Origin of the sequence: Tenacibaculum sp. MAR_2009_124 (genome assembly GCF_900105455.1) — a bacterium.
In the GTDB taxonomy this organism is placed as follows: domain Bacteria; phylum Bacteroidota; class Bacteroidia; order Flavobacteriales; family Flavobacteriaceae; genus Polaribacter.
Window position 1 is genome coordinate 749,727 of record NZ_FNSF01000005.1, and the last position, 230,686, is coordinate 980,412.

Consider the following 230,686-nt stretch of genomic DNA (forward strand, 5'->3'; position numbering starts at 1 on the left):
CTGCGGTACTTTGAATATCCATACCGAAAAATGTATTGCATCCTTTTAAACTAATTTTTCCATCGGTCTGAATAGTTAACGTTAATTGAGAATTAAGATCATAATCAGTTACACTGGAATTGTATATTTTCCATGTCCCTACTAATTTAGAATTTACAATTGCATTTGCCGCTCCACATTCTCCCGCTATTCTGAAGTCATAGTAAAAGTCACCAGTATTGTAATACTTTTGAACTACATAAGTTGTTTCTGCATTATAGTAGTATTGGTATTGCGATCCCATTGGCACATACATATAATAGTTTGTGTAACTATAATACACTTGATTCGTAAATTGACGGATATTGCTGCAATCGAATGTTGTATTAGTACTTCTTCCTACCTCAGTAGATGAAACACTTTCAAGTTTTTGGATATTGAATTCGCCCTTTTCTAAAACTTCTTCAGTTTCTGCAGAAGGGTTGTCTAACATCATACCGTCATTAGAAGAACAAGAGTAAAATAAAACACTACTTAACCCGATAGCTAATAAGAACGTTTTTACTGTTTTCAATTTAATTTTCATTTTTGTTTAAAATTTTTAAAGTTTTTGATTTTTAAATTTTAGTTAAGCAAAAATGATTAATGGTTTTGGTAATTTTCGAAGGCAAATCTAGCACAAAGTTTAGTAGTAATTTCACCTTCAATTTTAGGTTGTTTTAAAGTTTTTGTAAAAAATGAGGGCTTTTTTTGTAAAAACAACAGTTAAACTACAATTAAGAGCCTTTTCAAAAACGAATTTTTGAGCACCCTACTTTTAAATTGTATAAAAAAAAGTATTTATTACAAAAAGTAGTAACATTTATTTTTAATTAAACAGTCTTAACCCCTTATAATTACTATGCTTGCATAGGTTATTTAGCTATAAAAATGCTTAAACAACCCCGTAATATTTTTTTTTAAAACTCTTCTTTAAATAATTTATCTTTTCACTCTATAAAATCAATGTCAAAACTTACTCAATGAAATATCTAACATCACTATTATTAACGGTAGTTTTTCTAAGTTGTAAAAACACTACTCCAAATGAGAAAAGAAAAGAAGTTATTCAGCAAAATGAGTTTGCTATAGTAATTCATGGTGGAGCCGGAACTATTTTAAAAAAGAATATGACTCCAGAACTAGAAAAAGCGTATCAAGAAAAACTTGAAGAGGCCATCAGAAAGGGCTATGATATTTTAAAAAATAATGGTTCTAGCACAAAGGCTGTAGAAGCTTCAATTCAAGTTATGGAAAACTCACCATTGTTTAATGCTGGAAAAGGAGCCGTTTTTACCAATGCTGAGACTAATGAAATGGACGCATCAATAATGGAAGGTGCCACTCTCAATGCTGGAGCCATTGCTGGTGTAAAAGCAGTTAAAAACCCAATTTCCGCAGCAATCGAAGTCATGAATAACTCTAAGCATGTATTACTATCTGGAAATGGAGCAGATCAATTTGCGAAAGAAAAAGGGCTTGAAATTATGGATGCAAGCTATTTTCATACTGAAAGACGATTCAAATCACTTCAACGCATTAAACATAAAGAAAAAACAGAATTAGACCATGACCAAAAAACAGCTTTTTACGATAGCGATATCAAAAACAGTAAATTTGGTACAGTAGGATGTGTTGCTCTTGATAAAAAAGGTAATATTACAGCTGGAACTTCTACTGGAGGAATGACAAACAAAAGATGGAATAGAATTGGAGATTCTCCAATAATAGGAGCTGGAACGTATGCTAATAATAAAACCTGTGGTGTTTCTTCTACTGGATGGGGTGAGTATTTTATTAGAGGTGTTGTAGCTTATGACATTGCCGCTCAAATGGAATACAAAAATGTTTCGCTAAAAGAAGCTACTCACGATGTAATTCAAAATAAACTGACGAAACTTGGTGGAACTGGAGGCATCATTGCTCTTGATAAATATGGTAATGTATCTTTTGAATTCAATACTGCTGGAATGTATCGGGCCTCAATGAATGATAAAGGTGAATTGACCGTAAAAATTTATAATAACTAGGCATTAGCTATCTACTAGAATAATTATATTTTGCTCTTAAGGATTTAATTCTTTTAATTGTACCAAAAAAGAAAACCTATATGTTGCACAACATATAGGTTTTTAAAATACAAATAAAATTATTTATGTAGTTTCTATTTCTTTATAAACTTTTTCTCAAAGACTTCATTATTAACATACAATTTGAAATAATAAGTTGTTCCTGAAATTAAGTTTAATTTACTTATACTAACGTTATCAGTATATGCACCTCTTTTCAATATTCTACCATTTGAATCAAAAATGGCATAAGAGGCACCTTTAAGATTTTTATCAGTAGCTATTGAAAAAGTTGTAGTAACTGGGTTAGGATATATCTTAATATCAGAATTAGATACAGCATTAACAACCTTAGCTCCTCTTGTAGACACTGTACAGTCAAATTGATAAGCAAATCGACCATTAACAACCTCATATACTTTATTGTTATGAACAACCTGATCGCCTTCAGAATATACTTTACCTCCCTGATAGGCAGGTATATTAGCACAATTATTAGAATTAGTTAAGGTTTTTACAATAACAACATTACTTGATGCTGAAGTATTACCAGCTTCATCTTTAGCCTTAACTGAAAAATTATACGAGGTATTTTCCGTCAAGCTAGGAACTGTGAAAAGATTATTTGTTTGTGGTCCTACACTTCCTATTTTATTAGTTCCTTGATAAATTTCATATTGAGTTACTGCGATATTATCAGTAGAAGCTTTCCAGAATAATTGAATACTTGTTTGTTTAACATCAAAAGCACTTAAATCAGTAGGAGCAGTTGGAGCTTCTGTATCTGATGGCTCAACACCACAATCAAATTGATAAATCCATTGATTATTAACACGTTTATATACCTTGTTTTGGTAAACTATTTGATCCCCTTCGGTATATATTTTACCTCCTTGATAAGCAGCTATATTACTACAGTCATTAGAATTTGCAACAGGCAATGTTTTTACCGTGATACTATTACTCGCATTTGAAGTATTCCCGACTTCATCTTTAGCTTTAACAGTGAAACTATACGAAGTGTTTTCAGTTAAATTCATTACTTTATAAGTAGTTGCTGATGCAGTACTAGCGATTAATGTACTTCCTTTATAAACATCATATCCAGTGACTGTAGTGTTATCCGTAGAAGCACTCCAAGATAAATCAACAGTTGTTTGCTTTATGTTCGATGATACCAGGTTTCTTGGCGCTGTTGGCGCTTCAGTATCAGAAGGCCCTGTACTACAATCAAATTGAAAAGACCAATTATCATTAATTCTTTTGTAAACTTTTCCATTTCCTCCCTGAACAAGATCACCATTTTGATAGGTCTGTGTATTATTAAACATAGGAATATCTTTACAATAATCAGGTTCAGAAGTGTTGTTAGAACCAGTTGATATTACCAAATCATCAATCCTAGCGCCAGAAGATCTTGTACTTCCCATAATACGTGTAATACGTAGTTGCACTGTTTCACCAACATAAGCGTTTAGGCTAACATCGGTATCAACCCATTTAAATCGATTATTACCTGAGTTTTTCCATAGTCTTTTCCATGTAAAACCGTTATCATCACTAGCTTCTATCAGAATGTTTCCATTATCATTACTACCATATAGAAAATACTTAAAATTAAAAGTTGCTGAACTAGTGCCAGATAAATCGAAGCAAGGGGATTTAAGTATTGCTTTATGATTATTTCCAGAAGCAGAGTTATCAATATACAAATATTTATTCCCTCTTGAATTTAACTGCCAATCGGCATTGTCATTAGCATCTTGTACCCAATCATTTGATCTTGTTTCGAAGTTTTCTAAATATGAATCATTTACAACAACTTCTTTTGAACAGCTCGAAGTACACCAAAAAGTATAGGCACCACCTTCGGCACCAGTCATTGGATGCGTCATGGTTTTTCCATTATTTGAAGTAGCTGAAATATAATACTCTATAATTTTCCCATTAGGATTTGAAGATAACGATATATTCGATGACCAATGGTCATTACTACCTTTGGTCATTCTTGTTTGTTTCCAGTTAGAACTTCCTTTAATTCTAGAGAACAAGGTAGCGCGATTAATACCACTTTTGTTCGTAATAACCACATCTACAGGATAGTTAGATTGACAGTTATCAACTTTGCCATAATATGGGTAATGCTTAAATCTTACTGGGTTTTCAGCAATAAATTCTTTTGTAAGACAATGTACAGATCCACCAGTACCTTTTAAAATGCGTCCATCTATTGGAATAATACGATATCCTGGATATTGTTTACGAATTATATCTAAAGCCTTTTCATCATTGGTTATATTACCCGTTTGACCATTGTTAAATACAGGTTGAATAATAGATTTATTAACGATTAAATGATTACTATATGTTCTACTATTTTTTCCTATCTCATAACGATCGTCATAAACAGTACCATCATCTCTTGTTGGGTAAGGCACAGTACCAAATGAATAAGGTTTATTACTCCCTCCAGGACTTATTTGCGTTGATAGATAATCAACATTATCTAAAACAATCTGATAATCTGTGTACTTCGGGATGTTTGCCATCTCCGTAGGCTGCTTTGTATATACAAAATGGTTTTCATTTAGCATGTCTATATACAAGTCAACATGCCCAGTTCCTCCATCGTAAGTAAGTTCTTTTAAAACATGTAAATAGTCAAGATTAAACGACTCTTTTAAAATTTGATCTATTTCAGCCTTTGAATGAGTCGAATTAACTTTATAAATCCTGTCACTTGTTGTTAAACTTTGTTGACCATTCATTATCATATTTCCTCCTTCAAACTCAAGAGGCATATAGCTATATTGAAAATTAAACCTTTGAGCCCAAAGCGGAGTTAAAGCGTCATCTTTACCTCTATATGAACCATAATTTAAATCTACCCAGCCTATTTTGTCATCAGTACCATAATAGAAATTTATTGGGCCAGAATCTCTAACCCAGTAAGAATCTGTTGGATTGATTAAGAATTCATAATTACTTAATGGAGTACCTTTTTCCTGAAAATGTCTGGTTAATAATATTGAATCTGCTTGAGTACGAAGGCTAATATAAACTTTGACTCCAGCTTGTTGTATGGCCGAAATAAGGTCCCTATAGAACTTTGGAAATGAAGGAGAACCGTCAGCATTTTCTGACAATCTTAATTCTCCACCACTTCGTTTATATGGATAACAAACAAATACACCTTGAATTTCCTCAAATTCACCAGGAAACCTCGCATCCGTAGGTAAAGTTATCGGAGTACTTCTAACTGCAGTATTTTGACGTGTTAGACTTTTTTCTTTCCTCTCCTGTTTCTTTAATTTTATCTCTTCTTTACTAGGAACACGTTTGTTATACTGCAAACATTCTGCATCGGCTTTTTTCGCGTCCTGACTTTTAAGATAATCATAAATTATATCAAGTTCTCTCGATGAGAATTGATGTTTTGCACTAGCTTTTTTGTATTTTTCAATAATAAGATTCTTCTCTTTTGGAATAACCCCTTGTTGAGCATACAACAAATTAGTAAAGATAATGGTCAATAGAACCAAACTTAATTTAACTTTTCGCATGTTATTTTTTAAAATGTTTAAATTGATTTTTAGTATTAAGTTTTATTTTCGAATTGAAATTCGAACACTAGCAGAACGATCGTTTTTTAATTTGCTGGAGCAAAACTATTACAAACTTTTAGTTTTATTTTTATGAATATCAGGTAGGGTTTTTTGTTTTTGTGAAAAACACAAAAAAGGAAAAGAAATCAATTTTTAAAAATCTAAAAAAGAAACACTTAACCTACTACACTTTAATTAAAGAATTGAATAGACATATATTAGAGATAAAGTTGTGTGTATTTCACAAAAAAAACTGTTTTTATGATAATGCCATCAAAAACAGTAATTTGGTAAAATAGGTGAGTTCTCTTATTTTTAATAAGTACGGGAATGTATCTTTTGAATTTAATACTGCGAGAACATCTCGAGTCTTAATGAATGATAAAGATGAATTGACCGTGAAAATTTATAATAACTAGGAATGCTGACACTAATTTAAAGGAAGGTAATTTCATTTTATCGATCTGCTGCTACCATTCAACGATAATTAATTATACATCTTAAAACAGTTGTTACTTTTAAATAGGCACTGTCATAAAATAGCTAAACCCTTGTTTTTACGAGGGTTTTGTTGTATCTTATATTCATAATAAACCCCGAAAATCACCAAAAAAGGTAAAAAACGGGGTTTCCATTTGTGTAATTATGAAAATACGAAGAATTTCTGAAATGCAACACCGCATTTCAATTTTTTCCCCTCAGTGAGAATTATGATGCTCATTACACACGTTTTTTAGAGGGAGATTTGGGCAAAATCTATTCTGCTATTGATTGGGATGACTTGGTTACTACTTTAAATATTACTGAACAAAAAAAAGGGCGTAACTATCTTTTTAGCCCTAAAGGAAGACTTGGCTTGATGTTTTTAAAGCATTATGCCAATTGTTCGGATAGGAAAATGATTGAACAACTCAACTCAAATTTAGACTATCAATTTTTCTGCGATATAGAATTAGGTTTTGAACGTTTAACAAACTATAAAATAATAAGTCAAATACGTTGTGAATTAGCAGAGAAACTAGATATTAATTTAGTAGAAAAAGTTCTTTTTAATTCTTGGAAAAATCATATTGATAGTACCGACCAAATCGTAATGGATGCTACTTGTTACGAAAGTGAAGTTCGTTATCCTACCATCCAGAAATTACTTTGGGAATCTGTTCACTGGTTGTACAATCAATTACGTAAAACTTGCTCCATCTTAGGAACTAAGATGATCAGAAGTAGATATAACAAGTGGAAAAAACGTTACCAAGGATTTAGTAAAATGCGAAGAAAAACCAAGTCTAAACGTACTTCATTAACCCGAGCTTTACTGAAGCTATTAAGTAAGTTTATCGATTTTGAAAAGGAATTATCCAAGGCCTACAATATCGAGTTTAAGCCCTTGTATTATAAGCGAATCGACACAATCCAAAGAATTTACAAACAACAAAAAGATCATTTTGATACAGGAGAAAAAATCAAAGATAGAATTGTAAGTATTCATAAGGATTATATCCGTCCTATTGTTCGCGGAAAAGAAGTAAAGCCTGTTGAGTTTGGAGCAAAAGTTAACAAAGTTCAAATTGATGGAATTAGCTTTATAGAACATATTAATTTTAATGCGTTTCACGAAGGAAACCGTTTTATACAAACAGTTCAAAAAGCGCAAGGGTTAACTCGAAAAAAGGTAAAAGTAGCCGGTGGAGATAAAATTTATGCTACCAATAAAAACAGAACATATAGTAGCTCAAAAACCATACAGACAGACTTTATCCCCAAGGGTAGAAAACCTAAAAATCATAAAGAGAAAAAGCAACTTAGGGCTATCATTGCTAAAGAAAGAGCAACAAGATTAGAAGGCTCTTTTGGTAAGGATAAAGAACATTATCACCTACGGAAAATAAAAGCCAAAACAAAAAAGAATGAAATTCTATGGATATTCTTTGGTATACACACAGGAAATGCATTAGAAATTGGTCGAAGAAAAATAGCTCAAACAGACCAACAAATAGCCTAAAATAAAATCTTAGTATTTTTTTCATGGGAGAGCTACGTCTTGTAGGTACGTTTTTAGGAGATTCAATCAATAAAACCTCTTTTAAACAGAAATAGAGGATAGAATTTATATAATTTTATCCTCTATTTTCAATGTATTTTAAAAAATAGACTGTTTTCTGAAAGTGCCTAAATATATTTTTCCCAAAATATGTTAGTTTTCCCAACTAAATAACATCTCAGCATTGCTTATATTTTTCCCAAAGCACAGTTGAGGTGTTTTTTTATGCATAATATTTATAGCAACCTTGATTTGAAACTACTTCAAAAGAAGAAGAAGAAGGGAAAAAATGTGTTTATTACGGTAACCTCACTTAGTAAATGGTATTATTTTATCTATAAACAATCTTCAAACGGAATTAAATGGCATTTCACCGACTTATTGAAACCATTAAACGAATACTTAAATTAAATCCCCTAATTCAATATAAATTCGTACTATAATTATTCCCCAATAGTTAGTTTTTTTTCCCCAATTAAAAACATCTTAATTGTTGCTTTTTTCCCCTAGCACAATCAGGTGTTTTTTAATTTTTAAAAGAATTATTCTTCAAGTTTCATTGAAAGTTCAAACCAGCGTTCTTCTTTCTCCTCAATATTTTCTATAATTTCCTGAAGTTCTAATGATTTTTCATTAATTTCTTCTGGAGCGATCGTTCCAGCGCTAAACATCTCTTCAATGATCTTACGCTTTTTTTGTAATCTTTCTATATCTTTTTCTAACGCCCCATACTCTCTTTTCTCATTGTAGTTGAGCTTTCCTTTTTTCGGTGCATTAACCACCGCTTCGGCAACCTTTTTCTCTTCTTTCACCTGAGGTTGATGAGAATTTTCATAGGCTCTGAAATCCGAGTAATTTCCAGGGAAGTTCTCCACTACTCCTTCTCCTCTAAAGACAAAAAGAGAATCAACTATTTTATCCATAAAATAACGATCATGCGAAACTACCATTAAATTCCCAGGATAATCTAGTAAGAAACTTTCCAAAACGTTTAACGTAACTACATCCAAATCGTTTGTAGGCTCATCGAGTATCAAAAAGTTAGGGTTTTGAATTAACACAGCACATAAGTACAATCGTTTTTGTTCTCCTCCTGATAATTTTTCTACAAAATCATACTGCTTTTTTCTATCAAATAAAAAACGTTCAAGGAGTTGTCCCGCCGAAATTTTTCGTCCTTTTGTTAATGGAATATACTCACCAAACTCTTTAATAACTTCAATAACTTTTTGACCTTCTTTTATTTGTATACCGTTTTGAGTATAATACCCGAATTTCACAGTTTCTCCGGTAACTACCTTCCCTCCATCAACACCTTCTCGCTGAGTTAAAATATTAAGGAAAGATGATTTCCCAGTTCCATTTTTCCCAATAACTCCAATACGCTCTCCTTTTTTAAAAACATATTCGAAACCATCAAGAATTAAAGTGTCGCCAAACGACTTTTTTAGGTTATGAAGCTCAACGATTTTACTTCCTAAGCGCTCCATATTTATTTCGAGTTGAACCTGATGATCTTGTCTTCTCTGATGTGCTTTATTTTTGATCTCAAAAAAGTCATCAATTCTCGATTTTGATTTCGTAGTTCTGGCTTTTGGTTGACGACGCATCCAATCGAGCTCTTTTTTAAATAAACTTTTGGCTTTGCTTAAATTTGTGGCTTCTAAAGCTAAGCGTTCTTCTTTATTTTGCAAGTAGTACGAATAGTTCCCTTTGTACTTGTATAATTTTCCGTTGTCAAGCTCTAAAATTTCATTACAAACACGTTCTAAAAAATAACGGTCGTGCGTTACCATAAACAAGGTAATTTTCTCCTTAGCAAAAAACGCCTCTAACCATTCAATCATTTCTAAATCTAAATGGTTGGTTGGCTCATCTAAAATTAAAAGATCCGGCTTATTAATTAAAATTATAGCTAAACCTAAACGTTTTTTTTGACCTCCTGAAAGTGTTTTTACCTTCTGTGTTAAGTTATCAAGTTTAAGCCTAGAAAGTATTTGTTTATATTGGGTTTCGAAATCCCAAGCATTATGCTGCTCCATGAGTTCAAATGCTTTTTGATAAGCCTCTTGGTTATCAGGGTTTTCTAATGCTTCTTCATACTGTTGAATTATTGGTAAAATTTTATTTTCTGTTGAAAAAATGGTTTCTTCAATAGTTAAATCTTCATCAAAACTTGAATCTTGAGCTAAATAGGCAATGTGAATTCCTTTTCTATTAATTACCTGACCCGTATCAGGAGTATCTTTCCCAGCTATAATATTTAAAATAGAAGTCTTTCCACTTCCATTTTTTGCAACAAATGCGATTTTCTGGTCTTTATTGATTCCAAAAGAAATATCTTGAAATAATACTTTTTCTCCGTAAGATTTAGAGATGTTTTCTACCGTTAAATAATTCATTTGACAAAAGTAAATAAAAACAATACCAAACTATTCTCAAAGCAACACAAAAATGACTTATAAAAAAAGAGGTTGCTTTTAACAACCTCTTATTCATCATCGAGTATTCGTTTCTTAAAAAGAAACGTTTATCATAAAATTCTAATCAAATTACTTTTTAACAATTTTCGATGTTAATAGTTTTTGACCATCATTAACCTCTAATATATAAACACCAGACTCCAAGTTCGATACATCTAAATAAGATTTTAACTTACCTTTTTCTATTACGCTCCCTAGAGTATTAACTATTGCATAAGGCGCTCCTTTTAAAGAAGAAAGTCCTTTTATTTCAACTATTGACTCCGCAGGGTTAGGATATACCATTATATCTGAAAGCACCTTGTTTTTAAGTGTTTCTGCATTGATATTACCAAACACTCCATTTGAACTCCCTCCGTTCGAGACAATGTTTACGGTATAATCTTCAACTTCTCCATAACCAAATATTTCACATGCCGTTTGACTTCCATCCCACTTCATTGAAACTCTCATTCTTGTTTGTCCCAACGTTGCTGAATAAGGAATATTTACTTCTGTTGTTAATAGATCATAACTTGATGAGCTTCCCTCCGAAACCCTTTCCGAAGCAGAAAAAACTCCATCCTGATTATAATCAATCCAAGCCGCCCAATACTCTACATATGGAGTAGCTGAAAAACCAGCACTAAATAATAAGTGATATGTACCTCCCTTTCCGACAGTAGCTACTTTATTTGTATAGTCTCCATATCCATAATCACTTCCTGTGCTATTTGTCATTCCTCCAAAAGCTACATAATCTATCCATTCATAATTAGCATTATTTCCACCAGAAGAACAGTAACTAACCGCATTACTAAGCGTGGTTGCCGTTGTAGTAGCCGGTGCAGATTCATTCCCTGCTGCATCAAACGCCACAACAGTAAATGTGTATGTTGTATTTGGGTTCAATCCAGTAACATTCATAAAAGTATCCGTTACAGTCCCTACAAGGTTTCCATTAGCATAAACGTAATATCCTTCTACACCAATATTATCAGTTGAGGCGGTCCAAGTTAAACGCACTTGAGTTTGTGTTATATTTGAAGCAGTTAAATTACCTGGTACCGAAGGAGCAATATTATCTACTTCACTCAATGTAGTTGCTGTAACAGTAGCTGGTGCAGACTCATTATTAGCCGCATCAAACGCTACAACTGTAAAAGTATATGTTGTATTCGGATTCAATCCGGTAACATTCATAAATGTATCTGTCGTAGTACCAACAAGGTTTCCGTCAACATATACATAATACCCCTCTACTCCTATATTATCCGTTGAAGCCGCCCAACTTAAACGTACTTCAGTCTGGGTAATATTTGAAGTTGTTAAATTACTTGGTACCGAAGGAGCTTGTGTATCGCTCTGAGAACCACCAATAACAACTGTATAATCTTCTGTTTCACCATAATCATAAACTCCACAAGCGCTAGGAACTGCATTATATCTTAAGATAACACGCATTCTTGTTGCTCCTTCTTTTGCACTAGCAGGAACGGTAAACGTACCAGAAACGGCTGTGTTGGTTGATGGAGATTTTGTCCATACTGTTTCATCTGGGTCAGAAAAATCACCATCCTGATTATAATCGATAAACACAGCATAACCTTCGCTGTAAACTGAGCCTGTCCATCTTGGTGTAATAACAATAGTATATTCTGTTGATTTTTCAAGGTCAGTTGAGACACTCGTGAAATCTGAATATCCACTTGTTCCTCCTGACGTTTTGTTTATCGTTCCGAGTTGTACTCTTTGAATATGTTCTTCGCTTGAATTATTTCCCCTTGATTCGCAATATTGAACAGACGGAGGCCCTGTCGATTGCGTTGTAAAATTCACAGAGCTACTGTAATTCGAATTTCCTGTAGGACATACACTACGAACTTGAACCTCATACTGAGTACCCTCAGATAACCCACTTAATGTTGTTGAAGTTGACAGAACAGGTACAGTTGTCCAGGTAGTTGTACCCACTTGGCGATATCTAACCTGATAGGTAGCTTGCGGAACAGTATCCCAAGAAACTGTAACCCCAGAAGCGGTAACATTAGAAGTAGATACACCAGTAGGAACCGTAGCATTACAAGCAGTTGTATTTCCTGAAATACCCGTTACTATTAATGAATAATCTTGCTTTCCACCAACTAATGATCCCTTATGAGTAACAGTAATTGTATAGGTTCCTGAAGCATTTTCCACATCAACTCTTTCAAAAGGGTCAACATTATTATCTTGTTTAGCGCTTGTTGTCGCTCCTGTTAATTTATACGGAAAATAAGTAGTTCCGTTTTTAGACACTCTAATATCCAAATCGTTTACTAAAACAGGCGTAGTTGAGTTTACAGATGTTGTAGCCGTTCCGGGTCTGTCCGTCCATGATATCGAAGCTAACAATGGACTTGTTCCATCTGACTGAACAGTAATTGTATATGTTTGTCCTGAGCTTAACGTTAACTCTTCAATTTTAGATTGATTTCCTTTATTAGTAACTGTTTCTGCGGCTCTTTTTGTATTTAACAATCCCCAACCAAAAACAGCGTCGGGTCCTGAAGCTCCAGCATCATCAGCTGTATGCAAAGCCAACCCTTTTAAAGTAGCTGCTTTCATAAAATCTCCATTGTTTAAGTTTTTATGATGCTGTTGAAGTAATAATAATGAACCAGCTACATTTGGCCCTGACATTGATGTTCCGCTAATAGAGTAATAATCATTGTTTGGATTTCCATCACTCATATTAGGAGCACCAGGATTCATGGCTAAACTTTGAAAATCAAACGAAGAGTATACATCAGTACCATTTCCTGTAATGTCCGGTTTAATTCTAAAATCATCCGTAGGTCCTTCACTACTTCCAGAGTTAATAACTACTGAAATTAAGTTACCACTTGCATCAACACTTGCGTCTTGTGCATTCGCTACCACTAAATTGTTTTTAGCTGTTGATGCCGCAGTTAATTTATCGAATCCATAACCTCCAGAAGGATTGTTATTAGCCGTATTATCATCACCATCATTTCCTGCTGATCTAACCATTAAATAATAGGGCGCATTGAACATAAGTTGATCCCATTGACGAGATTCGGTAACATAGGCACCAAAGTAATATTGAGGCAATACTACCTGTCCTGTTTCAGGATCTCGAAAATATAAACCATAGGAATGGTTAGAAATAAGCATACCACTTGAAGCCTCTGATGTTGCTTCCGAAATATCATTATTCCAGTCAGCTGTTTCGGCTCTTGCATGAGGAGCCATCCCTTTCGCATTTGATTGATAAACACCTGATCCTATCAACGTTCCTGTAACATGCATCGCATGGAATGTATTGGCATTTCTATTCGTTACTCCATCAATAACTGAGGCGCGATTGTTTCCACCTGGACCATCGTAATCTTCATGGGTTAACTGAACAGCACCTCCATCCCAAACATTAATAGTCATTCCTTGGCCTAAAAGGTTTAACCCCAAAGATCCTCCTGTATGCAAGTGGTCTGTTCTCGTTGATTTTGCCGCATCAACATTATGTGTAGTATAATAAATTGGTACTCCATTTTCTACTCTTTGAATCTCCATAAAACCACCGTCCTTCTTGAAGATTTCTGTTTGCCAACCCTTTTGCTTAGCTAATCGCAATGCTTCTTGTTTTTGTTTCGTTTGTTCGGTTCGTAGTTTTTTTCTGAGAATTTCGAGTTTTGTTAAATTATAACTACTACGAATTTTTTGAGTTTCTTGTTTGTTTTGTGCCTGCAATTTTGTGTAAAGACTAGCGCCCAAACACATACCAGCAAACACAAGCATTTTTAAATACTTGTGATTCATTTTTGAAAGGTTTTTTTTTATTAAATTTAGTTGTTTGCCCCCCGATGTTAAGAATTAAGATTTCCTAACATTTTATTGCAAAGTGGAGCGCAATGTACTTGATATTGAGGTAAAAACTCCTTAAAAAAACAAAATGCAACAAAGAATGTCGTTTTTCTGTTAATAGTCAACCTTTCAAACAGATTTAACATTCTATTTCATAGACATCTAACTAAAATTCGATGGCTTTTACGAGCAAAAATTATTGGTAAAGTGCTATTTTTCAATAGAAATTTCCCAAAAAGCGTTAGTCAAGATACTCAGATAAATTGCATGCATTTTTAACAAAAAAAGCCTGAGAAAATCTCAGGCCTTCAAAACAAAAAATGTCCACTCTATTTTTTAATCAATTTTGAAATCATTCGCTTATTTCCACACGAAACCTCCAATATATATATTCCAGAACTTAAAGAAGATACATCTACCTTCGATTCAATCTTACCAAATTGAATGGCATTTCCTGATTTATTCAAAATTTTATATGTCGCATTCTGTAGTTTTAAATCTGTATTAATATTAACAAAATCTATCACGGGGTTGGGGTATACAATAAAATAAGGGTCTTGATAAACTGCGCTATCCATATTAATTTGGTTAGAAGTAACAATATTTACATTATAATCTTCAACTTCACCATGTGAAAAGGTTTCACAAGCTCCTTGTTGTTTATCCCATTTCATTGACACTCGCATTCTAGTAGTTCCTAAAATAGCATTCGAAGGGATCCTTACATTATTACCTAAATGATTTGCACTTGATGAAGCTTCGCTAATTACTTTTTCATCATCATCAAAGTTTCCATCTTTGTTAAAATCAATCCAAACTGCCCAATATTCTTTATAAGCTTTGCCTCCAAATCCTGCGCTAATTTTCAAGTTATTATTTTCGCTTCCTCGTTGTACTTCTGCTATTTTATTTTCATAATACTTATACCCATTATCATTTCCACTTTCATTAAACATTCCTCCAAACGACACATAATCAATCCATTCATAAGAAGAATTCTTTCCTTTCGATTCGCAATAAACCGCTTCAGAATTATCTGCGGTTTTTACATTTACAACATCACTTGAAGTTGAAAAATTTCCTTCAGCATCTTTTGCTTTTACAGAAAAAGAATATGAAGTATTCGGCATCAAGCCAGTTATATTAGCAGTAGTGTTTACAACTGATTTAACTTTTGTTGTTCCTTGATAGACATCATATCCAATTACTCTAATATTATCTGTTGACTCTTTCCAGTTTAACTCCAAACTTGTTTGAGTCACGTTGGACACTACTAAACCTTGAGGAATAGTTGGAGCTTCTGTATCTATCTGCGAATTTTTTATCCGTACGGTATAATCTTCGGTCTCTCCATACTTATAAACACCACAGGGTTTTGTTGACTCATTATACTGCATAACAATCCTCATTCTAGTTTCTCCTTCAATTACATGATTAGGGATCTTAAATGAGCCCATAACTGGTGCCGTTTTCGTGGGTTCTTTTGTCCAAACAATTTCATTCTCATCCTCAAAATCTCCATCTTTATTATAATCAATATAAACACCATAACCTTCTGCATATGTATTTCCAGTCCATTTTGGTGTAATAGCAATTGAATAAGTTTTACCTTTATTTAAATTGGTTGATTTTGATGTAAAATCAGTATATCCAGTTCCTCCTTCTGAAGAATTATCGATACTTCCAAGTTTAACTCTTTGTATATATTCATCTTTGACACTATTACCTTTTGAATTACAATATGAAATGGTAATATCGGAAGTTGTAAAATTAACAGGAGAGCTATATTCAGAGTTTTCAGAAAAACATTTACTACGTACTTGGACTTCATATTTTGTTGAAGAGGATAAGTCTGTTAAAGAAACAGATATGCCAGATACGGCTTTCGCAATCCAATCATTTGATCCAACTTTACGGAATCTTACATCATACGTTGCTCCTTGCACTAGGTTCCAATTTATAACGGCACCTGAAGATGTAACATTTGAAGAGTTCAGCTCCGATGGTATAGAAGCACTACAAGCTATTGGTTCATCTGAAATACCTGTTACAATAAGCGTAAAATTTTGACTAGCCCCCGTTAAATTACCTTTATGCGTAACCTTAATCGTATATGTTCCTGATGCCGCATTAACATCAACTCTTTCAAAAGGGTCAACATTATTATCTTTCTTTGCATTCGTTTTAGGTCCAGTTAATTTATACGGCAAATATTGAATTTCACCTTTAGTAACTCTCAAATCTAAATCATTAACCAATACTGGTGTTGTAGAGTTTACCTCTTCATTTTCTTCTCCAGGTCTATCCGTCCAAGAAACAGAAGCAAACAAAGGATTTACCCCGTCAGAATTCACCGTAATGGTATATGATTCACCAGACTGCAGGGTTAATTCTTTTATTTGTGATTGACTACCTCTTTCTGTAATGGTTTCGGCTGCTTTTTTTGTGTTTAATAACCCCCAACCAAAAACAGCATCAGGTCCTGAAACCCCTGCATCATCTGCAGTATGTAAGACCAATCCTTTTAACGTTGCAGCTTTCATATAACTACCATTGTTTAAGTTTTTATAATGCTGTTGCAAAAGAACCAATGATCCAGTAACATTTGGTGAAGCCATCGATGTTCCCGAAATAGCTTTATAAGACGTATCGCTATTATCATAAGTAGAATAAACCTTAGTTCCATTTCCTGCAATATCTGGATTTATTCTAAAATCATCTGTTGGTCCTTCACTACTGGAACTATTTATCAAAACTGATACTAAATTTCCATTAGCATCAATATTTGCATCTTGAGCATTAGCAACCACTAAGTTATTCTTCGATGTTGCCGCTCCCGTCAATTTGTCCCAAGCAAAACCACCGTTAGGGTTATCATTAGCTGTATTATCATCGCCATCATTTCCAGCCGCGACAACCATCAAATAATTGGGGGCCGTGAACAGAATTTCATCCCAAGCACGAGACTCATCAATATATCCGCCAAAAAAATGTTGAGGAAGTTGAACCTGACCAAAGTCATTTCTTGCTGCATACCCATACGAATGATTTGAAATTAACATTCCATTTGAAGCCGCATTCGTTACTTCCTCCTTATCATCTTCCCAATCATAACCTATGGCTTTTGCATAAGGAGCCATTCCCTTAGCGTTGGCTTTAACCCCCGATGCGATAATAGTTCCTGTAACATGAGCCGCATGATAATGCTTTTTCTTTGAAGAATCTCCAATAGAAAAACGATCATTCCCTCCTGCCCCATCATATTCTTGATGAGTCATTCTTGCCAAACCACCATCCCAAACATGAGCTGTCATCCCTTGTCCTAGAAGATTAAGTCCTAAAGACCCTTCTGAATGTAAATGATTTGTTCTCGTTGATTTCGCAGCATCTACATTAAAGGTTGTGTAATAAATAGGCTTTCCATTTACTACCCTTTGTAACTCCATAAAGCTACCATCTTTTTTTTCGATTTGAGTTTTCCATCCGTTTCGTTTCGCTTCTTCAAAAACTTCCTTCTTAACCTTTGATGACTCTTTTTTGAATTTATTTATTAATGATTTTAATTTCGATAAATCATAACCTCTTCGAATGTTTTTAATTTCCTGCTTATTCTGTGATTGCATTTGCGTTTGGAAACCGAACCCTAAGATTCCTCCAATAAATATTAGATTTTTTAAATAGTTGTATCTCATTTTGAATGAGTTTTTAAAATTATAGTTATTTTAATTTAACATTGATTTTTAATAACAAAAATCACAAATCTGTATTTTTTTTGTTAAAATGATGCCAAATATATAATTAATTTCTTTTCAGGAAATTTGAAATTTAAAAAGTAGAGGTGAAAATTATCTAAATTATACATGAATCCCTTAGTTCATATAGTCTTTTAAAAGAATAAAATATTTATTTGACTTTTCGCAAAAAAAAATCGGTATCTGTTACATAATAAAGAAAAAACTAATTTTAAAAAAGAAGGAGTAGAAACGATATAGCTAAAGTCAATAGCAAACTAAAAATAGTTCAATGTTTTTCACAAAAACGCCATTTCATTCACTTAAAAAAGTGAGTAAAAAACTAAAAGACAATAAATTAAAAATCAAAATCGATTAACTAAGTTTCATTAACTTTCCACTATCATACTCTCTTTTCAAAGTTCTTATGGAACTTTACCAAGTAGTTAAGTGTAATTTCTGCGCATTTTTAGGTTATTTTATCTTATCATTTTTTGCAATTAGTCCTATTTCTTTGAGTTGATTAGATTCTTACTAAAACCTTTTATTTAAGCTTCTCTCAAGCAAAAGCTTAAGCTGACACTCTAAATTTTCTGTTTTACATAAAAAAAACCCTGAGCTAAAAAGCTCAGGGCGTCCATTAGTTAAAAGAAGAAGGGTTTTTAAAATTATCTCTTAACTAACTTAGTAGTTATTGATTTTTGTCCATCGTTTGCCTCCAATACATAAACTCCATGTTGTAATTCAGTAATGTTTATGGCATTATTTATTGTATTTCCTTGCTGAACTATTTGTCCAATAGTATTTGTAATTCTGTAGTTAACATTTTCATTACTTCCAAACCTAACAATAACATGATTAATTGCTGGATTCGGGTAAACCGTTAAACTAGTTAAACCATCTTTATCTAAAGACTCAGCATATTCATCACTCGAAATAGTAGCAACCGCTGTAGCAGAATTCGTAATATTTACTGTATAATCTTCCACTTCTCCATCAGGAAAAGCTTCACAAGCTGTTGAAGCCGCGTTATATTTCATCGAAACTCTCATTCTAGTTTGACCAAGGTTTGCTGAAGCTGGAATTGAGATATTTGCAGATCTATTGGTTGCCGTATTGGAAGAACCTAAAGATGTTTGCTCATTGCTTTCAAAAGTTCCATTTTGGTTATAATCAATCCAAACCGTAAAATATTCGGTATATGCTGAGTTTCTAAACCCTGCGCTTACCAAAATTTGATTAGTGGTTCCTCTTGTAACTGTAGCCACCTTATTTGTAAAGTCACCATAGCCCCCATTCGCCGCAGATGTATTTGTCATTCCTCCAAAAGAAACATAATCAATCCACTCATAACTTACTCTATTCCCTTTTGAAGCACAGTATGAAACCACATTTCCTAAAGTAGTTGCATTTACTACATTACTCGAATTAGATTCGTTTCCAGCCGCATCGGTTGCTTTAACAGAAAAAGTATAAGCAGTATTTGCTGTTAATCCAGTTACATTGTATGAAGCTGTAGCTGTCGAAGCAATTTTAGTTGTTCCTTGGTATACATCATATCCAGTTACTCCTACATTATCTGTTGAGGCTGTCCATGTTAAACTCAGTGTAGTTTGAGCAATATTAGAAGAAGTTAAGTTACCAGGAGCCGTTGGAGCTTGTGTATCTGAACCTCCTGAAGCTGTTACTGATAAGTCGTCAATAGCAATATCACTTGACCAACCATTACCTGTTTTACCAACAATTCTCAGCTTAATAGTACTGCCTGCATAAGAAGCTAAATCCACTGATTCAGAATTCCATTGATTTCCTTTACTACCAGAAGCGGTCCATAAATTTGTCCAAGTAGTACCATCTGAAGATCCCTGTACGGTTAACACTCCTATGTTATTCCCAAACATATGATTCTTAAAACTAAATGTTGCAGATGTTACTGATGTTAAATCGATACATGGGCTCTCCAAAATTGCAGTAGCGTTGGCTCCAATTTGCCCAGCACTGTTATTTGTTGAAGCTTCTAAGAACATATAATATGTTCCTTCATTAGCAGAAGTTGGTCCTGTTCCCGATGAAGGAGTACTTCCACTTTTTCTAACCCAATTTCCATCATCACCAGTTGCTTGCGTCCATCCATTTCCTGATTCAAAACCTTGACCGTATGGAAAATTACTTATTGTTGAAGTACAACTAATTGATGGCGCACTTGAAGTCGTAACGCTAACATTATTACTCGCTGTAGATTCATTCCCTGCGGCATCTTTCGCTTTTATAGAAAATGTATAATTCGTGCTCGCAGTTAATCCCGTTACATTGTATGAAGGACTTGTAGAAGTTCCTATTTTAGTAGCGTCTTGATAAATATCATATTCAGTTACGGCAATATTATCTGTTGAAGCTGTCCAAGTTAATGCTAATCCAGTAGCCGTTACAGAACTTGCAGTAACGTTTGTTGGTACCGTTGGCGCTTGAGTGTCTGGTGTAGAATTAGATGAAGTAAACTCTCCTGTAAACACACCTCTACCATAAGTTGAAGCTATGATTTTATTGTTTGTATGATCTCCACTCACATTCCAGTAGTCAAATGATGTTACGCTAACATCACTCATTCCATTATATGCTTGATCCCAAGTAGGGTTTACATCATTGAAGTTTGACGTAGACCAAACACCAAGTTGTGTAGCAATAATTGCTTCATTTCTTGATAATGGGTTTTGTAAGAAGTCTCTAACAGGAATATTAGGTAAATTTCCTTCCTTACTTACCCAATTGGCACCACCATCGGCAGTTGCCCAAATACTCGTAACACCGTAATTATGAATTGTTACAAAAATATCATTAGCCGTTGCTCCGAATCTTACGGAAGACACCGATCCAATAAATGGTGCACTAATACTAGCCCATGTAGCATTTGAATTGGTTACATTCGTTAACATTAATAGTTTTCCATTTGATAGACCAACATACCAAGTATTGTTAGCAAAAGGAGACGCTATAAACGCCGTTGGACTCGCATCTAATAATGTATTTGTTATATTTCCTTTAGAGTTCGCTGCAACATTAATACTCTTGATAGACTTTGCTGTATCAGTAGAAGCATTTGTTAATAAACGATTTGCCGAATCATCGTAACCCATTGGGTTTACGAAGTCTCCAGTACCTTGCTCGTTCAATAAAGTTGTAGCTCCTCCTTGTTGTCTTCCCAAACCATTCCATGGTAAATTAAAACGGTAAATTACATTTCTTACATAGGTAGCAATCATGTAATCACCATCTTTATCAACGAACGTATAAAACCCATCTCCATCACTTAAAAATGTCGAACTGTTTATCCCTGCTGTAGGGTTTCTAAACGCCTGTGTACCGTTATCTTGCGCTCCAGCAGTAAATATTCCACCAGTATCACCAGCACCATCAGGTCCTATACCAGCTTTTACAAACTGTGTTACGTTATATCCTCTATTTCTTACGCTAATTGTTCCTCCTGCATTTCCAGTGTAATAAACTCCTCCATCATTTCCAAATAACATTCTTGATGAATTATTGTTTCCAAACGCAATAGAATGTTGATCAGCATGCACATTTTGATGACCAAAACCTCCGTACCAGTGCGATAACTGAGACCATGAAGTTCCCCCATTCGTAGTTTTAAACAAATCAATACCACCAACATAAACTACATTGTCATTTGTTGGATCGGCCTCGATTACTAAATCATAAAATGCTTGACCTCTACAAAAGTCATTTGCAGGAATCCCACTATCTGCATCATTCGGTAACGATGTTGACGTTACACTCGCAAATCCGTTTGTCGTTTTATAAATATGCACAGGAGCCGTATTCACTGTTCCTTGTGTTAAAGCGTAAATTTTGTTTCCATTTGTTGCAGAAGGCTCCAATTCCACTCTATTAGAATCTGATAAAGGTGATGCTGCTGCTTCTGTCCAAGTACCACCATTTGTTGAGCTAAATACTCTACCTCCACTGTTTGCATCTAAAGCCGATTGGATAGTTCCCATCCACAACTTATTATCCGCACCAACTTCTAAATCGTTTGGAATATAGTAATAGTCATTTGTTCCAAAAGTATACTTCATATTGGCCGATTCTAATCTTCCCCAAGTAGTTCCTCCATCAGTTGATCGATATAAACCTGCGGATTGTAAACCTAACCAGTTTCTAGGGCTTGATGAATCTCCATAAACATGTGCTCCAACAGCTACAAATAACTCCGTTCCTGTTCCATTATCCCAAGCTAATACATCATTTACATAATGAATACCAGATAAAAAAACATTGCTCGCATTGTGGTTAATATCTGCTCCACCTGCTGCTGGTATATTTACAGCATTCCATGTAGTACCACCATCATTGGTCACATACACTCCATTTCCTACAACATCTCCAGCAGTATACTGCTCACCCGTTCCAACATACCATCTATTTGAATTTCTCGGATCAATAGTAATTGATGTTACTGATAAATTCCCTGGGACATTCTGTACTCTAGACCATTGAGAGTTAGAACTTGTTATATTTGTATTCTTCCATAAACCACCACTTACACCTCCAGCGTAAACAGTATTATTAGAAGCATCATTTGGGTCAAATAATATAACTCTCGTTCTTCCTCCTACATTATTCGGACCTCTTTCTACCCAAGAGTTCCCTGTTTCTCCTGGAGTACTTCTTTGGTTGTTTTGTCTTAAAATTCTTTCTTGTAGTAATTGTTCTCTTAATCCTGTTAAACTACCATCTTCCATTTTTCCAGTGGCTGGATTCATGGTTAATAGCTCCATTTGATCAAAATACCTATTAGGTGGTAAACCTTTTAATTTTCTCTCTTTCTTTCCCCATTTTAACGTTTCATTCAATGGACTCTTATTCATAAAAGAGCTATGCATTTCACGCTTTTCTGTTATTTCATTTCTAGCATTTTGTTCTTTTAAATACTTAGAACCAGTAATTGAAATAGCCGCCAATGACAGCCCTCCAATTAATACTCTAAACTTAATATTCATATTAATAAGGGTGTTTGGGTAAAAACAGCAAGAGACAAAAAGTCTCTTACTGCTTTTGTGTTAATAATAAATGAGTTTTTCTATTTCTTTACTAGCTTAGTAGTTATTTGCTTTTGACCATCATTAACCTCAAATAAGTAGATTCCTGAGTTTAATTGTGATACATCAATATTAGGTGTAAACACACCAGATTTAACTGTTGCACCGATAGTGTTTACAATTCTATATGTTGCCTTATCAGTTCTGAATCTGGCCTTAACATTTACGTAATTAGTAGCTGGATTTGGATACGTAATTAAATCCGAAATCACGTTGTTTTCTAATCTTTCAGTATTTGTTTCTGAAAATGCTACGTAGTTTGCAGCGTTCGCAGTGATATTTACCGTGTAATCTTCAACTTCACCATAAGAGAATGTTTCACAAGCTGTTTGAGAAGCATTCCACTTCATTGAAACACGCATTCTAGTTTGTCCTAAAACTGCCGAAGAAGGTATTATTACATTCTCACTTAAATTTCCTGAACTTGCTGAAACTCCTGTTGCTACTTTTTCGCTACTAGAGAACGTACCATCACGATTATAATCGATCCAAACCGCCCAGTGCTCTGTATACGAAGTACTTCTAAATCCAACGCTAAATACTAATGGATATGTACCTCCTCTACCAACAGTAGCAATCTTATCAGTATAATCTCTATACCCACTATCGTTTCCTGATGTATTTGTCATTCCTCCAAAAGCCACATAATCGATCCACTCATAACTTGAGTTGTTTCCTTTTGAAGCACAATAGTTAACCGGTATTGCCTGAGTTGTAACACTTACAATATTACTTGAAGCTGATTCGTTTCCAGCTGCATCTTTCGCTTTTACAGAAAATGAATATGTGCTGTTGGCTGTTAAACCAGTAACATTATATGTAGTTCCCGTAACTGTGACTATTTTTGTCGTTCCTTGGTAAACATCATATCCGGTTACTCCAACATTATCTGTGGAAGCTGTCCAGCTTAATGAGGTTGTAGTTTGAGTTGTATTTGAAGCCGTTAAACTTGCTGGTGCAGTAGGTGCCTGAGTATCTGAACCTCCAGAAGTTGCTACAGATAAGTCATCAACCGCAATATCACTTGACCAACCATTACCTGTTTTACCTACGATTCTTAATTTTACTGTACCTCCTGCATAAGATGCAAGATCTACAGAATCAGAATTCCATTGATTTCCTTTACTACCAGAAGCAGTCCAAAGATCTGCCCAAGTAGTTCCATCCGAAGAGCCTTGAACGGTTAAAGTTCCTATATTATTACCGAACAGATGGTTTTTAAAGCTAAATGATGCTGAAGTAGCCGATGATAAATCAAAACAAGGACTCTCTAAAATTGCCGTGGCATTATGTCCTATTTGACCTGCACTATTATTCGTTGAGGCTTCTAAGAACAAATAAAAAGATCCTTCACTTGCTGAACTTGGTCCAGTACCTGAAGAAGGAGTACTTCCACTTTTTCTTACCCAGTTCCCATCATCACCAGTTATCTGGATCCAACCATCACCAGACTCAAACCCTTGACCATATGGAAATGTACTTACGGTTGAAGAACAGCTAATTGGTGGCACATCAGGAGTTGTAAAATTAACAGACGCACTATATGCTGAGCTCCCTGAAGAACACTTACTACGAACTTGAGCTTCATAAGAAGTTAAAGGAGATAATGCCGTTAACGATGTTGATGTTCCTGAAACAGCATTAGTTGTCCAAGTACTTGTCCCTACCTGACGATATCTTACATCGTAAGATGCACCTGTAACCACAGACCAAGAAACCGTTGCGCTTGACGACGCTACATCTGATGCATTTACTCCTGTTGGAACCGTTGCATCACAAACAGAGGTTCCTGTAGTTCCTGTTACGATTAACGTAAAGTTTTGACTTCCTCCTGTTAAATTTCCTTTATGTGTAACTGTAATTGTATAAGTTCCTGAAGCATTCGCTACATCAACTCTTTCAAATGGATCGACATTGTTGTCTTGCTTCGCACTTGTTGTTGGTCCTGTCAACTTATATGGTAAATAGCTAGTACCTGATTTAGCAACTCTAATATCTAAATCGTTTACTAAAACTGGTGTAGTTACATTCACAGTTCCTGTATTTGCAGTACCTGGTCTATCTGTCCAAGAAATTGAAGCTAATAATGGGCTTGTTCCATCAGAATCAACCGTAATAGTATATGTTTGACCAGAACTTAAACTAAGTTCTTCAACTCTTGATTGATTTCCTTTTTGCGTAATTGCTTCCGCTGCTTTTTTCACATTCAGTAACCCCCATCCGTAAACTGCATCAGGTCCTGAAGCTCCAGCATCATCTGCTGTATGTAGCGCCAATCCTTTTAATGTCGCAGCTCTCATAAAAGAACCCTGTGTATTATTGTAGTGCTCTTGTAATAACAATAAAGAACCCGTAACGTTCGGAGAGGCCATAGACGTTCCAGTTAAGTTTCCATATGCACTATCGCTACTCTCCAATGAAGAGTATAAGCTAGTTCCATTTCCAGTAATATCTGGTTTTATACGAAAATCATCAGTTGGACCTTCACTACTTGAGCTGTTTATTGTAACCGAAATTAGGTTACCATTAGCATCAACATTAGCATCGTTTGCATTTGCTACAACTAAATTATTTTTAGTGGTAGAATGCCCTGATAACTTATCATAAGAAGAGTTTCCATTTAAAGGGCTCCCATTAGAAGTATTATCATTTCCATCATTACCCGCAGCAACAACCATAAGGTATTGCGGAGCATTAAACATGATTTCATCCCAATCACGTGATACTCCAATATACGCTCCAAAATAATAGTCAGGAATTTGACTAGCCCTGTAACCATATGAATGGTTTGAAACCAACATTCCATTCGCTGCAGCTGTTGTAGCTTCGGATGTATCACTGTTCCAGTCATAACCAACTGCTTTAGCATGTGGTGCCATTCCTTTAGCCGATGCTGTCACACCCGATGCCATAATAGTACCAGTAACATGAGCCGCATGAAAGTTTACAGAAGCACTACCGTCACCCACAGTAAAACGATTTGTTCCACCAGCACCATCATATTCTCTATGTGTTGCTCGAGCAATTCCTCCGTCCCAAACGTGAGCCGATAAATTTTGCCCCATTAAGTTAAGACCAAGAGAACCTCCAGTGTTTAAGTGATTTGCTCTTGTAGATTTGGCCGCTGCCGCATTAAAAGTTGTGTAATAAATGGGTTTACCATCAACAACCTTTTGCAGTTCAACCAAACTACCATCTTTTGTTGTGAACTTTGTTTGCCATCCCTTTTGTTTGGCTAATAATAAAGCTTTTTGTTTTTCTTCCGAAGCCTTTCTTTGAAGATTTTGCTTCAGGTTTTCGAGTTTTGTTAAGTTGTATCCTTTACGGATTTGTTCAACTTCACTTTTGTTTTGCGCTTGCATTTGTGAATTAAGGCCTAGCCCGATAAACACACCAGCAACCACAAGACTTTTAAAGTACTTGTGTTTCATTGTAAGAAGGGTTTTAATTTAGTTTTGTTCGATTATTATTACTTATCTGTTAATAAAACTCAATAATTCATAATATTTTCGCCAAAACAATGCCAAATATATATATTTTTTTTAACAAAAAAATAACTATTTACGAAAACACGATAACGATTTCGAACTCAAAACACCTTAACCCTAGTGATTATGTAGATTTTACAACTACTTACACACCTTTTTAATAAGTTCATAACACAGCATAATTTGCGTTTTTTGCAAAAATTAAACGTTTTTTATAGTAAAATCGTTCCTTATTCGGGAACTATTTGCCCCAATTCGTTTGCATAAAATGAAAAAAGCTCGAGAAAACCCCGAGCTTTTTAGCATATATGTTGTCTGTTAAAACCTATTTCTTAACTAATTTCGTCGTCATCGGTTTTTGACCATCATTAACCTCTAAAATATAAACTCCAGAGTTGAGTGATGATATATCAATGTTAGATTTTAATTTCCCTGATTTCACAACACTTCCTATTGTATTTGTAATTCTATAGGTTACATTTTCTAATCTAAATCCAACCTTTACATTGATGAAGTTTGTTGCAGGATTTGGGTATGTCATTAAATCTACATTATTTTCGAATCTTAACTGCTCAGCATCAACTACCTCTCCTATTTTTGCCGAACTTGAAGTAATATTAACTGTGTAATCTTCAACTTCTCCATAAGAAAAACTTTCACAAGCAGATTGAGAAGCATTCCATTTCATAGAAACCCTCATTCTAGTTTGACCCAAAGAAGCACTTGAAGGAATAGAAACGTTATAACTTAAATTGCCTGAACTTGTTGAAGATCCTGAAGCTACCTTTTCGCTGCTAGAAAAAGTTCCATCTTTATTATAGTCAATCCAAATTGCCCAATACTCGTTATATGAAGTACTTCTAAAACCTGCACTTACCAATAATTGATTCGTTGTTCCTCTTCCAACGGTAGCTACTTTACTCGTATTATCTTTATAACCTCCGTCATTTCCAGAACTATTTGTCATTCCCCCAAAAGAAACATAATCAATCCATTCATAACTCGAATTATTTCCTTTTGAAGTACAATAAGAAACTGTATTACCCAATGTTGTTGCAGTAACACTCCCTGCTCCAGATTCATTTCCAGCAGCATCCAATGCTCTCACTGAAAACGTATATGCTGTATTCGCCGCTAGCCCTGTTGCATTGTATGAAGTTCCAGTTACAGAATTAATTTTTGTAGATCCATTATAAACATCATATTTCGTTACTCCAACATTATCAGTTGAGGCTGTCCAACTTAAACTTATACTCGTTTGTGCTATGTTAGAAGCCGTTACATTTCCTGGTGTTGTTGGAGCTTGAGTATCTGCTTGAGCAGCACCAATTACTACAGTATAATCTTCAGTTTCTCCGTAATTATAAGTACCACAAGAACTTGGTATTGCATTGTATCTTAAAATAACACGCATTCGTGTAGCTCCTTCCGAAGCGCCTGCTGGTACTGTAAAAGTTCCGCTTACCGATGTGTCTTTCGAAGCGGCCTTTGTCCATACAGTTTCACCTGTATCGGCAAAATCACCATCTTTATTATAATCAATGAACACGCCATACCCTTCACTATAAATAGTTCCTGTCCACTTTGGAGTAATAGATATTGTATGAGAAGTAGACTTTGCTAAGTTTGTTGATATTGATGTGTGATCAGTATAGCCATTCCCCGCTCCAGAAGCATTGTTAATTGAGCCTAACTGAACTCTTTGAATATACTCATCAGCAACACTATTTCCTTTTGAAGCGCAATATGAAATTGTAACTGCTGTTGTTGTAAAACTGTTAGAATTAGAGTACGATGAATTTGCCCCATCAGAACATTTACTACGAACTTGAACTTGATATTGAGTTGAAGCTGACAATCCGCTTAAAGACGTTGATGTTCCCGATACTCCGTTTGTAGTCCACGTGCTAGTTCCAGATTGACGATATCTTACATCATACGTTGCTCCTGAAACAGCTGACCAAGAAACTGTAGCTCCTGAAGAAGTAATTGACGATACAGTTATACCAGTCGGAACTGTTGCTGTACAGTTACTTCCTCCTCCTGTTTTATCAGATAAGGCTAAACTTCTTCTCACTCCTCCTGATTCTAAAACTGTACGCATTCTGTTCTTTTGTCCAGAAGTAAATAAGTTCATACAAGTATCATCAGAATAATCCATATAATTTTCAACCATATCGGCTGAACCACAAGATGAATGATTTGATGAACATCCGTAGTTAGCAGCATCAGATTCTGGAGTATCCGATACGAAGTCATCAACTCCACATCCTCCATCACCCCAAATATGACGTAAGTTTAAATAGTGCCCTATTTCATGAGTTGTAGTTCTACCTTTATCGAAAGGAGCTGATAAATAGAATCCAGATCCTTTATCAGAACTACCAAAATATTGAGGACTCATAACAACTCCATCGGTAGCAGCTGCGCCTCCTGGGAACTGTGCATATCCTAAAATTCCACCCCCAATATTACAAACCCACATATTTAAATATTCAGCAGGGTTCCATGGATTAACTCCACCTTGAGAAGATTTTTTCATTGCATCATTCGTACCCCAAGATGTTTTTGAAGAAGATTTTCTTGTAACACCATTGGTAGCGTTTCCGCTAGGATCAACTTGGGCCAAATAAAATTCAATTTGAGTATCACTCGCTTGTGACCATTTGTTTGTTTGATCTGAGTTCGTTCTTCTGTAATCTTCATTAATCACATCAATCTGCGATTGAATTTGGGCTTGACTTATGTTTTCTTGAGAATTACTATAAATAACATGAACAACAACAGGTATTTTAATAATGTTTCCTACAACTTCTCTACCTGGATGCCCCATCATTCTCACCTTTTCTTGAGTGAAAGTTTCAATTTGAAGCATTCTTTGTTTTAATTGAGGATCTTTTGATTGTCTATACTCTAAGTTATGCATAGTATGACAATTTCGTTTGTCTTGGGCAAGCAAAGCACCCACAAAAAACCAGCACAAAAGTGCCAAAGTAATTTTTGGTTTCATTTTAGAAGGGTTTTAATTTAATGTTTTTAGTTTTCAAAATAAATCACAAAAAAATCATGATTTACATATCAAAGATATGTTTTTTTATTAAAAACACAACAAAAACAATATTAACCTACCAATAAAACAAAAAAAGCCCAGATAAAATCTGAGCTTCCTATACATCAATCCAATTATTCACTAGGAGAAATTAATTCTTAATAAATTTAGTTTTGAATATTTTTTGAGTATCGTTAACTTCTAAAACATAAATTCCAGCATTTAGTTTCGAAACATCAATATTTTTATTTAACACGTTAGAATCTAAAACAACCGTTCCCAAAGTATTTATTATTCTATATGTCGCTCCTTTAACTATTGATCTCATCTTTACTCCTAAATAGTTGTCTACTGGGTTAGGATACGTAACTACAGAAACTCCCTCTTCATAGCCTAATGTTTCAGCGTTGTCAATACTTGCCGATACATCGGTTGTATTAATACCTCTTCCAGAAAATTCTGATATATTTACCGTATAATCTTCAACTTCTCCAAAGCCAAACTTTTCGCAAGCCTTTTGAGGTGAATCGGACTTCATAGAAACTCTCATTCTAGTTCTTCCCAATTTTGCATCAGCAGGAATTATTACGTTTCTCTTTAAGTTTTTATCTTTTGACGATGAACCAGTAACCACTTTTTCTTCGTCACTAAATGTACCGTCTTGGTTAAAATCAATCCAAATGGCCCAATGTTCTAGGTATGAAAGTGTTCTAAACGCAGCACTAAAAATTATTTTACTTGTAGTTCCACGTTCTACATTGGCCACTTTACTTGTGAAATCGCCATACCCAGCATCACTCTTCGTTTTATTTTTCATTCCACCAAACTTCACGAAATCAATCCATTCATAAGAAGCATTCTTTCCTTTGGATTTACAATACCTCAACTTTTTTGTTCTAACATTTAAAACATTACTAGATTCCGATTCATTTCCAGCGGCATCCTTCGCTACTACATAAAAAGAATATCTAGTTCTAGGTGATAAATCACTTACATCTACCGAGGTTTCAGTTACCGTAGTTAGTAATTCGGAATCTTGATATACATCGTACTCCGTTACACCAACATTATCTGTTGAAGCATTCCAGTTTAATCTTAACGATATTGCCTTTACATTAGAAGCAGTTAGTTCGGTTGGCGCCGTCGGTGCTTCAGTATCACCTCCTCCAATTACAACAGTATAGTCTTCAGCTTCTCCATATGTAAAAGTACCACAAGCTTCAGGAGTTGAATTAAACCTTAAAACAACACGCATCCTTGTTGGTCCTGTTAGCGCACCTTCTGGAACTGTAAAAGTTCCTACTATTGGCGTAGTTGAAGATGGTGTTGCCGTAAACACTGTTTCTCCTTCGTCATCAAAGTCAAAATCTTGATTATAATCAATAAAAACTCCATATCCTTCGCTGAAAACAGTTCCTGGCCATTCGGGAGTAATGGTAATGGTGTGCTCGATTTCAGTTGCTAAATCAGTTGAAATTTCAGTGTAATCTGAGTATCCTGTATTGGTTTCAGATACATTATTAATGTCTCCTAACTGAACCGTTTGAATATATTCGTCACTTACATTCGTTCCGCCCGATTCACAATACATAGGAGGTGTTTCCAATGTAGTAAATGTTGCTGAAGCACTAAACTCAGAACTTTCAGATGGACAAATACTTCTCACTTGCACTTCATACTCTGTTGTTCCAGTTAAATCATTAATGATGCTTGGAATTTCTGAAGCTGTATTTACGAGCCAATTGGTAGTTCCTGTTGGACGATATCTTATTTCATAACTTGCATTCATTACTTCACTCCAACTAATGGTTGCCTGCTCAAAAGTGACATCAGTAATTGAAACCCCTGTTGGAGTTGATGCACTACAAGTTAAATCAGTTGTTTTATCGGATAAAGCGAGTTCATGTCGGATTCCCCCTTCTTCCAAAACAGCTCTCATTCTGTTTTTTTGTCCTAAAGTGTATAAATTCATACAAGCGTCGTCAGAATAATCCATATAATTTTGAACCATATCTAGCGATCCACAAGACTCATGAGTAGAAGCACACCCGAAATTAGATGCATCAGATTCTGGAGTATCTTCAACAAAGTCGTCTACTCCACATCCTCCATCACCCCAAATGTGGCGAAGATTAAAAAAATGCCCCACCTCATGGGTTGTTGTTCTTCCTTTATCGAAAGGAGTTTCTAAGTAAAACCCGGTTCCTTTATCGGAACTTCCAAAGTATTGTGGCCCCATAACTACACCATCTGTAGAAGCATCACCTCCAGGAAATTGGGCATAGCCTAAGATTCCTCCTCCAATATTACACACCCACATATTTAAATATTCAGCTGTGTTCCATGGGTCAACCCCACCTTGTGAAGACATTTTCATCGCGTCAGCGGTTCCCCAAGATGTTCTCGTTGAAAATTTTCTAGTAACTCCATTAGTTAAATTACCATTAGGGTCTACTTGCGCAAGATAAAATTCAACTTCAGTATCTGCGGCTTGCAACCATTCTTCAGTTTGATCGGAATTTGTTCTTCTAAAGTCTTCATTAAGAACATCAATTTGAGATTGAACTTGTTCCATACTAATATTCTGTTGATCGCTACTATAAATAATATGTACAACCACAGGTATTTGAATTACATCTCCCACAATTTTCTGAGAATTTCCATTAATTCCCTTTATTTTGCGTTGAGTAAACTTTTCGATTTCCTCCATTTTGTCTTTAATTGAAGGGTTTTTTAACTGTCTGTAGTCAAGATTATTCATCGTATGACAGTTTCTTTTTTTCTGAGCAGATACAATACCTGCTAGAAGCAAACACAAAAGTGTTGCTAGTAATCTCTGTTTCGTTTTCATTAATGTTTAAGTTAATTTTATAGCAAAATTATAAAAAAAACGTTAAAATTATTTTTTATTATTTGCGTTTTACACTAAAATGTTTCAGATTTTGCGAAATACGCAAAACACTGATTTTGAGTATTAAGCTTATATTTGTTCAAAAAGACATATAGATGTTGCAGATTAAAAACCTACGTATTCACTTTCCAGAAACCGACTTCCTTCTCGATAATATCTCATTTACATTGGAAAAAAATGAAACCTTAGGAATTGTAGGAGAAAGCGGTAGTGGAAAATCTATTAGTTCATTAGCTATTATGGGGCTTTTAAATACTAATGTCGATATTCAAGGAGACGTTATTTTTAATGGTCTGAATTTATTGGATTTAAATGAAAGTCAATTTCAAAAAATACGAGGAAAAGAAATTGCAATGATATTTCAAGAACCTATGAGTTCTTTAAACCCCACTTTGACTTGTGGTTATCAAGTAGCAGAAATTCTTCAACAACATACCAACTTAAACAAAAAGGAAATTTACACTGAAGTTGTTTCTCTTTTCAATAAAGTTAAACTACCAAGACCTGAGCAAATTTACGGAGCGTATCCTCACGAAATTAGCGGTGGTCAAAAGCAGCGTGTTATGATTGCCATGGCCATTGCATGCAAACCCAAAGTTTTAATTGCTGATGAACCAACTACTGCCCTGGATGTAACTGTTCAAAAAGAAATTATTTATTTGCTAAAAGAACTTCAAACATCGGAGGAAATGAGCGTTATTTTTATTTCTCACGACCTCTCACTAGTGTCTGAAATAACCGATTCTTTGCTTGTTATGTACAAGGGAAAAATTGTTGAGAAAGGTAGTTCAAAAGATGTTTTCCTCCATCCGAAAGAAAACTATACGAAAGCTCTCATTAAATCGAAACCCGATTTATCTGTTAGACTCAAAAACCTCCATACGGTTTCCGATTTTATCAATAACACCTTAGATAATAGTATTCTTTCAAAGGAAGAACGATCGGCTTTCCATAAAAACATCTATGAAAAACCACCTTTACTGGAAGTAAATAACTTAAAAAAAGAATTTATAAGTAGTTCTTCATGGTTTTCGAAACCTTCAAAAATTAAAGCAGTTAATGATATCTCTTTTAAAATTTATGAGGGAGAAACCTTAGGTTTAGTTGGAGAAAGCGGTTGTGGAAAAACAACATTAGGAAGGACTATTTTACAACTTGAAAAAGCTACTTCTGGGCAAATTATTTACAAAGGTCAAGACATAACTAAAATTTCAACATCTGAATTTAAAAAACTCAGAAAAGACATTCAAATTATTTTTCAAGACCCCTTTTCATCATTAAATCCAAGAATTCCCGTAGGAAAAGCGATTATTGAACCAATGGCTGTTCACAATATTTTGTCATCCAATAAAGAACGAAAAGAATATGTACTTAACTTATTACAAAAAGTAGGTTTAGAGAAAGAACATTTTAACAGGTATCCTCATGAGTTTTCGGGAGGTCAGCGACAACGTATTGGTATCGCTCGAACTATAGCACTGCAACCAAAGTTAATTATTTGTGATGAATCTGTATCCGCATTAGATGTATCTGTACAAGCACAAGTTTTAAACCTTTTAAACCAACTAAAATCCGAATTTAACTTTACCTATATTTTTATTTCACATGACCTATCTGTAGTAAAATACATGTCGGATCAACTCATCGTAATGAATCAAGGTAAAATAGAAGAAATAGGTGAAGCGGATAGTATTTACGACAATCCCAAAACCACCTATACTAAAACATTGATAAATGCCATTCCTAAAGGATTATAACTTTTTCTAAACATAATTTAATAGTATATTGCACTGTTAAAATTTTTTTTAAAAAGTCTTACAAAATGCATGGAAAATATTCAAGGTTGTTCTTTTTCCACAGTAAGTAAGACTGTTGTTTTTAAATAATTTAGAATAAAAGAAATGAGAATTATTGTCCCCATGGCAGGAATTGGATCGAGATTACGACCACATACCCTGACCATACCTAAACCATTAACAATTATTGCAGGCAAGTCAATTGTTCAGCGTTTGGTTGAAAACATAGCTTCGGTTGTTGATGAGCCTATAGAAGAAATAGCTTTTGTTATCGGTCCTGTTGCTAAAGGTTTTCCTCTGAATACAAAAAGTGAACTTTTAAAAATAGCCGAAAGTTTGGGTGCAAAAGGAAGTGTATATACCCAAGAAGAAGCCATGGGTACAGCCCATGCTATTTATTGTGCTAAGGACTCTTTAAATGGTCCTTGTATCGTTGCCTATGCAGACACCCTTTTTAAAGCGGATTTCACATTGGATGTAAATGCTGATGGTGCTATTTGGGTAAAACAAGTTGAAGACCCGAGTGCTTTCGGTGTTGTTAAAGTAGAAGATGGTATAATTACAGACTTCATTGAAAAGCCGAAAGAGTTTGTTTCAGATTTAGCTATTATCGGAATTTACTATTTTAAAGACGGGAACAAGTTATCCCAAGAAATTGCATATTTAATTGATAACGACCTCCGTGAAAATGGAGAATATCAAATTACCAATGTACTAGAATCATTAAAACAACAAGGAGCTAAATTTATTCCAGGAAAAGTTGATGCTTGGATGGATTGTGGTAAAAAAAATCCAACAGTTGATACCAACAAACAAATTCTTTCTTTCGAACAAGAAGACGGAAATAACCTAGTTGCCTCTGATGTTGTTTTGGAAAATGCTAATATTATTGAACCTTGCTATATTGGTAAGAACGTTGTTATAAAAAATGCGACAGTTGGTCCTTATGTTTCATTGGGCGAAAATAGTATTATTGAAAACTCAACTATTGTAAATTCATTGATTCAAACAAACGTTCGGATTTTTAATGCCGAATTAGACAATTCAATGATTGGAAATCATGCAAAGTATAACGGTAAATTTACATCAATCAGCATCGGTGATTATACAGAAATTACATAAAGTTCAAACATATCTTTCAATTAAGATCAAAACAAGACTTATCCTAAAGTCTTGTTTTGTCTTGTTTTTATTTCTCTCCCAAACAGTAGTTTTTGCTCAAGATAGTATTCCTGTATCACAGGATATTGCTGACAAACATCTTCTCGACTTTCAAGAAAACTTCTTTCAAGCGATTACGCAGAAAGCCATTAACAATTTTCAAAAGGCAATTGATAATTTAGAAACTTGTAATGAGTTAAAACCAAAAAATATCGCTGTACTTTTCGAACTTTCAAAAAATTACTACAAACTTCAACGATTTGTTGAAGCGATTGCCTACGCTGAACAAGCTCTTGAAATTGAGCCAGAAAATATTTGGCTGCTCGAACATTTAGTAAAAGTTCATAAAAGGAATAACGACTTTAGAAATGCGATTGCTATTCAGAAAAAATTAATACAAAAGCTACCTAAGAAAAAACAAGATCTTGTTTTTTTATATATTCAATGTAGCCAAATTGACTCTGCCAAAATTGTACTAAACGAGTTAAAATCAGCGAAAATGTTAAATGCTCGCCTACGATATATACAGAAAAATCTAAATCGATATTCAAAACGGAAACCAAAGAGTACGAAACCAATTGTTAAAAACACTTCATTGAACAATGAAAATCTTGAATTGCAGTTTAAAGATAACAAGTCGTTTGTTAATTTAAAACAACTACTTGAGCAATTAGATTCAAACAATGATTCAAAATTGCTATCGTACAGTAACGAAGGATTGGTTCTTTTTCCTGCTCAACCGTTTGTATATTTAATGAATGCGAAAGCTTTTAATAAATCAAAAAAACACAAAAAAGCACTCCTTAGTTTACAAAATGGTATTGATTTTGTTATAGATAATCCTACAATGGAAAGTCGTTTTTATAATGAGTTTGTTATTAGCTACCAAGGATTAGGTGATCGTAAAAACGAAAGCAAGTACAGAAAAAAATTAAACAAGTAAAAATTTGCTATACGCAAGGTTTTAAGGAATGAAATTATTAAAATACATAGTACCCATTATTATCCTATTCGCTTCATGTAAATCAAACAAAGAAGCGGCTACTTCTTCAGCAATAAAGAACATTTCTGCTAGAAAAGTAGCTAAAAAACATGTTGCCGAAAATTTTCATGAAAAGACAGTTGATGCCAAACTAAAAGTGAACTATAAAGACAATAAAAATGGGCTCAGTTTCTCAGTACGCATGAAAATTAAAAAAGATGAGGTTATTTGGTTAAAAGGCTCAAAAATTATCACCATTTTCAAGGCTAAAATTACTCCTGAAAAAGTAAGTTTTTATTCGCCTTACAAAAAGAATTATTTTGAAGGAGATTTCAGCATGCTAAGAAAAATTATGGGAACTGATATTAACTTCAAGCAACTACAAAACCTTCTTTTAGGGCAAGCTATTATGGATGTAAAATCTCAGCGTCAGAGTGTTGAAATAACAAATAACTCTTACCAGCTATCTCCTAAAAAGCAAGCAAATTTGTTCGATTTGTTCTTTTTTATCAACCCAAATCATTATAAATTAGATAGGCAATCGCTAGTCAATGCGAATAAAAATCAACGTTTAGATATTTCATACCCAAATTACATTCGAAAGAAGAATACTATTTTCCCAAACAAAATAAACATTTTTGCTAAAGAAAACACTAAATTTACTAATATTGACATGACGGTTCGCTCTGTTGATTTTAACACAAATTTGAACTTAAATTTTTCAATCCCAAAAGGCTATAAAGAAATTCAATTATAACACATGAAGAAGTTTCGTTTCGCTTTAGCAATTTTAAGTATTTTCTTAGTATGCTTGTCTTCATTTTCTCAATCTAGAAAACAGCTTGAGAAAAAACGCTCGAACCTTAAAAAAGAGATAAAAAAGGTTAATAGTTTATTGATTAAAACGAAAAAAAGAAAAACTAATGCTTTGGATGATCTTAAAGACTTATCTCAAAAAATAAGTATTCGAGAGCGCCTTATTGAGACCATTACTCTGGAAAACGACCTACTAAACAGAGAAATTCTAAAAAATCAAACACAAATTGACAAAAATGATGGTGAGCTAGCGAAACTTAAGTTAGATTATCAAAAAATGGTTGTAAAAACCTACAAGAGTAAATCACTTCAAAGTAAAACAATGTTTTTGCTTTCTTCAGAAAGCTTTTATCAAGCCTATAAGCGTGTAAAATACATGCAACAATACAATGACTTTAGAAAAAAACAAGGAGAAGAGATTTTAGTTAAAACAAAGGAGATTAAAAAATTAAACGACTCTCTCTTACAAAGAAAAAAAGTAAAAGAACGCTTAATTACTGAAGAAAAAGATCAAAATGAAGCCGTTGAAAAAGACAAAAAGAATCAAGAGAAATTAATTTCTTCTATAAAGAAACAGGAAAATCGTTACAAAAAACAACTCCTTAAGAAGCAAAAAGAAGAAAAGAGAATTGCAGCTAGAATTGACCGTTTAATTAGAAACGCCATTGCAAAGGCCAACAAAGCAAAAGGTGCAAAAAAATCAGCAAAATTCGCACTTAACTCAGCTGAAAAAGCGCTTCGCGCCAACTTTGAACAAAACAAAGGAAGTTTACCATGGCCAGTTTCTGGAATTATTACCAGAAAATACGGTGTTCAGCCTCATCCAACTTTTCCGGGTATTAGTATTAACAGTACTGGTTTACACATTGCCGCAGAAGGAAATGCAGATGCCAAAAGTATTTTTAATGGTGAAGTTATGAGTATCCAAAGTCATCCTGATGGGAAGAGATCGGTTTATGTTAGGCATGGTAACTATATTTCGGTATACAATAGTCTCGAAACAATTTATGTTAAAAAAGGTGATCCGATAAAAACTGGAAGTAAATTAGGGAAAATTTTTACCGATAAGATAACGGGAAAAACGAAACTAAGTTTTGTTTTATACAAGAACACAACGCGTTTGAATCCTCAAGAATGGATTCAGTAAAAAAATGATTCATTCATATTGTATCGAAAAACTAATTTTTAGCTATCGACTTGTCATTAAAATTTGACATTCTCAATTAATTAACTAAATTTATCTACGTGAAGAACTCTGCTAACGTTGTTATAGTTATTACGGCTATTATTGCCATTTTAGTAATTGGAAAAGGTATTTTAATTCCTTTTATTTTTGCGTTAATCTTTTGGTTTCTAACGAGAGAAATACGAAAATCTATATACAAAATTCCTTTTGCCGAAAAGTTTATTCCGAAATGGTTAAGCAATATCATTGTTTTCAGCATCATCATTTTAAGTTTTAGCTTCGTTTCAGAAATTATTACCAATAGTATTTCTGATTTAACTTCGTCTTATTCAAACTACGAATCGAATATTGATAGCATTATAAAAAAAATCGACAGTTATTTTCATGTTGACGTAGTTGGATCCATTAAAACCCTTGTTGGTAAATTTGATTATGGATCGTTTTTAGGTGATATAGCGAACGGAATTAGTGGTTTGCTTGGTGATACCTTTATGATTGTGATTTATGCCTTATTTCTCTTCTTAGAGGAATCTAGCCTTAAAAAGAAACTACATAAAATGTTTGTTAATAAAGAACACAGTTATAATAGCATGCAACAAATGTTGAGTAAAATTGAAAACTCTATTTCAAATTACTTGCGTTTAAAAACCTATGTGAGCTTACTTACCGGTATTTTAAGTTATTTTGTTCTTTTATTTGTTGGTGTAGATAGTGCTCCTTTTTGGGCTTTTTTAATTTTCTTATTGAACTACATTCCGACTATCGGTTCATTAATTGCTACGGTTTTTCCATCCATCTTTTGTTTGCTACAATTCGGTGAGATTACACCGTTTGCAATTGTTTTATTAGCCGTAGGAGGCATTCAAGTAATTGTTGGAAATGTTATTGAGCCTAGACTGTTTGGTAAATCGCTAAACCTGAGCCCACTTGTTACTATTCTATCGCTCGCCATTTGGGGTAAAATTTGGGGTGTTACGGGAATGGTTTTAAGTGTACCGATTACGGTAATTATGATTATTATTTTCTCTCAGTTTGAAAAAACAAAATCTGTTGCCATTCTACTTTCTGAAAATGGTGATCTTGAAGAAGTGTAGTTTATAGCATATATAAATTGAAGTTACTTTTAATCCCAACAAGAACTTCAGTTAAATTATTGCGTTTTATTAACATCAAAAGAACACATTGTGTTATCTTAATACGTTTTCTTTTCATTTGAACCAGAAAAATCACTCGACATTATATTTCAAATCAAAAAACCTCACATTTTTAACATGTGAGGCTCTTCAATATTCTTCTGGCATTCGAAACACCAATTTTTATTTCATTTACAAATTGAAATCTTGTTCTTAAGACAAAAATATAGCTTTTAATTCCTTCGCGTCCTTCGGCTCCATTTTACCAGCTAAAACCAAGCTTAATTGCTTTCTTCTTAACGCTCCATCAAATCTTTGCTGTTCTAGTTCTGTTTCAGCTTTAATAGCTGGCACAGGCACAGGCTTGCCTGTTTCATCAACTGCAACGAATGTATAAATTCCTTCGTTTACTTTTGTTTTTTCTCCTGATTGACGATCTTCAATCCAAACATCCACATACACCTCCATTGAAGATTTAAAAGCTCTTGAGACCTTTGCTTCAATAGTAACAACACTACCAACAGGTGTTGACTTTGTAAATGCAACATGATTTACAGAAGCTGTTACTACAATTCTTCTCGAGTGTCTACGCGCTGCAATACTACAAGCTCTATCCATACGAGCCAATAGTTCACCTCCAAAAAGATTGTCTAAATAATTGGTTTCTCCTGGTAATACTAAATCTGTAAGTGTGGTTAGTGATTCACTTGGAGTTTTTGCTCTCATCCTAAAAAATTTACTGCAAAGATATGCAATGAAACGAAATATTTCGTAGAGTTGTAAAGAAGATTATTTTTCCAATAACCATGCGTCTTCAGAAACATCTTCCTTAATTTTTATTAAGGCTGTGCGAGCTGATTCTTTGGTATGATAACTTCCGAAAACTACCTGTGTTAATCCAAATGAATTTTCTCCAATGATTTTAGATTCAAAGCCCTTCTCTACCAATTCGTTTACTTTGTTATACGCATTTTCAACCTCTTGAAAAGCTCCTGCAACAATGTGGAAGTTTTTAGGTTCTTCTTTCGAAACTTTTAAATCTATTGTCGGTAACGGACTATCAATAACAAACGTAGCCGATTGAATTTCTTTTTGCTGATTCGCTAAAAATTCTTGCTGCTCATTATGATTTTGAACACCATTCCATCCAGCATAAATAATTCCTACAACAACCGCGGCTGCGGCGGCTCTTTTTAACACTAAAGGAATTACTTTACCTTCTTTCTTTTCATCAAGCACAACCACCTCAGCAACTTGTGCTTCTTCTCTTTCTACAGAAGTCGCTCCAGCTTGAGCTAGCCCAAATGAATCAATTAAGAAATTGGTTGAAGTATTTGGTTCAAACACTAATTTTCTTTCTTCATTGCGAGTTAATGTACCCACTTTCGCTACAGTAATAGTTCCTGTTTCCAATTGGTTTTTCCAAGTGTCAACTTCTTGAGCTATCTTTTCTGTTGCTTTTTCAAAAGAAACCTTTTCTGTTGAAGCAATATAATTAGCCAACAAACCGTCGTTATGTTGTAAATAAGCATTAAACGTTACCTGTTTCTTAGGTGGATAAATAGCATTTGCACTTTCATCAACCTTTGCTCCAATTTTATTAGTTACAAAACCTCCAAAGTTCGGAACAATCACGCAGTCGTATCTATATAATAAATCGTTAATGTAGTCGGCTAATCTCATATGAACAAAACTAGCAAATTTCAAGTGTCGTTTTTGATATTGTATACAATACTTATTAACACTTTTTTTGTATATTGATACTCAATTTTTTGCGCTATGAAAAAAGAAAAATTACTGGCCATTTTAAGGCTTCAAGCTACCAGAAACATTGGTGATGTTATGGCAAAAAAACTCATTTCTGCCTGTGGAAGTCCTGAACAAGTATTCAACGAATCATTTTCTACATTGTTAAAAATTCCTGGAATTGGATCTTATGCTTTGCAACATATTTTTGATGAAAAAACTGCTAAAAGAGCAGAGGAGGAGCTCCTGTTTTTAGAGCAATCAAAATATACGTATCATTACTTTTTAGATGATGATTATCCATACTATTTAAAACAATGTATTGACGCTCCGATACTTCTTTTTAAAGATGGAAATATTAAACTAACTACAAATCGAATTATTTCCATAGTGGGAACTCGATCTATTACCAATTATGGACGCGGTTTCTGCAACCAACTGATCAAAGATCTTGCAACTTACCAACCGATTATTATTAGTGGATTCGCATATGGTGTAGATATTTGTGCTCACAAAGCAGCAATTGACAACAATTTACAAAACATTGCCGTTTTAGCACATGGTTTGGATGAAGTTTATCCGAAGGTTCATAAACGTTATATAAAAGACATCAATACCAATGGTGGATTTATAACTGACTTTTGGCATAAGGAACGTCCTATTCGTGAAAATTTTTTAAAACGAAACAGAATTATAGCCGGTATTTCTAAGGCAACAATTGTTATTGAATCTGCAGCAAAAGGAGGTTCATTAGTAACTACAGATATTGCCAATTCTTACCATCGAGATGTATTTGCTTTACCTGGAAGAGCTACTGATGAATATAGCAAAGGGTGTAACCATTTAATTAAAAATAATGCCGCGCATATACTCACTTCAGCCGAAGATATTGTTACAATGTTAAATTGGGATATTTCAGAAAAAAAAGTACAACAAACCTCACTTTTTATAAACCTCAATGAACAAGAACAAAAAATTTTCGACTACTTATCTGACCGAGGTAAACAACTACTGGATGTTATTGCCAGAGATTGTGACATCCCTGTGTATCAATTATCGTCAATTTTATTGGAAATGGAATTGAACGGAATTATAAAACCTTTGCCAGGAAAGTTATTTGAAGTGTAGTTACAGAAAACAACCATGTTTTATTAGGTTCCGCTATTCATCAACAAAAAAAGTTATTGGTAGTACATAAGAAACGTTTACTATTTTTCCTTCTCTTTTTGCAGGAAGAAATTGGGGTAGTTTTTCTATAATCTCTTTTGTATGTTTTTTTAAAACTTCATGAGGTGCTCGTACTTGTATGTCTGAAACCTTTCCTAGATCATTAATAATAAATCGAGCATATATTCTGAATTTCCCTTTTCTCAACCCCAAGCTTTGTGAGAGTTTATTATCGAAATTAATTTTGATAAAGTCAGTCATTCGTTTTTGAAAGTTTGTTTTTGCCTTTTCTTCCGACAAACGCTTGTCTTCCTTAAAACGAGGTGTTTCATTAACAAGATGAATGGGGTGTGGTTCATTTTCTTCAAATTCTATTTCTCCTTCAAATGCTAGATCTCCCATTATTTCATTATGTACACTATCAATAGATGTTTCTTCTTGCAAAATGGGTAACCCTATAGTAGGTAACTCTTGTTTAGTTACAGTCTTTTTATTACAATTTCTTTCATAAGAGGATTTTGTTTTTCAACAACCGAATCAACAATCTGGACATTCTCTATTTTTTGAACTTTTCCTCCTTCTGTTTTACAACTGAATAATATTGTTCCCATAGAAAGAACCATTGCTAACACAAATAAATTTCTAAAACTATGTTTATGAGATAAACTACTCTCAGGAATTTGAATAACAACACTATGCAACTGCTTTTTATAAAAATGACCACAAACTTTTTGTGTACTATTCTCGATTAAATATTCTTTAACTTCAGCTTCGGAGAATTGCGTAAAATCCACAACGGTTTTTGCACAGGAACTGCAAAATCTTCCTTTTTCATTAGGTGTCATTTTATGCCAGTTTTCATGACATGGTTTTGGAATGGTAAATTTAAATTGCTTTTTCATAGTTTAATATTTTCCAAAAAACTAACAAATACCATTCCTTTCTATCTTTTTATGTTAGAAAAAGTTATTTTTGAGAAAACCCTAATGTTGTATGGCTTCAGAGGAGAAATTAATGTCGCAGAAAAAACCTGCATTTCCAGTTACCGATGAATTGAATAGTTATCTTATTGAAAATAGCAGAAACATAAAAATTCCTATTTTTTATGATGATTTGCTTCGTTTTCAGGGATCGATTGTGGTGTATGATAAAAATGACGAAGACACTTTATGGGTTAGAACTTATTATTCGGAATTCGAACGATTAGAAATTGATTTAAGTTTAAAGAAGGTATATACCATTTTACATTCAAACGGAAATGAAGACACTATTCCTTTTTTAAATATAGACGCTATTGATTATTGTACTTTTGGAAATTCTAAACCTTTTCGAATAAAAGTTCGAAACGTTCTCAATGACAACTACACTTATTTCTATATAAAGAAAACGGATGCTTCCAGAATTTACGGACTAGAACTAGAACATATTTTATCACCTTACAACCTCAACTTTTTAGTGTATAAAGACACACTGATAGAAGAACATATAGCAGGAATTCCTGGTGACGATTTTATCAAAGACTTTTTGCCTAAATGCACGGAGTCCGAAAAAACACAAATAGCCAAAGAATTTGTTAAGTTTAACGAACGATGTATGATTCGTCTTTTAGGTGATATGCGTTCTTATAACTATGTTATTGTTCCAACACATGACTTTGATCATGTGGTATATAAAATTAGAGCTATTGATTTTGATCAGCAATGTTTTGAAGGAAAATTCAAAGTATACAACCCTCAGTTTTTTAAAGAAAACCTTCCTATGGTTTCATTAGTGGGTCAAAAACTACAAGAGGCTTCGATTAGTCAATATAAAGTTGAAGAACGTTCCATTGTAGCAAAACGTATATTAAGTTCGGCAAACAGAATCGGTCAACTTGTTACTTGTATGAGAAACGATTCAATTTCCACCGCCAAAAATATTGATTTATTAAAACATCAAGTATTCGATTTCACCAAGGATATTGCTTTTAAAAAAAGTAAAAACATGGGCGAAATATTAGCCGCTGCACTTGGTTTTGTAAAGAGGAATTATGAAAATATGAGAGTTCGATAATTTGGACTCAAATTCAAGTTCACTCATATATCAATACAATATATAAGTAAGCTTTGCTTTTGTTATATCGAGCGCAATCGATACTGTACCTTCTAATTAGTATATCTCAATTGCGCTCGGTATAGCATTGTTTAATTCTTGTAAACAAGTCCTACTGAAAAACCTCTTTCATTTCCGAAGTTTCTTCCGTCAAGATTCAAGCCATAACCAGCCGAAACACCAAAAGTTTGTTTGTAAACAGGTACATAAACGTCAAAAGATAAATTGGTATAATCTACCTCAGTTTGCGATAAAGCAACTGGACCTCCATTTGCTCCGAACTCGGCAGAACCGATATCATATCCTGATGTAGAATCTTGAATTCCTAATTTCGCATGTACATAAAACTGATTGGTAAAATACCCTAGTTTAAAGCTATACAATAAAGCGTCTGGGACATCAAAATCGGAATTACTTCGAATACTATACCCCGTTTGAGCTTCTGCAAACAAGTTAAAATTGGTGGTGTACTGCAAAACGACCAATCCATCAACGGTAGTTGCTTTATTACCAATAGATAAAATACCGTTGCCTTCATAGTCTCCTAAAGGAAATGCAAGACCCGCTGACCCACCTAGTGTAAACTTAGAGCCATCTTTAAAATTTTCTTCAAACATTCTTGCTTTCAGAAAAAGAGAGAGATCTTGAATTCCACTTTGTTCACTTTCTCCATGAACAGGATCTGGGTTTCCGTCTTTACTTTCAATTGATATGTAAGGAAAAGAAACAATAGCAGATAACCAATTGTTTATTCCGTAGTCAGCATAAACACCAACAATTGAAGAAGAAATATCTCCTAAGTTTGCAGGATTTCCCTCTGATAGTTCTTCTCCTAAATAAAACTTATCGTAACTTTTAGAAAAGTAACTTACAGCAACTGTTAGTTGATTTTTTTCTGGATAAAAGCCTGTGACTGGTGATTGCGCATGTAAGAACACTGGGAACAACAAGGCTATTGTAATCCCAATACATGCTTTTTTCATTGTAAGCATAATTTGAACGGTTTTAGTTTATTTCAAACCTTAGACGAATGCATAATTCATCTCTTACATCGAAAATTAGATTTATTTTTTACTTCGAACACTCTCAATTACTACTGTTGCTAAAATTAACGCTCCACCAATAAATGTATTTAACGTTGGTATTTCCCTTAAAAAGAAAAACGCCAAAATAATTCCAAATATTGGTTGAACACTACTAATAATGCTTGCCGTTGATGCCGTAAAAAACTGAAGTGAATGCACCATTAAACTATGCCCAATCGCTGTTGTTAATAATGCTAATAATAGCAAATACGGTAATTGACTTTGAAAACCAGAAATATCCATAAAAAATAGAGTAGGGAGTAGGCATGCTGAAATAATTATTGTTTGGTAAAACATCAACATTACACCATTGTATTGAAGCACATATTGCTTCATAATTAAAATTCGAACAGAATAGCACAGCGCTGATAACACTCCAAATAATATGCCTTGAAGATTTGTGCTTTCAAGATTAAATTCTGGAGACAAAATATACAGCCCTGTTAAAACTAATAACCCTAAAACTATATAGACTGGACTGAACTTCGTCTTTAAAAAAACGGGTTCTAAAAAAGCAATGATTACAGGAAAAGTATAAAGCGAAAGCATTCCCATAGCAACATTTGAAAGTTTCAAGGCATAAAAATAAGTAACCCAATGCGCTGCCATAAACACTCCTGCTATAAAAAATGGTTTGTAGTGTTTTGGCGACTTCAGTTTAAAGTCCATTTTTCTGTATTTACAAAAAATGAACATAAATATTGCCGCAAAAGTTGAGCGAAACCAAATAATTACTTCCGTTGGCATTGCTATATATCTTCCAAGAGCTCCCGAAGTACTTATAAAGAAAGTTGCTAATAATAAACCGATTACATTTTTTAAATGATTGCCCTCCATAATTCCTAATAAAAACTCAAATGTAATAAAGTTTGGACCCAACAAAATATGGATCGCGATTTAACTTTCGAATTCTAGCATTTTTAAACAGATACATCCTATTATGTTACTAATAAACAAAAGTTAAAAATTGATAGTATTTTCTATATTCAGCATTAAGAAAATTTTATGTAAGTTCGCTTTATTGATAAATTACTATGATTGCTGATTATATTTCGTACTTCTACAAATGCTATCAAGCCGATAATAAAGAGTCTGGAGTTCTTAATTTCTTCTCTTCAAAATATGAAAATCAGTTTATTATAAAACCTGAAGAAGAATTAATAAACAATAGATATCCGCTACAGTTTATTTCTGAAAAACAAGCCATTCCAATTTTACAAACTTTAGCACTATACAACAATGATAAAGAGCTTTGGTATGGGAGTTTATTTTGCCTTGGAAAAAGAAATGATTTCCGCAAGCGCATCACTTCAATTACAGCACCTTTATTTCTTTACAAAGCTGCTATTGAAAAGAAAGAAGATGTTTATTTCTTAAAAATTGATCATGAATCTAGACAGTTAAACATTGCCTTTTTAAAAGGCCTTTTGTTTAAAACATCTTTCGATGATTTTCTTTTTGAAGTTGAACGGCTTTTTGACGCTAATACTCACGTTAATTTTTTTGTAATTAATCAGCTAAAACGAATTTTTGAAGAGCATGTTTCAAACATTCATTTTAACTCTGATTTTTTATTGTATCCAAAATTAAAAAATCAAACCTATTTAAAAACGTTAGTACAACAAGAAAAAGAATTAGAAAAGTTTACCATGGTATCAAGTTCTGGAATCTTTATATCTAGTCGTGCTAACAACATAAACGCAGTAGTAAATGAATTAGAAACCTTAAAAAACCAAACTAATTACTCACAGGGTTTACAAGCTTTCTTTTCATCAGAAATTGAAAAAAATGCTCGTTATAATAACACTATAAAAATTCCTCAATTACTCAATACTGCGCAAGAACGCATTGTTCAGAATGCATCTACCTATGGAAAATCCGTAATATTTGGTCCTCCAGGAACTGGAAAAACCTATACCATAAGCGCCATAGCACAAGATTATGTTAGTAAAGGGAAAAGTGTTTTAATTGTTACAAAAACAGCTCAAGCATTAGATGTTATTGCCGATAAATTAATGAATTCTAAAATAGGTGATTTTGCTATTAAAGTAGGAGGGAACTACTACAAAAGAACCTTGTTAGCTAAACTAAACAGAATTATTAATGGCCGCTATTACCGCCATAAACACAAGGAAGAAGCTTATCAAGCAGATATAAAAAGAGAAGTTCAGTTCAATAAACTTAAAAGTTTAGAGGCTGATTTTACCGAAAAAGTTACCAAGGAAATTGAACGTGTTGAAAAACTATTCTCTGAAAGTTTCTATCAAAAAACGCTTTCTAAACTCGATATTAACTTTATTCGTGTTTTTGAAAAAATAGAGTGGGAGATTATTGAAGAGTACTTTTCCACATTAACCTTATTTGAAAAAAGAGCAGAGGAGGCCTTATTAAAACAGTTAATTAGTACCATTATTGTTTACTCAAATAAAGAACTTCAAAAACTTATTGCACTAAAAAATGTATTTCAAACAGCAGAGAAATCACTCATCAATAAACAACTTCAACAATTAGATGCAGCCCCATTAACTCATTTTTTACCAATTTGGCTGGTTAAAATTGACGAGATAGCCATGAGTTTGCCTATGCAAAAGGATTTATTTGATATTGCCATTGTTGATGAAGCTACACAATGTGATATTGCTTCTTGTTTACCGATATTTCAAAGAGCTAAAAAAGTTGTTGTTGCAGGTGATACCAATCAACTTCGTCATATAAGTTTTTTATCGAAAACTCAAATGGATCGTTTTCAAAAGCAACATGATATTACTGATTCTATTCGTTTTAATTTTAGAAAAAAGAGTTTGCTTGACTTCACATTGGAACACACAGCAAAAGGTGATCAAATTGTGTTGTTAGATGAGCATTACAGATCCTTACCTGAGATTATCAGATTTAGCAATGAATCTTTTTATGGGCAAGCGTTAAGAATAATGACGCAAACTCCATTAAACCATAATAAACAAGCCGTTTTTTTACATAAAACAAATGGTTTACAAGATGAAAAAGGAATTAATTTAGAAGAGGTAAATCAGGTAATAAAACATATTGAAATTGTTGTGGAAAATGAGCGATTACTTCATAAAAGTTTAGCGACAAGCATTGGTGTATTGTCTCCGTTTAGACAACAAACCAATCAACTTACAAAAAGCATTAAACAAAAATTTGATTTAACAACAATCAAAAAACACAAAATAAAACTAGGAACTCCGTATCATTTTCAAGGAGAAGAACGTGATGTCATGTTACTTTCAATGGTTGCTAATGGTAATTCTCATTTTGCAAGCCTAAATTATCTAAATAAAGAAGATGTTTTCAATGTAGCTATTACACGAGCTAGAAATGAACAGCATATATTTTACTCGATCAACTCGGAATCACTTCCAGAAAGATCATTATTACGACAGTATTTAAGCTCATTTGAACAGAAAAACATATTCACACACCAGAATGAACTTACTGAAGACTCCTTTAGCCAAGAGGTAAAAGCATTCTTAAAGCAATTTAAAGCAACAACTCATGTTGGATATACTATTGCAGGTTTAAGTATAGATATGTTGTTAGAAAACAACAATAACTACCTTGGAATAGATTTAATTGGTTATCCTGGAAGTTTTACCGCGGCCTTTGATATTGAACGTTATCGCATTTTACATCGTGTTGGAATACAAATCATACCCATTTCTTACTTATCATGGACGTATCATCAAGAAGAAACAATGAAGTTTTTGAAGAAAATGATGCAGCCTTTGATAGCGTAATAAAACCTAAAATCGAAGATTTTTATAGCATATATTTTGACGCTTCTTTAGAGATGATTGTTTCTATTATCTCGATTTCATTTTTTGCTTTTTGCTTGTTCATTTTTGCGAAATAAACAATATCTCTCAGTTCTTTATTGGATTTCCAAATAAGCTTAAGGTTCTTATTATTTATTTCTTGTTCACATAAAAAACTAGGAATTAATGCAACGCCGTTACTAGTTTGCAAGCATCGAATGATAGAATTCATATTCGGAACAATATAATTTGGTTTGTTGTATTGTTTTCTGTTAAAATTTAAAAGCCAAAATTGTTTTATAAATCCAGTAACATTTGAGGAGCTGTACCAAATTTGATTCTTAAGTTCGTTTTCTAATACATTCCAATTTTTATTTAAAATTGCTTTTTCTATTTCATCTGTGTCTACACTGTTACTAGAAACTAACCATACTTCCTGATTGAAAAAACGGGTATAATTAATATTTTGATTCTTATTTTTTTTGGGTGTAATAACTAAATCTAAAATTCCTTCTTCTAATTCCTTAAGCATTTGAGGATATTCTCCAAAATGAGCTATAATGTCAAAATCAAAACTTTTTATATTGGGTTCAAATAAAGTCTGAAAAATCTCTGAACACATTCCAATGCTTAATGTTTTCCTATTTCCCTTTCCCGTTTTTCTAAAATGTTTCTCCGATTTCTCTAATTTTTGTAGTGCATCTAAGATATAATCATATAGAATTATCGCTCGCTCTGTTGGTACCATAATCCGTGGCTTTCTTTCAAAAAGTTTATATCCAACATACGATTCTAAAGAACTGATATGTAAGCTAACTCCAGGTTGCGATGAAAACAATCTTTCAGATGCTCTTGTTAAATTTCCTTCTTCATACACTGCTTTAAACGTTCTATACCATTCTAAATTTATCATTGCCATTATTTTTGTGATACAAATGTATTATTTCTATTATTTCAATAATACTTCAACTCAATATATATTTGCAGAAAACAAATACAATACAAATGAAAAATGTTTTAATAATAAATGGTTGGCACTCTTTTTCGGAAGCAAAAGGTCAGTTTAATAAATCGTTAAGTACCTTAAGTACTTCTTTTTTTTATGCCATAGAAAATTACACAGTTAAAACAACTCAAATAAATGACGGCTACGATATAGAAAAAGAAGTTTTAAAGTTTACTTGGGCAGATGTTATTATATACCATACTCCCGTTTGGTGGTTTTCTATACCTTTCAAATTTAAAAAATATTTTGATGAAGTATTAACGGCAGGCTATAACAACGGCTTATGGATTAGTGACGGTAGGAGTTCGAAAAATCCAAAAATTAACTACGGGACCGGTGGTCTCTTAAGTGGAAAACAATACATTTTAACTTCAAGCTGGAATGCTCCTGAGGAAGCATTTACCATGACCGACGAATTCTTTGATCAAACAAGTGTTGATAAAGGTGTTTTATCTGGGTTCCATGCCATGAACAAATACTTAGGTATGAATTTAATAGATTCATTGCACTTTCATGATGTTGAAAAAAATGCAGATGTTCATGAAGAATTAAAAAAGTACAACCTCTTTCTTGAGAAAAACTTTATGGCTCAGGTATAATTTTAAGACATATCAAAACTATACCTAAATATAGTTTTGATATGTTTTCTTAAAAAACAGCAATACTTTTTTACAAATAATATAGCATAGTTACCTGCACTTGATTATCAATATGCCTAAAAAATTAATAGTTCTCATAATATAAAATGAGTTATTTATTCTTTATAAGCTTTATAGAATTAGTTTTACCACCTTCAATGAGCTTCATAAAATAAATTCCTGGTTCATATTTGTCTAGGTTTATCTTAGTAGACTGACTTCTAATAGAGATCTGATTCAGTTTATTACTGTTCATATCATGGATTGAAACTTTGTATTCTCTATTTCTGTCGAACTCTTTTATAAAAAGGATTGTTGAATCGGATGTAGGATTCGGGTATATTTGAAATGATAAATCCTCACTATTACTATTAATATATTCGTTTATATTTCCAGACTCATTCGTGGAAGTAATTTTAGTTTTATAGAGATCTGCATTGTAAGTAGCATCTTGATTGGTTTTATTACAAAAACTAGTGACATAATTAACAGAAACTGGAGGTTGTGGTTCAAGTTGTTGAAATGGCCCTGTTTTGATAAAAACCTTATCGTCAATTGTCGCTCCCGGAAGAACATCTATCAATGTATTTGAAAAAAAGCCTTTTATAACATCAGGTTCCGTCTCAACTGGTGCCTTAATTTTTATGGGGCCATCAACATAAGTAACCTTAGTTGCGGCATAGTTTTGGGGTGTATTTATTATTAAACTTTTTAAGTGCGTATTGGTATTAATAGCTTCATACGGAAATGCCGTATAATCGTTATCAATATTTACAGGTACTGTAAATATCTGAACATTCCGAATGGGGTCTCCATCATAACCGTTTTCATTAGATTCATATTCAATATAGAACTGAAGTTCAGCTTTCTTCACACCATAAAAAAATATATCATCGCCTTCGTATGGAAACCCCTCAAGGCTTTCTAATTTTAACTCCATCAGTAGCTCCTTGACATCATTAATATCAACATAACTTGAATACATTTTTTCCTCATTAAAACCATCTATATTTTTAGTTTGAAAATTCTCATTCAAAAACGTTGCACTAGAAAACTGATGATATAAAATTATTCTTGTTTGTATTCTTGTATTATCTAAATTAATATTGGTATTTGGATTAAAATAATACTTCAGGTTATCTCTAAGATAAGATTTAACTTTGAGTTTATGCTCAGTAGTATTTTGACTTATAGACAACTCAATAGTTGGAGTTTTTAAAACAGCGAAAGTCCCAATAGGTTTATTATAAATAGGTCCTTCAGGAGATAGATAATTATCACTTCCGAAGGTGTAAATTCCAGATTCTTCTTGTAGAAATGAAGTGTCGTATCCTGGTAAACCGTCCCATCTAGTGCCAGGTAAAGCTATATCAATTATTCTATTTAAATTATCCTCTCCTTCAATTTCTCCTTCAATAATCATTTCTCCCATAACAGTGGTTGCCCCAGATTTGGATGATCCATAGTTTAAATCTTTCGAAAGACTGCTCATATATTTCGATACCCCACTTATATAAGCTTTGACTTTACTCTTGTCAATAGACTCTGGACCAATATTCCATTTATTACTTTTTTTATCAAAAGACACATTCCCTACCGCACCTGCAAGATTCATGATGTTTTTTATTAGTTTCCAATTTTTCTTGTCATTCGAATGTGTATTCGGATTGTTTGTAATTATATCAATTAAATCTGCAAACTTTGAAGTTTGAATTATAGCGCCTTTCGTTGCTATAGCCGTTGCCAATGCACCAACCCCTCCAATTACTCTATTTACAACCAATTTATCATAATTTACACCAGGTGAGGTCTCTTGAATTATACCTGTTAAAGCCCCTTTAGCTACAAGTCCCAATTTATCCACTACAGTTCCAGATATTCTAAACATAACTGGTTTTCTACAAATACAAGGATCATAAGCAACTGGAAGATCGAAATAAGTCCAATAAGTGGAATGTTCAGTAGCAGGAAAATCGGTAATCATTTGTACAGATAATTCCGTTGTTTTCTGATCAAGTGGTTGCATCGTTTCACCTTGAATGCTCAGGGTATTTGAAACGGACAAAGAACTTGAAGGTAAATCTAAAGGTAAACCATCAACCGTGTTTTGAGGAGCATCTTTTGTTGGAATAGTTATTCTATATTTGATAATATTAGGTCCCCAAGCTATATCACGATGCATCATAAAAAACCTCATCAGCCCTCTATGCCTATTATAAAAAATCATATATGGCGAATTATGAGCATTGGCATCATTTCTCGGAGTTATGTTATCGGAAAGCCTACCTAAATCAATTTTTACAACCTCCCAACCATCTTCTGGTCTAAAATCCGATAAATGTTGTTCAGCAATAATTGATGTTAATGCTCCTGGATTCGTTAACCAATAAGGACTTGTTAACCATTCCGTTCCTGATGGAAATTTATCTAAAAGCAAGTCATCACTTGAAAACCAATCTACATTATTTAAATGGTTTGTCAAGGAATTTATAGGTGCCTCTGGATTCGTAATTGACTCCTGCTGTTCACAATCTTGTCCCGTCATAGTCCAAACAAAGCAACAATTTAGAAGAAGTATAAGTTTTAACAAAAATATTTTTTTCATAATTCTTACTTTTTCTTAAGTGTATCAATTTCCTTCTTTAAATCAATAATGTACAAGGTTAGTTCTTCTATTTTCTCCAATAACTTAGCATCCATCTTCCCTAAATTAAGCCCTTCCTTTTCAATTATTGACGCCTTCGGAATATTTGGTAAATGACCATTAAGTTTTATAAATTGCTCTACCTCTTTTAATGGTTTTAGCTTATAATCTTTTTTAAACACATAATCGGCCCAAACCCCTGAGGAAATATCAACTCTAACCTTTTCGGTTCTAATTCCTTTTTTTACAAAAAGTTTATAATCATTACAATCGGTACAAGAATCAAAATTGAAAGATCCGCCAATTAGAGTTTTACCTGCCGATATCCAAAAATTATCGTTGTTTGTACTTACAATACTTAAGGTATTTCCATAACCTCCTGTATAATTACTAAAAGCCCTAATTCTCCAATTTTCAGTTCCATTATAATGTCTGAAAGAAATACCTCCATAACTATTTGTAGTTTTAGATTGTATTCTCACTTCCTGCTCATTATCCAATCGTATGTCTAATTTCGATTGTGGGTTACTAGTACCTATTCCAACCTCTCCATCTCGATTCAATGTCATAATAGTTAGGTTTGTGCTTGGATAACGAAAATGTAACCTACTATTCGCTGCAATGTCCCAATCCCAATTAGTACTGACTCCTGACCCTAAAGAAGGACTACTGTAGGATAAACGCAACCCCGAACTGACGCTCTCAAAAGGAGTTCCCATACTTATCCCACCTGATGTGTATGTTTTTTTGAGAGTTAACAATCTTGGTGCTAAACTAATACCTCCAGTTACCCCTCCACTTGTAGTAGCACTAATTTTGGCACGACCAACTAAATTTTCTGGATTGCTTCCTGACCATTGACCAATGGCTAATTGACTAGTTAAAAGTAAAATAATAACGAATTTAAAATTCATAATAATAAATAGTTTATTTTGCTCCTACTCTATTTAAAGTTTTTCGGATTCCACTTTGTAGTCAGTTTATTACAAGTGAAAAAAAATTAATTTCATTACCCAAACAATAAATCCTATCAAGGTTAACATAAACTGATTTAGGTTGAAGTTGTAATGATAAATTGAAGCATTATTAATCAATAATGATATGACTATTAGTGAAAAGCATAATACCATTACAGAATTTAACGTATTTTTAAAAAATTAGAATTTTTCTAAAAAGCTATTATGGTACTTAAAGCATTAAGCATACAACAAATGAACCACGAAATCATATATTTTTATGGTTGGTGGCAACTTTCTGTCTGTTTATTTGCCTTTATTGCTTTACTTGCTATCTGGTGGCATATAGGTAAAAAACAAAACGATTTTGGTCAAGTGTGGTTAGCGCTTTCTGTTTTATGCTGGAGTATTTCTGGAGCCTTTGAGATATATTTTATTGAAAGTAATGCAACTTCAGCGTTTATTATTAACGGATGGCGTAGCATATGGTCTTTACTGAATAGTTTGTTTATCTTATTATCACTGCCTTGGTTTCGTTATTTACCCACTCCAATCGGGCATATTATAAAATCGAAGTACTGGATTTATATTGTTGGTATTCCTTTTCTATTTTCATTATTACCCACCTTAAGCCGCATGATATCCGGTACCGTTATTTCAGTAATTAATGAACTTGATGTATACTACGCCTTTTTCACACTAATATTTTTAGGTTTTGTTTTATGGGAATCATTTTTAAAACGACGCTTAAAGGCCTTAGCCTTTTTGTCATTTGTTTGTATACTTGTTGTTTTAGTAGCTCAAATCTACAAGCTCTCTGGAAACAATATTAACTTAACCTTGTTCTCAGCAATTTTCAAAACATCATTAATCATGATTTTCTTTGCTTTGGCTCTGAGTTGGGTAAAAGAATTGGCTGAAAACGTAATTCCTAATTCAAGTGATTTATATCTTAGTTTTCAAAAAAATAAACTTTCTTCAGGAAAAACAGAAAACCTTATACTCTTAAAAGGCTTTCCAGGCTCTGAAAAACGAAAAGTAAAATTATCTCCTGTTTTGTTCGATTTATTTACAAAATTTGCTGAACGCAGACTATCAAATGAGGATTGGTTAGAAATTAAACCTAAGAATTTTTCCATGCCAAGTAAAACCTTTGATATTAAGGATTACAACGAAGTAAAAAGATTGCTAATATCATTACTAGATGGTGTGTTTGGTAAAGACAATTGGACCACAGAGCATCACTTAAATCCGTTAAAAACAACACTTTTCGAAATGTCGGAAAAGCGAGACAGAAAAATTCGTTTAAAAATCCCTAAAGAAAACATTTCTTTATAAACCAACACTTTAACACTAATTTGTCAGTAGTTTTTTTACTGACAAATTCATATTCTTTCTGATAAAGTCTTCTCTAAAAAATTCAATTTTAAACATTGCGTTGAAAATCATAAAACTATTCTCATGACCTCAAAACAACGCATAACTACCATTATTTTTCTTTTATTGCCATTTATACATCAAGCCCAAAACAAAGGATTAGACGAGCAAATTAACGATGCTTTTATGCCTTTTGCTTCTTGGTGGGAAGGGTTTATCCTTTCAACGATCAACATTTTTGGATATGGAATTCCAATTGTCCTCATCATCTTAGTTCTTGGAGCACTATTCTTCACGATTTACTTTGGCTTTATTAACATTAAGCACTTTCCAACAGCTATTCAAGTAGTGAGAGGTAAATATGACGATTTAGAGTTTCTGAACGTCGAAACAACTTCACATGTTCACGAAATTGATGGTGATATTATCGATACAATCAAAAATGAAAGTAGTCATGGAGAAGTGAATCACTTTCAAGCCTTAGCAACTGCTGTTTCTGGAACCGTTGGTTTAGGAAATATTGCTATGGTTGCGGTTGCCATTTCTATTGGTGGTCCGGGTGCTACCTTTTGGATGGTCATCGCTGGTTTACTTGGAATGTCTTCAAAATTTGTAGAATGTACACTTGGTGTAAAATATAGAGATATTGATAGTGAGGGTAACGTATATGGTGGTCCGATGTATTATTTATCAAGAGGCCTTAAAGAAACAGGTTTAGAAAAATTGGGTAAATTCTTGGCTGTTGTATTTGCTATTTTATGTGTTGGAGCCTCATTTGGAGGTGGAAATGCTTTTCAAACGAATCAAGCCGCTGCTCAAATTATTTCAAGGTTTGGTATTGATGGCGTTGCTTCAGGAAGCCTTATAGGGTTGATCTTCGCTATTTTCGTTGGAATTGTGATTATTGGTGGAATTAAAAGAATTGCCAAGGTCACTGAAAAGGTCGTTCCACTAATGGCTATACTTTATGTTGTATCAGCATTATTCATTATTTTTTCAAACGTTAGCTTTGTTGATGATGCTATTGCATTAATTATAAATGAAGCATTTACCCCCAAAGCTACCATTACTGGAGGTTTTATTGGGGTAATGATACAAGGCTTTCGTCGTGCGGCATTTTCAAACGAAGCAGGAGCAGGTTCAGCAGCAATCGCACATTCTGCTGTCAACACCAAATATCCCGCTTCCGAAGGCCTTGTAGGATTGTTAGAACCATTTATTGACACGGTAGTCGTTTGTTCTATGACAGCAATTATCATCGTTATGTTTAATATGGATGGTGCTTTTGTTTATGGAGATGTAATTAATGGACAGGCGTTAATGGCCGATGGATCTAGACTAGGTGGTGTTAACTTAACATCATTAGCCTTTGACAATGCCATTCCAGGAGCTTCGTATGTTTTAGTAATTGCAGTCACCTTATTTGCCTTTTCTACCATATTATCATGGTCATACTATGGTTTACAGTCGTGGAAGTATTTGTTTGGTAGAGGAAAATGGACTGATTTAACCTATAAAATTATTTTTTTAATGTTTACTGTTTTGGGAGCCGCTGTAACACTAGATGCCGTTATTAAATTTTCAGATGCTATGATTCTCGCTCTTGTTTTTCCAAATATGATAGGGCTATTACTTCTATTTCCAAAGGTTCGAAGTGAAATTAAACGCTATCTAAAGGATATTAAATTATTGAAAATGAAAAATGAATAGCGATGTTTATGAATGGACATAATCATGCATATATTCTTTGTTATATCTCTAAGTAATTTTTCTTTTTCCATTGATGAAAAAGAAACAAAAAATCTAGTCTTAACCGCACTGCTCGCAGAAATAATCATCCTCGAACCTAAAAAAATAACTCGCTATTGCTCAAACAGATTTTAATCTCGTCGGTTCTTGCGGTGTTATTTTTGGTTTGTTCGCTTATGACAAGAGTAATTAAGATCCTATTATTAGTAATAACAACTCTAAATGTTATTGCAAACAGTTAACAAAGTTTCTATATGAAATATCGAAATAAGCTGTGCATAAACATATTCAAAACTATCTAAAGAGTTTTCTCCTTTCACTTCCATCGACATATTTTACTATTAAACACCTTTTAATCAAAACTATTTTTCTTTTTCCTTTGATGAAAAAAAACAAAAATCTAGTCTTAACCGCACTGCTCGCAGAAATAATCATCCTCGAACCTAAATTAAAATAACTCGCTGTTGCTCAAACAGATTTTAATTTCATCGGTTCTTGTGGTGTTATTTTTGGTTTGTTCACTTATGACAGGGGTAATTAAGATCCTATTATTAGTAATAACAACTCTAAATGTTATTGCAAACAGTTAACAAAGTTTCTATATGAAATATCGAAATGAGCTGTGCATAAACATATTCAAAACTATCTAAAGAGGTTTCTCCTTTCACTTCCATAGACATATTTTACTATTAAACATCTTTTAATCAAAACTATTTTTCTTTTGCCTTTGATGAAAAAGAAACAAAAAATCTAGTCTTAACCGCACTGCTCGCAGAAATAATCATCCTCGAACCTAAATTAAAATAACTCGCTATTGCTCAAACAGATTTTAATTTCGTCGGTTCTTGCGGTGTTATTTTTGGTTTGTTCGCTTATGACAGGAGTAATTAAGATCCTATTATTAGTAATACCAACATTAATAATAACCCTAAATGTCGTTGCAAACAGTAGGGAAAATTCTTGCTCATACCATAAAAATCGAAGAGATACATTACTTAATATTTTTTTAACGCTATGATTTCCAAGGTTATTCTATGCTTTTCATTTATGACAAACCTACTACATAGATAGGATTTCCATTCATATTGGCTGCAAACGTATAAAAACAGGTACTCAGATATACTACACGTCATTTGAAGCCAAAATACCACTGTACATTTGTACCGAGTTTGAATCCCCTTTGAATAGTTAATTATGGAGGTTGTCAAGGTAAATGAAAAAGAAAATCATCCCTAAACAAGCTTAGTTCCCCCCAAATAGAAATTTTGACAACCTCTTTTCATTCCCCTATCGGGGATGATTGGCTCCTTCGGGAGCTTTCTTTTTTGCGGTAAATCTACTTTCTTTCTGCTTTATGCTTATGTTTAGTAAACCTCTTTACAAAAAAAACAAAGACTATATAAAGTAAAGCAGGAATTCCGATATAATATAGTTCGCTATAAATAACTTTGAGACCCCAATGGCTAAAAAAGCGACTTGCTCCAATTGGTGATACTTGAATCGGTCTCCAAGGAAGAAAATATCGCGTGTTATCGAATGGTGAGAAAAGAGCTACTCCTAAACCGCCATTAGTCAATCCATCTAAAAGGGCATGAGATACGGTACATAAAGTAAAAAAAGCCATGAATAGGAGACCTTTTTTACTGAAGAAGCTTTTGCTGTAGAACAAAGCCGTAACGAGTATACCTAAAAAAACTGCAAACAAAATTGAATGAGAAAAACCTCGATGTCCCCAAAAGCTTTCATATGGAATATGAAATTGAAATCCTATGACATCCGCATCTGGAATTATTGCACATAGAATGCCTAAAAACCAAAACTTTTTATCTTTGATTTTCTTTGAAAAACCACTACCAATAGTTACTGCTGTTAATGCATGTCCGAAAATTGAAGCCATGTTATTTTTTTATTAAAACCGCAATAAATATACTTCTAAAGTTTGGTACAAAACAGTAGGGATAATAGAGCAATTCCAATGTAGATTCCTCCTACAATGTAATCTTGGTTAAAAGGGATTAAAAATATCTTTTTCATGTGCTTTTTCAATTTATTATAAGTTAAGACAACAAACATGCCCCAAACTATAGCTATCAAAATAAACACTACTCCAAGAAACATCATTTGAGAGGCCTCTTCTTTTTTAGAAATACTGACAAATTGCGGCAAAAAAACAACAAAAAATAAAATTGATTTAGGATTAAAAAGACTTATTATCAAACCTCCTGAAAACGCTTCCTTTTCCATTCTTTTCGTCAATATATTCTGATCAAATTTATTTTTAGGATGATAAATTCTCTTAAACCCTAGTAATGTTAAATAAAAAATCCCACCAAATTTAATTATTGAAAACCCAACGTTAGATTTTATTAAAACCGATGAAAATCCAAAAGCTACCAAAATTACATGAACCAATGTACCTAACTCAACCCCCAATACAGAGAGAACCCCTGCTTTATATCCTTTTTCAACTGTTCTTGTTAAAATATAAACGATAGCAGGACCTGGTGAAATTATTAAAAAGGTTGAGGCTAGAATAAAAGCAACAATATTTGCTAGTTCTGGTATAATCATTTTCTACTTTTTTGTCATTATCATTTCCAAAAGTAGTTTACAATAAACAACAAAGCCTTAATGTACATTAAGGCTTTGTTGTTTATTTTTTGTTACGGAGAGAACTTAAAAACTCGGGGCTAACCCCAAGATAGGAAGCTATTTGTCTTTGTGGTAAACGAAGTTCAATTTTAGGATAATCCATTAGAAAATCATCATATCTTTCTTTAGCTGAGCAGGAAAGAGCCTGTTTTATCCTTCGTTCTTGCTTAAATATTTGCTCGTTTGATAAAATCCTAAAATATTTCTCAAACTTCGGAATATTGGATAGTAAAGTTTCTATACTAGCTCTTTTCAATTCAATAACCTCAGTATCTTCAATAGCTTCAATATTAAATATAGATGGTGAACCTTTCCAAAAACTTTGAATATCTGAGATCCATTGGTTTTCAAAACAAAACTCAAAAACTCTTTCCTTTCCTTCAGTATTGGTATAGCTCCTTTTAAGACACCCTTTTAACACAAAATATTTAGAAGAGCACACCATTCCTGTTGTCAAAAGTTGCTGTTTCTTTCTAAGTTTTTTTTGGCTCAATAACGATAGCAAAAATTCTTTTTCTTCCTTATCAAGCTTAATATATTTCTCAATATTTTCTAATAGAATATTAAAAGTCATCTAATACATTTATTTTTAATCAAAAACCATAACACTTACCCAAACTAATACCTTGAAAACAAAAAAATAATCTATACCAAGATTCTAATAATTGCTAAATCATCTGTAGGGATATAACCGTCTTTTTCAAGAGATAGTACTTTTCTATCTAAAAAATTATCTGGGAATTCACCCGTTTTATCGACCATAAAAAATTTAGCGATCTCGCTTTCACTCTTTTGCTTTTCTTTAGTTTTTAAATTTTTAAAAGAATAGATTCCATCCGTACAGATTGATAAATCTTTAAATTCTTGTATTGAAATAAATTGATTATGGTTTTCAAACCAAGTATTGAAGTCTTTAGTCAAATGATATCCTAAATAGTCTGGTTTATCGTTTTGTTCAAAATCTTTGAAATTACTATCGATACAAACCAAACCATCACCAACAACAATTATTTCGGCCTTATTTTCATTAGTTTTTACAATACCTAGAATCAAAGTAGAAAGCATTTCATGATATTCAAGATAAAGGGAACGTTTTATGGTGTTTAATATGTGAAACATCTCTTCCAATACCTCTTTCAATCTGGTTTTTAAGGAACGTTCTTCTGTTTTCTTAACAAAATCTTTATAATAATTTTGTTTGGCTATACCTCTTAAAACTTTTCCGAACAAATGACTAGCAAAAACAGATTCTTTACCCATAGAACACCCATCCATTACGGCAATTAATTTTTCAGTATCAGATAAGTTTTCAATGACAAAAAAATCTTCACAGTGATGTGTATGGAACTCTCCTTTTTTTAGAGTTTTATATATTTTCATAGAAAGTCAAAAGTAGAAAATAACTTTTAAAAACCTGAATGAATTATTAATGTTCATTCAAAAACGTATTATAATGATAATTTCAAATCATAAATAATATTAGCTATTAAACTTAGGTGTGCTTAAATGTATACGAAAAGTTAAAAACCCTTGACTTCTAATGTCTTTGTGTATTTCTTCAATATTTTCAGGAATATCATTATTTAATAGCCAGTTTACATCAAAACCATTTTGTATAGCTATTTTCATTAGGCTAGGGTTTTCAGTTATTAATTCTCCTAATTGCTCCAAATCATAATCAAATTCCAACCATAAATCTTCATGTAATTTTTGTCTCAACACTAATATTTTAAAAGCTCTTCCAATTATATATATACATAGTTTTCTTGCTTTCGCTAAGGTATGTTGGGTTATTTGACTATTGTTCTTTTGGAGTGTTTCCAATAAAAGCAATAAATTAAGACTTACTTCTCCGTGCTTGTCTTTGGTTATTTTAACATGTTCAGTTATTTCGCCACTGATTTCACGCATGTACATCATTAGGTCGCCTGGAGATAAACGATATTCAGAAAAAAATGCAATTCGTTCCTTAATATGCTTTTGTTTATCAAACCTTCTTTCATCGACTGTTTTATGGTCTACAAGTTCAAAATATAATCTTTCGGCAAGGATTCTATCTTTTTTTAACAAACGAAGGATAAGCTTATCCTTTTCTTTAGAAGGTAAGTGGCTAATTGCTTCTTTAAATTCTTTTTCGAAAGTCATGATTTCTTGTTTTCGTACTGAACTCAAAGATAGTGCAATAATTGCTTTATTGAATATTGAATTCATAGTTAGCAATCCATAGATTAGTTTCTTTCTACAAAATAAAATTCTTTTTTGTTTCAATGATTAACTTAAAGTAATGAGGTTTATTAGCTGCACTCTCTTCTTTTGGCTTGATACAAAATGAAGCAAAAAATCAAGTCCGACCTAGGAAATTACTTCGTATCGTTCACTTTCGAAATTTCATGCGTTATGCTGCGCATCGCAATTCCTTTTCTTCATTCTCTATTTCTTGGTTTAGACGGGTTTTTAAAAAGATTATAACGTTTCAATGATTAGTTCTTAATGTTGAGGCTTAAGTCTTAAATTAATACTTGTTCCTTAGCGAAGAACTAGAAATACGAAATTATTTTCTTTCCATTTCAACTCATTTAACTTAAAGTAATAAGGTTTATTAGCTACACTCCCTTCTTTTGTCTTGATACAAAATGAAGCAAAAAATCAAGTCCGACCTAGGAAATTACTTCGTATCGTTCACTTTCGAAATTTCATGCGTTATGCTGCACATCGCAATTCCTTTTCTTCATTCTCTATTTCTTGGTTTAGACGGGTTTTTAAAAAAATTATAACGTTTCAATGATTAGTTCTTAATGTTGAGTTTTAAGTATTAAATTAATACTTGTTCCTTAGCGAAGAATTAGAAACACAAATTACTTTCATTCCATTTCAACTCATATAACTCAAAGTAATAAGGTTTATTAGCTACACTCTCTTCTTTTGTCTTGATACAAAATGAAGCAAAAAATCAAGTAGTATTTAACAAATGCAACTATCGAGTTTTACTTTTAATTTGCGAGAGGTTACCCTCTTTTTACAATCATTTCAAAGGAGTTCTGACCATTTAATTATCCCCTTTATATAAGCTTCTGCTTATACATAATTAAAACTTCATTATCAAAATGCCATTCATAACCATTATTTTTTATTGTTTTCTATAAGTATTTTTTAATTTTCATTTCAAATGTAATACGATAGGTTTCCTCTGGTTTAAAAAACTTAAACAAGGCAATACTGGCAGGAATAGTTAAAAAAACAAAACAGATAACAAAAGTGAGTATCGCTGCCAAAACGGCTAAGACTTCTATCCCAAAAGCTCCAAAATAGTTTTCATAGGTACGCACAAAAGAATAAGAAGATAGCGCATAATCATAAAAACGTATGCTTGTTTCATACCCTAACCATGCTGGATAAAACCATTTTCTTATAGGTTCCCACCACGTTCCCCAAATTGATTTTAATTGTATTTTATTAGCTTCCATTTAAATTGTTTTTGCAAAGGTTGTTTTAATGGAAGGTTTATCATTTGATCTATATCAAATTCGTTTTTTAATATTTCTTATTCTACTTAACGTTTCGAGAGTAATTCCTAAATAAGAAGCAATATGTGTTAGAGGAATTCTTTGTGTTATTTTAGGATAAATATTAAGTAATTGGTTATATCTATCCTCTGCTTTAACAAATTGAATCGTATGTAATCTTTCGCAAAGCCCTAACATCGTTTCTGTTACTATTTTATGAATAAAGCGTTCAAATTCATGGTAATTGTCAGATAACTTTTTCACTGTATCTTTAGAAAACTCCAAAACAGTTGCATCTTCCATAAATTCAATATAGTGTGGACTTGGATCATCGCTAAAAAAGCTACTTATAGAAGCCATAAACTGATGTTCAAAAGTAAACCAGTCAGAAATATCTTTACCGTCCTTTAAATAGTAAGCTCTCGCACAACCTTTGATCAACAAATACGCTTTTTGAGAGTATTGCCCTTCTCGAACAACAACGTCTCCTTTTTTAAACATTTTAACTTCTGAATGTTTAATAAACTCTTGCTGACATTCAAATGTCAACGGCGCATAGGCATGACCTACCTCAGTAAGTATTTTTTCAAGATTCATTCTTTTAAACTTGGAAACTTATACGTTTGTGTTTTCATTAGCTATTACACACTTTTCAACGTATTAAAAGCCTTATTTACCGTATCAATTTTTATGAAAGTAATAAGCAAGCGTAATCCGCTTTTCGTTTCCTTTTCTTTCATAACACAACTTTTTGAGTTCTTTTGAACATATTGCAACATTCTAGTAAAGGCTTCCGTTTGATAAAAATCACTTTGTTGATTTGACACAAAATATCCAATCATTCTCTTTTGCTTGAGGATCAGTTTTTCAAGTCCAAGTGATTTTGCCAACCATTTCATACGAACACTATCTAATAAATCGGCCACCTGCGTTGGATATTCTCCAAAACGATCAATAATTTCACTTTCAAAAACCTGTAATTCTTCCTCGTTATTGACTTCTGAAAGCTTGTTGTACAACACCAAGCGTTCACTTACTGAGTTCACATAATCATCAGGAAATAAGATTTCAAAATCAGTATCAATTTGAACCTCTTTTACAAATTCTTTTTTACCAGTTTGATTCGTAGGATATAAATCTTTAAACTCATTTTCTTTCAATTCTTCAATTGCCTCATGTAGGATTTTCTGATAGGCATCAAAACCAATATCGTTAATAAACCCGCTTTGCTCTCCACCTAGTAAATCTCCTGCACCACGAATTTCCAAATCTTTCATGGCAATATTAAGTCCGCTTCCTAAATCAGAAAACAACTCTAATGCCTGAATTCTCTTACGTGCATCATCGGTCATGTGATGATGTGGTGGTGTAATGAAATAACAAAATGCTTTCTTATTTGAACGTCCAACACGTCCGCGCATTTGGTGTAAGTCCGATAATCCGAAATTGTTAGCATTGTTAATGAAAATTGTATTCGCATTTGGCACATCCAATCCACTTTCAACAATTGTAGTTGATACCAAAACATCAAATTCATTGTTCATAAATGCCAGCATTAGCTCTTCTAGCTTTTTTCCTTCCATTTGGCCATGACCAATTCCAATTTTAGCATCAGGAACCAAGCGTTGTAACAATCCAGCCACTTCTTTAATATTTTCAATTCGATTATGAATAAAGAATACCTGACCTCCTCTTGAAATTTCATAAGAAACAGCATCTCTAATGGTTTCTTCACTAAAACGAATTACATTAGTTTCTATCGGGTGACGGTTAGGAGGCGGCGTTTTAATTACCGACAAATCACGCGCTGCCATTAAACTAAACTGCAAAGTTCTAGGAATAGGGGTTGCTGTTAAGGTTAAAGTATCTACATTTTCTTTAATGGTTTTCAATTTATCTTTAACCGAAACTCCAAATTTTTGCTCCTCATCAATAATTAATAACCCTAAATCTTTAAAGCTTATGTTTTTATTTGTTAGCTGATGAGTACCGATAACAATATCAACATGTCCGTTCGAAACTCCCTCTAACACCCCTTTTCGTTGTTTTGTGGATCTAAAACGGTTTAAATAATCTATGACTACTGGAAAATCTTTTAATCGCTTAGAAAAGGTTTTAAAGTGCTGAAACGCTAAAACTGTAGTTGGCACTAAAATAGCTACTTGTTTTCCATTATCTACTGCTTTAAAGGCAGCACGTACTGCTATCTCTGTTTTCCCAAAACCAACATCACCACAAACCAATCGGTCCATGGGTTGTTCTTTTTCCATATCAATTTTTACATCTTTGGTTGCTGTAAATTGATCCGGAGTATCTTCAAAAAGGAAACTTGCTTCTAATTCGTGTTGCATGTGGGTATCGGGACCAAAGGCATGTCCTTTTTGCAGTTTTCTTTTTGCATAAAGTTGAATCAGGTTAAACGCAATTTCCTTAACACGTGTTTTCGTTTTTTGTTTTACCTTTTTCCAAGCATTGGAACCTAATTTATATATTTTCGGGGCTTTTCCATCTCTTCCATTAAACTTTGATATTTTGTGCAATGAGTGAATGCTTACATACAAAATATCGCGATCGCCATAGATTAACTTAATGGCTTCTTGTTTTTTTCCTTCAACATCAATTTTTTGCAGTCCTCCAAACTTTCCAACACCATGATCAATATGAGTTACATAATCACCCACTTCAAGTTTTGTTAATTCTTGTAAGGTTATTGATTGTTTTTTAGCATATCCATTTTTCAAACGGAACTTATGATAACGTTCAAAAATTTGATGATCGGTATAACAAACTATTTTCTCAGCTTCATCAATAAAACCTTGGTATAGCGGAAAAACTAAAGTTTCATAATGTACTTCTTGATCGGCATCGTCAAAAATATCTTTAAAACGTTGGGCTTGTTTATCATTTGCACAAAAAATATAGTTAGTAAACCCTTTAGCATGATTCTCGTTTAAATCTTCAATTAGTAAATTAAATTGTTTATTAAACGATGGTTGTGGTTTTATGTGAAACAATACATCCGTATCAGGGTTTTCTGCTTTTAACTCTGAACGAAAACTAACATGAGCCACCGTAAAATCCTGTAATTGTTTGATAATTTCAGTTCCGTTACAAAATAGAGTAGCAGGCTCAGCATGTTTCACCTCTTTTGACAACTCACTAAATGCAGTTTCTGCTTTTGTGTAAAACTTATCGAGATTCCCGGATAATAAGTCAGTATTTCTAGCAAATACCGCTGTTTTTGAAGAAATGTATTTTAAAAAGCTTTCTCTAGTTTCTTGTAATGCCTTATTTTCAACATTAGGCATAATACTTGCTTTTTTGAGCTTATCCTTAGAAAGTTGCGTTTCTACATCAAAACTACGAATACTATCAATTTCTTCACCAAAAAACTCGATTCGATAAGGCTCATCATTTGAAAAAGAAAATACATCGATAATTCCTCCACGAACAGAAAATTCACCCGGTTCAGTTACGAAATCTACTCGATTGAAATTATATTCAAACAGTACCTCATTCACAAAATCAAGTGATACCTGTTCACCAACACCTAATTTTAAGGTATTTTTCTCTAATTCCTTTTTGGTGACCACCTTTTCAAATAGGGCAGTAGGGTAGGTAACAATAATGGCAGGTTTTTTACGAGAGTTGATTCTATTCAACACTTCAGAACGCAATAACACATTGGCGTTGTCGGTTTCTTCTATCTGATACGGCCTGCGATATGACCCTGGATAAAACAAGACATTTTTTTCACCCAACAATTGTTCTAAATCGTTTAGATAATACGCTGCCTCTTCCTTATCATTCAAGATTAAAAGGTAGGGTTTATCGGCTTGTTTAAAAGTTTCAGAAATAACAAAAGACAACGAAGAGCCGACCAAATTCGTTATTTGAAAATGGTGAGGATCTTGTTGAAGCTGACCAACAATCTGTGTTACTTTACCCGATTGCTGGTAATGATTTACAATGGTTTGCTTGCTCAACGTAAAAAAATTTTGGCAAATATAAGGTTTATTACTTTTGAGTGGTTATTTGTAAATGTTAAGTGTTACATGTTGAATATTGAATTATTGCGTTATGTTTTTATTTCATGCTTTTATAGTTAGGTTATTTCCCTAAGGCTAGAAATAACAAATAATCTTGTAACATCATTTTCGAAAGATTGATGACGAATGAGAAATCTGAATAGAGTAATAAAACATAATCACTAACCCAGTAACAGATTTCTCCCTAGCGCTCGAAATGACAAATTAACGAAAACAAAACAACGTCATTTCGAAGAAGTGATAACAACTGAGAAATCTAAATATACGAATAACAATCAGAAAACATCTTTATTCAAAAACAACCATTCAGGATTAAAGCTACTAATAAGACTTTCTTTCTTTGTTCTATTCCATTTTTTTATTTCTTTTTCTCTCATTATAGCTTCCTTTACTGTCCTGAAAATTTCGTAATAAATCAAATTAAAACAATTATACTTTCCCGCAAATGTTTTTTTTGAATTCTGACTATCAAAATAATGTTCTGATAATCTTCGTTGAAGATTATTCGTAACACCAATGTAAAGTGTAGTTTTATTTCTATTTGTTAAAATATAAATGAAGTATTTCGTTAGCATTTTTACTTTAAAACTAAGAATTATTTTCTAAATGTGATATTTTTCAAAAAACAAATAAAAGTTGTGAAAGATTTCTCCTTTCAGTCGAAATGACAAATAACCACGGAGGGTCATTTCGAAAGAATGATAATGACTGAGAAACCTAAAAGTTGTTCAAACTAATATCAGTAACTTAATAATAGCGTTCTCCATAAGGCTAGAAATAACAAATAATTGTGTAACATCATTTTCGAAAAAGTGATGACGAATGAGAAATCTGAATACAACAGAAAACTATCATTCTACTAATAAAAAAAGCATCCAAACACAAAGTTTAGATGCTTCACAATTAAATACTTTTCTTTTTCAGAAAGTAAATTACTAATTAGTAGTAGTTACTTTTGAATTGTTATAATCCACATGGATTTTCTCCAAAAATCCCTGGAACACAGCTTCCTGACCATGAGTCACAAACATATCCATACGACGAGTTATGTTGGAAATTACAGCAGTCGCTATCTGTACGACATCTTTGCGACTTGAATCCTCCATAAATATCTTTCTGTTTTGATTTATCTAAAACGGTTCCTAGATTTAAAATTGTTTTTTTCATTACACGTAAATTTAAATTAAACATTCAGTTTTTAATTGTAGGGCAAAAAACCAAGGATATAATCCCTAACACATTGCCTTAATTCATAATCTATAAGGAATTATCTATTTATCATTTCAACTATTTACTAGTATTAGTATCTTCTAATTCAAATGAAATGCCACTCCCTCATAAACATAACCATGCGCACCGCTACCTAGTTCATTGAAATCGTTGGTATATACATGATCTTTTAAATCAATATTATAATATCCATAAATGGGCCTACTATATCCAGTACCTCCCATAATTCCTTCGTATTGCCAATTATTTCTAATACTAGTTGTATATAAATTTTCTAGTATTTGTGCGCCCTGAGTTAAATCAAGTCCGAAAAAATATGAACCATTAAGGTTTTGACTATAACAATCATTGGCAATAACATAATGATTACTACTAGATATTCTTCCTCTTGCTAATACTCTATCCTGATTGCGGTTGTCTATATTATGCCATCTACTAATGAAATTAGAATTACTAAAATTTCTACTTGCAAAACCTAACATTCCTTCATAAGCATAACCAGCATTTTGGCCTTCAGCAATAGAGGTGGTATAAAAATGATCTCCGTTTCTATAGAACCTATGGATAGCAACTAAACTATTTGGATCTAAACCAAAATCTGATCTTGCTCTTTCCAAACTTTCTGATTCCAACAATTCTTGTAATTCTCTTTTAACAATTTCGTGAATTTCTGTTTCCGTTTCTTTATTGAACTTTTTTGATGAGTTTTCAGATAAAAACACTTCAATTTTAGCTTCGATTTGCTTGAGGTCAATTTTTTCTAATTCTGCTCTATTCTCTGTTTGAATTTCATTTGCTTCTTCGTTTGAACACGAAAGATGTAGCATTACCATCATTAAAACGATAATTTTCAATATGTTTTTTACTTTCAACATTATTAAATTTTAGATTTTTATTCAACTGTTATTTCAAAGTTCATTAGTTTTTACTTTTTTGGAGGCTCCTCTTCTCCACATGGAACGCAAATAGGAAGTCCGTTTGCAACACCTGACCAGCAATAATCGCCATTACAAGATCGAGCGCTTCCGTTAATTGATTTCATTTGGGCTTTGTTCAAAGCATTCCCTAAGTTGTAGATTGATTTCAGCATAATTTTAAGGTTTTAAATTTCTATTATTTCGTTAACCTTTTTAGTCAACTTTCAACCAAATTACTAGAAACTACAGTCTAATTTTTAACCAATTCAAATTTGTAAGTGATCACTTCAAAAACGGTCAAATTTTAAAGTAATATGAAAATGGAGAATTACTAATACCAATTAAATCTAATTTTATAATGCATATAACTTGTTTGTTTTTAGTTTGATTGATTCAATAATTTAAAACTCAATTAGTATGATATTCTTTTAACAAGGTGTTTCTGTAATGAACTTCCCTAAATTTTGTTACTTTTAGCTAATGTTATTTTATGGGGATGAATAAGACATTTTGCTTACTACTATTTTGTATAGCTATTGCTTGTAAAGAAAAAGTGAATAAAACTCAAGGGAAGCCTCCAAGTTTTTATTTTCTCAAATCAAAAGACGGTTTATCAAAAGATTCATTGCAGTTTTATGCAAATAAAATTCAAGCAATTGATACTTCGGAAATATCTGATTCTTTAAAAGCAGAATATGCTTTTATGACGGGTAGGTTTTATTATAAGTTGAAAGATTATGATGGTGCTATTCTCCATTTTGATAAAGCCACTTCATTCACTAAAAAAATAACCAATAATAGACAGGTATTACATTTCAGAGCTTTAATTGCCGTTTATCGTAGAAAAAAACAAGATTACTTAAATGCTTCAGGTGTTAACGAAAAACTCCTTCATTTAATTGATAGTACCGATTATAAGAATTTGGCTTTTGTTTATACGAATAAATATCAAATCAATAGAACTTTAGCAAAATACAATGAAGCCTCAGAAAACAACCTAATTGCCGCCAAACTTTATTTAAAAGCGAACGACACCATAAACTACTTGATTGCCACTTTAGATAATGCAGTAACATACAGCAGGCTTGAAAAAGCAAATAAGGCACACAAAGAATTGATGAAAGTGATTCCTTATCAGCATTTGATGAATAAGTCAATGAAATATCAATTTCATGCTACGGAAGGGTATGTTTATAATCAAAAAAACAAGTACAAAGAAGCAATCAATTCTTATAAAAAATCGCTATCATATTCTAAAACATCAAGTAAATCGGAAGTAGTAAATGCTTACCTCAACTTATCAACAACCTATTTAAAACTCAACTCTCTTAGATTCGCTGAAAAATATGTAGATTCTATTTTTAATTTAGGCCTAGAAGGTATTGATTTTACGGATAAAAAAGAAGCCCTAAAAAATGCTTTAGAAGTTGACTATCTCCAGCAAAAAGGAATTGAAAACCTAATGCCAAAGTTAGATTCATTACTTTCCTATCTTGAGAAAAGTTACGATCAGCGAATAAATAATGAGTTGCATGTTTTAAATGAGTCTTTTGAAAACGAAAGAAAACTACAAAAAGAGAAAAATGAAGCTCAAATCGAAAGTCTCACCTTTGAAAGGAATCAGTACATTTTACTTGTTTTATTATTAGTATTAATCGTTGCGGGTACTTTTATTTTGAATTTTTACAGACAACGAAAATTCAAAATTGAAAAGCAAAACTTTCTGCTTCAACAACGTTTACTTCGATCGCAAATGAACCCTCATTTTATTTTTAACAGCTTGAGTTTAATTAAACAGAGTGTTACTACGAATACAGAACAATACTCAAAATATATTGTAAAACTTTCTAGGTTACTTCGTACTGTTTTTGACAATTCTACTCAAGATTTTGTTGCTCTTGAGGATGAATTGACTTCATTACAAGACTATATTGAGCTACAACAATTTAGGTTTCCTGATAGATTTTCTTATAAGATAAACAATCAAATTAATACCAATACCGAATTATTTGTTCCTCCAATGTTATTACAGCCTTTTGCTGAAAACGCAATTATTCATGCGTTCGGTGGATTAGAAAGTAAAGGACATTTAGAGATATCCTTGAAAAAAGAAAAAAATTATTTAGTATGTATTATAGACGATAATGGAAAAGGGTTTGAAAAACAGACTAAAAAGAAGCAGTCTTCCGTTTATTTAATTGATCAGTTCCTTTTAAAAATGACAGGGGAAAAGATTAAAATGACAAATAAATCTGATCATTTGGCCTCAACTGGAACAATTATTGAGCTAAAAATTCCATACACAGAATTATAACTATGTTGAAAACACTAATCATTGAAGATGAGAAACATGTAAGGGATGAAATAAAAACACTTTTATCAAATTTTTTCGAATCCTCACTTACTGTTTTGGCAGAAGCTACTTCTGTGAAAGAAGGAATAAAAGCAATTCTTGAACACAAACCCGACTTAGTATTTTTAGATATTGATTTGGGTGATGGGTCTAGTTTTGACATTTTAGCTGTTCTTCCAGAAATATCTTTTGATATTATTTTTGTTACAGGTTATGATTCCCATGCAATCAAAGCAATTAGGCTTGGAGCCCTTGATTATTTATTAAAACCTATTGATAACTATGAGTTTAAGAATTCTGTAAAAAAAGCTATTGATAGTTATCAAAAATCAAAAAACAAAGAAAACTTAGTGAATGTTGCAGGAAATTATTACACTCATAATGTTCATGATAAAATTGTTTTAAAAACACTAGATGCGCAGCATTTAGTTAATTTTAATGATATTGTTTACTGCAAATCAGACGGCAATTATACCACATTTCATCTTTTAAAAGAGCAAATTGTAGTTTCAAAACCTATGAAAAAAATACAGCCTTTATTGAATGGGGAACAATTTATTAAATGTCATCAATCTTATATTGTAAATGCTAGCTATGTTACAAAATATAGAAACGATGGTTTTCTTATAACCAAAACAAAAGCTACAATTCCCGTGGCTACTAGAAGAAAAGACGAAGTATTACAAATACTATTTAAATAATAGTCAAATACGAATTAACTTCTTGCATATTTGAAATTCAATCAAAAAAAAGAAAAACTATGGCTATTTTTAGTCTTAGAAGACTAACATCATTTACACGTTGAATTTACTGGAATAAAATGCCCCTCTTTTCCTTTACAGTAAATTCAAATCATAAATGGTATAAAATAAATCGAATATGAAGTATTTACCTATTACATTTTTAAACCTGTTTTTAATTTTTGCTTCTTGCGATAATACCAATGATAATCTCAATACCTCATCGGTTGATCAAAAAGAAGGGAAGATTTTGGAAAGAACTCTTTTTGGAGAAACAAAAAATGAAGAAGTGAAAGATATCATGTACATGACATCGTACTTAATTGCTAGAACTTTACTTGAAGACGAGGACGCTCAACAACAATTTTATCAGCTTGGCTCTGGAAAGTCTTTAAAAATAGATTTAAAAACATTACTAACTTCCAAATCAACCTTTGAACAAGCATTTAAGCTACGTTATAAAAGATATAATTGGTCTACTCCTCCAAAAGGAGAACCAACACCACCCATATCTCAAGCCGTTCCGGATCCTTTGGAAAAAGATTATGATGTTTTAACGATCCCATATATCGGTTATATCGACCTTATTCAAAACACATTCGATTGGATCGTTTCTTTACCAAATAAAGAAAAGCTATATCAATATGATAGTTTTAAGGATTATATACACGATAACGACACTATTTTAAATTTATGGAGTTTTGATACCTCAAACTATTCTGATGGTCTTAAAACACATTATAATGGCGGAAGTTTTATTCCCACTCCTTTCGACTATAACTCAGCCTTAGAAACAACCTTTATGATGACTCTAAAGAATAAATAGAATCAGCATTTATAAATTAAAAAAGTGAGTCACGTCGTGCTCACTTTTTTAATTTATAATTTCATTAGAGTTCTATTTGTAATAAAACAGGAATTAAACGATTAGAATATTTATAACTATTCCTGAAATACTGTTCCTCCTAGATTCTTGCAGTGATCTAATTTTATAGTGATATTCCTTTCAAGATTATTTTTCATCCCTTTTCTTCTTACTTGCCAATAATCTCCATACACCGATTTACAACAAATAATTATTTCAAAGGCATCAGCTTTTTCAAAAATAAAATTCATCAGAGGTATGTTCTTAGACCAATCTATTAAAATAAAATCCTCACCAGGTTTAATTACTCTATTTAAAAGAATATCGTTCCTATGACTTATAACCATTGAGTCTGGCACTTCGAGAATCTCATAAAACTCAGACCAATTCGAAAAATAATTTCCATTATATGAAATATAAGTTTGTTCTACAATTGCTGGTCCAGTTCCTCTATTAGATATTGAAAATAAAAATTCAGACACCCTATCTTTATCAACTCTTCTACTCATACCAATACTTAAACTTGGCCAAGCGCTCGATTTAGATTGTTCTAAAATAATTTTAGTTTGTTCATTCATAATAGAAGCCTGTCTAGTTGATACTATTAATGCTCCAACACTAGCTAACAAAACACCAAAAGCAATTATTAAATTAGCATCAATTTTTATCTTTTTCTTCCCCACATTCTAGTTATTAAAATTCATTTATTATCAGTAAAAATAATGAAAACGTATATGTTTGAATACCTCCTACAAGTTGATTCCAAATAATAAATAAGCAAGTAATTAATTATGAACCTACTACAAACAACAAGTTTACCTTAGAATTAATTGAGATATCAAATATTTAACATTATTCATTAACTAGTTTACTTTAATGTATTTCAATATTGCTTTTTTTTAGTTTATTAAGTTCGAAATAGTAATCAGTTTCACAAACAAAAAAAGTACTTAAGAATATAAGACACTTTTCTTCCTCAAGTAGGAATTGACTTATACTAAAATAGAATAGCTCTATTTATCCAACCACCACTTTTCTCTTTCTTTTTTCCTCGCTCTTTCCTCACTTGCTTTATCTGAACTAAAAAACCACGCTAATTGATGGTTCTTCCAACCATTAGCAGTATACTTTGGATTCGGTGAGAACTCACCAGCTCCTAAATCTAAATCTCCGCTATTGGGAATTCTATAACATGTTTATAATGGTTAAGATAGGTTACTATTAATAACTTCAATCCTTATAAGGCTCCATGAGATTATCATTAAAATATCCCTGTTTTCGTTTATCATCAAACTGATCTTTATTTAAATGACAAGAAATTTCATTCGATACTACTCTTCCCCAACCATTAACATCTAACACATATCTTAGTTTTGTTTTAAACGTTCCTTTGAAAACAGGAACATCAAAACACCAGAACTCCTCTCTATCCAAGTTCACGACATGATAACTATTACCACAACTGCTATTTGGAAGATAAGAAATTGCCTTCCATTTTTTATCAAGATCTATAGCCTCTATAAAAACATCAAGCCTAGAATCCGTTGCCTCGAGATTTAATATTGAGTCAGTTGTATTAACTAAATATAACTTATGACCTAAAGTGCTATCCGTATATTTTACAAGTTCTCTTTCATTAATCGTTAGATAAAGTCCATTCCTAGGAAACTCAGAAGTAACAATTTTTGGTAAATTATCCGACCGCCCTTCTCCATTTGGCATATCAGAATTCTTCGGACTACTATATGCATAACAATCACCTCTTAGTTGAAACTTTACATTTAAACTATCTAATTCTAATAAAGATCCTTGTTTTGATGCATTTTCAGTAAATGGAATATTTTTTACTAAAGAATTACCAAACACATTGCTTTTGGACTTCAGGTTACAACTATAAAAAACAATTATTAATAACATCCAGATTATAAGTTTATTCATACTTCGTCGCTATATTATATTTAAGTTATTCCATTTTTTAAGCCATTTTTTCTTTTCAATTCTCGCATTGTAAATAGCTATATTGAATTTTGGCGTTGGTTTTACAATAAGGCCAAATAAGTCATCTAATCCATAAGGAGCCATGAATTCTAGTTCGTTGTCGGTTGTTAATCTGACAGCTATAGAAGTTGCAGTTTCTGGCCAAAAGGAAATTGCTTCATAACAATTGACATATTTATTATGTCCGTTTTTCACATGCATTCTAGCTTGGTTTTTTACAGACCATTTTATATTTGGAGTAACTTTTTTGAGTTTATTTTCTAATTGTAAATCATCCTCTCGAGAAGATTTTACCTCATCGAAATATATGACATCAATATCGTTCAATTCTGTTCTGAGTTTTTCATGTTTTACATCCCAGATTTTATTTCTTACAAAACCGGCGCCAATCCAACAATCATTCAGGTGTAAGGCTCTTACGGTCCTTAACACCTCAATCATTCATTGATCTGTCGTAATTATTTCTCTTAAGTCATTTTCTAATGTCTTATTCATGTCTGAAAGGTTATACTAGCAAATGTAATTCAGATTTACTAATGTTAATACTAAAAACGTGCTTTAAATACCACCTTACCAAACGAAAATTTTCTATCTAACGGTCGAAATGAATTGTTCTTAAAAACGAATATTCAATGCATATAATTACACAATTAAATCAAATTGTTTTTTCATTTCTTCAAAAACTTCGTTCCTAGATTGATGTAAATAATAACTTCAAAAACGTTTATTTACCCTTCGTTTCTTCATGTATTTATCTACATTTTGTACATCAATAAATATCAAATTATCAAAATCATCATCAATTCTTATATTCATAATGTCACTCTACTCAATCAATCCAAAACAAACATCTTCAATATTATCTTCAACACCTTTGCCTGTATTGCTATTGCTGCTAATTTCTTTCTTCTATACTCTATAAAAAAAGTGAGTAATCCGCATAAAACAAGTAATAAACCCAAGGCTATCAATACCATTACATTTGTATTATTCCAAAACAAAGTAATATACCTCCACCAAAAAACATGATTAATGGCATCCACTTTTTAGATTCCCTAATTTCCATTTTGTGCCAAAATTCGATACGCATTGTGTATAACTATTTATTGTTTAATGTGAGTTTGATATAATAAAATCAATGTCAATTTGAGTCTTTTTCAAAAAAATGTATCGAAAAAAATACTTTTAGTTATTAAGAAGTTATTCTTGTACAAAAACCCTATGATTTTCAATAGCATTGGCCTCTTTTCTTAACAACTTAAATTGTAAATAGAATTATCATTTTTCTGAGCTATTTTTCTTTTCCCATTGATGAAAAAAGAATCAAAAAAATCTAGTTTTTGGCTGTTTGTTAATCAACAATTTATTCTCAAAAATATTTCTTGTTGCTATCATTATTACCACTTGATTTAATTACTTGTGTCATGCCTCAAATTGACACTTTTTTTAGTTTAATAAAAACTTATATCATTTGATCTATCTCAGATAAAACTATACTTACTTTTTCCTTCAATTCTAAAGCACCATCTATTCTCAATACTTTGCAATCAAATTTTTCAATCCAATCGTTATGCACTTTCAAGGATCTACCATTAAAATCGGGATCTTCATATTGATTCGCCCAGTTTATAAAAGCTTCATAGTTTTGTTTTCTTTCTTTATTCGTTATCAACTCGTCACCATACCTTTCAAACTCCCTTTTCTTAAGTCTATCCATTCTAATATCATTATCCAAACGAATGAAAACTACCAAGTCGAACAAAGATTCCCATTCCTTTCCCCAACTCACCATAGAACCACTAATAACAACATTATCATGCTTAAAAAAATCCTTTTTAATATTCTCGTTACGTTCATCCAAAGGGATTTTCTCTGTGTAAGGATTTATGGTTTGCCTCCAATAATAATCATCGGCATCTAAATGAACAAAATTTACTTGATTTCCAAGCTCTTTAGCCAATGTTGTTGTTCCTGAACCTGAGGCTCCAAATATTAGTATTTTCATATTAAATCTTATTGCAATTTACCTTTGTAACTATTCATTTTTTCTCTTAAATAATGAAAGAAACAAAAAACATGAAGAAGAAATTAAAAAAGGTATGCTGGTATAAAATATAATTTTACTTCGAGATTCATACTCTGTACTATCATATACAAGCAAATAAATCACGGTATAAAAAACTATAATTCCAAGCATTTCCAACATACTTTTAAAAGCCCTGTTATTAATATAAAAACTCGTAATATAAATTAACTTCCCTATTAAAGAAATCATTCCTATTGACATTATTCTGATTCCAAAATTTCCTTCTAAGGTAAACTCATATCCACTTAATAGGCTTGGAACACTTACAATCTCAACTAACCCGATAAACCCTATTCCATGACCTGCCCCAATCACAATTAAAGCATGAAAGACTATTGTTGCTATTTTTATTTTTTTCCTAATACTCTTTCCCATTTGTTTAACAACATTAGCAATTTTACATTCGGTAAATATACTTCAATCTTAGAAAACTGATAATGAACATTATATCTGATTAAGAATAATATCTGTATTTAGTTTGAGGTTTCTCCTAAATCGTCAAAATAACAAGTCACGAAAATATACTAGATAGTGAGTTTGACATATAGTAACAGAAAAACCTAAGCACATTTCTATACTTAGGTTTTCTTCTATTTTTTTAAATAATGAAGCTTAATTCTGTAGAATTTATAGCTCTCGACTTTGTAGTTCTTCATTTCTTGAAATACGAAGGTTTTTATAAGGAGCTGTTTCACGCAAAGCAACTGTATTAGCCTCGGTGTTTGCAATGAATACTACTTCCTTACCATTACAAAAACTATCGTTATGTATACAGCATTCGTCAACTGCTAGGGCATGACTATCCGTAGGGATTCTAAATACGGTAAAATGATATTTAGGTAGCTTAGGATCTCCCTTTCTATCTGGACATTCATTCTGTTTTCTACTCTGTTCATTATCCTTTTTTTGCTCTTCTGGAGATTCTATTAAACGTCCTAAAAGAACTCGACAAATATTAGTATCTCTTTCATCTTCGGAAGGGTTCGGAAACCAAATATGAGGAAATGGATGATGTTCAACAAAAAGACCGCCGCCTCCATAAGGCTGTAACGCATAATCTTGAATATATCCTGGTAATCGGGTATCATACTCCATCCCAAACAATAATTTATCAAACCCCATATGAAAAGACTCATTTGGCTTTAATAACTTGGCTCCATAATAAGCTAGTGTCTCATGAAAACCTTCATCGTAGGCTTCTAATACGGGAAAATCAACCTCAGATTCATTTATCAATAACGAGCCTGTTTCTCCAAAAACATTAGCACCACCTCCAACAGAAGGTAATCCACCTCCCTCTTTTGCACTTATCCATTTTGCTTGAACAACCAAAGAATATCCTTTTTCAGGCACCTGAGCTTCTTCTCTTAACTTTTTTAATTCGTCTAATAACGATTCTTTTTTCTTTGATTTTTCTGCTACCTCAACAACTACATTTTTGGCTCCTTGAACCAATTTTATTGTTTGATTTTGGCGTATAGGTCCATAAATCCCTGTTGTTGTCATTAATGGTATTCCTTCAGCTCCAGAGCGTGTTACTACGCCATCATTCAAAAAATTGAAATTTTCTTTCAAAACTTCTTTTGTCACGCCTATTTTAACAGATTTCCATCTGCGTTCTTGCATGGTTTCTTTCATTTTTTTCTCTGAAATAGCTTCCTTTTTATCAGCATCTCTATTTGTGCTATAAATGTGACTCATAGTTATTTTATTTAGTTAGACTTATCCGATTTGTAATTTGAAATTACTCGTATTAATTTTTTAACTTCTTTATGGAACCATAAATACTTCACTTGAAGCATATTTTTCGTTTCTGTGTTTCCAAAAAGAACTTTGCGACCATCGTTGTTCCATGGCATAAGCAAATGCTCTGTTTTTTTGATAGTTCGCATATCGTATTTTTACATGAGCTGAAAAGAAATCTTCTTTTGGTTCTTGATTAAAAAAACCAAGAATTTTAGCACTTGCTTCAATACCATCATTCATTCCTTTGTATATTCCATGCGCAGCTACCGGATCATAACTCGATGCAGCATCGCCAATGGCTACCCAGTTTTTCCCTTCTATTTCCGGCAAAATTCCTGAATATATTGGCCATGTATAAAACTCATGATCGGTTGTAGTTAATTTCTTCAATCTTTGAGAAATAAACTTGGTATCCTGTAGTGCTTTTTCAAAACCTGAATAGTTTTCATTTTGAAGATACATGAGCTGTTTTTTTTCAACCACCATCATAGTAACCAGTCTATTCTCAGGTAAAATAGAACTGTACCACCAACCTTCTGAAACTGCTTCAATTTGAACTTGTTTTGAGGCTGTACCTTCTAAAATTTTAGAAAACCTTACCGAAGCAAATAAACGATCTTCTACCTTTTTTTGAATACCTATTGACTTGGCAAAACGCGCGGTGGCTCCTGAGGCGTCTACAACAAAATGGGTAGCGATTATTTGTTCTTTATTTAATTTTCTGTTTCTTAACCGCAATTCATATCCATCTAATGTTTTCTCTGTATTTAAAAAGTGAGTTCCCCAGAGAATATTGGCGCCTAAATCAACTGCTCTTTCAACCAACATACTATCAAACTTTTTTCTATTTAATCGCCATGATGGTCCCATAGGGTTTACAATAAAGTCGTTATATCCAACATCATTCTTTCCCCATACCGAAGCATATCCTGGGCACGTTTTATGATTAGCTCTATAAAACTCTCGTGCAACGCCTAATTGTTTTAAAAGAACAATTGTATCGGGAGGACAACTTTCACCAATCCGTTCCTCTCCTTCAAATTGTCCTTCAACAATTAATACCGAAAGTTGTTGTTTTTGTAATAAGGAAATGGCCAAGCTTAATCCAGCTGGACCACCTCCTATGATAACAACATCATAAATATCCTTAATCAAACGGACATTTTTTTTCCGATTTCTTCGGAGGGTTTGCATTAAAAGGCCATTTTGCAACTGGATCTGTTGCGTCTCCTGGATTGGTTAATTGCCCTTGAACTTCTAAATACAACTCTGGTGAAAATTCTTTTTTATTCTCTGTTTCAATATTCGTTCCTTGCACGATTATTCCGATTTTATGCCATTCTTTTACAGCATCTAAAGGATCTTGAAAAGTAGCCGCTTGCGCTGGATTTATCGCATACGTTCCTGGTCCTCGAATAGACCATTTTTGTTTTGGAAGTACGTTGTTTACCACCTCTTCAGCTACATATACAGCATCAGGTCGTTGTGATGGCCAAGACCAATATAAAGTAGAGTCAGCTCCATTACTTTCATTTACACCATCGGTATTTATTGCGGTTTGATGAATAGAACAAGAGTTATAATCCGTTTGCCAAGGAGTAGCCATAAACTTAGAAATATCTCCTGGTTCAATTCCATCTGTCATATCATGTCTCGGAATCCAACCACTTGAAAGAAAAGGTTTCTTATACTCTGCCTTGTTATAATCGAGTTTATAATGTTTTATACGGAAAGGACCAGCTCCTGTTTTCTTCCAGTCTTGAATATACATGTCTTTACAACGTACTGTATAACTCACCTCTATACCAGGAACATAACGACCTCCTAAACAATTGGATAAAGAAGCCATATCTAAAATTTCACCAGGACCTAGTTTATTGTCTTTTCCCTTATTAAATTTCTTTTTACTCCACTGTTCCAACAAGAAATACTGCGTTTTGGTAACGGTCATAAATGACGTCCCGGCGGCTCCCAAAGAAAGTGGCATTAATGGAGCTCCAATATTGGTTTCGTCTTTATTAGGGTCTCTTAAAAAATTCAAAGCAGCCATAATGGTTCTATTCGGATCGTCGTTTTCACTAATGGCATCAACTGCATGATGAGCTCTTAAAGCCATTTCAGGCAAGTTTGCCGTCCATCTCTGTAAGGTACATGCTATAAATGTTGGCTTAATATCATTCATGAAATTTGGCAAATAGTCTGGATTGTATTCATCAATCTGTTTCTTTTTACCTTCTTTTGAAGTAATTGTAGCCGTAAATAATTCAGGCTGCAAATTTAAGTCTCGAACAAACATGTCATAAACATCGTCCCAAACGGAAACTACATTACGAATTTGAGGAGCATACGCGGGATCACCACACACCACCCAAGCACCAAAAGCTTCTTCTTTAGTTCCGTCTTCAAAAACAATTGTAAGTGAAACAGGACCATCAGAAGCGGAATCAAACCAACCAACATTGTTAAGGTCACCAGTCATTTGAATAGGAACTCCATACTCATCGTATTGCCCAACCGCATTTCCAGGACTTGAAAGGACTAATAAACGACCTTTTTCATCGGTTAGCATTCCTCCTAAAGTATCTAAGGAACCATTTGGTTCAAAAAGCTCATCATTCGTATCCGCTGGAAAACGAACAGGATATTCTGGTAATTCCTCAATATGTCCTCTTTCATTTAAAATTGTTGGTACTGTACAATCATTAAATTCTGTACTTTGTTTTTCTAAAGCACTAATTGTTCTAGGTCCAGCATCAATCATTAATCTGTTTAATCGATAATCAGAATCAATGTCACCATGAACCTCTGGATTTCGCATTTGAGGTACTTTAGGTTCTCCTCCTTCGACACCATAAGCATCAATTCCTTTATTATTTACAACATTATAAGCCGCCGCTTTTTTATTAGCCAAATGACTCGTCCAAATTAAATCTTTTACAATTCTACCATCAGGTAGTTTGGTGCCTAAAGTAACTTCAATTCCTTTACCTTCGGGGTAACTTGATTCTCCATTATGATCGTAAGCATAAATTCGAAAACGAGCTGCTTGTTTTTTCAAGTTCCCATCTTCATCGCGAAGATCTTTACTACTTACTGTAGTGTTTTCTGTTCCTTTTTTAATAGGTAATCCTCCAGTAATATCTGTTCCCTCTTGGGGTAAACCTGCACTGGTTTCAGGTGATAATATATAATCGTCAGAAGTTCCAAAACGAGCAAAATTTATGGTCGGATGCACCCTGAATACGGTTTTATTTTCCATGATTTGATATTTTTATGAAACAATTAATTTGCACTCACTATGTGAGATTTAAAATGATTATACCATTTTACAAGTTGAATTTACTGGAGTAAAACGCCTTTTTTCTTTTACAGTAAATTCAAATCATAAACGGCATTAGCTAAACTTTGGAGTGACTCCATTTTCCCAACAATTGCGAATAGAAGCTCCTACGCTCGACATTATCACAAAAAAGTCTTGTGGGTTCTCTCCGTCAAAAAGTTGCCTTAAAGCTTCTCTTAATGCCGTAAATTGTTCAATTAATATCTTTTCTAGTTCCTTATCATGATTAGTATATTCTGAAACAGGTTTTCCTATAAAGGTTTCTGGTAATGTACCTTTTTTGATTTCGTTGAACTTTTCAAAATGATCATCTTCAGGTTGTACATCATCTGCTGTATTTTGAAAAGTTTCAGGAATAGTTGGATCTTTCTTTGAAGGACCTTCTCCTTGATCTGTTATTAAATCGATTAACAAATCGACCTGATTAAATCCTGTTTCGCTCGATTCCGTAATTTTCATATCGGGCATATTTCGATAAAAAGCTGAAAAAAAATCGACCTGTTTAACTCCTCCTTTAATTTCATTTTTTAACAGTTCTGCCCCGTAGCGCAGAGCTTGGTACAGCTCACCAATGCTTCCATAAGATTTTACATCATCGTATAAAACGGCTTCTTTCTTCTCATCCCACTCAGGTATTTCAATTAAGCACATAGCATTAATACGTTCTTTATCTAAAGGCCCTATTTCAGCACTGTAGGGTAAATAGTTGTTTACTACTTCTGGTTTATCTTTAGAAAAATCTAAATACGGTACGGTGGTTCCTTCGTATTTCGGAGCGTCGAATGTTGGTGATAATCCAAAGGCATTGGCAATATTTGAAGCACATTGTAAGTGCAACATTTCTTGATTTACCACTGTACGAATTAGTTGATAAGGATCAGCTGACATACTTTCTGGAGTATGCTCTTTGGGAGCTCTATTTTTAACAGAGTACATGGCAGACATGTAAAACGGAATTGTCCAAAACTCAAGATTAACGGCTTCTTGTAAAAGCTCTTTCAAGTGAGACATAGTCCATTCTTCCTTAGATAATTTCTTCGGTTCTTCTTTTGTTAATATCATAATTGTTAGTTTTTGTTTGGTGAAAATTGAAGCTTATACCAGTTATCATTAAAACACATAAATGGTTTTTAAACAATAAATTACCTCAAAATTTCACCTACCTAACTTAACAAGTAAAACTGATATTTTCTTACGACTTCCCGTAAATGAGCTAATTTCGATTATCAGCGTCTGATTTTCGATCACTAGTGAAGTTTAAAAAAGGCTAGGGGAGTGCAATCCTTAATACCAATACCATTTACAAATTGAAATTATTGGACTAGCATAAATACCTATTTAGTTTTCTCAAAAAACATATTACATTAATTTTAAGTGATGCTTTTCTCCAAAACAACCATATGCTTGCATTGAATTCCATTTTCAAATATGAGCTCGCTATAATTTTTTAGAAAGAAATCCTTTTTAATGCTTTGCATTTCAAAACCTGCTTTTTGGTACAATGCTAATTGCCCAACGCTAGAATTTCCCGTACCGATAATCAATTTTTGATATCCTTTCTCTTTAGCAATCATTTCGGCTACTTGCAATATCTTTTTTCCAAATCCTTTTCCTTGCTCAGACTCTTTTATCGCAATGTTTTTAATTTCAGCAGTTTCAGAGTCAATCGCGTTTAAGACCAATACTCCGATCAACTTTTTTTGATTTTTTGCTATGTAACAACTACCTGTTTTTAAATACGATTGAATATGTTCCGTGGAAGGATCTGCCACTTCAAGTAATTCAAAAGGAATGTCTTTTTTTTCTTTTACTAACTCTATTTCAAGCTCTTTACTTCTCATTGCGTTCTTTTAATTCAATTTTTCTTCCATCCAAATCTTTGATAACTGCAAAATAACCAAATTCAGACATCACAGGTTGTTGTAAAATAAGAACATTATTAGTTCTTAATTCTTCAATCATTCTCTCCAAATTATCCACAGTAAACCCTAATCGTAAAGAAGCATCAGGTATTTCTTCTTTTTTTGGCAAAGGATAAATTTCGAAAACTATGTTCCCAATTTCAACAGCATAGTGCCAAGGACCGTTTCCATGCCGATGATAAGTAAAGCTTACTCCAAGCATTTCATAAAAAGCCGAAAGTTCCTTTGGTTTATCGGATCGAATAACAATTAAGTTTATTTCCATATCCTTAATTCAAAGAAATTCTAAATACTTTTTCCAAGAGAAGTAAGTCATTGGAATTAGTAATTGAATAAAAATAATCCTGTTGCCATTTTTGAGTTCTTTCTGCTTGTTTGCTTTTTACTTCATCCCAAGGTGGATATACTCGAAACCCTCTTTTCCCATCTTTGTTTTTCGTTGATAGTATTCCTTTTTTTATCAAAATTTGTTTCGGAAAAAGAAACAACCCCAAACCTTCATCTACTTTTGTGGTAATCATAAAATAATCAATGGTATCCAACTCTGAAAAAGGTTCTATTGGCCCTTGTGATGATCTTTTCCAAAACGTTACAAACTGACCTATTTTTTTAGGAGTGACTTTTGAAGATCTACTGATTATATTTCTTTTATTTAACTGGAACTGACAAGCGTCGTATTCTTGACTTTCCGTTTCTTCTTTATAGCCTGCATACTCCAGGTTTAATTTATCAAAAATTTCTTTATTTAGGTAAGTAAAGTTCTTATTCATAGTTTTTTTTAAATCTTTCCATCATCAACGTTATATTTAATATATCATAGAGTTTCCATCCTCGCGGACCATAAAATATTACTCTTCTCCCTCCTTTTTCTTCCATTAATATTTTATACTGTAACCTTTTTATATATCCAAAATATCTTGCTTTTAAATATTCAATTGTTGTTTTAGGTTCATCCAGAGGGTAATCATATGGAGTCCATTGATTAATATTTTCATAAGCAATACTATCAGCAAAGGTGTCATTCCCACAAGCAATTTTCTGAGTACCAATAATTGTCCAATTCCTTTTTCTACCTTTAAAATAAACCACCGGATTTCCAATGTTTTGAGGTGTTAACAAAGCAATTAACTTTTGCTGTTTTAACTTGTCTAGATCTTCAAAAAATGAAACTTTTGAACAAAGAACATTATTTTTCCGTACTCTCCATCTTATTCTATTTTCAAGATATTCATCGCTGCGTTTCATAGCTTCTATTTAGAATATGTTTGTCAAAATCAATTCAAAAAAATCAAAAATAACATGTAATAATTTTCTAAACTATTGTTTCGTTTTATTTCTATAAATAGCTCTTGGGTAATCAGACATTCGTTTCGTTTTCTTTTGCAATTCAGTCAGAGCATTCTTCGCAATCCATTTAGCAGAAGAGCTTTCAAATTCAAGTATATCTTCAGCTACTTCAATTGCTCTTTTATTAAGATCGACGTTTCTCTTGCCTATATTTCTTAAAGCCCAATTCACTGCTTTCTTCACATACAATCGTTCATCATTTGCTTCTCTTTTGAGAATTGGAAAAAACTGTTCGAACAATTCATTATCTGATTTTTTATCAGCCATACAATAAGCGGCCATAATAGTGAAACCCGCTCTCTTTTCAAATTCAGGTTTTCGTTGAGTCCATTCTAATATTTTAGCTAACGCTAATTCACTTTTGGCAAAAACTCCCATACAAAAACTATCACAAATCTCCCAGTTCTCAAAGGTTTTTACCCATTTTTCCATTAAATCTTCGGTAAGGTTCTTAGGTCTAAATATTTTACTGCATAAAAGGCGAGCTTCATAAATTCCGCTATCAAAAAGTTTAATAGCCAACATATTGTTTTGACCAATTTCTTTTGCCAATTCTTTTAAATCTTTATGGTAAATTCCTAAAGAGTTATTCGCTATTACGCCAAACTTTTGTTTTTTAAACGCTACTTTATCTTCATCTTGAAGCTCATACAAACGTTCAATTATTTCTTCGTAAGTCATTAAGCTTTATTCACTTTTACCAACAATGAAAAGGTAATCTCCCAGTTGATTTTCATACGATTTCATAATGTTATTTATGTGTCCAGTTTCAACGTCTTTTTTCAGTTTTAACAAGCCCTCATCAACCTCCTTTTGATTTGCCAAAGAAGAAAATGAAGAAATACCTTCTCGAATTTGATCATTAAAATACAGATCCGGAAACTCTTTTCCACAATACAAAAATTGATCTTGTAAATCCTGTCTGATGGCATATTTCTCCGTTTTTTCAATACTAATATTATTTTTTTCCATAGCATCTTTCACCTTTTCAAAAGAAGGCATTTGATCAATAGAATCAGATAACATTTTCGGAAAATAATGATTTAACCAATACCCTCGCATTTGTTCCGGAGTAGAAGTGAAAATTACAATACGCCCTTGTGATTTTAACACTCGGTTTAGTTCCTTAAATCCATTTATTAAATTAGACCAATGATGAATTGTTAACGTTGCAACAATACCGTCTATTGAGTTTTCAGAAAGTCTAGTTTTCTCTACAGAACCTATTCGCCAATCAACATTACTATTTTGATTTTTTGCCTTCGTTAGCATTTCTTCTGAAGGATCAATTCCAATTAGGTTCATTCCTTTTATTTCCATTTCGCTTGTATAGTTTCCTGTTCCACAACCAATATCTAAATACAATTCATAGTTTACGGGTTTTAAATGATGAATCAATCGCTCAGTAAGGTATTTATCTGCCTTTCGCGTTTCGTTGTAATTGATTCCTATTTTGTCATATTTTACTTGCATATTTCTTTATTGAATTTAAGTAACATTCCATTTTCTAACCAAACGATAATACAAAGTGGGTAAGTATCTTCTTGCATATACTCCTACTTTTTCCTTGGCTCCACCAATATAAACCTCGGCTTTTTTATTTTTTATTGCTTTTATCATAAGTTTTGCAAATCGATCTGGATGCATTCCCTTCTCAGTAGCTGTATCCCGAGCTCCTTGCTTAGATCCATCACCGACCAATGCATTTTTAGAAACCTCTGTAGCTACAAAACCAGGACAAACTAAAGAAACAGTAATCTTATCTTTAAAGTGTTCAGCTCTAAGCGCGTCATAAAATCCATGTAAAGCATGTTTACTAGCAGAATAACTTGATCGTAGGGGAGTACCAAATTTTCCAACCACACTTGAAGTAACTACAAAATGTCCTTTTTGGTTTTTTATAAAATGAGGTAATAGTGCCTTCGTTAGCGCTATATTTCCTAAATAATTAATCGCCATAATTCTTTGATCTACCTCCAAAGATGTTTCACGGATCAAAGAACGTTGACTGATACCTCCATTGTTAATGAGAAGATCAATTTTACTAAACAATTTAATTGCTTCAGTCGTTTTTGTTGTCAAGGTTTCATATTGTTCCAAATCAAGAGGTAATACCTTTACATTATCAGGATTTTTACAAAGAGAACGCACTTCATTAAGCGCCTCTTCATTTCGAGAAGAGAGTATCAACTTAACATCACCTTTTGAGTAAGCGATGGCTAATGATTTCCCTATTCCAGATGAAGCACCTGTGATCCAAATAACTTGATTATTCATCGTTTCTTTGTTTTAATATCAATCTCTACTAAGAATACCTAGTGAGTTTGAATAATAAATATTTCATCTAATGTATTGAAAACAAAACAATTTATTGTTACAAACGATAACAATACATGCTTTAAAGGTATTTGTTGGAGACATAATTCTAATTTTCTAGACAGGTTTTTGGAACCAAGAATGAATTTTTTAAGCCATTTTAATCAAATCCAAACTTTCTAAACGTAAGGTTAATTCTTGGTTGCTTATAATTTAAATCCAAAGGAAGCGCGTGTTCATATCGTTCCTGACAATGTTCACCCATGAGCAATAGACTTCCCTTTTTCAACACAACTTCATGTACTTTTTGGGTCAGTTTTTCTCTCAGGTGAAAAACTCTCTCTTCTCCTAAACTAATAGAAACGATATGAGAGGTATCTCCAAAAGCAACTTGATCAGAATGGTAATCGACACCTGAATTTCCATCAGGATAATAAATGCATACACATACTTGGAACTGATGACCTGTTTCTTCTTCTATTCTATCTTTGATAACGAGTAATCTTTCGGTCCAAGGTTTTGAAGGACCCCAAATTTCTGAAGGCAGTTTGTTTTCTTTGAACAATTCAATGTCCATAAACATGTGTTTTCCGTAATTTTCCTGATATCTTTCACCATTGAATAGTATCATAGAAAAAGGCTTTGTAAACTCTTTTATTTCAGAAAGTTCCTTATAGATTGTATCACTTTCTTCTTCGGATAAGAAAACTTCCTTGTATTTGATCTCACAGTTCAGATCTAATATCATGTTTTGGTTGTTTTATAGCTATTTATAGAGGTTTTTAAAGTTTTTACGCAGATACTATTGGTTTTGGCTTTAAATCGTCTTAGAATTGTTATTTAGTCAGATACTCCCCTCTATCAAAATCTTGTTGAGTAATTGGTTTTCCGTTTACAGAATCTCCATCCCAATCTTGGGCAATCCGCCAAACTCCATCTTCTTTTTTTAGTACCACGTGAAACATTCCAAAATGTGTTTTAAATTTTGGGTTTTTCTTTTTGTAGGTAACTTTATAATAACCGATTTCATAAGCTGTATTTTTTTTATGTATTCTCTGGGCAAAGCTAAATTCAATTTGCTCTACATTTGAAACCGGTTTTTGAAAGTTTTTCTTTATTTTTTCTTTGTATTCACTACCCATTCTCATTCCATAGGTGTTCACTCTTAAAACATCGTCTGTTTGTAAGTCATTAAACGCCTTCCAATCTCTAGAGTTATAGGCTTTGATAAAAGGAAACCACACTTGCTGGTCAATTTCCTTAGTAATTTCAGTGCTCTCGATCTTTGCTTGTGAGAAAATAGAAGTAATCGAAATAAAAAAAATCAGTAACGAGTAAGCTCTTTTCATAAGTAAGGTTTAGTTGCTTACAAGTTACTGATTATTTAATTATTCAATAGTCAATATTTTAAATTATAAAACAGTTTCAAAATACCTTTTAGGGTTTCTTCTTACTTAAACTTTACTATTGAAATACTGGAAGCTACCTATATATTTTCCAGAAGTGAATGGCTAAAATGTTCTGCTGCCTGAACATAAGCATAAACCTCGATAGGGTGTGCGCCTAATTTCTTTTTCTCAAGGTCAGCCGTAAAGCCAAAATCAAGCTTTGAACACCCAATTTCCTTAGCACGTTGAAGCGTCTTATATAAAATTTGCTTGTATACATTCACCTCATAAACATGTTTATAATCTAAACCTACAATCATTGCATTGTAAATGTTCTTATTTATTATACTAAACATTACTCCAACTAGTTTTGGCATTTCATTTTCATCATTTGGCTTAAGATATAGTTGAATGAAATCGTAACTAGCACTTGTTGCCATTTCTTCGAAAAAACTAAACGGAAGTTTAAAAACATTTAAGGTATATGATTTTTCAAAAACTTGCTCATACAGTCTATACATTTCCAATAATTCATTTGTAGAGCTTGGTTTACGATAACTAACAATAAATTTATCCTCAAACTTTAACACCTCTTTTCGAACATTATAACGGTATTTTTGAGGTAATTTTTTTAAATATTCCTCTTGATTACTCCAAGGAAATTCATTTACTAACAAGTTATTTGGTAACTGAAATTTGGTAAAACCTAATTCTAACATTTTCGTTTCGAATTCAGAATCTTGTTGACCATAAAAATCACGTATCATTAGTTTGCTTGCTTGATATTCAATAGTAGCCGAATTTAAAATATTTATTAATTTTTCTAAAGCCGCTAGCCATAAAGCATCGCTCTTATCCAAAAATAGGTGATTCCCTTTAGTTATTAAAGAACCTGCAACTACCGTTTTTGAAGTTAAAAAATAAGGTGAATTCTCTCCTCGTTCATTTTCTACTTTTTCAGATATATATGCAGGAGAAAACATATCATCTTTTGTTAAAGCCACTGTAAAAAAGGTTTTTAAAATAGTTTTTCCTGAAGCGTTTTTAATATCGACATATTTAAAATTCCAATTATCTTCTTTCTTTTCGTTATTGGTGAATGTCTTCTCTACAAGAACAATGTTATTATAACTAAGCGTAGCATTTTCTTTAAATATAGTATTCCATTCCTCTTCCGACTCACTCAATATTGTAGAGTTTAAAGTTACTTGAAGTTCATCTCTTTTTTCAATAATGTTTTCAGATATAGCCGCCTTTAGTTTAAATTTTGGAAGCTTAAATGTTTTAGCTACTTCCTCACAATTACTATTATTTTCCTTTAATGCTTCAAGATATTTATATTGAAGTAATTCAAGCATATCATCAATATTTTCCTTATTTAGTGAACTATTGATCATAAAACGGAGTCCGCTTTTTTTCATTGGAACTGCAGGAAATGAAGCTACATTAAAAAAGAATCCTTCTTCCTTCATTTTATTCACTGTATCATAGGCTATTTTAGGCAGTCCAGCAGGGATAAAAAATAACGGGCTTTCGGTTTTTTTATATTGCGGAAAATTAAATTCATCTAATTTCTTATTAGTATAATTAATAAGTTCTTTTAAATGTTTTTGTTTTTTATTTAATTTTTCAGATAAATGAAGTTTTGCAGAAGCTATGGCAGCTCCTAACATCGGTGGTTGTATTGGGCCAGAAAAAATGTACGTTGATCCACAATTTCGGACCTTTCTTGCAACTTCTTCATTCGGAAACACCATACATCCTCCGGCTGAAGCAAATGATTTATTCAAGGAAACAGATAAATACATTTTTTCATGATATCCCATATTACTTTTCGCAACTCCACATCCATTTTCTCCATACCAGCTTACCCCATGGGCATCGTCGATATACACGTGGAACTTGTCATAAGAATTTAACAAGCTTTTAAGTTCATTAAACGGAGCCAAATCACCATACATTGAATAAACACCATCAGCGAAATACCATACTTTATCGAACTTATTATTCAACGATTTAATCTTAATTTCCAAAGATTCCATGCAATTATGTTTTACGATGTAAACAGGAATTCTTCTTTCTTTTAGCAGTTTAACTGCCATTTGAACACTTGAATGAACTTGTAAATCTAATATTACGGCATCCTTGTTTCCTACAATTACTGGAATCGTAGCTAAATGTCCTAACGTGGTGCTGGCTGTAACAATGCATGGGCTTTTGTATATCTGCCTCATTAATCCCTCTAATTCCCGATACAAACCTATTGACAAATAGGTTCGAGAAGATGAAAACTGCGTTCCATGTTCTAATACCGAGTTAACAACTCCTTGTTTAAGTGTCTGTTCGTTTTCTAATGACAAATAACTGCAGGATCCAAAATTAATAAGTTTCTTATTGTCAATTACTACAGCATTATCATCTGTCTTTTCTTGGTTTGAGGTGTAATTATGCACCAATTTTCTTTTAAAACCATCTTCAATAATTTGATCTAGGGTTTCAATCATAATAAATTTTAATATTAAGTTTAGGTTACGTGATGCCTAGTTGGGACATCATAAATTCCTTATTGGATATTTAAAATTTATTATATAAGTATCCAATAAGTCATTCGTTATTTAGACCCTTAAACAATTGAAAAGTTTATTCAAAAAGTAAAAAAATTATGCTGTATAAATAGTATTATTGAAAACACCTGATAATGAAACTATTCTAACCACAGAACTCTTTTTTTATTTTTACAAGTTTCATTTTTTCCCAAATAGAATGCTGAAAAGGTTGGTGTGAGAACCTAAACAAAAGAAGATAATTATTTGTTTTTTTACAAAGTTTACTCTCAATATTAACATAGAGTACTATTAGATTTTTGGTTTTAAAAGAGTCATGCAACACCAAGGTTCCTTGATAGAAGTTAGTTTTTTCAGTTTTACTACTTAGATAAAGTTTTGTCTGTGTTTTCGGGATTACTTTATCTTTTTCTTTATTCACTAAATTCATTAAACCATCAAAGTGAAACTTTAAGTTCTCTTCAAAAAAAGATGTTTTTGGTTCATCTTTTAAATTAATATTCCAAACAAAACTATAAGTCCAAAACTCAGAACTTTCAATATTTCCCCAACCTTTTGCAAAACGAATGTCTTCATAACCTTCATACTTAATTTCGGGCGCAAAATGAAAAGGTATTTTTATCTTTTCCTTGGTCCAAGTTGAATCGGCTTGTAAAATGTCAACTACTCCAGTTTGTGCAAATGCACTTGCAGAAATAAACAATATTATTACTAGTTTTTTTAAGGCCATCTTATTAATTTCTATCAATATATTTATAATCCTATTTCAACAATAAACCCAATAGCATCAGAGATCGCTCCATCTTTCATTTTGCTAGTGTAATTCACATTCCAACGCCTACGGTCAATTTTAAATTTCGTTTTCAACGTTTGTTTTTCATAATTTAAATCAGCATTGAACTTAACTGGTTTTGTAATTCCTTTAATTGTAAAACTAGCTTCTACTCTCGCTGTATTATTTTCAAAATATTCAATTTTATCAATACTTAAATAAGCTTTGGGGTACTTCTTTACATCAAAAAAATCGGAATCTTTTAAGTGTTCGTCTAAATTATTTCTTGCTTTTTTATTTTCAATGTCGGTACTTTTAATGGTATTCATATCTATGGTGAATTTACCTCCAGTAATTTTTTTATTGTTTTTTATAAAATACCCCTCTATTAAATTGATCGTTCCTTCGTGACCACCAAAATAAAAGGTGTATTCACCTATCCATTGAATCTTGCTTTTTTTTAAATTAACAGGTAGTTTTTCTTGCGCTCTTAAACCATAAATGACGCTTAAAAAACAAATTAATGTTACGCTTATTTTTCTCATAATTAATGTATTTTGAAGCGAATCTAAACGAGGGAGTTCTAAAAAGTGTCAAAAAAGTGTCAAAGAAGTGTAAGCCGTTGTAAAATCTGAGAAAAATATTAGAACTTTACTTCCCAGAAACAATATAGATATTCCATTTTATATTCTTTTTTAGCAATTTCCCAGTACAAATTATGAGTAGTAAACGATTTTATATATACGGTAGTTTAGGAATCCTTCTTTTTTTAGGAGGTGTTTTTTCTAGTTTTAATCAAGATAACTCTGACTTTATTGAACGTGTAAAAATTGGTCTTCGTGAAGTTGGAAACAACTTATTACTTTCAAATAAAGACAGTACGTCATTAGTATTACCAGTAAAAGAAATTAAACCTAATATTTATGAAGTATCGTTTGAAAAAGGTCTTGAAATTGAGCCAGGTTTTCTGGTTAGTGAAATAAAAAAAAGCTTCAAAAAATCTGACCTTTCCAAGTTTTATAGAGTCGCCGTTTTAGAGTGCTTGATTAATGATGTTGTTTACAGTTATGAAATGAAGGAAACCAGTAAAAAAAGTATTGTTCCTTGTTCGGGAAGAGTTTTACCGGTTAACTGTTATAAAATTCAAGTTAAATTTATTGCTTCCTCACCGAAACTATTGAGAAGCTCCTTTTATTGGTTTGGTTTTTTAGTTGTGCTCCTGCTTATACTTTCAGAAATGTATTTTGGGAAGAGAAAGAATTCAAATGAGCAACAAGAAAATCCTTCGAAAATTCAAATAGGAAATTATTGGTTGTATCCGAATCAAAGTAAATTAGTTTTCAACTCTGATGAAATTATGCTTTCAAATAAAGAACGTGAAATATTAACCGTTTTTGCCTCTGCACAAAACGAAATTATAAAAAGAGAAGAACTTTCAAAAAAAGTATGGGAAGATAATGGCGTCTTTGTTGGAAGAAGTTTAGATACCTATATTTCAAAATTAAGAAAAAAACTAAAAGAAGATCCTGCGTTAAAAATTATCAATGTTCATGGGGTAGGTTATAAGTTAGAAGTTAGCAAAAGCTAAAAAAATGCCCGATTTTTAAATTTTATGCTATCAAACACTAAATATTAATTCTCATATTGTTTTTAAATAGTTTTTTTATTTCTATATCGAATTACTCTAACTTTTTTCAAAACCTCTTAAAAACACCATTAAAAACGCTTGTAAAAATCGATATTTATTATTCAAAACAGTATTTATCATAAGAAAATAAAATATTGAATTTTACCAAAAAAAGTTGTTCGATACTATAGAAAAACAGGTGTTTCTAGCTCAAAAGATAACTCTAGCTTTTTCTATAGGAGCGTAGCTCAGTGACTTTTTTCATTAAATTTGTATCTAAAATTGAAAATAACTATTTAACAACATAAATTTATGTCAATATCAGATTTATATTCAAGCGGGAAACACTTACAAGAAATCGGTCATTTTGCGAGCATCGTAAAAATTGCGAAAGTAGATAATGTTATCACTGAAGGAGAACAAAAACTACTCGATAGAGCTGCAAAAAAATTAAACATTAGCAAAGATGAATATGAAAAAATATTAAAGACTCCTGAGAAGTATCCTGTAAATCCACCTGCGAACTATGATGATAGAATTGAGCGTTTGTATAGATTAACAAAAATGATTTTTGCTGACGAAGAGGTTGATAAAGAAGAAGTAGGTATTCTAAACAAAATTGCTGTAGCATTACAATTTCCATTAGACAATGTTGAAAAAGTATGTGATGAAGCTATTCATTTAATTTTAAACAACAACGATTTAGACGATTTTACCGCAGCTATTAAACGAGTGAATTTGGACTAGTTATACTAATTACCTATTTTATTAGTTATACTATAAACAAACCGTGGATTTATGAGAAAAAGTCTTTTTGTCGTTCTTTTTTTATTAATCACTAATTCTATATTAAGTCAAAATTTAAATGACTCTTGGCAAATAGGTTTTGGTGCTGGAATAACTAGGTTTGCTGCCGACGACGCAGCTTTTATTGGAGACGCTACCATCTTTCAAGTTCCGCGTTTTAACCTAACCATGCCAATTAGTGATCGCGTTTCTGTGGACGGGGCTGTTTCATTTAATACACTTGAAGATGCTGGATTTATTAAAAACTCGGCTTCATATTTTTCAATTGACGGATCCATTCGTTATAATTTGGATGCTGTATTAGAAAAATTTGCTCCGTATGTATTTGTTGGAGGAAGTGTGGTAGACTCAGAAAGAAAAATGACTCCTACCATTAATATTGGTGCCGGGGGCATTTATTGGATATCAAACAGAATTGGAATCAATCCCCAAATTTATTACAAACACTCTTTTGAAGGGTATGAAAGCATGCGTTCACATATTCAAGGAACTTTGAGTATTATTTTTAAACTGGATTGGTTCAATGCATTTAAAAACGGAAATCATGCAACCACTTCAGGTGGATTGTGTTATTAAATACAAATGACTTTAAACGTATATACAACAAAAGCGGCTTTCGAGCCGCTTTTGTTGTTTTCATAATACTTAAAAATGTTTTTATGGTCTTTGCTCTTTTACATAATAATTTTCTTCACCAGTATTATAACCCAATTTAATATATCCATTCTTGTATGAAATACTAGTAGCAATTCCATCATCATCAAAAATGGTTACATGTATAGTTGCTCTACTTCTATCATTAATATCTGTCCCGTAATCTTCTTTTCCATATGGAAAACTTACTAACCATGCATTTTCAGGAAAAACTAAAGTCAGTCCTTTCTTAATATATTTTGCTGTAGGAGTTTCTATGTCATCATCCCAAAATTTTATATCTCTCAATACCTTTTCTCCAATTTTTAACGCGTATTTTTCTGTGTAATTCATTTTATTAATTTTTTAATCTTTCAGGAAATAATTTTAGTAACTCTTCCATTTCCCCAATTATATTAGGTTGTCCCCCTTGAGTTAATGATTCTTTTACGTAATACCAATAGGAATCAACTAACTCCTCATTTGTCCATCTATGTTTGGTTTCCCAAATATTGTTCCAAACGCTTTCTTCATGTTTCCAGTTAGGTTTTTTTCTATATTCTAGATTACCGAATCTTTTCAAATCTTCCATATGCCAAACCTCATGTTGTAAAGTAAGTTGTGTACAATTTTGCCTTACATATATTGTTGGAGGTGGACCAGGATTAAAAGAACCTTGTGTATTCCTTAAGCCATTCCATTTTTTTAATCTCGCTTTAAATTTAGGCGTTTTAGTTACAATTTCAACTTTTAGATTTAGTTCTTTGAATTTTAATTCTAAATCATTCTTTAATTTTAATAATTGATTTCTTGTTAATTTAACACCTCCATCTGCTTTATTAACTCCTTTATTTCTATATAATTCGTCGACTTCCTTTGAAAGATGTTCTAGATCCTCAAAAATATCTTCAAGCTGTTTTTTCGGTAAATCCTTTAGATCATCAATTCCTTTTCTGCCATATCTTTTGATATACTTTAATCCTTTTTTAGAAAAATTAATAAAGCTAGAAACTCCCTTTGCTAATTGAAAAACACCTATTAACAAAGATACAATTTGTATCACATCATGTGCTAGGTTGTAATATAAACGTTCGACATTACCTTCTTGTACGGCTTTTACATATTCTTTAGTAGCTCCTTCAATAATTGCTTGAAAAATTCCTTCTTCAAATAGCTTTTTTAAACCATCAACAAAAGCATTCATTTCCTTTTCACTTCCCATTATTTTAGAGAAAAAAGCCAGCATTTCAGGTATCGCTCTCACTTCGTCGATAATACCATTTACAAAACCACAAACCTGTGCATTAAACAAGGTGTCACCCTCAATAAGAGGTAAGTAGTTTTTTAACTTTGGATTCCAATGATGTTCTTTGAATTTATAATTTTCAATTTTTTCTATAGCAAAGTTAGCTGCCTCCAAAGCAAGGAATAACGAAGGGTTTGTATTAAATATTTCTGAATTTAACCCGCTGCTTTCCTTTCTTTCTAAAATCCATAACTGTATTAATGCCTCTCCAAGACCTTTGTGTGTCGCTCTATCAATAGTCTTTTTACTGTAAATATTTGTGTCTAATTCAGCTTTAATTTCTTTAATAATTAGTTGCTCAATAACATCTTGAGTTATTTCTCTTTCTTTTAAACCCTTAGCAACATTGGTTCCTAGTTGAACTTTTATAAACGAACTACTCTTATATACTAACCAAATATAAATTTCATTAGATTTAGGAGTTACTTTAACTCCCTCATTAATTGTACTGTCTGTTTTTAACTGTACAGCTCTTTGTGACTTTTCAATAAATACATAAGGTTTGTATTTACCTGCAACCGTAAAGTCCTCCATAAAAGAAATTACTTTCTTAGAAAAAAGTGCATTAAATTTAGCCAATTCAGTTGCTTCTTTTTCAACTCCCAAAGTGCTCAGAACATAGCGAATCATGTTTTCATGAACCAGTTCTTGTTTAAAAAAACTTTGAAATGTTGTTTTGTCGGTTTGGTAAATTTTGTTTTCTAACGAGACTGTTGATAGCTTCGTTTCACTATTTTCAAAAGATTTTTTCAAATAGTTTTTGAATCGTTTTCCAAATTTAAACTGAATATCAATATTTTCACTTTCATCTACTTCAATAAAAGTTAGTAATTCATTGTCAGAAATCTTTATTCGATCCTTTCTTTCTTGCGCTAATACACCTTTGGGGTATGTGTAATTAATAAGGCTGATTAAATATTTATGTTCATCAAAAGTAAATAACTTTCTTTCTGTCTTTTTTAAACCATTAAATAATTCAGCCCCATCGTACATCCACATTCCCTTTCCTTTGTAATACTTTTTAATATAGGGTAAAAATTTATCCGCAAAATCAATACTACCGTATGTTTTCCAATCGAGATTAAAAACTTCATGTGGTCGTGCATTGAATTTGAGATCATCAAAAGAGCCTTCTTTGAATGGACTTTCGGGACGTTCTATCTTTTTCAATCCGAAAATCTGTTCAAAACCCTTTTTATTGAACTCATTGAGTTCATCAAGTGTTTTAAATACTGCCATAACTTGTTTTTTGTATAATGTGATACAAACATATAACAAAATACATAAAAACTCAATAAAATATTGTAAAATGTTTAAAAACCAATAAATAAAACTGTAAAATGTTAGAATTATAAGACTATAACAGACAGTAGCCAGCAATTTTAAATTATTGAAGCAAAAAAAAACTGGAAGCGATATACTCTTCCAGTTTTTATATTATTCAAACAAGCTTATGAAAATTCCTTTACAAATTACTTATTGCATTGTTAAGTCGTTCAATGGTAGCTTGTTTACCAATCATTTCTATAATATCGAATAAATGAGGCCCTTTTAAAGCGCCCACTAAACTTAAACGCAAAGGTTGCATTACTTTTCCAAAACCTACTTCCTTTTCAGTAATCCAAGTTTTTACTATGGTTTCAATATTTTCGGACTCAAAATTTTCAATACCCTCTACAACTGAAATAAGTTCTTTCATTAAGTCGGGGGTTGATTCTTTCCATTGCTTTTTTGCTGCTTTTGCATCGTACTCAGACGGGTTTTCAAAGAAAAAATTAGACAAATCCCAAAAATCTGCCACAAACACAGCTCTTTCTTTCACTAACGAAACAACCTTTTCTATATAGTTTTTTTCGCTTTTAACACCTTTTTCAGCTAATATTAATGCAAATGCACCAGATAATTCATTATCTGACTTTGATTGCATGTATTGCTGGTTAAACCAATTCGTTTTTTCAGGACTGAATTTAGCTCCTGATTTGCTTACTCGTTTCAAATCAAAAACTTCCGTTAACTCTTTCAAAGAAAAGAGCTCTCTTTCTGTACCTGGATTCCAGCCTAAAAATGCCAACATGTTTATAAAAGCATCAGAAAAATATCCATCTTCTTTATAACCTCTTGAAACATCACCTGTTTCTTCATTCACATATTCTAATGGGAATACTGGAAAACCTAATTTATCACCATCTCTTTTGCTTAATTTTCCTTTACCAACTGGTTTTAAAATTAACGGTAAATGCGCGAATTTTGGAGCATCCCAACCAAAAGCTCTATAAAGCAACACATGGAGTGGGAGAGAAGGCAACCACTCTTCACCACGAATCACATGAGAGATTTGCATTAAATGATCGTCAACAATATTTGCTAAATGATACGTAGGCATTCCATCAGATTTAAACAATACTTTATCATCTAAAGTACTTGTATTCACTGAAATTTTTCCACGTATTTCGTCTTCCATTACCAATATTTCATCATGTGGAGTTTTAAAACGAATCACAAATTTTTCACCTGCATTAATTTTCGTTTCAACTTCTTCTGAAGATAATGCTAACGAATTTTGAAGTTTTTCACGGTTGTGCCAATTGTAAATAAACGTTTTCCCTTTTTCTTCGTGATTTTTTCTGTGAGCATCTAACTCTTCAGCGGTATCAAAGGCATAATATGCCCAACCACTTGCTAAAAGCTCATCGGCATATTGCTTATATAAATCTTTACGTTCAGACTGACGATAAGGTCCGAATTTTTCATTTTTACCAGGGCCTTCATCAAATGGAATATTACACCATTCTAACGAATCGATAATATATTTTTCAGCGTTCGCTACATAACGTGTTTGATCAGTATCTTCTATTCTTAAGACAAAAGTTCCATTGTGTTTTTTGGCAAATAAATAGTTGAATAAAGCGGTTCTTACTCCTCCCATGTGCAACGGCCCTGTTGGACTCGGAGCAAATCGTACTCTTACGTTGTCAGTCATTTTAATTAAATTCTTTTAAAATCTCTATTACTCAAAAGAAGCCCATATTAGGTAGCTTTTGAAAGCGCAAAGATAGTTTTATCTAATGAACTCATCGCAAGTTTTTAAGCACTAAGTAAGATTTAACTCGCTTTATACATTCGAAAATGTATTCCATATTGAAACTACTTTAAAACATGATCAAACAAGTGTTTTACGCTTCAATCATAAAGTGCTATGCAGAAAGTAAGAAAATGTCAATTTTCTTGTGTTTTCAATGCTATTCATGAAGTTATAATAAAAAAACCGGAGATACATACCATGGTGTTTAGCTCTATGCACGATTAATAAACCCTAAATTTTATTTGGTTCAACTATTATTTCAAAAAAAAAAGACCATCAAAATTGACAGTCTCTATATCATAAAGTGCATTTTATGCTATTTACAACTTATAATTTATAATAGAACCCAACACTAAAAGCAGGTTTTTTAGCAACATTTCTTCCACCAAGAGCTCCACCAATTCCAACGTTCGTTCCAAATTTATCATTAATTTCTCCTATTAATTTCAAACCGAAGGCGGCATAACTCTGGTTATTTACGTACAATCCAGTTAAACCATTATTCGTTGGAATTACAACTTCTCCGTTTTGAAAAGAAGCAACACCATCTAAAAATCCAGCAACCCATAACCAATCAATTGCTTTGTAACCAACTTCTCCTCCAAGTTTATAAGCACTACTGTAATTATTTGTTCGAATATCAACCCCAGTAAAAGCTTGTATATACCAATTGTTAAAACCACGTCCAACCAGAATTAAAGGTGTAACGGTCCAAGCATCATATCCAGTGCGAAGTCCTGAAGTGGCGGTATATGTACTAGTGTTTGCTTCAACTCCTATTTGTCCTGAAATTAACCATTTTTTATTGTAAAAATTGTGTTTTACACCTAGTTGAATATTACCTAAACTCGTTTCTGATCCTTCTGGAGTTATGGCAATATTTAAAGTCGGATTTCCCGATTGAACCATTTTCAAAGGTACACTTCCAAATAATGTGGTTTTATCAGATAAACCATACTCCGTGTAAAGTTGTAAAGTGTTATCCGTAATCTCTCTGTCGGTAGCATAATCAGGATTTCCAAATAACTCTGAGTAGTTCGAAATACTTGAAAAAGACAATTGAAGATATGCTTCGTTTTTCTTTTTTGTCCAAGGACTTTGAGCAAACAATGTTCCAGTAAACAGAATTGCTGCAATGATTTTTAGGTCTTTCATCGATTTGATTTTATTGTTTTACTATTGAACTCGTTTAAACGAGTTCATTGATATGGAGATCCTAATTCTTGTTTCAAACAAAATACTATAGATCCACTATTAACATTTTTTGGTTTTGTTAATAACACCATTATGTTCTATTTCTTGTAGTAGTAGAAGCAAAGATATACTTACAAAAAATTGTTTGTAATCTTTAATTGTAAATGTAGTATTTTTATAAGTTATATGGTAGTCAATTATTCATCATATAATAAAAACAGAAAATTCTAAGAATTTGAATAAAAGAGAGCGTTTTAGAATTAAAATTCTTAAGTATAAAAAAAGGCTAAAGCTGCACAGATTAACTGAAAAAGATGGCAATGTACATAGCTTTAGGTCTCATGGAACTCCTTGTAGTTGTTGGCTATGTAAAGGCGAAAGATTTAGTAGAAAAATCAAACATAAGAAAGGTAATAACTCATTAAAATTTCAAGATTAACTCGATGGAAGTATTTGAAAAAATAGAACAAAAATTACAACAGTTTAGTAAGAAATACTACACAAACGAACTTATTAAAGGCGCATTGTTATTTACATCATTAGGTTTAATCTATTTGTTTATAACCCTATTCATTGAGCATTTTTTGTGGTTAAACACAAGTGCTAGAACCTTGCTTTTTTGGGTTTTTATAACTGTGGAAACCTTGTTATTAATAAGATTTATACTTTTTCCCATTTTTAAATTAATTGGATTAAAAAAAGGAATTTCTTCTGAAGAAGCATCTAAAATAATTGGCGCTCATTTTCCGGAAGTAAGTGATAAACTCATTAATATTTTACAATTAAAGAATCATTCTGAGCAATCGGATTTATTGTTAGCAAGTATTTCTCAAAAATCAGAAGAATTACAACCTATTCCTTTTTCAAAAGCTATTAATTTTAAATCAAATATTAGGTATGCAAAATATGCACTAATACCTCTTTTTATATGGGGATTAAGCTTACTGACGGGTATAAATTCAAAACTTAATCAAAGTTTTGAACGTGTAATGAACCCGAGTAAAGCATATACACCACCAGCTCCTTTCTATTTTATTCCTACAGACTCGGATTTCACTGTTATTAAAGGAAAATCCATCACAATTTATTTTGAAACAAAAGGTGAAAGTACCCCACAAGAAACAAAAATTCATTTCAACGATCAACAATATTACATGCAGAATAATGGAAATGGATTGTTTTCATATACTTTTAATGATGTTCAAAATTCAATTTCCTTTTTCTTAAAGGCTAATAAAGTTACGTCGAAATCGTACTCAATACAACTTATAAACACACCTTCAATTCAAAATATTGCCTTAGAATTAAACTATCCTGGCTACTTAAAAAAACGAAATGAAATCATAAAAAACCTAGGAAATATCAATGTTCCACAAGGAACATTCATCACTTGGAAGATAAAAACATCTGAAACTGATAGTGTTGCGTTTACTAGTAATAATAAACGAACAAGTTTCAAAAAAGACACTAAAAATGAATTTTCATTAAAACGAAGGATTCTCAATTCAATGAATTATCAATTATCAACTTCAAATGAAAACTTAAAAGACTACGAACAATTACAATTTTCAATTCAAGTTATCAAAGATGAAGTTCCGAATATTAATGTTCAATCAAATATTGACAGCATAACAAGAGGTAATGCGCAGTTTTACGGACAAGTTTCTGACGATCATGGAATATCAAAATTAGAACTGGTATACAGTAAAGAAAATAATAATCAAACAACTGATTATCAAGTGATTAATATAAATAAAGAGGCTATTCAAACCTTCTTTCATGAGTTTCCTAATAACCTAAAATTACAAGAAAAAACAAATTACGAATTGTATTTTCAAGTTTTTGACAACGACAGAGTAAATGGCGCAAAAAAAGCCGTAAGTCAAAAATTTTACTACCGCCAAAAGTCTGCAGCAGAATTAAAAGAAGAGTTACTACAAGAACAAAAAGACCATATAAACAAGCTTGAAAACTCTCTAGAGAAACAGCAAAACAGTAAAAAAGATCTTGAAAAAATTCAATTGGAGCTACAAAACAAAAAGAATATTAGCTGGAGTGATCAGAAAAATATTAAAGATTTGATAAAACGTCAGGAGCAATACAAGCAAATGATGGAACGTCAAACAGACAAAATACAAGAAAATTTTGAAGAAAAAGAAGAAAACACCCCAACGCTAAACGATAAAAAAGAAAATTTAAAGAAAAGGATTGAAGAATTAAAGAAAATTGACAAGCAACAAAAACTTCTTGACGAACTAAAAGAGTTAGCAGATAAATTAAAAAAAGAAGACTTAATTAAGAAAACCAAAGAGCTTGCTGAACAAAACAAACAAAAAGAACGCAGTTTAGAACGTATTCTTGAAATGACAAAGCGATATTATGTAGAGCAAAAAATGAATCAAATCACTGAAAAGCTCAATGAACTATCAAAAAAACAGGAAGAGTTATCTAAAAAAGAAGACACTTCTGAAGAGCAAAAAGAGGCAAATAAAGAGTTTGATGATTTAAAGAAAGACATTGATGAGCTTGAAAAAGATAATGAGAAATTAAAAGAACCTATGGATATTCCTTCTATGGAAGAAATGGAAAAGCAGGCTGAACAAGAAATGAAGAAATCGCTAGAGAATATGGAGCAAAAAAAGAGTTCCCAAGCGAAAAAGAATCAGAAAAAAGCAGCAAAAAAGATGAAGGAAATGAGTAAAAGTATGCAAAATTCAATGCAATCTATGAGTGCAGAAATGGAGGAAGAAAACATGGAAAGTTTGCGTCAGGTACTTAAAAACTTAGTTACTTTTTCATTCAATCAAGAAGATTTAATGAATGATTTTTCAAACACCAATGCTGCTCACCCAAACTTTGGAACCAATATTAAAAAGCAATATCAATTAAAAACATATTTTGAGCATATTGATGATAGTTTATTCGCTTTATCAATGAGAGTACCGAGTATTAGCACAAAAATTCAGGAAGAATTAGCCAACGCTCACTATAATATTGATGAATCTTTAGACAATTTAGCAGATAATAAAATCACTATTGGTGTATCAAATCAGCAATACGTAATGACTTCTGCAAACACATTAGCCGACATGTTAAGTAATACACTTGATGCCATGCAAAACCCTCAACAAGGTATGGGGCAAGGAAAGGGTAAAGGAGGAAAAGGAGATTCTTTCAGTTTACCTGATATTATACAAAAGCAAAACGATATCATGCAAAAAATGAAAGACGGCATGAAGCAAGGTGAAGACGGTAAACCTAAAGAAGGCGAAGGTAAAAAAGGACAAAAAGGACAAAAAGGACAAAAAGAAGGTAAACAAGGAGAAGGACAGCAAGGTGAAAATGGTGAACAAATGGATGGAGAATTATATAAAATTTTCAAGGAACAATCACAATTACGTCAACAACTTCAGGATGCCATTAAAAATGGTAAGGACGGAAATGGTGCTGCAAAAAAAGCATTACAACAAATGGAAGAGTTAGAAAATAAAATTTTAGAAAACGGATTTAATCAGGAGAATTTAAAAAGAATGCAAGCTTTGAAGTATGAATTGTTAAAGCTAGAAAAAGCTTCTTTCGAACAAGGTAAGAAACAAGAACGTAAATCAAACACCAATCTTAAAGAGTTTAAAAACACGAATAAGAAAGAACTAAAGTTTAAAGAGTTGTTTTATAACCAAACAGAGATATTAAATAGACAATCATTACCTTTGCAGCAGAATTACAAACAAAAGGTTAAACAATACTTTACAACTACAAAAAAGGAGGGGACAACCAAAAATTAACCTTATTAACAACTACAAGTTAAAACACAACATTGTTACCACTATATATTTAAATGATACAATTTAACTACGAAACAGATTTTAAATTAAACGAAGAAGAAAACACTAGTGCTTGGATACAACAGTGTATTACAAAAGAAGAAGGTTCATTAGGTGAAATCAATTATATTTTCTGTGATGACGCTTATTTACACAAAATAAACATTGAATTTCTTCAACACGACACCCTTACCGATATTATTAGTTTTGACTACTCTTTAGGTAAGGAGGTAAGTGGAGATATATTTGTTTCAATTGAGCGTGTAAAAGAGAATGCTTCTCTTTTTAATGTAGCATTTGAAAATGAACTTCACCGAGTAATCATTCATGGTATTCTTCATTATTTAGGATATAAAGATAAAACTGATAATGAAAAAGAAATCATGCGTAGGAAAGAAAATGAATGTTTAGAAATTTTAAGAAAAGTATAACCGAGTTCCACGTGGAACTGAATATTATCACATGAGTTTATATAATACCATATACGACGTTATTGTAGTAGGAGGAGGGCATGCAGGAAGCGAAGCTGCTGCCGCCAGTGCTAATATGGGAGCAAAAACATTGCTGATTACAATGAATTTGCAAAACATTGCCCAAATGAGTTGTAATCCTGCTATGGGAGGCATTGCTAAAGGACAAATTGTTCGTGAAATTGATGCTTTAGGAGGATACAGCGGAATTGTAACCGATAAAACGGCCATACAATTTAAGATGCTCAATAAATCAAAAGGACCAGCAATGTGGAGTCCAAGAGCTCAATCTGACAGGATGCAGTTTGCTGAATGCTGGAGAACCATGCTAGAGCAAACTAAAAATTTAGACTTTTATCAGGATTCCGTTAATGGATTGCTATTTGAAGGAAACAAGATTAAAGGCGTAAAAACCGCTTTAGGGTTACATATAAAAGCACAAACTGTAATTGTTACCGCAGGGACTTTTCTAAATGGTTTAATACATATTGGAGAAAAAACATTTGGTGGTGGTAGAGCAGGAGAAGGAGCATCTACAGGAATTACTGAAGATTTAATTGAAAAAGGTTTCGAAGCGGGTCGAATGAAAACAGGAACACCTCCACGCGTAGATGGAAGATCTCTCGATTATTCAAAAATGACTGAGCAACCAGGAGATGAAAATCCTGAAAAGTTTTCATACTTACCAACAACAACTCCGTTACCAAAACAACGTTCGTGTTATTTAACTTATACGAATCCAGAAGTACATAATTTACTGAAGGAAGGCTTCGATCGATCACCAATGTTTAACGGTAGAATTAAATCAACAGGACCTCGTTATTGCCCGTCAGTAGAAGATAAAATAAATCGTTTTGCAGAAAAAGAAAGACACCAAATTTTTGTAGAACCAGAAGGATGGAATACTGTAGAAATATATGTAAATGGTTTTTCTACTTCACTTCCTGAAGACATACAAGACAAAGCTATTAGAGCAATATCAGGATTTGAAAATGTAAAATTCTTTAGATATGGTTACGCAATTGAATACGATTATTTCCCACCTACCCAATTAAGACATAATCTTGAAACCAAGTTAATAGAGAATCTGTTCTTTGCAGGTCAAATAAACGGAACTACTGGATATGAAGAAGCCGCCGCCCAAGGATTAATGGCGGGAGTAAATGCCGCATTAAAAACACAAAACAAAGAGCCTTTTATCTTAAAAAGAAGTGAAGCTTATATTGGCGTGCTCATAGACGATTTAATCACTAAAGGTACAGAAGAACCTTATCGAATGTTTACTTCAAGAGCAGAATATCGTACCTTACTAAGACAGGATAACGCCGATTTAAGACTTACTAAAAGATCATATGAACTTGGTTTAGCTTCTAAAGAAAGACTCGATAGAGTAACAGATAAAGAAGAAAAAACAGAAAAGCTAATCGCTTTTCTAACCAATTTAAGTGTTTCAAAAGAAGAAATAAATCCTATTTTAGAAAAGAAAAACTTAGCCGCGATAAACCAATCTATGAAGCTATACAAAATAGCTGCTAGACCTCAATTGGAATTCAATGATTACCGTAACCTAGATAAATTAAAATCGTTTATCGAAGAAAACAACATCGATAAAGAAATTATAGAACAAGTAGAAATTCATTTAAAGTATTCAGGATACATCGCAAAAGAAAAGAACAATGCTGATAAATTAAATAGATTAGAAAACGTTCCTATACCTTCTTTATTCGATTATAGTAAAGTAAAATCTCTTTCTTATGAAGCAAGAGAAAAGCTTAGTAAAATTCAACCAACATCTATTTCGCAAGCCAGTAGGATAAGCGGTGTTTCTCCAAGTGATATTTCTGTACTACTCGTTTACATGGGTAGATAGCAATAACAAATTAAAGAAAAACTAAAAACGTTCCATGTGGAACGTTTTTTTTATACACACTATTTACTCTATCAATTTTATATATATAACCTTAATCAAAGAAAACAACTAATTTGATATACAAGTATCTTTCTACTTGTTCTTAAAATAATCTAATCATCACATTTACACACTATACTCGTAATATCAACAATAGCTATTTAAGACAACATATACATTTAAAGCCATTCTTACATATCTTACTACAACAAACATAGACGGATTAATAGTATTTAAGTAAAAATTAAATTTTCAAGATCTCTCCATTATACATTGATACAAGATAAGACCAAGCACAATCCAAAGTAAGAACATCAAACATCCATAGAACCAGAAAAACCAACTTCATATATAAACACACCATCTACTTCTATACGTAAGGCCATACGAAACTATACCAGAATTTAAAAACTTATAACTATTTACACATTCGTATATCCTTCTATACAATTATCCATCGTCTATAAGTTAAGCGCAAGCTACTCCAGAATAGATTATACACAGTTTAAACAAATAAAACTAAGGATTAATAAAAAGAAAAGCCGTTGGTAATATCTAGAATAAATAGCATTCATTAAACAATAGAAAAAAATCACACCTAATAGAATATATATATTAAGCCATAATAAAGGAGTTAAGATAGAAGAAATTAAAGCGATATCAAAAAATTCACTTCTTGATAGAAACCCATAAGTTAACATCACAAACCAACACCACTTATAGATCAACCAAAATCGCATGATCTAAGTTCAAAATCTAAAAAACACATATTAGAATAGCGAAAAAACTAAAACAACACAATTTATGAAGCTATACATAACCACGGCCTATTTATATATGGAATTATATATTTAACGTAACACAAATAATTCAAAATATATGTAACGAGAAACAACTTCAAAAACAAACATAGAATAAACTCAGATTGGTTTAAATAATTCAGAATATAGAAAAAAATAAAAGTATCACCATAATAAGATCAACATTATATAAAAAATTCTTCTAATTCCTTTCCAATTATAATAAAGATAACCCCATTTAAACTCAGGTAATTTTTATTTAATAAAGCAAAAGAATTACTACTAATTATTTTAAGAGATATTTATGCAATACGTATTCACACATAAAAATAACGACAAAAACTAAAACGTTCCATGTGGAACAACTTTGTTTTTTCGTGCCATTCTTTGATTGCATTAGTATAAAAGTACAATTAAAAGATTTGAAGAAAGAAAACCACTAGTAAATAAACTTACAAAAAAAAACATCTACCTAAATCATCTAATTAAATACTAACACATTCTTTTTCAACTTACCTTTCCAAAAATTATCTTCCTATCCGAATACTTATAAAACCATACAACGAATGTATCTGTATAATCAGGATACTATACCAATTTTAAAATAGAACAAACATTCAGAACATAAATATCCTATCAACAAGAATTGTTCATAATAAACATAAAATAAATACAACACATTAATAATTCAATTCCTGCGTAAACAAATATTCATATAGAACAAAACTTCGAACGACTTAATACATTATGAGATAAGTGAAGTAAATAAAATAGAAGTACATCTAAACGCAAACTGTTCCACATGGAACACAAGCAATAATAAGCTAGCATTGAAAATAAAACCCAAACATTCTAGTAATTATTAACTAAAACAAAAAACGGTAGGAGTAGAGTTATAATGATTATTAACCAAAGGTTACTATAACCATAAAGTAAATTCAAATAAACTGATTATTCAAGTCTATTGATTTACATTTACAAGTATTCGATAAAGAACAAAAACACACACATCGAGACAAGAAAATTTACAACATGCTATTACAAATAGTTGAAAAAAATATATAAACCAATAGCCCAATCAACTTTTACAAAACTTATAATAATGTTCCATGTGGAACATATAACATTTTTACGTAATATTGTAATGTATTACAAGTAAGACTAACAACACAATTTAAGTACATTGAACGAGGAAAAAGATCTTTACAAAAATCTAACACCTTATCTCAATTGCATTGATTATACCGTTTCAAATGAAAGTTATGAAGTGATGTACAATGAGCAATTAGATATGTTAGTAACATCACCGCTACCAAAGGATTTACATAACTATTACAAAAGTGATAATTACATTTCACATACAGATAGCAAGAAATCTCTAATTGACAAAATATACCAAATCGTTAAGAAGTATTCTTTAAACAAGAAACTAAAACTTATTAATAGCTTTAACTCCAAAAACAAAACATTATTAGACATAGGTGCTGGTACAGGACATTTTATAAATGTTTGTCATCAAAATGGATGGACCGTTAACGGAGTCGAACCTTCCGAGGACGCTAGAGCCATTGCAAAAAAAAATGGTACACATTTAAACGAATCCATAGAACAACTTTCTGGTAAAAAATATGATGTTATATCTCTATGGCATGTATTAGAACATGTAACAAATATTCATGAATACATAAAGGATATTAAAAAACTACTAACAGAAAATGGTACTCTAATTATTGCTGTTCCAAATTACAAAAGCTACGACGCAAATTATTATAAGCAATATTGGGCGGCCTATGACGTTCCGAGACATGTATGGCACTTTTCTAAAAAATCCATTCATAAAATATTCAACTTTCATCATATGAAAGTTTCTAAAATACTACCAATGAAATTTGATTCATTTTATGTTTCACTCTTAAGTGAAAAGTATAAGACTGGTAAAATGAATCCGTTTAAAGCTTTCTACATAGGTTTAAAGTCGAATCTTAAAGCTAAAACGGAAAACAACTATTCATCACTTATTTTTCTAATAAAAAAACAATAAAACTAATTTTAATATATTTTTAAAGTATTTAAAATATAAAAACATACAAACACCTTAGTAAAAAAATAAAACCTCTTAAAACGTATATTTTAAGAGGTTTTACAATAAGAATAATTGATACCTTATTAATTAAAAATAAATAAAATTTATTTTAATAAAAACATACCAAAAACAGCAATTACAAAATAAACTGCTAAGGTCATCGCACCGGCATAGTCTTTTGCCAACCGTTGGCCTATTAATAAAAATATTAAAGTTAACGCCGATAATTGAACTCCTAATAAAGCTAATTCTTTTGCACCTGTAGTTGCTAAATTAAATATTCCAATAAACATAAATGCGCCCGCCAATAATTCAACAACAAGAATTATAGCTAACAATAATGGTACAACATTTTTTAAAGGAGAGTTTTTAAAATGATCTTTGATAAAAGAAAGGTTACCATTCCAATCCGTTACTTTATCAACACCCGATTGTAAAAAAGTTACTACTAAGAATAATAAAACTAAGATTTCTGTAGCATTTGATTTTATAAGTTCCATATTAGTGATTTTTAGCAAATATAACTTTTATGAAAAAGAACTGTAACATTTTATAAAAAATACGTCCTATAGTAAAGAAAACGTATCTTTAAAAAAATTCAATCAACTTAAAATCTTTTTATTATGCCAGTATATCTATATCCAGTATTATTCCTTGGAATAATTGTTCTTCTTTCATCTTTCTTCGTTGTAAAACAACAAACCGCAGCTATTATTGAAAGATTTGGAAAATTTCAAAGTATCAGACAATCGGGACTTCAGTTTAAAATTCCATTGGTTGATAAAATTGCCGGAAAACTAAGTTTAAAAATTCAACAATTAGATGTTATTGTTGAAACTAAGACTTTAGATGATGTTTTTGTGAAACTAAAAGTGTCAGTACAATACAAAGTTATTAGAGAAAAGGTATATGACGCCTTTTACAAGCTAGATTATCCTCATGATCAAATTACTTCATACGTATTTGATGTTGTACGTGCAGAGGTACCTAAAATGCGTTTAGATGACGTTTTTGTTAACAAAGATGATATTGCTATTGCTGTAAAATCAGAATTAAACAATGCAATGATAGAATACGGATACGATATTATTAAAACTCTAGTTACAGATATTGATCCAGATGCCCAGGTAAAAGAAGCAATGAACAGAATTAATGCCTCGGAACGTGAAAAAGTTGCAGCGCAATATGAAGGTGATGCTCAACGTATATTAATCGTTGAAAAAGCCAAAGCTGAAGCAGAAAGTAAGAGATTACAAGGGCAGGGGATTGCTGATCAAAGAAGAGAGATTGCTAGAGGTTTAGAAGAATCTGTTGAAGTTCTAAATAAAGTTGGTATCAACAGCCAGGAAGCTTCCGCTTTGATAGTTGTTACACAACATTATGATACTTTACAAGCAATTGGTGCAGATAATAACAGTAATCTTATTTTATTACCTAATTCTCCACAAGCAGGTAGCGATATGTTAAACAATATGGTTGCAAGTTTCTCAGCAAGTAATCAAATAGGAGAAGCTATGAAGGAAGCCAAAAAGAGGAAAGACAAAGAAGAATAATATTTTATAAAGCGCTGTTGAAACAGCGCTTTTTTTATAATTTAAATACTATTTAATATATGTTAATTACTACAACAAATACTATAGAAGGAAAACCAGTGCAAGAATATTTAGGAATTGTAACAGGTGAAACCATCATCGGAGCCAATTTTATAAAGGATTTTTTTGCCGGTATTAGAGATATCGTAGGAGGAAGGTCAGGCTCTTATGAAAAAGTCCTTAGAGAAGCTAAGGATATTGCTATGAGTGAAATGCAACAACGTGCTGAACATACTGGTGCAAATGCAATTATAGGAATTGATTTAGACTACGAAACTGTAGGTCCTAATGGCGGAATGCTAATGGTTACCGCCTCAGGTACTGCTGTGAGAATATAAAAAGGCACTGTCATAAAATAGCTAAACCCTTGTTTTTACGAGGGTTTTGTTGTATCTTATATTCATAATAAACCCCGAAAATCACCAAAAAAGGTAAAAAACGGGGTTTCCATTTGTGTAATTATGAAAATACGAAGAATTTCTGAAATGCAACACCGCATTTCAATTTTTTCCCCTCAGTGAGAATTATGATGCTCATTACACACGTTTTTTAGAGGGAGATTTGGGCAAAATCTATTCTGCTATTGATTGGGATGACTTGGTTACTACTTTAAATATTACTGAACAAAAAAAAGGGCGTAACTATCTTTTTAGCCCTAAAGGAAGACTTGGCTTGATGTTTTTAAAGCATTATGCCAATTGTTCGGATAGGAAAATGATTGAACAACTCAACTCAAATTTAGACTATCAATTTTTCTGCGATATAGAATTAGGTTTTGAACGTTTAACAAACTATAAAATAATAAGTCAAATACGTTGTGAATTAGCAGAGAAACTAGATATTAATTTAGTAGAAAAAGTTCTTTTTAATTCTTGGAAAAATCATATTGATAGTACCGACCAAATCGTAATGGATGCTACTTGTTACGAAAGTGAAGTTCGTTATCCTACCATCCAGAAATTACTTTGGGAATCTGTTCACTGGTTGTACAATCAATTACGTAAAACTTGCTCCATCTTAGGAACTAAGATGATCAGAAGTAGATATAACAAGTGGAAAAAACGTTACCAAGGATTTAGTAAAATGCGAAGAAAAACCAAGTCTAAACGTACTTCATTAACCCGAGCTTTACTGAAGCTATTAAGTAAGTTTATCGATTTTGAAAAGGAATTATCCAAGGCCTACAATATCGAGTTTAAGCCCTTGTATTATAAGCGAATCGACACAATCCAAAGAATTTACAAACAACAAAAAGATCATTTTGATACAGGAGAAAAAATCAAAGATAGAATTGTAAGTATTCATAAGGATTATATCCGTCCTATTGTTCGCGGAAAAGAAGTAAAGCCTGTTGAGTTTGGAGCAAAAGTTAACAAAGTTCAAATTGATGGAATTAGCTTTATAGAACATATTAATTTTAATGCGTTTCACGAAGGAAACCGTTTTATACAAACAGTTCAAAAAGCGCAAGGGTTAACTCGAAAAAAGGTAAAAGTAGCCGGTGGAGATAAAATTTATGCTACCAATAAAAACAGAACATATAGTAGCTCAAAAACCATACAGACAGACTTTATCCCCAAGGGTAGAAAACCTAAAAATCATAAAGAGAAAAAGCAACTTAGGGCTATCATTGCTAAAGAAAGAGCAACAAGATTAGAAGGCTCTTTTGGTAAGGATAAAGAACATTATCACCTACGGAAAATAAAAGCCAAAACAAAAAAGAATGAAATTCTATGGATATTCTTTGGTATACACACAGGAAATGCATTAGAAATTGGTCGAAGAAAAATAGCTCAAACAGACCAACAAATAGCCTAAAATAAAATCTTAGTATTTTTTTCATGGGAGAGCTACGTCTTGTAGGTACGTTTTTAGGAGATTCAATCAATAAAACCTCTTTTAAACAGAAATAGAGGATAGAATTTATATAATTTTATCCTCTATTTTCAATGTATTTTAAAAAATAGACTGTTTTCTGAAAGTGCCTAAAAAAAGCCGAATCAAATGATTCGGCTTTCTATTTATATCTGTTGTAACAACTTATGATTCTTTATCTTTCAATTGCTCTTCTCCGTCAGTTTCAGTTTTCGTAGCATCTTTGAACTCTTTTATACCAGTTCCTAATCCTCTCATTAACTCAGGTATCTTTCTACCTCCGAACATTAATAAAACTAAGGCAACAACAATAGCAATCTGCCAAGGTCCTACAAATCCTAAAAATATAGTAAGTGAATTCATTTTAAACTAAATTTATTGACAAAGATACAAAATTAAGTTCTTGGTTCAATTACTCCACCAATTACTTTTTTATCTTTTAACACCTCTGGTTTCCCTTTGTAAAAAATTGATCCTCCAAATGATACTTTTGCATCCAGCGTTTCACCTGATTGAACTTCTGCTTTTGCTCCCGATCCAGCTCTAACAATGTTCATTGCTGCTACTTGAAGTTTATAACCATGATAGTTAGCACCCAAATCAACATTCACTGTTTGATTTTTAGCATTACCTGATAACTTAATTACAGAACCAGAAGTACTCTTAACCTTTAAATGCTTTACATCAACAACCATATTGATAAAAGCTCCTTCTTGAGCTTTTATTTCAACAGATTGTTGTTTTAAGCTCTTAGAAGTAACAACAGCTCCCTCGTTTGCATCCACAATATGTATATCATTTACATAGTACAAAGATACCTTAGCTTTCCCCTCAGCAGTTGTTTCTGGAAAGGACAATACGATCTTTAATTTATCATTCTCTGATTTGAACTTTACTTTGTTAGATTTAGCTCCAGTTACAACAGCTCTATTTTTATCGGATTTAATTAATTCTATATCAATTCCGTTATAAACCTTCAGCACTTTAAAGCTACCTAAATCTTTTGTTATTTTGTTTTGAGCAGAAACTAGCGCCACCGCTAAAAACATACTTAAAAAAATAAATCTTTTCATTTTAATTATATTTCAACAATTATATAACTATATATAAATGCTTGTACATTACAATAACAGTCAATAATCATACCATTACTATAAAGACAATAATCACATTTTATTGTTACAGTTATTAAGTTTAACGCGTAATTAACTCGAAATCGAGGTGTTTTCGTTCTAAATCAGTGTGTTTTACTTTAACTACAACTTCATCTCCCAATTGAATCATATTCTTGGTAGCCTGTCCAACAACAGCATATTGTTTCTCATCAAAAATATAATAATCATCTTTTATATCTTTAATTCTCACCATACCTTCACATTTATTAGAGACAATCTCAACGTATATTCCCCATTCTGTTACTCCAGAAACAACACCATCAAATTCTTCATTTTGATGATCTTGCATATATTTAACTTGCATATATTTAATAGAATCACGCTCAGCTTTTGACGCTAATTCCTCCATTTTTGAAGAGTGTTTACAACGTTCTTCATAAATTTCAGCCTTTGGCGTACTTCCAGCATCTAAATAATGTTGGAGAAGTCGATGTGTCATGACATCAGGATATCTACGTATTGGAGAAGTAAAATGAGAATAATAATCGAATGCTAATCCATAATGACCAATATTTTGCGTTGTATATTCAGCTTTACTCATTGATCTTATTGCTAACGTTTCTACCATATTAGCTTCACCTTTTCCATGCACATCACTCAATAATTTATTCAAACTTTGAGATGTTTTTTCTCTGGATTCGGTGTTAATCTTATACCCGAATTTACTAATAATATTCTGCAATGATGCCAATTTTTCAGTGTCCGGCTCGTCATGAACACGGTAGATAAATGTTTTGTTAGTCGCTTTTCCTTTCGTAAATCCAATGAATTCTGCTACCTTCCTATTGGCCAATAACATAAACTCTTCAATTAACTTATTAGCATCCTTCGCTTCTTTAAAGAACACACCTATTGGATTCGCTTTTTCATCAAGATGAAACTTAACTTCTACTTTATCAAATGAAATAGCACCTTCCTTCATTCTCTTTTTTCGAAGAATTTTAGCTAATTCATCCAGTTTTAATGTAGCGTCAACAATAGCATCATCAACCACATATGATTCTCCTGTTAAAGAAATTTCTTTTGGTATAACATTTCCTTTTGTTTCGATAATTACTTGAGCTTCTTCATAAGCAAAACGCTTATCAGAATACGTTACGGTACGACCAAACCATGTATTCACTATTTCGGCTTTTTGATTTATCTCAAATACAGCTGAAAAGGTTAGTTTCTCTTCGTTAGGTCTTAATGAACAAACACCATTAGATAGCATTTCCGGTAGCATAGGAACCACGCGATCCACCAAATAAACAGAAGTTGCTCTATCATAAGCTTCATCATCTAGTTTTGTTTTTGGTTGAACATAATGTGAAACATCCGCAATATGAATTCCTATTTCGTAATTACCATTATCTAACTTAGTAAAGGATAAAGCATCATCAAAATCTTTTGCATCTTTAGGATCAATAGTAAAGGTTAAATCCCCTCTCATATCTCTCCTTTTCAAAATTTCTTCTTTAGTTATTTCAATTGGAATTTCTTTAGCTTCCTCTTCAATTTCACTCGGAAAATCATGTGGTAAACCATATTCCAACAAAATAGAATGTATTTCTGTATCATGCTCACCAGGTTTTCCTAAAACTTGTGTTATTTTACCAAAAGGGTTTTTAGAATTCTCTGGCCAATCGGTAAGTTTTGCTAACACCTTATCTCCATGACTTGCGCCATTAATTTTACTTTTCGGAATAAAAATATCGGCATACATTTTATTGTTATCTGGTAATACAAAACCAAAGTTTTTACTCATTTGTAAAACTCCTACAAACTCCTGTTTTGCACGTTCAATAACTTCAACAACATCAGCCTCTATTTTATTACTTCTTCGTTTTTTATAAACATAAGCTCTAACAAGATCGTCATGTAAAGCATGTCCTAGATTTACTGATGGTACAAATATATCTTCTTCAAAATCATCACACATAAAATAAGCATTACCATTTGAAGTTGCATCTAACTTACCTATATGATATTTTCTATCTTCATTTATTTGATACTTTCCACGTTCAATTTCAATAATCTTCTGGGTAGTAGCTAACTCAGTAAGTTTTTTAATAATTATATTTTTTCCTTCTGAATCGTTTATTTCTAATTGTGAAGCAATTTGTTTATAGTTGTAGTGCTTGTTGCTATCTTTATTAAGAATCTTTAATATTCTGCGTCCAAGATCTTTAATTACTCTTCCTTTTTTCTTTGGTATTTTTTTCTTTCTAGTCATTAATCTAACTTCTTATAATTTTTAGCAAAATACAAATAAATTTATTGTATAAACTATTAAAAATTCGTTATGAAATGTTTTTCGTACTTTACTATTTCAACTTGAAATATACAACATGGCAAACAAATGGTATGTTATAGCAAACCCTAATGCTGGCAACAAAAAATTAAAGTCATTAAAAACCAAAATTAAGTACCAATTTGAACATTATAATATTAAATATACTTTTAAAATAACCACCCATCATAAACATGAAATTGAATTAGTACATATAGCTGTAAAACAAGGGTACACACATTTTGTTTCGGTTGGAGGTGACGGTACACTTCATTATATTGTTAATGGAATTATGACGCAAAACATCATTTCTTCCCATAAAATTGTAGTAGGTGTCATTCCTTTAGGTACTGGAAACGACTGGGTTAAAACTTATAATATTAGTAAAAATATACAAAAAGCAGTAGAACTCCTAAAAAAATTGAATACTACCCACCAGGATATAGGATATCTAGAACTAAAAAACACGTCACGTTATTTTAATAACGTTGCTGGAATTGGTTACGACGGTTATGTTGTTAATAAACTTAACAGATTAAAACTTTTAGGATCTATAGCATATTTACTTAGTGGTATATCGGGCATGTTGTGTTATAAGAAAAACAATTATGACATCGTCATTAACAATGAAACCCTAAAAGAAAAGTGTTTAATGGTTTTATTTGGTATTTGTCAATATTCTGGTGGTGGAATGAAATTAACGAATTACACGGCTACATCAAAAGGATTATTGGATATTACCATTGCTAAGAACCTGAATTTATACGACTTAATTAAAAATATAAAAAAACTATACAACGGCTCTATAATACATCATGTAAAGGTAAAAACCTATAAAACTACTGCATTGTTAATAACTCCGAAATCTACTGAAATAAATAGCTATATAGAAGCCGATGGTGAAATTGTTGGTACAGGAGAAGTTAAAGTTTCAATTCACAAAAACGCTATTCAATTTGTAATTAACGAATCTTCTTAAAAATCAATACGTTAAAAAAATCTTAATAAAAATGTAACGTTTCTTAAAATATATCGTCTTTATTATATAACCCACTACAATGAAAAACTTACGAAAAATAATAGCATTATTCCTACTTATCTTTATAACAGGTATTGTTGTGACTATCGTTAGTATCAATGTTACACTAAAAAAAACGGTTACACAGAAACATATACAGCATAAAGACAGCGTTCACCTAACAAAGAAAAGTTTCTAGTACTTTATTTAATTTAACTAATCAATAGAACCGATACTTACTCGTTTGAAATAATATCAATCTCAAACATCAAGAGCTATGAAGTAAATCGGTTCTTTTCACGCTTACAACAGATTTCAACACACACTTTATAAATATTAATACTTTGTAAAAGGTATTTTACTTGTTTAACAAATAAGCAGCGTAAATTTACAATGAAGACATTAGTATTCCAAAATTCAATGTTATTAACACTTAATATTATTATACTAAAGAATTTTTAAAATTTAAAAAAAGAAATAATGGTTATAATAGTATGTGAATATGTAGAGTAAAAAAGTGAATGTATAATTGTTTTTCTCATTTATTAAAAACGATTAACAAGTTGTTAGTTATTAAATGGTTTAAAATTAAGAGTATATTAGAGTTATTAACAATACTTATAAACAGAAGTTCACTCTGTTTTATGGAATAAAAATTGAAAATACGTTGTAAATAAATTGTAAATTATTTGTTGATAAATGTTCATTAAAAACTTAAAAAAAAAGTTGCTCAATTCAATATAGATCTTGTATTGTAAAAAAAAAGGAGAATAACAAAATTACTTTTTAAATTATACTACTAGTTCTTAACATTTACGTAATATAGGATAAACACTTTAAAACAAGAGGATTATTAAGAGTTGAAAAAAAAGCATTGTTAATTACTGTTGATAACCGTTAATAACCCTATTTTTGTACCTCACAACTGAATTAAAATCAATAAATTATGACAATAGCAATTGGTAATGACCATGCAGGTACCGATTATAAGTTTGAAATCGTAAAATATTTGGAAGAGCAAGGCCATAAAGTTATCAATTTTGGTACCAATGATAGCAATAGTATGGATTATCCTGATGCTATTCATCCAACTGCAGAAGCTGTTGAAACTGGACAAGCAGAAATGGGAATAATATTATGTGGAAGTGGAAATGGAGCTCAAATGACTGCGAATAAGCATCAAGGAGTTAGAGCTGCTTTATGTTGGAATAATGAATTGGTTGAATTAACCCGTCAACATAATAATGCGAACATTTTAACGATTCCAGCACGTTTTGTATCATTACAGCAAGCACTAGGCTTTGTAAAGGTATTTTTGACAACTGAATTTGAAGGTGGTCGTCATGAAAATAGAGTAAATAAAATAGCTTGTAGTCTTTAATGAATTTTGTAGTCAAAACATTTTCTCAATTAACAACATCTGAATTATACGGAATACTACAACTTCGTTCAGAGGTTTTTGTAGTAGAGCAAGATTGTGTATATCAGGATATTGATGGGAAAGATCAAAAAGCGTTGCATGTAATTGGAACTAAAGAAGGTAAAATTCTTGCTTATACACGCTTATTTGATAGTAAACAGTATTTTGATACACCAAGTATAGGTAGAGTTGTTGTTTCTGAATCACAGAGAAAATATGGATATGGACATGATTTAATTAAAGCTTCTATTGAAGCTGTTCATAACTATTATAAAACTAAAGAAATTACAATATCAGCACAAACTTATTTGTTGAAATTTTATACTTCTCATGGTTTTGTTGCTTTTGGTGAAGAATACTTAGAGGATGGTATACCGCATGTTCGAATGCAAAAAAAATAAAAAAAGCTTCCTAATTTTAGGAAGCTTTTTTCGTTTAAGAAACTAGTATTTCTTTATGATATTCTATTAAATTGTCAATTGGTTTTGCTATAATTCCGGTAATTTGAACGTCATTTTTTTCTGCTTCTTCTCTCAATAAATCACCAAAATAATAAGCTATAGACCCTATAAAATATATAGGAGTGTCTTTACTTTTGTTATAGTTTAATACATGAAATAGGAAAAACTTTTTAAAACCATTCATCACTAACTTTCTGATATATGCATTTTCCTGGTGATTAAACATGAATTTAGCAAAGGAAGCTAAATACTTATTTGGATTATCTACTTTATATAAATTAAATTTAATAACATCAGGAGTTAAATCAAACTCATCATTAAAAACAGTAGCGATATCGTCTGGCATTTTTTTGTAAAAATAATCTCTTACCAAACGTTTACCAAAGTAATTACCACTAGCTTCATCCATAATAATATATCCTAGTGAAGGCGCTATACATTCAACAGTTTCACCATCATAATAGCAACTGTTGGCACCTGTTCCCAAAATACAAACAATAGCTTTTTCATTTTTTGCAGAGGCATATACAGCTCCTAAAATATCTTCTTCAACAGTAATTTTTTTCGTGTTTTTAAAAAAACTCTCGAAAATTTCCGTTAAAATTTTTATTGGAGAAGAGGTTCCAAGTCCAGCACCATAAAAGTAAATTTCTGAAATTGAATCTTTATATTGTTTTAATTCAGAAGAGCTTTCTAATCGAGATTGTAATTCTAAAGAAGAAACAACATTAGGATTTAGTCCTAAAGTACTCGTTCTGAATATTTCATTTTTATCGTTATCTATGGCTACCCAATCAACTTTAGTTGAGCCTCCATCTGCTACTAAAATCATTATTTACAGTTTAATAGGTTTTAAATAATTGAAATTAATTTCTAATAATTTGTTAATTATTTTGAAATCTCTTTATATGATTTACATAAAAAGCATACAAAGATTTCAAATATAAAAATATGTTTACAAATAACTTAGTTTTTAGTAAGTATAACCGATAATCAACTTACGAAAACGTTTTTTATTTCATTTTTTATTGAAATGGAGGGGGAGTTTTAGTTAGGAAACCGAATTTATTCGTGTGAATAGTATCAATAATGTTAATTTTAGAAAATAAATGAGGTGATTTTTTACCAAGTAGACTTCTGGTAACTTTTAAAATTAATATATTTTAAGAAGTGTATTTGTATTTTTTTTAAAAGTGAAAAACTACCAAAATATTTTGAACAAATAATAGTAAGTTTTTTATAACTTAGCATCTCTTATTTTTATTTAAAAGTTTTTAGCAGATTTTATGGCAGCAGATAAAGAAAAAGAAGCGAAATTAAAAGCGCTTCAACTTACCCTAGATAAGTTAGATAAAACCTATGGGAAAGGTACAGTAATGAAATTAGGTGATAGTCAAATTGAAGATATAGATGCAATTTCATCAGGATCATTAGGATTAGATTTGGCTTTAGGTGTTGGTGGATATCCAAGAGGAAGGATTATTGAAATTTACGGTCCAGAATCTTCGGGTAAAACTACCTTAACAATACATGCAATTGCTGAGGCTCAAAAGAGTGGAGGTATTGCTGCTTTTATTGATGCTGAACATGCTTTTGATCGTTTTTATGCGGAGAATTTAGGTGTTGATGTTGATAATTTGATTATTTCACAACCAGATCATGGAGAGCAAGCTCTTGAAATTGCAGATAACTTAATTCGTTCTGGGGCTATTGATATTGTTGTTATTGATTCAGTAGCGGCATTAACTCCAAAATCGGAGATTGAAGGTGAAATGGGAGATTCTAAAATGGGTCTTCATGCACGTTTAATGTCTCAAGCATTACGTAAATTAACAGCAACAATTAGTAAAACAAATTGTACTGTTATGTTTATTAATCAGTTACGTGAAAAAATTGGAGTAATGTTTGGGAATCCAGAAACAACCACTGGAGGTAACGCTTTAAAATTTTACGCATCTGTTCGTTTAGATATTAGAAGACGTACACAAATTAAAGATGGTGATAGAGTAGTTGGTAACAGTACCAAAGTTAAAGTTGTGAAAAATAAAGTAGCACCACCGTTCCAACAAGCAGAATTTGACATTATGTATGGTGTAGGAATTTCGAAAGTCGGTGAAGTATTAGACATTGGTGTAGACTACGGAATTATTAAGAAAAGCGGTTCTTGGTTTAGTTATGGTGATACTAAATTAGGTCAGGGTAGAGATGCTGTAAAGGGTATTATTAAAGATAATCCTGAATTAATGGAGGAACTTGAGAATAAAATTATAGAAGCAATTGAAAATCAGGAATAACAACTTATATCAATCGAATTTTTGAAATAATGTATTACTTAATATTAATTCATATATATTATTTTAATGTTTAATTGGTATTATATTTAAATTAAAAGTTTCAACTATTACTACAAAAAGCAGCTTATAAACATAAGCTGCTTTTTTCGTATTTTAAATTGTCAATTTATGACAAAAACCTAAATAATAAGTCGAATTACATTTGTATCATGGAAACAAAAGAGTTTTATAAATACCGGTTGCAACAAGTAGTTTCCTATTTAAGAACCAGCTACAATTTAAAAATTTCAATACAAGAGTTGGAAAATTTGTCGAACTTTTCATATAGAAATTTACAGAGAGTATTTAAGGGATATTATGGTGAAACCATAGGTGCTTATGTAACACGAATTAAATTGGAAAATGGAGCAAAAAAATTACTGTTTACTTCGGAAGAAATTAAAATTATAGCTGAAGAAATTGGTTATGCCGATGTTCAAACCTTCAGTAAATCGTTTAAAAAGCATTTTGGTATTTCACCTGCTGTTTATCGAAGTAAAAAAGAAAATTTATTTCGAAATAATAAGATAATTGAAAAACAAACAATGCCTTTTTTTGAGGAAAAAATTACTGTTTTACCTAAAATGGAATTAGTGTACACCACCTTTAAAGGTGATTATTACAGCATAAAAATTGATACTCTTTGGAACGATTTTTTAAACGAAGTTGAAGCTTTAGCAATTGATACAAACAACGTTGAATATTTTGGAATAATTTGGGATGAACCTATAATTTCAGAAGCAATTCATTATAACTATGATGCATGTATTCGGTTTCATTCTATAAATATTTCAAATCAAAAGTTTAGAGTAAAAACACTTAAAGAGCAAAAGTATGCTGTTTTTACCCATGTTGGTCCTTACCAAAGAATTGATAAAACCTATGATAAAATATTTAGTCGATGGTTATTCACAACAGATAAAGAAGTATCCGAGGCTCCTTTTATTGAAAAGTACATTAAGCATGAAGGAAACACAGATGATGTCAGTTTATATGAAACAGAAATTTATATACCTTTAAAAGGCTGATTAACAATCAGTATAAAATGAAAAAAATGAAGTTTATTATTATCATATTAAGTATTGTACTAACCTCTAAATCTTGTGATAAAAAGGAAGATGAATTATTGAGTGAATCGATTAAGGAAAAGGAAATACTTTATTTTAATGGTAAAATATATACAGTAAATTCTCAAATGCCTTGGGCAGAAGCTATAATTGTAAAAGGAAACGAAATTGCATTTGTAGGTTCTTCTCAAGAAGCAGAAGGTAAAATTGGTAAAAGTGTAGAAAGGGTTGATTTGAAAGGAAAACTGGTTTTACCTGGATTTCATGATGTTCATATGCATCCGATGGAAGTAGGTTCGAATACAACAGTTTTTACTTTAAATGAAGATGAAGCTAATGCTGAGAATTACATTTCTGAAATAAAAAAAGCAAGCCGAAGAAATCCCGATATAGATTGGTTGATAGGTTTTGGTCATTCTATCAATACATTGTTAGAATCGGAAAGAAATCCATTACAGATTATAGACGATGCTGTTTCCGATAGACCAGTAATTATTATGGAGCAAACATCACATTCAATGTGGGTAAACTCAAAGGCTTTGGAATTGGCAGGAATTACAAATACTACTGCAAACCCACAAGGAGGAATTATTATGAAAGATGATGGTGATTTGAATGGGATATTGATAGACAATGCTGGAGATATCGTATTTCAACAAGCTTTAAGTGAACTAAATGATACTTATGGAGAATATGATGGAATGGTATCGTATGTATTGCCAGAATTGGCAAAAAATGGAATTACCTCAGTATGTGATGCGAGAACTTATTGGAAAAGAAATCAACATAAAACATGGATTAATTTAGCAAACGATAAAAAGTTAACAGCCCGCTTTAATTTGGGATTGTGGGCATATCCCGATGAAAATGATGAGAATCAATTACGAAGATTAAAGGAGCTTTATAATGTTAATAATGATTTATTAAAAATTAATCAAATAAAACTATATGCTGATGGTATTACACATAATACTACGGCTGCTTTACATAGCGATTATAAAGTGAACTTTTTTGGATTAAACTCAAACAATGGTATTAATTATTTTACCTCAAATAGAATTAAAAAATACATAAAAGAATTAGAAAATATAGGATTTGATTTTCATATACATGCCATTGGAAATAGAGGAATTACCGAAGCTTTGAATGCTATTGAACAAGGAGGAACGAGTAATGGTAGGCATCGATTGACACATGTTGAAATGATTGATGAAAGCGATATTAACAGATTTAAAAGCTTAAATGTTACCGCTGATGCCCAAGTAGCAGGTGATTTTACAAAACCAAATTATTGGCATGAAAATGAGCATTTGGTAGGAAGTACTTTAGCAAATGATTTAATTCCTATTAAAGCATTAAAAGAAGCAGGAGCAAGAATAACATTGAGTAGCGATTGGAATGTTAGTAGTCTAAATCCTTTTATAGGCATTCAAAATGCTGTGATGAGAAGCTTTCAAGATATATCCTTAGAAGAAGCTATTAAGGCTTATACAATTAATGGAGCTTATACCATGCGGCAAGAGGAAAAAGTTGGATCTATTGAAAAAGGAAAATTGGCTGATTTTATCGTATTGGATAAAGATATTTTTTCGATTCCTGTCAATAAAATAAGTACCACAAAAGTTTTAATCACTATTTTTAACGGAAAATTGATTTACAAGAAATAATCGATGATCCAAATATCAGATACTATTCAATTAGAAGAAATTTCTAATGATAATTTCAATGCGCTTTATTCTTTAATGAAAGAAGTTTATCCAGCTGCTTATAGTCATTTTTGGAAAGACGGAGGTAATTGGTATGTTAATAGTCAATATTCGAAAGAGAACATTTTAAAGGAACTCTCCGAGAAGAATGCAGACTATTATTATGTACTTTTCAATGGTGAAAAAGTGGGAAATTTTCGTATTCTTTGGAATAAAGAATTAGAAGGTTTTAGTGAAAAGAGAATAGTTAAGCTTCATAGAATATACTTACATAAAAATGTACAAGGAAAAGGTGTTGGAAAATTAGTGTTGAACTGGTTAGAAGAACAAGCCATGAAAAAGCAATATGAATATATATGGTTAGATGCTATGGATGAACAATCTCAGGCATTCAATTTTTATAAAAGAATGGGGTATCAATACCATTCACATTGCTTTTTAGACTTTGAATTGTTATATGATGAAGTTCGAAAAATGAGTCAAGTTTATAAAAAACTATAAGTTTGGTTTCGTTTTTTACTCCATTATTTGTTTTAGGTGATGTTCTAAATGATCCACATAATCGTTCATTAAAAATCGCAAATCAGAAATTTTTCCTTGATCCAATTCAATCTCGAAGTTTAAATTAGTTTCCGATTGTTGTATCATTAGAGTTTTAATACGATTATTTAAAGAAACCCATAACTGAACAAATTCGTTATGATCAGAGTTTTGATAATCATTAGCTTTAACCAGTGCATCTTGATTGTATTTTCTGATCTTATATGGCTTATCTTCGAATTGAATTTCTGTAAACCGTTGAAGATTATTAATTCCAGAGTCAATTAAATGACCGATATTCTCCTTTTTCGACCAAGTTTTATCATTTAATTTCTTAGACAATTCCTGTTCAGAAGATTTCGAAATATAATCGAATCCTACTTTTATTAAGTTCTCTAATTTAGCAACCGTTTCTTTCAAAAGTATTTCTTTTTAATAGATTTTAAATATGATTTACTAGTACATATTTAAACACCTGTACTCCCAAATCCACCAGCGCCACGCTCAGTTTCATCTAAAGTAGTTACTTGTTCCCATGTAACACGTTCATGTTTAGCAATCACTAATTGTGCTATACGCTCACCGTCATTAATAGTAAAGTTTTCATTTGATAAGTTCACTAAAATCACACCAATCTCTCCGCGATAATCGGCATCTACTGTTCCTGGAGCATTTAATACAGTAATTCCCTTTTTTGCGGCTAAACCACTTCTTGGACGTACTTGAGCTTCAAAACCAATAGGAAGTGCAATAAATAACCCTGTTTTTACTATAGTACGTTCCAGAGGTTTTAAGGTTATAGCTTCCTCAATATTTGCACGTAAATCCATTCCAGCAGATCCTTCAGTTTCATAAGTTGGAATTTCATGTTTAGATTTGTTTATAATTTGTACGTTCATTGCTAAAAATTAAATTATCGATGTCAAAAATACAGGATTTTTTTCATTTGAAATTAGCCTTAGCTTTTCTTAATACCTACCAAGATAATTGTTAGCAAATGAGATATTACCTATTAAAAATTATAAAAATACAGAGATAAATTAATAATGAATTCGAGTAGTAGACCTATTGTAAACAACACGTTTATGTCTGTTGAACGAATTCAATATTTAAGATTTGTTGCAATTGGAATTTTATTTATCAGTATTGTTTCTAATGCAGCTTGTTTAAACGAGTTCATTGTATAAGGTTGATAAACATGCAATTATTACAATTGGGTAGGGAAAAATTACATTTCAGTATATTGAATGATTTTTTTTGAGTGTCGTATGTTAATTTAGTAACATAACTATTAACTTAAAAAAAACATCATGAGAAAAATACTTTTTATACTCTGTATATTCTTTTTTTTTAATGTTTCAGCACAGGAACAAAAAAGGATTAGTGCGTTACAATGGCGGGAAGATTTAAGGTTTTTACAGAAAACGGTTAATAACGATTTTTCTTTTTTATTCAAAAAAACAACAGCCAAGGAGTTTAATACTGCGGTTGAAAAATTACACAATGAAATTCCTGATTTACAAGAGCATGAGATTATTGTAGGGTTTTCTCGAATAGTTTCTCTATTTAAATATGGACACACTTATGTTTCCTACAATCAAAAGTCTTTTAAGTTTTCTCAATTTCCATTCAACTTATATGAATTTAATGACGGGATTTATATTCAAGGAACTCATAAAAATTATTCAAAAGCAGTTGGAGCAAAAGTTATTGAAGTAGAGGGAATGCCTATTTCAGAAGTTCTAGATATAATTGAACCTACTGTTGCAGTAGAGAACTCTCAATTTTTTAAGGCTTATGGAATAAATGATATGCGTTATCCTGAAGTATTGCATGCACAAAAAATTACAAAAAAGCTTCAAAACTCAATAACACTTACTTTAGAAAAGAACGGAGATACTTTTCAACAAAAGTTTACAGTATTATCTAATAAAAAACGTGTACCTACAACCTATGGATATGTGCAGCATAAAAATGATTGGTTAAGTGCTAGAAATCAAGATAGAACGCCATTGTATCTTAAGGATTTAGATAAAATGTATTTTTACGAATACCTATCAAAACAAAAAACAGTTTATGTTAGGCATAGTAGAGTTAGAAATGATGAATCGGAATCGATTGAAGCATTTTACAAACGAGTTTTTGACTTTATAGAAGAGAATGATGTTGAAAAATTAATACTTGATGTTCGTTTAAATGGCGGAGGAAATAATTACTTGGTAAAACCAATTATCACTGGTATTATTGAGAATAAAAAAATCAACCAAAAAGAAAAACTATTCATCATAATTGGTAGAGATACATTTTCAGCTTGTCAAAACCTAGTGAATCGATTAGATACCTATACCAATGCAATATTTGTTGGAGAGGCTACGAGTGAAAACGTTAATTTTTACGGAGATGCAAGCCCTGTTTATTTACCAAACAGTAAAATGAAAGTATTGTTATCATTTGCTTGGTGGCAAGATAAAGCTCCTTGGTCAAATGACGCTTGGTTAACACCTCAATTATCAGTAGACATGAGTTTTGATGAATATAAAAACAACGAAGACCCAGTTTTGAGAGCGGTTCATACATTTAACTCAGAAGGTTTTATATTAAGACCTATGGAGCATATAAGAACATTGTTTAGTAAAGGTGATATGGAAACCTTACAAAAAGACATTGCCAAGATGATGCAAGATTCTAGATATAAATATTTCGATTTTGAAAGAAAATTTATTGATGCTGGAAAACTATTATTAAACCAAGGTCAATATCAACAGGCAATCGGAGTTCTTTATTCAGTAACACAAATGTTTCCAAATTCAGCGAAGGCATGGAAATATTTAGGAGATTGTTATTCTAGAATAGGTAAAATAACTGAAGCTCAAGAATTTTATAAGAAAGCTGAGTCCATAAAATAAAGAAAAACGTATAGTTAATATAAATTTCGATAGAGGATAAACATAAATAAGGCAATAGATTTTCTATTGCCTAGTTTGTGTTTAAAGTTTTAATGGATAAAATATAATAACCTTAAGTTTTAGATTGTAGTTGTCAGATTTATTAATTTCGCATAACAAAACAAACGACTGAATGAAAGACAATAAAAAAATAGCCGTACTCGGAGGCGGAAGCTGGGCAACAGCTATTGTTAAAATGCTTTCTGAAAATCTTGATACCATTGGATGGTATATGAGAAGCGCATATGCTATTGAGCATATAAAAAGAAATAAGCATAACCCAAGTTACCTAAGTTCTGCAGAGTTACACCCCGAACAATTAGATCTATCAGATGATATTGATTCAATAGTTCAAAATTATGATGTACTTATCTTTGCTATTCCTTCGGCCTTTTTAAAATCAGAGTTAGATAAACTTACAGTTTCACTACAAAACAAAATAATTTTTTCAGCAATCAAAGGAATTATTCCAGAAACGGGATTAATTGTTGGAGAGCATTTTCATGATATTCATCAAATACCTTACGAAAATATTGGAGTAATTACAGGACCGTGTCATGCTGAAGAAGTAGCTATGGAACGATTATCTTATTTAACACTTGCTTGTCAAGATGAACAAAAAGCAAAAGATTTAAGCAAGTTTATTGCTGGACGTTATATAAAAACAAAAATTTCAGATGATATTATCGGAACTGAATATGCTGCAATGCTTAAGAATATTTATGCGATAGCAGCTGGTATTGCTCATGGTTTAGGCTATGGTGATAATTTCCAATCGGTTTTAATGAGTAATGCCATTAGAGAAATGAAACGTTTTATTAAGAAAGTTCATAAAATGAAGCGTAATATTAATAATTCGGCATACTTAGGAGATTTGTTAGTAACAGGGTATTCTGTGTTTAGTAGAAACAGAATGTTTGGAAATATGATTGGTAAAGGATATACAGTTAAATCGGCAATGTTCGAAATGAGTATGGTAGCAGAAGGATATTATGCTGCAAATAGTGCCTATAAAATTAAAAAAGAAAACGAAGCCAAAACTCCAATTATTGACGCCGTTTATAATATTTTATATGATAAAAAAGAAGCGAAAGATGAGTTTAAAAAGTTAACAAATAGATTAGATTAAGTTGTTTGCATTTGTACAAAAAACTCTCCTTATGAAATAAGAAGTCCTCATCAATCGCTTCAATATATTATATGTTTTTTAGTATCGTATTGTGAAAATTTCGACAAAATTAGCCTAAAAATCTAAAATACAAATTTTTTTATAAAATATCTTGATTTAAAAATAAAAGTATATTTTTACATTAATGTAATTATTTATTACTTTTAGTTTAAAATTTAACAAATAAAACAAATGTATAATAATGACCTTTTATAGGTATAGCTTGATTTTTAAGCAGTTATGTTTTAATTGTTAAAACTCAATTTAAAGAACCCATGAAAACAATTCAAGAAGCTGTCGAAATAACTATTCGAAAAACACCTTTTATTGAAGAAGCACTCAATGAAAAACTGATTAATGTATCATCACTAGCTCGAGAAATTTTACCTGAAGTTTCAAAACTTTTAAAGAAAGATGTAAAAGTAGGAGCTGTAATGATGGCAATTAACAGGTTATCACCGGTCAATGAATTGCGAATAAGAAAAAATATAAAAAAGTTAGCACTTGATTTAGGAGATGTTATTGTACGATCTGATTTGTGTGACTTTACTTTTAAAAACACACCATCTTTACTTAAAGAAATAGCAAAAATTTTAAGCAAGTCTGCAGATAGTAATGATTACTTTTTAACCGTTTCTCAAGGAATTTTTGAAACGAATATTGTAACAAGTAAAAACTTACAGCCTTATGTAGAAGACATTTTTAAGAGTGAGATATTAATTAATAGTGTAAACGATCTTGCTTCTATTACAATAAAGCTGCCAAAAGAAAACTTAGAACAATCAGGAGTTTATTATTTTATATTAAAACAATTTGCTTGGGCAAATATTGCTGTTCAAGAAGTTATATCTACTACCCATGAAATGACCATTGTTGTTAAGGAACAAGATGTGAATGAAACTTTTGCCATTTTAATGGACTTAAAATTAAACTAATACATGGAAAAAAAAGACCCCATTGCCTCTCTTAGAATAAAAGAGTTTAATATATTTTTATTGGTAAGATTTGCATTGGTGTTCGCTTGGTCCATGCAATTTATACTTGTTGAGTGGCAGGTGTATTCTTTAACAAAAGATCCATGGAGTTTAGGATTAATTGGTGCGTTTGAATTTGTACCAGCGTTTTCAATGGCGCTCTTTGCAGGTCATATTGTAGATCAAAAAGAAAAACGAAATTTATTGGCATGGTGTATTGCTTTTTTTTCATTAATCAGTTTTGGACTTTTCTTTTTAACAAACTCTGATTATGTAGAAGGTTGGAATTCAAAAAATGTGTTATATTCGATTTATGCACTTGTTTTTTTTGGTGGATTTTTGCGTTCGTTTTTCGGACCTACCATTTTCTCTTTAGTGGCATTAATAGTTCCAAAACGCTTGTATCCAAATGCAGCTACTTGGAGTAGTACTACATGGCAAGTTGCAGGAGTATTAGGTCCTGCTTTTGCAGGATATTCTATTTCTTTAATTGGGGTAAGTAAATCGCTAAGTATTGTTTTCGGATTGGTTTTATTTTCACTTTTTATGGTGTTTTTCATTAAGAAAAAACCAATTTTAAATCATAAAAAAGGAGAATCTATAAAAAAGAGTCTTAAAGAAGGTGTTTCCTTTGTTTTTAAAACAAAAGCCATTCTTGGAGCTATTACTTTAGACATGATTTCTGTGCTTTTTGGTGGCGCTGTTGCTTTATTACCAATCTTTGCTCAAGATATATTGGAAGTAGGAGCCACAGGGTTTGGTGCACTTAGAGCGGCACCTGCTGTTGGAGCTTTTTTAACAATGTTAGTTACAGCATTTATACCTATTAGTAAAAATGCAGGAATGAAACTGTTAACTGCTATTTTCGGCTTTGGAGTTTGCGTGATTATTTTTGGAGCTTCCAAAATATTTTTGGTTTCTTTAATGGCATTATTCTTTTACGGCGTAACCGATGGTGTTTCTATGGTAATCAGACAAACCATTTTACAATTGAAAACACCTGACCATATGCGTGGTAGAGTGGCCTCTGTAAACTCTATGTTTGTTGGATCTTCAAATGAATTAGGAGCTCTTGAAAGTGGCTTAACCGCGAAATTAATGGGAACAGTAACGGCAGTTATTTTCGGTGGAACCATGACCTTAATTACGGTGGTTGCTACAGGGGTATTTAATCCTACACTAAGAAAACTAGATTTATCTAAAGATCTAGAAGAACATGAAAAGTCTGAATAGACAATATTTTTGAAGTTTACTTATTGGCGTTAAACGGATAGTAGCTGTTTTCTAACAAATAATAAATTGATTTTTGTTTTGAATTATTATGATTCATCTTTATGAATGATAATAGTTTCCTAAGTGAGTTTTTCTCATATAGGAATATCATTTGAAAAACTTGAATCATGACAAAAAGCATTTACTTTTTTACCTCATTTACAGAGTCAGAAAAACTATTAGAAACACTTTCTAGTTTTAATCCAACGGTCTTGGAATCTGAAATTAGCATTCCTAATTTAAATGTTAAAATTAGTGATGGCGACGATTACTTTCTTGCACAACGTGAAGGCATGTTAAACTTTTATTCAGGACTTATAAATCCTGATTATATGGAGGTTCATTCCAAGTTTTTAATGCATTTAGCATCTTGTGTAAAAGGGTATAAAGTTGAGTTTAATTCTGAAGAGGAAATTACACCGCTTATTAATGTTTTGGTTGATGAAATGTATGGACTTATTTTTTCTCCATCAATGGCATTTTATACAAAAAATTGGCAATTGATTATCGATGCTAGTGGCGGTTGTGAATTAAGCGAATATGATGTTAAAATGTCTGCTCAAACCTTTGATGCAGGTGTTCAGTCGGATTCTGAAGGTGAAAGAAGGAAAAAAGCTACGATTGAGTTATTACAACAAAGAGGAATTCCTACTTTAGAAAGTCTACCAGTAATACCGTCATCAAGTCAAATCAAATATCGAACGGAAGAAGAAGTTGCTACTCGAATAATTACCTTGGCCGCAATAGCAGCAAAAGGTGAGTTAAAGAAGCCGGATGTATCCTTTCAAGTTTTAGAAAAATATGCCATTCATCCAGATAATGTATCTCCATGGGAGCTTCACTTTTTAAAGAACACTGAGCTAGAGGAACAAGATTATATAAATGCAATTTGGCGATATGAGTCTCTCAATGTTTTAATGTGGGCAGCTGGATATGCCAATGAACTACATTTTCCAACTCAAATGGTAGATGTAGCCTCACTCATTGAGCCAATCAGAGAGTTTCGTGATTTTGAAGAGTTTTTATTGAATTACAATTTAAGAGACATTAATGAAATATTAAATGAATTTGATTTTACCTATCGATTGCACTGGGCTTGTGTGAATGCACGAGTTAAAAACGAACCAGCGCCTTCTCATGTAAATTCGAGTGTGGTGTATGAAAGACATTATGCGTTAAATTGGTTAATTGATCGCTATGGAGAAGATTGGGATAATGTGTCGACAAGCACTTAAAAATTTAAGAACGTATGTTTAAAAAACTTTTTGGAAAGAATAAACCGGAAAAGATAGAGGTGAATCAAGATTGGGCTTCTTTTTTCTGTAGAATTGAAGATAAACCAGCTTCGATACGATTGAATTTAGCACATCATGAAGTAGCTCCCATTAACGGTTATCGTCAACAAATATGGTTTTCAGTGAAACTATTACATCCTGACGAAAATGGTTTTACGACAAGAGAAGAATTCGAAACTATTAATGCTATCGAAGACACTATTTTTGATAATATCAGTACGAAACATGATGCTATTTTAGCTGGCGCCATAAAAACAGATGGTCGTTTAGATTTGTATATGTATGCAACTGCCACTGATGGTATTGAGAAAATTGTTATAGACACAATGCTACAACAATTTAAGGAGTATCGATATGCGGTAGATTTTAAGGAGGATAAGGAATGGAACGATTATTATAATTTCCTATATCCGAATCCATATGAGTTTCAAACGATTCAAAATGGTAAAGTAATCATGCAATTAAGAGAACATGGTGATAACCCTGAAATGAAACGAAAAGTTGATCATTGGATATATTTTAAAAACGATGATGAAGCCAACGTTTTTATTGAAGCTGTGATTGATTTAGGTTATGAAATTCTAAGTAAAGAAAAGAATGAGGAACATGAATTTCAATACAACGTAAATATTGGGAGGGAAGATGTTATAATACCACATGAAGTAAATGATTATGTTTGGGAGTTAATGGAATTGGCGAATAAAAGTAATGGAATGTATGACGGTTGGGGATGCCCAATAGCAAATTAATTATCTATGCTTTATAAAAAGATAGTTTTAGGATTACTCATAACAATTTTTTTTTGGGAATGCACCCAAAAAAAACGAGAAATAAAACCAAATGTTTTTGCAGGGGATTTGGTTATAAAAAATGGTGAAGATTACAAAAAAGCGGTAAAGCAACATTATACGGAAGTAACAGGAAATCTAATCATAGACTCTGTTGATATTATTGACAATTTAAAAGGGTTAGAGACAATAAGAAAAATAGGCAAAACTTTTAAAGTTTCCGAAAATGAAAACCTTACATCTTTTGAAGGAATAAATAACTTGGAAAGTGTTGGTAAAGATGTAATTATTTTTAGTAACCCTAAATTAAAAGACCTTTCAGGTTTAGATGTATTATCAACTATTAATAGGAGTTTATTGGTTTGGCATAATAGTGAGTTAATTGATTTAACTGGACTTAAACAACTATCAACTGTTAATTTTAGAATATTTATAGCCGAAAATTATACTTTAAAAAGTTTAAAAGGACTGGAAAAAATAGAAAATAAAGTCAAGAAAATATCTCTGATAAGCAATGATTCATTAGTAAACTTACAAGGATTAAATGGTTTAATACATTTAGAAGGAAGCATCCTTGAAATAGCTAGTAATAAATCATTGATAAACTTAGAAGGAATAGAAAAATTACAAACTATTGGAAGTCTTGAAATTTCAAGGAATAATGCACTTAAAAACTTAAAAGGCTTGGATAATTTACAGTCCATAAATGGTGATTTAATCCTAAAGGAAAATCAGCGCTTAGAAAATCTAGGCGGACTTAACAGGCTAATGAATGTAAATGGTGAAATTAGTATTAATTATAGTTTATTAAATAGTATTGATAACTTGAATAATTTAGAATATGTTGGTGGTGATATTTATATAGCTAGTACTTACTTAACCAGTTTAAAAGGCTTGGAAAACTTGAGCCTTGTTGGTGGAAACCTATATATTAGATATAATGAATTACTTTCTGATTTTTGTGCGCTAAAAAAGCTATTAACAGATAGAGATATGATTAATGTATTATTCTTTGCGAGTAATGCTAAAGAATTGTCTGTAAAAGAGGTTATAGAAGGAAATTGTAGCCCTAATTAATTATTTCAACTTAGTAAACAAATCCCATAAAACAACACCGCAGCTTACTGATATGTTTAATGAGTGTTTGGTTCCAAGCTGAGGTATTTCAATACAAACATCAGAATTAGAAACAACTTCTTGCTGAACTCCCTTTACCTCATTACCAAAAACAACTGCAATTTTTTTCGAGTTATCAGGAGTAAAAGTATCTAAGATAGTGCTATTCTCGGCTTGTTCAATACTAGCAACCACAACACCATCATTTTTAAGTTGGTTTACTAACTCTACAGAACTTTCAACATATTCCCAAGTAACCGATTCTGTTGCGCCTAAAGCGGTTTTATGAATTTCTTTATTTGGAGGAGTTGCAGTAATACCACACAAATAAATCTTTTCAATTAAAAAAGCATCAGCCGTTCTAAATACAGAACCAATATTGTTTAAGCTTCTAATATTATCTAAAACTACAATTATAGGAGTTTTAGAAGCTTCTTTAAAAGCGGAAACACTAATTCTTCCTAACTCACTGTTTTTTAGTTTTCTCATAAATACTTTGAATTTAAAATAATAGCTATTCGGTTGACTATAAAACTGGCTCTTAAAAACCAACAACTAATCACTTTTTTCTATCTTCGCAAAACTAACAGAAAAAATCCATAAACTTGGCAAAAGCAAAGGCAAAAAAGGTAACCCCACTAATGCAACAATATAACGGGATAAAGGGAAAATATCCAGATGCAATGTTATTATTTAGGGTGGGTGATTTTTATGAAACCTTTGGTGATGATGCTATCAAGGCATCAGAAGTATTAGGTATTATTTTAACCAAAAGAGGAGCGGGAAGTGAAAGTGAAACAGCGCTAGCTGGTTTTCCTCACCATTCCTTAAATACGTATTTGCCAAAGTTAGTAAAGTCCGGACTTCGTGTGGCTATTTGTGATCAGTTGGAAGATCCTAAAATGACCAAGAAAATTGTAAAACGTGGTGTTACTGAGTTAGTGACTCCAGGTGTTGCATTAAACGACGACATTTTACAATCAAAATCAAATAATTTCTTAGCTGCGGTTCATTTTGGAAAGAAACTAATTGGAGTTTCTTTTTTAGACGTTTCTACAGGAGAGTATTTAATTGCTCAAGGAAATGAGGAGTATGTTGATAAACTCTTACAGAATTTTTCACCAAGTGAAGTATTGGTTCAAAAACAATTTAAACAAAAGTTTTTAGAGCTTTTTACGAATCGATTTCATACGTTTTATTTGGAAGATTGGGTGTTTCAAAAAGATTATGGATTTGAAACACTAATTAATCATTTTAAAGTAAAAAACTTAAAAGGATTTGGTGTTGATGAATTAGAACATGGAATTGTAGCGGGTGGCGCAGTGATGTATTATCTTTCTGAAACACAACACAACAAACTAGAGCATATTCAATCTATTGGCAGAATAGCTGAAGATAATTATGTTTGGATGGATCGTTTTACGATTAAAAATTTAGAGCTATACGGAGGTAATTCAGTCAATTCGGTTTCGTTATTAAATATTATTGATAAAACCATTTCTCCAATGGGAGGAAGGTTATTAAAGCGATGGTTGGCACTTCCTTTAAAAGATTTAGATGCTATTAAACAGCGTCATGAATTAGTAAAGTTTTTAATTGATAACGATGCTTTCTTAGAAACAGTAACCTACCAGTTAAAGCAAATTTCAGATATTGAACGTTTGATTTCAAAGGTAGCAACAGGAAAAGTTTCACCAAGAGAAACTGTATTGTTGAAAAACTCGTTAAAAGCAATTATTCCTATAAAAAAAGCAGCTGAAAAAAGTAAAAATGCTTCGGTAAAATTAATAGGTGGTCAATTAGACGATTGTAAAGAGTTAATCGAAAAAATAAGTATAACAGTTTTCGATGATGCTCCTGTAAATATTAATAAAGGAAACGCTATTGCTAATGGAGTTTCGGAGGAATTAGATGAGCTTCGAAGCATTGCGAACTCTGGAAAAGAATATCTCGATGGAATGTTGGCGAGAGAAACAGAAATAACAGGTATTCCTAGTTTAAAAATTGCCTTTAATAATGTTTTCGGATACTATATTGAAGTTAGAAATACACATAGAGATAAGGTTCCTGAAGAATGGATTCGTAAACAAACCTTGGTAAATGCTGAACGCTATATTACTGAGGAATTAAAAGAATACGAAGGAAAAATTTTAGGTGCTGAAGAGAAGATTCAGCAATTAGAAACAGAAATATTTAGTGAATTAATCAAATATATTATTGGATTCGTGCAACCAGTGCAGCACAACGCGCAATTAATAGCTCAAATTGATTGTTTATTGTCCTTCGCTACTTTGGCTGTTGAGAATAATTATGTACGTCCGATCATTGATAAAAGTACGGATATTGAAATAAAAAACGGACGTCATCCTGTTATTGAAAAGCAATTACCTATTAGTGAAGAGTATATTGCTAATGATGTAGTGTTGAATAGAAACCAACAACAGGTTATTATGATTACAGGACCTAACATGTCGGGTAAATCTGCTATTTTACGTCAAACAGCATTAATTGTGTTACTAGCTCAAATGGGAAGTTATGTACCAGCGCAAAACGCACGTATAGGATTAGTAGATAAAATTTTTACAAGAGTAGGTGCCAGCGATAATATTTCGATGGGAGAATCTACGTTTATGGTGGAAATGAATGAGACTGCTTCTATTTTGAACAATATATCGGAAAGAAGTTTGGTGTTACTTGATGAAATTGGAAGAGGAACTTCTACCTATGACGGGATTTCTATTGCTTGGGCTATTGCAGAATATTTACATGAACACCCTACAAAAGCAAAAACATTATTCGCTACGCATTATCATGAGTTAAATGAAATGACCACTACTTTTGAGCGCATTAAAAACTTTAATGTTTCTGTAAAAGAGTTAAAGGATAGTATTATTTTCTTAAGAAAGTTGGTGTCAGGAGGAAGTAATCATAGTTTCGGAATTCATGTAGCTAAACTTGCAGGAATGCCTTCTATGGTGATTCGAAGAGCTAACAAAATACTAAAACAGTTAGAAGAAAACCACGCACATAAAGAGGTAAAAGACACTTTAAAAGATGTGAATAATGAAGAAATGCAATTAAGCTTTTTTCAGTTAGATGATCCATTATTAGAAGATTTAAGAGAAGAAATACTTACTACGAATATTGATACCCTTACGCCAATAGAAGCCTTAATGAAGCTTAATGAAATTAAGCGTATGTTGGTGAAGAAGTAAGCTCTAGTATTTCTTTTACGTCTACAAGCCGTCATCAGAAATCAAATCTAAGATTACACCGCAAGAAACGAAAAATATGAAAAGCTGTTTGAGTGAAACGAGTTCTTTTCATATTAGTTTCGAGGATGATAATTTTAGAGAGAAGATTTATGCAGACTAGATTTTTTTGATTCTTTTTTCACCGCGCTGTCGCACGAATCCTTTCGTGTGATTTAGGTAAGTAAGAATTAAAAATAAAAGAATAAAATGAGTAGAAACTATAAATTTGCTAGTTGAATCTACTTATAACAATTCCTTATACTCAAAAGTATTAAAACAATATTTATTGTCCTATTTTTGATCTCTATTATGACCCACGATATTAGCTTTAAACGAATTAATAAATTGGCCATTCCAGCTTTAATTGCTGGTGTTGCTGAACCCTTATTGTCTACAACTGATTTAGCTATTGTAGGGAACATTCAAAGCAACGCTACTGAGAGTATTGCCGCTATCGGAATTGTAGGGGCTTTTTTATCTATGTTGATATGGGTGTTTGGTCAAACCAGAAGCGCTATTTCTTCCATAGTATCGCAATATTTAGGAGCCAATAAGTTAAATGAAATTAAAGAATTACCTGCGCAAGCGCTAGTTCTTGTGGTTACTACGAGTTTGGTCATTTTAGCACTCAGCTATCCGTTTGCTCAACAAATATTTGAATTTTACAATGCTAAAGGAATCATTTTAGATTTTTCTGTTGAATATTATAAAATACGTGCTTTTGGCTTTCCTTTTACTCTATTTGTGATTGCTGTTTTCGGAATTTTCAGAGGATTACAAAACACCTACTATCCAATGTTAATAGCCATCGTTGGAACCATAATTAATATTATTTTAGATATTCTATTGGTGTATGGGGTTGAAAACTATATACCTGCTATGAATATTCGAGGGGCAGCATATGCAAGTGTTATTGCTCAGTTTATAATGGCCATGTTGTCTATGTACTTATTACTCTCTAAAACATCTATTCGATTACGATTTTCGTTACCTTTTAATAAAGAAATATCGAGGTTTATCAGTATAATTACTAATTTATTTGTGCGTACAATAGCCTTAAACCTGGCGTTGTATTTCGGAACTTCCTACGCAACAGAATATGGAAAAGAATATATTGCAGCTTATACAATTGGATTTAACCTTTGGTTAATGGGTGCCTTTATGATTGATGGATATTCAAGTGCTGGAAATATTCTGTCGGGAAAATTATTAGGAGCAAAGGCATATAAAACCTTACTACAACTAGGAAGGAAACTCATTATTTACGGGTTGTTATTTGGAAGTACTTTGGCACTAATTGGATTTATATTTTATTCTTTTATAGGGAAAACTTTTACTAAGGAAGCCTTAGTTTTAGAGCAGTTCTATAATAGTTTCTGGATTATTTTACTCATGCAACCTATTTGTTCTGTAGCCTTTATTTATGATGGTATGTTTAAAGGTATGGGAGAGGCCAAGTATTTGAGAAACATATTACTTTTAGCAACTACTTTTGTATTTATTCCTGTGTTAATGATTTTTGATCAATTCGATTATAAATTGCATGCCATTTGGATTGCCTTTTATTGTTGGATTATAGCACGTAGCATTCCTTTGATTTTTATTTTTAGAAATAAGTTTTTACCGCTGGCGAAACAAGAAAAAACTGAATAGAAGCCATCATTGAAGTCATTTCGACTGCAAGGAGAAATCTATCACAGTTTTTGAATTTTATTTAAAGTTTTCAGATTTCTCAGTCATTATCATTCCTTCGAAATGACGCATACTATGACTAATATATATACCGGCAAAACCATCATCATGGTCATTTCGACCGTAGGGAGAAATCTATCACAATTTTAGAATATTATTCAATGTTTTCAGATTTTTCATTCATAATCATTCCTTCGAAAGGACGTTATTGTTTATAGAGTTTTTCTACTTTAAAAATTCTTATTTTTGAATAAATCTTACAAAAATGACAACAACTCGACCTAACGGAAGTTTATATACCAAAATAGAAAATAAAATAGCTATTATTGAATTTGGTCATCCAGCCAGTAATTCTTTTCCAAGTGAATTGTTAGAGCGTTTGGCAAATGAATTTGATTCATTGTCTACCAATAAAGAGGTGGCTATTATTGTGTTAAAATCTGAAGGAAATAGAGCGTTTTGTGCTGGAGCTTCATTCGATGAATTGGTTTCAATAACTAATTTAGAAGACGGTAAAAAGTTCTTTTCAGGTTTTGCCAATGTGATCAATGCAATGCGTAAATGTTCGAAGTTAATTATAGGACGAGTACAGGGTAAAACTGTTGGTGGAGGAGTAGGATTAGCTGCTGCTTGTGATTATGTTTTAGCAACAGAGCACGCCTCAATTAAACTTTCTGAATTTACGATAGGAATTGGTCCTTTTGTTATTGCTCCTGCCGTAAAACGTAAGATTGGCGTTAGTGGTTTATCTGAATTAACCTTAGATGCTACTAACTGGAAAAACGCTTATTGGGCAAAGGAAAAAGGACTATATGCAAGAGTGTTTGAAAATATAGGAGAACTAGATAAGGAAGTTGATCTATTTTCTGAAAAGTTAGCGTCTTATAATCCCGAAGCCTTAGATGAAATGAAAAAAGCACTTTGGATAGGTACTGAAAACTGGAATAGCTTATTAATTGATAGAGCCGAAACTTCAGGGAAATTAGTGTTGTCCGATTTTACAAAAAAGGCATTAGAAAAATTTAAGAAATAAAAAATTACTCTTATGGATGTTGAATCCATGAGAGTAATTAACAAAAATAAAGGCGAAACATTTAATTTTTATCGCTAGTGTTAAAATACTTTGGCTTCCAAACAAGGTTTCCAAAAATCATTTTGAGTTTGTGTTTTAAGGTTCTGCACTTTTTTACATCCTTGTAAATATTAGCATATTCAATAAAGTTTATAGTGATCGGATTGTTTGTTTTAATGTTTTTAGTTAACCCGTAAATTACCTTTTCTTCTTCCCTTCGAAAAGTTCCAAATAACTTATCCCAGAGAATCAATATTCCTCCATAGTTTTTATCTAAATATTTGTTATTCGAACCATGATGTACTCTGTGCGTTGAAGGCGTATTAAAAATTTCATCAAGCCATCCTAATTTGCCAATACGCTCTGTATGAATCCAGGTTTGATATTGAGCAACTAATACTAAACCTACAATAGCTTGAAAAGGGCTAAAGCCAATAATAATCATTGGAATTAAGAAAATCCATTCAAACAAACCTTCTACGATACTTAAGCGCATTGCGATAGTTAAGTTATAATCTTCGGAAGAATGATGTACACTATGACTAGCCCACAAAATTCGATGTTCATGTTCAATTCTATGCATCCAATAATAGGTGAAATCCGCAATGAAAATAGCAAGTACCCATGTCCAAAAATTCAATGGAATTTCGAACAGTGAAAAATATTGTAAAGGAACTAGAGCGATGATTCCAATACTTCCAACAATTGTTTTATCTAACAATTGATTCATGAAGAATATGATGATATTCGCTCCGGAATCTTTCCACCTTCTTTTTTTAGTTGAAAAAAAATCTAGTAAAAATTCAATACTAATTAGTAGTAGGTTAAAGATAAAAAAGAAGGCAACATATTTTACGATGGGCGCTTGCTCAAACAAAAAAGTAAGTTGTTTAAAATTCATTGTTTTTTAGTAGGTATAAAGTAAGAAAACCACAAAAACCACAGTAGGTTTAAGAAAACCAAAAAAGAGCCGTTAGCTGTGAAAAAACTGACTATTTCAGTGAGTTTATAAAGACCAACAAAACCTAAAAATCCTGAATACCAGTGTTTATCTAATTTGTAGTTTTTCATCCGTTAATTTCATGTTTAATTAAGATGAGGTAAAAGTAGAACATGTATAAAGCGACGGTTTGTTTATTTAGGACAAAGCGAGAAAAAGAGGTAAAAATTGTTTTTTTTATTCAGAAAATAAGAGTTAAGTAACTAAATTATAAACAAAGAAAGCATATTCAAGTTAAAGTCTTTTTGATTATCTGTGTACCCCCTATAATTACTTACAGTTTGAAAATAAAATGTCCTTACCTTTTCCCAATGCCAATAAAATTTACGATTTTGAGATTCTCCTTCTTGGATACATTATTTGTTGCTCTTTGAACTGACTAATTTCTTCTCTAAGCGCTTGATTAATATTTTGAATCAAATCATTTTGAACTTTCAAAATGATCAATAAATCGTGCATTGTATTTAATTTTTCTAATTGTTTGTAAACAATCTCTTCTAAATCAATTTTGGTATATCTTTTGTTTATATTAATATATTACAATACAAATACATGTTGTTTTATCATATTTTACAAAATATTTTTATATTGTAATTTCGTGTAATAATATAAAGCACTTTAAATACAGTACTAATTTGTATTACCTCACTGTATAAAAAAGCTTTACAATGACTTATAAATGGTCGAAATGAATCGAATAAAGGAAGTATTAAAAGAACAAGGAAGGACTCAAACCTGGCTCTCTGAAAAGGTTGAAAAAAGTTATGTAATAGTAACAAACTATTGCAATAATAATGCACAACCAAGTATTGAAGTTCTCCGAAAGATTGCAAATATATTGGATGTTGATGTTAGAATATTATTGCACTCTACAAAAGATAATTGATAAATATGGAGAACCAAAAGACATACATTGATTTGTTCTCTGGTTGCGGAGGACTTTCACTTGGATTACATAATGCAGGTTGGAAAGGAATTTTTGCTATTGAAAAGAGTGAAGATGCTTTTAAAACATTAGAGCATAATTTAATTAAAAAGAAAAAGCATTTTGAATGGCCTAATTGGTTAGGAAAACCAAAACATCACGATATTAATGAAATAATAGAGCATCATTCTAAAAATTTAAAATCTTTAAGAGGCAAAATTGATTTAGTTGCAGGAGGACCTCCTTGTCAAGGTTTTTCAATGGCAGGCAGAAGGATTGAAAATGATTCAAGAAATGATTTAATCAATTCATACGTGAAATTTATTGACTTAGTAAAACCTAAATTAATTTTTTTTGAAAATGTAAAAGGATTTACTCAAGGTTTTAAAAAAAACAACACAAAAGGTGAAGCCTATTCTATTTATGTCAGAAAAGAACTTGAAAAAGTTGGATACTCTGTAAAAGGTCAATTAATAAACTTTGCAGACTATGGAGTTCCTCAAAAAAGAACAAGATTTATTTTAGTTGGTATTCAAAATAGCTTTGTTGAAAATACTCCAAACCTTAATGAAGAGACTTTTTTTAAAGAAATTAAAAATAACAAAGAAGCTTTTTTAGTAAATAAAAAACTTACAATTAATCCTACCTTAGAAAATGCAATTTCAGATTTACTACAATCTAATGGAGTAATTGAGTCTGAAACTCCAAATTTCAAAGCTGGAATTTATGGAGAAATAAAATCAGATTATCAAAAATATCTTAGGAAATACAAAAGGCAAGAAAGCAAAGTTGATAGCCATAGATTTGCAAAACATACAGATGTTGTAAAAAACAGGTTTCAAATAGCTTTGAATGAAAACTTGACAAGTGCAACATATAAAGAACGATTTAACCTAAAAAAGAGTAGCACAAAAATTCTAGACGCAAATAAGCCTACTCCTACAATAACAACTTTACCTGATGATTATATACATTATTGCGAACCTAGAATTATGACTGTTCGCGAATATGCTCGTATTCAGTCATTTCCAGATACTTACCAATTTAAAGGTAAATATACAACTGGTGGTAAAAGAAGAACACAAGAAGTTCCAAGATATTCACAAATTGGAAATGCTATTCCTCCTCTATTTGGAGAGCAAGCAGGTTTGGTTTTAAAACAACTAATTCAATAATGGGAAATGAATTAGAATTTAAAATAAGTACTGGTTTAAAAGATATCATTGGTAAGGATTTAATTACTGATGAATTTATTGCCGTTTTTGAATTAGTTAAAAATTCTTACGATGCATTTGCTAAAAATGTAATCATTACAATTGAGGATGATAAATTAATTATTTCGGATGATGGAAAAGGAATGTCCTTAGATGATTTAAAAAACAAATGGTTATTTGTCGCTTATTCAGCAAAAAAAGATAATTCTGAAGACAATAATGATTCTGGCAAAAATGAATCGTATCGTGATATAATTCAAGAAAGAAAACATTATGCTGGTGCAAAAGGTATTGGTAGGTTCTCCAGTGATAGATTAGGAAAAGTACTTACCATAAAAACAAAAAAAATTGATTCTTCAAAATTAGAAGAATTAGAAATTGATTGGTCTAAATTTGAAACCAATCAAAAAAATACATTTGAAACTGTAAAAGTTAATCACAATACACTTGATAAAACTGTAAAATTTCCTAAAAATTCTAATTCTGGAACTATCTTAGAAATTTCTAACTTATACAATGTATGGGATAGAACGAGAATATTAGCTTTAAAACACTCTCTTGAAAAACTAATAAACCCTTTTTCTGAAAAAAATGACTTCAATATTGAAATTATTTGTAAAAAGGAATTAAGCGAAGACAAAAATGGGGTTTACACAACTGGGAGTAAAGAAATTAAGGGAAAAAAATACTTCAACAGAGATAAAGTAAATGGTTCTATAAAAAATGCTATCCTTGATATTTTAGAATTAAAGACTTCTCAGATTACATTCAAAATTTCAAAAGGAAAAATAGAAACTAAAATAATCGATAGAGGAGAGTTAATTTATCACACAAAAGAACCTGCAAAAGAGTTTAAAATCATTAAAAACTTACAAATTGATTTATATTTTTTAAATCGTTCTGCTAAACTCAACTTCTCGTTAAAAATGGGAATTCAACCATTACATTTTGGTTCTATATTTCTATTCAAAAATGGTTTTAGAGTACAACCTTTTGGAGAAAAAGGAGACGATAGTTGGGGTATAGATTTTAGAGCTCAACAAGGTTATAATAGATTTTTAGGAACTAGAAACTTATTTGGAAGAGTTTCAATTTCTACAAACGACACAGAACAATTCAAAGAAGTTTCTAGTAGAGATGGAGGTTTAATAGAAACTCCTGGTTATTATGAATTAATGAATGCTTTTAAATTAGCTCACAGAAGACTGGAAAGATATGTTGTTGGAGTACTTTGGGGTGAAGGATTTAAAAGACAAAAATATTTTGGAAACAATACTGATAAAGCAGAACAATATAAGCTACAATTATCAACAGATAAAGACTCTGAAAACATAGATGTTGCAAAATCTAATTTAGGTAGTAAAATAGATTTTATTCAAATCATTAAAAGCTTAAGCAATAATAAAGATGTTGAAATTATTGATTTCAATAAGGACTTTATTGATTTAGTAAATGAAAAAATTGATGAATCCCAAATTAAATTCATTTCTGATTTAAAAGACATTGCTAATAAAACTGATGATTCTAAACTTCAAAATAAAGTTTACGATATTGAGCAAGCTTTCGAAAAGCTAAAACAAGAAAAAGAAAAAGCCGAAAGAAGAGTTACAGAAGAAGAAAAGAGAAGAAAACAAGCTGAAAAAAAAGCTAATGAGCAAGAGAAAGCAAGGAAAGATGCTGAAAGAAAAGCTTTAAAAGAAGAAGAAAAAAGAAGAAAAGCAGAACTTAAAGCAGAAACAAAAGAAAAAGAAAGAGCTCAAGCGGAATTAGCTAAAGTAAAAGCTCAGTTGAAAGCTAAGGAAGAAGAGGAAAAAAGGAAAAAAGAGGAAGTAGCAAGAAAAGAAGCTGAAAAGAGAGAACAAAAAAGGAAGGAACAAATTAGCTTAATAAAATCAGCTGAAACAATAGAATATAAAGATTTACGTGACTCCAATCATATAATCGGTGTATACTCTGAAACTATTTCATCAAAAATTTTAAGTCTTAAAAGAAAGCTTGACAAAAATAAGATCCCAACGAAAACACAGCTAATTGACTTCATAAGTGCAATTAACTTAGCAAATGAAAAAATAGGAACAATTACAAGATTTACTACTAAAGCGAATTATTTAAAAGCTTCATTACAAACAAAGGAAAATATTGTTTCATTTATAAAAAACTATGTAGAGAAAACTTATACAGTCTTACATAAAATTAATGTGGAATTTATTGATTCTGATATTGAATTCATTAAAGAATTTAAACCAATAGAACTAACAGTTGTAATTGATAATATCCTTAATAATTCAAGAAAGAAAAATGCGAAAAAAGCTATTTTCTCTTTTTCAATATCAAATAATAATTTGACTGTTTCTATTAAAGATATTGGAGAGCCTTTAAATAAAGATTTAAATAGCAGTATTATTTTTGAAGAAGGTATAACAACAACAAGAGGTTCTGGTCTTGGCTTAAGTCACGTTAAAAGAATAGTTGAAGAAGAACTAAACGGTAAAATAATTCATAATCCAGAATATACGAATGGATTTGAACTAAAAATCACATTGAATAAATGAGAATAAGTTATAATATATTATGGGTTGAGGATGACAAGCAATATTATGAAGCAAATCTTGAACTAATCGATGATTTTCTAGATGATAATGGTTTTGAAGTAAAATCTAAATTATGTAGAAATTTTGGGGAAGTAGAAGCAGAATATCAGAATAATCATCTAAAAGAATATGATATAATGTTCATTGATTTCAATTTAGATGATAAAGTTTATGGAAGCGAAATTATTGAGTTTATAAGAAGTCAAGACGACAATTCTATATTAACCGATGTAATATTTTATTCTTCAGATATTGAATCTGTTAGAGACAAATTAAAAGAAAATGGGTTTGAAGGAGTATATACAAGTCCAAGAACTGAATTTATTGGAAAAGCTGAAAAAGTTATTTTAAGTACTATAAAAAAGGTACAAGAAGTAAACCCTATAAGAGGTTTAATAATGGCTGAGACAAGTGACTTAGACAATTTAATGCTTGAAATTATAAATAAGATGCTATTAACTGAACATAAAGAAACTTATGAGGATTATATTAAATCGGAAGTTGAAAGCACTATAAAAAAAAACACAAAATTAGCCAATGATGAGAACAATAACATTAATGACAAAATAAGTGATTCTAGAATTTTTACTACTTTTCATAAGGCCAAATGTATTAACAAACTTTACAAACAAACAAAAGCCTCTGAAAACCCGATTGGCAAAGAAAAATTTTTTTCTCGATATGATGAGAGTGTAATTTCTGTTAGAAATAATTTTGCACACGTAAAAGAGGAAATTAGAGATGGAGAAAAAGTTTTGATTAGTTATTCTACTGGTAAAGAAATCGTATTTAACGAATCTGAATGTATAAAAATAAGGAAATCATTAATTGAATTCAGAAAAGAATTAGAAGAAATCAATAGTAAATTATAGCCAACATACAAGTTTAAGCACATTTAAAGTTTCTTCGTGGCTCACAAATTTAAAAGAGTTTTACTCTAAATTTAGCAAGCAGTGTCGTTCGTAGATAACATTGCAAAAACTAATAAATATTGAGTAATAATTTTCAAGTTCATTTAGAACGGTGGTTAGTATCTTTTTTGGAGGTTTTTTTTGATTAACAAGTAATACCGGCTGATATTCGAGATTAGACAAAATAGACTTATCAATATAACCAGTATTAAGGCTCTGCGTAAAATCGTGTATTAGATTATTCATTTGCCACTAATTTATCTACGATAGGAATATCTGCAGCTGCCCAATCAAGTGGACGAAGCTCGTTTATATGTAACCATTTTTGATCAATATGCTCATTAAGTGTTAGTTTTTTTGAGTCGACATGACATAGAAAACTGTGCATTGTTAGTTCGAAATCTGGGTATTTATGCACAACAGTGAGAAAAAAAGATTTTATTTTTACAGAGATACTCAGTTCTTCTTTTAGTTCACGATTTAAAGCTTCTTTTCTGGTTTCACCTTGTTCTATTTTTCCTCCAGGAAATTCAAATTTTTCTGAAATATAAAGGAGTTTATTTTTTGGTCTTTGGACGCATAGAACTTGGTCTTCATAAAAGATAATACCTGCAACTACTTCGACTTTTTTCATTTAATTTAGTTTCTTTTACTTATTTGGGAGATTGTATTAATTGATTGGGTTGTATCCAACGTAAATGCTAAAATATAGAAAGTTTTTTTATTGTAGAGGTAGATTACATACTCAATGAATATGTACTTCAATTAATGGACCCAGTACTATACATTATTTGAATTTAACCGAACTTTAAGATGTTGTTTAAAAGATCTATTTATTCTTAAAATAATCCCAAGCTAGTTTACCTATTTCAGCTATAATTTTCTGATTTGTTGTATCAGGCTCTGTTGAATTACTGACTAAAACACTTAAATAAAAATGAGAACCATTCGGTAAAAACACAATTCCAATATCATTAACCGCGCCTGTTAAACCTTCTTTATTTTTTCCAGAATGTCCCGTTTTATGAGCTACAATTGTGTCTTTTGGTAAAAAACCTCGAATACTTTTTTTACCCGTTTGAGTACCTTTTAAAACATCCAGTAAAAAATTGTAGCTTTTCTTACTTAGAAGATTGTTAGCATTTTTATAGAACAGTTTTAAAGTTTTATTTGCGGCTTTTGCAGTAGTCCAATTTTCAAATTGACGATCCCATTGTGCTTGCATATTAATTTCGTTGTGAACAATAGCAATATCTTTAATGCCTATTTTATGTAAATAGTTTTCTACTGCTTTTAGCCCTCCAACAAGCTCGAAAAGTAAATCACAACCTATATTATCACTCCAGGCAACGGTATATTTAATTATTTCGGCTAGTGTTACTTTGGCACCATTGGGATATTTTTTTCGCAAAGGGCTCCATAAATGATTGTACTTCGCAATAGTTTTTTTGTCAATAGAAATTGATTCGTTTAAATCAAATTTTCCTAAATCAACTTGATGAAGTACTGCTAAAGCTAAATGGTATTTAAAGACACTTTGCATAGGTAAATGATCATCACCATTAATAGAAACAATATCCTTTGGATGTACTCCTTCAATTGCAACTCCAACATGCGCCTTTTTGTTTTTGAGAACTTTATGTATTTGTTGTTTCAAAAGATCAATTGATTGTGCATTGATAGAGTTGAATGTCAATAAGTATAACCATAGAATAAGAGTTGATTTTCTCATTTTAGTAGTGGTAGTATGAATCATACAGTAATTTAGGTGATTATTAATACTGCTAAAATTAAGCAAAAAACGCGAGGTTCAGAGGTTAATGATTTATATGAAATAAAAAAGTAAATCTAAGGTTGTAGTTATTTTAATGGAATAGAAAGGGTTAAACCACAGGAATGTATATTTCAGTTATTAAATCCTTTTCAGGGGTAGTATCATCATCATTGATATAAAACTCTAATATAGGGCTGTCTTCAAATTCTAATTGTACATCAAATATCCAACGTGCATATATTTGATTGTACGATTCAAAACAAGCTTCATGACTTCCTTTGTGAATAAACTTCGCATATTTTTGAGAAGAAATTTCCTTTACCCCAAACAATCCTTTTGGTTTAAAATCACAATTTTCAGGCAAGATAATTCCTGCGTTGTATCTGCAATAAATAGATTCTGTGATCTCATCATCATCTAAAATTTCACCTAAAAAAATGGTGTTTTCATGTAATAATTTGTTGTCATAAGCATACTTTATTAACTGTTTCCAAGTTTTTTTTATGCCTTTAGTATTTTCATAAGACCCTTGATATTGGAGAAATAAGGTTGTAAATGCAGGAAGTGTTTTAATTTCAAAAAGTAATGGATCTATTTCTTTTTGTTCTTTAGCTTTTATAAGATCGTTGGTGATTTTTTGTTGTAGATCAAACGATTTTCTAAATCGTGAAGGTGTGCATCGAAAATGCTTTTTAAAAGCTTTGCTAAAAGCAGCAACATCTCCATAGCCAATATCAAGGGCGATGTCAGAAATTTCGGTATCAGAAAATTTTATGTACTCAGCTGCTTTTTCGAGTTTCCTTCTTTTGATATATTGTCCAATAGTTTCATGTTGCAGTGCTAAAAAAATTCTATTAATGTTTCGATAGGAATAAAAAGAAATGGCTTCAATATCTTCCGATTCAATACTCGATTTAAATTTCTCTTCAAGAAACTTCAGTAACCTTTGATACCTTTCTAATTGAGTTGAGTTTTTCACAATAACAAATTTAACTCACAAAGTGTGATTTCGAAACAAAATTAAGGAGCTTATATATTAAAAGTTTGTTCATTTAAGACAGAAAAAACGAAAAATAAATTGTCCTAAATGAACAAATGCAACGCTTAAAACGATCATAGTTTTGCACTTGAAAAATATATAAACTATAAAATTATGTTTCGAGCTACACTACTAATGTTACTATTAATTACTTGTAGATATGCATATTCACAAGAAAATGCTAAAGACCAGTTGTTTGGAAAATGGGAGCTAAATGAATATGAAGTACAAGGAGAGTTTCATCAACCAACAAGTGAAGACAATGGAGATTATTTACTTCTAGAAAAAAATATGTCATTTGAATCGAAATCTGAAGGAAAGATTGATTTTGGAACATGGAAGTTTTTGAAAAATAAAAATACAATTATACTTACTGATGAAAATAAGGATTCACTCAAAGTAGTCGTTGTTAAAAAGGAAAATAACTCGTTGATACTTTGGTATGATGTAAAAGATTTAAAAGAAATATTATTTCACTACAAAAAATAAAAATGCGCTATTTATTATTAATATTATTGATGGGAGTTCTTCCTTTGAATGCTCAAACAGAGAACATTCCTCCGAAACCGAGTGAAAGAAAAATTCATGTCGTTGCTGTACAAAGGATTTTTAGCAAGAATTACGAAGGTTATAAATTCAAGTACTCCGAATTTGTTGATTCCTCAGATGATTTTATCATCCCAGCAGGATTTTCTTATAGTAACTATAGGCTAAAAGAAGGAACGCTCAAAAAAAGAGGTTTTAAATCGTCAGATAGGTTTGTACTGGGAGCTGGTTTGGATGGATATATAAAAATCCATGAAGGAATATATGCAGGTGTTGGACTTAATATTCCTTTTGGATATGAAAAAACAAGAAATCTTCAAGATAAAACCAGAGGTAAGTTTTTAATTGGTTTTGAGGCTAACCAAGGAGTACGTTTTATACCATGGAAAGAACTTGGATTTGTTTTTGGAATTAACTTTAATCAACATTTTATAAATTCCGATGTTATATCAAAAGAATTTGGATATGAATTAGAACTTGGAATAAACTTTTAAAACATCGAAAAAGCTTTATAAAGCGTTAAAAGCCCAGCAAATTGAAATCAAATTTGTACTTTCGAACCTGAAAATAAAATACTAAAAAATGGATAATTTTTTATTTGCGGGGTTAGCATTTTTAGTTGCTATCGTATATTTTTATAATAAATACAGGAGTAACAAAAAGTTTAGAAGAAAGTGAACAATATTAGAATAACAAAGCAATTTAGCTTTGAAACAGGGCATGCACTTTATGGATATGATGGAAAGTGTAAAAATGTTCATGGACACAGTTACAAATTATCTGTAACGGTTATAGGGAAACCTATTGGTGATTCTACGAATGTGAAGTTTGGAATGGTCATTGACTTTGGCGATCTTAAAAAGATTGTTAAAGAGGAAATAGTTGATGTGTTTGATCATGCTACAGTGTTTAATAAAAACACACCGCATGTTGAATTAGCAAAAGAACTTAGCGATAGAGGGCATCATGTTATTTTAGTTGATTATCAGCCTACAAGTGAAATGATGATTATTGATTTTTCAAAAAAAATTAAAAAACGACTTCCTGATAACATAAAATTACATTCATTAAAGCTACAAGAAACAGAAACTAGTTTTGCTGAATGGTATGAAGAGGACAATTAAAATGATGATTTCGTGTAATACTTTACTGATTTTGGTTACCTATTAAATAAAACCGAGAGTATGTTAGTTAAATTATTATGCCAATTTTATCAATATGAAGTAAGAACCTTCAAAAGAATTTTAGGAATAAAATAAAGAAGAGCGAGAAATTTCTCGCTCTTCTTTATTTATAATATTGACGGAAGTTTACTTACCGTTAAACTCGTTCATTGTATTTGCTAGGCCAGCTGTTATAAATGAAGTTACAGCATTTACACTAAATGGAATACGTTCAATCATAACGCTTTCTTCCTCCTTACTCCATGTACCTAATACAAAGTCAACCTGATTTCCTTTTCTGTATTGCGATCCTACACCAAATCGAAAACGTGGGTAAGCTCCTGTATTAAACTTATCTTGAATGTCTTTTAAGCCATTGTGTCCACCAGAACTTCCTTTTCCTTTAATGCGAATTTTAGCGAAATCGATGTTTAAATCATCCGTGATAACGAGTAAATTTTCTACCTGGATGTTTTCTTTTTTCATCCAATAAACCACTGCCTTACCACTTAAATTCATATAAGTGTTGGGTTTTAAAACAGTAACTGTTTTTCCCTTAACCTTAACGGTAGCTATATCACCTAACTTTTCCGTTTCAAAACTACCACTATGTTCTTTTACAAAGGCATCAACAATTTTAAACCCAATATTATGGCGAGTGTTGTCGTATTTTTCACCAATATTACCAAGACCTACAATTAAAAATTTTTTCATTTGAATTTCTTTATCAAGTGTTTCCGGACGATTAAATAAATTTTTGAAGTATTTGAAAATAGCCATGCGTTAAAATTAAAAAAGCGCTACACAAGTGTAACGCTTTTTTTTCTTACTTATGATAAGATATTTTTTAAGCTTCAGCTTCGTCAGTTGCTTTTGCAGCATTACGAGACATACGTACTTGTGCAACAACAGTATTGTCTGGGTGCAAAATAGTAAATTTGTCGTTTGCTAATTCAGTAACATATAATTTGTTACCAATTTCTAATTCAGTGATATCCGCTTCAATAAAATCAGGCAAATTAGCTGGTAACGCTTTTACTTTTAATTTACGTAAATTATGACGTAAAGCACCACCGATCATAACTCCTTTAGACGTTCCTGTTAAATGAACAGGGATTTCCATAGAAATTGCCTTATCTTCAAATATTTGATAAAAATCAACGTGTAAAATGTTATCAGATACTGGGTGAAACTGAATGTCTTGTAAAACAGCTGTGTATGATTGTCCGTCAAGTTCAATCGTCGCAGTATAAACGTTTGGAGTATAAACTAATGATTTAAATGCTTTTTCTTCAGCTGAAAAATGTACAGGTTTGTCTCCTCCGTATAATACGCAAGGAACCTTTCCAGCATTACGTAGGGCTTTAGTAGCTACTTTACCTACGCTTTCTCTTTGAGATCCTTTGATTGTAATTGATTGCATTACTTTTTTATTTAAATTAAATTACATTAAAAATTCATCGCTAATTGATGTGTTGTCTTGCACTTTGTGCATTACATCTGCGAATAAAGTGGCGCAAGATACTACTTTTATTTTAGATATTTGCTTTTTTAAAGGGATTGTATCTGAAACAATTAGCTCTGTTAGTTTTGATTTTTCAATTTTTTCGTAAGCATCGCCTGAAAGAATTGGGTGCGTTATAATTGCACGTACACTTAAAGCTCCTCTTTCTATCATTAAATCAGCCGCTTTAGTTAATGTACCACCAGTATCAATCATGTCATCGACAAGAATTACATTCTTACCAGTAACATCACCAATAAGTTCCATATGACCAATAACATTTGCTTTTTTACGCTGTTTGTAACAAATTACTACATCGCTTGTTAAAAACTTAGAATAGGCATATGCTCTTTTTGACCCTCCCATGTCTGGAGAAGCTACCGTTAAATTATCTAACTTTAAGCTCTCAACATATGGTAAGAAAATTGAAGAAGCGAATAAATGATCTACTGGTTTTTCAAAGAACCCCTGAATTTGATCAGCATGTAAATCCATGGTCATAATTCGTGTAGCTCCAGCTTCTTCCAAAAGTTTTGCTATTAATTTTGCTCCGATAGCAACTCTCGGTTTGTCTTTTCTATCCTGACGAGCCCAACCAAAATAAGGCATAACAGCTGTTATATGTCTTGCAGATGCACGTTTAGCGGCATCTAACATTAATAACATTTCCATTAAATTGTCGGCATTAGGAAAGGTAGAGCCAATAATAAATATTCTTCGCCCTCTTACCGATTCTTCAAAAGCAGGCTGAAATTCGCCATCACTAAAGCGCAATATGTTAACATTACCTAGTTCAATTCCAAATTTCTTTGCAATTTCTTCTGCTAATTCTGTACTTTGAGAACAAGCAAAAATTTTCGGACTTAATTGATTTGCAAGCATTTACTGAATGTGTTTTTTTGTATGTGTTGTTATATGCTGGCAAAAATAAAACTATTTTAAGAGATTGAAAGTAATTTATTGAATTAACTAAAATATTTTATAGATTTGCAATCTCAATTAAAACGCCAAAGTGGTGGAATTGGTAGACACGTTGGATTCAAAATCCAATGTTCGCAAGGACGTGTGGGTTCGAGTCCCACCTTTGGTACTGAAATTAAAAATCCGAGTTTTTACTCGGATTTTTTCTTTTTTAGAAATAACTTTTAATAAAAGTTCTACTTGCTAATTTAGTTATCTAAAACTATTGTTTTTTAAGTCTATCGTGTAATTGATTGTTTTATAACTTTTTATTGATTTTGTGTATTTTAATATAGTTTATATCTATAGTTTTTAAATAAGTTATAGTTTAATTATATATAGTTTTGGGTAAATCAATTAATAGTTTAAAAATGAAGAAAATAGTATTAAGTGCATTCGTTGCAATTCTATTCTTCTCATGCAATGGTAAACAAAACCAAACTGAGAAAGAAGAAGGAGGTGGATGTCCTTTTGGATTTGACAAAGGACATAAAAAAGAACAAATTTCTGAAAAGAAATTGAATAATGATTGGTGGCCGAATAAACTAAATTTAGATGTTTTGGCTCAAAACTCAGCATTAACTGACCCCATGGGAACTGGTTTTAGTTATGCTGATGAATTTAGTAAGTTAGATTATAAAGCTTTGAAAGCTGATTTAACAAAATTAATGACCGATTCTAAAGATTGGTGGCCAGCAGATTACGGGCATTATGGGCCATTATTTATTAGAATGTCTTGGCATAGTGCTGGTACCTACAGAACAGGTGATGGAAGAGGAGGAACACGAATGGGCTTACAACGTTTTGCACCACAGAATAGTTGGCCGGATAACGGAAACCTTGATAAAGCCAGAAGATTATTGTGGCCAATTAAACAAAAGTATGGAAAGAAAATTTCTTGGGCCGATTTAATGATTTTGGCTGGAAATGTTGCTATTGAATCTATGGGACTAAAAACAATTGGTTTTGCTGGAGGGAGAGAAGATGTTTGGGTTCCACAGGAAGATGTGTATTGGGGATCAGAATCTGGATGGTTAGAAAGTAGAAGGTTGAATGAAAAAGGAGAATTAGATTTAGAAGTTGAAAATCCGTTAGCAGCGGTTCAAATGGGATTGATTTATGTAAATCCTGAAGGACCTAATGGAAACCCAGATCCAGTAGCTTCAGCAAAGAATATTCGAATTTCTTTTGGAAGAATGGGAATGAATGATGAAGAAACTGTAGCGTTAATTGCTGGTGGGCACACATTTGGAAAAACACATGGAGCCGGATCAGCAGATAATGTTGGAGCTTCACCTGAAGGGGCAGGAATTGAAGAACAAGGTTTAGGGTGGAAAAGTACTTATAAATCAGGTAAAGGAAAAGACGCAATTACTTCTGGTTTGGAAGTTATTTGGACACCAACACCAACACGATGGAGTCATGCTTTTTTAAATACTTTATTTGACAATGAATGGGAATTAACTAAAAGTCCGGCAGGAGCGCATCAATGGGCTGCAAAAGATGTAGGTGAGGTTTTTCCGGATGCCTTCGATAAAAATGTAAGACATAGACCAACTATGTTAACTTCTGATTTAGCATTGAAATTTGATCCTGAGTATAAGAAAGTATGTCAAAAGTTTTTAGATGATCCATTATCGTTTGATGCTGCTTTTGCAAAAGCATGGTTTAAATTAACACACAGAGATATGGGGCCTAAAACAACCTATTTAGGACCTGAAATCCCTCAAGAAGATTTTATTTGGCAAGATCCAATACCTGCTGCTGAAAAAGTAATTTCTAAAGGAAATATAACTTCATTAAAAAAGTCAATTTTAAACTCTGGAATTCCAGCAAATCAATTGATAGAAACTGCTTGGGCTTCTGCTTCATCTTATCGCGGATCGGATAGACGAGGAGGTGCTAATGGAGCACGTATTCGTTTAGAACCTCAAGTAAATTGGGAGAGTAATAATCCTGAACAATTGAAGAAAGTATTGGCAGTATATGAGAAAATACAATCAGATTTCAATAACTCAAATGAAACGAAAGTTTCTATTGCAGATTTAATTGTTTTGGGAGGTTCGGCAGCGGTTGAAGTAGCAGCAAAAAAAGCTGGATATGGTGTTGAAGTACCATTTACACCTGGAAGAATGGATGCGTCGCAAGAACAAACAGACACTAGTTCTTTTGAAGTATTAGAGCCTATGGCTGATGGATTTAGAAATTATCAAAAGAAAAAATATACTTTAAAAACTGAAGAATTATTAGTTGACAAAGCGCAATTACTTACGTTAACAGTTCCTGAAATGACAGTTTTAGTAGGAGGAATGAGAGCATTAGATGCGAATTTTAACAACTCGAAAAACGGAGTGCTTACCAATAATCCTGGTGTGTTAACAAATGATTTTTTTGTGAACCTTTTAGATATGGAAACATCTTGGACTCCAGTTTCTGAAGATAAATTTGAATTTGAAGGCAAAGAAAGAGCGACTAAGAACGTAAAATGGAAAGCTACCAGAGCAGATTTAATTTTTGGTTCTAATTCTGAACTTAGAGCAATTGCCGAGGTATATGCTAGTAGTGATGCTAAGGAGAAGTTTGTAAACGATTTTGTGAACGCTTGGGTAAAGGTGATGAACTTAGATCGATTTGATGTAAAATCATAAGTAACACGTAGATCGTTTCTGATATAGGTCAGATTAGAAATGGAATGAAGGGTATGGCTAATAGGAAGCGAGATAAATTTATCTCGCTTCATTTTTTTTATTTGTAAGAAAGAATTGTATTTTTACTCACGTAAGTTAGCTTACAAATATATTGAGAGATAAATTATCTCAATGAAAAATGGGGATGTAGCTCAGTTGGCTAGAGTGTTTGACTGGCAGTCAAAAGGTCGCGGGTTCGAGCCCCGCCTTCTCCACACCTCAAACCCCCAGTAATACTGGGGGTTTTTAGTTTTATAAGTTTTGTTATCTTTGTACAAATAAGGCTGATTTTGGCTATTTTTGACCAAAAAAGGAGAAAAAAAGGAGAAATTTTTATGAAGGGTAGGTTAGTACTTGATACAAAGAAAGGTCAGCTTAGGAAAGACGGATTTCCTGTTGTTGTAAAGTTATCGCATAAAGGTGATAAAAAACCCTTTTCACTTGGAATTAATTTTTTTGAAGATGAATGGGATTTCAAAAAAGAAGAACCCCTAAACAACAAAAGAGATATTCTCTACATAAAAAAGAAAAAATTATTACTTGAAGAGCTGCTTTTTATGGCTCTTGATGATCCAAGTATTAATTTTGAATATATTAAGCTTAAATTAAAAGGAGAAGAAGAAACTGTAACTACGCAGTGTTTTTATGAGTTTTCTGAGTTTTATATTGGTGAATTAAAAAAGAAACTTGATGACAAAGGATTAGAAAAAATTGGAAATGCAAATAGTTATGCTGCAGCTATTGCACAAATGAAGGTTTTTAGAAAAAAGTTGATGTTTAGTGAGATTGATTATACGTTACTTTCTAATTTTAAAAACTGGCAGTTTAGTAAAGGGAATAAAAAAAACACCATTGCTGCTTATATGAAATCGTATCGTGCTTTATATAATGAAGCTGCAAGAAGAGGTTTGATTGAAAATAAAAAGCCTTTTGAAGGTGTTTTTAAGGGAATAACGGTAAAAAGTAACCGAACACAGAAGAAGCATATAAGTAAAGAAACTCTGAAGATTTTAGAGGATATTGAAGGGTTACCTTTTGGTAGACAAAGATGTTTGGATTTATGGTTACTCCAGTTTTATTTGGGTGGTGTAGATTTTAAAGATTTATACTTTTTAGAAAACTTCCAAATAGCAAAAGGAAGAGTGTTTTTTACTCGTGGTAAACTAGACGAAAACGGATACCAGTTTGATTTAAAAATATTCCCAAAAGCAGCAAAGATTATAGATAAGTATAGGATGAAAAACGATCGCTTTGTTTTTCCCTGGAGGAAAGATTATACAGGGTATAAAACTTTCTATTCAAGAGTTCTTACTAATTTATTGAGAATTCAGAAAGATTATGAAATTAACGTTGAACCAATGGGTGCAAATTTCGGAACCAAGGTTTCAAGGCATACGTTTGCGACTATAGGATCAAGGTTGTTTATTGAACCAGATATATTAAGAACCTTAATGGGGCACGAGCGTGATGATATTGATATGGTGTATAAAGATGTGTATCCTCAAAAAGTAAGAGATAAAAACCATTTGAAAATAATATCTACGGAATAATAGAAATTTTTATCTAAATTTCACCCAAGCTAAAAGTCTAAAGACGTTGAATAAAAAAGACACTTGTTTTCAAGTGTCTTTTTCTTTGCAAAAGTTATTAGTTTGGTTAGTCAAAACTTTCGAGCTGATGCAAAACTAAAACTATGTTCGTTTTGTTCAAACACCTAAAAACCTTTATTAACAACTAGTAATAACCCTAGGTGTTAATAAGGGTTTTTACTAGTTTTTATTTAACATTTCAAAACCTAGCTTTGTAACTTAGTTAAAAGGATTTTGCTTTAAAATATTTAGAAATTATTTGCTAGTTTTACGGATGCCCGTAAGGAACTATGAAAAAGATTACTTTACTTAGCGAATCTTTTAAAAGATTAAGAAAAAAAATGTATAAAAACACCCTGCTAATACTACTACTATTTGGGGCTTTTACTGTTTTTGGAGCTACTTCTGTTGTCCGAAAAATTACCCCCAACACTAATATTTCCATTAATTATTTTGAAAATAGTGAAGGAATTCAGCTCAATGAAGTTGAAGGACCCATGGAGCATTATACCAATAGTGAAGAAGGATAATTTACGAAAAACTAACTAACCAAACAGAATATAATAAAATGAAAAAAGTAGTATTGCTCTTTTTGTTAATCACGACTTTAAATGTTAATTCACAAAACTGGAAATATAAATCTGGAAAATCTGAATTTGACGGTAGTTATAAAACTTCTTATATAACAGGAAAAGGTTCAGAATTTCCCTATAATGATCCTCAGTTAGTAATAAATAAATTTGGAGACTCTGAAGATTTTAATTTATATATTTCAGGGGCGGGATATTTTCAGGATAAAAATAAAACAGAAATTAAATTTGTTGTTGATAGCGAGCCAGGTATAATTTATTCTACAGATTCATTTAGTCTATCTTCAGGTGGGAAAAACGTCTTTTTGAATAAATTCACCAAAGCTAATTCTAAGTATAAAATAAGTAAATACGAATTTGTTGAAAAACTCAAGGTTGCTTCAAAAATTTCTATAAGAATTTCGAATAATTATGGAAGTAATGATTTGACTTTTACATTAAGAGGAAGTACAAAGGCTATTAATTTTGTATTGCCCATAAAAGAATTTAATGCTAAGATTGAGGCAATTAAAAAAAATAGAGAAGAAGAGGAAGAACTAGACAATTTAATTGAAGTTAAAGTTTCTGAGATAATTGGACCCGCTCAGAAATATAAGATGAAAGAGTCTAGTCTGTCTAGTTTGAAATCAGAACTCAAAAAAGAAATTATAGAAGGAAATTTTTATAAATCTATTTGTGTTAAGCCTGACAAGGATTTTTTTGAAAAATTAGGCTATGTCGAGGTTTTCGGAATTATTGAAGATGGAAATATGAAAAAGATTTCAGGATCATTTAAAGTAGAAAAAGACTCTCCGTTATTCCAAGAGGTAGAAGAAAAAGAAAAAGAGAAAAAAGAAAGAGAAAAGGAAGAAGCTATAAGAAATAAGGAGAAAAAAGAAAGAGAAAAGCGAAAACTTAAAGGAGAAAAGGACAGAATTTACGCTCTGTTAGAAAAATTTAAAATTAGTGATTTAAAAGACTTTATATATGAGGTCGTAGATGAAGCTGAAAAGTTTAGCTATTCTCCTTCATGGAAACTCAATCAGGTAAAAAAGGTTAGTGCAATTTTTCCTACCTACAAATTGAGAGGTACAAAGAAAGCAAAAGTACTTATTCATTTAGACAGCGGAGAAATTGTAACTAGAGAGAAGTATACTTATGGATTAAAAGTTGGTAAAAAACAATTGAAAACTATTGGAGTTAAACTAAACCAAATATTTTAGTATAATTAAACGAAATACTTAATTAGCTATTACTTTTACTCTTAAATAATTATTAATTTAAAAAGAGTAACAGAATGAAAAAATTAGCATTAGTTTTCGTATTAGTAGCAGGTTTAGTAACATTAAATAGTTGTACAGATAATAGCTTAGAAGAATTAGAAATTAGAAATGAAGAACAAAGCCAATTACAACTTGTCGACCCAACAGAAGACCCAAACGTCGACACAGATCCTGACGACGAAACAGGTAATGAGTAATAAAATAAAAGGAGTAATATTGGGCATTGTATCATTTTTAATTGTTACAATGTCTTTACTTCATATCTTCTTTCCTCCTAAATCCAATGATGCTATTGACCATAAAAAGACATATAAAAAAATAATACAAAAGAGAGACAATGGAAATATAAAACTAATTGAAGGTTTTAATGAAGAAATTAAAACCATTCAGAATAGAGACTCCATTGTTAAGCTAGCGATGAAACTCTCAGTGGATTATAAAAATCATTATGAAAATTCAAGAACTGAATTAAGACAATACACAAAGAAAAAAGCACAAATTAATATAGATCATTCTTTTAGAGGAAGGAGTAGTTTTAGATTATGGGTGTTTATGTTTGGTATTGTAATTTTAGGGTTGTTTTTTGCTTGTAAATCTTTATATCACGACATAACTATTGGTAGTACGTTTAGGATGCATTTTATTTCTTTTTCAGGAATTTTTGTGAGTTTGTTTTGGCTAATTCACTTGATCTTTTTAACACATAAAGACTTTGATAGGAGTAATTATTTCATGTTAATTTTAATCTGTGCTTTGCTATCAGCAATTTTCACTTATTTTTTTGTAAAGTATTATTCATACAAAGATGCAATAATCAAAAACTTACTTAAATTCATTTTGAGAGTAAAAACGATACATGTTCATGAGTTGGGGGTTAAATCATTATTTGCGGAAAGAGTTGGTGTCAAAATCAGCGATGAGGAAAAGAAGGTAGATGATTTATTGGATGAATTCGACTCAGATTTAAAAGAAACTATTAAAGATTTGTAGGTATGGAAAAATTAAGAAAGTTTGTTAAGGAGATTTTTCGTACTAAATTTATAGAAAAAGACAAAAAAGAAGAGTACCAGGAGGAATCGAAGGCAATTATTAAGGAGGATGTAATTAAAAAGCTAGATAACAGGTTGAGTTCAATCAAGGAAAGTAGGAGCAATTATCGCAAATATAGAATAAGATTGGAGGTATTGAACGAAATTCTAGAAGAAGATCCGAGCTATTACAGCGAAGAAGAAATAAAGAGTATTATTAATTAATTTTTATTTTTAAGTTTTTTATAGGTTCTAAGTTTCTCTATGGCTTCTTTTGCTTTTTCTTTTTCTTCGTCAAAAAGAAGTAATTCCATATTCATCTGAAAGTACTTTCTGAAATTAACATCTTGGATAAGCTCTTCATTATTATCTATTAAGAAATTCAGAAGTTCTATTTTATCCATTTCATCAAATAAGCTTGAGGATTTAGATAAAATCATACTGCCTTCTCCAGTTAACAACCATTTTGTGTCAATATTTGGATAAGTTTCACATATTTTTTTTAAAACTTCGTACGAAGGGTTTCTTCCTTCATTGACTATTCTTCCTATTGTCACGTTATTGGTTAAACCAATTTTCTTGCTAAAGGTGCTTTTGTTCTCACCCAAATAATCTATAATAAGTTTTATTCTTTCAGATATAACCATGTGTTGTATTGCAATAGGCAAAACAAAATAAAACTAACTTTAGTTTGTTTTACTAACTTTATGTTGTATATTTGACCTGTACCAAACAAATATAGTTAAAAAACTTAAGTACAGTGTTAAATAAGATCAACATACAAAAATATACAAATCCTTTAAATACGGAGGGTAACAGAAAGCAATTTCACGGCTCACAATTGATCTTTGGCCGTGAGTTGCTTTTTTCTTTATACAAAATAATTTCCCTAAGTAAGTTTTGGTTAAGGTTTAGTTAGAAGGCATCCCTGATATTAAGCGGGGGCTCGTTGAAGGGATTCTTTCTGCTAAATAAATGAAAAATAAAAATGAATCATTCAATATCCATAGAAGAAACACAAAAGTTTGTAAACTACCTTAATGAGGCTGGTTTAATGGTTGTTGAAAAAAAGGCACTAAACGATATGTTTAGAAAAATTAGTCTAGAATCTCAGGTCGATAAAAGGCATAAGTTGCTTACAAGGAAGCAATTGAAGGAGAAACACGGTGTTTCTAGACGTTGGCTCGATAAACAACTTAATGATCCTAATACTTTAATAAAGTATGATCCAGGTACTAGTAGAACAAGTACCCAAAAGTTTAACGAGCAATCAATATTAGATGAACGAGCAAGGTTAATGATTTAACCTTTAAAAATACCAATGGGAAGAATAATTAATTCTTCAAAAAAGCAACTCCGATAGAGGCTTTTATTGCGAGTTGCTTTTAACAACATTTTTGACATAGTTTAGAGTAGTTAGTTTTTACCTTGATTTTTGGTTAGGAGGGGCTACTATTAATGTAGCCTCTTTACTTTAAACTATTTAAAAATGCAATAAGTAATAAAAAAGCAATTATAGTATGAAGTAATACCCTTTTATCATGATAGAAGAACATCCTTATTTTTCGAGATTTCAACTGGTAAAACAAACTAATTTATCAAAACATTTTAAGTTTAAAAATTTGTTGGTTAAACTTTTCGAAGAACCAAAAAAACATGTAAAATCGGTTAGTGTACATCAAGAAAATGGTACCGTTTTAATAAAAGATATGTTTTATTCAAATACGGAGGAATTAATTTTTATTCTGAATCGAGTTCCTGAAGTCCTTTATTCATGCCCGAAAGATATTTCTTCACAATCTATAGTAGCCTTTTTTGGACAGAATTGTAAGCCTAAAAACACATAAATAATATGAAAACAAAAGTATTTTCATTTCCAAAAGAAAAGGATTTTATTATTCCAGGAGAGTTAATAAAAATTGAAGTTTATCATAATTCATTTGGTGTTTTTTATCAATTTGAAGGGACTGAAAAGTTCGAACACCAACTAATTATTCGAACATCAATTTATCCGATAAATACATTAGTTACTTTTTTTCAGGTAAATGGTAAAGCGGATAAAAATTATTTTGTTCAACGCCCCAAGGAGTTGCTAAGTCCTTAGTTTTTATTAGGCCATAGTTTTTGTCGGATTCTCATGTCAAAAGTTGAACAACAAGAATGTATTTCTGCTTTAACATACTTTAAATCAGACTCAACAAATCTAACAATAGTATCAGAAGAACATGAGTTACACCTCATACCTTTTAATTCGGGTTTATAGGCTAAATCTCTCTGGTTTCTGGCTTTTTCATTAAGAAAGGCACTACCAGTTTTAATTTCGTATTTAATCATAAGTACAGTAAAATATAAGTAAACTAAAAATACATAAATAATATGAAAACAAAACCAAAGAATGTCAACGAAATAGAAGTAGTTGATTGTGTAGAAATTACAACAAAAAAAAGTGGCCCGAATTGCAGCTCCGACCACTTTTACGAATCAGATAATTAGATAAATAAATGACCTAAATATCATGACCAAAGCTACTAAAAATACTTCAGAAAACACTACCGTTTTCTCGAAAATTGGCACCTACAATATAAGGGTGCACGAATTTCTCAAACAGACATCCATTTCTCCTGTTGTTCAAGCTGCAATTAAGCATTTTAAAGACAACGCCCAGTTACGAAAACTTACAAACAATCAGTATAATAAAGAGGTTGAGGAATTTAATAATGCTCATGGTTTTTATATTACTAAAAAGGGAACTGAATTTGAAAGCCCCCAGAAGTATTATTCCTACATAAACTATCCGTTTTTAGATAGAGAAGCTCTAAAAACTACCATGGATAACTACCGAAAGTTTGTTTATGAATACAATAAAAAGGCAGAAACTGATAATGTTGATATCAGGGAATACAATAAAAAAACAGTCCTTAAAAACAGCGAGCTTTCCGATATACAAAAGAAGGTTAAAAAGGACTTCTACAAAGAAAATAAGTGTCTCTTTGTGAAGGATTACAATGATCTGGCAGAAAGTGAGAATGAAAGAGAACCTATCATTCCTAAAAGGCTTGTACAAAAAATTAAGTATCAAAGTGAGTTAATATTTCATGTTTTAATAGGTTTTTATGTAGGGCAATTAAAAAGGCGTAATGCGTATTTAATGAACATAAACAAGCCTACAAGTGTATTTAAAAACGATTTACCTAAGTTAGAAATAGATCATAGGAAATTAGCCACTCATAAAATAGCAAGCATACCAAGGCTTGATATTTGTAAAAAAACCGCTCAAAACCATGTTAAAAGACTTCGAGAAGCTGGTGTCTTAATAAACTATATAAAAGTTAACCAAAAGAAACCTATTAAGGTAAATTTTAATTCGAAAATTTTGGTAATTCTGGACGGGAAGTCGCCAAATTCTCAAACGCCTGAAAATAAACAGCTTTTAGGTGGTTTTAAGAAAAACTTACCTGATAATAAAGAGTCTTTTTCTTTTTGTAAAAAAGGAAAAGAAATAAAAGACTATGCAAAGAGCATAGTTGAGAACAAATGCGGTTCGATGCTGGAGGGAAACGTGAGCAGCCCTGTTTTTTACAAGAGCACCAAAGAGAAGAATAATAAAAACACACTTGGCGCGGAAAAAATTAAAAACTTAGTCCCCGATTTTTTGAAAAAAGAGGTTTCGGAAGCCAAGAAATACAGTGAAAAACAAAAAAACCAAGCTCGAAATTTCATTTATAAAATTGAAGACGATCAAATACTTGCTGAAAAACTGTTTGCTGGCCATTACGATGATTACAAGGGTTTAAGATATGAGCAATTAAAAAAAATCGAAAACAACCCGATGGTTGATCGCGAAGAATTTAGAGCAGTATTGCTTCAGGACTTCGTAAAACAATGGGCGAAAATTTGGAAGAATAGAGGTGTGTTTGTTGGTGAATGGAAGAAAACCATTAACAGACTCAACGAAAGCTCTTTATTCGCACAAAAAAGTTCAGAAAATTCTATTGTGGTCCTTCACAAGGCTACTCAAATAGAACATGTAAAGAAGTATAGATGGTTGTTAAAGTGGGCAAATGATTGGTTTAGAAAAAGTGAAGTTTCTCCTTTATTTCCTTACAAGTATTTCGATGCAACTAGAAAAAAATCTAATGAAATTGGGTTTTATGGACTCCATTCTGTTTGGAAATCTCATTTGAAATACCAGGAGAAACGAAAAACCGAAAAGCAAACTCAGGTACTGTCAGCAAATAAGCGAAACAACCGCTTAAATAATCAAAAGAAGTTGGCTAAGGCACTAAAAAAATACGAAATGGGGAGTTATTCGGATATGGAGCTCTATAACTACGTAAAGGATAATTTACCTCATGACTATTTATTGCAGCTATCAAGCCTAATTAATAACAATAACCAAAATTTCGCATAAAATAACTACTAACCTAATTAACCTATGGTCAACAAAAAAACTACCTCTAAAAAATGCAAATGTGGCAAAAGTTCTACATGTAGTAATTGCTCAAAAGTTAAAATGGTAATTCTGCTAAAAACAGGTTACGAGCATTTGAAAAAGGACTACGGAAATGAAAAAAAATACAATCCAGTTTGGTACAACCATTTAAAATATAATAAGAAACCTATAAATGTACTTATTGACGAGATGTTTAGGCGTTTCGAAAAAAAAGGGAAATACTCAGGAGCCGCTAACAAAGTTAATTTTTACGACAATGATACTGGAAAATTAATAGAAAGTAAAACTCCTTAAAAATGAAGGTAAAAATTAAATTTTCAGTTGAGCAGATAGTTGCCATAAACAAACTGCTAAATGAGCTTTATACCTTATCCTTTAATAATTATAACACCATGCAAAAGGTTCAAATTTCAATAGGAGTAAAGCTGTCGGACACTTTTGAAAAGAAGAAAAGAGGCTTGTATAAGAAACTTGACCTTTTAAATGCTAATGAAAAAAAGTCAATGGAGTTTCTGTATCATGAAGCTTGGGCATTAAAGGAACTACTTATTAATGAAATTGGAATTTTAGATAATGCATTCCATAAGATTCAAGCTCAAAATGCTATCGACTTGTTAGACGAAAAAATTCCTAGTTATGAATAGAAAGATTCCATTATATGAGCGTTTAACATCAATGGATTCGCTATCGTATTCAGTAATTAGTTATGGTGTTTTTTACGGTATAAAACACGCCGCCTTTCTATTTGTGTTGTTTACTTTTTTAATAGCCAATGACTATATAAGAATTGTATCCTCATTGTTTTACGGTTATTTCATTGCAAAAGCAATGCTTGATACTTCCGTGAATATATCAGAAAAAAAGGAATGGGTAATCAAATCCATATCCGTATTTGATTTTTTAGTACTCTGTGTAATTACCGATATTTTAAATAGAACTAGCATTGTTGATATTATCAACTTGTTAATATTTAATGCCTTTGTTACCTATTTGGGTTTTTGGTTGAATACTGTTTTTGTTGAAAGAGTAAAGGCAAAGCAGCGAGAAGCACTCGGTAAGCAGGAAAAAGCAGATGTAGAGCAAAATATAGCAGAGTTAAAGAAAGAGTTAGCAGACTACGAGCAACAAAAAGCAGCTACGGAGCATGAGTTAGAAAATATTAAGCAAGAAATAGCTGATTTAACATGTCCGCATTGCCAAAGGAAGCTTGAGAGCAAAAAGGCAAGAGATGCTCACAAAGGAAGATGTAAAGACAATCCAAAAAATCAAGAATAGAAAACAAAATCTAATAAAAAGTATCAAATAACTAAATATGTAAAGTATGTTTTTTTGATACGTATTAACCACTTTAAAACCTTAAGAAAATGATCAAAAGAACAAGAGCAGAATTAAACAAATGTATTGTGCACAAAGTAGCTAATAAGTACAACACAGGTAAGAATTCTTTTTCAGAACATTTAATACGTTTTGATGAAGAAAGTTACGAGCTGTTACTTCCTTTCTTATTAAAACCTTTTAGCTCAGTTACTCAGAGTTATAGATTTTTTCATCACTCTGACCTCCAGTTAAACAAAATGAGTGAGTTTTCTAACATCATTTTTGATGATGAAAACAGTTTCATAGAGCAGTCGAAAAATATTGTAAACCATTTATATGAGCAATCGAACTCAGCTAATATTAAAACGGGAGACGTGCTAGTCACTTATTTCGAAGGTATTGAATATAAGGATGTATTAGTAGAAGCTGTTGGTGTTTTTAAAATTGAAAGTAAAGTAGATTTTTTTCAAACATATAGTGATGAAGAAGGTAGTTATGATGTTGTTGTTCAAAAAGGAATCTCTCCTAGAAAGTTAGATAAAGGATGTTTAATTCTTAATACTACGGACGTTGAAGGAACCGTTGTTCTATCTGTTGATAACAATAACTACGATGCTCAATATTGGATTAATAACTTTTTAAGCATAAAGTATGCCGATGATAGGAATTTGCATACTCAAAATTACTTGGAGTTATGTAAGGAGTTTTCTGAAGAGGTGATTAAATCAGAATTTGGTAAGCAAAAACAGAGTTCTTTTTTAGCGAATACCGTCGATTATTTTAAAGAACATGAAAGTATTGACTACAGTGCTTTTAAAGAAGATGTTTTTGAAGATGATAAGTCCAAAAGCATGTTTGAAGATTATAAAAAGCATTTTGAAAAGCTGAATGATATCGTTATTCGAAACAATTTTGATGTTTCGGATCCAGTATTAAAGAAGGAAAAAAGCAAGTTTAAAACTGAAATAAAGCTCGATACGAATATCCAAATTAAAATAGATGTTGATGCTCCAGATGCACCTTCAGAATATTTGGAACGAGGATATGATGAAGAAAAGAAAATGAAGTTTTATAAAGTGTTTTTTAATTCGGAGAAATAAGAAACTTATTCTTTTCTAATACCCCACCATTCTCCTGTAGAGTTGTAAAAATGTGCAAAATTTGGTGAGGATGGTTCAATAAGTTCTAGAATATCACAATTAAGAAATTCTGCGATTTTTTGAAGTTTATCTAGCGGTATTAGACTGGTCCCTGAATTATAATATGAGACCTGGGTAGGGGTAACTTCTAAGTGATTTGCGATTTCACTCATTGATGCTTTTTTCTTTTTGGCTACCTCTTTAATCCTAAGTTTCATATGGTAAAATTAAAATAAAACTTTAAAAAATGCAATGTTTTTAAAAATAAATTTAAGTTATTTTTTGACAATATTAAAATAAAACTTTAAATTTAAACTCTTAATTAAAATAAAACTTTAAAAAATGAACACAATAAAATTAAATATAAAACAAAGAAGTGTAAATAAATTTTTTCTCGATCATAGTGTTCTTCCGGAGAGACTTCCTAGCGGGAAACACATTGAGGATGTTAGTCCGTATCATCTATTGAGAGATGAGATATATTTTAAGATTGATTGTGACATAAAGGAAGGGGATTCTATTTTAATTGAGCTAAAAGATAAATCAAGAAATAGCGAAAAAGAGTTAGTAAATCTCTATACATATACCGCTGAAAAATATGATGATGTTTCTATTAAAATGGTTTTGGATGATTTCAAAGTTAAGGTCGTAGAGAGTGATGATGAGAATGAAAAATCTAAAGTTCAAGGATAAGTTAGATAAACCTATAAACAAAAAAATAGATAACCATGTTAGAAGCAATAGAAACAATATCAAAAGGGTTAGACCTATACCCTGATACAACTGGTCTTGAAATTACCGATATAAACGCAGTAACACTGCATTTTACAGATCCAGTTAGTGAAAAGCCATGCAGCCAAAGATTTGAAACAAATGAACATGGTGTTCTTGCTGGAGTCCAGTTGATAAATTGGATGGAAGAATCATTACCAATGAAAAAGCTCAATTAATGGAACAAATCGAAACACTTGTATTGAATCAAATTGAGGCTCAAAAACGGATATATAAGGAAGCGAAGGAATTAAACAATAAAGGGCTAAAGCGTCATGTTAGTAAAAAACTAAATAAGCTAGACAAAATATTAAAGATTCTGTAGCATTTCCGCTACGAATAAACATAAAAATTAACGCATAAACTTAAAACATGGATATAGTAAAATTAATTTCAAATAAAGTTAAAGAAATAGCTGACGATGGTAAACTGTCAGAAATAGTAGAAAAACATACAATAGACTGCATAGACAGTATTATAAAAGATGTTTTTAGATGGAATGGAGAAGGGAAAAAAGCAATTGAAGAAGCCGTAAAATCAAAACTAGATTTACCTCTTGAAGAAATAAATGTTTCAAGATACAACAAAGCAATTTCTAACATCATTGAGCACAACCTTAATAATTCCGCTCTAGAAATAGCTAAAAATGATATTAAAGAAGCAATAGATAAAGTTACTGGAGTTCTAGATAAAAAAGAGTTTACTCTTAGTGAAATAATAGAAAAATACATTGATTCTATTGATAAATCTTACGATGGAGATATGGAAGATGAATATGGAGAACTCTCTTTTCATGTTGAATCTAGTGGGAGCTTTACTCGTATTTATTTTGATCAAAAATCAGATAAGAACTTTTGGGAATGTGAAAATTCAATAGGATTACATAATAGTAAAATTTTTACCGCAAAAAGTAATGGAGTTGATTTTTCTCCTTTTACAATTTCACCTTTCAATGGTTTTGAATCTTACTTATTCCAATTATACGCAAATAATGTAACTGTTATAATTGATGAATCGAAAGTTGAAACGGAGTATTACAGAGAAGATTGTAATTAAAACTGTAGTTACCATGAAAACAGAAACTAAATTAAAAAGGTTGTATTGTCGTCTTGAAGTAGTAAAGGATTCTTCTACTAGGGAAAAGATTGAAAGCCAAATAAAGAACATAGAAAGTAGCCAAAAACAGTAATTAAACCGATAATGTGGATTGTACCAAAAAACATAGAAACGAACAAAGAGTATTATCTTTTTGCTACGGATACGGAGGTCTTGAAAGAGGAGTTTCTAGAGTTATCCCAATTAAACCAGTCGCTTATGTGGAGATCGAAGCTTTTCAAAACTTCAACCTGGTGGCAGCGATGGAATCGGGTTTGGTGGATAAAGCACCTATTTGGACGAATCTTAAAACCTTCAAAGGAAAACCTTTTCATAACAAAGTACACGGAATCATTGGAGGTTATCCGTGCCAAGGAGAAAGCCTTGCTGGTAAAAGAAAACTATGGAATGACGAACGATTCCTTTGGCCGTATATTGAAAGGGCAATCCATGACGTTAGACCTCTTTGGTGCTTCTTTGAAAACGTCGCCGGACACCTCACAGGATCTTTCCCCTACATTCTTGAAAGCTTACGAAATATGGGTTACTCAGTTGAGACAGGAATCTACTCAGCGTCAGAAGTTGGCGCGCCACATAAAAGAGAAAGGGTTTTCATTCTCGCGTTGGATTACTCCTACATCCATGAGTTGCAAAAGAAAAGAAAAGCAAGACTGGGAATGGATGGGGACTTATTACAAGACAGCAGAAGGCAAGAAAATTCAATCAGATTTACAGAAGCAAGTACTGAAGTGGTCGACACCAACTACAAGAGACGGAACGGGAACAGATTGTCCAGCAGACAGGAAAAGGAACTCCCCAGGGCTTCCATGTCAAGTGAATTTATATCCAACTCCACAGGCAAGCGAAACAGAAAAAGCAGCAAAGAATACAAAACAGGATTCATTGAGCAAAAGAGCAATCAATGGCCAGCTGGACCAGGAGAAAGGCAATTTGAATGGGAAGAATACAGAACGATTGAACCCGGCATGGGTTGCACAGTTAATGGGTACAACTTTAGGACAGAGCTTCTACGCCAATATGGTAACGGAGTTGTAGCTCAAACAGCAGAAAAGGCATTCTCAATGCTATTAGATAAGCATATTAAAAACATCAAATAAACAGTAGTATGAAAAATATAAAAGATTGTGCTAGTTGTGGAGAGAATAACAATTCTGAGCATTTATGTTCAGAATGTACACAATGGCTTAATAGTGAAATAATTTAACAGCAGAAATTATGACAAAAGAAGAATTAGAAAAAAAGTTAATCGTTGGAGCTAAAATAAAAATCGGCAAAAAGTATAATAATTCAGTCTATGGAAGATTTAAAAAAGATGAAGTAATAACTCTTATGAATGGATATTTCGAATGTGAAAACGGATTGTATAGTACAATAGAAGAAGCGCCTTCTATTCCAGATGTAGATGGAGATGACTTTGATAGTATTTATCATTTGTTTGGTAATGACTTTGAAAACTTTTTGGATAATCAAATATTAAATTAATTGTAGATAAACGATGAGAGTTATAGCAATAGAAAGTTTTAAAAATGGTGTTCTAAGAACATACGGCGAAGGAGAGCTGATAAAAGATCAAGTTCCAGATATGAATCCCTTTAAAGATTTAAACATCACGAATCCATGCATCAAATTAGATTCAGGAAAATATGTATGGGGGTGCGAGTGCTGGTGGGGAGAAACTGAAAAGTTTGAAAAAAAATACGGTTCCGATATAAAAGAGAGAATAATCGTAGAACCGAGCAATGTACAACCATTAAAAAAAGTGTAGGAACAATGATACAAGGAGAAACCATAAACACATTAGAGCAATTTGAATCTTTGAAAGAAGGAGATTTAGTTGTTTGTGAATTTCATAGAGACACTTATAAAGGAAACAATCGTACTCGTTTTGCTGCTTATGAAATACATGAGAATAAGGCGAGTTGTAACGAGATTATTCTTCAGAAAAAGAATAATGTTTACTTCAATTATTTTATGTTTTTAGCCCCAGAAAAACATGGGTCTAGTAACTTAAAATCATTAACCAGAATTACACAAAAAGAGTAGTTATGGCAAGTCGAGAAGAATTAATCGCAAATAACATCATTTTGGAAATGCAAGAGTTTGGATTAACACATGAAGAAATGTTAAACGTCATTCAACTGGCGAAAGAAAAATATAAATCATTAATACAGTAGTTACAATGACTTTAGATCAAGAATTAAAATACTTCATAGAGCATTTAAAAGAAAACAAATTATTAGAAGAGTCTCTAAATCCAAATGATTTGGTAGATGAATACTTTAAAGTAAAAGAGTAATTAAACGAGTACCATGAAAACAAAAGAGATACTTAAGAAAATCGAAGAGATGAAACAAGCTATTAGTATGCAGTCATCCGTAGGAATTATTCCAAGACCAAATGCTAATTCTTTAAAAGGAGCTTTAAATGAAATTGAAGAACTAATTAAACAGTAGTTACTCAACTAACCAAAAACTCAAACAAAATGAAAACACATTCAACAATAGTAATAGGATTCAACAAAGAACAAGAGGTCGCATTTTTTAAAACTTTTGATATTGATTCTCAAAGGGATGAAGCACTCAAAACGTATAACTGGTGTAGAACAGAATTTTCTGGAACGGTAATTACAGAAAAAGAAAATTTACAGAATTTGTTTGAAAACCTGTAGATATGGGATTTTGGAGAGAATATTACATACTGGGTACATTATTTGGATATAGGGTGCAACTGATTAATAATTGGCACGAATTCAAAACGGATGAATGGCATTTTTTATCGGTATTCAGAAGATATTACAATAGAGCTTACTCATACTTCTTTTGTTTTTTGGGTTTTCAAATTAGAATATTTCAGACAAGAGAATTAAGGTATAAACGTTCAAAAAACCAGTAGTTAAAAGCAAAAGCAGTTACCCACCAAAATGCATGAACCTGGCGGTAATGAATAACCTATGCAAAAGCACTGTTTGAGTTCAGGTAAAATTTGTGAAAGTGGAACACTTATAAAAATAAAAATAAGTAGGATCGAAACTAATTTAGTAAAAACAGAAACTTTTCTTGGTTCTACAAATTCGATATTAAGTTGTTCATAGCTGTGTTCCATAAAGTAAAAATAGTAAAAACAAAATAAAGTAAAAGAGTAGAAATTATGAAAACAAGAGAAGAAAGAATTGAGATAGTAAATAAAATTATAAATGCAATTTCCTTGATCGGAAGAAATTTCTTCAGAGGAGAAAGTGGGACTGCTTACATTTTTCAAAAAGGGAATAAGCTGTATATGAAAAATAGTTACACAGGTATTGATATGTGTATCATAACTAAATATGGTTATCCACCTAAAGGCTGGACGAATGGCGGTACACTTTGGGGGCTGGTTAAAGATTTCAAAGAATTTATTCAGAAAGGAGGTGACACCAATCATAATAACGGTTATGGTGGATTGTATTGCACTCATTGGGGGTATTCAGAGGAAGAAATGTATTCTATTCAAAATCTAGCTTTTGAATTAGGTTACTTGAAGCAAGAACCTAAAAAACAGTAGTTAAACTGCGCATTAACACGTTTCACAGGGGGGCGTGATGGTAGTTAGAGAGTTTGGTTAATACGCAGCAAACACTAAAAGCTTTTACTTCTCAACATAGTCTCATATTAGGAAGTTAAATATCAAGTAAATATAAATAGAAAATCACATGAGCTATATAGGTAAATCCCCTAAAAACGAGATCAGTATAAACCATTAAAATAGTAGTTAAGAATGAGTGGCAAAAAGAAACCCACTCAAAGATTGAGTGGGAAAATTGCTATGAAAAAGAACTTAAGACGTCTCTTAAGTGATAACGAAGTTAGCGATAATAAAATTGATTGAATTATAAAATTAGATAAATAAAAAAGTAGCTAACTGCCTTCACTCAGTTAACTACTTTAAACCTCTAAATATCAAATCCGTGATAAATTTAATATTTAAGACAAAGATAATTTAAAAGTGAATAATAATAAAATACTGTAGAATAATGAATATTAATATAAGAAATCAATTATGAAAGGAGCATTAGGATTTTTATGTATAGCAGCAGTTATCTATGTCTTTTGGGTAACACTGGAATATTTTTCTAGAAAAGACAAACAAAATAATATTAACACTAATAATAATAAAGAAAATAATGAAAAACATCAGTAAATTTTTAACAGGAGGAGTTTTAGCAATTCTATTAATCATTGCAAGTTTCAATTCTTGTGAAGGAGTAAAATCTGGGCATAAAGGCGTAGAAGTATCTTTTGGTGGTAAAACCAATATATCAAAGGTTTATGATGAAGGGTTAAATATTGGAGTACATTGGATTTACGATCATATGATTGAATACGATGTAAGAGAAAAAACTATGGTACATGTATTTGAGTTTAATGATAAAAACAATATGCAAACTAGAGTTGAATTATCGTTGGACTATAATTTAAACCCTAGTAAAGTTAATATTCTTCATACCGAAATAACAGATGTCGAAACTAAAATTATCAAAACCTTGAAATCGGCTGGAAAAGAAGTAGTACCACAGTACTCTGCTGTCGAACTTAATATTAATAAAAGAACTGAAGCGGAGCAGAAACTTTCTAAAATAATGCAAACTGAACTTCCTGAGTTCTATGTAGAGTTTGCCCGTGTACAAATGACAGATGTAGATATTCCTTCTCAGGTAGCGAAATTAGCTGAAGAAACCGCTGTTCAATTAGGAAGAAATGAGTTAGCTAAGAAAAAAGAAGCAGAACAGGTAGCATTAGCTAAAGCTAAAGTAGCCACCGCTCAAGGTAATTATGATGCAGGTCTTTTAGATGCTAAAACGAAAAAATTATTATCTCAGCCGGCAATTTTAGAATTAAAGAGGTTAGAAGTTGAAATGGAATGGGCTAAGAAAGGTGTTTCTAAATACGGTAATAATAATGTGTTTGGTTCTGATGTGGGAATATTAAAAGGACTAAAATAATAAGAACTAGAACCGCCTGCTTTGGCAGGTGGTTTTTAAAAAGTAGTAAAAACAAGCACATGAACAAATTAGAATTAAGAATACTAGAGCTCCTTTCTACTGGATTAAAACAAATAGAAATACCCCCTAAACTTAGAAAAGAAGGGTTTGAGATAAATAGTTTAGCTACTGTAGAGAAAACATTAAAAAAGGTTAAATCTGATTATGGGGCGAAGTCTAATTTTCATCTAGCGGTAATACTTACTAAGAAAGGAATAATATAAACAGAATAAAAAAATGAGTAGCAGCATAGAAAAATTTAAAGAAATAGAAGAAAAAAGTAAAATCAAATACAAATCTCAAGGATTTGGAACAAAAAAATGTGGTCAAACGGTTTTGTCCATGATTACTGGGTTCTCTGTTGAAGACATTTGTGAGCGGTTAGGAAAAAGTAAAACTACTTACCTTTTGAGCGATATAAAACCGTTTTTGGAAAAAAATGGTTTTGTTACGGACTATAAAAAAGTAAGGAAATTTGAAGATGTTCCTAATTACTCAATTCTTTTGCTAGAATATCCCGATGAAAGTAATACAGGTCATTTTACATTGAAAATTGACAATGAGTTTTTCGATCCATTGGTAGGAACTGTGAGTCAGTATAATGAGGAAACGCGACTACCTCACTCATACTTGAGTTTCAAACAGAAGGTAAAAGACTAAATTTTGAGTACTGTTTTTTTCGTCCTTTTCATTGAAATATGTTAGCTTCATATTTGATCATAATTCAATTGATTAGAAAAATGATTGTAATAAAAATTAGACAAGCGAAGAAAACAAGTAAAAGATCTCAATTTATTTGGAAAGAAAAAAAACCAGAAAAAGGAAAGTCAACAGAAAGTTTAATACTAGACTTAAAAAAGGAAAAAAAGTGTTTTAAAGTAATTTCAGATAATTATGAAAGGCACTACCAATACAACGGAAACAATTATATAATCTCAGAGTCCCCTAAGAAGTAATATTTTTTAGATGACGAAAGTTCTTATAGACAACAAGCAACCCAACCTTATTAAAATTCCCATGAAATCGTATTTGGTTAAGTACTTGACCAAAAAGTATGGTAAAAAGTATCGTGTTTCTTATTGTGATTGGTTAGGGCTATGTTTCACGAATTATTTAACACCTATTTATCAAAAACCTGCACCTATCTGGAAATCTGCCTATTTTGAAATAGTAGTTCCTGAAAATATTTGTCGCAGGAAAGGTCATTTTGTTGAGAGAAATGATTTAAAAAGGTTAGAAAGTACAATAGATAATTTTTTTAAAAGTTCGATGTATGATTTCGTACGTATTAACTTGAATATTGATAGGAATAGTTCAAAAAAAATAATTAAAAAGACATTAGCTAGTTTTTTGGATTCGTACGGAATTAATGAGGATGATTTTAGTTTAGATACCGCTTGTAGAATTTACCATAGAATGGTCAAAAAAAAGCTTGAGAGTGACAAAAAAAACAAGAGCAAAAAAAAAGGCGCTACAAGCCTTGTAAACATTGATGTTGTTGAGTGACAATTTACGCAAATGTTTTTTTTGTCACTCTTCTAATAATTAAAAAATAAAATTGATGGAACATTTAGGAGGTTTTCACTCTTTTGAAATCATTAAAATTGCTGATATAATTTCAATACCAGAAATTATAACTAATTCAAATATTAATCAGTTTTCCTATTCAATTACAGGTAACAATAATACCATTATTGAACCTGTAGGTGAAACTCTTTTAGTTAGTTCTAAACCGAAAAGAACCACACAAGGCTTACGTTATCATATTAGCGCAAGCCTTGAAATTAAAGCACCCTCAAGCGAAACGGACACTTTATTTGATGATTACAGAAAAGAAGAAATTTTATTAAAAGCCAATTTGTATGATGGCCAATCTATATTATATGGATCTAAAGTTCATCCGTTAGAACTTACTTACCATGATAAACATTCGAAACTTCAGGAAAATCCTTTTAAAACGATCATTTCTATAAAAGGGAAAATACCACAAAAACCAATATACTTTAGAAGTCGTTAGGTAGTGTTTTTTTTGTCCTACTCTATGCTGTAGGGTAAAATTATGTTTGTAATGTGCAAAAAGCATATTACATGGATTCAAAATTACATTCTCTATTTCAAGGTGCATTCTATATTGATTATCAATATGGAATTTCTTGTTTACCGACCATATATCAAGATTTAACAAATAAATCATCAATTCAAGTTACCAAAGAAGAACTAATTGCTGGTGTTCAAAGTAATGTTAAATCAGACTCTTCAAGTTTAGAAGGGGAAGTTTTAGTAATTGATTTCAAACAGCCAGTAGTTAAGTTTGATTACGGAAGTTGGTTGGGGACTCAAACGTATATCAAAATTTTAGAGACTTATAAAAACAATCCTAATATTATAGGTGTTGTTTTCGATATTGATTCTGGAGGAGGTCAGGTCTATGGAACGGGTGAGTTTTATGATTATATCAAATCTTATCCAAAACCTATAGTAACATACACTAATGGTTATATGTGTTCAGGAGCCTATTATTTTGCTGCTGCTACCAAATATATTGTTGCTCATTCCAGAGCAGATGCTATTGGTTCTATTGGGGCATATTCAACTATTATTGATAGCAATGGTATATGGGAACATTTTGGCGGCAAGGTTCATGTGATGTACGCTTCAAAATCAAAAGGGAAAAATTCTAATTACCGAGAGGTCATAGAGAACTCAAATTATGAGCCTTATATCAAAAATGAATTAGATCCTATTGTAGAGGATTTCCATGATGATATGAAAGCTGTAAGGGGTGAGTTAGACGAAGCTGTCTTTGATGGTTCTACCTGGACTGGAAAAAACTCTTTACCTCTTGGTTTAATAGATGAAATAGGTTCTTTGAACACAGCTATTAACAAAGTCTATGAACTAGCCAAAGAAAACACTTCAAGTAGTAATTCCAATACAAATTCAAATATGAGTAAACAACAAATAGAAGTACCTGCAATACAAAAAGTATTGGGGTTCCATGGTCCTATTGGGACAAATGAAAAAGGATCTTATTTACAAGAAGATCAATTGAACACTTTAAATGGTGCCATTGAGCAAAGAGATAGTTCAATTACTTCATTACAAACAACCTTAAATAGAGCTCAAGAAGCAACTAGTAAGGCAGAAACTGCAATTAATGCAGCTTTAGACAATGCGGAAATTGAGTATAATGCAGAGGATACGTTGTCTCAAAAAATCACTATGCTTAACGATCAGCGTAATGAATTCGCGAAGAATCCATCTACAGGAAAAACGCAAACTGGGACAACCGCTGATCCTTCTTTGGATAGTGATGAACCAGTAGTTGAGTATGAGCACAACAAAGTAGCAAACGAAATTTTAAATAGATAAGAAAATGTCAAATACAGTAAATGTACAAGAAATAAAGGCAGAATTAGACGAGCATATCCATAAGAATACTTCAGTAATTGCTACAGGAGTGTATAATAGCAAGGTGCAATTGGATCAGTACTGTAGAACCATTTCTAAGATCAACGGAAAGTATCCGCAGTTTCATAAAATAATGACTCATGTGGTACAGGGTTTTAAAGCAGAATGGCAAGCTATGGGAGCAATGCAGTTCAACGCTAAAATACATCAAGACTTTAGGCAAAAAGTAAACTTACCTATTATTGTAGATAATATTTACAATACCTGGTTAAGCTATTTAGCAGTTGAAGGTAAAAAGCCAGCAGAACAACCTCTTACTAAAATGATCATTAAGGAGCTTTTAGAAAAAGTAATTGATGATTTAAGTGAGCTCTCTGTTACTGGATATTTTGACCCTGCCAAAGCAGCGGGAGAGTTTGGTTATTCATTAGATGGTATTGCTTCAGTTATTACCAAAAATTTAACCAATGAAAAGTATCCGTTTTTTAAAATTCCTATAGATGTTATTACGGATGCTAACATTTTAGACCAGTTTAAAGCCTATGAAAGGTCAATTCCATCCAAGGTAAGAAAGCGTATAGAGTATGTTTTCATGTCGCCAGATATGAAAGTTCGTTATGGTGATGCTTTTGTAGAAAAGTATGGAACGCACACCAATTTTGATGATGCTAGAAAATCAAAAACAGAAACTTTCGGATTTGAAATTGTAGGTTTAGAGGGATTACCTGACGGGATTATTTTTTCTACAGTAAAAGATAACATGTTAAAGCTAGTGGATGTTATTGATGGAAAACCAAAAATTACCGATACACAAATTCAAGATTATGTATTAAAGATTTTCTTAGAGTTTCATTTGGGCTATGATTTCGCGATCAATCAATTAGTATTTGTTGCTGATTTTTCAGGTACAGCCTTTAAAGGGTTAGGAAACGCTAAAATGAACGAGTTGTATTATTCATCAGAAAAATTAAACTAAAATGGCAAAAAAAGAAGAAAATAAAGAGGCAAATAGCGATGTGAGCATAGAAGCTTTACAAGGAAAAATAACTGCATTGGAAAGCACTAATAAGCAGTTGACAAGCGAAAATACAAAGCTAAAAACAGATTCATTAGCAAAGATTAATGAGTTAACTGTTCAAAATGAAGCTTTGGAATTAGAAAAGGAGACGCTAGAGGCTCTCAATTCAGATCTTACTAGTGAAAAATCAAAGTTAAATGAAGAATTAGTAAGTCTTAAAAAACCAGCGAAGCCGGCATTGACTAAAGAGGAGTATTTAAAAACTCGCTCAACCATTATCGTTAACGAACAACGATATGCGTTTAGTTTTGATGCTCCGAAAACATTAAGTATTAAAGGAGTGCCAAAAAAAACCAGCGAGTTAATAAAAGATAAAAAAGCTATGGAAGAGCTAATTGTCGGTAGAGCTCCATTTGTTGAATCAGTAAAATAAATTAGTATGATTAACTTAGAAAACATAGGAGGGACTGACATTGAACCAACAGGAGGATTGGTACATAATGAAATTTATGTAGCAAAAATGGAAGATTTTGAATCTATTGCTGAGACCAAAAAAATGGATGATTCAGATCCGACGAGAGTGGCTGCTACAATTGAAGAGTTAGCAACTATTGAAGGAAATCATGTATTAAAAACTGGCAAGGCGTTTATTAAACTAAATGCCATTCAAGATAAAAACGGTATTGAAAGTTCTCTTATTGGTGATGCCAAACAAGTGTTTGAAAATAAGCTTACTGTAGTTGTTCAAGGAAGTGATCCAAAGCTTTTAGGATCATTAAGACTTTTAAAGGGAATGAAGCCTTTGATAGTTTTAGCAAGAGAATCTGGTTCAGGTCGTTTACGTCAACTGGGCAGTAAAAACTACGGTGCAATACTTTCTGAAGTAACACCTAAAGTAGCTGCGGAAAAAGAAGGAGAAAACAATGTAACATTAGTCTTTTCAGACAAAAGTGTTGTAGCTGGTCCAATTTATAAAGGAGAAGTAACCACAACATTACCATAGACTATCGTTTTTTGATTGTAATTAACGCAATATAGGATTTAGTGAGAGGTTTCAAGCGTTCCCCAAAGTAGAAGCTAAATCTAATTTAAAAAGTAAAGTTATGTCTTAATTTAGGAAGCAGATAAAATAGTTTGAAGCTTGTTCTTCAAAAAAGCATTATAAAAAAAAATTTTATTTATTAAAACCACTCAATTACGAGTGGTTTTTTTGTCCTTTAGACTTCGATTAACAATTGTCATTTTTGATTAAAAATAAACATGACAATTGATGATTGGTTAAGTTCAGAAGAACAAGATTACAAAACCGCCTTAGCCTTATATGAGGCCCTTCCGAATTGCAATAAGTATTTCTTAAAAGCCATGCAAAAGGAATCTCGGCAAAACCTAATGAAACTCAAGTACCAGCTTGAAAAGAATAAACATTTGTGTACAGCTCCTGCTATTCTTGAAAGGAAAAATGTTTCTGAAGAAGAAATACAAATTAAGTCAGAATTTGCAGCAAAACCAAGTTACAAACCGAGCGTGCAAATTAAAGATTTACCATTCGAACTGCATCCAGTTTATACGGAGCAAAAGAATAATTTTGCTTTAGCATGTAGTTTAAAAATGCAATTAAATACTTTGCAAGAGCATGAAATTGAATACAAGGCTTTAGATCTCATAATTAAGATTGACGCACTCTTTAAAACCATAAAAGAAGCTTGGAAAATCATTGATTATTATACGGATCATAAAGAAGTGATTCAAATTCCTGAAAATGATTTAGAGAATTTAAATCTCGCGCAGTTAAGTAATAAAAAGAACTCTTTACGCTCATCAATTACGAGGCAAAAAGCACGAAAGGAGAAACTTCAAATAGAGTTAAAAAATACAGTATTGCGTAATAAAAAATTGAAACTTGAAGCCAATATATTAAAATCTAAAAAGAAGCTCCTGGAACTTGAATCTTCATTAAGTTTTGTTTTAAAGCTGTTAGTTGAAAAGTAGTTAAAACTGCGCATTAATGTAGTTCGACTTGTGGGGGGGCGCTGTAGAGTTAGTCAAGTTTGATTAATACGCAGAAAATTATCACGTCTGCTCAAAGGTGATTAAATAATAGTGAATTCCAAAAGGAAATAGAAAATAGTAGGTTCTCCGATACCTAAAAAAAAAGGAAAAAACGTTCTTTGACATAATTGTGGTAAGAAATACTTAACCCTGATAACAAAACCTAAAAGTTCCAGTTATCAGGGGATATAACCCGAATAAAAATTATATTTGTCGAGATATAACCAGTTGGCAAACATTAAAAACGAAAACCTAAAAAAATAATATTATGAAAAAACTAATTTTACTACTCCTATTTATAACAACCTCAATTTGTTATTCTCAAAAAATTAAAATCAAAAAGAATAAAGTATTAGTTGATAAAAAAGAATATATGCAATGTGAGAAAGAGAATACTTATGAAACATTCGGAATTTATTTATCTGAACTTAATTCAGATGAGCAGAAAATAAAAATCACCATACATTCTAATGAAACTCATATGTACTTAGATGATGATTACGCAAAGATAAGTTTCCTTACAAAAGGAACTCAAGCCGAAATAAAATCAAGGAGTTTAAAAAATATGGTGAAACTTTTAATTAAAAATAAAGTACTGACCTCTGATGGGAAAATTGATGAAGAAAAAATTGAATTATTCATTAAAAACTATGATGAGAACATAACAAATAGAACTATCAGGAATTAACTAAGAATAACGATTTGCCAACTAAGCATATGGCGTGCCGATAGGCTAACACTATATGATTTGTTGTCCACATAAATAACACTTACCACTGAGCACCTTAATTAAGGTGTTTTTTTATGTCCAAGATTTAAGTAAACGAATTATAAATAAAGATTAGTTTAATCATTCTTTACATATTTTGAACCAAAGGAAAGAATGATTATAAAAACGATAAATAGAGATATTGAAGTTAATACAAGTGATAAAGGAAAAGCCCAAGTTAGTTTAATAAACAGAAAATAAACAAAAGGGTGTAATAGCAAAATTCCAAACCAAGTGAAACCTATGAATTGTATTCTTTTCATAAATCAAAATTAGTAAAAACAAAATAAAATGAAATAGTAGTTTTTTCTGTCCTTCTTTACTTCAAGACTATTGGCGAATATTGGAGTCTTAAATGTTAAAAAAATGAATGAAGTTTTGAAATGGGAAACCCAAAAAAGAAAGGTTTCCGAATTAATTCCTTATGAGTACAATCCTCGTAGTTTGAGTAAGGAAAAGGAACAAAAGTTAAATGAAAGCATCGACAAGTTTAACTTGGTGGAGATTCCAGTAATTAACTTAGATAATACCTTAATAGCAGGGCATCAGCGTGTAACAGTTTTACTCTTAAAAGAACGCGGAGAGGAACTAATAGATGTTCGGGTACCAAACCGACAACTAACTGAAGAAGAGTTAAAAGAGTATAATGTACGTTCAAATATTTCCCTGGGTGATTGGGTGGATGATATTTTGAAAGACAATTTTTCTGATTTTGATTTGGCTTCTTTTGGACTAGATATCGATAAGGAACTTGAAGAAATGATAGAAGAAGAACAGGAACAGGCTGTGTTTGAACAAAAGTTTAATGATATTCCCGATAAGCCTAAATATCCAATTGTAGCCAGATACAACGAGAAGTACTCGGCGGTTATTATTGTAGCCAAAAACATCACCGATTTAACCTTTTTACAAACAGCTTTAAATCTGAATAAAGAGGCTTCCTACAAATCAGAAAGAGTCGGTCAAACTCATGTAATTGATACCAAAAAATTTCAGGAGCAATGGGAAAAGAAATAAAAATTGTCATTCCCTCACATTTGAGGTATGACCGAGTAAAAACTACCAAGGCAATTGCTAATTGTATTATCTGTGTTCCAGAGAGTCAAGCTGCCTTATATAAGGAATACAATAAAAACACAGAAGTTGTGGCGCATCCTGATAGTATTATAGGCTTGACTCCAAAAAGGCAATGGATTTATGAGCATTTTGGAAATGTTTTTCAGGTGGATGATGACATGACACAAATGGCAAGGGTTTATACAGGTAAGGGCGAACAAACCAAAGTGCCTAAAAAATTAGCCTATGAATTAATCCAACAAGCTGGAAATATTGCCAATGACATGGGAGTGTATTTATTTGCTTTTTCCAAGTCTCCAATGCCGACAGCTTTCAATCCATTGAAACCATTAAAATTAAGCGGAACCGTAATGGGTGGAGCTTTTGGACTTTTAGAAGGTTCAAAACTTCATTTTAATACCGATTTGATTTTGACGGAAGATTATTGGGTGTCCGGATTAAATGCTCATTATCATAGAATGTGCTACATAGATGAACGGTTTACTTTCAAGTTCTCCAATACTTTTGCAAATAAAGGAGGTTGTGCCAGTTACAGAACACAACAAAAGGAGCTAGAAGATACTTTAAAACTCAAAAAATACTTTGGTGCAGCAGTTGAACTCAAAAAAGATACACATTTAGCCAAAGTGAAAATTGCGGGTTCAAGAACATTGAAAATACCTTTTTAGCGCTTGATAAATAAATGTTATTAGGCTTTGTTAAAATTAAAAATAAGGATACGTTCGTAAGAACAAATTCAATCCCCTATTATCATAAGTTAATAGTAGCCAAAACCTGAGTAGGTTTTTGGTTGCTAGTTGCTTTATGTTATTGATTTAGCCTATAAATTTTAAGAATGAAAACTTAAAGTTTATAGGCTTTTTCTTTCTGTAAAACAAGGGTACGTTCGTACTGTAATAATCAAATAAATATTAATAATTAAAAAACTAGAATTATGTCAAACATGAGCTATTGTAGATTTGAAAATACCTACCATGATTTAATAGATTGCCAAGAAACACTTCAAAATGAAGGTGTTCAAAGTATTGAAGAAGATTCTAATCCTAGGGAAAAACCATATATAAAACACCTCATTCAATTATGCAAAAATATAGCTGAAGAGTTTGGGGACGAATTTTAAGATTAGATTTTAAAATCTTTATTCTACTGATTCAGCCTATAAATTTTAAGAATGAAAACTTAAAGTTTATAGGTTTTTTCTTTCTGTAAAACAAGGGTACGTTCGTACTGTAATAATCAAATAAAACATTTAAAAAAATGGAAACTACACAAGAAAATACCAAAAAGTTAACTAGAGAAGATTTTTATAATACAGTATTCAATGCAGAAGGGAGAGAGGCAAAAAGAGATCTGTTAAAGGATTTTAGTAATACGGCTAAAATGATCATGGAAGATAATCCAGAAGCGGGTGATACTATTAATGAAGTAATTATTAACTGTATGTATAAGAGTTCTATACATCAAGAGTTCAACACTTTTAAAAATTGGAAAGAAAAAGGGTTTAAGGTTAAAAAAGGTTCAAAATCATTCTTTATCTGGTCAAAACCGAGGGATGTAACAAAAAAAGCAAAAAACGAGGGAGAAGATGATAAAGAGTTTAAAATGTTTGGTATAGCCTATTTGTTCTCAAATGGACAAGTAGAGGCCATTGAAGAGTAAACTTATTAACCCCTCCTTTTATGAAGGAGGGAAACCTTAAAAATATTTGAAAATGTTTGATAAAGAATTTTATCCAACGCCAAGACACGTATTAGATTTAATGAACTTGGATTGTAATAATAAAACAATATTAGAACCCAGTGCAGGAAAAGGAGATATTATAGACTATGTGAAAAGTCAGAGAGCTAGTGAAGTGTATGCTTATGAAAAAAATGATGATTTGCGAAAAATCATTTCAGATAAATGTACCGTATTAGGAAGCGACTTTTTTAATTCCTCTGCAGAAGATGTAAGTCATATTGATTTAATAGTTATGAACCCACCATTTAGTAATGCCGATAAGCATATACTACACGCTTTTAAAATTGCTCCAGAGGGTTGTGAGGTTGTGGCTTTGTGCAACTATGAAACTATCAGTAAAGAATATTATTATAGAGAGTTGAGAATGGTAATTAAGGACTACGGAGATTATGAAAATCTAGGCGATTGCTTTAAAAAAGCCGAGCGAAAAACTGGGGTGGAAATAGGGTTAATTAAGTTATTTAAGCCAGTTGTATCTGATACTAATAAATTTGAAGGTTTCTTTATGGACCAAGACGAGGAAGAAGAAACAGGCGAAGGCATAATGCAATACAATGAAATACGGTCAATTGTAAATAGATATGTTGGGGCAGTAAAAGTGTTTGACAAGTTGGATATTTTAAAAGATGAAATTGCTTTGTTAACCAGAGATTTTGGCTTTAGTGATTTTGCTTTAAAAGTAGGGTATAGAGATGAAGTAGCAACTAAAGAGCAATTCGCTAGAAGTTTACAGCGTAAATGTTGGGGGCATGTTTTCAATAAAATGAACTTAAACAAGTTTGTTACAAAAGGAGTTATGCGAGATATTAACGCCTTTATTGAGAAACAAAAAAAATATCCATTCACTATGCGGAATGTTTACCGAATGATCGAAATTATCATAGGTACACGCCAACAGACTTATAATAGGGCATTAGAGGAAGTAGTTGATAACTTCACTAAATACACTCATGAGAATAGGTATGGAATTGAGGGATGGAAAACCAATAGCGGGCATATGCTTAATAAAAAGTTTATTGTTAATCGAATGGTTGGAGAATATCAATATCTTCATGGAAATACTAGCGATATTGATGACCTCACTAAAGTATTATGTTTTATAACAGGTAAAAATTATGATGATATAGGGAGTATTCACACCATATTTAGAAAATATCAGTTTTTCTATGAACGCATTTGGAACTTCAAAATAGAGAATCAAATTAAGATTATAAACTTATTTCAAAATGAAGATGCTACTCAAGAATCTTTGAAAGAGTTGCTAGAGAAAACAGATATTTCTACTTATTATCATTCCGATTTTATAAGTTGTTTTAAGGAGTTCAAAAAACACGGATTTGTGTATTCGGAAACCTTTAAAACCAATACTTGGTATAAATGGGGCTTTTTTGAATTTAAATTTTTCTTAAAAGGGACGATGCACCTTAAATTCAGAAAAGAAAAAGATTGGTATCAACTCAATAAAGCCTATGGCGAATTAAAAGGGTTTACACTTGCGGATAAATACAGTCCAAAAACTAAAAACCCAAAACCAAGAAAAAAAAGCGGTTCATCCACAAAAATAACAAAGGCAAAGTCTGAGCTATCAAATCAGTTATTTGAATTATTTACTTCATCAAATTAAATGATGTTAAGCTATTTAGCCTATAAATTTTAAGAATGATAACTTAAAGTTTATAGGCTTTTTATTTCTGTAAAACAAGGGTACGTTCGTAAGGTAATAATCAAAAAAACAATTTTAAAAATGAATGTAAAAGTTGAGCATTTAGAAAAATTAGTGGAGAACAAAAGAGAGTTCAAAACTAAAGAAATTCATAATTCATTAAGGAAAAAGTCAATGTACCATACTTGGGGAGTTACTAGCTTCTGTTATTACCATAAAAAAGGATTGGCGTTAAAATTCAATATAGATAATTTTAAAGGGGTAGCATTTATAACACTTAGTTCCTTCGAAACTTTTTCTATTTATTTCATTCAACAAATGAGAGTAAAAAAAGAGCTTCATTTAGTCCATAAAGAAGAACTATTAAGAAAAATAGATAAAGAAATCAATTACTTAAAAGAAATAACCAACAACAAATAATGCAAATGAGTATAATACCACCAACTAAAAACGGATATAGCTATTTAGAAGTAGTATCTACTATTCAAAAAGCCATAAGAAGAGGAGACGAGAAAAACGCACTATTTTTTTCGGTAGAAGTAGTAGAAAGCGGAAAGGATGAGGCCCTTTGGCGAAGATTAAAAGTAATTTCAAGTGAAGATGTTGGTTTAGCCACCTTATCTACTCCAGCAATATTAGAGAGTTTACATGTAGCTTATAAAGAGGCAAAAAAGCAAAAGAAACTCAGTAAACCTGAAAGATTAATGATAACACATGCGGTTTTATTGCTTTGCAGGTGCAAAAAATCAAGGCTTGTTGATTGGGTTACCTGTTCCATATTTCCTAATCATGGAGAGGACCTTTTACCTATTCCCGATTATGCTTTTGATATGCACACTTCAAAGGGTAGAAGAATGGGAAGAGATTTAAGGCACTTTGCTGAACATGGGGCTATTCTTAACAATCATAAAAAACAACCCCTAGAAGATCAGTACAAAATGGAAGCGATCGAAGTACTCGAAAAAAAACAAAAAAAATAAGTTTTTAGGCTTTTTCTTTCTGTAAAACAAGGGTACGTTCGTAAGGTAATAATCAAACAAATATTAATAATAATCAAAAAGTTATGAGCAAATTAACACAAATTCAAGAGGTAATAACAAAGCAAGTAGCGGATGAAAATTGCGAGTATGTAATTGTTAGAAATGGAAACTTTATTGTTACCGATAAAAAAATGATGATCATTCAACCTTTAACACTTTTTTCTATTCCGGAAGCACAAATCAAATTAGTGGAAGGCAAAGCCTTTTCTAAAGAATCATTTCGAGAGATTCAAAAATCTGAAGATATTGTTTTTGAAGAAGATGGTGTTTTCTGTACTTCTAAAAACGGACAAGTAAAAAAGAAAGTTTTTTATTCTGAAAACAAAGTAAACTTTGACTGGCAGAAATTAGTGGAGTTATCAAAGAATATTGAAAAAAGTGATGGTAATGGAATCACGCCACTTCAATTTTCTAAACTGTCAAAAGGAATGTTAAAAGTATCAGATAGTTTGTTCGAAATATACAAGGTAGTAAATACAAATCTTAAAGTAATAGTTGATCCAAGCTATAAAGGGCAATTAGCTTTTTTAGCATCATAAAAAAAGAAAAAGGATGCGCAAAAAGTTAATTTAAAAACGCATCCTTTTATGTAATAATCAGTTTCAAAAATATAAAAGTTAAACCAATGCAACAAGTAAAATTATCAATCGGACAAAGTATAGCAAACGTAGGAGAAGTAAAGGGATTACATTTTTCAGATTTGTTCACAATGTCATATAGATTCAATGAAGACGAATATTATGAGCTTGACGAGATTAAAGAAAATATATTGCTAAGTAAAAACACAATTCAACAAAAGTTAGTTGATAAACTAAAGCACAATCCTTCTTTGGTTTTTAAATTTCTCCATAAAAGAATGATGAAAACACAAAATCTTTATTTAATCAATAAATTAAACGAGGAAGTAACAAAACTTAAAACTTTATTAGGCGAAGATTTAATAAATTGGAATTCTTATAGTTATGTTCAAAAAGTTAAAAATACACTAGAGGATTTCTTCTTTATTTATTACCTTAGATAAAAATTAAAGCCTCTTAAAAGGGGCTTTTTTTGTAACTTTGAAATGCGAAACATTTTTTTAACAAGAAGGGAATTAAATAAGAACTATTCCCACGTAAGTACGGGGTATTTTTACCCTGTATTTTACCCTTTTTGTAAAATGTTTCGCAGCCTTACGTGGGTTTTTAATCCTTCTAAAATGCGAAACCATGATTGACACAACAATTCCAATCACCAATTTTATTCGAAAAAACTTTGTTCCAGCAACTATTGAAAACGCTGCATATAAGTGTACTAATGAAGAATTTTTAGAAGTTTTATTCTCAACCTTTCCCAAGGATTCTATAGATACTTATGAGCTTTATAACATTCTAATAAATTTAAATTATACACCTCAAAAAGAAACTACAGCCGACGGTATAAAAACTGTTTGGTGTTTTAATAATATACCGTGTTAAAAGTGTCCTTTTAGGTAAATCTGTTTGATGTCATTTTTGTTATCTAAAACAAGAATAGATGTCAGGTTTACCTAAAATAAACGTGGGTGATACCACTTTCGATAAAGTATGGGCATATTATAAAAGTCCTGGTAAAATTACACTTACCAAAAAGCAAGATGAAAAAAGAGAACGCTGGTTAACGCTGTTTACCCTCCGTTTAAATTTCCATTCCCGACTGCAAGCCATTAACGCTTATAAAGATCAACAAGAAGCGTTAGGCAATTCAATTTCACAATCGCAATTATATAAAGATATGACCAAAGCCGAACAGCTATTCGGGGAGGTTCATAAATCTGAAAGAAAGGCATCACTCGTTGTATTAGCCGAGTATGCCCATAAAGCATTGCTTATGGCTATGAAACAGAAAAACCCTATTGCTGTTACTCAGGCCTTAACCAAGCTGGAGAAGTACTTGGAAATAGACAAAGAAGAAACTACAGAGTTTAATGCGGCTAAGTTGGAGGATAAACCAGATCATTTTACACTTTCGGGTCCAGAGAAAAACCAGCTACTTGAGTTTATGCAATCGGGAGTCGTCGATTTGAATAATTTCGAAGTAGAAGATGTAGAATATGAAGAGGTAAAACAAGGGCTAGATGAAGAAGAGTAGGTTTCGAAAAATAAAATTGAACCCTGCTCAATGGTTAGCTTTTTTAGCGGTAACAATTTTAAAGAAAAGTAAAATATTTCTTGAGTGGGGTCGTGGTACAGGCAAGTCTTTTATTCTTGCTTGGTTTATGAAAAAGATGGTGAAGCAAATGCATGGTGCATCCTTCGCTTTAGTTGGTTCAACCTATCAACAAATACTTTCCAGAACCTTGCCTTCTACAAAAGAAGGGTTGGAGGTTTTGGGGTTATATGAAAATGTAGATTATGTTGTTGGAAAAAATGGTACCACAAGTCATGGCTTCAAAGCACCAATTCAGGCACCTAACTCTTGGAAGAATATTATTCATTTTTCCAACGGTGCTATTTTTCAAATGGTTTCCCTTGATAATCCTGATAGCGGTCGTGGATTGAATGCTTTTGGGGTTCTTGGTGATGAAGCTGCTTTATTTGACCCTATTAAGTTGTATTATAATGTAAAGACAACTAATAGAGGTAAACAAGAGCGTTTTCCAAATGCTACTTTGTTAGGATGTGAAATATATGCTTCTTCAACTCCTGTGAGTAAAAAAGGTAAGTGGTTTACCGATATGGATGAAAAGATTAGTAAAAAACTAATTAAGAATCATCAAAAGTATATTTTTCTAAAAGCTTCATCTCTTGTTAATAAACATAATTTAAGAAAAGGATGGTTTGAAGAAATGGAGGATGAAGCACCGTCAAAAATCATATATAATGCTGAAATCCGTAATATTCGCCCTAAAGAAATACTCAATGGGTTTTATCCGCAATTCGGTAAGAAACATCTTTATACTAAATTGAACAACGAGTATCTGATGGATCTAACTCCTAATTATACGAGTTCTCATTTAGATTGCCGAAAAGATTCAGATCTCGATACAAATAAACCCCTGAACATATCTATTGACTGGGGAACATTTCTATCTATGGTTGTTTCGCAAACACATGCGAACGATTATCGAGTGGTTAATTCATTTCATAAACAACAACCAGAAATAATTGATAATTTAATTGATGACTTTTGTGATTACTATGAGCATTACCCAAACACAAAAGTAAATTTATATTATGGACATGATGGAAATGCACGAACGCATAATTCTACGGATACCTATGGTGATGAAGTTGTAAAGATGCTGAAGAAAAGAGGGTGGCGTGTGACAGATAAATCCAAAGGGAAACCTGCAGCTCCTCATAATCTTAAATATACACTTATCAACCTCATGTTAAAAGAGTATTCAAACTTCCCAAAGATATCTATTAATGAGGTCAACAACCCGAATCTTATTATCTCACTAGAACGAGCAGAGGCCACCGATGGGCGCAATGGAATTGAAAAGGTGAAGAAGGATGAAAAGAATAAGAGTATGAAGCAAGAACATACAACTCACTACTCAGATGCTTTCGATATACCTCTATGGGAACTCTATAAACACTTGCTAAGTGATAGAGATAGGGAGCATATCGAACTCATGAATGTTTCCTAACTTTAATTGAAATTAAATCAACGCCTCCAGTTAATTCTGGGGGCGTTTTTCATATATCACTCAATTTCAAAAACAACAATTGTTGATTAGCTTAGGTCGTGGCGTGGGCGGATGTGATAAAATGAGAATTTTAAGGGGGTGAAAAACAGATTAAAAACTGACTATCAATGTTTTATGTTTTTAAAAATGAGAAAACACCCAAAAAAAGTGTGTTTTTTGAGAAAAAGAAGGGCTTATTTAGGTTTTAAAAGGAAAAAATCAAAGTATTTCGCATAATATCAAGAGGTATTTAAGAAATAAGAGGTAATTTTATTTTAAAAAACTTAGCTTCTATGACACTAAATACTTTAAGGGAAATTTTAGAGGATAATACAACAAAAAGAGGGAGGAATTTTGATTATTTTATACAGACTTTAATTTTTATTTCATTGATTTCTTTTTCTATAGAAACTCTACCTGATAATTCTGAATACTTGAGTAATATACTCAGGTACGTTGAATTTATTTGTGTAACGGTATTCAGTTTAGAATATATACTCAGGGTAATAGTTTCAGAAAAACCTTTTAGGTATATATTTAGTTTTTACGGACTAGTTGATTTATTATCAGTAATTCCTTTTTATCTTAAGATAGCTATTGATTTAAGGGTGTTAAGAGTATTTAGGGTTTTTAGATTGTTTAGAGCTTTGAAGCTTATTAGATATAATAGAGCGTTAAATAGATTTCATTTAGCGGCAAAAATCGTAAAAGAAGAAATGATTCTTTTTTTAATACTTACCATTATTTTAATATATATATCAGCTTCAGGGATATATTTTTTTGAAAACGAAGCGCAACCAGAGGTTTTTAAATCTGTATTTCATAGTCTTTGGTGGTCTGTTGCGACATTAACAACTGTTGGTTATGGGGATGTCTATCCAATTACAGTAGGGGGAAGGATTTTTACCTTTTTTATTTTATTAATAGGTTTAGGTATTGTAACTATTCCAGCTGGTCTGGTTGCGACAGCTTTGGGTAAAGCAAGAAATATGCAAAAGGATGAAAATAAAAGTGGATAAAAATTGTTTCCAGTTATTATCTTTTTTGGCTTCATAAATATCTAATCTGAAGTGTTTTTAGATTAGTCACTCTAGCTACTTTTCGCTTACTTATTATTTATATGGTGTTTAACTTATTTTATTTTTCTTTTCTTTACTTCTATTTTAGCTAGTTTAATAGCTTGTTCTTCATTAATACCTTCGATCCTACTTTTATAGTATTTTTTATTTTGAGGATTTAGAGTTTCAGCTCTATCATCTATTGATTTTTTGGGCAATCTTTTTGATATTTTATTCTTTGGTTTTTTAACTTCTTTTTTTACTGTTGTTTTCTTTTGCTTTTTAACTTCTTTTTTTACTGTTGTTTTCTTTTGCTTGGTCATATTTTTATTGTTGTTTGGTTATCGGTATTTTATACTTTAAAATACAGTTTTTGAGAGGAACTGAAAAACGTTTATTATTTAAGTTTTCTATTAATTCTATTTTGCCTTCTAAAGTCTTTTCTTTTTAGTTAATACTAAATCTAAAAGGTTTGTATGCTAAACTATGGTGATAAATTTCTTCGTTGGTATCAACACTAATCACTTCGTTTTTCAATATTTCAGTTATTTTCAAATTCTTTGCGATCCCAATGTTGTTTGGGTACGTGGTATATTGTATGGTATCTCCTGTTTTAGATGTTTCAATAATTTTTTTAATAGTCATGTTCTTCATTTTAATGCTGCAATTTCTGAAAGACATTCGAATATATTTTATGACATTCCGTAAAACGAAGATTTTTTAATTATCTACCCTCAAAAACAACCAATAAAACTTCTGTTTTTTTTGTCCTTCCTAATTTCTAGTCGTGAATATACTTTCGTTGTATGGATTCAATTTCGTTAAAGGAAGTATTACAGGAAATGAAAAAAACGGATAAAGAAGGGTATGCAATACCTTTTTCTTTATCAGCTTTCACGTTTAACTCAAACACTAAAAAAGGCGGTAATCTTAGGCATTACGAAAACGCCCGATTTGTAATGAGTAATAAAAAGCAAAAGCAATCATTGGAAGCTTTAACACGATCGGCTTCATTACTTCCCAAACCAAAAAAGAATCCTAGTCATTTTGAAAATGGAACTATAAACATTGAATACATGGAAAATGACAAAAGGGAGTTGCGTAAAATCAAAATACGCTTTATCAAATCGTTTAACGAAAAATTAGTGGTTTACTAAATGCAGAATTTCGGAAATATAGGAATTGTAGGAGGTGGTTCGGCAGTTGTTGTTGTTAATACCAGTACAACAGTAAATACAGCAGAACCAACCAAGGTTCATGTACATACAGAAAACAAAAGCCAAGGAATTGCTTCGTGGGGATCAAATAATGATTTTCCTCAGAAGCTTTTAAAAGAAGTTCGAAAAAATGGTGCGGCAACTTCAGGACTTAGTTTGGTGAAGGATTCCATTTATGGGCGTGGTTTTATTCTGTTTCAGGAGGTTGCCGAGGAGAATAAAAATGGGGAAGAAAAAAGAAAGCTTGTTAAAACTTCATTAAGGCAGTTTCCTAAGATCAATAGCTTTTTTAAAGCAAGTCAGATGAAACGTTTTTTTAAAGATAGTATTACTGATCTTACCTATTTTGCTATTGCTTTTCCTGAGTATATTTTATCGAATGATGGCAATTCTATTGCTAGAGTTTACCGACAAAAAGCAGCGCATTGCAGATTTGAGTTAATGGAAGAAAAAACGGGATTCATAAAAAACGTTTGGGTTTCTACCAAGTGGGCTGATGGTGTCGATTTAGATTCTGATTATGCAAAAAAGATTCCTTTAATAGATAGTTATTGGAGTGCTGAAGAAGTAAAGGAATATTGTAAAGCGAATAAAATAAAGAGTTTTGTTCGTCCGATGTTTTACACCATGCTCGATGAAAGTTACTACCCAGTAGCCTCATGGCATTCGGCATATTATTCAAAATGGATTCATGTGGCCAATAGTATTCCCGAATTTAAAAAGGCACTTTTTGAAAATCAAGTGAACATCAAGTATCATATTGAAGTTGATGAAGACTATTTCAAATCAAAATATAAGGGTTCAGATAAAGAATGGTCAGATTTTACCCTTGAAGAAAGAGCCACTACTACCAAGCAGTTTGTTGAATTTATTGATAAGTACTTAAGAGGAAGCGAAAACGCAGGGAAGTCTATCTGGTCCATGATTTATAAAGACGACCATGGAAAACCGTTTCCGGGTGTTAAAATTACAGCTATAGATGACAAGTTAAAAGATGGTAGTTTTTTGCCAGATGGAGAAGCGGCCAACTCAGAAACACTTTTTGCTATTTCTGTGGATCCTACTTTAATCGGTGCAGGTATTCCTGGAGGAATGACCGCAGGAGGAGGAAGCGACAAGCGTGTGGCGTGGACTATTCAGTGTGCAAGAGCCAAGCCAAAACGTGAAACTGTGCTGGAATCCTTTGAGTTTATTCAACAATACAATAATTGGGATGCTGAAATTGATGGAGCTTTTGAAGATACCCAATTAACCACTTTAGATAAAAATCCAACAGGAACCCAAAAAGCAGCCAACGTATGATAACGAAAAATTTAGAAGATTTTAAAGAGTTCATTTCTGTAGAAAGTTCTTTCGATGGACAAGGTTTTAAAAAAATACAACCTTTTTTAAAAAGTGTTTATCAGAATAAGTTGGTGAAGCTTATAGGAAAAGAACAAGTTATTCGCTTTACTCAGTATTCAGAGTCTGATGAAATTATCCAACAAGCCGTTAAGTTCGCAAAGGAGGTAGAAACGAACCTTGCTATGTATGACTACTCACCATTTGGAGGTGTTCAAATAACATCAGGAGGAATTAACCGAGTAGCTCCAAGAAATCAAGAATCGGCATCTACTAATGATATTAGAGATCTACAACGCTATTATAAAAAGGCGGGGTTAATAGCTTTGGATAATCTCTTTGAGTTAATGGAGGATAACGAGCAGTTATTTGAACCTTGGAAAAACTCGAAGCAGTACACCAAGTTTAAATCACTTCTTGTCAACAGTACTCAAGATTTCCAAGAACATTACAACATCTTTGATTCCCGTCAAACCTTTGTATCGCTGTCTAATGAATTGGAAACCGTGGAGTATCAATACATCATTCCTATCATCACCGAAGGAGTTTTAAAGGACTTAAAAAGGTCAACCATTGAAAACGAAGTTGTACAAGATGTAAAGAAGTACGTAAGTAAAGCTATTGTTTTTTATACCGTTTCAAAAACATTAGGTAGTGGTATGTATTTTCAAGAAAGTGAGGGCTTTAAACTTCGTTTTGATTTGCTCGATTATGAACGTCAGTATAGTTCAAAAAGCACATTGAATGAGCATATAAAAACTCAAATAAAACAAAAGCAAGAAGAGGCTCACAATTTTTTAAAACTGGCTAAAAACCTAATTCAAGATGACTCTGAGTTATTCCCTAGCTATACACCAAAACAGAATCAAGCCCCCAGCCCATTTATTAACGGAAAAGGAGTTTTAGGATTATGATTACCGTAAGAGCAAACATAGGAGTTTCGAGAAGTCCCTCAGATACTAATGTTACTGAGGGAATAAATACTCAGGTAATTGAGTTTTTTGCCAATAATACCGATGAATATATTGTTGATACTGGATTAGGATTAGAGCATCAACTATTAGGAATTTCAGTTGTTCAAGAATACCCAGAGGAAATTTATTATGCGATCAATCTTGTTTTGGAGGTAGTTGACAGTGGATCAGATAAAATAATTAGACTTATGAAAGCTGAGGCATCCTTGAGCTCTGTTATTGATGGTACAGATCCGTTTACCAGAGTGGGATTAACTGGTTCGATAAAAATAGCAACGCCTTCGCCTGATCTTCCTGATGTTCATCCCGTGGAGTATTCAGGCTATGGAACTTTAGATATTGTTACCATGCCGGCTACGGAGTTTGAAAATTCAGGACGGGTTATTTTGAGTGATTTAGTACCCTATAATGTCGATTATCCATACCAGACAATAGAAGGAGAATTTTCTTATGCGAGCATTCCATGGACAGATAACCGAATGATCGATCATGTAAGCTGGTTTCATAGATATGCTTTGGAATTGCCAAGAGTACTAAGAGTTTCCGCAGGAGTAAGCGGAACTATAGGAGTACATCCACAATTAAATACCTATCAATTTCTGCTTTATTGTAATGCTCAAACAACAGCGAGAGTAACAATAGATTATAGAACAAACCAATAAATGAAAAATAATGATAACAAGTATAAATACAAAACATTTCAGAATGAAACTAAAATTATTCATCGCCCTTAGTGTAGCAGGTGGTGTTTTCTCGGACATAATAAGTCTATTCATAAAAGAGAAAAATCAGTTTTTGGCAATTTTTGCAGTAGTCGCCATAGATGTAATATTTGGAGTGATACGCTCCATTAAAAAAGGAAATTTCCAAACTCGGAAGTCTTTTAAAGGGCTATCTCGATTCGTTGCATTTTGTTGGTTGCTGGCCACGGTTTTACTTATAGAAGATGCCTATAGTTTCGCAAGCTTCTTAAGTGAAGCCATCCTATTACCTATTCTCATCTTTCAGTTGATTTCTGTACTAAAAAACATGAGTTTGTTAGGGCTTATAAGTAATGAAACCCTTTTGAAAATACTTAACAAGATTGATACTCATAAACATGATGAATCGAATAGTGAAAATTTTGATGATTTAAATTCTTTATCCCATGAGTAAAACACTAAAAATAGCCTTGTCTCAATATGGTATTCGTGAGATTAAAGGCATTAAACACAACCCAGAAGTACTTAAATATTTTAAAGTTTTAGGGTATGAAGATTCGAGGGTTACAGATGAAACCGCATGGTGCAGCGCCTTTGCCAATTGGGTATGTATGAAAGCCCAAGCTGATTATTCCGGAAAGCTTACTGCTAGAAGTTGGCTGAAGATTGGAAAAAGAACACAAACACCAAAGCAAGGTGATATTGTAGTGCTTTGGAGAGAGAGTAAAAATAGTTGGAAAGGACACGTAGGTTTCTTTATAAAGCAAACAGATAACTATATCTATGTTTTAGGGGGAAACCAAAAAGACCAGGTAAATATCCAAGCGTACCCAAAAAGCAGATTGTTAGAATTTAGAAAAGTGATTTAATATGAGTTGGAAAAATATAATTATGGGTTTGCTAGTGGGGTTGTTACTTGGTTTTATGGGCGGTTATAAGTTCGCAACACAATTGCTAACACCGACAATTCAGGAGGCGATTAAAAAAGAATCTACGCTCATACAACATGATGTGGATTTGAATGTAGGGAAGGTTAAAAACTCAGAAGATATAAACGTTAGCATCAATCAAAAGCCTATCAACACTATTGAGAAAACAAAGGCATTTAATTCATGTGATAGTTTGTCGGTATGTGTACTTAAAAAACACTTAACCCGAAAACAAAAAAGGCGTTTAAGAATACGATAATAAAAGAGGTAATCAGATCCTAAAAACTGAAAAGTTCTTTGACATAATTGTGGTAAGTGGTATTATCGGGATAACAAAATGTAATTATAGGTACGCAAATGTACCCAACTCACCAACTATCATGTTAGGGTCACCCGTTCTTGAAGGGTCAGTAATAATTTCGCTTTTGTAGTTGTGTAAAAAGAAAGGAATATTATCCACATAATAAACCCGTTCTTTTAATTCAGTATTGTCTTCACACCTACAACGTTCTTTTATGAAGGCTTCTAATTCGAAATGGTGTTTAAATTCAAATCCTTTGCGTTTCAATCCTTCGATAACAGAATCATCTAACTGTTTGTTAAGATCATTATTAAGTCTACCTATAACATCGTACATAATGTCATGATTTGGTAGTTCTATATCTTCAATATTTGTAGCTTTTATCTTAATTGGTTTCATGTTTATAAAGTTAAGAATTTAAAAATTATTGCGCATGATATTCATTACTCTTTGAACCTTAAAAATAACACTTACCACAAAACACCTTTTTCAAGGTGTTTTTTTATGTCAAAAATTGAAGAAATAAAAACAAGATTAGTAAGTGAAAATAGAATTACAAATACCCAACACATGGAATGAGCTGAGTGATTCCCAACTTAAACAAGTGGCAAGACTTTACTTTTCGCAAAGTAACCCGATACTTTTTGATATTGCCATGTTTAAAATTTTAGTAAAATGCAAATGGTATAAATTAAGATTAAGAAGGCAAGTATTAAAACTACTGAATATTGTTAGTTTATCAGAATTGAAAACCCATTACAGAGACTTTTATAAAAGCCAAAATTTAACTCGATTCATTAAGCAGGTTCATATCCAGCGTAAAAGCTTTGTAAGTCCTTCAGATAGACTTGGAAATATTACTATTGGTGAGTTTTCGGTGTTGGAAGATTTGTATTTAGGCTATCTCAATAACAAAGATAATGAGAAAGAAGATTACGGCTATGAATATCTACTTTATATGTTCGCGGTTTTGTATGTCCCCAAGGCAATAGAACGCCCAACGTTTAAAAAAGAATTACTATCACAAAAAGCTGAACAATTTAGGAAGGTTAAAAAAGAAGAGATTCTAAGTTGTTTGTTGTCCTATATGGGATGTAGAGATTATATCGCAAGCATACCTAAATACGCGGCTATATTTCCAAAAGGCGAAAACAAATCAAAAAAGATTCCAACGAGTTCTGGAATAGCTGAATTAATAATAGATGTATCGGGTTCAACCTTTGGAGATTATCATAAAACCTTCAAAACAAACCTGTACACCTTCCTTGATGATTACGCTAAAAAATTAAAAGAGTCAAAAAATGGATAGTTCTTTAACCCATGATGAAATTATAAGTAAGCAAAAAGAAATAGCTAAAAAACATAAAGATGTACAAACCTGTTATCGTTGGAATTTTAGTGAATTTGATGGTCCTGTCAGGGATAATACTGTTTTTCCGTTAATGACGATTGAAAGTCCAACGCTTCAATTTACCAATACTGAAAGCTCACTGTTTTCAGGATATAACGGTGCTTTTAACATATTAGGAATGGATGGTGTTTATACCAATGATGTTAGTGATGAAGAAGCTATTAATAAGGTGCTGAATAATTCCCTAGAAATAGCCTTGGAGGTCTGTAAAAAGCTTATTGAAATAGATGGAGTTTATATGTTAGAAACTGGTATTAAAAATAAATGGTATTCGTCCATTGATAAGCTTTCTTTTCAACTTACTCAAATAGGCCCTGTAACCTCTAATTATCTATATGGGTATCGTTGTGAGTTTAAAATAAGTACTCCTTTTAGTACTAAGTTAAATCCTGATAAATGGCAGTAGATGAGTAACAAACCAATCGATAAAGTGGCTATAAAAAGAGCTGAAGGGAAAATCGGAAATAAAGCCTCATCTCTTATTCAAAATAAACTAGAAAGTGAAATAGCGTCAACTTTCCGTAAATCTAAGAACCCAGACGAATCACTGTTGGAATCGTTGAAAGTTTCAAAGAAAATGGGAAATGTTCGCCTGTTTGGTATCCGTGTGAATATGGCAAAACATGGCTTTGTTCATCAGCATGGAGTGAATGGAGATAGGATAGGTCATGTTAAGGAAAGAAATATTCCGAGAAAGACTTTTTATACTGTAAAGGAGCATGGGATGATACTGAGAAAACAACCATTTATTGAAATGGCGGTTGAAAGTAGTGGTGCTTTTGAATATGTATTTAATGAGTTAGGGAAGTTGAGAATGAAAGAGGTCGAACTGATGTTTGGTAACCAATTAAAAGTAAAGTAATGGCAAAGAAAAAGGGGGTTTGGGATATTGATATTGTTATCAATGGGAAACAAGTCAAAAACACTTTCTATAGTGTTAAAAAAGAGGTAAATAAACTGAAACGTGAAGTAAAGAGTCTTACTCCTGGTACTGATGAGTTTATTAAAAAATCTAAAGAGTTAGAAAAGGCTGAAAAACATTTTGATAATATTAAAGAGGAGATCCATGGAACGAATGTTACCTTAGAAGAGTTCAAAGGGCACTTCAGTACTGTTTTTGATGGTTTTTTATCAGGAAATCCTGAAAAAGTTAAGCAAGGTTTACAAGGTATTCGTGCTGGTTTAAATGGATTACTCTCTTCAGCGAAAGCATTTGTTTTAACACCTATTGGTGCTGCTATAACGGCGCTGGTTGGTATCGGTGCAGGGCTAAAAAGCTGGTTGGAATTTAATATAGAAGTCGAAAAAACAAATGAGCAAATCCAAAATATTACACAAACAACAGGTGATGCTACTGATGCCATACGAGTAAGAGCTGAAGCCTTAAAAGAACTTTTTGGAACAGAAATAAACGAAAGTGTAGAGGCGGCCAAGTCGTTGGCAAAAGGGTTTGGTGTTTCTTATAAAGAAGCTTTTGATCAAATAGAAAGTGCAGCCGTTAAAGGGAAATTAAAAAACGGTGAGTTTTTAGATAGTATTGCGGAATATCCTGTACAGTTTAAAAATGCGGGGTATTCCGTGAGCGATTTTGTGAAAATTGTCAATACAGGAATTGATTTAAGTATTTATAAAGATAAGCTTCCTGATGCGTTAAAAGAAGCAGATTTGGCTTTAAAGGAACAAACTAAATCAACTACAACAGCCTTAACCAATGCCTTTGGGGCTCAATTTTCAAAATCCATTTTAAAAAGAGTTAAAGAGGGTAAAATTACTACGAAACAAGCCTTACAAGAAATTGCAAAACAATCTCAAAAAGTAAATTTAAACCAACAACAGCAAGCACAATTAACAGCCGATTTATTTAAGTCTGCGGGAGAAGATGCAGGAGGTGCGGTAAAAGTTTTAAATGCTGTAAATATTGCGTTGAACAAACAGCAAAAACCCTTAACAGAAGCTCAGAAAATCCGTAAGGAAGAGCTTGAAACCAAAAAAGAGTTAAAAAGCATTACTACTCAATTATTTGCTAGTGGTTCTGAAGGTATTGGAAAGTGGATAAAAAAAGGTAAAATATTTGCTACTAAAACGCTTATTAAGATTTTAAAAGGAGGGGTTTCTTTATACAATTGGTTTGTCGATTTGAATAACCAGAGTGCTGTTTTTTCGGGTTTATTAAGTAGTATAGGAACATTAGCGTCTAGTGGTTTTAAGGTGTTAGGTAGCCTTATAAAAAATGCTTGGGAATCATTCAAAGGATTAGGAAATGTAGTGGTAGGTATTTTTACTGGAGATTGGAAAAAAATTAAAGAAGGCTTCAAGCAATCAATAAGTTTTATCCCTAATATTGTTGGTGATGTAAAAGATCAAGTTACTAAAGATGCTAATGAGATTTACGAAGCTTTTCAAGGTAAAGACAAGATGAAACGGGTGGACTTAAAAACCTTTTTAAGTACTGAAACCAATGAAGAAGACACTGTTACTAACGAATCTGGAACAGATACACCTAAAGAAACCAATCAAACTAAAAATGAACTTACGCCAGAAGATCAAAGAATTCTAGATTCAAAAAAGAAACTAAAGGAATTCTTGGATGAATGGGAAGAGGAACAGGCGATTCAAAAAGAATTGAAAGATTTAGAAGGGCAAGAAAGAGCTGAGGAGGAAGAAATATTGAGACTGGAAAAAAAGTTTGAAGATATGGAGTTAGAAGCTGGTCTTACTCGTGAAAAAGAAGCGGAACTTTCAGAAGAAGATAAGGCTTTAAAAGTTCGTTTAACTAAATCCAAAGAGGCGCAAATAAAAGCAATAGAAGATAAGTACAAACAGCAACGACTGAAAGATAAAGAAAAAGAAAACAAGCAATATGAAAAGCTAACACAAGAGCATCATAAACGAATGGTTGACGCTGAAATGCAGCTTCAATATGCGAAGCAGAACGCCTTAGATTTTGGAATAGCTGCTTTAAAAGACATGTTCGGAAAGAAAACTGGTATTTACAAAGCGTTGTTTGTTTTGGAAAAAGCTTTGGCAGTTAAGGATGTCTTGAACAATACTTCAAAATCGATTGCTCAAATTACTGCAAATACTGCTATTGCCAATGCAAAGGCGATTGCTGCTTCTCCTTTAACAGCGGGTATGCCTTTTGTTGCATATAATACTGCCATTGCGGCTAAACAAACACTAGCAACAAAGTTAATGGCTGGTGTTCAAATAGGTCAGATCGCTGCGTCTACTGTCAAAGGTTTGTATCCAGTAACCAGAGAAGATGGTAAAAAATTTAATGCAACACTAGGAGGTCCCACCAGAACACAAATAGTATCACAACCGACCTTAATGCAAGAGTACTTGGTTGGAGAACGCCGCAGGCCTGAAATGATTATTGATGATGTTACCTATTCAAAGCTAGACCCTAGAATAATTCAACATATACTAGGAGTTCATAAGGGTGAAACATCGAAAGTACCAGGTTTCGAAAAAGGAGATTATTCCAAGGTTCAAGATATTTCTGAGGAAGTTGGGGAAGTAGATGTTGAAGATTCTGTTAACACTAGACTTTTACAAGATATTTCATCAAAGTTAGGTACTCTCTTAGAAGGTGGAATTGAGGCTAAGGCACTTATTGGCGATGATGAAATAGAAGAGTACGAGCAAAGAAAACAGTTAATTACAAGTACAAAAGAAGAAGCAAAAATAAAATAGTTATGCCTATTACACCATCAAGTTTAGCGTTTACTTATACCAAAGGAACAGATGTACCTCCTTATCGTTTAATGGAGTATCAAACGCTTCCTATAGCTCCGCATTCTAGCCCGGCAAATGGTCAGAAATTCCCTCAGACAGATGCTGATTGGGTTACTGCTATTAATTATACAGATACAACTTTTCAGGTTAGAACGAATTCGGCTGCTAACAATTTAAGTTTAGGTACTCATACGACAACCGTTGAGATATTTCAAATTGCCATTGAAAATAATAGACAAGTAAATTATCCTTTGGGAAGTTTTGATGTAACTATTGAAGTTTTAGAAGGTCAAGAGTCGGTTGTTACACCAAGTTCTTTAAGTTTTGAGTATGATTTGAGTCAAAATTTACCAGGTCCCCAGCAAATAGAAATAAATACTTGGAGAAACTGGTTCCTTAATAATAGTGCATCATGGTTAAATGCTTCAGAAGCTAGTGGGAGAGGAGATAAAACAGTTACTTTTAATATTGATGGTAGTGGCCTGTCGGTTGGTATTTATAATACAAGTCTTACGTTTAACGATGGATTGATAATCAAAATTATACCAGTATCTTTAAATGTTACACAAACCATTGATGATGAGTTAACGATAACTCCAAGTCAACTAGATTTTCAATATGTAAAATCAACGTCAAACCCACCTCCTAAAACTATCGATTTTATCAGTTCGCACGATTGGACCATTTCTGCAATTGAAGGTTGGGTAAATATTGGTATTAATACAGGTGTTTCAGGATCTCATTCCGTAGAAATTGGAGTTCAAAACTTAGAAGCTTTACCTGTTGGAGAATACAATGCAATGGTAACAGTTACTAATGGAGTCATTACAAAACAAGTTTATGTAAGCTTACTTATTATTGAATATTTACAAAACTTTCCATCTCCAGATATTCTTCATTTTACGGATGATGAAAATTTAATTCAAGTAGCCACTAGTAATAATAACACCTGTTTGAAATTATTGTTGGATACTGTTTATAATGATTCAGGTTATCAACCTGAGTATAGAGTTCCTTTTTTTAAAGGAATATCTTCACAAAACATTGGTGTAGAATTGGCAAACATCATAGGCGTACAAAATTTGATTACTACAGAAACATTTTTCGATAAGCCATATAATGAGATTTTGGTAAATATTAATGTTGGAGAGATCCATGTTTTTAATGGAACAACGCTAATAGATTCAAGAATTGAAAACATTAATTTCTTAAAAGGAGTCCGTCCAGACAATGGAGTTTTAAGTGAGGTAGGAAATAAGCAATATGTAACCAATACAGGAGTAGTTTCTTTTTCCTTTTTAAATGAAAGCAGAACAACTGTGTCTCGCATTGTTGTATCTGGAGCTATCAATCAAACAATAACAATAGCGCCTTCAAGTGAGCTTTTTTATACATTCCGATTCCCCTTAAATGGTTTTAACCTTAAAACAGGCGATGTAATTACGTTTTCTATTTTAGATCAGAATATTGAAGTTGTTATTAGGGAAAAAGATGTTGATTCTAGCGTGTTTTTTTGGGAAAACAAATGGGGGTGTTTCGATTCGTTGGAGTTTACAGGCGAATACAAAAAAACATCAAGTTTAAAACACCAAACAGCCAATTATGTAAATAATTATAATACAAGTATCACTAAAATACTTGATGTTGATAAGGGAATAAAACACGATGTAAATACAGGTTGGATCTATGCTGAATCTCAGATTCAAGCAATACACAATATGTTGCAGTCTAGAAATATTTATTTATTAAAGGAAGGAGAACTTATTAATGTTGTGCCGAAAACTAGAAACATTCTATTGCAAAAAAGTAAAGAGTCTTCACCAAGTAGAAAATTAACCTTTATAAACGCTGAGAAATGATAGTATTTTATAATGAAAAATTTAAGCTTGACTTTTCAGATGTAAAGCTAAAGCTGGTTGAGCAAAATTCGTTGTTTTACGATTATATGTATAAAAAGCACTCCATGCCATTTACTATAAATGTTGATGCCATTATATCTACCGAGCTCGGCTTTATCGATTTACCTAACAGCCGAGGATATGAGGTTAAATATGACGGACAATTATTTATAGAAAATGATTTTGAGCCGGCTAAGTTGATTCTAAAATCTATTAAAGGGAAAAAGCTTCAAGGCATTATTTACCATGAAGCGAATACTGTCTATTGCTCCAAAAGAATTTGAACTTGAAATTTTGAAAGGAACTGCGTACAAATCCAAGAAAGAAAACAAATGAAGGGTTTGGTCGGTACGCAGTAAGCCTACTACTGAAGTTAAAACTAAGAAAACTAATGAATACTTGAAATAGATAGAAGCCCTAAATTCAGGCTAGTGGAATCACGGTGCATTTAGCTCCTTTGGTTAGTACCAAAAAAAGCTCCCGAAGGAGCCAATCATCCCTATGAATGGGATAAAAAAAATGGTTGTCAATGTTTAATTTGGGGGGTGATTATGTTTGTAATAGGGGTGATTTTTGACAACCTATATAAACTAAAATTTAAGGGGATTTAAACTTGAAGCAAATTTACGCCGATTTTCAAGTTAAAATCGGTCTGTAGTGTTTTTGTTGTGTGTTGATTTGTGTGTGTAGTATTTTTGGAGTATTGATTTTTTCTGTCAAGGTTTAATAAAAAAAAGAAAAGAAGTGTTGAGCAAATTTGTACACTTCTTTTCATAGTTTAAGTATATTAACAACTCGATTACATGACATTTTGTTGTTAGCAAGTTACAGATATTGGAGGTTAGATTTTTTTTTTTTTGATGAGATAGCTTTTTAGTGTAGATTTTTGTTAGAGATGTGTAGGTGAACGAAAAAAAACTCCTTTTTAAGGAGTTTTTAGCAATTTTCCCGTATCGAAAAAATAGTTAAAACATTGTTTTTTTTGGATGATATTTTGTGATTGTTTTGTTTTAACACATGTGTAAAAGTAGCGTTAGTTTCTTTAGATATTGCTTAGTAGTATGCATGTCGTGTGTATTGTTTTAAAAACGACAAAAAATGTCTAAAATGAGTTGTTGGTATTGTTGTAGACAAGAAAAAAAAACCCACTCAAAAGATTGAGCGGGAAAATTGCTATGAAAAAGAAAGTCCTAAGACGTCTCAAAGGACAAGTTCAAATATAGTGTTTTTTCATCATCATGCAGTATTATTAAAGGAAAAAATTTAAAAAAATTAGAAGAGGCGCTCCTTCAAAAACACCTCTTCTTTCTTAAATCAATAATTATTCAAAAACCATTTAAAGTTAATTAATATTTTGTTTCGTTTTCAATTCCTTTGATTAAAGGAGTAATTGTTTTGATGAAAAGAACGAATAAGTAGTTGATCTGTGGAATTTAAAATCAGCAAGACTCTATTTAATTGTTTTTTTTGGAGGGAATTAAAAAAGGAGCTAATAGAGCTCCTTTAATTTTGAAACCAATTAAACCCTTCTTAAAATTTAACGTGTCTATTGTTTAGATGTCTAAAATATTAGAAAGTCACAATTTTTTAAAAAAATGTTGGGTAGAAATTCTGAATGATCAATTGAAAAGAATGCGCACTAACTTGTTTCAAATAGTTGTAGCTAGTCAGAAAGTTTGATTAATGCGCATGATGCTAGTTAAAGAAAGTTTTCGCTAATTGCCCCTTAAACAATTTACAAAAAGTGTTTGCAAAATACTGTTTTTAAAATTAAAAAGCGTAATTTTAACATGCGATTTTTAAGGGGAGCATTTAGATCGTACATGTAGTGAAAATTAGCCGTTCAGTTTTGAATGGCTTTTTTAGTGAATAAAGGTATTGATGCTAGTTGTTTTGTTGTGTTTTTTTAGCGCGATTTGTTGTTCTTTTTTAGCCTTTTCAAGGCTTTCGAATACTTGTGCATCGCTGATGTTTTTTGAAAACGGTTCGTTGCTCTTGGGGTTTGTATAGTAAGTGTTTTCTGGTGTGAGTAGTACAAACATTAAAAGTGGTGTATGAGGCTTGAAAATAGCTTTTTTTTTATTTTAAATGAGTAGGTAAATGCGTAAGAATTCAGCTCTTGGGTGCTTTTTACTTAATCGATATTTTCAAAAACACCCTGTACTTGCCATTAACGCACTTACAAAGTTAAGAATTAAAAACAAAATAAAGTAAAAGAGTACTTTAAATATTAAAAAAAAAGGAGAAATAAAGGGGAAATTTTATTTGTAAATACTGTTTAACTTAATGTTTTTAAGTGGTTTAAATTGTTTTTGTATTTTATCTGCCAGTCAAAAGGTCGCGGGTTCGAGCCCCGCCTTCTCCACAAAAAAGAAACCTGCAATTTTGCAGGTTTCTTTTTTCATTTAATAAAGGTTAAAAGGTTTATTTAATGGAGTTCATATGTAGTTATTTCTTCACAACTGCCTTGAGTAATATGGTCTATTGAAATAACTGTATCGAAATACTTGATTTTAACTTTCTCAGGTGTATTTATTGGAAATGCATCGTAAAAAAACATCTCATCTTTTTCTATAAAACCAGTTGCCTCATCATCACCGTAGGTGTAAATAAGTAAACCTAATCCTGTTTTATTATTTAATTTTAAAGGTATGGTCTTTTCGACTTCAAGTTCTTCTATGAAATGGTCTGAAGGGTGAATTGATGTAGGGGTTACTTCATAATTTTCGAATTGTATAGCATTTACCGAAAATCGGTTGCTCAAACATTCTTCTGGTTTTGTTATACCTGCGAAATATAAATCAGGGTTAATATTTTCTTTGAATTCAATGAAGCCATTTTTATCAGTATTCCCTTCAAAAAGGTGGTTTTCCTTGTTTCGTAAATCTTTTATAGATTCATAAATACGAACAGATGCATTTTCTAAAGTTTGTCCTTGATGTGTAACTTTTATGGCTAATTTATACCTATTAATTATTTCTTCTTCGTTTGAGCATGATACAAACGCAAAAGATAAAGTAAGGCAAATAAGTAGTAGTAGTTGTTTAGTTTTCATAATTATAAGTCGGTTAAATTAAGTTTTCAAAATCTCTACTCCTAAAACCAAGAAGTGTGCCATTATCAAAAAAAGTATATTTGGAAGGTATTATTTCTTAAATAAAGGTTTTGAAGAGGTATTTTAAGTGTTTGTTTATAAGTTTTTTATATAGTTGTTTTTAAGTGTAAATATTTTTTTGGAATTTCAATTTTAGATTTAGTGATTACTCCATCTAATTCTTATATTCGTAAGGAATAGATCTTTTATGATAAAAGCTACAAAAGAAGATAAAGAACTTATCGTAGATATTTTAACTTCTGCTTTTGAACCAATAACGATTCCAAACTCGATTAATTTCGTGGTAAAACAAGATGCCAAAAGAAGAGAACGTCTTCAGGTTTTAATGGAATACTTATTCAATAACTCTCTGCGTTTTGGAGAAGTTTTTTTATCTGATAATAGAAAGGCTTGTGCTTTAATTCAGTATCCGCATACTAAAAAACTAACTTTGCAAACAGTTTTTTGGGACCTTAAATTAGCATTGAAATGTATAGGATTAAAAAATGTGGTGAAAGTATTGAAAAGAGAAATGGCTTTAAAGAAGTACCATACCAAAGAACCTCATATCCATCCGATGATCTTGGGAACTTATTCAGATGAAAGAGGAAAGGGGCATGGGGTTCGTTTAATCAAAAAACTTCAAGAGTATTATAAGGATACTACGTTACCCGTTATTATTGAAACCACAACAAAAGAGAATTTGAATTTATATGAATATTTCGGATTTAAAATTTTCAAAGAAACTTCGGAACTTCAATACCCTTTATATTTTTTAAAAAGTAAGAGCTATTGAAATTAACAATAGCTCTTACAAGCTTAGTAAAGGGGAGGGAATAAGGGGATTTATTTTAAATACTGGTAAAATGTATATTTTCTTGTACAAAGCTAGATGTTAAACTTCGATTCGATGTGTTGTTTTATAAAATGAGATATATTTTTTATCTTGAACAGTGCGGTTTTATAAAACAAAACGTTAAAAACACTTAACATTAATTTGTTTATTTGATTCTACTTAAAGGTTAAAAATAGAAGTACTAAATTGTACTCGTTATGGAGATTTTTTCGCAAATAAGTTTTTTATTAGGAGTATTTATGACCTTATTTATTTTTTTAACTAAAAATAATTTAGGTAAAAACAAATGCGCTAGATATTCTTTAGGAACGGTTACTTTTATTTACACATTACTTTCATTAGATACCTTTACTACTGCGAATAAATACCTATTACCTGTGGTAGTATGGTTTTCATCACATTTAGTATTTCCTTTTATTGGTTTTTTATTTTTGAAATTTTTGAGTTGTTTATGTTTATGTCAAAAGTATTCGAAAGAGAAATATTTGGTAGGCATACTATTGCTTTATACAGTTCTTAAGACTCTTTTTTTCTTTTATTTTATATACCCAATTAATAGAACAGAAGAAACAGCTAACCAGAGTTTTTTTACTTATGCGAAAATTGAATTTACTCTATCGTGTTTGATTAATTTATTTTTTTTGTACAAAGCATATTTTCTATTAAATAGAGAGAAATTAACTACGGATTTAAATAAACAGAGTCAAGGGAATTTTAAATAGATATACCTGCTATTAAAAACTAATATTTTAATAATACTTAGTTTACTATTAGAGGTTGTTTTGGGGTGGTTCAATAAAGAGCTTTTCCCCATTATATTTATCATAGAGCCAATTCTTTATGCATTGTTTTTTCTTTTACTGGTCTATTCCTTAATGTATTTTCCAGTTTTTGCATTCTTAAGTAACTACAGTGATGAAAGTCATAAAGAAAAGTACATACATTCGAATTTAAATAACTCTGAAGAGTTATATAAGAAAATCGACGAATTGGTTACTTCAGAAAAACTTTATCTCTCTCAAAAACTAAAATTAAATACTATTTCTGAAAGATTAAACTGTCCTCTTCCCTACATATCTCAGGCTATTAATGAAAATAAAAAAATAAGCTTTACCGATTATATTAATACCTATCGCATTGAAGAAGCCAAAAAGAAACTTTTGGTTGATAAACCAGATACTATTTTTGCTATTGCCATAGATGTGGGTTTTAACAGCAAAACAGCTTTTTATAATGCTTTTAAAAAATTGACCAACTCAACACCAACACAATTCAGAAAAGAGAACGTTAAAAACACTTAAGATTAATTTGTTCCTGCTTAAAGGTTCAAAATAGAAGTACTAAATTGGGTCTGATATGGAGGTTTTTTCGCGAATAAGTTTTTTCTTAGGGGTATTTATAACCTTATTTATTTTTTTAACTAAAAATAACTTGGGTAAAAATAAATGCGCTAGATATTCTTTAGGAGCAGTTACTTTTATTTACACATTACTTTCATTAGATACCTTTACTACAGCAAATAAGTATCAATTACCCTTAGTCGTATGGTTTTCGTCCTATTTACTTTTTCCTTTTATTGGTTTTTTGTTTTTAAAATTTTTGGAATGTTTATGTTTAGTTAGAAAACAAAAAAAAGAGAATATATGGGCAGTCATGGTCGGAAGAAATTCCGACCATTTATTTTTAAGTTTCAAAATGATCTAAATTTCCATCACAAATTACCACAATCATAGCAATGGCTAAATTTCTGAGTTCCATTTTAAACCTTCTTTTAGCCGTTTTATACCCAATATTGTTAGCTTTTTTATAGATTGCTATTAACATTGCTACAATTAAAGTCATATATAGAACTACTTTGATTCCGTTTTTATTCAAAGATACTAAGTGACTTACATTTAGTTCTTGCTTTATAAAGCGAAAAAAGACCTCAATATCCCATCTCTTTCTATAGGCTTGCGTAATTTCCTTAGCAGAGAGATCAAATTGATTAGAAATAAAACAAAATTCTTTGTGATCTTCAGTTTTTGTTTTTGCAACAATCAAACGTAAAGGAGTCTTTACTAACTCTTGTTTATAGTGAATATTTCCTCTCTTATTATTTATAGCTTTACCAGTATACAGATATACTTTACTATCTTTTATAAGGCTTAACTCTCCTAGGTCAGAGTTTTGATTTTTATCGAGTAAAGATTCCAATTCTACATATTTTCTATTTTCTTTTGCTCTAGCAATAAAATAAATATCATTACCACTAAAATCTTTCATGGTTCTGGTAGATTGAAGACCTCTATCAATGACGTAAATATTTTTATGATTTTTGTGTTGTTTTACATGATCCATTATAACTTCAGGCAAAGCCATATCTTCACTGGAATACTTAGGTTCTGTAAACACTTTAAACTCACAAGGCAATAAACCATCAAAGGTAATAGTATATTTAACAGATTTCTTACCATTTTTATGATCAATTCCTTCTAATAATTTACTAGCAGCTTCACTAACCATCGAGCTATCCACATGAACTAATTGATGTTTTTCGTTATTAGAAGTCATTGGATAAGCATCGTGAAACTGGCTATAAATGCATTGATATATTTGAGCGAAATAATCGGAATCAATTTTAGATAACCTTTCTGAGATAGAACTTCTTCTGATGGATTCTGATTTATCTAAATTGAAAAGAGTTTTAAACAGAGAATCATTAAAAGTATCTTCTAAGGTACGTTGACTTAATTTTTCGTTTTCTACAATACCATAAAGCAACAAATAAAACATTTTTTTACCATGAAGCACTTTGGTGTAATAATCCACATTAGTTGTGGATGATAATTTAGATAAAAGAGCTTCTGGAATAATACCTAATAATTCTTTTACGGATATTTTATGATCTTTAAATACTGACATAATAGCTTAATTATCAGTATATAAGATACAAAAAACAATACTCAAAAACAAGTTAAACAACTGAAAAACAGCAGGTTAAATATTTTTTTTTTATTTCTTAGAAACAAAAAAAGTCGGAAGAAAAATCTTCCGACCATGACTGATATATGGGGCTTATTTTTATTGTTGTTTTCAATTATTAAGTTTCTTCTTTTCTTTAATTATATATTACCAATTAATAGAATTGAAGGGACTGCTGACTCAAGTTTTTTGATTTATTCAAAAATAGAATTTACGTTCTCGTGTTTGATTAATTTATTTTTTTTGTATAAATCATATCTTCTATTAATTAGAGAAAAATTAACTACGGATTTAAATAAACAGAGTCAAGGAAATTTTAAATGGCTTAAGCTCTTATTAAAAGTAAATGTTTTTGTAATGTTTGGTATGCTATCAGAAGCCATTTTGACATGGTTTAATTTCAAGTTATTACCAATATTGTTTGTTGTTGAACCTATTTTTTATATGTCATTCTTTTTTGTATTAATGTATTCGCTTATGTATTTTCCAGTTTTTGCATTCTCAAGTAACTATAGTGATAAGGGGCATAAAGAAAAGTACGTACATTCGAATTTAAATAACTCTGAAGAGTTATTTAAGAAAATCGATCAATTAGTTACTTCAGAAAAACTTTATCTCTCTCAAAAACTAAAACTGAATACTATTTCAGAAAAGTTAAATTGTCCACTTCCTTACATTTCACAAGCAATCAATGAGAACAAAAAAAAGAGCTTTACCGATTATATTAATACCTATCGTATTGAGGAAGCGAAGAAAAAACTCTTGGTAGAAAAACCAGATACTATTTTTGCCATTGCAATAGATGTAGGGTTTAACAGCAAAGCTGCATTTTATTACGCATTTAAAAAATTGACCAACTCGACACCAACGCAATTTAGAAAAGAACATATGAGTTAAATTAAAATACAATGATTCTTTATAAACACCACTATTAGGTATAAATAAAACCGTCATGTGTTGGTTTTTAAGATTGATAAAAGGGTAAATTATATTAAGAAGTATTTAAAATCCGAAAACTTCTTGTTTTCAACATATCAAATCGAAAATTTACTACTAAAATTAACAAAAGTTTTTTATCCGAGATAGATATTCAATAATAAATGTATGCTCAAAAGTCCTTCGAGATATTAAATTACATGGTATTTTGCTTTATAATTTTACTCAAAGTAATATTTTATCCCAAATGCGTAATTGGTTATATTTACTTATATTTAAAAAAGTTAAGTAAAAAACATTGAGAGTTATTAGGTCGATTTTCATTTCAATTAATAAGTAATAATCATCGAATAATATCCAAACATATGTTTTTACTTCTTTATTGCTACCAAAAATTTTTATACTGAATTAGCTACTACAATAACTATTATAAACTTTAAATAACAAAAAATGAAAAAATTAGTAGCTGAATTTATAGGAACCTTATGGTTGGTACTTGGAGGATGTGGAAGTGCTGTTTTAGCGGCAGGATATCCCGAACTAGGTATTGGATTTGTAGGCGTTGCAATAGCTTTTGGTTTAACAGTTGTTACGATGGCATATGCTATTGGACATATTTCAGGTTGTCATCTGAACCCCGCTGTATCTATTGGACTTTGGGCTGGGGGACGTTTTGATAAAAAAGAGCTTCTTTCTTACATTGTCGCTCAAATATTAGGAGGTATCGCTGGAGCTGGCATCCTATATATAATTGCAACTGGAAAAGCAGGATTTGAAATAGGTGGATTTGCTTCTAATGGCTATGGAGAACATTCGCCAGGGGGGTATAGCTTACTTGCTGCATTGGTCACAGAAATAGTAATGACCTTCATGTTTTTGATAATTATTTTAGGAGCTACTCATTCAAAAGCACCTAAAGGATTTGCAGGTTTAGCTATTGGATTAGGATTAACACTTATTCATTTAATAAGTATTCCTGTTACAAACACTTCTGTAAACCCTGCAAGAAGTATTAGTCAGGCATTATTTGTGCAAGGTTGGGCAATTGAGCAACTTTGGCTTTTTGTTGCTGCACCAATTGTTGGAGCAATTTTAGCTGGATTTGTTTATAAGATGATGTCGCCAGAAAACGACTAAAAATAGCAGTTTAAAATATTTTATGTGAGTAGTGGTAAATGAAGAGATCAGCGATTTTGTCTCAATAGTGGCAGTTTCACAGAGTTTACCACTACTTATTTTCTTATAACAACATTCACCATTTTGGGAATGTTTTTTTTAGGTGGTTAAAATTGCTCACTTTTTATTTATCAAAGTTGGATTTTTAGTATCAGTTTTAATTATTGATGTACTCAAACACATCTAGAATATTTTGTTCCGTTAAATAATTGAATTGATGATTGTAGTTAGCATTTTTATATTCTTTATTCACGGATAGAGCTTTTTTACTCTTCTTTTTATGTAGTTCTTCTTCATTTACAACATACTTAACAAAATAAATAGTATCAAGTTTTTGACCGATTAAAGCTGGCCCTACCAATTTTTTATTGATTTTATGACAGGAAGCGCAGATACTTTTAAACAATTTCCTACCTTCTTTAGCATTTTCAGTTAAGGTATTGCCGCATCTTGGTTCAACAACCCCGCAAAAAGCAACTGGTTGCTCTTCTGAAATAAACGAATAAAGAACGGTTAGAACGGTTACAAGAAACGCCATGCCATAAGAAAGCAACATTTTGTTTTTTAAATTCGAATTATTCATTAGAACTTCGTTATGAGAATTGAAAGTACAATAAAATCTGACATTTTCTTGCTTTTTGCATAGCGTGGCTATGGTTAAAGGGAAAAATGACTGTTTTAGCAGATTTTGAAGTAATTTCCATATGTAATAGATTTTCTAATGTATAATGCGAATTAGACTCATAAACCAGCTTTAATTTCTTTTGAAGCCGCTTCAAACTCATCGGGTGTGTTTATATTTCTTATGAATTCGTCCTCAATTTCAACGAGCTTAACATCAGAATTGATTAACATTTTTCGTGGACATGAATATCCTTGAGCTAAATATTGTAATAGTTTTCCGTAGGCTTTTGGCTCGTAAATAGTTATTAAAGGCTCAGGGAATTCCTTGCCTTTTCCTTTAATAGTAGTGGCTACTTTACTAGGATCTCTATGTTTTAATAAAAGCTGAATAATCTCTTTATTAACAAAAGGAACATCGGTGGCTAAAACCAACCATGCAGTATTTGGATTCTTTTGAAAAGCCGAACAAATTCCTCCAAAAGGACCTAAGTTTAAAAAAGTATCATGAATTTCATTGTCCTTTTTAATGTCATTTTGAACTGAGTCGAAAGGCTGAACGGAGAAGAATGTTTGTAAAGAGCAATCTTCTAACAACTCCTTACTGTATTCTTTTTGAGGTTTTCCAAAATAATTAAGAATTGCTTTATCAGTTCCCATTCGGGTACTTTTTCCTCCAATTAACACCAAACCTTTTACTGTTGCAATTCGTTCTTCGATTAGGTTTTTAAAATGATTGGCTATGCGATCAATTTCCTCTATTCCATAAGAAGTAATATTTTCTATTTGAGGAAACTTCTCTTTTAAACAATCAAAATACCTTGAATCGTCATTTAACTTAATAACAAAAGCAATATTGGTAATTTGGTCTATACGCTTTTTAATAGAGGCCTCTTTTTCGTTATCAAGAATAAGAACTTGTTTAGCTCCTTGATAATGATTTCCGTTAATGAAAACAAAGTCATGATTGTAAAATTGCAAACGTTGTTCATATTTATTAATTGACGATCGAGTACTTAATTGAAGGTTTCCTTCGTGATGAAAAGTATATTCAGATATACTATTGGCATCAATATCTTTGGCATGAGAAGCATCAAAATACCCTAGATCATAATTAGAAAGTCTTTTAGTTACTTCATAAACTAAATTGGTAATAATGCTACACTTGGCACCTAAAATAGCGACTTCGTTAGAAGCAAAATTGTCGTTATACTTTCGGGTTAGATTGGCGTGTTTTTTATGTTTTTGCATTTCTATGTTGAAGAATTTAAATTGAGCGTTTATTCTTGCTATTTTTTAATATCTGATTTTCCTCCTGTTTTTTCTACCAACTTAAGCTCTTTAATCACCATGTCCTGACTAATAGCTTTGCACATATCATAAATGGTTAAACAAGTGGCTGAAGCTCCAGTTAAGGCTTCCATTTCAACTCCAGTTTTTCCTTCAATAGTTACTTTACAAGTTACCTCTATATGAAGGTCATCAATCACAGAAATATCAATATCAACTCCATTAATCAACAGAGGGTGACACATTGGAATTATATCTGACGTCTTCTTTACTCCTTGTATTCCAGCAATAATTGCTGTTTGAAAAACGGGCCCTTTTTTGGTGAAGAGTTCATCATTGGTAAACTGACTAATTATTTCTGTACCTAAAAACATAGTAGCTTTTGCTATTGCTGTTCTTTTAGTGATTTTCTTATCAGAAACATTCACCATTTTAGGATTATTTTTTTCGTTTATGTGTGTAAAATTACTCACTTTCTTATTTATAAATTTTGAATTTTTAGTGTTGAATTTTAAATTATTATTGTTGTTTCTTTAACAGGTTTTCTTGTGATGTTTTGACAATTGATGTCAACAATCGTATCAATTCGTTTATATCTTTTAAAAGTGAAGAAACATTTATTTGGGTTAAATCACTTTCCTGCAGTAACAATAGCCAATACCTAGTTTCTCTAGCTTCTTTCGAAGAAATAGACATCTTGGCAATAAAATCTCTTTTACTCTGACCTGCCATTGCTTCTTCAATATTTGCTCCTATTGAAGTTCCACTTCTTAAAAGCTGTTTTGAAATAATGAATTCTTTTTCTTTCTGTAGTTTTGAAAACAAGGAAATTATGTTTAATGAAAACTTAAAGCTTTTGCTTTGAACAATACTCTTTTTCATCTCTCTAATTTTTAGTTCTTTTTCATGTATAAAGTTAAGTATTTGTGATAAATTTTAAGTTGTAAGTTTTGAATTTTAAGTTATTATAGGAACCTTCGCAAACACTCAACACTCAACACTCAACACTCAACACTCAACACTCAACACTCAACACTCAACACTCAACACTCAACACTCAACACTCAACACTCAACACTCAACACTCAACACTCAACACTCAACACTCAACACTCAACACTCAACACTCAACACTCAACACTCAACACTCAACACTCAACACTGCGATAGCTATATATTGGAAAAACGCTTCCTTTTTTATACATTAACTCTTCTTGTTTAGGAAGCTCAATAAAGCCATCAGCTTCCACTAAACTCGCTAAATCTCCTGAACCGTTCCCTTTAACAGGGGTTGCTATTAATTGTCCATTTTCAAAAGCTAATTTTACTTGTAAAAAATAAGTCAGACTCGGTTTAAAAGCAACATCTTCACCTAAAATAGCTGTTTTTATAGGTTGATTAACTTGAACACTTTTAAAGTACCAAGGAGTGAAATAAACCATACAATTTACATAAGTAGATATCGGATTACCAGGAAAAGCGAACACAGCTGTGTTATTTTTTTCAGAGGTATCAACTACTCCCATCCAAAAAGGTTTTCCTGGGCGTTGCGAAACTCTATGAAACAGTTTTTGAACACCTAATTCCGATAAGACTTCTGGAAGAAAATCAAACTTTCCTTTACTAACGGCACCGCTAAAAATGAGTACATCATAGGTATTTATGTATTCGGCAATTTTTGCAGAGAGTACTTCTTTATTGTCTGTTAAATGAGCAGTTTTTGAAGGAATGTTTAGTTTTTTAAGAAGAGAAACCAAGGTGTAAACATTGCTTTTTCTGATTTGATGAGGCAACGGTGTTTGGTTTATTTCAACTAACTCATCTCCTGTAGAGATAATCATTACTTTTGGTTGTTTAGCAACTTTTACGGTGCTTTTACCAACGGTTGCCAATACACCAATTTCAGCTGGAGAAATAGTGGAGTTTTTTTTAATTAAAATTGTGTTTTTTGGCTTATCAGAACCTTGCCTATGAATATTTTGTCCTTCTTTAAGTTGATCAACAGTTACGGTAGCCATTAGTGTATTTATGGATACATCTTCATAACGAATAACAGTATCAGTATTATTTGGAAGCACCGCTCCTGTCATGATTTCATAACAATTGGCAGCATTATCTAAAGTTTCTTGTGGTGCCCCAGCAGCTTGAACACCTTCTATTTTAAAATCACGAACTCCATGCTCAAAAAAACGATAGTTAATAGCAATTCCATCCATAGCAACTCTATTAAATGGAGGAAAGTCTCTATCGGCAACAATATCTTCCTTTAAAACCCTTCCAACAGATTCTAAAAAAGGAATTTCTTCAATTCCAAAATCTTGAGTATGGTCTAATATGATTTTCTTGGCTTCTTCTGCTGTGATCATGAATAAAATTTTTTTTTTAAGTGTTGAATTTTAAATTTTTATACTTGTTTCTTTAACAGGTTTTCTTGTGATGTTTTGACAATTGATGTTAACAATCGTATCAATTCGTTTATATCTTTTAAAAGTGAAGAAACATTTATTTGGGTTAAATCACTTTCATTTAGTAATAATAACCAATACCTAGTTTCTCTAGCTTCTTTCGAAGAAATAGACATTTTGGCAATAAAATCTTTTTTACTCAGGCCTGCCATTACTTCTTCAATATTCGCTCCTATTGAAGTTCCACTTCTTAAAAGCTGTTTTGAAATAATGAATTCTTTTTCTTTCTGTAGTTTTGAAAACAAGGAAATTATGTTTAACGAAAACTTAAAACTCTTGCTTTGAACAATACTCTTTTTCATCTCTTTAATTTTTAGTTTTTTTGACTAACCCTAAAAATAAAGCATTTATCACTATTTTCACTAATTGAGCTAGCGAAATTCAACATTCAACATTCAACATTCAACATTCAACATTCAACATTCAACATTCAACATTCAACATTCAACATTCAACACTTCACTTTAAATTTTGAATTCTAAATTTTGAATTTTAAGTAATAAATTCATCCATACAAAACTCAAAACTCAAAACTCAAAACTCAAAACTAACCCCCAATAGTACTCATACTTTCCGAGACATTTCCTTTTGTTCGATTAGCTTCCGCAACAAACCCGTTTTTTGGCTTTTCTTTTACGAGTGACAGAAATAATTCTTTTAAATCGTCGTTACTCGCTCCTTTTCGAATAAAATCTCTAATGCTAAACACACCATCATCAAACAAACAGTTTTTAAGCATTCCTGTTGAGGTAATTCTAATTCTGTTACAATCATTGCAAATAGTTCTTGTAAATGCAGGTATAATTCCTACTGAGCCTTTAAAATTTTCAACCTGAAAATTTCTTGAAGTAGATGATTTTTTTGTGGGTACTTCATAAATTTTGAATTCAGATTGTATTTCTTCAAGAATTCGTTTTAGATTCCAGTTTTCTCCAATCTCACGTTGCCCACTACCATTAAAAGGCATTTCCTCAATAAAACGAACAACGATATTTTTATCTTCTGTAAGCTTTACAAAGTCATTAATTTCGTTAGTATTAAAACCCGATTGAACCACCACGTTCAACTTTAAATTTAAGGAACTTTTTTCTAATAACTCAAGAGCACTGTACACTTCTGAAAACACATTTCTTCTGGTAATCTGGTTGAATTTATCCTCGTACAAACTATCAATACTTAAATTGATGTTTTTAACCTTTTTTAAACCCTCAATCGATTTAATATGTTTTTTAATTAAAGCTCCGTTTGTGGTAATATTGATAGTGTTTAGAAGATCATTAAAAGACAGCATTTCTAAAAAATTCACAAAGTCCTTTCTTACAAAAGGCTCACCACCAGTTAATCGAACTTTGTTAACACCTAACTCAGTGAGTACACGAACAATTCGGTACATTTCTTTATAGGTTAATAACTCTTTTCTTGGAACTATGTCAATACCATGAGCAGGCATGCAGTACTGACATCGTAAATTACAACGATCGGTAACTGCCAATCGAACATAAGTAATTTGACGCCCAAAACTGTCAATAAGTTGCTGCATAATAACAAAGGTAAGGAATTCAAAAACTAGTTACTCTAAATAACTGTTAATTGCTTATTAGTTTCATTTTTACACAATTTCCATTTTCTGAAGCAGAAAAGAAGCATTCATGTTTTTGCAAACGCCGTCTTTCATTTTATAGTCAAAAAACAATTCGTTGTTTACAATTTCAGCATCAAAATAATAATTCTGAATTTGTTCATATTCATCGGCTAATTCACATAAACTAACATCATGTGTAGCAATAATTCCTGTGGATTTCGATTTAGTTAATTTCTCAATAAATTGTTTAGAACCAATAGCTTTGTCTTTACTATTTGTTCCTTTTAATATCTCATCGAGAATTATAAAGTAAGTGTCTTCCTTTATTTCATCAACAATAAACTTCAATCTTTTTAATTCAGAATAAAAATAAGATTCATCATCCGTTAACGAATCTGAAGTTCGCATACTAGTAATTAGTTTTATTGGAGAATACCTAAAAGTACCCGCACATACAGGTAAGCCACAATTCGCCATAACTATTGATAATGATACTGTACGTAAAAATGTACTTTTCCCGGCCATATTAGCACCGGTAACAATAAAAAACTCCTCATTATTAATACTGAAATCATTGTCTACCCTGTTTACAATTTTTAAAAGAGGGTGTCCTAAACTGGAAGCTTTAATTGTTTGATGTTGACTAGCAATAGAAGGAAAGCTATAATTTGGATGATTAAAAACAAAATTGGCTAAAGAATTATAGGCATCAAAAAAATCAACTACATGAAACCAGTTATCAACAACATTTTTGTAGGTGGTAATCCAATGTTCTGTTTTCGCAGCATTGTTAATATCCCATAAAAATAAACCATTACCAACAATAGCAATGAGTAAATTGTTTCTTTGATCGAAGGCGTTGAGTATACCTGAAAATTCTTTAAAGATTGCTGATGATTTTTTTTCTCCTGTGGTTATGGCTGACTGTTTTTGTTTCAAGAAGTCAGTTTTAAAACTTTCAGTTTCTATTTGTTCAAGGAGTAAGTAATATTGTTTAAAAATATCTTTTGCACTACTCGCTGAAGTATATAAAGACTGCGTTTTTTTAAAATAAACCATTGAAATTCCTAAACCAATAAAAAACCACAAGGTAATTGCTGAAAAAGAAACTATGTCAAACGAAACTAATCCAATTAAAATTAATGAAATAGCAGAAAATATTTTTGGAAGAACTCTTAGAAACGATGGCAGTGTTACTTCGAAAGTTTCTATCCAACGAGATATATTTGAAGTTTGTTTTTGTGTAGGAGAAACCAATTGCGCCAATGCTGTAAAATTTTCTCTCCATGTTGATTTTTGAGAAAGTTCTTGAAGTGTTTTTTGTCGTTCTTCAATGGACTCAATATTGTTTGCGGTAAGCAAAGAAGCTAAAAGTTCTTTTCCTTTTATGGTTGCTGTTCTGTTTAAATATTGAAAGAAAGAACCTCTTCCAAATAAATCAACATCATTACTATAATGATGCAAAGGTTCGATAAATTCTTCTCCAGTAGGTCTATCAAAAAAATCGCCATTTAAAATCGAAAGTTCGGTTTCATTGAACGAAATTTTTGATCGAATCAGATTTCTTTTTTCTTTTAAATTTTGATGCTTTACAACAAGAAAACCGAAAATAATAACTCCTACAGCTCCAATAATAATTGGTGTATATGAAATTTGAAAAGTAAAATAAACACCAATAATTAAACCAGAGAAAATGAGAAAACGAAAGAGTCTAACAACGTTAATCGTTTTACTAATTTCGTTAAGATTTTGGTTGTGTTTCTCAAGTTGATTTGAATAAAAATTATGTAGTTCTTGCATCTCTTAAAAAAGAATAAAAATACAGGTTTAAACCCAGTTTGTTCTGTAAAATAGAGAAAATAATATAATGCTATGTTTTTAGAAAATTGTATTTTCGTTTAAAGCTTTTCTTTTAATGCCTACAACTTTAGAACTTCAAATAAAAACCCTGCCGAATTCTCCGGGAGTCTATCAGTATTTTGATAAAGATGATGTCATCATTTATGTCGGAAAAGCGAAGAATTTAAAGAAGAGAGTATCATCATATTTTACCAAAAACCATGAAAATGGTAAAACCAGAATTCTCGTAAGAAAAATTGTTAGGATTGAACATATCGTTGTTGATACCGAAACAGATGCACTTCTTTTAGAAAACAACCTGATAAAGAAATATAAGCCAAGGTATAATGTGCTTTTAAAAGATGATAAGTCTTACCCATGGCTTTGTATTAAGAAAGAACGTTTTCCTAGAATATTTTCAACAAGAAGAGTCATTAAAGATGGGTCGGAATATTTCGGTCCGTATACCAATATGCGCATGGTAAGTGCTTTATTGGATCTTATAAAAGAGCTGTACACACTTCGTACATGCAATTTCGATTTGCATGAAACCAAAATTAATTCCGACAAGTATAAAGTTTGTTTAGAATATCACTTAGGGAATTGCAAAGGGCCTTGTGAAGGAATGCAAACAGAGGAGAGTTACATGAATGATATTAGAGCAATCAGAAATATTATTAAAGGTAATTTTAAGGAGAGTCTTGAACAATTTCATGACATTATGATGGGATTTGCTGCCGATATGAAATTTGAAGAGGCACAAAAGATTAAGGAAAAAATTGAATCGTTACAAAATTACCAGGCAAAATCAACTATTGTAAATCCTTCAATTAACAATGTAGATGTATTTTCTTTAATTTCAGATGAAACTCACGGATATGCCAACTTCTTCAAAATAATGAATGGAGCTATTGTACAATCTTATACAACAGAAATAAAGAAAAAGCTTGAAGAAAGTGATAAAGACTTATTAGAGTTGTTTATTATTGAAACTAGAAATCGTTTCAATTCTTTATCTCGCGAAATTTATGTGCCATTTAAGGTTGATTTGGGAGATAAAATAAAAGTAGTCATTCCGAAGTTAGGTGATAAAAAACGTATTGTTGAACTATCAGAAAGAAATGCTAAATATTATAGACAAGAGCAGTTTAAACAGATAAAAATTGTTGATCCTGATCGACACGTAAAGCGAATTATGGGGCAGATGCAGAAAGATTTGCGTTTACGAGCAGAGCCTCGTCATATTGAGTGTTTTGATAATTCGAATATTCAAGGAACCCATCCTGTTGCCGCCTGTGTAGTTTTTAAGGATGGAAAACCAAGTAAAAAAGAGTATCGTCATTTTAATATTAAAACGGTTGAAGGTCCAGATGATTTTGCTTCTATGGAAGAAGTAGTTTATAGAAGATATAAACGTTTGTTAGAAGAAGAACAGCCTTTACCACAACTTATTATTATTGATGGAGGAAAAGGACAGTTGTCTTCTGCTTTAAAAAGTTTAGACATACTTGGTTTAAGAGGAAAAATAGCTATTATTGGTATTGCAAAGCGCTTGGAAGAAATTTATTACCCAGGTGATAGTGTTCCGTTGTATTTAGATAAAAAATCTGAAACACTCAAAATTATTCAATATTTAAGAAATGAAGCGCACCGTTTTGGAATTACTTTCCATAGAAATAAGCGAAGCAAAAGTGCGATTCAGTCTGAACTAGAACAAATTCCGGATGTTGGTAAACAAACGATAACAAATTTATTACGTAAATTTAAATCAGCTAAACGAGTAAAAAGTGCTAGTTTAGAGGAGTTAAAAGAAGCGGTAGGTTTTTCAAGAGCACAAAAAATCTATCAGTATTATCATAAAAATCAAACTATGGAATAACGTTAATTAATTGCTTTTCGAAAAGAATTAATTAAAAAATTATTACACTTGTTACCCCTTTATATTACGCATTAGTAAATAATAATTTAAAAGCATAGAGTTGTTATGTTAAAATCATTAATGAGTATAATACTTATTAATATTTTGACGTTAGTTAGCATCTTCTAAGTAAGAAAGTGAAAACAAACACATGAAAAAGCTATTATTTTTTTTAATGGCTCCTATAATGCTATTTGCGCAAGAACAACCAAAAGTTGGATTGGTTTTAAGCGGGGGCGGGGCAAAAGGATTTGCTCATGTTGGAGTACTAAAAGAGTTAGAAAAAGCGGGGTTACAGATTGACTATATTGGAGGAACTAGCATGGGAGCTATTGTAGGAGGGCTTTATGCTGCTGGTTATTCTCCTGATCAGATTGAAAAAGTGATTAAAGAAGCTGATTTTATGAAACTACTTCAGGATGAGGTGGCCAGAGAATCAAAACCTTTTTTTATAAAACAACATGGAGAAAAATACTCGGTAACACTACCTATAAAAAATGGAGCTGTGGGGTTACCTTTAGGACTGTCAAGAGGGCAAAACGTACTTAATTTTTTAACAGAATTATTAGCTCCAGCTGATGAAATTACCGATTTCTCAAAACTACCTATTCCATTTTTCTGTATTGGAACCAATATTGAAACAGGAGAAGAAGTAGTTCTTGAAAAGGGTTCTTTAGCGTTAGCATTAAGAGCAAGTGGGGCATTTCCTTCGCTATTAAATCCAGTTGATATTGACGGTCAGTTACTAGTGGATGGAGGAGTTGTAAATAACTTTCCTGTAGATATTATGAAAACGAAAGGCGTTGACATGATAATTGGAGTGAATGTTCAAGGGGAACTTTTAAGAAGAGAAGAACTGTCTTCAGTAGCCTCGGTTTTACTTCAAATAATCAATTTTCAGATGTATCGTAAATCTGATGAACAGGCAAAACTTGTCGATTTTAATTTAAAACCAAACATTATAGAATACAGTGTTCTTTCTTTTGATAAAAACAAAGAAATTATAGCTGAAGGAATAAGAGTTGTAAAACCCCAAAAGTTTGTTTTTGATAGCATTGCTAAACTTCAAAAAATAAAGAAAAAACGCCCTCAAATTACACTAAAGAGCAAAAGGTTTTTGGTAGATAGAATTGTTATTAAAGGAAATAAACACTATACGGATAATTATGTTTTAGGAAAGCTTCAGCTTGAGAAAGGAGATAGTACTTCATATAAAGAGATTTCTAGAAAAATCAGCTCATTATCGGCAACTAATAATTTTGAAAGAATTGATTATCATTTCGAGAAGTCATTTTCTGGAAAGAAATTAGAATTAAAGGTTAAAGAAGATAACGTGAAATCATACGTTCGATTTGGAATTCATTACGATTTATTATATAAAACGGCTGTTCTTTTAAACTATAATCGTAGAAAACTGCTCATGCAAAATGATGAGTTTAATTTTGATGTAGGAATCGGTGATCGTATTCGATATAGGATGGATTATTTTATTGATAATGGTTTAATCCCTAGTTATGGTTTTACTTCTAGTTATAACTCTTTTAAAAGTTCCTTTCTTTTTAATAACGACGTAATAAACAGAATTAACATCAAGTATAAAGATTTTAGTAATAGTTTTTATGTTCAAACTACTATTGATAAAAAGTTTGCTTTTGGAATTGGACTTGAAAACAAAAAGATTAAAATTTCTTCGGATACTTTTTTAACCGAGGGTGAAGAAACTGTGTTTGATAATAGCAACTATGTTAACGCTTATTCTTTTTTGAAGTTAGATACGTACAATAAAAAAATATATCCAACGGATGGGTATTTTGCAAATGTGGCCTTCAAATGGTTTATTTGGTCTGATAGAAATGATCGTATTGATGAACTTACTTTAGAGAGTAATGAGTTTAATCAGTTCTCTCAAATTTCAGGTACTGTTGGATTTGCCAAATCTTTTTTAGATGATAAATTAACTTTTCAATATACAGGAGAAGGTGGGTTTACATTAGGAAAGGAAGCTTCAGAGATTTTTGATTTTAGATTAGGGGGCTATAACCAAAACTACATCAATAATTTCGTGTCTTTTTATGGATATGATACAGCTCAATTAGGGAATCAAACATTTGTAAAGTCAGAGTTTAACTTTAGGTACAATGTTTATAAGAATCAGTACGCCACTTTTATAGCTAATTACGCCCGAATTGAACATGATGTTTTTAAGGATGGTAAATTATTTGATAACACAAAATCAGGTTACGCTTTGGGATATGGCTTGAGTACCTTTATAGGTCCTATTGAATTGAAATACTCTTGGTCACCAGATCATAAAGAGAAATACTGGTTGTTTAATTTAGGTTTCTGGTTTTAAGAATGATATTTGAAAAGGTTAAAGAAAACAATTCTGAGTTCTTTATCCAATTGATTATGTATTCCAGAGTTTGTTGGAATTAAATAGTGAAACAAATTTCAGAATGAAAGAAAACCTAATTGTTTCATTGAAATACATTGTCATCTAGTATTGAGAATACATTGGACTCTTTATTTTTAAAGGAGATACTAAACAGCTTTTTCAAGAGTAAAAGAAAACTCAGATCCGTCACCATATTTACTTTTTAATAAGATGGTTTCTCCATGTGCTTCAATAATATGTTTTACAATAGATAGTCCCAATCCAGAACCTCCTTGTTCTCTGGAACGACTCTGATCAACTCTATAAAAGCGTTCAAATAAACGTGAAAGATGCTCTTGCTTTATACCTTCTCCGTTATCATTTACTTTGATAATGAATTTCTTTGAGTTGTAATTTTCAACACTTACAGTAGTTACTCCGCCTATTTTACCGTATTTAATTGAGTTAACAATAAGGTTAATAATTACTTGCTCAATTCGTTCAATGTCGCCCTTCACAAAAAAAGGAAATTCATAAGCCTTATCTAACTGCAATTTGATACCTCTTTTTTTCGCTTTCATTTCGAATAAATCGAAAACATTCTGAATCATTTCCAAAATATTAAAGGTTTCGATATTCATTTTCATACCCTCAGTTTCCAACTTAGCAATCATATCTAAATCTTTAACAATAGAGGTTAATCTTTCTACTCCCTTACTAGCTCTTTCTAAATATTTTGTTCTAATTTCTTTGTCTTCGGCGGCACCTTCAATTAAGGTTAAAACATAGCCTTGTACGGTAAAAAGAGGTGTTTTAAGTTCATGAGCCACATTTCCTAAAAAATCTCTTCTAAAGGAGTCTCTTTGCGTTAAATCGGCAATCTCTTCACTTTTCCCCTCAACATATTCTTGAACCGTTTTTGTTAAGGTTTCAACATCAGTTGTTATTTTTTTTCTTTTTAAATCATTAACGTCTAAAAAAGAGATGTCTTCGTATAGTTTTTTTATTCTTTGATAAATAAAATGCTCCGCTCTAAACTGAATAACAAAAAATGAAATGATAAATATTATGATACCAAAAGCGATATAAGTAACGATACCTAAATGCTTATAGAGTAAAAAATAGGTAAGTACCGAAAAAATGGTAGAAAGAATGGTCAAATAAAAAGCTGACCAAAGTGCATATTTATATGTTTTTTTCAATTTCAAAATATTGTTATTTGTTACAAACAAAAGTAGATTGCCTTAAAAAGCAATCTACCACCTTATATTGTTTTTTAAATAGGTGTTATTTGTCTAATCCTTCTAGCACAAATTTATAACCAACACCTTTTACTGTTTTAAAATAATCATCACCAATTTTTTCACGAAGCTTTCTAATATGAACATCAATAGTTCTTCCTCCAACAACAACTTCATTACCCCAAACATTATCTAAAATAACTTCACGTTTAAAAACCTTTCCAGGTTTCGATGTTAATAGCGAAAATAGTTCAAATTCTTTTCTAGGAAGAGAAATTCTATTTTCACCTTTAAAAACGACATACTCGTCTCTATTAATTATTATATCACCAATTTTGGTCGTGGCATCTGTTTTTTCTTCAGATTTTAGTCGTCTAAGTAATGATTTTACTTTGCTAACTAAAACCTTTGGTTTAACAGGTTTTGTAATATAGTCGTCAGCACCAGCGTCAAAACCAGCCACTTGAGAATAGTCTTCGCCTCTTGCCGTTAAAAAGGAAATAATAGAATCTTCAAGAGATTTTATTCCTCTAATTTTTTCGCAGGCTTCAATTCCATCCATCTCTGGCATCATAATATCTAATAATATTAGATGCGGCTGCACTTTTTTAGCCGTTTTAACCCCTTCAGCCCCATTACTGGCTGTAAAAACTTGATATCCTTCAGATTTTAGATTGTAACCTACTATTTCTAGTATATCTGGTTCATCATCAACCAATAAAATCTTAATATCGCTAGTATTCATACATTGATTTTTAAGTACTATATTCCAAAAGTAACGATAAAATAACAAAATAGCTATTTAGCTATTTAACTTAACGTTGATTTAATGATTTATAAACTTGTAAAAATATTTTTACTTATGAATCAGTGTTTTAGCTTTTGTTTACGTCAAAAGATAGTCCTAAATATTATTTACCGTGCCGATGTATAATTTTGATTAGAGTTATGTCCAATATTATTACATTATACCTATTTCAAATTTTTTATGAATTCTGACGGAGTTATGTTTTTTAGTTTAACAAAAGCCTTAGAAAAGGAGTCGGAGTTACTAAAACCCGCTTCCTGAGCAATGGCTTTAATTGTATATTTTCTGATAATTGAATTAGATTCCAATAAAGTAATTATATTGGTAATCCTTAATGTGTTTAAGTAATTTGTAAACGAAGTTTCTTTATGATAGTTTACTATTTTAGATAAATAACTTGTATTTGTATTCAATTCTTTGGCTAAAATAGTTAGGTTCATGTTTTGAGAAGTATAACCTTTGTTTTGTTCGAATTGATCAAGACCTAATAAAATATTTCTAATAATTTCATCTGGAATACCTAATTGTTTGTTACTTTTTGAGTTGTTAACAGGGGGGTGAGTGTTTAAGGTATTTGAGTTACTTGCGACCAACGGACGCAAATATTTTCTTTCTTGTAAAACTCTTAACTGTATAATAGACTGATAACCGAGCCAATAGATTAAAATTGTCGTAAAAATTCTCAGAGGATAATAGGATGGTAAGAATATATTAAAC

At 31.8% G+C, this 230,686-nt stretch carries 213 protein-coding genes and 2 tRNA genes (2 of these 215 only partly in view); 124 read left to right on the top strand and 91 right to left on the bottom strand.

Annotation, left to right across the window (positions count from 1 at the left end):
- Window positions 1-565: the 5' portion of an META domain-containing protein gene (locus tag BLW23_RS14035; RefSeq protein ID WP_093670896.1), read on the bottom strand. The gene continues 245 nt to the left of window position 1, outside the view; only the first 565 of its 810 coding nucleotides appear in the window; it begins with the start codon at window positions 563-565; the stop codon falls past the left edge of the window.
- A 436-nt stretch (window positions 566-1,001) separates the two neighbouring features.
- Between BLW23_RS14035 and BLW23_RS14040 the strand changes: the two genes are divergently transcribed.
- Entirely contained in the window at window positions 1,002-2,048 is a 1,047-nt protein-coding gene (locus BLW23_RS14040) for an isoaspartyl peptidase/L-asparaginase family protein (protein ID WP_093670898.1), read from the top strand.
- A gap of 134 nt (window positions 2,049-2,182) precedes the next feature.
- Here BLW23_RS14040 and BLW23_RS14045 read toward each other — a convergent pair whose 3' ends face one another.
- A complete protein-coding gene (locus tag BLW23_RS14045; protein ID WP_093670900.1) occupies window positions 2,183-5,650 on the bottom strand; it encodes an agmatine deiminase family protein in 3,468 nt (1,155 codons plus the stop codon).
- A 787-nt stretch (window positions 5,651-6,437) separates the two neighbouring features.
- On the opposite strand from BLW23_RS14045, the gene BLW23_RS14050 reads away from it, so the two are divergent.
- On the top strand, window positions 6,438-7,694 hold the full coding sequence (locus BLW23_RS14050) for a transposase (RefSeq protein WP_093668298.1): 1,257 nt from the start codon (window positions 6,438-6,440) through the stop codon (window positions 7,692-7,694).
- Between the two features lie 581 nt (window positions 7,695-8,275).
- On the opposite strand, the gene BLW23_RS14060 is transcribed toward BLW23_RS14050, so the two are convergent.
- The 7 genes from BLW23_RS14060 to BLW23_RS14090 all read right to left on the bottom strand — a co-directional run bounded on the left by BLW23_RS14060 (window position 8,276) and on the right by BLW23_RS14090 (window position 32,295).
- A complete protein-coding gene (locus tag BLW23_RS14060; RefSeq protein ID WP_093670904.1) occupies window positions 8,276-10,135 on the bottom strand; it encodes an ABC-F family ATP-binding cassette domain-containing protein in 1,860 nt (619 codons plus the stop codon).
- Between the two features lie 150 nt (window positions 10,136-10,285).
- Window positions 10,286-14,014, bottom strand: coding sequence for a GEVED domain-containing protein (locus BLW23_RS14065; protein WP_093670906.1), 3,729 nt, complete (start codon window positions 14,012-14,014; stop codon window positions 10,286-10,288).
- Between the two features lie 374 nt (window positions 14,015-14,388).
- Window positions 14,389-17,751 (bottom strand): GEVED domain-containing protein, encoded by a 3,363-nt coding sequence (locus BLW23_RS14070; RefSeq protein ID WP_218134056.1) that lies wholly within the window; start codon window positions 17,749-17,751, stop codon window positions 14,389-14,391.
- Between the two features lie 707 nt (window positions 17,752-18,458).
- Entirely contained in the window at window positions 18,459-22,808 is a 4,350-nt protein-coding gene (locus BLW23_RS14075; RefSeq protein WP_093670908.1) for a fibronectin type III domain-containing protein, read from the bottom strand.
- An 80-nt stretch (window positions 22,809-22,888) separates the two neighbouring features.
- Window positions 22,889-26,338: a S8 family serine peptidase gene (locus BLW23_RS14080; protein WP_093670910.1), complete on the bottom strand. Its 3,450-nt coding sequence runs from the start codon at window positions 26,336-26,338 to the stop codon at window positions 22,889-22,891.
- A gap of 382 nt (window positions 26,339-26,720) precedes the next feature.
- The gene (locus BLW23_RS14085; protein WP_093670912.1) at window positions 26,721-29,405 is read right to left on the bottom strand and encodes a GEVED domain-containing protein; all 2,685 of its coding nucleotides are present in this window, start codon (window positions 29,403-29,405) and stop codon (window positions 26,721-26,723) included.
- A 190-nt stretch (window positions 29,406-29,595) separates the two neighbouring features.
- The gene (locus BLW23_RS14090) at window positions 29,596-32,295 is read right to left on the bottom strand and encodes a GEVED domain-containing protein (RefSeq protein ID WP_093670914.1); all 2,700 of its coding nucleotides are present in this window, start codon (window positions 32,293-32,295) and stop codon (window positions 29,596-29,598) included.
- A 155-nt stretch (window positions 32,296-32,450) separates the two neighbouring features.
- Between BLW23_RS14090 and BLW23_RS14095 the strand changes: the two genes are divergently transcribed.
- The 6 genes from BLW23_RS14095 (at window position 32,451) to BLW23_RS14120 (ending at window position 39,390) form a co-directional block, all read left to right on the top strand.
- Window positions 32,451-34,112 (top strand): ABC transporter ATP-binding protein, encoded by a 1,662-nt coding sequence (locus BLW23_RS14095; protein WP_093670916.1) that lies wholly within the window; start codon window positions 32,451-32,453, stop codon window positions 34,110-34,112.
- Window positions 34,113-34,256: 144 nt separating this feature from the next.
- The gene (locus BLW23_RS14100) at window positions 34,257-35,273 is read left to right on the top strand and encodes a sugar phosphate nucleotidyltransferase (RefSeq protein ID WP_093670918.1); all 1,017 of its coding nucleotides are present in this window, start codon (window positions 34,257-34,259) and stop codon (window positions 35,271-35,273) included.
- The gene (locus tag BLW23_RS14105) at window positions 35,212-36,255 is read left to right on the top strand and encodes a tetratricopeptide repeat protein (protein WP_093670920.1); all 1,044 of its coding nucleotides are present in this window, start codon (window positions 35,212-35,214) and stop codon (window positions 36,253-36,255) included. Before BLW23_RS14100 ends, BLW23_RS14105 begins: the two co-directional genes overlap by 62 nt.
- A gap of 28 nt (window positions 36,256-36,283) precedes the next feature.
- The gene (locus BLW23_RS14110; protein ID WP_093670922.1) at window positions 36,284-37,051 is read left to right on the top strand and encodes a lipoprotein insertase outer membrane protein LolB1; all 768 of its coding nucleotides are present in this window, start codon (window positions 36,284-36,286) and stop codon (window positions 37,049-37,051) included.
- Window positions 37,052-37,054: 3 nt separating this feature from the next.
- A complete protein-coding gene (locus BLW23_RS14115) occupies window positions 37,055-38,257 on the top strand; it encodes a murein hydrolase activator EnvC family protein (protein ID WP_176829832.1) in 1,203 nt (400 codons plus the stop codon).
- A 98-nt stretch (window positions 38,258-38,355) separates the two neighbouring features.
- Window positions 38,356-39,390, top strand: a complete 1,035-nt coding sequence (locus BLW23_RS14120) for an AI-2E family transporter (RefSeq protein WP_176829833.1) — start codon at window positions 38,356-38,358, stop codon at window positions 39,388-39,390.
- Window positions 39,391-39,642: 252 nt separating this feature from the next.
- On the opposite strand, the gene BLW23_RS14125 is transcribed toward BLW23_RS14120, so the two are convergent.
- Window positions 39,643-40,155 (bottom strand): acyl-CoA thioesterase, encoded by a 513-nt coding sequence (locus BLW23_RS14125; protein WP_093670926.1) that lies wholly within the window; start codon window positions 40,153-40,155, stop codon window positions 39,643-39,645.
- Window positions 40,156-40,218: 63 nt separating this feature from the next.
- Window positions 40,219-41,112, bottom strand: coding sequence for an HU domain-containing protein (locus BLW23_RS14130; protein ID WP_093670928.1), 894 nt, complete (start codon window positions 41,110-41,112; stop codon window positions 40,219-40,221).
- Window positions 41,113-41,208: 96 nt separating this feature from the next.
- Between BLW23_RS14130 and dprA the strand changes: the two genes are divergently transcribed.
- Entirely contained in the window at window positions 41,209-42,303 is a 1,095-nt protein-coding gene (dprA, locus tag BLW23_RS14135; RefSeq protein ID WP_093670930.1) for a DNA-processing protein DprA, read from the top strand.
- Between the two features lie 33 nt (window positions 42,304-42,336).
- Here the strand turns inward: dprA and BLW23_RS14140 are convergent, their stop codons facing one another.
- Window positions 42,337-42,786 (bottom strand): energy transducer TonB, encoded by a 450-nt coding sequence (locus BLW23_RS14140; RefSeq protein ID WP_093670932.1) that lies wholly within the window; start codon window positions 42,784-42,786, stop codon window positions 42,337-42,339.
- Window positions 42,787-42,821: 35 nt separating this feature from the next.
- Window positions 42,822-43,244: a hypothetical protein gene (locus BLW23_RS14145; RefSeq protein ID WP_093670934.1), complete on the bottom strand. Its 423-nt coding sequence runs from the start codon at window positions 43,242-43,244 to the stop codon at window positions 42,822-42,824.
- Between the two features lie 91 nt (window positions 43,245-43,335).
- Between BLW23_RS14145 and BLW23_RS14150 the strand changes: the two genes are divergently transcribed.
- Window positions 43,336-44,394: a hypothetical protein gene (locus BLW23_RS14150; RefSeq protein WP_093670935.1), complete on the top strand. Its 1,059-nt coding sequence runs from the start codon at window positions 43,336-43,338 to the stop codon at window positions 44,392-44,394.
- A 131-nt stretch (window positions 44,395-44,525) separates the two neighbouring features.
- Here BLW23_RS14150 and BLW23_RS14155 read toward each other — a convergent pair whose 3' ends face one another.
- A complete protein-coding gene (locus BLW23_RS14155; RefSeq protein WP_093670937.1) occupies window positions 44,526-45,416 on the bottom strand; it encodes a transporter in 891 nt (296 codons plus the stop codon).
- Window positions 45,417-45,497: 81 nt separating this feature from the next.
- Window positions 45,498-46,355 (bottom strand): DMT family transporter, encoded by an 858-nt coding sequence (locus BLW23_RS14160; protein WP_093671824.1) that lies wholly within the window; start codon window positions 46,353-46,355, stop codon window positions 45,498-45,500.
- Window positions 46,356-46,552: 197 nt separating this feature from the next.
- Between BLW23_RS14160 and BLW23_RS14165 the strand changes: the two genes are divergently transcribed.
- On the top strand, window positions 46,553-49,276 hold the full coding sequence (locus BLW23_RS14165; RefSeq protein WP_093670939.1) for an AAA domain-containing protein: 2,724 nt from the start codon (window positions 46,553-46,555) through the stop codon (window positions 49,274-49,276).
- Between the two features lie 22 nt (window positions 49,277-49,298).
- Here BLW23_RS14165 and BLW23_RS14170 read toward each other — a convergent pair whose 3' ends face one another.
- Window positions 49,299-50,207 (bottom strand): LysR family transcriptional regulator, encoded by a 909-nt coding sequence (locus BLW23_RS14170; RefSeq protein ID WP_176829834.1) that lies wholly within the window; start codon window positions 50,205-50,207, stop codon window positions 49,299-49,301.
- Window positions 50,208-50,299: 92 nt separating this feature from the next.
- On the opposite strand from BLW23_RS14170, the gene BLW23_RS14175 reads away from it, so the two are divergent.
- The gene (locus BLW23_RS14175; RefSeq protein ID WP_093670943.1) at window positions 50,300-50,899 is read left to right on the top strand and encodes an NAD(P)H-dependent oxidoreductase; all 600 of its coding nucleotides are present in this window, start codon (window positions 50,300-50,302) and stop codon (window positions 50,897-50,899) included.
- 151 nt (window positions 50,900-51,050) lie between these two features.
- On the opposite strand, the gene BLW23_RS14180 is transcribed toward BLW23_RS14175, so the two are convergent.
- Both BLW23_RS14180 and BLW23_RS14185 read right to left on the bottom strand, forming a co-directional pair.
- Window positions 51,051-53,543, bottom strand: coding sequence for a T9SS type A sorting domain-containing protein (locus tag BLW23_RS14180; protein WP_093670945.1), 2,493 nt, complete (start codon window positions 53,541-53,543; stop codon window positions 51,051-51,053).
- Between the two features lie 5 nt (window positions 53,544-53,548).
- Complete coding sequence (locus BLW23_RS14185; RefSeq protein WP_093670947.1) at window positions 53,549-54,496, bottom strand: hypothetical protein; 948 nt, start codon at window positions 54,494-54,496, stop codon at window positions 53,549-53,551.
- A 267-nt stretch (window positions 54,497-54,763) separates the two neighbouring features.
- Between BLW23_RS14185 and BLW23_RS14190 the strand changes: the two genes are divergently transcribed.
- Window positions 54,764-55,876: a hypothetical protein gene (locus BLW23_RS14190; protein ID WP_093670949.1), complete on the top strand. Its 1,113-nt coding sequence runs from the start codon at window positions 54,764-54,766 to the stop codon at window positions 55,874-55,876.
- Between the two features lie 123 nt (window positions 55,877-55,999).
- The gene (locus BLW23_RS14195) at window positions 56,000-57,625 is read left to right on the top strand and encodes an alanine/glycine:cation symporter family protein (protein ID WP_093670951.1); all 1,626 of its coding nucleotides are present in this window, start codon (window positions 56,000-56,002) and stop codon (window positions 57,623-57,625) included.
- Between the two features lie 1,375 nt (window positions 57,626-59,000).
- On the opposite strand, the gene BLW23_RS14200 is transcribed toward BLW23_RS14195, so the two are convergent.
- From BLW23_RS14200 to BLW23_RS23280, 12 genes are all read right to left on the bottom strand, one after another.
- Window positions 59,001-59,561: a metal-dependent hydrolase gene (locus tag BLW23_RS14200; RefSeq protein WP_093670953.1), complete on the bottom strand. Its 561-nt coding sequence runs from the start codon at window positions 59,559-59,561 to the stop codon at window positions 59,001-59,003.
- A gap of 35 nt (window positions 59,562-59,596) precedes the next feature.
- Complete coding sequence (locus tag BLW23_RS14205; protein ID WP_093670955.1) at window positions 59,597-60,235, bottom strand: LysE family translocator; 639 nt, start codon at window positions 60,233-60,235, stop codon at window positions 59,597-59,599.
- An 82-nt stretch (window positions 60,236-60,317) separates the two neighbouring features.
- Complete coding sequence (locus BLW23_RS14210; RefSeq protein ID WP_093670957.1) at window positions 60,318-60,890, bottom strand: Crp/Fnr family transcriptional regulator; 573 nt, start codon at window positions 60,888-60,890, stop codon at window positions 60,318-60,320.
- Between the two features lie 71 nt (window positions 60,891-60,961).
- Window positions 60,962-61,696, bottom strand: a complete 735-nt coding sequence (locus BLW23_RS14215) for a protein phosphatase 2C domain-containing protein (protein WP_093670959.1) — start codon at window positions 61,694-61,696, stop codon at window positions 60,962-60,964.
- Between the two features lie 99 nt (window positions 61,697-61,795).
- A complete protein-coding gene (locus BLW23_RS14220) occupies window positions 61,796-62,527 on the bottom strand; it encodes a hypothetical protein (protein WP_255362803.1) in 732 nt (243 codons plus the stop codon).
- Window positions 62,528-63,453: 926 nt separating this feature from the next.
- Window positions 63,454-63,780 (bottom strand): hypothetical protein, encoded by a 327-nt coding sequence (locus BLW23_RS14225; protein WP_093670961.1) that lies wholly within the window; start codon window positions 63,778-63,780, stop codon window positions 63,454-63,456.
- A gap of 54 nt (window positions 63,781-63,834) precedes the next feature.
- A complete protein-coding gene (locus tag BLW23_RS14230) occupies window positions 63,835-64,416 on the bottom strand; it encodes a Crp/Fnr family transcriptional regulator (protein ID WP_093670963.1) in 582 nt (193 codons plus the stop codon).
- Window positions 64,417-64,460: 44 nt separating this feature from the next.
- Window positions 64,461-67,805 carry a transcription-repair coupling factor gene (mfd, locus tag BLW23_RS14235; protein WP_093670965.1) on the bottom strand — a complete coding sequence of 1,115 codons (3,345 nt, stop codon included), beginning with the start codon at window positions 67,803-67,805 and terminating at the stop codon, window positions 64,461-64,463.
- Window positions 67,806-68,143: 338 nt separating this feature from the next.
- The gene (locus BLW23_RS14240; RefSeq protein ID WP_093670967.1) at window positions 68,144-68,443 is read right to left on the bottom strand and encodes a GIY-YIG nuclease family protein; all 300 of its coding nucleotides are present in this window, start codon (window positions 68,441-68,443) and stop codon (window positions 68,144-68,146) included.
- A 388-nt stretch (window positions 68,444-68,831) separates the two neighbouring features.
- Window positions 68,832-69,035 carry a hypothetical protein gene (locus BLW23_RS14245; RefSeq protein ID WP_143032185.1) on the bottom strand — a complete coding sequence of 68 codons (204 nt, stop codon included), beginning with the start codon at window positions 69,033-69,035 and terminating at the stop codon, window positions 68,832-68,834.
- Between the two features lie 143 nt (window positions 69,036-69,178).
- A complete protein-coding gene (locus tag BLW23_RS14250) occupies window positions 69,179-69,973 on the bottom strand; it encodes a hypothetical protein (RefSeq protein ID WP_093670971.1) in 795 nt (264 codons plus the stop codon).
- 50 nt (window positions 69,974-70,023) lie between these two features.
- Entirely contained in the window at window positions 70,024-70,188 is a 165-nt protein-coding gene (locus BLW23_RS23280) for a hypothetical protein (RefSeq protein WP_176829835.1), read from the bottom strand.
- Between the two features lie 323 nt (window positions 70,189-70,511).
- On the opposite strand from BLW23_RS23280, the gene BLW23_RS14255 reads away from it, so the two are divergent.
- The 3 genes from BLW23_RS14255 to BLW23_RS14265 all read left to right on the top strand — a co-directional run bounded on the left by BLW23_RS14255 (window position 70,512) and on the right by BLW23_RS14265 (window position 73,934).
- Complete coding sequence (locus BLW23_RS14255) at window positions 70,512-72,329, top strand: tetratricopeptide repeat-containing sensor histidine kinase (RefSeq protein ID WP_176829836.1); 1,818 nt, start codon at window positions 70,512-70,514, stop codon at window positions 72,327-72,329.
- Between the two features lie 2 nt (window positions 72,330-72,331).
- On the top strand, window positions 72,332-73,069 hold the full coding sequence (locus BLW23_RS14260; protein WP_093670975.1) for a LytR/AlgR family response regulator transcription factor: 738 nt from the start codon (window positions 72,332-72,334) through the stop codon (window positions 73,067-73,069).
- Between the two features lie 178 nt (window positions 73,070-73,247).
- On the top strand, window positions 73,248-73,934 hold the full coding sequence (locus BLW23_RS14265) for a hypothetical protein (RefSeq protein ID WP_093670977.1): 687 nt from the start codon (window positions 73,248-73,250) through the stop codon (window positions 73,932-73,934).
- Window positions 73,935-74,050: 116 nt separating this feature from the next.
- Here the strand turns inward: BLW23_RS14265 and BLW23_RS14270 are convergent, their stop codons facing one another.
- The 21 genes from BLW23_RS14270 to BLW23_RS14375 all read right to left on the bottom strand — a co-directional run bounded on the left by BLW23_RS14270 (window position 74,051) and on the right by BLW23_RS14375 (window position 93,997).
- The gene (locus tag BLW23_RS14270) at window positions 74,051-74,656 is read right to left on the bottom strand and encodes a hypothetical protein (protein ID WP_093670979.1); all 606 of its coding nucleotides are present in this window, start codon (window positions 74,654-74,656) and stop codon (window positions 74,051-74,053) included.
- A gap of 547 nt (window positions 74,657-75,203) precedes the next feature.
- Window positions 75,204-75,911, bottom strand: a complete 708-nt coding sequence (locus BLW23_RS14275; protein ID WP_143032186.1) for a hypothetical protein — start codon at window positions 75,909-75,911, stop codon at window positions 75,204-75,206.
- A 9-nt stretch (window positions 75,912-75,920) separates the two neighbouring features.
- On the bottom strand, window positions 75,921-76,412 hold the full coding sequence (locus BLW23_RS14280) for a nucleotidyltransferase family protein (protein WP_093670983.1): 492 nt from the start codon (window positions 76,410-76,412) through the stop codon (window positions 75,921-75,923).
- Window positions 76,413-77,433: 1,021 nt separating this feature from the next.
- Entirely contained in the window at window positions 77,434-77,976 is a 543-nt protein-coding gene (locus tag BLW23_RS14290) for an AAA family ATPase (protein WP_093670987.1), read from the bottom strand.
- Between the two features lie 30 nt (window positions 77,977-78,006).
- Window positions 78,007-78,432, bottom strand: a complete 426-nt coding sequence (locus BLW23_RS14295; RefSeq protein ID WP_093670989.1) for a hypothetical protein — start codon at window positions 78,430-78,432, stop codon at window positions 78,007-78,009.
- A 252-nt stretch (window positions 78,433-78,684) separates the two neighbouring features.
- Window positions 78,685-79,758, bottom strand: a complete 1,074-nt coding sequence (locus BLW23_RS14300; protein WP_093670991.1) for a hypothetical protein — start codon at window positions 79,756-79,758, stop codon at window positions 78,685-78,687.
- Window positions 79,759-79,827: 69 nt separating this feature from the next.
- Window positions 79,828-80,958, bottom strand: a complete 1,131-nt coding sequence (locus BLW23_RS14305; RefSeq protein ID WP_093670993.1) for an FAD-dependent monooxygenase — start codon at window positions 80,956-80,958, stop codon at window positions 79,828-79,830.
- Entirely contained in the window at window positions 80,951-83,062 is a 2,112-nt protein-coding gene (locus BLW23_RS14310) for a LodA/GoxA family CTQ-dependent oxidase (RefSeq protein ID WP_093670995.1), read from the bottom strand. The genes BLW23_RS14305 and BLW23_RS14310 overlap by 8 nt, the downstream gene beginning before the upstream one ends.
- 135 nt (window positions 83,063-83,197) lie before the next feature.
- Window positions 83,198-84,205 carry a ferritin-like domain-containing protein gene (locus tag BLW23_RS14315; RefSeq protein WP_093670997.1) on the bottom strand — a complete coding sequence of 336 codons (1,008 nt, stop codon included), beginning with the start codon at window positions 84,203-84,205 and terminating at the stop codon, window positions 83,198-83,200.
- Between the two features lie 308 nt (window positions 84,206-84,513).
- Window positions 84,514-84,984 carry a GNAT family N-acetyltransferase gene (locus BLW23_RS14320; protein ID WP_093670999.1) on the bottom strand — a complete coding sequence of 157 codons (471 nt, stop codon included), beginning with the start codon at window positions 84,982-84,984 and terminating at the stop codon, window positions 84,514-84,516.
- Window positions 84,974-85,330: a VOC family protein gene (locus BLW23_RS14325; protein WP_093671001.1), complete on the bottom strand. Its 357-nt coding sequence runs from the start codon at window positions 85,328-85,330 to the stop codon at window positions 84,974-84,976. The genes BLW23_RS14320 and BLW23_RS14325 overlap by 11 nt, the downstream gene beginning before the upstream one ends.
- Window positions 85,331-85,334: 4 nt before the next feature.
- On the bottom strand, window positions 85,335-85,835 hold the full coding sequence (locus BLW23_RS14330) for a MepB family protein (RefSeq protein ID WP_093671003.1): 501 nt from the start codon (window positions 85,833-85,835) through the stop codon (window positions 85,335-85,337).
- On the bottom strand, window positions 85,828-86,310 hold the full coding sequence (locus BLW23_RS14335) for a hypothetical protein (protein WP_093671005.1): 483 nt from the start codon (window positions 86,308-86,310) through the stop codon (window positions 85,828-85,830). The genes BLW23_RS14330 and BLW23_RS14335 overlap by 8 nt, the downstream gene beginning before the upstream one ends.
- Window positions 86,311-86,382: 72 nt before the next feature.
- The gene (locus BLW23_RS14340; protein ID WP_093671007.1) at window positions 86,383-87,093 is read right to left on the bottom strand and encodes a DNA alkylation repair protein; all 711 of its coding nucleotides are present in this window, start codon (window positions 87,091-87,093) and stop codon (window positions 86,383-86,385) included.
- Window positions 87,094-87,099: 6 nt separating this feature from the next.
- Window positions 87,100-87,885, bottom strand: a complete 786-nt coding sequence (locus BLW23_RS14345) for a class I SAM-dependent methyltransferase (protein ID WP_093671009.1) — start codon at window positions 87,883-87,885, stop codon at window positions 87,100-87,102.
- Window positions 87,886-87,900: 15 nt separating this feature from the next.
- Window positions 87,901-88,689 carry an SDR family oxidoreductase gene (locus tag BLW23_RS14350; RefSeq protein ID WP_093671011.1) on the bottom strand — a complete coding sequence of 263 codons (789 nt, stop codon included), beginning with the start codon at window positions 88,687-88,689 and terminating at the stop codon, window positions 87,901-87,903.
- A 199-nt stretch (window positions 88,690-88,888) separates the two neighbouring features.
- A complete protein-coding gene (locus tag BLW23_RS14355) occupies window positions 88,889-89,476 on the bottom strand; it encodes an alpha-ketoglutarate-dependent dioxygenase AlkB (protein ID WP_093671013.1) in 588 nt (195 codons plus the stop codon).
- A gap of 88 nt (window positions 89,477-89,564) precedes the next feature.
- The gene (locus BLW23_RS14360) at window positions 89,565-90,077 is read right to left on the bottom strand and encodes a YybH family protein (RefSeq protein ID WP_093671015.1); all 513 of its coding nucleotides are present in this window, start codon (window positions 90,075-90,077) and stop codon (window positions 89,565-89,567) included.
- A gap of 137 nt (window positions 90,078-90,214) precedes the next feature.
- Window positions 90,215-92,620 (bottom strand): bifunctional aminotransferase class I/II-fold pyridoxal phosphate-dependent enzyme/GNAT family N-acetyltransferase, encoded by a 2,406-nt coding sequence (locus BLW23_RS14365; RefSeq protein WP_093671017.1) that lies wholly within the window; start codon window positions 92,618-92,620, stop codon window positions 90,215-90,217.
- 205 nt (window positions 92,621-92,825) lie between these two features.
- Window positions 92,826-93,410, bottom strand: coding sequence for a hypothetical protein (locus BLW23_RS14370; RefSeq protein ID WP_093671019.1), 585 nt, complete (start codon window positions 93,408-93,410; stop codon window positions 92,826-92,828).
- A gap of 23 nt (window positions 93,411-93,433) precedes the next feature.
- Window positions 93,434-93,997: a YceI family protein gene (locus BLW23_RS14375; protein ID WP_093671021.1), complete on the bottom strand. Its 564-nt coding sequence runs from the start codon at window positions 93,995-93,997 to the stop codon at window positions 93,434-93,436.
- 173 nt (window positions 93,998-94,170) lie between these two features.
- Here BLW23_RS14375 and BLW23_RS14380 point away from each other — a divergent pair, with 173 nt between their 5' ends.
- The 3 genes from BLW23_RS14380 (at window position 94,171) to BLW23_RS14390 (ending at window position 96,462) form a co-directional block, all read left to right on the top strand.
- On the top strand, window positions 94,171-95,040 hold the full coding sequence (locus BLW23_RS14380) for a winged helix-turn-helix domain-containing protein (RefSeq protein WP_093671023.1): 870 nt from the start codon (window positions 94,171-94,173) through the stop codon (window positions 95,038-95,040).
- A 351-nt stretch (window positions 95,041-95,391) separates the two neighbouring features.
- Window positions 95,392-95,826, top strand: a complete 435-nt coding sequence (locus BLW23_RS14385) for a tellurite resistance TerB family protein (protein WP_093671025.1) — start codon at window positions 95,392-95,394, stop codon at window positions 95,824-95,826.
- Between the two features lie 51 nt (window positions 95,827-95,877).
- Entirely contained in the window at window positions 95,878-96,462 is a 585-nt protein-coding gene (locus BLW23_RS14390) for a hypothetical protein (protein WP_093671027.1), read from the top strand.
- 81 nt (window positions 96,463-96,543) lie between these two features.
- Here BLW23_RS14390 and BLW23_RS14395 read toward each other — a convergent pair whose 3' ends face one another.
- The 4 genes from BLW23_RS14395 to BLW23_RS14410 form a co-directional block, all read right to left on the bottom strand.
- Window positions 96,544-96,873, bottom strand: coding sequence for a hypothetical protein (locus BLW23_RS14395; protein ID WP_093671029.1), 330 nt, complete (start codon window positions 96,871-96,873; stop codon window positions 96,544-96,546).
- Window positions 96,874-96,877: 4 nt separating this feature from the next.
- On the bottom strand, window positions 96,878-99,064 hold the full coding sequence (locus BLW23_RS14400; protein ID WP_093671031.1) for a zincin-like metallopeptidase toxin domain-containing protein: 2,187 nt from the start codon (window positions 99,062-99,064) through the stop codon (window positions 96,878-96,880).
- 226 nt (window positions 99,065-99,290) lie between these two features.
- The gene (gene gltX, locus BLW23_RS14405) at window positions 99,291-100,805 is read right to left on the bottom strand and encodes a glutamate--tRNA ligase (RefSeq protein ID WP_093671033.1); all 1,515 of its coding nucleotides are present in this window, start codon (window positions 100,803-100,805) and stop codon (window positions 99,291-99,293) included.
- Window positions 100,806-101,234: 429 nt separating this feature from the next.
- On the bottom strand, window positions 101,235-102,062 hold the full coding sequence (locus BLW23_RS14410) for a transporter family protein (protein ID WP_093671035.1): 828 nt from the start codon (window positions 102,060-102,062) through the stop codon (window positions 101,235-101,237).
- A 482-nt stretch (window positions 102,063-102,544) separates the two neighbouring features.
- On the opposite strand from BLW23_RS14410, the gene BLW23_RS14415 reads away from it, so the two are divergent.
- The 4 genes from BLW23_RS14415 (at window position 102,545) to BLW23_RS14430 (ending at window position 111,145) form a co-directional block, all read left to right on the top strand.
- Entirely contained in the window at window positions 102,545-105,886 is a 3,342-nt protein-coding gene (locus BLW23_RS14415) for a DUF4175 family protein (RefSeq protein WP_093671037.1), read from the top strand.
- Window positions 105,887-105,939: 53 nt separating this feature from the next.
- Entirely contained in the window at window positions 105,940-106,356 is a 417-nt protein-coding gene (ybeY, locus tag BLW23_RS14420; protein ID WP_093671039.1) for an rRNA maturation RNase YbeY, read from the top strand.
- A gap of 31 nt (window positions 106,357-106,387) precedes the next feature.
- A complete protein-coding gene (gene mnmG, locus BLW23_RS14425; protein ID WP_093671041.1) occupies window positions 106,388-108,265 on the top strand; it encodes a tRNA uridine-5-carboxymethylaminomethyl(34) synthesis enzyme MnmG in 1,878 nt (625 codons plus the stop codon).
- A 2,022-nt stretch (window positions 108,266-110,287) separates the two neighbouring features.
- Window positions 110,288-111,145 carry a class I SAM-dependent methyltransferase gene (locus tag BLW23_RS14430; RefSeq protein ID WP_255362804.1) on the top strand — a complete coding sequence of 286 codons (858 nt, stop codon included), beginning with the start codon at window positions 110,288-110,290 and terminating at the stop codon, window positions 111,143-111,145.
- A gap of 146 nt (window positions 111,146-111,291) precedes the next feature.
- Here BLW23_RS14430 and BLW23_RS14435 read toward each other — a convergent pair whose 3' ends face one another.
- On the bottom strand, window positions 111,292-111,687 hold the full coding sequence (locus tag BLW23_RS14435; protein WP_093671043.1) for a DoxX family protein: 396 nt from the start codon (window positions 111,685-111,687) through the stop codon (window positions 111,292-111,294).
- A 123-nt stretch (window positions 111,688-111,810) separates the two neighbouring features.
- Here BLW23_RS14435 and BLW23_RS14440 point away from each other — a divergent pair, with 123 nt between their 5' ends.
- The 3 genes from BLW23_RS14440 (at window position 111,811) to BLW23_RS14450 (ending at window position 114,597) form a co-directional block, all read left to right on the top strand.
- On the top strand, window positions 111,811-112,740 hold the full coding sequence (locus BLW23_RS14440; protein ID WP_093671045.1) for an SPFH domain-containing protein: 930 nt from the start codon (window positions 111,811-111,813) through the stop codon (window positions 112,738-112,740).
- Between the two features lie 59 nt (window positions 112,741-112,799).
- Complete coding sequence (locus BLW23_RS14445) at window positions 112,800-113,117, top strand: heavy metal-binding domain-containing protein (RefSeq protein WP_093671047.1); 318 nt, start codon at window positions 112,800-112,802, stop codon at window positions 113,115-113,117.
- A gap of 223 nt (window positions 113,118-113,340) precedes the next feature.
- On the top strand, window positions 113,341-114,597 hold the full coding sequence (locus BLW23_RS14450; protein WP_093668298.1) for a transposase: 1,257 nt from the start codon (window positions 113,341-113,343) through the stop codon (window positions 114,595-114,597).
- Between the two features lie 222 nt (window positions 114,598-114,819).
- On the opposite strand, the gene BLW23_RS14455 is transcribed toward BLW23_RS14450, so the two are convergent.
- The 3 genes from BLW23_RS14455 to rnr form a co-directional block, all read right to left on the bottom strand.
- On the bottom strand, window positions 114,820-115,017 hold the full coding sequence (locus BLW23_RS14455) for a twin-arginine translocase TatA/TatE family subunit (protein ID WP_093671049.1): 198 nt from the start codon (window positions 115,015-115,017) through the stop codon (window positions 114,820-114,822).
- Window positions 115,018-115,049: 32 nt separating this feature from the next.
- Window positions 115,050-115,727, bottom strand: coding sequence for a head GIN domain-containing protein (locus BLW23_RS14460; RefSeq protein ID WP_093671051.1), 678 nt, complete (start codon window positions 115,725-115,727; stop codon window positions 115,050-115,052).
- Between the two features lie 121 nt (window positions 115,728-115,848).
- Window positions 115,849-118,044: a ribonuclease R gene (gene rnr / locus BLW23_RS14465; protein WP_093671053.1), complete on the bottom strand. Its 2,196-nt coding sequence runs from the start codon at window positions 118,042-118,044 to the stop codon at window positions 115,849-115,851.
- Window positions 118,045-118,159: 115 nt separating this feature from the next.
- Between rnr and BLW23_RS14470 the strand changes: the two genes are divergently transcribed.
- The 3 genes from BLW23_RS14470 to BLW23_RS14480 all read left to right on the top strand — a co-directional run bounded on the left by BLW23_RS14470 (window position 118,160) and on the right by BLW23_RS14480 (window position 120,940).
- Entirely contained in the window at window positions 118,160-119,080 is a 921-nt protein-coding gene (locus BLW23_RS14470; RefSeq protein WP_093671056.1) for a diacylglycerol/lipid kinase family protein, read from the top strand.
- A gap of 985 nt (window positions 119,081-120,065) precedes the next feature.
- Complete coding sequence (rpiB, locus tag BLW23_RS14475) at window positions 120,066-120,500, top strand: ribose 5-phosphate isomerase B (protein ID WP_093671058.1); 435 nt, start codon at window positions 120,066-120,068, stop codon at window positions 120,498-120,500.
- On the top strand, window positions 120,500-120,940 hold the full coding sequence (locus BLW23_RS14480; protein ID WP_093671060.1) for a GNAT family N-acetyltransferase: 441 nt from the start codon (window positions 120,500-120,502) through the stop codon (window positions 120,938-120,940). Before rpiB ends, BLW23_RS14480 begins: the two co-directional genes overlap by 1 nt.
- Window positions 120,941-120,974: 34 nt before the next feature.
- Here the strand turns inward: BLW23_RS14480 and BLW23_RS14485 are convergent, their stop codons facing one another.
- Complete coding sequence (locus BLW23_RS14485; RefSeq protein ID WP_093671062.1) at window positions 120,975-121,832, bottom strand: N-acetylglucosamine kinase; 858 nt, start codon at window positions 121,830-121,832, stop codon at window positions 120,975-120,977.
- 454 nt (window positions 121,833-122,286) lie between these two features.
- Here BLW23_RS14485 and recA point away from each other — a divergent pair, with 454 nt between their 5' ends.
- The 4 genes from recA (at window position 122,287) to BLW23_RS14505 (ending at window position 126,607) form a co-directional block, all read left to right on the top strand.
- The gene (gene recA / locus BLW23_RS14490; protein ID WP_093671064.1) at window positions 122,287-123,294 is read left to right on the top strand and encodes a recombinase RecA; all 1,008 of its coding nucleotides are present in this window, start codon (window positions 122,287-122,289) and stop codon (window positions 123,292-123,294) included.
- A gap of 209 nt (window positions 123,295-123,503) precedes the next feature.
- Window positions 123,504-124,361: an AraC family transcriptional regulator gene (locus BLW23_RS14495; RefSeq protein WP_093671066.1), complete on the top strand. Its 858-nt coding sequence runs from the start codon at window positions 123,504-123,506 to the stop codon at window positions 124,359-124,361.
- A 26-nt stretch (window positions 124,362-124,387) separates the two neighbouring features.
- Window positions 124,388-126,067, top strand: coding sequence for an amidohydrolase (locus BLW23_RS14500; RefSeq protein WP_218134057.1), 1,680 nt, complete (start codon window positions 124,388-124,390; stop codon window positions 126,065-126,067).
- Between the two features lie 3 nt (window positions 126,068-126,070).
- Window positions 126,071-126,607: a GNAT family N-acetyltransferase gene (locus BLW23_RS14505; RefSeq protein ID WP_093671070.1), complete on the top strand. Its 537-nt coding sequence runs from the start codon at window positions 126,071-126,073 to the stop codon at window positions 126,605-126,607.
- Between the two features lie 15 nt (window positions 126,608-126,622).
- On the opposite strand, the gene BLW23_RS14510 is transcribed toward BLW23_RS14505, so the two are convergent.
- On the bottom strand, window positions 126,623-127,066 hold the full coding sequence (locus BLW23_RS14510) for a DinB family protein (RefSeq protein WP_093671072.1): 444 nt from the start codon (window positions 127,064-127,066) through the stop codon (window positions 126,623-126,625).
- Between the two features lie 47 nt (window positions 127,067-127,113).
- Window positions 127,114-127,545 carry a dUTP diphosphatase gene (gene dut, locus BLW23_RS14515; protein ID WP_093671074.1) on the bottom strand — a complete coding sequence of 144 codons (432 nt, stop codon included), beginning with the start codon at window positions 127,543-127,545 and terminating at the stop codon, window positions 127,114-127,116.
- A gap of 411 nt (window positions 127,546-127,956) precedes the next feature.
- Here dut and BLW23_RS14520 point away from each other — a divergent pair, with 411 nt between their 5' ends.
- From BLW23_RS14520 to BLW23_RS14550, 7 genes are all read left to right on the top strand, one after another.
- Window positions 127,957-129,552: a tetratricopeptide repeat protein gene (locus tag BLW23_RS14520; protein WP_093671076.1), complete on the top strand. Its 1,596-nt coding sequence runs from the start codon at window positions 127,957-127,959 to the stop codon at window positions 129,550-129,552.
- Between the two features lie 172 nt (window positions 129,553-129,724).
- On the top strand, window positions 129,725-130,720 hold the full coding sequence (locus tag BLW23_RS14525) for an NAD(P)H-dependent glycerol-3-phosphate dehydrogenase (protein ID WP_093671078.1): 996 nt from the start codon (window positions 129,725-129,727) through the stop codon (window positions 130,718-130,720).
- Window positions 130,721-131,034: 314 nt separating this feature from the next.
- Complete coding sequence (locus BLW23_RS14530) at window positions 131,035-131,694, top strand: hypothetical protein (RefSeq protein WP_093671080.1); 660 nt, start codon at window positions 131,035-131,037, stop codon at window positions 131,692-131,694.
- 3 nt (window positions 131,695-131,697) lie between these two features.
- A complete protein-coding gene (locus BLW23_RS14535; protein ID WP_093671082.1) occupies window positions 131,698-132,966 on the top strand; it encodes an MFS transporter in 1,269 nt (422 codons plus the stop codon).
- A 167-nt stretch (window positions 132,967-133,133) separates the two neighbouring features.
- Window positions 133,134-134,240 (top strand): DUF4272 domain-containing protein, encoded by a 1,107-nt coding sequence (locus BLW23_RS14540; protein ID WP_093671084.1) that lies wholly within the window; start codon window positions 133,134-133,136, stop codon window positions 134,238-134,240.
- A gap of 14 nt (window positions 134,241-134,254) precedes the next feature.
- Complete coding sequence (locus BLW23_RS14545) at window positions 134,255-135,049, top strand: DUF695 domain-containing protein (protein ID WP_093671086.1); 795 nt, start codon at window positions 134,255-134,257, stop codon at window positions 135,047-135,049.
- A 6-nt stretch (window positions 135,050-135,055) separates the two neighbouring features.
- Entirely contained in the window at window positions 135,056-136,165 is a 1,110-nt protein-coding gene (locus BLW23_RS14550; protein WP_093671088.1) for a hypothetical protein, read from the top strand.
- Here BLW23_RS14550 and BLW23_RS14555 read toward each other — a convergent pair whose 3' ends face one another.
- Window positions 136,166-136,693 (bottom strand): RNA methyltransferase, encoded by a 528-nt coding sequence (locus tag BLW23_RS14555; RefSeq protein WP_093671090.1) that lies wholly within the window; start codon window positions 136,691-136,693, stop codon window positions 136,166-136,168.
- A 116-nt stretch (window positions 136,694-136,809) separates the two neighbouring features.
- On the opposite strand from BLW23_RS14555, the gene mutS reads away from it, so the two are divergent.
- From mutS to BLW23_RS14570, 3 genes are all read left to right on the top strand, one after another.
- Complete coding sequence (gene mutS / locus BLW23_RS14560) at window positions 136,810-139,419, top strand: DNA mismatch repair protein MutS (protein WP_093671092.1); 2,610 nt, start codon at window positions 136,810-136,812, stop codon at window positions 139,417-139,419.
- A 348-nt stretch (window positions 139,420-139,767) separates the two neighbouring features.
- Entirely contained in the window at window positions 139,768-141,111 is a 1,344-nt protein-coding gene (locus BLW23_RS14565; RefSeq protein WP_093671094.1) for an MATE family efflux transporter, read from the top strand.
- Window positions 141,112-141,415: 304 nt separating this feature from the next.
- Window positions 141,416-142,183 carry an enoyl-CoA hydratase/isomerase family protein gene (locus tag BLW23_RS14570; protein WP_093671096.1) on the top strand — a complete coding sequence of 256 codons (768 nt, stop codon included), beginning with the start codon at window positions 141,416-141,418 and terminating at the stop codon, window positions 142,181-142,183.
- 61 nt (window positions 142,184-142,244) lie between these two features.
- Here the strand turns inward: BLW23_RS14570 and BLW23_RS14575 are convergent, their stop codons facing one another.
- On the bottom strand, window positions 142,245-143,123 hold the full coding sequence (locus BLW23_RS14575) for a sterol desaturase family protein (protein ID WP_093671098.1): 879 nt from the start codon (window positions 143,121-143,123) through the stop codon (window positions 142,245-142,247).
- Between the two features lie 423 nt (window positions 143,124-143,546).
- Window positions 143,547-143,681, bottom strand: a complete 135-nt coding sequence (locus BLW23_RS14585; RefSeq protein WP_255362805.1) for a hypothetical protein — start codon at window positions 143,679-143,681, stop codon at window positions 143,547-143,549.
- Between the two features lie 229 nt (window positions 143,682-143,910).
- Between BLW23_RS14585 and BLW23_RS14590 the strand changes: the two genes are divergently transcribed.
- From BLW23_RS14590 to BLW23_RS14605, 4 genes are read left to right on the top strand one after another with little or no spacing between them, the layout of a single operon-like run.
- Window positions 143,911-144,108: a helix-turn-helix domain-containing protein gene (locus BLW23_RS14590; RefSeq protein ID WP_093671830.1), complete on the top strand. Its 198-nt coding sequence runs from the start codon at window positions 143,911-143,913 to the stop codon at window positions 144,106-144,108.
- A 5-nt stretch (window positions 144,109-144,113) separates the two neighbouring features.
- Window positions 144,114-145,322, top strand: coding sequence for a DNA cytosine methyltransferase (locus tag BLW23_RS14595; RefSeq protein WP_093671104.1), 1,209 nt, complete (start codon window positions 144,114-144,116; stop codon window positions 145,320-145,322).
- Window positions 145,322-147,913, top strand: coding sequence for an ATP-binding protein (locus tag BLW23_RS14600; protein WP_093671106.1), 2,592 nt, complete (start codon window positions 145,322-145,324; stop codon window positions 147,911-147,913). Before BLW23_RS14595 ends, BLW23_RS14600 begins: the two co-directional genes overlap by 1 nt.
- On the top strand, window positions 147,910-148,824 hold the full coding sequence (locus BLW23_RS14605; protein WP_093671108.1) for a response regulator: 915 nt from the start codon (window positions 147,910-147,912) through the stop codon (window positions 148,822-148,824). Before BLW23_RS14600 ends, BLW23_RS14605 begins: the two co-directional genes overlap by 4 nt.
- Window positions 148,825-149,101: 277 nt before the next feature.
- Here BLW23_RS14605 and BLW23_RS14610 read toward each other — a convergent pair whose 3' ends face one another.
- The 3 genes from BLW23_RS14610 to BLW23_RS14620 all read right to left on the bottom strand — a co-directional run bounded on the left by BLW23_RS14610 (window position 149,102) and on the right by BLW23_RS14620 (window position 151,616).
- Window positions 149,102-149,497, bottom strand: coding sequence for a (deoxy)nucleoside triphosphate pyrophosphohydrolase (locus BLW23_RS14610; RefSeq protein ID WP_093671110.1), 396 nt, complete (start codon window positions 149,495-149,497; stop codon window positions 149,102-149,104).
- Window positions 149,498-149,692: 195 nt separating this feature from the next.
- The gene (gene bla / locus BLW23_RS14615) at window positions 149,693-150,595 is read right to left on the bottom strand and encodes a class A beta-lactamase, subclass A2 (RefSeq protein ID WP_093671832.1); all 903 of its coding nucleotides are present in this window, start codon (window positions 150,593-150,595) and stop codon (window positions 149,693-149,695) included.
- A 151-nt stretch (window positions 150,596-150,746) separates the two neighbouring features.
- A complete protein-coding gene (locus tag BLW23_RS14620) occupies window positions 150,747-151,616 on the bottom strand; it encodes an AraC family transcriptional regulator (RefSeq protein ID WP_093671112.1) in 870 nt (289 codons plus the stop codon).
- Between the two features lie 174 nt (window positions 151,617-151,790).
- Between BLW23_RS14620 and BLW23_RS14625 the strand changes: the two genes are divergently transcribed.
- From BLW23_RS14625 to BLW23_RS14635, 3 genes are all read left to right on the top strand, one after another.
- Complete coding sequence (locus tag BLW23_RS14625; protein WP_093671114.1) at window positions 151,791-152,165, top strand: hypothetical protein; 375 nt, start codon at window positions 151,791-151,793, stop codon at window positions 152,163-152,165.
- A 2-nt stretch (window positions 152,166-152,167) separates the two neighbouring features.
- Window positions 152,168-152,716, top strand: coding sequence for a hypothetical protein (locus BLW23_RS14630; RefSeq protein ID WP_143032188.1), 549 nt, complete (start codon window positions 152,168-152,170; stop codon window positions 152,714-152,716).
- Between the two features lie 180 nt (window positions 152,717-152,896).
- Window positions 152,897-153,346 carry a 6-pyruvoyl trahydropterin synthase family protein gene (locus tag BLW23_RS14635; protein WP_093671118.1) on the top strand — a complete coding sequence of 150 codons (450 nt, stop codon included), beginning with the start codon at window positions 152,897-152,899 and terminating at the stop codon, window positions 153,344-153,346.
- Between the two features lie 186 nt (window positions 153,347-153,532).
- Here BLW23_RS14635 and pth read toward each other — a convergent pair whose 3' ends face one another.
- The 3 genes from pth to BLW23_RS14650 all read right to left on the bottom strand — a co-directional run bounded on the left by pth (window position 153,533) and on the right by BLW23_RS14650 (window position 155,771).
- Window positions 153,533-154,099 carry an aminoacyl-tRNA hydrolase gene (gene pth / locus BLW23_RS14640; RefSeq protein ID WP_093671834.1) on the bottom strand — a complete coding sequence of 189 codons (567 nt, stop codon included), beginning with the start codon at window positions 154,097-154,099 and terminating at the stop codon, window positions 153,533-153,535.
- 133 nt (window positions 154,100-154,232) lie between these two features.
- Entirely contained in the window at window positions 154,233-154,808 is a 576-nt protein-coding gene (locus BLW23_RS14645; protein ID WP_093671120.1) for a 50S ribosomal protein L25/general stress protein Ctc, read from the bottom strand.
- A gap of 21 nt (window positions 154,809-154,829) precedes the next feature.
- Entirely contained in the window at window positions 154,830-155,771 is a 942-nt protein-coding gene (locus tag BLW23_RS14650) for a ribose-phosphate pyrophosphokinase (protein ID WP_093671122.1), read from the bottom strand.
- A 124-nt stretch (window positions 155,772-155,895) separates the two neighbouring features.
- On the opposite strand from BLW23_RS14650, the gene BLW23_RS14655 reads away from it, so the two are divergent.
- The 9 genes from BLW23_RS14655 to BLW23_RS14695 all read left to right on the top strand — a co-directional run bounded on the left by BLW23_RS14655 (window position 155,896) and on the right by BLW23_RS14695 (window position 163,230).
- Window positions 155,896-155,979: transfer RNA gene (locus BLW23_RS14655), tRNA-Leu, on the top strand.
- Between the two features lie 241 nt (window positions 155,980-156,220).
- The gene (gene katG, locus BLW23_RS14660; protein ID WP_093671124.1) at window positions 156,221-158,497 is read left to right on the top strand and encodes a catalase/peroxidase HPI; all 2,277 of its coding nucleotides are present in this window, start codon (window positions 156,221-156,223) and stop codon (window positions 158,495-158,497) included.
- A gap of 180 nt (window positions 158,498-158,677) precedes the next feature.
- Window positions 158,678-158,751, top strand: a tRNA-Ala gene (locus tag BLW23_RS14665).
- 120 nt (window positions 158,752-158,871) lie between these two features.
- Complete coding sequence (locus BLW23_RS14670; RefSeq protein ID WP_143032189.1) at window positions 158,872-160,086, top strand: tyrosine-type recombinase/integrase; 1,215 nt, start codon at window positions 158,872-158,874, stop codon at window positions 160,084-160,086.
- A gap of 380 nt (window positions 160,087-160,466) precedes the next feature.
- Window positions 160,467-160,655, top strand: coding sequence for a hypothetical protein (locus BLW23_RS14675; protein WP_143032190.1), 189 nt, complete (start codon window positions 160,467-160,469; stop codon window positions 160,653-160,655).
- A 38-nt stretch (window positions 160,656-160,693) separates the two neighbouring features.
- Window positions 160,694-161,917, top strand: a complete 1,224-nt coding sequence (locus tag BLW23_RS14680) for a hypothetical protein (protein WP_093671130.1) — start codon at window positions 160,694-160,696, stop codon at window positions 161,915-161,917.
- 74 nt (window positions 161,918-161,991) lie between these two features.
- Entirely contained in the window at window positions 161,992-162,174 is a 183-nt protein-coding gene (locus tag BLW23_RS14685; protein WP_093671132.1) for a hypothetical protein, read from the top strand.
- On the top strand, window positions 162,167-162,967 hold the full coding sequence (locus BLW23_RS14690) for a hypothetical protein (RefSeq protein ID WP_093671134.1): 801 nt from the start codon (window positions 162,167-162,169) through the stop codon (window positions 162,965-162,967). Before BLW23_RS14685 ends, BLW23_RS14690 begins: the two co-directional genes overlap by 8 nt.
- 2 nt (window positions 162,968-162,969) lie before the next feature.
- Window positions 162,970-163,230 (top strand): hypothetical protein, encoded by a 261-nt coding sequence (locus tag BLW23_RS14695; RefSeq protein WP_093671136.1) that lies wholly within the window; start codon window positions 162,970-162,972, stop codon window positions 163,228-163,230.
- Here the strand turns inward: BLW23_RS14695 and BLW23_RS14700 are convergent.
- Window positions 163,227-163,652: a helix-turn-helix domain-containing protein gene (locus BLW23_RS14700; RefSeq protein WP_093671138.1), complete on the bottom strand. Its 426-nt coding sequence runs from the start codon at window positions 163,650-163,652 to the stop codon at window positions 163,227-163,229. The genes BLW23_RS14695 and BLW23_RS14700 overlap by 4 nt on opposite strands.
- Window positions 163,653-163,993: 341 nt before the next feature.
- Here BLW23_RS14700 and BLW23_RS14705 point away from each other — a divergent pair, with 341 nt between their 5' ends.
- From BLW23_RS14705 to BLW23_RS14715, 3 genes are all read left to right on the top strand, one after another.
- Entirely contained in the window at window positions 163,994-164,311 is a 318-nt protein-coding gene (locus BLW23_RS14705) for a hypothetical protein (RefSeq protein ID WP_093671140.1), read from the top strand.
- A gap of 235 nt (window positions 164,312-164,546) precedes the next feature.
- Window positions 164,547-164,852 (top strand): hypothetical protein, encoded by a 306-nt coding sequence (locus tag BLW23_RS14710; protein WP_093671142.1) that lies wholly within the window; start codon window positions 164,547-164,549, stop codon window positions 164,850-164,852.
- Between the two features lie 5 nt (window positions 164,853-164,857).
- Window positions 164,858-165,109, top strand: coding sequence for a hypothetical protein (locus BLW23_RS14715; RefSeq protein ID WP_093671144.1), 252 nt, complete (start codon window positions 164,858-164,860; stop codon window positions 165,107-165,109).
- Here BLW23_RS14715 and BLW23_RS14720 read toward each other — a convergent pair.
- Window positions 165,106-165,339: a hypothetical protein gene (locus BLW23_RS14720; RefSeq protein ID WP_093671146.1), complete on the bottom strand. Its 234-nt coding sequence runs from the start codon at window positions 165,337-165,339 to the stop codon at window positions 165,106-165,108. The two genes, BLW23_RS14715 and BLW23_RS14720, sit on opposite strands and share 4 nt — an antisense overlap.
- A gap of 181 nt (window positions 165,340-165,520) precedes the next feature.
- Here BLW23_RS14720 and BLW23_RS14725 point away from each other — a divergent pair, with 181 nt between their 5' ends.
- From BLW23_RS14725 to BLW23_RS14745, 5 genes are all read left to right on the top strand, one after another.
- Window positions 165,521-167,416 carry a hypothetical protein gene (locus tag BLW23_RS14725; RefSeq protein ID WP_093671148.1) on the top strand — a complete coding sequence of 632 codons (1,896 nt, stop codon included), beginning with the start codon at window positions 165,521-165,523 and terminating at the stop codon, window positions 167,414-167,416.
- 102 nt (window positions 167,417-167,518) lie between these two features.
- The gene (locus tag BLW23_RS14730) at window positions 167,519-167,752 is read left to right on the top strand and encodes a hypothetical protein (RefSeq protein ID WP_093671150.1); all 234 of its coding nucleotides are present in this window, start codon (window positions 167,519-167,521) and stop codon (window positions 167,750-167,752) included.
- A 2-nt stretch (window positions 167,753-167,754) separates the two neighbouring features.
- Complete coding sequence (locus tag BLW23_RS14735; protein ID WP_093671152.1) at window positions 167,755-168,102, top strand: hypothetical protein; 348 nt, start codon at window positions 167,755-167,757, stop codon at window positions 168,100-168,102.
- Entirely contained in the window at window positions 168,095-168,733 is a 639-nt protein-coding gene (locus tag BLW23_RS14740) for a hypothetical protein (RefSeq protein WP_093671154.1), read from the top strand. Before BLW23_RS14735 ends, BLW23_RS14740 begins: the two co-directional genes overlap by 8 nt.
- A gap of 89 nt (window positions 168,734-168,822) precedes the next feature.
- Window positions 168,823-169,875: a nucleoid-associated protein gene (locus tag BLW23_RS14745; protein ID WP_093671156.1), complete on the top strand. Its 1,053-nt coding sequence runs from the start codon at window positions 168,823-168,825 to the stop codon at window positions 169,873-169,875.
- Window positions 169,876-169,880: 5 nt separating this feature from the next.
- Here BLW23_RS14745 and BLW23_RS14750 read toward each other — a convergent pair whose 3' ends face one another.
- On the bottom strand, window positions 169,881-170,132 hold the full coding sequence (locus BLW23_RS14750) for a helix-turn-helix domain-containing protein (protein WP_093671158.1): 252 nt from the start codon (window positions 170,130-170,132) through the stop codon (window positions 169,881-169,883).
- Between the two features lie 124 nt (window positions 170,133-170,256).
- Here BLW23_RS14750 and BLW23_RS14755 point away from each other — a divergent pair, with 124 nt between their 5' ends.
- The 37 genes from BLW23_RS14755 to BLW23_RS14920 all read left to right on the top strand — a co-directional run bounded on the left by BLW23_RS14755 (window position 170,257) and on the right by BLW23_RS14920 (window position 194,256).
- Window positions 170,257-170,607: a hypothetical protein gene (locus tag BLW23_RS14755; RefSeq protein WP_093671160.1), complete on the top strand. Its 351-nt coding sequence runs from the start codon at window positions 170,257-170,259 to the stop codon at window positions 170,605-170,607.
- Window positions 170,608-170,642: 35 nt separating this feature from the next.
- Window positions 170,643-170,864, top strand: a complete 222-nt coding sequence (locus tag BLW23_RS14760) for a hypothetical protein (RefSeq protein ID WP_093671162.1) — start codon at window positions 170,643-170,645, stop codon at window positions 170,862-170,864.
- Window positions 170,864-171,010 (top strand): hypothetical protein, encoded by a 147-nt coding sequence (locus BLW23_RS23285; RefSeq protein ID WP_176829837.1) that lies wholly within the window; start codon window positions 170,864-170,866, stop codon window positions 171,008-171,010. Before BLW23_RS14760 ends, BLW23_RS23285 begins: the two co-directional genes overlap by 1 nt.
- A 47-nt stretch (window positions 171,011-171,057) precedes the next feature.
- Complete coding sequence (locus BLW23_RS14765; protein ID WP_093671164.1) at window positions 171,058-171,741, top strand: hypothetical protein; 684 nt, start codon at window positions 171,058-171,060, stop codon at window positions 171,739-171,741.
- A 146-nt stretch (window positions 171,742-171,887) separates the two neighbouring features.
- Entirely contained in the window at window positions 171,888-172,898 is a 1,011-nt protein-coding gene (locus tag BLW23_RS14770) for a DNA cytosine methyltransferase (RefSeq protein WP_093671166.1), read from the top strand.
- A gap of 118 nt (window positions 172,899-173,016) precedes the next feature.
- Entirely contained in the window at window positions 173,017-173,283 is a 267-nt protein-coding gene (locus tag BLW23_RS14775) for a hypothetical protein (protein ID WP_093671168.1), read from the top strand.
- A gap of 13 nt (window positions 173,284-173,296) precedes the next feature.
- Window positions 173,297-173,566, top strand: a complete 270-nt coding sequence (locus BLW23_RS14780) for a hypothetical protein (protein WP_093671170.1) — start codon at window positions 173,297-173,299, stop codon at window positions 173,564-173,566.
- Between the two features lie 5 nt (window positions 173,567-173,571).
- Window positions 173,572-173,844, top strand: coding sequence for a hypothetical protein (locus tag BLW23_RS14785; RefSeq protein WP_093671172.1), 273 nt, complete (start codon window positions 173,572-173,574; stop codon window positions 173,842-173,844).
- A 2-nt stretch (window positions 173,845-173,846) separates the two neighbouring features.
- Window positions 173,847-173,975 (top strand): hypothetical protein, encoded by a 129-nt coding sequence (locus tag BLW23_RS23710; protein ID WP_255362806.1) that lies wholly within the window; start codon window positions 173,847-173,849, stop codon window positions 173,973-173,975.
- A gap of 308 nt (window positions 173,976-174,283) precedes the next feature.
- On the top strand, window positions 174,284-174,469 hold the full coding sequence (locus BLW23_RS14790) for a hypothetical protein (protein WP_093671175.1): 186 nt from the start codon (window positions 174,284-174,286) through the stop codon (window positions 174,467-174,469).
- Between the two features lie 479 nt (window positions 174,470-174,948).
- Window positions 174,949-175,341 (top strand): hypothetical protein, encoded by a 393-nt coding sequence (locus tag BLW23_RS23290; RefSeq protein ID WP_218134058.1) that lies wholly within the window; start codon window positions 174,949-174,951, stop codon window positions 175,339-175,341.
- A gap of 495 nt (window positions 175,342-175,836) precedes the next feature.
- The gene (locus BLW23_RS23295) at window positions 175,837-175,977 is read left to right on the top strand and encodes a hypothetical protein (protein WP_176829838.1); all 141 of its coding nucleotides are present in this window, start codon (window positions 175,837-175,839) and stop codon (window positions 175,975-175,977) included.
- A complete protein-coding gene (locus tag BLW23_RS14800; protein WP_093671177.1) occupies window positions 175,961-176,779 on the top strand; it encodes an SPFH domain-containing protein in 819 nt (272 codons plus the stop codon). Before BLW23_RS23295 ends, BLW23_RS14800 begins: the two co-directional genes overlap by 17 nt.
- A gap of 59 nt (window positions 176,780-176,838) precedes the next feature.
- Window positions 176,839-177,042 carry a hypothetical protein gene (locus tag BLW23_RS14805; protein ID WP_093671179.1) on the top strand — a complete coding sequence of 68 codons (204 nt, stop codon included), beginning with the start codon at window positions 176,839-176,841 and terminating at the stop codon, window positions 177,040-177,042.
- A gap of 13 nt (window positions 177,043-177,055) precedes the next feature.
- On the top strand, window positions 177,056-177,478 hold the full coding sequence (locus BLW23_RS14810) for a hypothetical protein (RefSeq protein ID WP_093671181.1): 423 nt from the start codon (window positions 177,056-177,058) through the stop codon (window positions 177,476-177,478).
- An 80-nt stretch (window positions 177,479-177,558) separates the two neighbouring features.
- On the top strand, window positions 177,559-177,774 hold the full coding sequence (locus BLW23_RS14815) for a hypothetical protein (protein ID WP_143032192.1): 216 nt from the start codon (window positions 177,559-177,561) through the stop codon (window positions 177,772-177,774).
- Between the two features lie 10 nt (window positions 177,775-177,784).
- Window positions 177,785-178,324, top strand: a complete 540-nt coding sequence (locus BLW23_RS14820) for a hypothetical protein (RefSeq protein WP_093671185.1) — start codon at window positions 177,785-177,787, stop codon at window positions 178,322-178,324.
- Between the two features lie 55 nt (window positions 178,325-178,379).
- Complete coding sequence (locus BLW23_RS14825) at window positions 178,380-178,835, top strand: hypothetical protein (protein ID WP_093671187.1); 456 nt, start codon at window positions 178,380-178,382, stop codon at window positions 178,833-178,835.
- Between the two features lie 71 nt (window positions 178,836-178,906).
- The gene (locus tag BLW23_RS14830) at window positions 178,907-180,190 is read left to right on the top strand and encodes a S49 family peptidase (RefSeq protein ID WP_093671189.1); all 1,284 of its coding nucleotides are present in this window, start codon (window positions 178,907-178,909) and stop codon (window positions 180,188-180,190) included.
- Between the two features lie 4 nt (window positions 180,191-180,194).
- On the top strand, window positions 180,195-181,205 hold the full coding sequence (locus BLW23_RS14835) for a hypothetical protein (RefSeq protein WP_093671191.1): 1,011 nt from the start codon (window positions 180,195-180,197) through the stop codon (window positions 181,203-181,205).
- 1 nt (window position 181,206) lies between these two features.
- Entirely contained in the window at window positions 181,207-181,680 is a 474-nt protein-coding gene (locus BLW23_RS14840) for a hypothetical protein (RefSeq protein ID WP_093671193.1), read from the top strand.
- Between the two features lie 6 nt (window positions 181,681-181,686).
- Window positions 181,687-182,250, top strand: a complete 564-nt coding sequence (locus BLW23_RS14845) for a hypothetical protein (RefSeq protein ID WP_093671195.1) — start codon at window positions 181,687-181,689, stop codon at window positions 182,248-182,250.
- A 257-nt stretch (window positions 182,251-182,507) separates the two neighbouring features.
- Entirely contained in the window at window positions 182,508-183,236 is a 729-nt protein-coding gene (locus BLW23_RS14850; protein WP_093671197.1) for a hypothetical protein, read from the top strand.
- A 328-nt stretch (window positions 183,237-183,564) separates the two neighbouring features.
- Entirely contained in the window at window positions 183,565-183,984 is a 420-nt protein-coding gene (locus tag BLW23_RS14855; RefSeq protein WP_093671199.1) for a hypothetical protein, read from the top strand.
- Window positions 183,985-184,431: 447 nt separating this feature from the next.
- Window positions 184,432-185,082, top strand: a complete 651-nt coding sequence (locus tag BLW23_RS14860) for a ParB N-terminal domain-containing protein (protein WP_093671838.1) — start codon at window positions 184,432-184,434, stop codon at window positions 185,080-185,082.
- A complete protein-coding gene (locus BLW23_RS14865) occupies window positions 185,067-185,810 on the top strand; it encodes a GREB1-related protein (RefSeq protein WP_093671201.1) in 744 nt (247 codons plus the stop codon). The genes BLW23_RS14860 and BLW23_RS14865 overlap by 16 nt, the downstream gene beginning before the upstream one ends.
- Window positions 185,811-186,076: 266 nt before the next feature.
- Window positions 186,077-186,262, top strand: coding sequence for a hypothetical protein (locus BLW23_RS14870; RefSeq protein ID WP_093671203.1), 186 nt, complete (start codon window positions 186,077-186,079; stop codon window positions 186,260-186,262).
- 137 nt (window positions 186,263-186,399) lie between these two features.
- On the top strand, window positions 186,400-186,801 hold the full coding sequence (locus BLW23_RS14875; protein ID WP_093671205.1) for an ArdC-like ssDNA-binding domain-containing protein: 402 nt from the start codon (window positions 186,400-186,402) through the stop codon (window positions 186,799-186,801).
- 52 nt (window positions 186,802-186,853) lie between these two features.
- A complete protein-coding gene (locus tag BLW23_RS14880; protein WP_093671207.1) occupies window positions 186,854-188,506 on the top strand; it encodes a class I SAM-dependent methyltransferase in 1,653 nt (550 codons plus the stop codon).
- Window positions 188,507-188,626: 120 nt separating this feature from the next.
- On the top strand, window positions 188,627-188,965 hold the full coding sequence (locus tag BLW23_RS14885; protein ID WP_093671209.1) for a hypothetical protein: 339 nt from the start codon (window positions 188,627-188,629) through the stop codon (window positions 188,963-188,965).
- Window positions 188,966-188,970: 5 nt separating this feature from the next.
- The gene (locus tag BLW23_RS14890) at window positions 188,971-189,525 is read left to right on the top strand and encodes an AAA family ATPase (protein ID WP_176829839.1); all 555 of its coding nucleotides are present in this window, start codon (window positions 188,971-188,973) and stop codon (window positions 189,523-189,525) included.
- Between the two features lie 83 nt (window positions 189,526-189,608).
- Window positions 189,609-190,124, top strand: a complete 516-nt coding sequence (locus BLW23_RS14895) for a hypothetical protein (RefSeq protein WP_093671213.1) — start codon at window positions 189,609-189,611, stop codon at window positions 190,122-190,124.
- 86 nt (window positions 190,125-190,210) lie between these two features.
- On the top strand, window positions 190,211-190,606 hold the full coding sequence (locus BLW23_RS14900; protein ID WP_093671215.1) for a hypothetical protein: 396 nt from the start codon (window positions 190,211-190,213) through the stop codon (window positions 190,604-190,606).
- Between the two features lie 187 nt (window positions 190,607-190,793).
- A complete protein-coding gene (locus tag BLW23_RS14905; RefSeq protein ID WP_093671217.1) occupies window positions 190,794-191,042 on the top strand; it encodes a hypothetical protein in 249 nt (82 codons plus the stop codon).
- A gap of 58 nt (window positions 191,043-191,100) precedes the next feature.
- Entirely contained in the window at window positions 191,101-191,694 is a 594-nt protein-coding gene (locus BLW23_RS14910) for a hypothetical protein (protein WP_093671219.1), read from the top strand.
- Complete coding sequence (locus BLW23_RS14915; RefSeq protein ID WP_255362807.1) at window positions 191,681-193,198, top strand: hypothetical protein; 1,518 nt, start codon at window positions 191,681-191,683, stop codon at window positions 193,196-193,198. The genes BLW23_RS14910 and BLW23_RS14915 overlap by 14 nt, the downstream gene beginning before the upstream one ends.
- Before the next feature lie 332 nt (window positions 193,199-193,530).
- On the top strand, window positions 193,531-194,256 hold the full coding sequence (locus tag BLW23_RS14920; RefSeq protein ID WP_093671221.1) for an ion transporter: 726 nt from the start codon (window positions 193,531-193,533) through the stop codon (window positions 194,254-194,256).
- 113 nt (window positions 194,257-194,369) lie between these two features.
- On the opposite strand, the gene BLW23_RS14925 is transcribed toward BLW23_RS14920, so the two are convergent.
- Both BLW23_RS14925 and BLW23_RS14930 read right to left on the bottom strand, forming a co-directional pair.
- On the bottom strand, window positions 194,370-194,618 hold the full coding sequence (locus tag BLW23_RS14925) for a hypothetical protein (RefSeq protein ID WP_093671223.1): 249 nt from the start codon (window positions 194,616-194,618) through the stop codon (window positions 194,370-194,372).
- Window positions 194,619-194,742: 124 nt separating this feature from the next.
- Window positions 194,743-194,940, bottom strand: coding sequence for a hypothetical protein (locus tag BLW23_RS14930; protein ID WP_093671225.1), 198 nt, complete (start codon window positions 194,938-194,940; stop codon window positions 194,743-194,745).
- Between the two features lie 161 nt (window positions 194,941-195,101).
- Here BLW23_RS14930 and BLW23_RS14935 point away from each other — a divergent pair, with 161 nt between their 5' ends.
- The 7 genes from BLW23_RS14935 to BLW23_RS14965 are packed head-to-tail and all read left to right on the top strand — an operon-like array spanning window position 195,102 to window position 199,716.
- Window positions 195,102-195,452 carry a hypothetical protein gene (locus BLW23_RS14935; protein WP_093671227.1) on the top strand — a complete coding sequence of 117 codons (351 nt, stop codon included), beginning with the start codon at window positions 195,102-195,104 and terminating at the stop codon, window positions 195,450-195,452.
- The gene (locus BLW23_RS14940) at window positions 195,453-196,814 is read left to right on the top strand and encodes a hypothetical protein (RefSeq protein WP_093671229.1); all 1,362 of its coding nucleotides are present in this window, start codon (window positions 195,453-195,455) and stop codon (window positions 196,812-196,814) included.
- Window positions 196,811-197,767, top strand: coding sequence for a DUF6712 family protein (locus BLW23_RS14945; RefSeq protein WP_093671231.1), 957 nt, complete (start codon window positions 196,811-196,813; stop codon window positions 197,765-197,767). The genes BLW23_RS14940 and BLW23_RS14945 overlap by 4 nt, the downstream gene beginning before the upstream one ends.
- Entirely contained in the window at window positions 197,764-198,489 is a 726-nt protein-coding gene (locus BLW23_RS14950) for a hypothetical protein (RefSeq protein WP_093671233.1), read from the top strand. The genes BLW23_RS14945 and BLW23_RS14950 overlap by 4 nt, the downstream gene beginning before the upstream one ends.
- Window positions 198,490-198,532: 43 nt before the next feature.
- Entirely contained in the window at window positions 198,533-198,982 is a 450-nt protein-coding gene (locus BLW23_RS14955; protein WP_176829840.1) for a phage holin family protein, read from the top strand.
- Window positions 198,975-199,397, top strand: coding sequence for a TIGR02594 family protein (locus BLW23_RS14960; RefSeq protein ID WP_093671237.1), 423 nt, complete (start codon window positions 198,975-198,977; stop codon window positions 199,395-199,397). Before BLW23_RS14955 ends, BLW23_RS14960 begins: the two co-directional genes overlap by 8 nt.
- Before the next feature lie 22 nt (window positions 199,398-199,419).
- The gene (locus tag BLW23_RS14965) at window positions 199,420-199,716 is read left to right on the top strand and encodes a hypothetical protein (RefSeq protein ID WP_176829841.1); all 297 of its coding nucleotides are present in this window, start codon (window positions 199,420-199,422) and stop codon (window positions 199,714-199,716) included.
- 84 nt (window positions 199,717-199,800) lie between these two features.
- Here BLW23_RS14965 and BLW23_RS14970 read toward each other — a convergent pair whose 3' ends face one another.
- A complete protein-coding gene (locus BLW23_RS14970) occupies window positions 199,801-200,157 on the bottom strand; it encodes a hypothetical protein (protein ID WP_093671241.1) in 357 nt (118 codons plus the stop codon).
- 142 nt (window positions 200,158-200,299) lie between these two features.
- On the opposite strand from BLW23_RS14970, the gene BLW23_RS14975 reads away from it, so the two are divergent.
- Genes BLW23_RS14975 through BLW23_RS15000 form a run of 6 tightly spaced genes read left to right on the top strand, consistent with a single transcriptional unit; the run spans window position 200,300 to window position 207,089 of the window.
- On the top strand, window positions 200,300-201,067 hold the full coding sequence (locus BLW23_RS14975) for a hypothetical protein (protein ID WP_143032193.1): 768 nt from the start codon (window positions 200,300-200,302) through the stop codon (window positions 201,065-201,067).
- A complete protein-coding gene (locus tag BLW23_RS14980; RefSeq protein WP_093671244.1) occupies window positions 201,060-201,575 on the top strand; it encodes a hypothetical protein in 516 nt (171 codons plus the stop codon). The genes BLW23_RS14975 and BLW23_RS14980 overlap by 8 nt, the downstream gene beginning before the upstream one ends.
- Window positions 201,576-202,031, top strand: a complete 456-nt coding sequence (locus tag BLW23_RS14985) for a hypothetical protein (protein ID WP_093671246.1) — start codon at window positions 201,576-201,578, stop codon at window positions 202,029-202,031.
- A complete protein-coding gene (locus BLW23_RS14990; RefSeq protein ID WP_093671248.1) occupies window positions 202,031-204,865 on the top strand; it encodes a phage tail tape measure protein in 2,835 nt (944 codons plus the stop codon). The genes BLW23_RS14985 and BLW23_RS14990 overlap by 1 nt, the downstream gene beginning before the upstream one ends.
- 2 nt (window positions 204,866-204,867) lie before the next feature.
- Window positions 204,868-206,766, top strand: a complete 1,899-nt coding sequence (locus tag BLW23_RS14995) for a BACON domain-containing protein (RefSeq protein ID WP_093671250.1) — start codon at window positions 204,868-204,870, stop codon at window positions 206,764-206,766.
- Window positions 206,763-207,089, top strand: coding sequence for a hypothetical protein (locus tag BLW23_RS15000; RefSeq protein ID WP_093671252.1), 327 nt, complete (start codon window positions 206,763-206,765; stop codon window positions 207,087-207,089). Before BLW23_RS14995 ends, BLW23_RS15000 begins: the two co-directional genes overlap by 4 nt.
- Before the next feature lie 1,578 nt (window positions 207,090-208,667).
- Here BLW23_RS15000 and BLW23_RS15005 read toward each other — a convergent pair.
- Both BLW23_RS15005 and BLW23_RS15010 read right to left on the bottom strand, forming a co-directional pair.
- Complete coding sequence (locus BLW23_RS15005; RefSeq protein ID WP_093671254.1) at window positions 208,668-208,847, bottom strand: hypothetical protein; 180 nt, start codon at window positions 208,845-208,847, stop codon at window positions 208,668-208,670.
- 386 nt (window positions 208,848-209,233) lie between these two features.
- Window positions 209,234-209,860, bottom strand: a complete 627-nt coding sequence (locus BLW23_RS15010) for a hypothetical protein (protein ID WP_093671256.1) — start codon at window positions 209,858-209,860, stop codon at window positions 209,234-209,236.
- A 247-nt stretch (window positions 209,861-210,107) separates the two neighbouring features.
- Here BLW23_RS15010 and BLW23_RS15015 point away from each other — a divergent pair, with 247 nt between their 5' ends.
- A complete protein-coding gene (locus BLW23_RS15015) occupies window positions 210,108-210,695 on the top strand; it encodes a GNAT family N-acetyltransferase (protein ID WP_093671258.1) in 588 nt (195 codons plus the stop codon).
- Window positions 210,696-211,630: 935 nt separating this feature from the next.
- Window positions 211,631-212,056: a helix-turn-helix domain-containing protein gene (locus tag BLW23_RS15025; RefSeq protein WP_093671262.1), complete on the top strand. Its 426-nt coding sequence runs from the start codon at window positions 211,631-211,633 to the stop codon at window positions 212,054-212,056.
- Between the two features lie 382 nt (window positions 212,057-212,438).
- Here BLW23_RS15025 and BLW23_RS15035 read toward each other — a convergent pair whose 3' ends face one another.
- On the bottom strand, window positions 212,439-213,659 hold the full coding sequence (locus tag BLW23_RS15035; protein WP_093667314.1) for an IS4 family transposase: 1,221 nt from the start codon (window positions 213,657-213,659) through the stop codon (window positions 212,439-212,441).
- 135 nt (window positions 213,660-213,794) lie between these two features.
- Here BLW23_RS15035 and BLW23_RS15040 point away from each other — a divergent pair, with 135 nt between their 5' ends.
- Together BLW23_RS15040 and aqpZ are read left to right on the top strand one after the other, a co-directional pair.
- Entirely contained in the window at window positions 213,795-214,616 is an 822-nt protein-coding gene (locus BLW23_RS15040; protein ID WP_093671266.1) for a helix-turn-helix domain-containing protein, read from the top strand.
- A 489-nt stretch (window positions 214,617-215,105) separates the two neighbouring features.
- Window positions 215,106-215,792 (top strand): aquaporin Z, encoded by a 687-nt coding sequence (gene aqpZ / locus BLW23_RS15045; RefSeq protein ID WP_093671268.1) that lies wholly within the window; start codon window positions 215,106-215,108, stop codon window positions 215,790-215,792.
- Window positions 215,793-215,988: 196 nt separating this feature from the next.
- On the opposite strand, the gene BLW23_RS15050 is transcribed toward aqpZ, so the two are convergent.
- The 8 genes from BLW23_RS15050 to BLW23_RS15095 form a co-directional block, all read right to left on the bottom strand.
- Entirely contained in the window at window positions 215,989-216,414 is a 426-nt protein-coding gene (locus tag BLW23_RS15050; protein ID WP_093671270.1) for a c-type cytochrome, read from the bottom strand.
- A gap of 158 nt (window positions 216,415-216,572) precedes the next feature.
- Window positions 216,573-217,703, bottom strand: a complete 1,131-nt coding sequence (locus tag BLW23_RS15055; protein WP_093671272.1) for an NTP transferase domain-containing protein — start codon at window positions 217,701-217,703, stop codon at window positions 216,573-216,575.
- 38 nt (window positions 217,704-217,741) lie between these two features.
- Window positions 217,742-218,215: a cyclic pyranopterin monophosphate synthase MoaC gene (moaC, locus tag BLW23_RS15060; RefSeq protein ID WP_093671274.1), complete on the bottom strand. Its 474-nt coding sequence runs from the start codon at window positions 218,213-218,215 to the stop codon at window positions 217,742-217,744.
- A 46-nt stretch (window positions 218,216-218,261) separates the two neighbouring features.
- A complete protein-coding gene (locus tag BLW23_RS15065) occupies window positions 218,262-218,624 on the bottom strand; it encodes a four helix bundle protein (protein ID WP_093671276.1) in 363 nt (120 codons plus the stop codon).
- Between the two features lie 266 nt (window positions 218,625-218,890).
- Window positions 218,891-220,108, bottom strand: a complete 1,218-nt coding sequence (locus BLW23_RS15075; protein ID WP_093671278.1) for a molybdopterin molybdotransferase MoeA — start codon at window positions 220,106-220,108, stop codon at window positions 218,891-218,893.
- Window positions 220,109-220,146: 38 nt separating this feature from the next.
- Entirely contained in the window at window positions 220,147-220,509 is a 363-nt protein-coding gene (locus BLW23_RS15080; protein ID WP_093671280.1) for a four helix bundle protein, read from the bottom strand.
- A gap of 245 nt (window positions 220,510-220,754) precedes the next feature.
- Window positions 220,755-221,747 carry a GTP 3',8-cyclase MoaA gene (gene moaA / locus BLW23_RS15090; protein ID WP_093671282.1) on the bottom strand — a complete coding sequence of 331 codons (993 nt, stop codon included), beginning with the start codon at window positions 221,745-221,747 and terminating at the stop codon, window positions 220,755-220,757.
- 69 nt (window positions 221,748-221,816) lie between these two features.
- Window positions 221,817-223,589, bottom strand: a complete 1,773-nt coding sequence (locus BLW23_RS15095; RefSeq protein ID WP_093671284.1) for a MutS-related protein — start codon at window positions 223,587-223,589, stop codon at window positions 221,817-221,819.
- 115 nt (window positions 223,590-223,704) lie between these two features.
- Between BLW23_RS15095 and uvrC the strand changes: the two genes are divergently transcribed.
- Both uvrC and BLW23_RS15105 read left to right on the top strand, forming a co-directional pair.
- Entirely contained in the window at window positions 223,705-225,507 is a 1,803-nt protein-coding gene (gene uvrC, locus BLW23_RS15100; RefSeq protein WP_093671286.1) for an excinuclease ABC subunit UvrC, read from the top strand.
- A gap of 190 nt (window positions 225,508-225,697) precedes the next feature.
- Window positions 225,698-227,899, top strand: a complete 2,202-nt coding sequence (locus BLW23_RS15105) for a patatin-like phospholipase family protein (protein ID WP_093671288.1) — start codon at window positions 225,698-225,700, stop codon at window positions 227,897-227,899.
- A gap of 188 nt (window positions 227,900-228,087) precedes the next feature.
- On the opposite strand, the gene BLW23_RS15110 is transcribed toward BLW23_RS15105, so the two are convergent.
- The 3 genes from BLW23_RS15110 to BLW23_RS23300 form a co-directional block, all read right to left on the bottom strand.
- Complete coding sequence (locus BLW23_RS15110; RefSeq protein ID WP_093671842.1) at window positions 228,088-229,128, bottom strand: sensor histidine kinase; 1,041 nt, start codon at window positions 229,126-229,128, stop codon at window positions 228,088-228,090.
- Window positions 229,129-229,207: 79 nt separating this feature from the next.
- The gene (locus BLW23_RS15115; protein WP_093671290.1) at window positions 229,208-229,906 is read right to left on the bottom strand and encodes a response regulator transcription factor; all 699 of its coding nucleotides are present in this window, start codon (window positions 229,904-229,906) and stop codon (window positions 229,208-229,210) included.
- 227 nt (window positions 229,907-230,133) lie between these two features.
- Window positions 230,134-230,686 carry the 3' portion of a helix-turn-helix domain-containing protein gene (locus tag BLW23_RS23300; protein ID WP_176829842.1) on the bottom strand. 134 nt of this gene lie beyond the right edge of the window, so the window shows 553 of its 687 coding nt (coding positions 135-687); the start codon falls outside the window, past its right edge; it ends in the stop codon at window positions 230,134-230,136.

Excerpts from the sequence above, each read along its gene's own strand:
- BLW23_RS14040 (WP_093670898.1), top strand. The coding sequence starts at position 1,002 with ATGAAATATCTAACATCACTATTATTAACGGTAGTTTTTCTAAGTTGT.
- BLW23_RS14045 (WP_093670900.1), bottom strand. The coding sequence starts at position 5,650 with ATGCGAAAAGTTAAATTAAGTTTGGTTCTATTGACCATTATCTTTACT.
- BLW23_RS14060 (WP_093670904.1), bottom strand. The coding sequence starts at position 10,135 with ATGAATTATTTAACGGTAGAAAACATCTCTAAATCTTACGGAGAAAAA.
- BLW23_RS14065 (WP_093670906.1), bottom strand. The coding sequence starts at position 14,014 with ATGAATCACAAGTATTTAAAAATGCTTGTGTTTGCTGGTATGTGTTTG.
- BLW23_RS14070 (WP_218134056.1), bottom strand. The coding sequence starts at position 17,751 with ATGAGATACAACTATTTAAAAAATCTAATATTTATTGGAGGAATCTTA.
- BLW23_RS14075 (WP_093670908.1), bottom strand. The coding sequence starts at position 22,808 with ATGAATATTAAGTTTAGAGTATTAATTGGAGGGCTGTCATTGGCGGCT.
- BLW23_RS14080 (WP_093670910.1), bottom strand. The coding sequence starts at position 26,338 with ATGAAACACAAGTACTTTAAAAGTCTTGTGGTTGCTGGTGTGTTTATC.
- BLW23_RS14085 (WP_093670912.1), bottom strand. The coding sequence starts at position 29,405 with ATGAAACCAAAAATTACTTTGGCACTTTTGTGCTGGTTTTTTGTGGGT.
- BLW23_RS14090 (WP_093670914.1), bottom strand. The coding sequence starts at position 32,295 with ATGAAAACGAAACAGAGATTACTAGCAACACTTTTGTGTTTGCTTCTA.
- BLW23_RS14095 (WP_093670916.1), top strand. The coding sequence starts at position 32,451 with ATGTTGCAGATTAAAAACCTACGTATTCACTTTCCAGAAACCGACTTC.
- BLW23_RS14100 (WP_093670918.1), top strand. The coding sequence starts at position 34,257 with ATGAGAATTATTGTCCCCATGGCAGGAATTGGATCGAGATTACGACCA.
- BLW23_RS14105 (WP_093670920.1), top strand. The coding sequence starts at position 35,212 with ATGCAAAGTATAACGGTAAATTTACATCAATCAGCATCGGTGATTATA.
- BLW23_RS14110 (WP_093670922.1), top strand. The coding sequence starts at position 36,284 with ATGAAATTATTAAAATACATAGTACCCATTATTATCCTATTCGCTTCA.
- BLW23_RS14115 (WP_176829832.1), top strand. The coding sequence starts at position 37,055 with ATGAAGAAGTTTCGTTTCGCTTTAGCAATTTTAAGTATTTTCTTAGTA.
- BLW23_RS14125 (WP_093670926.1), bottom strand. The coding sequence starts at position 40,155 with ATGAGAGCAAAAACTCCAAGTGAATCACTAACCACACTTACAGATTTA.
- BLW23_RS14130 (WP_093670928.1), bottom strand. The coding sequence starts at position 41,112 with ATGAGATTAGCCGACTACATTAACGATTTATTATATAGATACGACTGC.
- dprA (WP_093670930.1), top strand. The coding sequence starts at position 41,209 with ATGAAAAAAGAAAAATTACTGGCCATTTTAAGGCTTCAAGCTACCAGA.
- BLW23_RS14145 (WP_093670934.1), bottom strand. The coding sequence starts at position 43,244 with ATGAAAAAGCAATTTAAATTTACCATTCCAAAACCATGTCATGAAAAC.
- BLW23_RS14150 (WP_093670935.1), top strand. The coding sequence starts at position 43,336 with ATGGCTTCAGAGGAGAAATTAATGTCGCAGAAAAAACCTGCATTTCCA.
- BLW23_RS14155 (WP_093670937.1), bottom strand. The coding sequence starts at position 45,416 with ATGAAAAAAGCATGTATTGGGATTACAATAGCCTTGTTGTTCCCAGTG.
- BLW23_RS14160 (WP_093671824.1), bottom strand. The coding sequence starts at position 46,355 with ATGGAGGGCAATCATTTAAAAAATGTAATCGGTTTATTATTAGCAACT.
- BLW23_RS14165 (WP_093670939.1), top strand. The coding sequence starts at position 46,553 with ATGATTGCTGATTATATTTCGTACTTCTACAAATGCTATCAAGCCGAT.
- BLW23_RS14170 (WP_176829834.1), bottom strand. The coding sequence starts at position 50,207 with ATGATAAATTTAGAATGGTATAGAACGTTTAAAGCAGTGTATGAAGAA.
- BLW23_RS14175 (WP_093670943.1), top strand. The coding sequence starts at position 50,300 with ATGAAAAATGTTTTAATAATAAATGGTTGGCACTCTTTTTCGGAAGCA.
- BLW23_RS14180 (WP_093670945.1), bottom strand. The coding sequence starts at position 53,543 with ATGAAAAAAATATTTTTGTTAAAACTTATACTTCTTCTAAATTGTTGC.
- BLW23_RS14185 (WP_093670947.1), bottom strand. The coding sequence starts at position 54,496 with ATGAATTTTAAATTCGTTATTATTTTACTTTTAACTAGTCAATTAGCC.
- BLW23_RS14190 (WP_093670949.1), top strand. The coding sequence starts at position 54,764 with ATGGTACTTAAAGCATTAAGCATACAACAAATGAACCACGAAATCATA.
- BLW23_RS14195 (WP_093670951.1), top strand. The coding sequence starts at position 56,000 with ATGACCTCAAAACAACGCATAACTACCATTATTTTTCTTTTATTGCCA.
- BLW23_RS14200 (WP_093670953.1), bottom strand. The coding sequence starts at position 59,561 with ATGGCTTCAATTTTCGGACATGCATTAACAGCAGTAACTATTGGTAGT.
- BLW23_RS14205 (WP_093670955.1), bottom strand. The coding sequence starts at position 60,235 with ATGATTATACCAGAACTAGCAAATATTGTTGCTTTTATTCTAGCCTCA.
- BLW23_RS14210 (WP_093670957.1), bottom strand. The coding sequence starts at position 60,890 with ATGACTTTTAATATTCTATTAGAAAATATTGAGAAATATATTAAGCTT.
- BLW23_RS14215 (WP_093670959.1), bottom strand. The coding sequence starts at position 61,696 with ATGAAAATATATAAAACTCTAAAAAAAGGAGAGTTCCATACACATCAC.
- BLW23_RS14220 (WP_255362803.1), bottom strand. The coding sequence starts at position 62,527 with ATGAATTCAATATTCAATAAAGCAATTATTGCACTATCTTTGAGTTCA.
- BLW23_RS14225 (WP_093670961.1), bottom strand. The coding sequence starts at position 63,780 with ATGGAAGCTAATAAAATACAATTAAAATCAATTTGGGGAACGTGGTGG.
- BLW23_RS14230 (WP_093670963.1), bottom strand. The coding sequence starts at position 64,416 with ATGAATCTTGAAAAAATACTTACTGAGGTAGGTCATGCCTATGCGCCG.
- BLW23_RS14240 (WP_093670967.1), bottom strand. The coding sequence starts at position 68,443 with ATGCTAACGAAATACTTCATTTATATTTTAACAAATAGAAATAAAACT.
- BLW23_RS14245 (WP_143032185.1), bottom strand. The coding sequence starts at position 69,035 with ATGAAAAAAACAATTTTAAATCTAGGAACCGTTTTAGATAAATCAAAA.
- BLW23_RS14250 (WP_093670971.1), bottom strand. The coding sequence starts at position 69,973 with ATGTTGAAAGTAAAAAACATATTGAAAATTATCGTTTTAATGATGGTA.
- BLW23_RS23280 (WP_176829835.1), bottom strand. The coding sequence starts at position 70,188 with ATGCTGAAATCAATCTACAACTTAGGGAATGCTTTGAACAAAGCCCAA.
- BLW23_RS14255 (WP_176829836.1), top strand. The coding sequence starts at position 70,512 with ATGAATAAGACATTTTGCTTACTACTATTTTGTATAGCTATTGCTTGT.
- BLW23_RS14260 (WP_093670975.1), top strand. The coding sequence starts at position 72,332 with ATGTTGAAAACACTAATCATTGAAGATGAGAAACATGTAAGGGATGAA.
- BLW23_RS14265 (WP_093670977.1), top strand. The coding sequence starts at position 73,248 with ATGAAGTATTTACCTATTACATTTTTAAACCTGTTTTTAATTTTTGCT.
- BLW23_RS14275 (WP_143032186.1), bottom strand. The coding sequence starts at position 75,911 with ATGAATAAACTTATAATCTGGATGTTATTAATAATTGTTTTTTATAGT.
- BLW23_RS14280 (WP_093670983.1), bottom strand. The coding sequence starts at position 76,412 with ATGATTGAGGTGTTAAGGACCGTAAGAGCCTTACACCTGAATGATTGT.
- BLW23_RS14290 (WP_093670987.1), bottom strand. The coding sequence starts at position 77,976 with ATGAAAATACTAATATTTGGAGCCTCAGGTTCAGGAACAACAACATTG.
- BLW23_RS14295 (WP_093670989.1), bottom strand. The coding sequence starts at position 78,432 with ATGGGAAAGAGTATTAGGAAAAAAATAAAAATAGCAACAATAGTCTTT.
- BLW23_RS14300 (WP_093670991.1), bottom strand. The coding sequence starts at position 79,758 with ATGAGTCACATTTATAGCACAAATAGAGATGCTGATAAAAAGGAAGCT.
- BLW23_RS14310 (WP_093670995.1), bottom strand. The coding sequence starts at position 83,062 with ATGGAAAATAAAACCGTATTCAGGGTGCATCCGACCATAAATTTTGCT.
- BLW23_RS14315 (WP_093670997.1), bottom strand. The coding sequence starts at position 84,205 with ATGATATTAACAAAAGAAGAACCGAAGAAATTATCTAAGGAAGAATGG.
- BLW23_RS14320 (WP_093670999.1), bottom strand. The coding sequence starts at position 84,984 with ATGAGAAGTAAAGAGCTTGAAATAGAGTTAGTAAAAGAAAAAAAAGAC.
- BLW23_RS14325 (WP_093671001.1), bottom strand. The coding sequence starts at position 85,330 with ATGGAAATAAACTTAATTGTTATTCGATCCGATAAACCAAAGGAACTT.
- BLW23_RS14330 (WP_093671003.1), bottom strand. The coding sequence starts at position 85,835 with ATGAATAAGAACTTTACTTACCTAAATAAAGAAATTTTTGATAAATTA.
- BLW23_RS14335 (WP_093671005.1), bottom strand. The coding sequence starts at position 86,310 with ATGAAACGCAGCGATGAATATCTTGAAAATAGAATAAGATGGAGAGTA.
- BLW23_RS14340 (WP_093671007.1), bottom strand. The coding sequence starts at position 87,093 with ATGACTTACGAAGAAATAATTGAACGTTTGTATGAGCTTCAAGATGAA.
- BLW23_RS14345 (WP_093671009.1), bottom strand. The coding sequence starts at position 87,885 with ATGCAAGTAAAATATGACAAAATAGGAATCAATTACAACGAAACGCGA.
- BLW23_RS14350 (WP_093671011.1), bottom strand. The coding sequence starts at position 88,689 with ATGAATAATCAAGTTATTTGGATCACAGGTGCTTCATCTGGAATAGGG.
- BLW23_RS14355 (WP_093671013.1), bottom strand. The coding sequence starts at position 89,476 with ATGATATTAGATCTGAACTGTGAGATCAAATACAAGGAAGTTTTCTTA.
- BLW23_RS14360 (WP_093671015.1), bottom strand. The coding sequence starts at position 90,077 with ATGAAAAGAGCTTACTCGTTACTGATTTTTTTTATTTCGATTACTTCT.
- BLW23_RS14365 (WP_093671017.1), bottom strand. The coding sequence starts at position 92,620 with ATGATTGAAACCCTAGATCAAATTATTGAAGATGGTTTTAAAAGAAAA.
- BLW23_RS14370 (WP_093671019.1), bottom strand. The coding sequence starts at position 93,410 with ATGGCCTTAAAAAAACTAGTAATAATATTGTTTATTTCTGCAAGTGCA.
- BLW23_RS14375 (WP_093671021.1), bottom strand. The coding sequence starts at position 93,997 with ATGAGAAAAATAAGCGTAACATTAATTTGTTTTTTAAGCGTCATTTAT.
- BLW23_RS14380 (WP_093671023.1), top strand. The coding sequence starts at position 94,171 with ATGAGTAGTAAACGATTTTATATATACGGTAGTTTAGGAATCCTTCTT.
- BLW23_RS14385 (WP_093671025.1), top strand. The coding sequence starts at position 95,392 with ATGTCAATATCAGATTTATATTCAAGCGGGAAACACTTACAAGAAATC.
- BLW23_RS14390 (WP_093671027.1), top strand. The coding sequence starts at position 95,878 with ATGAGAAAAAGTCTTTTTGTCGTTCTTTTTTTATTAATCACTAATTCT.
- BLW23_RS14395 (WP_093671029.1), bottom strand. The coding sequence starts at position 96,873 with ATGAATTACACAGAAAAATACGCGTTAAAAATTGGAGAAAAGGTATTG.
- BLW23_RS14400 (WP_093671031.1), bottom strand. The coding sequence starts at position 99,064 with ATGGCAGTATTTAAAACACTTGATGAACTCAATGAGTTCAATAAAAAG.
- gltX (WP_093671033.1), bottom strand. The coding sequence starts at position 100,805 with ATGACTGACAACGTAAGAGTACGATTTGCTCCGAGTCCAACAGGGCCG.
- BLW23_RS14410 (WP_093671035.1), bottom strand. The coding sequence starts at position 102,062 with ATGAAAGACCTAAAAATCATTGCAGCAATTCTGTTTACTGGAACATTG.
- BLW23_RS14415 (WP_093671037.1), top strand. The coding sequence starts at position 102,545 with ATGGAAGTATTTGAAAAAATAGAACAAAAATTACAACAGTTTAGTAAG.
- ybeY (WP_093671039.1), top strand. The coding sequence starts at position 105,940 with ATGATACAATTTAACTACGAAACAGATTTTAAATTAAACGAAGAAGAA.
- mnmG (WP_093671041.1), top strand. The coding sequence starts at position 106,388 with ATGAGTTTATATAATACCATATACGACGTTATTGTAGTAGGAGGAGGG.
- BLW23_RS14435 (WP_093671043.1), bottom strand. The coding sequence starts at position 111,687 with ATGGAACTTATAAAATCAAATGCTACAGAAATCTTAGTTTTATTATTC.
- BLW23_RS14440 (WP_093671045.1), top strand. The coding sequence starts at position 111,811 with ATGCCAGTATATCTATATCCAGTATTATTCCTTGGAATAATTGTTCTT.
- BLW23_RS14445 (WP_093671047.1), top strand. The coding sequence starts at position 112,800 with ATGTTAATTACTACAACAAATACTATAGAAGGAAAACCAGTGCAAGAA.
- BLW23_RS14455 (WP_093671049.1), bottom strand. The coding sequence starts at position 115,017 with ATGAATTCACTTACTATATTTTTAGGATTTGTAGGACCTTGGCAGATT.
- BLW23_RS14460 (WP_093671051.1), bottom strand. The coding sequence starts at position 115,727 with ATGAAAAGATTTATTTTTTTAAGTATGTTTTTAGCGGTGGCGCTAGTT.
- rnr (WP_093671053.1), bottom strand. The coding sequence starts at position 118,044 with ATGACTAGAAAGAAAAAAATACCAAAGAAAAAAGGAAGAGTAATTAAA.
- BLW23_RS14470 (WP_093671056.1), top strand. The coding sequence starts at position 118,160 with ATGGCAAACAAATGGTATGTTATAGCAAACCCTAATGCTGGCAACAAA.
- rpiB (WP_093671058.1), top strand. The coding sequence starts at position 120,066 with ATGACAATAGCAATTGGTAATGACCATGCAGGTACCGATTATAAGTTT.
- BLW23_RS14480 (WP_093671060.1), top strand. The coding sequence starts at position 120,500 with ATGAATTTTGTAGTCAAAACATTTTCTCAATTAACAACATCTGAATTA.
- BLW23_RS14485 (WP_093671062.1), bottom strand. The coding sequence starts at position 121,832 with ATGATTTTAGTAGCAGATGGAGGCTCAACTAAAGTTGATTGGGTAGCC.
- recA (WP_093671064.1), top strand. The coding sequence starts at position 122,287 with ATGGCAGCAGATAAAGAAAAAGAAGCGAAATTAAAAGCGCTTCAACTT.
- BLW23_RS14495 (WP_093671066.1), top strand. The coding sequence starts at position 123,504 with ATGGAAACAAAAGAGTTTTATAAATACCGGTTGCAACAAGTAGTTTCC.
- BLW23_RS14500 (WP_218134057.1), top strand. The coding sequence starts at position 124,388 with ATGAAGTTTATTATTATCATATTAAGTATTGTACTAACCTCTAAATCT.
- BLW23_RS14505 (WP_093671070.1), top strand. The coding sequence starts at position 126,071 with ATGATCCAAATATCAGATACTATTCAATTAGAAGAAATTTCTAATGAT.
- dut (WP_093671074.1), bottom strand. The coding sequence starts at position 127,545 with ATGAACGTACAAATTATAAACAAATCTAAACATGAAATTCCAACTTAT.
- BLW23_RS14520 (WP_093671076.1), top strand. The coding sequence starts at position 127,957 with ATGAGAAAAATACTTTTTATACTCTGTATATTCTTTTTTTTTAATGTT.
- BLW23_RS14525 (WP_093671078.1), top strand. The coding sequence starts at position 129,725 with ATGAAAGACAATAAAAAAATAGCCGTACTCGGAGGCGGAAGCTGGGCA.
- BLW23_RS14530 (WP_093671080.1), top strand. The coding sequence starts at position 131,035 with ATGAAAACAATTCAAGAAGCTGTCGAAATAACTATTCGAAAAACACCT.
- BLW23_RS14535 (WP_093671082.1), top strand. The coding sequence starts at position 131,698 with ATGGAAAAAAAAGACCCCATTGCCTCTCTTAGAATAAAAGAGTTTAAT.
- BLW23_RS14540 (WP_093671084.1), top strand. The coding sequence starts at position 133,134 with ATGACAAAAAGCATTTACTTTTTTACCTCATTTACAGAGTCAGAAAAA.
- BLW23_RS14545 (WP_093671086.1), top strand. The coding sequence starts at position 134,255 with ATGTTTAAAAAACTTTTTGGAAAGAATAAACCGGAAAAGATAGAGGTG.
- BLW23_RS14550 (WP_093671088.1), top strand. The coding sequence starts at position 135,056 with ATGCTTTATAAAAAGATAGTTTTAGGATTACTCATAACAATTTTTTTT.
- BLW23_RS14555 (WP_093671090.1), bottom strand. The coding sequence starts at position 136,693 with ATGAGAAAACTAAAAAACAGTGAGTTAGGAAGAATTAGTGTTTCCGCT.
- BLW23_RS14565 (WP_093671094.1), top strand. The coding sequence starts at position 139,768 with ATGACCCACGATATTAGCTTTAAACGAATTAATAAATTGGCCATTCCA.
- BLW23_RS14570 (WP_093671096.1), top strand. The coding sequence starts at position 141,416 with ATGACAACAACTCGACCTAACGGAAGTTTATATACCAAAATAGAAAAT.
- BLW23_RS14575 (WP_093671098.1), bottom strand. The coding sequence starts at position 143,123 with ATGAATTTTAAACAACTTACTTTTTTGTTTGAGCAAGCGCCCATCGTA.
- BLW23_RS14585 (WP_255362805.1), bottom strand. The coding sequence starts at position 143,681 with ATGCACGATTTATTGATCATTTTGAAAGTTCAAAATGATTTGATTCAA.
- BLW23_RS14590 (WP_093671830.1), top strand. The coding sequence starts at position 143,911 with ATGAATCGAATAAAGGAAGTATTAAAAGAACAAGGAAGGACTCAAACC.
- BLW23_RS14595 (WP_093671104.1), top strand. The coding sequence starts at position 144,114 with ATGGAGAACCAAAAGACATACATTGATTTGTTCTCTGGTTGCGGAGGA.
- BLW23_RS14600 (WP_093671106.1), top strand. The coding sequence starts at position 145,322 with ATGGGAAATGAATTAGAATTTAAAATAAGTACTGGTTTAAAAGATATC.
- BLW23_RS14605 (WP_093671108.1), top strand. The coding sequence starts at position 147,910 with ATGAGAATAAGTTATAATATATTATGGGTTGAGGATGACAAGCAATAT.
- BLW23_RS14610 (WP_093671110.1), bottom strand. The coding sequence starts at position 149,497 with ATGAAAAAAGTCGAAGTAGTTGCAGGTATTATCTTTTATGAAGACCAA.
- bla (WP_093671832.1), bottom strand. The coding sequence starts at position 150,595 with ATGAGAAAATCAACTCTTATTCTATGGTTATACTTATTGACATTCAAC.
- BLW23_RS14625 (WP_093671114.1), top strand. The coding sequence starts at position 151,791 with ATGTTTCGAGCTACACTACTAATGTTACTATTAATTACTTGTAGATAT.
- BLW23_RS14630 (WP_143032188.1), top strand. The coding sequence starts at position 152,168 with ATGCGCTATTTATTATTAATATTATTGATGGGAGTTCTTCCTTTGAAT.
- pth (WP_093671834.1), bottom strand. The coding sequence starts at position 154,099 with ATGAAAAAATTTTTAATTGTAGGTCTTGGTAATATTGGTGAAAAATAC.
- BLW23_RS14645 (WP_093671120.1), bottom strand. The coding sequence starts at position 154,808 with ATGCAATCAATTACAATCAAAGGATCTCAAAGAGAAAGCGTAGGTAAA.
- BLW23_RS14650 (WP_093671122.1), bottom strand. The coding sequence starts at position 155,771 with ATGCTTGCAAATCAATTAAGTCCGAAAATTTTTGCTTGTTCTCAAAGT.
- katG (WP_093671124.1), top strand. The coding sequence starts at position 156,221 with ATGAAGAAAATAGTATTAAGTGCATTCGTTGCAATTCTATTCTTCTCA.
- BLW23_RS14670 (WP_143032189.1), top strand. The coding sequence starts at position 158,872 with ATGAAGGGTAGGTTAGTACTTGATACAAAGAAAGGTCAGCTTAGGAAA.
- BLW23_RS14675 (WP_143032190.1), top strand. The coding sequence starts at position 160,467 with ATGTATAAAAACACCCTGCTAATACTACTACTATTTGGGGCTTTTACT.
- BLW23_RS14680 (WP_093671130.1), top strand. The coding sequence starts at position 160,694 with ATGAAAAAAGTAGTATTGCTCTTTTTGTTAATCACGACTTTAAATGTT.
- BLW23_RS14685 (WP_093671132.1), top strand. The coding sequence starts at position 161,992 with ATGAAAAAATTAGCATTAGTTTTCGTATTAGTAGCAGGTTTAGTAACA.
- BLW23_RS14690 (WP_093671134.1), top strand. The coding sequence starts at position 162,167 with ATGAGTAATAAAATAAAAGGAGTAATATTGGGCATTGTATCATTTTTA.
- BLW23_RS14695 (WP_093671136.1), top strand. The coding sequence starts at position 162,970 with ATGGAAAAATTAAGAAAGTTTGTTAAGGAGATTTTTCGTACTAAATTT.
- BLW23_RS14700 (WP_093671138.1), bottom strand. The coding sequence starts at position 163,652 with ATGGTTATATCTGAAAGAATAAAACTTATTATAGATTATTTGGGTGAG.
- BLW23_RS14705 (WP_093671140.1), top strand. The coding sequence starts at position 163,994 with ATGAATCATTCAATATCCATAGAAGAAACACAAAAGTTTGTAAACTAC.
- BLW23_RS14710 (WP_093671142.1), top strand. The coding sequence starts at position 164,547 with ATGATAGAAGAACATCCTTATTTTTCGAGATTTCAACTGGTAAAACAA.
- BLW23_RS14715 (WP_093671144.1), top strand. The coding sequence starts at position 164,858 with ATGAAAACAAAAGTATTTTCATTTCCAAAAGAAAAGGATTTTATTATT.
- BLW23_RS14720 (WP_093671146.1), bottom strand. The coding sequence starts at position 165,339 with ATGATTAAATACGAAATTAAAACTGGTAGTGCCTTTCTTAATGAAAAA.
- BLW23_RS14725 (WP_093671148.1), top strand. The coding sequence starts at position 165,521 with ATGACCAAAGCTACTAAAAATACTTCAGAAAACACTACCGTTTTCTCG.
- BLW23_RS14730 (WP_093671150.1), top strand. The coding sequence starts at position 167,519 with ATGGTAATTCTGCTAAAAACAGGTTACGAGCATTTGAAAAAGGACTAC.
- BLW23_RS14735 (WP_093671152.1), top strand. The coding sequence starts at position 167,755 with ATGAAGGTAAAAATTAAATTTTCAGTTGAGCAGATAGTTGCCATAAAC.
- BLW23_RS14740 (WP_093671154.1), top strand. The coding sequence starts at position 168,095 with ATGAATAGAAAGATTCCATTATATGAGCGTTTAACATCAATGGATTCG.
- BLW23_RS14745 (WP_093671156.1), top strand. The coding sequence starts at position 168,823 with ATGATCAAAAGAACAAGAGCAGAATTAAACAAATGTATTGTGCACAAA.
- BLW23_RS14750 (WP_093671158.1), bottom strand. The coding sequence starts at position 170,132 with ATGAAACTTAGGATTAAAGAGGTAGCCAAAAAGAAAAAAGCATCAATG.
- BLW23_RS14755 (WP_093671160.1), top strand. The coding sequence starts at position 170,257 with ATGAACACAATAAAATTAAATATAAAACAAAGAAGTGTAAATAAATTT.
- BLW23_RS14760 (WP_093671162.1), top strand. The coding sequence starts at position 170,643 with ATGTTAGAAGCAATAGAAACAATATCAAAAGGGTTAGACCTATACCCT.
- BLW23_RS23285 (WP_176829837.1), top strand. The coding sequence starts at position 170,864 with ATGGAACAAATCGAAACACTTGTATTGAATCAAATTGAGGCTCAAAAA.
- BLW23_RS14765 (WP_093671164.1), top strand. The coding sequence starts at position 171,058 with ATGGATATAGTAAAATTAATTTCAAATAAAGTTAAAGAAATAGCTGAC.
- BLW23_RS14775 (WP_093671168.1), top strand. The coding sequence starts at position 173,017 with ATGACAAAAGAAGAATTAGAAAAAAAGTTAATCGTTGGAGCTAAAATA.
- BLW23_RS14780 (WP_093671170.1), top strand. The coding sequence starts at position 173,297 with ATGAGAGTTATAGCAATAGAAAGTTTTAAAAATGGTGTTCTAAGAACA.
- BLW23_RS14785 (WP_093671172.1), top strand. The coding sequence starts at position 173,572 with ATGATACAAGGAGAAACCATAAACACATTAGAGCAATTTGAATCTTTG.
- BLW23_RS23710 (WP_255362806.1), top strand. The coding sequence starts at position 173,847 with ATGGCAAGTCGAGAAGAATTAATCGCAAATAACATCATTTTGGAAATG.
- BLW23_RS14790 (WP_093671175.1), top strand. The coding sequence starts at position 174,284 with ATGAAAACACATTCAACAATAGTAATAGGATTCAACAAAGAACAAGAG.
- BLW23_RS23290 (WP_218134058.1), top strand. The coding sequence starts at position 174,949 with ATGAAAACAAGAGAAGAAAGAATTGAGATAGTAAATAAAATTATAAAT.
- BLW23_RS23295 (WP_176829838.1), top strand. The coding sequence starts at position 175,837 with ATGAAAGGAGCATTAGGATTTTTATGTATAGCAGCAGTTATCTATGTC.
- BLW23_RS14800 (WP_093671177.1), top strand. The coding sequence starts at position 175,961 with ATGAAAAACATCAGTAAATTTTTAACAGGAGGAGTTTTAGCAATTCTA.
- BLW23_RS14805 (WP_093671179.1), top strand. The coding sequence starts at position 176,839 with ATGAACAAATTAGAATTAAGAATACTAGAGCTCCTTTCTACTGGATTA.
- BLW23_RS14810 (WP_093671181.1), top strand. The coding sequence starts at position 177,056 with ATGAGTAGCAGCATAGAAAAATTTAAAGAAATAGAAGAAAAAAGTAAA.
- BLW23_RS14815 (WP_143032192.1), top strand. The coding sequence starts at position 177,559 with ATGATTGTAATAAAAATTAGACAAGCGAAGAAAACAAGTAAAAGATCT.
- BLW23_RS14820 (WP_093671185.1), top strand. The coding sequence starts at position 177,785 with ATGACGAAAGTTCTTATAGACAACAAGCAACCCAACCTTATTAAAATT.
- BLW23_RS14825 (WP_093671187.1), top strand. The coding sequence starts at position 178,380 with ATGGAACATTTAGGAGGTTTTCACTCTTTTGAAATCATTAAAATTGCT.
- BLW23_RS14830 (WP_093671189.1), top strand. The coding sequence starts at position 178,907 with ATGGATTCAAAATTACATTCTCTATTTCAAGGTGCATTCTATATTGAT.
- BLW23_RS14835 (WP_093671191.1), top strand. The coding sequence starts at position 180,195 with ATGTCAAATACAGTAAATGTACAAGAAATAAAGGCAGAATTAGACGAG.
- BLW23_RS14840 (WP_093671193.1), top strand. The coding sequence starts at position 181,207 with ATGGCAAAAAAAGAAGAAAATAAAGAGGCAAATAGCGATGTGAGCATA.
- BLW23_RS14845 (WP_093671195.1), top strand. The coding sequence starts at position 181,687 with ATGATTAACTTAGAAAACATAGGAGGGACTGACATTGAACCAACAGGA.
- BLW23_RS14850 (WP_093671197.1), top strand. The coding sequence starts at position 182,508 with ATGACAATTGATGATTGGTTAAGTTCAGAAGAACAAGATTACAAAACC.
- BLW23_RS14855 (WP_093671199.1), top strand. The coding sequence starts at position 183,565 with ATGAAAAAACTAATTTTACTACTCCTATTTATAACAACCTCAATTTGT.
- BLW23_RS14860 (WP_093671838.1), top strand. The coding sequence starts at position 184,432 with ATGAATGAAGTTTTGAAATGGGAAACCCAAAAAAGAAAGGTTTCCGAA.
- BLW23_RS14865 (WP_093671201.1), top strand. The coding sequence starts at position 185,067 with ATGGGAAAAGAAATAAAAATTGTCATTCCCTCACATTTGAGGTATGAC.
- BLW23_RS14870 (WP_093671203.1), top strand. The coding sequence starts at position 186,077 with ATGTCAAACATGAGCTATTGTAGATTTGAAAATACCTACCATGATTTA.
- BLW23_RS14875 (WP_093671205.1), top strand. The coding sequence starts at position 186,400 with ATGGAAACTACACAAGAAAATACCAAAAAGTTAACTAGAGAAGATTTT.
- BLW23_RS14880 (WP_093671207.1), top strand. The coding sequence starts at position 186,854 with ATGTTTGATAAAGAATTTTATCCAACGCCAAGACACGTATTAGATTTA.
- BLW23_RS14885 (WP_093671209.1), top strand. The coding sequence starts at position 188,627 with ATGAATGTAAAAGTTGAGCATTTAGAAAAATTAGTGGAGAACAAAAGA.
- BLW23_RS14890 (WP_176829839.1), top strand. The coding sequence starts at position 188,971 with ATGAGTATAATACCACCAACTAAAAACGGATATAGCTATTTAGAAGTA.
- BLW23_RS14895 (WP_093671213.1), top strand. The coding sequence starts at position 189,609 with ATGAGCAAATTAACACAAATTCAAGAGGTAATAACAAAGCAAGTAGCG.
- BLW23_RS14900 (WP_093671215.1), top strand. The coding sequence starts at position 190,211 with ATGCAACAAGTAAAATTATCAATCGGACAAAGTATAGCAAACGTAGGA.
- BLW23_RS14905 (WP_093671217.1), top strand. The coding sequence starts at position 190,794 with ATGATTGACACAACAATTCCAATCACCAATTTTATTCGAAAAAACTTT.
- BLW23_RS14910 (WP_093671219.1), top strand. The coding sequence starts at position 191,101 with ATGTCAGGTTTACCTAAAATAAACGTGGGTGATACCACTTTCGATAAA.
- BLW23_RS14915 (WP_255362807.1), top strand. The coding sequence starts at position 191,681 with ATGAAGAAGAGTAGGTTTCGAAAAATAAAATTGAACCCTGCTCAATGG.
- BLW23_RS14920 (WP_093671221.1), top strand. The coding sequence starts at position 193,531 with ATGACACTAAATACTTTAAGGGAAATTTTAGAGGATAATACAACAAAA.
- BLW23_RS14925 (WP_093671223.1), bottom strand. The coding sequence starts at position 194,618 with ATGACCAAGCAAAAGAAAACAACAGTAAAAAAAGAAGTTAAAAAGCAA.
- BLW23_RS14930 (WP_093671225.1), bottom strand. The coding sequence starts at position 194,940 with ATGACTATTAAAAAAATTATTGAAACATCTAAAACAGGAGATACCATA.
- BLW23_RS14935 (WP_093671227.1), top strand. The coding sequence starts at position 195,102 with ATGGATTCAATTTCGTTAAAGGAAGTATTACAGGAAATGAAAAAAACG.
- BLW23_RS14940 (WP_093671229.1), top strand. The coding sequence starts at position 195,453 with ATGCAGAATTTCGGAAATATAGGAATTGTAGGAGGTGGTTCGGCAGTT.
- BLW23_RS14945 (WP_093671231.1), top strand. The coding sequence starts at position 196,811 with ATGATAACGAAAAATTTAGAAGATTTTAAAGAGTTCATTTCTGTAGAA.
- BLW23_RS14950 (WP_093671233.1), top strand. The coding sequence starts at position 197,764 with ATGATTACCGTAAGAGCAAACATAGGAGTTTCGAGAAGTCCCTCAGAT.
- BLW23_RS14955 (WP_176829840.1), top strand. The coding sequence starts at position 198,533 with ATGAAACTAAAATTATTCATCGCCCTTAGTGTAGCAGGTGGTGTTTTC.
- BLW23_RS14960 (WP_093671237.1), top strand. The coding sequence starts at position 198,975 with ATGAGTAAAACACTAAAAATAGCCTTGTCTCAATATGGTATTCGTGAG.
- BLW23_RS14965 (WP_176829841.1), top strand. The coding sequence starts at position 199,420 with ATGGGTTTGCTAGTGGGGTTGTTACTTGGTTTTATGGGCGGTTATAAG.
- BLW23_RS14970 (WP_093671241.1), bottom strand. The coding sequence starts at position 200,157 with ATGAAACCAATTAAGATAAAAGCTACAAATATTGAAGATATAGAACTA.
- BLW23_RS14980 (WP_093671244.1), top strand. The coding sequence starts at position 201,060 with ATGGATAGTTCTTTAACCCATGATGAAATTATAAGTAAGCAAAAAGAA.
- BLW23_RS14985 (WP_093671246.1), top strand. The coding sequence starts at position 201,576 with ATGAGTAACAAACCAATCGATAAAGTGGCTATAAAAAGAGCTGAAGGG.
- BLW23_RS14990 (WP_093671248.1), top strand. The coding sequence starts at position 202,031 with ATGGCAAAGAAAAAGGGGGTTTGGGATATTGATATTGTTATCAATGGG.
- BLW23_RS14995 (WP_093671250.1), top strand. The coding sequence starts at position 204,868 with ATGCCTATTACACCATCAAGTTTAGCGTTTACTTATACCAAAGGAACA.
- BLW23_RS15000 (WP_093671252.1), top strand. The coding sequence starts at position 206,763 with ATGATAGTATTTTATAATGAAAAATTTAAGCTTGACTTTTCAGATGTA.
- BLW23_RS15005 (WP_093671254.1), bottom strand. The coding sequence starts at position 208,847 with ATGTTTGTACTACTCACACCAGAAAACACTTACTATACAAACCCCAAG.
- BLW23_RS15010 (WP_093671256.1), bottom strand. The coding sequence starts at position 209,860 with ATGAAAACTAAACAACTACTACTACTTATTTGCCTTACTTTATCTTTT.
- BLW23_RS15015 (WP_093671258.1), top strand. The coding sequence starts at position 210,108 with ATGATAAAAGCTACAAAAGAAGATAAAGAACTTATCGTAGATATTTTA.
- BLW23_RS15025 (WP_093671262.1), top strand. The coding sequence starts at position 211,631 with ATGTATTTTCCAGTTTTTGCATTCTTAAGTAACTACAGTGATGAAAGT.
- BLW23_RS15035 (WP_093667314.1), bottom strand. The coding sequence starts at position 213,659 with ATGTCAGTATTTAAAGATCATAAAATATCCGTAAAAGAATTATTAGGT.
- BLW23_RS15040 (WP_093671266.1), top strand. The coding sequence starts at position 213,795 with ATGACTGATATATGGGGCTTATTTTTATTGTTGTTTTCAATTATTAAG.
- aqpZ (WP_093671268.1), top strand. The coding sequence starts at position 215,106 with ATGAAAAAATTAGTAGCTGAATTTATAGGAACCTTATGGTTGGTACTT.
- BLW23_RS15050 (WP_093671270.1), bottom strand. The coding sequence starts at position 216,414 with ATGAATAATTCGAATTTAAAAAACAAAATGTTGCTTTCTTATGGCATG.
- BLW23_RS15055 (WP_093671272.1), bottom strand. The coding sequence starts at position 217,703 with ATGCAAAAACATAAAAAACACGCCAATCTAACCCGAAAGTATAACGAC.
- BLW23_RS15065 (WP_093671276.1), bottom strand. The coding sequence starts at position 218,624 with ATGAAAAAGAGTATTGTTCAAAGCAAAAGCTTTAAGTTTTCATTAAAC.
- BLW23_RS15075 (WP_093671278.1), bottom strand. The coding sequence starts at position 220,108 with ATGATCACAGCAGAAGAAGCCAAGAAAATCATATTAGACCATACTCAA.
- BLW23_RS15080 (WP_093671280.1), bottom strand. The coding sequence starts at position 220,509 with ATGAAAAAGAGTATTGTTCAAAGCAAGAGTTTTAAGTTTTCGTTAAAC.
- moaA (WP_093671282.1), bottom strand. The coding sequence starts at position 221,747 with ATGCAGCAACTTATTGACAGTTTTGGGCGTCAAATTACTTATGTTCGA.
- BLW23_RS15095 (WP_093671284.1), bottom strand. The coding sequence starts at position 223,589 with ATGCAAGAACTACATAATTTTTATTCAAATCAACTTGAGAAACACAAC.
- uvrC (WP_093671286.1), top strand. The coding sequence starts at position 223,705 with ATGCCTACAACTTTAGAACTTCAAATAAAAACCCTGCCGAATTCTCCG.
- BLW23_RS15105 (WP_093671288.1), top strand. The coding sequence starts at position 225,698 with ATGAAAAAGCTATTATTTTTTTTAATGGCTCCTATAATGCTATTTGCG.
- BLW23_RS15115 (WP_093671290.1), bottom strand. The coding sequence starts at position 229,906 with ATGAATACTAGCGATATTAAGATTTTATTGGTTGATGATGAACCAGAT.